The organism is Sphaerisporangium sp. NPDC049003 (assembly GCF_043197795.1).
Lineage (GTDB): Bacteria > Actinomycetota > Actinomycetes > Streptosporangiales > Streptosporangiaceae > Sphaerisporangium.
In genome coordinates, this window is sequence record NZ_JBICTU010000019.1 from 1 (window position 1) to 196,346 (window position 196,346).

General features: G+C 71.2%; 128 protein-coding genes and 1 tRNA gene. 78 read left to right on the forward strand and 51 right to left on the reverse strand.

Annotated features, from left to right (window positions below; all coding sequences use genetic code 11):
• The first annotated feature begins 459 nt into the window (after positions 1-459).
• A tRNA-Arg gene (locus ACGFIV_RS21315) sits at positions 460-531 on the forward strand.
• A 131-nt stretch (positions 532-662) separates the two neighbouring features.
• On the opposite strand, the gene ACGFIV_RS21320 is transcribed toward ACGFIV_RS21315, so the two are convergent.
• Together ACGFIV_RS21320 and ACGFIV_RS21325 are read right to left on the reverse strand one after the other, a co-directional pair.
• On the reverse strand, positions 663-863 hold the full coding sequence (locus ACGFIV_RS21320; protein WP_392837107.1) for a hypothetical protein: 201 nt from the start codon (positions 861-863) through the stop codon (positions 663-665).
• 190 nt (positions 864-1,053) lie between these two features.
• Positions 1,054-1,410: a hypothetical protein gene (locus ACGFIV_RS21325; protein ID WP_358553376.1), complete on the reverse strand. Its 357-nt coding sequence runs from the start codon at positions 1,408-1,410 to the stop codon at positions 1,054-1,056.
• 180 nt (positions 1,411-1,590) lie between these two features.
• Between ACGFIV_RS21325 and ACGFIV_RS21330 the strand changes: the two genes are divergently transcribed.
• Together ACGFIV_RS21330 and ACGFIV_RS21335 are read left to right on the forward strand one after the other, a co-directional pair.
• Complete coding sequence (locus tag ACGFIV_RS21330; protein WP_392837112.1) at positions 1,591-1,878, forward strand: UTRA domain-containing protein; 288 nt, start codon at positions 1,591-1,593, stop codon at positions 1,876-1,878.
• A 15-nt stretch (positions 1,879-1,893) separates the two neighbouring features.
• A complete protein-coding gene (locus ACGFIV_RS21335) occupies positions 1,894-2,553 on the forward strand; it encodes a YdcF family protein (RefSeq protein WP_358553380.1) in 660 nt (219 codons plus the stop codon).
• Between the two features lie 51 nt (positions 2,554-2,604).
• On the opposite strand, the gene ACGFIV_RS21340 is transcribed toward ACGFIV_RS21335, so the two are convergent.
• On the reverse strand, positions 2,605-3,543 hold the full coding sequence (locus ACGFIV_RS21340; RefSeq protein WP_358553382.1) for a hypothetical protein: 939 nt from the start codon (positions 3,541-3,543) through the stop codon (positions 2,605-2,607).
• Between the two features lie 877 nt (positions 3,544-4,420).
• On the opposite strand from ACGFIV_RS21340, the gene ACGFIV_RS21345 reads away from it, so the two are divergent.
• Complete coding sequence (locus ACGFIV_RS21345) at positions 4,421-5,836, forward strand: endo-1,4-beta-xylanase (protein WP_358553384.1); 1,416 nt, start codon at positions 4,421-4,423, stop codon at positions 5,834-5,836.
• A gap of 1,294 nt (positions 5,837-7,130) precedes the next feature.
• On the opposite strand, the gene ACGFIV_RS21350 is transcribed toward ACGFIV_RS21345, so the two are convergent.
• Both ACGFIV_RS21350 and ACGFIV_RS21355 read right to left on the reverse strand, forming a co-directional pair.
• Positions 7,131-8,963, reverse strand: a complete 1,833-nt coding sequence (locus ACGFIV_RS21350) for an SIP domain-containing protein (protein ID WP_358553386.1) — start codon at positions 8,961-8,963, stop codon at positions 7,131-7,133.
• 23 nt (positions 8,964-8,986) lie between these two features.
• Positions 8,987-10,342: a SidA/IucD/PvdA family monooxygenase gene (locus ACGFIV_RS21355; protein WP_358553388.1), complete on the reverse strand. Its 1,356-nt coding sequence runs from the start codon at positions 10,340-10,342 to the stop codon at positions 8,987-8,989.
• A gap of 84 nt (positions 10,343-10,426) precedes the next feature.
• Between ACGFIV_RS21355 and ACGFIV_RS21360 the strand changes: the two genes are divergently transcribed.
• Complete coding sequence (locus ACGFIV_RS21360; protein ID WP_358553390.1) at positions 10,427-11,374, forward strand: methionyl-tRNA formyltransferase; 948 nt, start codon at positions 10,427-10,429, stop codon at positions 11,372-11,374.
• 56 nt (positions 11,375-11,430) lie between these two features.
• On the opposite strand, the gene ACGFIV_RS21365 is transcribed toward ACGFIV_RS21360, so the two are convergent.
• The 3 genes from ACGFIV_RS21365 to ACGFIV_RS21375 are packed head-to-tail and all read right to left on the reverse strand — an operon-like array spanning position 11,431 to position 14,370.
• Positions 11,431-12,252: an ABC transporter ATP-binding protein gene (locus tag ACGFIV_RS21365; RefSeq protein WP_358553392.1), complete on the reverse strand. Its 822-nt coding sequence runs from the start codon at positions 12,250-12,252 to the stop codon at positions 11,431-11,433.
• A 4-nt stretch (positions 12,253-12,256) separates the two neighbouring features.
• On the reverse strand, positions 12,257-13,342 hold the full coding sequence (locus ACGFIV_RS21370; RefSeq protein ID WP_358553394.1) for an iron chelate uptake ABC transporter family permease subunit: 1,086 nt from the start codon (positions 13,340-13,342) through the stop codon (positions 12,257-12,259).
• 2 nt (positions 13,343-13,344) lie between these two features.
• Positions 13,345-14,370: an iron chelate uptake ABC transporter family permease subunit gene (locus ACGFIV_RS21375; protein WP_358553396.1), complete on the reverse strand. Its 1,026-nt coding sequence runs from the start codon at positions 14,368-14,370 to the stop codon at positions 13,345-13,347.
• 204 nt (positions 14,371-14,574) lie between these two features.
• On the opposite strand from ACGFIV_RS21375, the gene ACGFIV_RS21380 reads away from it, so the two are divergent.
• Positions 14,575-37,209: a non-ribosomal peptide synthase/polyketide synthase gene (locus tag ACGFIV_RS21380; RefSeq protein WP_392837123.1), complete on the forward strand. Its 22,635-nt coding sequence runs from the start codon at positions 14,575-14,577 to the stop codon at positions 37,207-37,209.
• A gap of 47 nt (positions 37,210-37,256) precedes the next feature.
• Entirely contained in the window at positions 37,257-37,463 is a 207-nt protein-coding gene (locus tag ACGFIV_RS21385) for an MbtH family protein (protein ID WP_358561562.1), read from the forward strand.
• A gap of 114 nt (positions 37,464-37,577) precedes the next feature.
• Here ACGFIV_RS21385 and ACGFIV_RS21390 read toward each other — a convergent pair whose 3' ends face one another.
• The 8 genes from ACGFIV_RS21390 to leuA all read right to left on the reverse strand — a co-directional run bounded on the left by ACGFIV_RS21390 (position 37,578) and on the right by leuA (position 49,137).
• The gene (locus tag ACGFIV_RS21390) at positions 37,578-38,651 is read right to left on the reverse strand and encodes an iron-siderophore ABC transporter substrate-binding protein (protein ID WP_392837127.1); all 1,074 of its coding nucleotides are present in this window, start codon (positions 38,649-38,651) and stop codon (positions 37,578-37,580) included.
• 22 nt (positions 38,652-38,673) lie between these two features.
• Positions 38,674-40,650 carry an ABC transporter ATP-binding protein gene (locus ACGFIV_RS21395; protein WP_392837130.1) on the reverse strand — a complete coding sequence of 659 codons (1,977 nt, stop codon included), beginning with the start codon at positions 40,648-40,650 and terminating at the stop codon, positions 38,674-38,676.
• The gene (locus ACGFIV_RS21400; RefSeq protein ID WP_358546674.1) at positions 40,647-42,425 is read right to left on the reverse strand and encodes an ABC transporter ATP-binding protein; all 1,779 of its coding nucleotides are present in this window, start codon (positions 42,423-42,425) and stop codon (positions 40,647-40,649) included. The genes ACGFIV_RS21395 and ACGFIV_RS21400 overlap by 4 nt, the downstream gene beginning before the upstream one ends.
• A 220-nt stretch (positions 42,426-42,645) precedes the next feature.
• Entirely contained in the window at positions 42,646-43,032 is a 387-nt protein-coding gene (locus ACGFIV_RS21405) for a YciI family protein (protein WP_358546671.1), read from the reverse strand.
• Positions 43,033-43,157: 125 nt separating this feature from the next.
• The gene (locus ACGFIV_RS21410) at positions 43,158-43,616 is read right to left on the reverse strand and encodes a DUF1707 domain-containing protein (protein WP_358546668.1); all 459 of its coding nucleotides are present in this window, start codon (positions 43,614-43,616) and stop codon (positions 43,158-43,160) included.
• A gap of 74 nt (positions 43,617-43,690) precedes the next feature.
• The gene (locus ACGFIV_RS21415; RefSeq protein ID WP_358546665.1) at positions 43,691-44,371 is read right to left on the reverse strand and encodes a phosphotransferase; all 681 of its coding nucleotides are present in this window, start codon (positions 44,369-44,371) and stop codon (positions 43,691-43,693) included.
• A gap of 201 nt (positions 44,372-44,572) precedes the next feature.
• Positions 44,573-47,317 (reverse strand): LuxR C-terminal-related transcriptional regulator, encoded by a 2,745-nt coding sequence (locus tag ACGFIV_RS21420; protein ID WP_392837137.1) that lies wholly within the window; start codon positions 47,315-47,317, stop codon positions 44,573-44,575.
• 17 nt (positions 47,318-47,334) lie between these two features.
• Positions 47,335-49,137: a 2-isopropylmalate synthase gene (gene leuA, locus ACGFIV_RS21425; RefSeq protein WP_358546659.1), complete on the reverse strand. Its 1,803-nt coding sequence runs from the start codon at positions 49,135-49,137 to the stop codon at positions 47,335-47,337.
• 483 nt (positions 49,138-49,620) lie between these two features.
• Between leuA and ACGFIV_RS21430 the strand changes: the two genes are divergently transcribed.
• From ACGFIV_RS21430 to ACGFIV_RS21440, 3 genes are read left to right on the forward strand one after another with little or no spacing between them, the layout of a single operon-like run.
• Positions 49,621-50,571, forward strand: a complete 951-nt coding sequence (locus ACGFIV_RS21430) for a UbiA family prenyltransferase (RefSeq protein WP_358546656.1) — start codon at positions 49,621-49,623, stop codon at positions 50,569-50,571.
• A 56-nt stretch (positions 50,572-50,627) separates the two neighbouring features.
• The gene (locus ACGFIV_RS21435) at positions 50,628-51,731 is read left to right on the forward strand and encodes a sensor histidine kinase (protein WP_392837142.1); all 1,104 of its coding nucleotides are present in this window, start codon (positions 50,628-50,630) and stop codon (positions 51,729-51,731) included.
• The gene (locus tag ACGFIV_RS21440) at positions 51,709-52,377 is read left to right on the forward strand and encodes a response regulator transcription factor (protein ID WP_358546650.1); all 669 of its coding nucleotides are present in this window, start codon (positions 51,709-51,711) and stop codon (positions 52,375-52,377) included. The genes ACGFIV_RS21435 and ACGFIV_RS21440 overlap by 23 nt, the downstream gene beginning before the upstream one ends.
• On the opposite strand, the gene ACGFIV_RS21445 is transcribed toward ACGFIV_RS21440, so the two are convergent.
• Together ACGFIV_RS21445 and ACGFIV_RS21450 are read right to left on the reverse strand one after the other, a co-directional pair.
• Positions 52,353-53,318: an aldo/keto reductase gene (locus ACGFIV_RS21445; RefSeq protein WP_358546647.1), complete on the reverse strand. Its 966-nt coding sequence runs from the start codon at positions 53,316-53,318 to the stop codon at positions 52,353-52,355. The two genes, ACGFIV_RS21440 and ACGFIV_RS21445, sit on opposite strands and share 25 nt — an antisense overlap.
• Before the next feature lie 298 nt (positions 53,319-53,616).
• On the reverse strand, positions 53,617-55,035 hold the full coding sequence (locus ACGFIV_RS21450; protein ID WP_358546644.1) for an NDP-hexose 2,3-dehydratase family protein: 1,419 nt from the start codon (positions 55,033-55,035) through the stop codon (positions 53,617-53,619).
• Positions 55,036-55,344: 309 nt separating this feature from the next.
• Between ACGFIV_RS21450 and ACGFIV_RS21455 the strand changes: the two genes are divergently transcribed.
• From ACGFIV_RS21455 to ACGFIV_RS21470, 4 genes are all read left to right on the forward strand, one after another.
• The gene (locus ACGFIV_RS21455; protein ID WP_392837147.1) at positions 55,345-55,914 is read left to right on the forward strand and encodes a DUF1707 domain-containing protein; all 570 of its coding nucleotides are present in this window, start codon (positions 55,345-55,347) and stop codon (positions 55,912-55,914) included.
• Between the two features lie 82 nt (positions 55,915-55,996).
• Positions 55,997-57,211 carry a methyltransferase domain-containing protein gene (locus tag ACGFIV_RS21460; protein WP_392837150.1) on the forward strand — a complete coding sequence of 405 codons (1,215 nt, stop codon included), beginning with the start codon at positions 55,997-55,999 and terminating at the stop codon, positions 57,209-57,211.
• The gene (locus tag ACGFIV_RS21465) at positions 57,204-58,178 is read left to right on the forward strand and encodes an NAD-dependent epimerase/dehydratase family protein (RefSeq protein ID WP_392837153.1); all 975 of its coding nucleotides are present in this window, start codon (positions 57,204-57,206) and stop codon (positions 58,176-58,178) included. The genes ACGFIV_RS21460 and ACGFIV_RS21465 overlap by 8 nt, the downstream gene beginning before the upstream one ends.
• Positions 58,175-58,780 (forward strand): dTDP-4-dehydrorhamnose 3,5-epimerase family protein, encoded by a 606-nt coding sequence (locus ACGFIV_RS21470; protein ID WP_392837156.1) that lies wholly within the window; start codon positions 58,175-58,177, stop codon positions 58,778-58,780. The genes ACGFIV_RS21465 and ACGFIV_RS21470 overlap by 4 nt, the downstream gene beginning before the upstream one ends.
• Here ACGFIV_RS21470 and ACGFIV_RS21475 read toward each other — a convergent pair whose 3' ends face one another.
• Positions 58,781-59,890, reverse strand: coding sequence for a DegT/DnrJ/EryC1/StrS family aminotransferase (locus ACGFIV_RS21475; RefSeq protein WP_358546630.1), 1,110 nt, complete (start codon positions 59,888-59,890; stop codon positions 58,781-58,783).
• 199 nt (positions 59,891-60,089) lie between these two features.
• Here ACGFIV_RS21475 and ACGFIV_RS21480 point away from each other — a divergent pair, with 199 nt between their 5' ends.
• A complete protein-coding gene (locus ACGFIV_RS21480; protein WP_392837160.1) occupies positions 60,090-61,259 on the forward strand; it encodes a macrolide family glycosyltransferase in 1,170 nt (389 codons plus the stop codon).
• A complete protein-coding gene (locus tag ACGFIV_RS21485) occupies positions 61,259-62,794 on the forward strand; it encodes a BTAD domain-containing putative transcriptional regulator (RefSeq protein WP_358546625.1) in 1,536 nt (511 codons plus the stop codon). The genes ACGFIV_RS21480 and ACGFIV_RS21485 overlap by 1 nt, the downstream gene beginning before the upstream one ends.
• Here ACGFIV_RS21485 and ACGFIV_RS21490 read toward each other — a convergent pair.
• Positions 62,710-64,323, reverse strand: a complete 1,614-nt coding sequence (locus ACGFIV_RS21490; protein ID WP_358546622.1) for an FAD-dependent monooxygenase — start codon at positions 64,321-64,323, stop codon at positions 62,710-62,712. The genes ACGFIV_RS21485 and ACGFIV_RS21490 overlap by 85 nt on opposite strands.
• A gap of 135 nt (positions 64,324-64,458) precedes the next feature.
• Between ACGFIV_RS21490 and ACGFIV_RS21495 the strand changes: the two genes are divergently transcribed.
• The 18 genes from ACGFIV_RS21495 (at position 64,459) to ACGFIV_RS21580 (ending at position 81,566) form a co-directional block, all read left to right on the forward strand.
• Positions 64,459-65,208: a 3-oxoacyl-ACP reductase family protein gene (locus ACGFIV_RS21495; RefSeq protein WP_358546619.1), complete on the forward strand. Its 750-nt coding sequence runs from the start codon at positions 64,459-64,461 to the stop codon at positions 65,206-65,208.
• A gap of 80 nt (positions 65,209-65,288) precedes the next feature.
• Positions 65,289-65,579, forward strand: a complete 291-nt coding sequence (locus tag ACGFIV_RS21500; protein ID WP_358546617.1) for a phosphopantetheine-binding protein — start codon at positions 65,289-65,291, stop codon at positions 65,577-65,579.
• Positions 65,576-66,127, forward strand: a complete 552-nt coding sequence (gene fabZ / locus ACGFIV_RS21505; RefSeq protein WP_358546614.1) for a 3-hydroxyacyl-ACP dehydratase FabZ — start codon at positions 65,576-65,578, stop codon at positions 66,125-66,127. Before ACGFIV_RS21500 ends, fabZ begins: the two co-directional genes overlap by 4 nt.
• A 2-nt stretch (positions 66,128-66,129) precedes the next feature.
• A complete protein-coding gene (locus ACGFIV_RS21510) occupies positions 66,130-67,194 on the forward strand; it encodes a glycine cleavage T C-terminal barrel domain-containing protein (protein WP_358546611.1) in 1,065 nt (354 codons plus the stop codon).
• Between the two features lie 31 nt (positions 67,195-67,225).
• Positions 67,226-69,493, forward strand: coding sequence for a beta-ketoacyl-[acyl-carrier-protein] synthase family protein (locus tag ACGFIV_RS21515; protein ID WP_358546609.1), 2,268 nt, complete (start codon positions 67,226-67,228; stop codon positions 69,491-69,493).
• Positions 69,490-70,257: a nitroreductase family protein gene (locus tag ACGFIV_RS21520; RefSeq protein WP_358546607.1), complete on the forward strand. Its 768-nt coding sequence runs from the start codon at positions 69,490-69,492 to the stop codon at positions 70,255-70,257. Before ACGFIV_RS21515 ends, ACGFIV_RS21520 begins: the two co-directional genes overlap by 4 nt.
• Positions 70,254-71,495, forward strand: coding sequence for an FAD-dependent oxidoreductase (locus tag ACGFIV_RS21525; RefSeq protein ID WP_358546604.1), 1,242 nt, complete (start codon positions 70,254-70,256; stop codon positions 71,493-71,495). The genes ACGFIV_RS21520 and ACGFIV_RS21525 overlap by 4 nt, the downstream gene beginning before the upstream one ends.
• Positions 71,492-72,361, forward strand: a complete 870-nt coding sequence (locus ACGFIV_RS21530; protein ID WP_358546602.1) for an alpha/beta hydrolase — start codon at positions 71,492-71,494, stop codon at positions 72,359-72,361. Before ACGFIV_RS21525 ends, ACGFIV_RS21530 begins: the two co-directional genes overlap by 4 nt.
• A 19-nt stretch (positions 72,362-72,380) precedes the next feature.
• A complete protein-coding gene (locus tag ACGFIV_RS21535; protein WP_392837172.1) occupies positions 72,381-73,286 on the forward strand; it encodes an ACP S-malonyltransferase in 906 nt (301 codons plus the stop codon).
• Entirely contained in the window at positions 73,283-73,711 is a 429-nt protein-coding gene (locus ACGFIV_RS21540; protein ID WP_358546596.1) for a phosphopantetheinyl transferase, read from the forward strand. Before ACGFIV_RS21535 ends, ACGFIV_RS21540 begins: the two co-directional genes overlap by 4 nt.
• A 1-nt stretch (position 73,712) precedes the next feature.
• The gene (locus ACGFIV_RS21545) at positions 73,713-74,561 is read left to right on the forward strand and encodes an ester cyclase (RefSeq protein ID WP_358546593.1); all 849 of its coding nucleotides are present in this window, start codon (positions 73,713-73,715) and stop codon (positions 74,559-74,561) included.
• Positions 74,562-74,572: 11 nt separating this feature from the next.
• Positions 74,573-75,358 carry an alpha/beta hydrolase gene (locus ACGFIV_RS21550; RefSeq protein WP_358546590.1) on the forward strand — a complete coding sequence of 262 codons (786 nt, stop codon included), beginning with the start codon at positions 74,573-74,575 and terminating at the stop codon, positions 75,356-75,358.
• Complete coding sequence (locus ACGFIV_RS21555; RefSeq protein ID WP_392837178.1) at positions 75,355-75,960, forward strand: hypothetical protein; 606 nt, start codon at positions 75,355-75,357, stop codon at positions 75,958-75,960. Before ACGFIV_RS21550 ends, ACGFIV_RS21555 begins: the two co-directional genes overlap by 4 nt.
• A complete protein-coding gene (locus ACGFIV_RS21560; protein ID WP_358546584.1) occupies positions 75,960-76,976 on the forward strand; it encodes a right-handed parallel beta-helix repeat-containing protein in 1,017 nt (338 codons plus the stop codon). Before ACGFIV_RS21555 ends, ACGFIV_RS21560 begins: the two co-directional genes overlap by 1 nt.
• The gene (locus tag ACGFIV_RS21565; RefSeq protein WP_358546581.1) at positions 76,973-77,956 is read left to right on the forward strand and encodes an ABC transporter ATP-binding protein; all 984 of its coding nucleotides are present in this window, start codon (positions 76,973-76,975) and stop codon (positions 77,954-77,956) included. The genes ACGFIV_RS21560 and ACGFIV_RS21565 overlap by 4 nt, the downstream gene beginning before the upstream one ends.
• A 2-nt stretch (positions 77,957-77,958) precedes the next feature.
• Positions 77,959-79,137 (forward strand): ABC transporter permease, encoded by a 1,179-nt coding sequence (locus ACGFIV_RS21570; RefSeq protein ID WP_358546578.1) that lies wholly within the window; start codon positions 77,959-77,961, stop codon positions 79,135-79,137.
• Entirely contained in the window at positions 79,134-80,303 is a 1,170-nt protein-coding gene (locus tag ACGFIV_RS21575) for an ABC transporter permease (protein WP_358546575.1), read from the forward strand. Before ACGFIV_RS21570 ends, ACGFIV_RS21575 begins: the two co-directional genes overlap by 4 nt.
• Positions 80,304-80,555: 252 nt before the next feature.
• On the forward strand, positions 80,556-81,566 hold the full coding sequence (locus ACGFIV_RS21580; RefSeq protein WP_358546572.1) for a hypothetical protein: 1,011 nt from the start codon (positions 80,556-80,558) through the stop codon (positions 81,564-81,566).
• A gap of 96 nt (positions 81,567-81,662) precedes the next feature.
• Here the strand turns inward: ACGFIV_RS21580 and ACGFIV_RS21585 are convergent, their stop codons facing one another.
• The 3 genes from ACGFIV_RS21585 to ACGFIV_RS21595 are packed head-to-tail and all read right to left on the reverse strand — an operon-like array spanning position 81,663 to position 85,881.
• Positions 81,663-82,826, reverse strand: coding sequence for a cysteine desulfurase family protein (locus ACGFIV_RS21585; protein ID WP_358546569.1), 1,164 nt, complete (start codon positions 82,824-82,826; stop codon positions 81,663-81,665).
• Between the two features lie 44 nt (positions 82,827-82,870).
• A complete protein-coding gene (locus ACGFIV_RS21590; RefSeq protein ID WP_358546567.1) occupies positions 82,871-83,788 on the reverse strand; it encodes an LPD16 domain-containing protein in 918 nt (305 codons plus the stop codon).
• Between the two features lie 53 nt (positions 83,789-83,841).
• Positions 83,842-85,881 carry a condensation domain-containing protein gene (locus ACGFIV_RS21595; protein WP_358546564.1) on the reverse strand — a complete coding sequence of 680 codons (2,040 nt, stop codon included), beginning with the start codon at positions 85,879-85,881 and terminating at the stop codon, positions 83,842-83,844.
• Positions 85,882-86,188: 307 nt separating this feature from the next.
• Here ACGFIV_RS21595 and ACGFIV_RS21600 point away from each other — a divergent pair, with 307 nt between their 5' ends.
• The 3 genes from ACGFIV_RS21600 to ACGFIV_RS21610 are packed head-to-tail and all read left to right on the forward strand — an operon-like array spanning position 86,189 to position 89,258.
• Positions 86,189-86,449 carry a phosphopantetheine-binding protein gene (locus ACGFIV_RS21600; RefSeq protein ID WP_358546561.1) on the forward strand — a complete coding sequence of 87 codons (261 nt, stop codon included), beginning with the start codon at positions 86,189-86,191 and terminating at the stop codon, positions 86,447-86,449.
• A gap of 41 nt (positions 86,450-86,490) precedes the next feature.
• Positions 86,491-88,035, forward strand: a complete 1,545-nt coding sequence (locus tag ACGFIV_RS21605; RefSeq protein WP_358546558.1) for an acyl-CoA ligase (AMP-forming), exosortase A system-associated — start codon at positions 86,491-86,493, stop codon at positions 88,033-88,035.
• Entirely contained in the window at positions 88,035-89,258 is a 1,224-nt protein-coding gene (locus tag ACGFIV_RS21610) for a pyridoxal-dependent decarboxylase, exosortase A system-associated (RefSeq protein ID WP_358546555.1), read from the forward strand. The genes ACGFIV_RS21605 and ACGFIV_RS21610 overlap by 1 nt, the downstream gene beginning before the upstream one ends.
• Before the next feature lie 53 nt (positions 89,259-89,311).
• Here ACGFIV_RS21610 and ACGFIV_RS21615 read toward each other — a convergent pair whose 3' ends face one another.
• From ACGFIV_RS21615 to ACGFIV_RS21640, 6 genes are read right to left on the reverse strand one after another with little or no spacing between them, the layout of a single operon-like run.
• Complete coding sequence (locus ACGFIV_RS21615) at positions 89,312-89,764, reverse strand: NUDIX domain-containing protein (protein WP_358546552.1); 453 nt, start codon at positions 89,762-89,764, stop codon at positions 89,312-89,314.
• Positions 89,761-90,825 (reverse strand): hypothetical protein, encoded by a 1,065-nt coding sequence (locus tag ACGFIV_RS21620; RefSeq protein ID WP_358546549.1) that lies wholly within the window; start codon positions 90,823-90,825, stop codon positions 89,761-89,763. Before ACGFIV_RS21620 ends, ACGFIV_RS21615 begins: the two co-directional genes overlap by 4 nt.
• Positions 90,822-92,693, reverse strand: a complete 1,872-nt coding sequence (locus ACGFIV_RS21625) for a nucleotidyltransferase domain-containing protein (protein WP_358546547.1) — start codon at positions 92,691-92,693, stop codon at positions 90,822-90,824. The genes ACGFIV_RS21620 and ACGFIV_RS21625 overlap by 4 nt, the downstream gene beginning before the upstream one ends.
• 55 nt (positions 92,694-92,748) lie before the next feature.
• The gene (locus tag ACGFIV_RS21630; RefSeq protein ID WP_392837191.1) at positions 92,749-93,420 is read right to left on the reverse strand and encodes a hypothetical protein; all 672 of its coding nucleotides are present in this window, start codon (positions 93,418-93,420) and stop codon (positions 92,749-92,751) included.
• Complete coding sequence (locus ACGFIV_RS21635; protein ID WP_358546542.1) at positions 93,417-93,731, reverse strand: hypothetical protein; 315 nt, start codon at positions 93,729-93,731, stop codon at positions 93,417-93,419. The genes ACGFIV_RS21630 and ACGFIV_RS21635 overlap by 4 nt, the downstream gene beginning before the upstream one ends.
• Positions 93,728-94,075, reverse strand: a complete 348-nt coding sequence (locus ACGFIV_RS21640; RefSeq protein WP_358546539.1) for a hypothetical protein — start codon at positions 94,073-94,075, stop codon at positions 93,728-93,730. The genes ACGFIV_RS21635 and ACGFIV_RS21640 overlap by 4 nt, the downstream gene beginning before the upstream one ends.
• Before the next feature lie 198 nt (positions 94,076-94,273).
• Here ACGFIV_RS21640 and ACGFIV_RS21645 point away from each other — a divergent pair, with 198 nt between their 5' ends.
• On the forward strand, positions 94,274-95,047 hold the full coding sequence (locus ACGFIV_RS21645; protein WP_358546536.1) for a GntR family transcriptional regulator: 774 nt from the start codon (positions 94,274-94,276) through the stop codon (positions 95,045-95,047).
• 23 nt (positions 95,048-95,070) lie between these two features.
• Complete coding sequence (locus ACGFIV_RS21650; RefSeq protein ID WP_358546533.1) at positions 95,071-95,904, forward strand: aldo/keto reductase; 834 nt, start codon at positions 95,071-95,073, stop codon at positions 95,902-95,904.
• Between the two features lie 379 nt (positions 95,905-96,283).
• Here ACGFIV_RS21650 and ACGFIV_RS21655 read toward each other — a convergent pair whose 3' ends face one another.
• Both ACGFIV_RS21655 and ACGFIV_RS21660 read right to left on the reverse strand, forming a co-directional pair.
• The gene (locus ACGFIV_RS21655) at positions 96,284-97,672 is read right to left on the reverse strand and encodes a condensation domain-containing protein (RefSeq protein WP_392837196.1); all 1,389 of its coding nucleotides are present in this window, start codon (positions 97,670-97,672) and stop codon (positions 96,284-96,286) included.
• Positions 97,618-98,397: a hypothetical protein gene (locus ACGFIV_RS21660; RefSeq protein WP_392837199.1), complete on the reverse strand. Its 780-nt coding sequence runs from the start codon at positions 98,395-98,397 to the stop codon at positions 97,618-97,620. The genes ACGFIV_RS21655 and ACGFIV_RS21660 overlap by 55 nt, the downstream gene beginning before the upstream one ends.
• Before the next feature lie 441 nt (positions 98,398-98,838).
• Here ACGFIV_RS21660 and ACGFIV_RS21665 point away from each other — a divergent pair, with 441 nt between their 5' ends.
• The 12 genes from ACGFIV_RS21665 to ACGFIV_RS21720 all read left to right on the forward strand — a co-directional run bounded on the left by ACGFIV_RS21665 (position 98,839) and on the right by ACGFIV_RS21720 (position 140,128).
• Positions 98,839-107,751: an SDR family NAD(P)-dependent oxidoreductase gene (locus tag ACGFIV_RS21665; protein WP_392837202.1), complete on the forward strand. Its 8,913-nt coding sequence runs from the start codon at positions 98,839-98,841 to the stop codon at positions 107,749-107,751.
• Positions 107,741-113,314 (forward strand): SDR family NAD(P)-dependent oxidoreductase, encoded by a 5,574-nt coding sequence (locus ACGFIV_RS21670; protein ID WP_392837205.1) that lies wholly within the window; start codon positions 107,741-107,743, stop codon positions 113,312-113,314. Before ACGFIV_RS21665 ends, ACGFIV_RS21670 begins: the two co-directional genes overlap by 11 nt.
• Before the next feature lie 33 nt (positions 113,315-113,347).
• The gene (locus tag ACGFIV_RS21675; RefSeq protein WP_392837208.1) at positions 113,348-118,870 is read left to right on the forward strand and encodes an SDR family NAD(P)-dependent oxidoreductase; all 5,523 of its coding nucleotides are present in this window, start codon (positions 113,348-113,350) and stop codon (positions 118,868-118,870) included.
• Positions 118,871-118,903: 33 nt separating this feature from the next.
• Complete coding sequence (locus tag ACGFIV_RS21680) at positions 118,904-123,748, forward strand: SDR family NAD(P)-dependent oxidoreductase (RefSeq protein ID WP_392837211.1); 4,845 nt, start codon at positions 118,904-118,906, stop codon at positions 123,746-123,748.
• On the forward strand, positions 123,741-133,133 hold the full coding sequence (locus tag ACGFIV_RS21685; RefSeq protein WP_392837213.1) for an SDR family NAD(P)-dependent oxidoreductase: 9,393 nt from the start codon (positions 123,741-123,743) through the stop codon (positions 133,131-133,133). Before ACGFIV_RS21680 ends, ACGFIV_RS21685 begins: the two co-directional genes overlap by 8 nt.
• 64 nt (positions 133,134-133,197) lie before the next feature.
• Positions 133,198-134,070 carry a 3-hydroxyacyl-CoA dehydrogenase NAD-binding domain-containing protein gene (locus ACGFIV_RS21690; protein WP_358558765.1) on the forward strand — a complete coding sequence of 291 codons (873 nt, stop codon included), beginning with the start codon at positions 133,198-133,200 and terminating at the stop codon, positions 134,068-134,070.
• 41 nt (positions 134,071-134,111) lie between these two features.
• Positions 134,112-134,369, forward strand: coding sequence for an acyl carrier protein (locus ACGFIV_RS21695; protein ID WP_358558767.1), 258 nt, complete (start codon positions 134,112-134,114; stop codon positions 134,367-134,369).
• A gap of 2 nt (positions 134,370-134,371) precedes the next feature.
• Positions 134,372-135,532 carry an acyl-CoA dehydrogenase family protein gene (locus ACGFIV_RS21700; protein WP_358558769.1) on the forward strand — a complete coding sequence of 387 codons (1,161 nt, stop codon included), beginning with the start codon at positions 134,372-134,374 and terminating at the stop codon, positions 135,530-135,532.
• Complete coding sequence (locus ACGFIV_RS21705) at positions 135,532-136,602, forward strand: HAD-IIIC family phosphatase (protein ID WP_358558771.1); 1,071 nt, start codon at positions 135,532-135,534, stop codon at positions 136,600-136,602. Before ACGFIV_RS21700 ends, ACGFIV_RS21705 begins: the two co-directional genes overlap by 1 nt.
• Before the next feature lie 10 nt (positions 136,603-136,612).
• Entirely contained in the window at positions 136,613-137,401 is a 789-nt protein-coding gene (locus ACGFIV_RS21710) for a thioesterase II family protein (protein WP_392837220.1), read from the forward strand.
• Positions 137,398-138,189, forward strand: coding sequence for a 4'-phosphopantetheinyl transferase family protein (locus ACGFIV_RS21715; protein ID WP_392837223.1), 792 nt, complete (start codon positions 137,398-137,400; stop codon positions 138,187-138,189). The genes ACGFIV_RS21710 and ACGFIV_RS21715 overlap by 4 nt, the downstream gene beginning before the upstream one ends.
• 343 nt (positions 138,190-138,532) lie before the next feature.
• Complete coding sequence (locus ACGFIV_RS21720; RefSeq protein ID WP_392837225.1) at positions 138,533-140,128, forward strand: hypothetical protein; 1,596 nt, start codon at positions 138,533-138,535, stop codon at positions 140,126-140,128.
• Positions 140,129-140,285: 157 nt separating this feature from the next.
• Here ACGFIV_RS21720 and ACGFIV_RS21725 read toward each other — a convergent pair whose 3' ends face one another.
• From ACGFIV_RS21725 to ACGFIV_RS21760, 8 genes are all read right to left on the reverse strand, one after another.
• A complete protein-coding gene (locus ACGFIV_RS21725; protein ID WP_358558779.1) occupies positions 140,286-140,444 on the reverse strand; it encodes a hypothetical protein in 159 nt (52 codons plus the stop codon).
• Between the two features lie 24 nt (positions 140,445-140,468).
• Positions 140,469-140,708 carry a hypothetical protein gene (locus tag ACGFIV_RS21730; protein ID WP_358558781.1) on the reverse strand — a complete coding sequence of 80 codons (240 nt, stop codon included), beginning with the start codon at positions 140,706-140,708 and terminating at the stop codon, positions 140,469-140,471.
• A 207-nt stretch (positions 140,709-140,915) separates the two neighbouring features.
• Positions 140,916-142,628 (reverse strand): bifunctional metallophosphatase/5'-nucleotidase, encoded by a 1,713-nt coding sequence (locus tag ACGFIV_RS21735; protein ID WP_392837229.1) that lies wholly within the window; start codon positions 142,626-142,628, stop codon positions 140,916-140,918.
• 228 nt (positions 142,629-142,856) lie between these two features.
• Positions 142,857-144,017 (reverse strand): acyl-CoA dehydrogenase family protein, encoded by a 1,161-nt coding sequence (locus tag ACGFIV_RS21740; RefSeq protein ID WP_358555875.1) that lies wholly within the window; start codon positions 144,015-144,017, stop codon positions 142,857-142,859.
• On the reverse strand, positions 144,014-147,856 hold the full coding sequence (locus ACGFIV_RS21745; protein WP_392837233.1) for an SDR family NAD(P)-dependent oxidoreductase: 3,843 nt from the start codon (positions 147,854-147,856) through the stop codon (positions 144,014-144,016). Before ACGFIV_RS21745 ends, ACGFIV_RS21740 begins: the two co-directional genes overlap by 4 nt.
• On the reverse strand, positions 147,853-152,622 hold the full coding sequence (locus ACGFIV_RS21750) for an SDR family NAD(P)-dependent oxidoreductase (protein WP_392837236.1): 4,770 nt from the start codon (positions 152,620-152,622) through the stop codon (positions 147,853-147,855). The genes ACGFIV_RS21745 and ACGFIV_RS21750 overlap by 4 nt, the downstream gene beginning before the upstream one ends.
• Before the next feature lie 32 nt (positions 152,623-152,654).
• Positions 152,655-153,464 carry an ABC transporter permease gene (locus ACGFIV_RS21755; RefSeq protein WP_358555884.1) on the reverse strand — a complete coding sequence of 270 codons (810 nt, stop codon included), beginning with the start codon at positions 153,462-153,464 and terminating at the stop codon, positions 152,655-152,657.
• Positions 153,454-154,290: an ABC transporter ATP-binding protein gene (locus ACGFIV_RS21760; RefSeq protein WP_392837240.1), complete on the reverse strand. Its 837-nt coding sequence runs from the start codon at positions 154,288-154,290 to the stop codon at positions 153,454-153,456. The genes ACGFIV_RS21755 and ACGFIV_RS21760 overlap by 11 nt, the downstream gene beginning before the upstream one ends.
• Before the next feature lie 297 nt (positions 154,291-154,587).
• On the opposite strand from ACGFIV_RS21760, the gene ACGFIV_RS21765 reads away from it, so the two are divergent.
• Positions 154,588-156,111: a glycosyltransferase family 39 protein gene (locus ACGFIV_RS21765; protein WP_392837243.1), complete on the forward strand. Its 1,524-nt coding sequence runs from the start codon at positions 154,588-154,590 to the stop codon at positions 156,109-156,111.
• Positions 156,112-156,343: 232 nt separating this feature from the next.
• On the opposite strand, the gene ACGFIV_RS21770 is transcribed toward ACGFIV_RS21765, so the two are convergent.
• Both ACGFIV_RS21770 and ACGFIV_RS21775 read right to left on the reverse strand, forming a co-directional pair.
• On the reverse strand, positions 156,344-156,715 hold the full coding sequence (locus ACGFIV_RS21770) for a hypothetical protein (RefSeq protein WP_358555893.1): 372 nt from the start codon (positions 156,713-156,715) through the stop codon (positions 156,344-156,346).
• A gap of 12 nt (positions 156,716-156,727) precedes the next feature.
• Complete coding sequence (locus tag ACGFIV_RS21775) at positions 156,728-157,948, reverse strand: transcriptional regulator (RefSeq protein ID WP_358555896.1); 1,221 nt, start codon at positions 157,946-157,948, stop codon at positions 156,728-156,730.
• Between ACGFIV_RS21775 and ACGFIV_RS21780 the strand changes: the two genes are divergently transcribed.
• From ACGFIV_RS21780 to ACGFIV_RS21810, 7 genes are read left to right on the forward strand one after another with little or no spacing between them, the layout of a single operon-like run.
• Complete coding sequence (locus tag ACGFIV_RS21780) at positions 157,905-159,020, forward strand: NAD(P)-dependent oxidoreductase (RefSeq protein ID WP_358555899.1); 1,116 nt, start codon at positions 157,905-157,907, stop codon at positions 159,018-159,020. The two genes, ACGFIV_RS21775 and ACGFIV_RS21780, sit on opposite strands and share 44 nt — an antisense overlap.
• Positions 159,017-159,640, forward strand: coding sequence for an AAA family ATPase (locus tag ACGFIV_RS21785; protein WP_358555902.1), 624 nt, complete (start codon positions 159,017-159,019; stop codon positions 159,638-159,640). Before ACGFIV_RS21780 ends, ACGFIV_RS21785 begins: the two co-directional genes overlap by 4 nt.
• Entirely contained in the window at positions 159,637-160,539 is a 903-nt protein-coding gene (locus tag ACGFIV_RS21790) for a glycosyltransferase family 8 protein (protein ID WP_392837248.1), read from the forward strand. The genes ACGFIV_RS21785 and ACGFIV_RS21790 overlap by 4 nt, the downstream gene beginning before the upstream one ends.
• Positions 160,536-161,426, forward strand: coding sequence for an aminoglycoside phosphotransferase family protein (locus ACGFIV_RS21795; protein ID WP_392837251.1), 891 nt, complete (start codon positions 160,536-160,538; stop codon positions 161,424-161,426). Before ACGFIV_RS21790 ends, ACGFIV_RS21795 begins: the two co-directional genes overlap by 4 nt.
• Before the next feature lie 31 nt (positions 161,427-161,457).
• On the forward strand, positions 161,458-162,198 hold the full coding sequence (locus ACGFIV_RS21800) for a glycosyltransferase (protein WP_392837254.1): 741 nt from the start codon (positions 161,458-161,460) through the stop codon (positions 162,196-162,198).
• Positions 162,199-162,227: 29 nt separating this feature from the next.
• Entirely contained in the window at positions 162,228-163,118 is an 891-nt protein-coding gene (locus ACGFIV_RS21805; protein WP_358555914.1) for a PIG-L family deacetylase, read from the forward strand.
• A 32-nt stretch (positions 163,119-163,150) separates the two neighbouring features.
• The gene (locus tag ACGFIV_RS21810; RefSeq protein WP_358555917.1) at positions 163,151-164,194 is read left to right on the forward strand and encodes a glycosyltransferase; all 1,044 of its coding nucleotides are present in this window, start codon (positions 163,151-163,153) and stop codon (positions 164,192-164,194) included.
• Here ACGFIV_RS21810 and ACGFIV_RS21815 read toward each other — a convergent pair.
• The 3 genes from ACGFIV_RS21815 to ACGFIV_RS21825 all read right to left on the reverse strand — a co-directional run bounded on the left by ACGFIV_RS21815 (position 164,181) and on the right by ACGFIV_RS21825 (position 167,266).
• Entirely contained in the window at positions 164,181-165,224 is a 1,044-nt protein-coding gene (locus ACGFIV_RS21815) for a phosphotransferase (protein ID WP_392837259.1), read from the reverse strand. The genes ACGFIV_RS21810 and ACGFIV_RS21815 overlap by 14 nt on opposite strands.
• Before the next feature lie 131 nt (positions 165,225-165,355).
• Positions 165,356-166,795: an acyl-CoA carboxylase subunit beta gene (locus tag ACGFIV_RS21820; RefSeq protein ID WP_392837262.1), complete on the reverse strand. Its 1,440-nt coding sequence runs from the start codon at positions 166,793-166,795 to the stop codon at positions 165,356-165,358.
• A gap of 243 nt (positions 166,796-167,038) precedes the next feature.
• A complete protein-coding gene (locus ACGFIV_RS21825; RefSeq protein WP_392837304.1) occupies positions 167,039-167,266 on the reverse strand; it encodes a hypothetical protein in 228 nt (75 codons plus the stop codon).
• Between ACGFIV_RS21825 and ACGFIV_RS21830 the strand changes: the two genes are divergently transcribed.
• Positions 167,157-170,381: a GH92 family glycosyl hydrolase gene (locus tag ACGFIV_RS21830; RefSeq protein WP_392837265.1), complete on the forward strand. Its 3,225-nt coding sequence runs from the start codon at positions 167,157-167,159 to the stop codon at positions 170,379-170,381. The two genes, ACGFIV_RS21825 and ACGFIV_RS21830, sit on opposite strands and share 110 nt — an antisense overlap.
• A 202-nt stretch (positions 170,382-170,583) precedes the next feature.
• Here ACGFIV_RS21830 and ACGFIV_RS21835 read toward each other — a convergent pair whose 3' ends face one another.
• The 3 genes from ACGFIV_RS21835 to ACGFIV_RS21845 form a co-directional block, all read right to left on the reverse strand.
• Entirely contained in the window at positions 170,584-172,056 is a 1,473-nt protein-coding gene (locus tag ACGFIV_RS21835) for a glycosyltransferase family 39 protein (RefSeq protein ID WP_392837268.1), read from the reverse strand.
• A gap of 187 nt (positions 172,057-172,243) precedes the next feature.
• A complete protein-coding gene (locus ACGFIV_RS21840) occupies positions 172,244-172,435 on the reverse strand; it encodes a DUF397 domain-containing protein (RefSeq protein ID WP_392837271.1) in 192 nt (63 codons plus the stop codon).
• Complete coding sequence (locus ACGFIV_RS21845) at positions 172,432-173,235, reverse strand: helix-turn-helix transcriptional regulator (RefSeq protein ID WP_358552823.1); 804 nt, start codon at positions 173,233-173,235, stop codon at positions 172,432-172,434. The genes ACGFIV_RS21840 and ACGFIV_RS21845 overlap by 4 nt, the downstream gene beginning before the upstream one ends.
• Positions 173,236-173,367: 132 nt before the next feature.
• On the opposite strand from ACGFIV_RS21845, the gene ACGFIV_RS21850 reads away from it, so the two are divergent.
• From ACGFIV_RS21850 to ACGFIV_RS21865, 4 genes are all read left to right on the forward strand, one after another.
• A complete protein-coding gene (locus ACGFIV_RS21850) occupies positions 173,368-173,796 on the forward strand; it encodes an ATP-binding protein (protein ID WP_358552821.1) in 429 nt (142 codons plus the stop codon).
• Positions 173,797-174,183: 387 nt separating this feature from the next.
• The gene (locus tag ACGFIV_RS21855; RefSeq protein WP_358552819.1) at positions 174,184-174,432 is read left to right on the forward strand and encodes a hypothetical protein; all 249 of its coding nucleotides are present in this window, start codon (positions 174,184-174,186) and stop codon (positions 174,430-174,432) included.
• Entirely contained in the window at positions 174,429-174,968 is a 540-nt protein-coding gene (locus ACGFIV_RS21860) for a hypothetical protein (protein ID WP_358552817.1), read from the forward strand. The genes ACGFIV_RS21855 and ACGFIV_RS21860 overlap by 4 nt, the downstream gene beginning before the upstream one ends.
• A gap of 36 nt (positions 174,969-175,004) precedes the next feature.
• Positions 175,005-175,280: a hypothetical protein gene (locus tag ACGFIV_RS21865; protein ID WP_358552815.1), complete on the forward strand. Its 276-nt coding sequence runs from the start codon at positions 175,005-175,007 to the stop codon at positions 175,278-175,280.
• Positions 175,281-176,226: 946 nt separating this feature from the next.
• On the opposite strand, the gene ACGFIV_RS21870 is transcribed toward ACGFIV_RS21865, so the two are convergent.
• On the reverse strand, positions 176,227-177,102 hold the full coding sequence (locus tag ACGFIV_RS21870) for an alpha/beta fold hydrolase (RefSeq protein ID WP_392837278.1): 876 nt from the start codon (positions 177,100-177,102) through the stop codon (positions 176,227-176,229).
• Positions 177,103-177,439: 337 nt separating this feature from the next.
• On the opposite strand from ACGFIV_RS21870, the gene ACGFIV_RS21875 reads away from it, so the two are divergent.
• Positions 177,440-178,810: a TrkH family potassium uptake protein gene (locus ACGFIV_RS21875; RefSeq protein WP_392837281.1), complete on the forward strand. Its 1,371-nt coding sequence runs from the start codon at positions 177,440-177,442 to the stop codon at positions 178,808-178,810.
• Positions 178,803-179,468 (forward strand): TrkA family potassium uptake protein, encoded by a 666-nt coding sequence (locus tag ACGFIV_RS21880; protein ID WP_358552809.1) that lies wholly within the window; start codon positions 178,803-178,805, stop codon positions 179,466-179,468. Before ACGFIV_RS21875 ends, ACGFIV_RS21880 begins: the two co-directional genes overlap by 8 nt.
• A 34-nt stretch (positions 179,469-179,502) precedes the next feature.
• Here ACGFIV_RS21880 and ACGFIV_RS21885 read toward each other — a convergent pair whose 3' ends face one another.
• Entirely contained in the window at positions 179,503-179,904 is a 402-nt protein-coding gene (locus ACGFIV_RS21885; RefSeq protein ID WP_358552807.1) for a RidA family protein, read from the reverse strand.
• A 204-nt stretch (positions 179,905-180,108) separates the two neighbouring features.
• On the opposite strand from ACGFIV_RS21885, the gene ACGFIV_RS21890 reads away from it, so the two are divergent.
• From ACGFIV_RS21890 to ACGFIV_RS21910, 5 genes are all read left to right on the forward strand, one after another.
• A complete protein-coding gene (locus tag ACGFIV_RS21890; protein ID WP_358552805.1) occupies positions 180,109-181,368 on the forward strand; it encodes an alanine racemase in 1,260 nt (419 codons plus the stop codon).
• Positions 181,369-181,597: 229 nt separating this feature from the next.
• Positions 181,598-182,260, forward strand: a complete 663-nt coding sequence (locus ACGFIV_RS21895) for a pyridoxamine 5'-phosphate oxidase family protein (protein ID WP_358552803.1) — start codon at positions 181,598-181,600, stop codon at positions 182,258-182,260.
• A gap of 4 nt (positions 182,261-182,264) precedes the next feature.
• Positions 182,265-183,395 (forward strand): globin domain-containing protein, encoded by a 1,131-nt coding sequence (locus tag ACGFIV_RS21900; protein WP_358552801.1) that lies wholly within the window; start codon positions 182,265-182,267, stop codon positions 183,393-183,395.
• A gap of 30 nt (positions 183,396-183,425) precedes the next feature.
• On the forward strand, positions 183,426-185,027 hold the full coding sequence (locus tag ACGFIV_RS21905) for a D-aminoacylase (RefSeq protein WP_358552799.1): 1,602 nt from the start codon (positions 183,426-183,428) through the stop codon (positions 185,025-185,027).
• Positions 185,028-185,125: 98 nt separating this feature from the next.
• Positions 185,126-185,593 (forward strand): MarR family transcriptional regulator, encoded by a 468-nt coding sequence (locus ACGFIV_RS21910; protein ID WP_358552797.1) that lies wholly within the window; start codon positions 185,126-185,128, stop codon positions 185,591-185,593.
• A 14-nt stretch (positions 185,594-185,607) separates the two neighbouring features.
• Here the strand turns inward: ACGFIV_RS21910 and ACGFIV_RS21915 are convergent, their stop codons facing one another.
• Together ACGFIV_RS21915 and ACGFIV_RS21920 are read right to left on the reverse strand one after the other, a co-directional pair.
• Positions 185,608-186,501: a serine/threonine-protein kinase gene (locus ACGFIV_RS21915; protein WP_358552795.1), complete on the reverse strand. Its 894-nt coding sequence runs from the start codon at positions 186,499-186,501 to the stop codon at positions 185,608-185,610.
• A gap of 38 nt (positions 186,502-186,539) precedes the next feature.
• Positions 186,540-188,471 carry an N-6 DNA methylase gene (locus tag ACGFIV_RS21920; RefSeq protein ID WP_392837291.1) on the reverse strand — a complete coding sequence of 644 codons (1,932 nt, stop codon included), beginning with the start codon at positions 188,469-188,471 and terminating at the stop codon, positions 186,540-186,542.
• A gap of 140 nt (positions 188,472-188,611) precedes the next feature.
• Here ACGFIV_RS21920 and ACGFIV_RS21925 point away from each other — a divergent pair, with 140 nt between their 5' ends.
• From ACGFIV_RS21925 to ACGFIV_RS21955, 7 genes are all read left to right on the forward strand, one after another.
• On the forward strand, positions 188,612-189,349 hold the full coding sequence (locus ACGFIV_RS21925) for a PP2C family serine/threonine-protein phosphatase (RefSeq protein ID WP_358552791.1): 738 nt from the start codon (positions 188,612-188,614) through the stop codon (positions 189,347-189,349).
• A gap of 80 nt (positions 189,350-189,429) precedes the next feature.
• Positions 189,430-190,302 (forward strand): diacylglycerol/lipid kinase family protein, encoded by an 873-nt coding sequence (locus tag ACGFIV_RS21930; RefSeq protein ID WP_392837301.1) that lies wholly within the window; start codon positions 189,430-189,432, stop codon positions 190,300-190,302.
• Positions 190,303-190,305: 3 nt separating this feature from the next.
• Positions 190,306-191,322 (forward strand): YihY/virulence factor BrkB family protein, encoded by a 1,017-nt coding sequence (locus ACGFIV_RS21935; RefSeq protein WP_358552787.1) that lies wholly within the window; start codon positions 190,306-190,308, stop codon positions 191,320-191,322.
• Positions 191,322-192,242 carry a phosphatase PAP2 family protein gene (locus ACGFIV_RS21940; RefSeq protein WP_358552785.1) on the forward strand — a complete coding sequence of 307 codons (921 nt, stop codon included), beginning with the start codon at positions 191,322-191,324 and terminating at the stop codon, positions 192,240-192,242. Before ACGFIV_RS21935 ends, ACGFIV_RS21940 begins: the two co-directional genes overlap by 1 nt.
• Positions 192,226-192,969 (forward strand): phosphatase PAP2 family protein, encoded by a 744-nt coding sequence (locus ACGFIV_RS21945; protein WP_358552783.1) that lies wholly within the window; start codon positions 192,226-192,228, stop codon positions 192,967-192,969. Before ACGFIV_RS21940 ends, ACGFIV_RS21945 begins: the two co-directional genes overlap by 17 nt.
• Before the next feature lie 68 nt (positions 192,970-193,037).
• Complete coding sequence (locus ACGFIV_RS21950) at positions 193,038-195,590, forward strand: sensor histidine kinase KdpD (protein ID WP_358552781.1); 2,553 nt, start codon at positions 193,038-193,040, stop codon at positions 195,588-195,590.
• Positions 195,587-196,255, forward strand: coding sequence for a response regulator (locus tag ACGFIV_RS21955; protein WP_358552779.1), 669 nt, complete (start codon positions 195,587-195,589; stop codon positions 196,253-196,255). The genes ACGFIV_RS21950 and ACGFIV_RS21955 overlap by 4 nt, the downstream gene beginning before the upstream one ends.
• Positions 196,256-196,346 lie beyond the last annotated feature (91 nt).

Consider the following 196,346-nt stretch of genomic DNA (forward strand, 5'->3'; position numbering starts at 1 on the left):
CGACACGCGGGGTGGTCCCATCACTGGCAACCGGGTGGTCCCATGCTCGTGGCAGAAAACCACCCTCGGTGGTCCCATAAGCCTGGCCGGCGACATGTGACCCACGAGGCGCATGCGGCCCGGCGTCATGTGATCCGTGAGGTGCGCGTGAACTGTGAGGCACCGTGTGACCCGGAGGCATGGTGCGCATTGACCCGCTAGGCATGGTGCGCCATGCCTAGCGGGTCCCGCCTCTCCCGGCCGCCTGTACCGCTCCCGGCTTCTCCCGGCCCGCCTGTTCCGGTATCGCCTGTACCGCTCCCCGGCTTCTCCCGGCCCGCCTGTTCCGGTATCGCCTGTACCGCTCCCCGGCTTCTCCCGGCCCGCCTCTCCCGGCACCGCCTCACCGGGTACTTGATCGCTAGCGGGCTTCCGAGTAACCGAAGACCCTCAGATGCTGGTAGCCTTACCACTCGTTGAGCCCCCTTAGCTCAGGGGATAGAGCACCGGCCTCCGGAGCCGGGAGCGCAAGTTCGAATCTTGCAGGGGGCACAAGATCCAGGCCAGCGGAAACACGCGCTGACCAGGGTGTACAACGCAGAAGCGGGCGGGCCTCCAGTCTCACGGAGTCCCGCCCGTTCTCATTGGCGCTCGCTAGTTGTGGACCAATCCTGGACCGGATCTCACGGGGTGAACGCGGCCTCGATCCGGCGGTTGTTCTGCTCCTGACGGCCATCCAGGCACTTGGCATAGCGCTTCAGGAGAACCTCCACGCTGTTGCCGGCGCGGGCGGCTACCTCGGTGGCGTCCACGCCGGCGTTGAGCCACGTGGACAGGGCGGCGTGCCGCAGGTCGTACGGACGGCCGGCCAGCGGAGAGGCCACCTGCTGAGGGGAAGGCCAGGCACCGCGCCTCCTCCCACGCTTGGGAGTAGGTGGAGGCGCCGAGTACACCACCGCGCTCGTTGCGGAACAGGCGCCCGTCGGGGGCGGTGCCGAACTCCTCCAGGTGGGCGCGAAGGATGGTGACCAGCTCAGGCGGGATGGGGACCTCTCGGACTGCGCTCGTGTCCCGTTACTTCAAGCCGCGCAGATCATGGACCGTGCCCGTGTCCGTCCACCGCTTTCCGCTGCTTGGGCGGGTCTTGGCCAGGGTGAGCAGGCCCCACCCTTCCCCGGGGAGGTGGCAGTCGTCTTGCCGTAGTCCTACGGCCTCGGCTGGCCGAACACCCGCGAAGTACAGCGTGGCGTAGAAGGCCACCAGGCGGCGGCCTCGGGCACGGTGCCAGCTTCCGACGTAGGACACGGCAGTGAGCAGTTCCCGGGCCTGCTCGGGGTTGACCACGGCGCGCCTGTCTACGGCGGCTTCCTTGGCGACCTTCTTCTGTTCGATCCGTTTGAGCGGGTTCTCCTTGAGTTCGCCGAGATCCACGCCGTATTCCAGCGCCGTGTTCAATCCTCGGCGGCGGCGGGCGGTGGTGTCGGCGGCGGCGGTTCGCCGGAAGGTTGTGCTTCGCCATGCCGAAAATCGCCGCCGCCCTGCTCGCCGCCCTCGCCCTCGTGCTCGTCGGCGTCCTGCGCGTCCCGCCCGAGCTACTACCGGCCCGAAGATGTGCAGGGGACCCCACTCGCTGATCCCACGCCTGGGCCCGCCGGCCGTGGGGGTGGGTTCGCTGTCCTGACGCTTCAGGGCTTGGAGCCGGACAGCATGACCGAGACGATCCACGCGCGAATGCCCACGCCGGATGAAGCGGAAATGCTCCAGTTGCCCGCCGGCGAGCCGGTCATGATTCTTCGGCGGCGCACCTTCACGCGAGAGGGTCGATTGGTCGAATTCGCTCGGGGCGTTCACGCCGCGTCCCGCTTCGCGTGGTCGTACACGTTCAAGATTCCCGACTGAGGAGAGGGGAGGGACATGGCCACCACTGCTCTTGTACCCGATGCCCTCCGGGCCGACGTCGAGACCCTGTGGGACTACCACAACATGCACCACGTCGTTCGCCCCTCGGACGTCGGCGTTGGCCTCGGAAGTCATGACCTCGGGGTGGCCACTTGTGCCTCAGATCTCTACCAGCAGGGCATGTTCCCGCTGATCGTGTTCACTGGTGCTAACGCCCCCACCACGGTCAGCAGATTTCCTCGTGGCGAGGCCGTCCATTACAAGGAACATGCCGTCAAACTCGGCGTTCCCGCTGACGCCATCCTGGTCGAGCCTCACGCGACCAACACGGGAGAGAACTTCACATACACCCGTGCCCTCCTAGAGCAGCACGGGGTCACCGTAGCGTCAGCGGTCCTCATCTCTCGGCCATACCAGCAGCGACGCGCCTACGCGACGTGCAAGAAGTTGTGGCCCGAAGTCGACGTCACGTGCGCGTCGCTTCCACTCTCGCTCGATGACTACGTGCAGAGCATCGGAGACGTGGACCGCGTAATCAACATGCTGGTCGGCGACACCCAGCGGATCACCGAGTACGCCAAGAAGGGCTTCGCCGTCGAGCAGTCGTATCCGGATGAGGTCGATGCCGCCTTCCGGCGACTGGTAGCCGCCGCTTTCACAAGTCGTTTGGTTTGACGATGGATGTGCGTCAGCTCGTATTCCCTCTACCATCGCATGGCGGAGCGTTTATGGTTGGGTGCCGACGATGCGATTGAGAATCATATCGACAAACGCCTTCACCTGTTCAGGGCTGTCGCAGTCTGCCGCATCGATGCGCTCTACGGGAATCCCGGCGTTCCGTATTAGCGCCTCTCGCGTTTTATCTTCTGTCCACTTTCCTTTGTGATAGACTCCGTCTATCTCGATTGCGATAACCCGTCCTCTGTATGTGACCAAGATGTCTGGCTCGAAGGAATGGCCACTGACTCTCATCCCGGGGAGTGGTAAGATCCCGATGGTCTCGTAGAGGCGATATTCCTTCTGTCGGCGCTTCAGTTCGCGATAGATTGCCAGCTCGCCGGTGCTGCGGAACACGAAGGTGTCTTCCGTGAACATGGGTTCGGAAGGGCTATAGCCGCTTTCGGTTTGCTTGCGCGGACGACGAACATCCCGTCCCTGATTTCCCCCTCGAGCCTGAAGCGCCTGTCGGATTTTTACGTGCCAGTCCATCGGTAATTCGACCGGGTCGGGACGAACGCTGAATTTTATGCCGCCGTCCACATCGATTTTAGGCACACCCATCCAATCGGGGAATATCCGCGAGCGCGCTTTTTCGAAGCAGATTTCTATGAGGGTATGATTTTCCGTGAGCGTCGGAAGGGACTCCTCTGGTACTATAAGCTCCCAGAGATGCTTACTCCATCGCATGTCGGTGTCAGTGGGACAAACGGCTATCTTGATGGTGCGGTTGAGGTGATAAATGATTGCCCAGACAGCTTCTCGGCTTTTCAGGACGTCGAGTCCGTCGGAGATTATAAGTCTTACGGCGTCGCCAAAAATGAGATGTACGTCGTCTGCCGCATCCTCGTCCATCTCCACTTCGGAGGGCTCGCCATGGTAGTCGTGGTGCTGCCACACAGCCACGTAGTCGCGGTCGGCGCGAGATGGGGTTTCTGACTCTGACATAGGAGAATCTTCCCCCATCCAAGCCATGTATGTGGAGCCAATTGTGCCTTGCTGCGCCCATCCCGTTTGCCGTTGACCCCACTGCGGAGCGGCAGCGGGCGGGCCGTCGGGAGCACCAGTGGGAGGCGGCGGCCTGCCGTGACGGCGGCACGTGCGCCCCGCTGAGGGCCGCCTTGAAGATGCAGAGAGAGCGCGAGGCGGGGTCATGCTCTTGGAGCGCTAACACGATGCGGAGAGACCGTGGTTTCGGCCTTTCGTGGACCTACTGTGGACCAGAGCGTCAGTCGGATGGCGAGTCGAAGCATTCTCGCAGCTCAAGGAGACATGTGGTATGGATGTGACACGGCCTCCGGAGCCGGGTGCGCAGGTTCGAATCCTGCAGGGGGCACCAGATTGAGACCGGCTCACATGCTTCGTGAGCCGGTCTTTTTCGTGTCGTAGGGTCCTCGCGATCTTGTCGCCTCGCGACGGAGTTCGACACCTGGTTACGCGTCTTCCGGGCCCAACACGGGGATCGATCGCGATGTGGGTCCGTAGAGGTCGTTGGGTGAAATTTTCATCGAGATGTTTCGGCCCGTTGTAACACGAGCACGGCAATGTCTCCGCAGGCCGGGGTAGATGTCGAAGCGCATAAAAGAACGTGTGCGCGAGGCGGAACTCTCGAAACTTTCATCATGGCCTTGACACATTTCGGGGAGGTTTCCACACTGAGTCCCCGAGGCGGTTTCTCCCTGCCAGGCCGGTGGTGTGGCGGCAGGGGGCTCCGTCTGCGACGTCCTCGTGGTGTGCGTTCCTGGTTATGGGGTCGGGGCGTCGATCCCGCAGGGCGTCGCCGCGTTTCCCCGCTGTTCCGTGACTCAGTTGTGGAGGCTCAGGCATGAGCACAAACGCCACCCCCCCGGATCGATCCCGGCCCCCACGCAGCGGCCCCCGCCGGATGCTGCTCGCTGGTGCCCTTGGTGTACTCGGCACGATCACGGCGCTGGCGATGACGGTTCCCGCCGGTGCCGCGGCGAGCACGTTGGGCGCGGCGGCCGCGCAGAGCGGCCGGTACTTCGGCACCGCCATCTCCGCGAGCAAGCTCGGAGACTCGGCTTACACCACGATCGCGAACCGCGAGTTCAACATGGTGACGCCCGAGAACGAGATGAAGATCGACGCCACCGAGCCCCAACAGGGCCAGTTCAACTTCACCAACGGCGACCGGGTCTACAACTGGGCCGTCCAGAACGGCAAGCAGGTCCGTGGGCACACCCTGGCCTGGCACTCCCAGCAGCCGGGCTGGATGCAGTCCCTTTCCGGCAGCGCGCTGCGCCAGGCGATGATCAACCACATCAACGGCGTGATGGCCCACTACAAGGGGAAGCTCGCCTACTGGGACGTGGTCAACGAGGCCTTCGACGACAGCAACGGCGGCCGGCGCCAGTCGAACCTGCAGGCCACGGGCAACGACTGGATCGAGGTGGCCTTCCGCACCGCCCGTGCGGCCGACCCCTCGGTCAAGCTCTGCTACAACGACTACAACATCGACAACTGGACCTGGGCCAAGACGCAGGGCGTCTACAACATGGTCAAGGACTTCAAGGCCCGTGGCGTGCCGATCGACTGCGTCGGCCTCCAGGGCCACTTCAACAGCGGCAGCGCGTACAACGCCAACTTCCGCACCACCCTGTCGAGCTTCGCCGCTCTCGGCGTCGACGTGGCCATCACCGAGCTGGACATCCAGGGCGCCTCGGCCACGACCTACGCCAACGTGACCAACGACTGCCTGGCGGTGCCGCGGTGCGTCGGCATCACGGTGTGGGGCGTGCGTGACAGCGACTCCTGGCGCTCGGGTGACACCCCGCTGCTGTTCGACGGCAACGGCAACAAGAAGGCCGCCTACACCTCGGTCCTCAACGCCCTGAACGCCGCCGGTCCCAACCCCTCGCCCACCCCCACCCCGACGGTCACGCCGACGGTCACCCCGACGCCCACGCCGACACCGACTACGGGTACGGGGGCGTGTTCGGCGACGATCACGACGGTCAACAGCTGGCAGGGTGGGTTCCAGTCGACGGTGACGGTCAACGCGGGCAATTCGCCGGTCAACGGATGGACCGTGAAGTGGACCTGGCCCGGCGGGCAGAGCATCAGCAGCCTGTGGAACGGCACGCAGACCGTCTCCGGTTCCTCGGTGACGGTGCGCAACGCCTCCTACAACGGCTCCATCGCGGCGAACTCGTCCACCACCTTCGGCTTCACGGCCAACGGCACCGCGGCCACCCCCACCGCCACCTGCACCAGCCCCTGACCCGTCGCCAGGTGCGTCGGGCCGGCGTCCGCGCCGACCGGTAGTACCTCCTCAGCGTCACCAAGGCCGCGATCGTGAGAAGGAGGTACTACCCGGCCGGCGGGTCGGCCGCGTCAGTCCCTGTAGGGATTCGGGCCGGGTGGGAACACACCACCCGGCCCGAATTCGTCCCAATAGAGCTGGCAGAGTGTTCGGCCGAGGCTCGGGACGCGGGGTTGGGTCGCGCCGGCCGACGATGGGGGAAGGCGATGAATTCGTCGCAGACCTTGCGTTCCCAGCGGCAGTGGAAAAGGCTGTTTCATGTGCTCGGTCTTACGGTTGTTCTCGCGGGAGGTTTCGATTATCCGGCATGAATTTCATTATGAATTGCCGGTGAGGTTTCGGTGGTGTGGTGAAGCAGGCTTCCGAGCTTGGCGGGGTGGCCTGGGGCAACAGCTATGGGGTGTTGGTTCGGGCGTATTTGCGGTGGTCTCGGGGTGAAGGGCGCGAACGCGGGGTTGCGTTGGGGGTTGTGTCGCGCTTTGGTGCCGGGCGATAAGTCGCAGTGAGTTGCACCGGGCGGTATGGGTGGCTTGATGATCCCGGACCGAGGCTTTGACCTCTCTGGGGTGCCTTCCGGATTGTTCTCAACTAGCGTCTTTAGGTGTGGCGTCGAAACGAATTCGACCAGGAAACCGGGTCGGCGCTCCGCCAGTCCGGCAGCACGCCGGGCTCGATAATCAGACATGGAGTGATATTTCATGCTGAAGCGTGCTCTCGTCGCCGGTACATTGGCGGCTTCCAGCCTCATCGTTTCCATGACGATGTCGGCCCAGCCCGCCAGTGCAAGCACGATGACCCACGAACCCCAACCCACCGCTATATCCGGGGCCCTGAACGAAGCGGGGCATCCTTGCTACTACAACGGCCACTACCAGCGCCACTGGCGCCATTGCCAGCACGGCCCCTACGGTCCGCATGGCCCTCGCGGGCCGTACGGCCACCACGGCCCATACGGCCCCTACGGCCACGGCCCGTATGGGCACCAGGGTCCGTATGGTCATCAAGGTCCCTATGGCCACCACCACGGCGGACCCAGGTGATCTAGCCACAGTGGCGGACGGTCGCGGCTGATCGGCTAGCCCGGGCGCGAGTGGCGCGGTAGCGGCTCAGCACGCCCGGTGCGATCGTCGCTCCACCCGTGCCGGGCCGGCCGAGCTTCCGGCCCGGCACGGTTCACCCGAGGGGGTCCAGCACCGCAGGGAGGGCGGCTCCCGGGTTTCGGCCCGGCGCGGTTCACCCGGAGGAGGGTGGGCTACGCGCCTGAGTCGCGGCGGGTTCTCGGGATGCTCCAGTAGCCGAGGGCGCAGACCTCGTCGCGCCGGAGGCCGCGATCGCGCAGCAGGTGCCGGCGCAGGCTCTGGATCACGAGGGACTCCCCGGCCGCCCAGACCTGGCCGCGACCGGCCGGAAGGTCGAGACCGCGTACCACCTCCTCCAGCGCGCGTCCCTCGCCCGGTGCCCGCGCGCCGCGGTGGACCCAGTGCACTTCGGGAAGCGGCGCGTCCAGCGCCATGTGCTCGGCGGCGTCGCGTACTTCCGCCACCGCGATGGCACGATGCCCGGCCGGAAGCGTTTCGGCGATGGCGGCCATGGAAGGCAGCGCCGTCTCGTCACCGACCATCAGCGTCCACTCCGCGGTCGGGTCGGTCACCCAGTGGACGCGGGTGCCCCCGAAGCCCACCTGGTCGCCCGGCGCCGCGTCGAGCGCCCATCGAGACGCCGGTCCGTCGTCCAGGTGCAGGAAGAAGTCCACGGTCACCAGCCCCGCCGCGCGGTCGTAGCGGCGTACGGTGAGGTTCACCGCGTGCTGCCTGCCGGCCGTCTCGGGGAAGCGCCAGCGCTTCAACTCGGGCAGCACGACCTTGTCCGCGCCGGGGGCGGGCCAGATGAGCGTGAGCGTCTCGGCGGGCTCCTCGACGGGCAGCGGGCCGGCGTCCACGAGGCGGAGGACGACCCGGCGCATCAGCGGGGACAGTTGCTCAGCGGAGACGACCTCCAGCATCCCGACGCAGAGGGGGAAGGCCCGCACCGACGACCGCGACCGGTCCACTTGCGCGCCACCGGCTCGCGGCGAGGTCCGTACGGGCGTGGTACCGGCTCGCGGTGAGGGCTGAACGGGCGTGGTACCGGCTCGCGGTGAGGTCCGTACGGGCGTGATGCCGGCTCGTGGTGAGGGTTGTGCGGAGGTGGTGGGGGCCGGTAGGGGGCGGTGGGCGGCTACCCGGACATCGTGGAAGTTCAGGGCGCCCGCCTCGATGAGGGCCTGGAGGGCTTCGTCCAGGAATCGGTCGCCGTCCTCACCGAGGGCGTCGGCATGAGGGGCGAGTATCCCCAGGGGCAGGGCTTCCCGGGGCGGGACCGGTTCGTCCCCGTCGGCGAGGTCGTCTCGCGTCAACACGATCTCCAGTCCTTCGTCGCGGAGGACGGCGCACACCTCGTCCAGCGGGTGCTGGTACACGCTCAGCGGGACCGAGGCGAGCCGCTCCCGCCACGCCGGGCGCCCGATCACGGACTCCACGACGTCACGCAGCGCGAACCCCGACGATCGCGGCTGCCCGTGACTCCACTGCAGGACCACGAGGCCATCCGGGCTCGTGGCGCGCGCCATCGTCCGTACGGTCTCACGGGCATCGCCGAGCGAGTGGAGCAACCAGGACGAGTGCACCACCTCGTACTGTCCCTCGGGGAGCCTCAGCGCGCGCGGGTCCTGCACCTCGGCGGAGACGGGATGGCCCGCGCACAGTTCCCTGGTCGCCTCGACCATCGACGGCGAGGCGTCCTTCGCCGTCACGGTGAACTCCCGCTCCGCCATGGCCAGGGCGACCTCCCCCGACCCGCATCCGACGTCGGCGAACCTGCCGCCCTCGTGGAGGTAGCCGCCGGCCTGCAAGAGAGCGTCCAGCGCCGAGTCCAGTCTGGCTTCGTCGTAGGCCCGCGCCGAGTCCAGCCTGGCTTCGTCGTAGGCCCGCGCCGAGTCCAGCCTGCCTTCGTCGTAGGCCCGCGCCGACTCCCGCGTGCCTTCGTCGCAGGCCTGCGCCGGGTCCGGTCTGGTTTCGGGGTGAACGTCGGCGTATCGCTGCGTCACGGGGGAGTCTCTCGTTCGGGAGGTCAGGCGGGGCGGCCGGCGAGGGCCGTCGCCAGGGGGGCGCGGTGGGCGCGGTGGGCGAGGAGGGAGTCGCGGATCTCGCCGGCGCGGACGGCGGTGGTCGACAGCAGGGTGGAGGTCATGCCGTGGGTGTGCTCGGTGCCGCCCTGGAGGTAGATGCCGGCGCTGACCTGCGGCGCGAGCTCCACGCGATGGTCGCGGCCCACACGCACGGCGTCCTCGTCGTCGCGCAGGCAGAGCTTGGCCGCCTCGCCGAGGAGGGTGCCGAGGTCCTGGGGCCGGTACCCGGTGGCGTGGACGAGGATGTCCGCGCTGAGCACCGTCCGCTCACCCGTGGGCAGGAACTCCACGGTGACGTCGAGGCGGTCGTCCACGGCCTGGACGTCCCGGATGCGGGAGACGTTGAGCATGCGCAGGCGCTCCCGGCCGTGGACCTTCTCCCGGTACGTCGTGGCGTACAAGGACTGGATGAGGTCCATGTCGACCACCGAGTAGTTGGTGCTGCGGTGGTAGTCGTACAGCGATTGCTTCACCCCGGGTGGGGCGTTGAAGTAGATGTCGACCGCTTCGGGGTCGAAGATGCGGTTGGCGAAGGGGCTGTCGTCGGCCGGGGTGTACCCGTACTTGGCGAAGACCGCGCATACCTCGGCGTCGGCGAAGGTGCGGTGCAGGTAGTCGACCGCCTCGGCGGCGCTCTGCCCGGCGCCGAGCACGAGCGCGCGGCGTACGGGCGTGCCGGAGTCGGCCAGTTCGGCGACGCGCAGGACCAGCTCGCTGTTGTGCCACACCCGGTCGGAGAGGACCGTGCCCGGCGGCAGGTGGGGCTCCAGGCCGGTGGCCACGGAGACATTGCGGGCCCGGCGTACGACCGTGCGGGCGGGGTCGTCCGGGTCGCGGCTCACCACGTCGAACCACCGGATCTCGCCGTCGTCGGACATCACCGGCTCGACGGCCAGCACCTCGGAGGAGTAGGAGACCAAATGCCGCACCCGCGCGGCCGCCCACTCGAAGTAGTCGTGGAACTCGACCCTTAACGGGAACAGCGTCTTCTGGTTGAGAAAGTCGACCAGCCTGCCGCGTTCCTGCAGGTAACACAGGAAGCTGAAGTCACTCGACGGATCGCGCATGGTGACCAGGTCCTTCAGGAAGGAGACCTGCATCGTCGCGTCGTCGATGAGCATGCCCCGGTGCCAGCCGAAGTGCGGCTGCTTTTCGAGGAACGCGGCATCGAGCCTTTCCCCGGCGGGGACTCCTGCGTTGTGCTCATCGACGGCTATGGCCAGCGCCAGATTGGACGGCCCGAAACCGATCCCCAGGATGTCGTGGATGACATCCGGCCCACTCAGCAGTGTGTCCACCGCGGCATCGCCTCCCTATGCCAGAGCCATGTTAGATAAGGTTAGCCTTACCTTGCAAGATTGCGCTTGAGGAGAGGATCGTTCATGCGGATCGTCATGTTCGGCTACCAGACGTGGGGCCACCGCACGTTGCAAGCCCTGCTGGAGTCCGGCCACGAGGTGGCGCTCGTCGTCACCCATCCCAAGAGCGACCACGCGTACGAGAAGATCTGGGACGACTCGGTCGCGGAACTCGCCGCGAAGCACGACGTCCCGGTGCTCCTGCGCAACCGTCCCGACGACCGCGACCTGCTCCTCGCGCTCCGGGACGCGGCGCCGGACATCATCGTCGCCAACAACTGGCGTACGTGGCTGCCGCCTGAGGTCTTCGACCTCCCGCCGCACGGCACGCTGAACGTGCACGACTCGCTGCTGCCGTCGTACGCGGGCTTCTCGCCGCTGATCTGGGCCCTGATAAACGGGGAGCAGGAGGTCGGCGTCACCGCCCACCGCATGAACGCCGAGCTGGACGCGGGCGACATCGTGCTGCAACGCGCCGTGCCGGTCGGGCCGCGCGACACCGCGACCGACCTGTTCCACAAGACGGTCGACCTGATCGGGCCGATCGTGCGCGACGCGCTCGACCTCATCGCCTCCGGTCAGGCGAAGTGGGTCGCGCAGGACCGCACCAAGGCCAGCTTCTTCCACAAGCGCTCCATCGAGGACAGCCGCATCGACTGGAACTGGCCGGCGGAGGACCTGGAGCGGCTGGTGCGCGCCCAGTCGGACCCGTATCCCAACGCGTTCACCTACCACCGCGGCGAGCGGATCCGCATCGTGTCGGCGGCGGTGTCGCAGGCGCACTACGGCGGCACCCCCGGGCGCGTCTTCATCCGTGAAGGGGATGGAGTGGTCATCGTCAGCGGGACCGACGCCCGCGGCGGGCACCGGCGCGGGCTGGTGCTCACGCGGGTGCGCACCGAGGACGGCACCGAGCACGCGGCGACCGACTACTTCCGCACCATGGGCGGCTACCTCACCGCCCAGCCCTGAAAGAACCTCACCGTACGGCCCTGAGAAACCGCACCGCCCAGCCCTGAACCGGTCCTTCAGCGAGCCGCCTTCACGTGTGAGGGGTCGTGGTGGCGGCTCATCGGGATGATCAAGGGTGTGCCGCTGACCGGGTCCGTCGTGACCTGGCAGCGCAGGTCGAAGATGTCCCGCACGGTCGACGCGGTGATGACGTCGGCCGGGGCCCCCTCGGCGACGACGCGGCCCGACTTCATGGCGATGACGTGGTCGGCGTATCGGCACGCTTGGTTGAGGTCGTGCAGGACCATCACGATCGTACGGTCCTCGCGCCGGTTGAGGTCGGTGATGAGGTCCAGGACGTCGATCTGGTGCGCCAGGTCCAGGTAGGTCGTCGGCTCGTCCAGCAGGAGCACCGGGGTGCCCTGGGCGACGGCCATGGCGATCCAGGCGCGCTGGCGCTGGCCGCCGGACAGCTCGTCGACCGCGCGGTCGGCGAGCTCGGTCATGCCGGTGGCGGCCAGCGCGCCGTGGACGGCCTGCTCGTCGGCCTTCGACCACTGCCGCCACCAGGTCTGGTGAGGGGATCGGCCGCGGTTGACCAGGTCGATGACGGTCAGCCCCTCCGGCGCGACCGGAGACTGCGGCAGGATGCCGAGGCGCTGGGCCAGTTCCCTGGTCGGGATGGAGTGCAGCGCGCGGCCGTCGAGCTGGACGGCACCCTGGCGCGGCGCGAGCAACCGGGCGAGGGCCCGCAGCAGCGTGGACTTGCCGCAGGCGTTGGCGCCGACGATGGCGGTGACGCGGCCCGGCGGGACCACCAGGTCGAGGTCCTCCACGACCAGCCGGTTGTCGTACGCCAGGTGCAGGCCGCTCGCCCGCAGTTCCGGGTGGGGGGTCATGCGTTCAGCCTCCTGAGCCCGCGCGGTTGGCGCGGATGAGCAGCCAGAGCAGGATCGGCGCGCCCAGCACGCCGGTGATGATTCCGACCGGCAGCTCCGTGCTGGGGATCAGCTCGCGTGCGACGAGGTCGGAGGAGAGGACGACCAGCCCCCCGGTCAGCCCGGAGGTGACCGGGGGAGGCCAGGCGGTGCGGCCGAGCCGCTGCGCGATCTGCGGCGCGGCCAGCGCCACGAAGGCGAGCGGCCCGGCCGCCGCCGTGCCGAAGGCGACCAGCCCGACCCCCGTGAGCAGCAGCGTGAACCGCACCCGTTGCACGGGGGTGCCGAGGCCGGCGGCGACGTCGTCGCCGAGCTGGAGCGTGCGGGTCAGGCGGCCCAGCGTGAGCGCGACCGGCACCATCACCGCCATGGCGAGCGCGAGCGGGATCACCTGGTTCCAGTCGCGGCCGTTGAGGTTGCCCACCAGCCAGCCGAGCGCGGCCTGCGCCTGGAACCGCCCGCCCTTGGCCACCAGGTAGTCGGTGGCGCTGGTGCAGATCCAGGACACTCCGATGCCGACCAGGATGATGCGGTAGCCGGTGGCGCCGCGGCTCCACGCCAGGAGGTAGACGAGCAGGCCGGTGACCAGCGCGCCGAGCAGGCCCAGCGCCTGCGGGCCGAGGCCGCCGTCCCAGCCCAGCACGATGCTCGCGACGACGGCGGTGCCGGCGCCCTGGGTGATGCCGATCATGTCAGGGCTGGCCAGCGGGTTGCGGGTCATGGTCTGGAAGATCGAGCCGGAGACGCCGAAGGCGACGCCGGCCAGCAGCCCGACCAGGGCGCGCGGCAGCCGCAGCTCACGGACGACCAGCAGCGTCCCGGGGTCCCCGTAACCGGCGAGGGCCTTCATGACCGAGGTCAGGCCGATCGGGTAGTCGCCGATCGAGACGCCCCAGCAGAAGACGAGGAAGGTGACGACGGCGAGCGCCACGCAGACGACGACCAGCCGCGGACGCAGGACCCCGGAGACGGGCGGCGCGGCCAGCCGGAACGTACGGCGGGACGAGACGAGGGCCGTGCCGCCGGAGGGGGTGGGGGCTGGAGGGACCATGCTCACACTTCCGCGAGCCGGCGCCGGCGGACCAGGGCGATGAAGAACGGGCCGCCGATGAAGGCGATGAGGATCCCGGCCTGGATCTCGGTGGGCCGCGCGGCGACCCGTCCGATGATGTCGGCGGTGAGCACGAGGCAGGGCGCGAGCACCGCGGACAGCGGCAGCAGCCAGCGGTGGTCGGGGCCGATCCCCGCGTGCTGGGCGAGGATCCGGGCGACGTGCGGAACCACGAGCCCGACGAACACGACCGGTCCGATGATTGCCACGGCCGCGCCGGTGAGCAGCGTGATGGCGAGCGCGCCCTGGAACCTTACGAACCCGAGCCGCCGCCCGAGTGAGGCGGCCACGTCGTCGCCGAGGGCCAGGCTGTTGAGCGCGGGCGCGCAGGCCAGCGCCAGCACCGTGCCGAAGGCGATGAACGGCAGGATCCGGAGCACCGCGTCGCCGTCCTGGTCGGCGAGAGAGCCGGCCGACCAGAAGCGGTAGCGGTTCAGCGCGTCCGGGTCGGTCAGGACGATGGCGTTGGTGAGCGAGAACAGCAGCGAGCTCACGGCGACTCCGGCGAGCGCGAGCTTGACCGGGGTCTGGCCCGAACGTCCGAGCCCTCCGAGCAGGTACACGAGGACGCTGGCGATGAGCGCGCCCGCGAACGCGAACCAGATGTACCCGTACAGCGACCCCAGGCCGAGCACCGCGACCGACACGACGATCGCGAAGGCCGCGCCGGCGCTGACGCCGAGCAGGCCGGGGTCGGCGAGCGGGTTGCGCGTCAGCGCCTGCATGAGCGCGCCGGACAGTCCGAGGGCCGCGCCCGCCGCGAGGCCCAGCGCGGTGCGCGGGACGCGTACCGACCAGACGACGTTGTCGACGAGCCGGCTGCGCGGGTGCCCGAGGAGTGCCTGTACGACCTGGTCGAGGGGGAGGCTGCGGGCGCCCAGCGCGATCGACAGCATGCAGAGCGCGACGAGGACGGCGCCGAGCAGCGCCAGGAGAACGGCGGGGCGGAGCCCCGCGCCACGCGTCACCGAACTGTCTCCACGTTTCGACTTCCTTCGTTTTTAGGTAAGGCTGGCCTTAACTGTAGCCCTCCGGATTGGGGGGCTTCCTCTGGCGCCCGCCTACTAACTTAGGTAATGCTTACCTTAGTATGTGGTGCGATCACGGCTCGTTTGGGCCTGTTTCGTCGAGCTTGGGAGGCGCGGTCACCTGTGTCGGCTATTGAAGAAGCGATGGCGTACTGGCACCGGCGGCTCGCTCCGCTTCCGCAGGAGACGGTTCTTCCGGTCGACTTCCCGTACCCGCAGACCCCCGCCGGAGACCGGGAGACGTGCGCGCGCACGCTGGCCATGACGGCGCCCGAGGCGACCCTGCTGGCCGCGTACGTCGCGCTGCTGCACCGCTACGGCGGCTCGGGTGAGGTCTGCGTCGGGTACGAAGGGCTGCCGCTGCGGGTCGGGCTGGACGGCGCGACGACCTTCGGCGAGCTCGTACGCCGCGTGGCCGGCGCCGGAGAGCAGGCACGTGCGCACCGCGTCCCGCTCTCCGCCCTCGCCGCCGAGCTCCGGCCCGACCCCACACGCGGCGGCGGCCTCCTCTTCAACACAGCCTTCAACACGGACTTCAACGCGAACTTCAACGCGGACGTCACCACGGATGTGGCCTCCGGAGCCGGGCACCTGGACCTGTCGCTCGCGGTCGTGGCGGACGAGGCGCGGCTGACCTACCGCACGGACCTGTTCGAAGGCGCGACCGCCGAGCGGCTGCTGGGCCACTACGCGACGCTGCTCGCCGACGGCCTGGCCCGGCCGGACGTCCCCGTCGCCGAGCTGGAGCTGCTGAGCCCCGGCGAGCGGCACCGCCTCCTCGTCGAGTGGAACGACACCGGCCACGACGTCCCGTCGCTCACCTGGCCCGAGATGTTCGCCGAGCAGGTCGGCACGCGGCCGGACGCCGTCGCCCTCGTCTTCGAGGACACCGTCCTCACCTACGCCGAGCTGGACGAGCGCGCGAACCGGCTCGCCCACGCGCTGATCGCACGTGGGGCGGGGCCCGAGCGTGTCGTCGGGCTCGCGGTGCCCCGGTCGGCCGAGCTGATCGTCGCCGAGGTGGCCGTCCTCAAGGCCGGCGCCGCCTACCTGCCGCTGGACACCGACTACCCGGCCGACCGCATCGCGTACATGCTCGCCGACGCCGCGCCCGTCTGCCTCGTCACCACCGCTGACACCGTGGCCGACATCCCTCCGTGTGACGGTGTCGACGTGCTGGTACTCGACGCGCCGGAGACCGAGCGCGAGCTGACGACCCGTCCGAGCCACGATCCGTCGGAGGCCGACAGGGGACGGCTGTCGGTGCTCAACGCGGCCTACGTCATCTACACCTCCGGTTCCACCGGCCGCCCCAAGGGTGTGGTGTTGTCGCACGCGGGGGTGGCCAAGCTGGTCGCCACCCAGAGCGAGCGGTTCGGCGTCGGGCCGGACAGCCGCGTCCTGCAGTTCTCCTCGCCCAGCTTCGACGTGGCCTTCTGGGACCTGTGCCTCGGCCTGCTCTCCGGGGGCCGCCTCGTCGTCGTGCCCTCCGAGCTGCGGGTGCCCGGCGCGCCGCTCGCCGAATACGCGAACGCCAACGGCGTCACGTTCATGATCCTTCCCCCGGCCCTGCTCGCCGCCATGCCGGACGACGTGCTGCTGCCTCCCGCCGCGACCCTGCTGGCCGGCACCGAACGCGTCTCGCCCGAGCTGGTCGGCCGTTACGCGCGCGGCCGGATGATGTTCAACGCGTACGGCCCGACCGAGGCGACCACCAACTCCACCCTCGGCCTGTGCGACCCGGGCACCCCGTCCGGCTCCATCGTGCCGATCGGGGGCCCCGACCCCGGCACCCGGGCGTACGTGCTCGACGCCCGCCTCCGGCCCGTCCCGGCGGGGGTCGCGGGTGAGCTGTACCTCGGCGGGGCGGGGCTCGCGCGCGGCTATCTCGGGCGGCCGGATCTGACCGCGGAACGGTTCGTCGCCGACCCCTTCGGCGCGCCGGGGGAGCGGCTCTACCGCACGGGTGACCTGGTGCGATGGAAGTCCGACGGGCGGCTTGAGTTCCTCGGCCGCGCCGACGCGCAGGTGAAGATCCGCGGCTTCCGGATCGAGCCCGGAGAGATCGAGTCCGTGCTGCGGGGTCACCCGGCCGTGGACCAGGTCGCGGTGGTGGTCCGCGAGGACCGGCCCGGTGACCGGCGGCTGGCCGCCTACGTCGTCCCGTCCCTCGCCGGGGAGCCGGGCCGCGACGAGACCGAGCAGGTCGAGGAGTGGAAGGACCTCCACGAACTGCTGTACTCGGCCGCCGGCTCGGAGGGCTTCCGCGAGAACTTCGCCGGCTGGAACAGCATGTACGACGGCCTGCCCATCCCGGTCGCGGAGATGCGCGAGTGGCGGGAGGCCACGGTCGCCCGCATCATGGAGCTGCGACCGCGCCGGGTGATGGAGATCGGCGTCGGCAGCGGGCTCATCCTGTCGCGCGTCGCCCCCGGCTGCGAGGCGTACTGGGGCACGGACGTCTCGCAGGAGGCGGTACGGTCGCTGCGCGCCCAGGTCGGCGCGGTGCCGGAGCCGGCCGGCCGGGTGGAGCTGCGCGCCCAGCCCGCGCACGACGTCACCGGGCTGCCCTCGGGCTTCTTCGACACGGTGGTCATCAACTCCGTCGCCCAGTATTTCCCGAGCGCGGAGTACCTGGCGGACGTGCTGCGCAAGGCCGCCGCCCTCCTGGCTCCGGGCGGGAGCGTCTACCTCGGCGACGTGCGGAACCTGCGGCTGCTGCGCTGCCTGCGCGCCGCCGTCGAGACCCGGCGCGGCGCCGGCCCCGAGGACAAGCAGGCCCTGCTGGCGGCCGTCGAGCGATCGGTGAGCTGGGAGGGCGAGCTGCTGCTCGACCCCGGCTTCTTCACGGCCCTTTCGGACTTCACCGCCGACATCCGCGTCAAGCGCGGCACCGTCCACAACGAGCTGACCCGCTACCGCTACGACGTCGTCCTGCGGAAGAGCCTCCCCGCCACCGACGAGTTCGGAGGGAGCGAGTTCGGAGGGAGCGAGTTCGGAGGGAGCGAGTTCGGCTGGGGCGAGATCGGCGGCGTGGGCGGGCTTGAGGAGCGCCTGGCCGGACGTCCCGCCAGGCTCCGGGTCAACGGGGTGCCCAACGCGCGGCTCGCCGAGGACCTCGCCGCGCTGTCCGCCATCGAGGACGGCAGCCGCCCCGCCTCCCCGGTGGACGACGCCGACCCCGAGATCCTTCACGCACTCGGCGCCCGGCACGGCTACCGCGTGGCCGTGACCTGGAACGGTCACGCCGACGACGGCAGCCTTGACGTGGTGTTCGCCGCGGGGGACGTCCCCCTCGGCGACCTCTACCGCCCGGCCGCCGCCTTCCCGCACGCCAACCGTCCCGTGCCCTTCAGGGACATCACCACCCTGATGAGGACGCTGCGCTCGTACGCGGCCGAATGGCTCCCCGAGTACATGGTCCCCTCCGCCTTCGTCCCCCTCGACCGGCTCCCGGTCACCCCGAGCGGCAAGCTCGACGGCTCCGCGCTCCCGGCACCCGACTACGCCACCCTCAGCTCCGGCCGTGCCCCGCGCGGCGCCCGCGAGGAACTGCTGTGCGCGCTGTACGCCGAGGTGCTCGGCCTTCGATCGGTATCTGTCGACGACGACTTCTTCGCCTTCGGCGGCGACAGCATCGTGGCCATCCAGTTGCTCATCCGCGCGCGCAGGGCCGGGCTGCGGCTCACCTCCCGCGACGTCTTCCGCCACCGTACGGTCGCCGAACTCGCCCAGGTCGCCGTCGCCGACGGCGCGGGGGACCGCGAGGCCGACTGCGCGTGGGGCGGCGAGGCCGGCGTCCCGCTCGTCCCACTCGTCCGGCTTTCTGAGGGCGAGCTCGCCGAGCTCCAGGGGGATCACCCGGTCACCGTCGAGGAGGCGCTGCCGCTGAGCCCGCTCCAGGAGGGATTCTTCTTCCACTCCCTCGTGGACGGCTCGGAGGGGGACGCCTATGTCGTCCAGCAGGTCATCGAGCTGGAAGGCCCGGTTGACGGCGAGGCCCTGCGCCGGGCCGCCCAGGGACTGCTGGACCGGCACGCCCCGCTGCGCGCCTGCTTCCGCCAGCGCCCTGACGGAAGGCCCGTGCAGATCATCGCCGGTCGGCTGGACCTGCCCTGGCACGAGGTGGACCTGTCCGCACGGGACGCCGGGGAGCAGCGGTCGCTCGCGGACGCCGTCGCGGCCGGGGAGCGCGACCGCCGCTTCGACCTGGCCCGCCCGCCGCTGCTGCGGTGCGCGCTGGTCAGGCTCGGGGCCGCTCGCAGCCTCCTGCTGCTGACGTTCCATCACATCGTGGCCGACGGCTGGTCGCTGCCGGTGCTCCACCGCGAGCTGATGGCCCTGTACGAAATCCCCGCCGGGACCTCCCCGGCCGTGGACGGCGCGGGATCGCGCGGAGCCGGGGTCGCCGCGTTGCCGGAGGTGGCCTCGTACGGCGCGTACCTGCGCCGTCTGGCCTCGGCCGACCGGGATGCCGCCCGCGCGGCCTGGCGCGCCGCGCTCGCGGGGCTGGACGAGCCGACCCGCCTGGTCGACGTCCCGGCGGACGGCGCGCGGATCAGGCCCGCGCAGGTACGCGTCGAGCTGCCCGAGCACGTCACGGCGCGGCTCGCGGCACGCGCGCGAGAGCACGGGGTGACCCTCGGTGCCGTCGTCCAGAGCGCGTGGGGTCTCCTCCTCGGGCGTCTGACCGGCCGTCAGGACGTGGTCTTCGGCACCACCGTCTCCGGCCGGGACGTGGAGGTCGACGGCATCGAGTCCATGGCCGGCCTGTTCATCAACACCCTGCCGACCCGATTCCGGTGGGAGCCCTCGGACACGCTCGCCGAGCTGGCCGGGCGGCTCCAGGACGAGCAGGCCCAGCTCCTGGACCACCAGCACCTCGGCCTCGCGGAGCTCCAGCGCGTCGCCGGGCCGGCGGGGAGCGGTGAACTCTTCGACACCCTGGTCGTCTTCGAGAACTACCCGTCGGCGACCGGTATCGCCGATCCCTCGGGGACGGTCCGGATCACCGGCCACGAGTTCCACGACGCCGTGCACTACCCGCTCGCCCTGATCGTCAAGCCGGGCCGCCGGCTCGACCTGCGACTGAAGCACCACGCCCAGCGTCTTCCCGGAGAGGCCGTACGGCGGATCGCGGACCGGCTGACCCGCGTCCTGCACGCCCTGGCCGACGACCCCGGCCAGAACGCCGCCCGCCTCGACCTGCTGTCGGAGGAGGAGGCGGCGCGCGCCCTGCTCGCGGGTGAGCGACGGGACGTCCCCGAGACCACTCTGGCCGCCGCCTTCGAGGCCCAGGTGGCCCGTACGCCGCACGCGACGGCCGTGGTCTACGACGGGGAGACCCTGTCGTACGAGGAGCTGGACGCTCGCGCCGAGATCCTCGCCCGGCGCCTGCGGGCCGGGGGCGCCGGTCCGGAGCGGGTCGTCGCGGTGGCCGTCCCGCGTTCGGCGGAGCTGATGGTGGCGCTGCTCGGCGTGCTGAAGTCGGGCGCGGCCTACCTGCCGGTCGACGTGGACTATCCGGCGGACCGCATCGCCTACATGCTGACCGACTCCGGCGCGAACACGGTCGTCACGACCGCCGCCACCTCCCCGCGCCTGCCCGACGTGGAATCCCTCACCCCTCTCATCCTCGACTCCCTGACCGGCCGGCCGGATACGGGCGACCCGATGGCCGGGTCCCGGAGCGCGGGGCCGGACGACCCGGCGTACCTGATCTACACGTCGGGGTCGACCGGGCGTCCCAAGGGCGTGGTCGTGACCCATCGGGCGATCGTCAACCGGCTGGCGTGGATGCAGGGCGAGTACGGGCTGCGCACCGACGACCGGGTGCTGCAGAAGACGCCGTCCAGCTTCGACGTCAGCGTCTGGGAGTTCTTCTGGGCGCTGTGCGAGGGAGCCGCCGTGGTGCTCGCCAAGCCCGACGGGCACCGCGACCCCGCGTACCTCGCCACGCTCATCCGCGAACAGCGCGTCACCACGATGCACTTCGTGCCCTCGATGCTCGAAGCCTTCCTGGGCGCCGACGAGATCACCGCCGACCCGTCATGGGCGGTCAGCCTGCGCCGCGTGCTCAGCAGCGGCGAGGCCCTGCCCGTCGCCGCCGCCGCACGCTGGCAGGCGCTCACCGGGGTGCGGCCGCACAACCTGTACGGCCCGACCGAGGCCGCCGTCGACGTGACGTACCACCCGTACGACGGATCGGCGGGCACGAGTGTGCCCATCGGCCGTCCGGTGTGGAACACCGGGCTGCGGGTGCTGGACTCCTGCCTGCGGCCGGTGCCCGCCGGGGTGCCCGGCGAGCTGTACCTGACCGGCGTGCAGCTGGCGCGGGGCTACCACGCGCGGCCCGGTCTCACCGCCGAGCGGTTCGTGGCCGACCCGTACGGCCCGGCCGGTGGCCGCATGTACCGCACGGGAGACCTGGTGCGCCGCCGCGAGGACGGCGTCGTCGAGTACCTCGGCCGCACCGACCGGCAGGTCAAGCTGCGCGGAAACCGCATCGAACTCGGCGAGGTCGAGGCCGCTCTGACCGGCCTGCCCACCGTCGCCCAGGCGGCGGTGACCGTCCACGGATCCACCCTCGTCGCGTACGTCGTCCCGGTCAACGGTGAGCGCGGGCTCGACGTGGTCGCGTTGGGGGCCGCGCTGGCCGACGCGCTGCCCGCGTCCGTGGTGCCCGGGGCGTATGTCGAGCTGGACGCCCTGCCGCTGACACCCAGCGGCAAGCTCGACCGCAGCGCGCTTCCCGCTCCCCAGGCGGTACGTGCCGGGGGGCGCGCCCCGCGCGACGAGCGCGAGCGCGTCCTCACCGAGATCTTCGCGGCCGTGCTGAAGCTCGGCGAAGCCGGGATCGACGACGACTTCTTCATGCTCGGCGGCGACAGCATCAGCTCCATCGGCGTCTCCAGCCGCGCCCGCAGGGCCGGTCTCGACCTGAGCCCCCGGGACGTCTTCGAGCACCGCACCCCCGCGGGCCTCGCGGCCGTGGCCAGGACGGTCCCCGTCACGGCCACCACGGAGAGCACCCCCGCGACCGCCACGGGCACGGGTACGGCCGGGTTCGAGCTCAGCGCGGATGAGCACGCGCGGGTGCGGCGGCTCGGCGGTGGTTCCGTGGAGGACGTCTGGCCGCTGGCGCCGCTCCAGGAGGGCCTGTTCTTCCACTCGACGTACGACGACGACGCCCTCGACGTCTACACCGTGCACGAGTCCTTCGACTTCGCCACCAGCGTCGACGCCGGCCGCCTGCGCGCCGCGACCAGGGCGCTGCTGGCCCGCAACCCCAGCCTGCGCGCCGGTTTCACCAGCGACGGGCTGCGCAGGCCGGTGCAGTTCATCGTCGGCGACCCCGAGGTCCCGCTCGAAGAGGCCGACCTGTCGGACCTCCCCGCCGCCGAGCAGGACGCGCGGCTGCGCGAGCTGATGGACGCCGAGCGCACCCGCAGGTTCGACCTGGACAGCCCGCCGCTCTTCCGGATGCTGCTGATCCGGCTCGGCGAGGCCAGGGGCGACCGGCTCGTCATCGGCCGGCACCTGCTGCTGTGGGACGGCTGGTCCGCCTGGCTTTTCCTCGACCAGCTCTTCGCCCTGTACGAGACGGGCGGCGACGAGCGCGGGCTGCCCCGCCCCGGCTCGTACCGCGACTACCTGACCTGGCTGGAGGGCCAGGACGACGAGATCGCCACCCGCGCCTGGCGCGCCGCGCTCACCGGCCTGGACGAGGCCACCCTGCTCGCGGCCACCGCCGGCCAGGCCCCGCGCCCCGTCATCCCGGAGAGCCTGGACGCCGTCCTTTCGGCGGAGCTGGGGAACCGGATGCGCGACGCCGCCCGCCGCCGGGGGCTGACCCTGAACACGCTGCTCAACACCGCCTGGGGCCTGGTGCTGGCCGCCGCGACCGGACGTACCGACGTCGTCTTCGGCACGACGGTCGCGGGCCGTCCGAGCGAGGTGCCGGACGTCGAGAACGTCATCGGCATGTTCCTCAACACCGTCCCCGCCCGCATCGCCTTCGACCCGGCCGAGCCCGTGCTGGACCTGCTGCGGCGCGTCCAGGGCGAGCGCCTGGCCCTCATGCCGTACGAGTACCTGGGCCTCGGCGTGCTGCAGGCCGAGACCGGCCACCGGCAGCTGTTCGACACCCTCTTCGTGCTGCGCGACAGCGACACCGAGGAGCGGCTGGCGGAGCTTTCCGACCGGCACGGAGCCACCGCAGTCGCCAACGTGGACGCCACCCACTACCCCGTCAACATCATCGTGACGCCGGGGGAGCGCATCCGGGTCACCCTCGCGCACCGGCCCGACGTCGTCGACCGCCCGCGAGCCCAGGCGCTGCTGGACCGCTTCACCCTGCTGCTGGAACGGCTGGTGAGCGACCTGGACGCGCCCGCCGGTCGCCTCGACCACCTGTTGCCCGCCGAGCACGCCGAGCTTGAGCGGGAACGGGCCGCCGGACGCGTGCCCGTACCGCAGGAGACCATCGCCGACCTGCTCGCCGCCCAGTCCGTCCGCACCCCGGAGGCCACGGCGCTGGTCTTCGGCGGCCGGAGCGTCACCTACGCCGACCTGGACGCCCGCGTCAACCGCGTGGCGCGGCTGCTGCTCGCGCGCGGCGCGGCGCCCGAGAAGATCGTCGCGCTGGCCCTGCCCCGCTCCATCGACATGGTGGTCGCGCTGTTCGCCGTACTGCGCACGGGCGCGGCCTACCTGCCGCTGGAGCTGGACTACCCGGACGACCGGCTCACGATGATGCTCGACGACGCCCGCCCGGCCCTGCTGCTGACCACCGCCGCCGTGTCGCCCCGGCTGGAGGCCGGCGTCCCGGACGTCCCCCGCGTACGGCTGGACGACCCGGAGGTGACCGCCGAGTTGGCCGGGCTCTCCGGCGACCCGGTCACCGAGTCCGACCGTCCCCGCTTCAGCCTGGAGCACCCGGCGTACGTCATCTACACCTCCGGTTCCACGGGGCGTCCCAAGGGGGTCGTCACGCCGTACCGGGGGCTGACGAACATGCGGCTCAACCACCAGAAGGAGATCTTCGCCCCGGCCATCGCCTCGGCGGGTGGGCGCCGGCTGCGCATCGCGCACACGGTGTCGTTCGCCTTCGACATGTCGTGGGAGGAACTGCTCTGGCTGGTCGAGGGGCACGAGGTCCACGTCTGCGACGAGGAGCTGCGGCGTGACGCCGAGACCCTGGTCGCCTACTGCGAGACCCACCGCGTGGACGTCGTCAACGTCACCCCCACCTACGCCCACCTGCTGATCGAGGAGGGGCTCCTCGACGGGCACCGCCCGCCGCTGGTGCTGCTCGGAGGCGAGGCGGTGTCCGAGACGGTATGGAGCCGGCTCCGCGACACCGAGGGGACCTACGGCTACAACCTCTACGGCCCCACCGAGTACACGATCAACACCCTCGGGGGCGGCACGGACGACAGCCCCACCCCCACCGTCGGACGTCCCATCCGGGGCACCCGCGCCCACATCCTGGACGCCTGGCTGCGCCCGGTCCCCGTCGGCGTTCCCGGGGAGCTGTACATCGCGGGCATCGGCCTCGCCCGCGGCTACCTCGACAGGCCGGAGCTGACCGCCGAACGCTTCGTCGCCGACCCGTACGGCGAGCCGGGCGAGCGCATGTACCGTACGGGCGACCTGGTGCGCCGCAACGCCGACGGGAACATCGACTTCCTCGGCCGCACCGACGACCAGGTGAAGATCCGCGGCTACCGGGTCGAGCTGGGCGAGATCGAGACCGCCCTCGCGCAGCACCCGGAGGTCGCGCAGGCCGCCGTCATCGCCCGCGACGACCCCTCCGCGCCCGGCGCGCAGCGTCTGGTCGGGTACGTCGTGCCGGCCGAGCGCACCGGGGAGGAACGGGAGTCCGCGGAGCGGGAGTGGATCGGCGAGTGGCAGGAGATCTACTCCGACGAGTACGAGCAGATCAGCACGGCCGTCTTCACCGAGGACTTCGCGGGCTGGGACAGCAGTTACGACGGGCTGCCCATCCCGCTCGACCACATGCGCGAGTGGCGCGAGCAGACCGTCGCCCGCATTCGGGAGCTGCGCCCGCGCCGGATCCTGGAGATCGGGGTCGGCTCCGGGCTGCTGCTGTCGCGGCTCGCGCCCGAGGCGGAGGCGTACTGGGCGACGGACTTCGCCGCGCCGGTGATCCGCAAGATCGGCGAGGACCTGCGGCGCGACCCCGAGCTGGCGGCGAAGGTCGAGCTGCGCTGCCAGTCGGCGCACGTGACCGAGGGGCTGCCCGCCGGCTACTTCGACACGGTCGTCATCAACTCCGTCATCCAGTACTTCCCGAGCGTCGGCCACCTGACGGAGGTGATCCGGGGCGCCATGGGGCTGCTGGTGCCCGGCGGCGCCCTGTTCGTCGGCGACGTACGCAACCTGCGGCTCGCCCGCCCCTTCCACACCGGCATCCACCTGACCCGCTCAGGCAGGGACGCCGACGCGCGCGTCAAGGCGGCCGTCGAGCGGGGGATCGCGCTGGAGAAGGAACTCCTCGTCGACCCCGACTACTTCACCACCCTCGGGTTCGGCGTCGACCTTCGCACCAAGCGCGGGCGCCACCACAACGAGCTGACCCGCTACCGCTACGACGCCGTCCTCTACAACGGCGAGCCCGACACCCGCCTCGGCGACGAGCCGACACTGACCTGGGCGGACGCGCTCGCCGCCACGGCCGGGGAGGACCTGGCCGCAGGGCCCGACGCCAAGGCCGGGCAGGAGCCGGGGGCATGGGCCGGTGAGATCGTGCGTCGTCTGCGGGGTGAGCGGGCGGAGCGGTTGCGGGTGAGCGGGGTTCCCGATGCCCGTGCGGCCAGCGAGCGGGGTGCCGTGGTGGCCGGCGGGGTCGAGCCCGAGGACCTTCACGCGCTCGCCGCGAGGGAGGGCTACCGGGTCCTCACCACCTGGTGTCGCGAGCCGGGCACCTACGACGCCGTCTTCGTGCGGGGAGGGTTCCGGGTCACCGAGGGCCTCTACCTGCCAGGCGGCGGCACACCTCCGTACGCCAACACCCCCGCCTCGGCGGGAGGCGCGAGCGGCCTGGTGCGGCGGCTGCGGGAGGATCTCCGGCTGCGGCTGCCCGACTACATGGTCCCGGCGGCCTTCGTCACCCTCGACCGGCTGCCCATGAACGACAACGGCAAGCTCGACGTGCGCGCGCTGCCCGAGGCCGAAGCGCCGGTGCCGCTCGCCGGGGGACGCGGGCCGAGGACGCCGCGGGAAGAGGTGCTCTGCCGCCTGTTCGCCGAGGTCCTTGGCCTGCCGGCGGTGGGTGCCGAGGACGACTTCTTCGAACTCGGCGGCCATTCGCTGCTCGCCACCCGGCTCGTCAGCCGGGCGCGCACGGAGCTGGGCGCCGAACTCGCCATCCGCGACCTGTTCGAGGCCCCGGCGCCCGCCCTGCTGGCCGAGCGCGTGGACGCCGGCCGCCCGGCCCGTACGGCCGTGGAGCCGGTGACGGACCGCCCCGAGCGGGTCCCGGTGTCCCCGGCGCAGCGGCGGCTGTGGCTGGCCGAACGGCTCAGCGGCGGCGACGCGTACCACTTCCCGCTGGTCTTCCGGCTGCGCGGCGCGCTGGACACCGACGCCCTCCGCCAGGCGCTGCGCGACGTGGTGACCCGCCACGAGGTCCTGCGCACCGTCTTCCCCGAGTACGAGAACCCGCGCACCGCACCCACCACCGAGGAGACCCCGGCGGGCGAGGCGGGGCCGTACCGGCTGGACATGGCCGTCGAGGAGGGCGGGCCGTACCAGCGGGTCCTTCCGGCCGAGGAGGCCGAGCCGTTCTTCGGCGTCGAGGAGTGCTCGGCGGATCGGGTGGAGGGGAGGATCAGGGACGCGGTCGCCCGGCCGTTCGAGCTGAGCAGTGAGATCCCGTTGCGGGCCGAGGTGTTCCGGGTCGGGCCGGACGACCACGTGGTGGCGATCGTGCTGCACCACATCACCACCGACGAGTGGTCCGACCGTCCGTTCCTCACCGACCTGGGCACCGCCTACCGGGCGCGTCGCGAGGGTCGCGCTCCCGAGTGGGCGCCGCCGCCGGTGCAGTACGCCGACTACACGCTCTGGCAGCGGCGGCTGCTCGGCGACCCGGCCGACCCGCACAGCGAGGGCGCGCGCCAGCTCGCCTTCTGGGCCGGGACGCTGGCCGGCCTGCCGGAGGAGATCCCGCTGCCGCTGGACCGTCCTCGCCCTGCCGAGCCGACCGGCCGAGGCGGCCTGGTGCGCGCGGAGCTCCCCACGGGCACCGCCCGCGCCCTGCGCGCCCTGTGCGCCGAGACCGGCACCAGCATGTTCATGCTGCTCCAGGCCGCGGTCGCCACCCTGCTGCACCGGATGGGCGCGGGCACCGACATCCCGCTGGGCGCCCCGATCGCCGGGCGTACGGACAGTGCCCTGGACGACCTCGTCGGCTTCTTCGTCAACACCCTGGTGCTGCGCGCCGACCTGTCCGGCGACCCGACCTTCACCGAGCTCCTCGGCAGGGTCAAGAACGCCGACCTGGCCGCCTTCGAGCACCAGGACCTGCCGTTCGAGCAGGTGGTGGAGGCGCTCAATCCGCCGCGCGTGCCGGGACGCAACCCGCTGTTCCAGGTCATGCTGGGCTACCACTACCGCCCGGACGGCGATCCCGAGGTGCTGGGCCTGCCCACCGAATGGTGGCCGACCCGCATCGAGACCGCCAAGTTCGACCTGGACTTCACCTTCGTCGACCACGCCGGCGAGGACCGGGTCACCCTGCTGCTGGAGTACGCCGAGGACCTCGCCGACGCGGGGACGGCCCGGGCGATGGCCGACCGCGCCGTCTCGCTGCTGGGCGCCCTCGCCGCCGACCCGGACGGGCCGGTCAGCCGGCTGCCCGCACTGACCGATCAGGAGCGCCGGGCTTCCCTGGGCGCGTGGAACGACACCGCGCGGCCGGTGGAGCGGCGTACGGTCCCCGAGCTGTTCGCCGAGGCGGCCCGCACCCGGCGGGACCAGGTCGCCCTGGTCACCGATGGCCGCAGCCTGACCTTCGGCGAGCTGTCCGCCGAGGTCGACCGCATCGCCCGGCTGCTGCCCCGGCACGGCGTGACGCCGGGGAGCGTGGTGGGGCTGGCCCTTCCCCGGGCCGACATGGTGCCGGCCATCCTCGGAGTGCTGACCGCGGGCGCCGCCTACCTCCCGCTCGACCCCGGCTACCCGGCCGAACGCCTTGCGTACATGCTCGACGACGCGGCCCCGGTCCGCGTGCTCACCACCACGGCCATCGCTCCCGTCCTGCCCGCCGGGCGGGCCGGCCTGCTCCTCCTCGACGCCCCGCACCCGGCCACCGACGAGGACGGCCGTTCCGGTGACGGCCCGGACACGGCCGCCTACCCGGACGGCCGTTCCGGGGATGGTGCGACGGTACCCGTCACCGGGCTGGACGCGGTCGCGTATGTGATCTATACCTCCGGGTCCACCGGCAGGCCCAAGGGGGTGCTCGGGACGCATCGCGGGCTGAGCAACCTGTTCGGCGCGCACCGCGAGGATCTCATCGAGCCGGCCGCCCGCGCCGCCGGGCGCGAGGCGCTGCGCGCGGTACACGCCGCGTCGTTCAGCTTCGACGGCTCCTGGGAGCCGATGCTCTGGCTGCTGGCCGGGCACGAGCTGCACGTCGTCGGCGAGACCACCATGACCGACCCGGCCGCCCTGCTCGCCTACCTGGCCGGCCAGAGCATCGACTTCGTCGACCTCACCCCCACCTACCTGCAGGAACTGGTCCACCACGGCTTCCTCGACCCCGGTCGCCGACGTCCAGGAGTGATCGCGGTGGGCGGCGAGGCCACCCCCGCCCCGCTCTGGGACCGGCTGTGCGCGCTGCCGGAGACGGTGGCGCACGACCTGTACGGCCCGACCGAGTGCGCAGTCGACGCCTACGGCTGGCACGGCCCGAGCCCGGACAGTCCGGAGCCCTGGGCGGCGCCGCTCGCCAACACCCGCGCCCGCGTGCTCGACGAAGACCTGCGACCGGTCCCCGCCGGAGTGCCGGGCGAGCTCTACCTGTCGGGCGAGGGACTGGCCCTCGGCTACCTCGGCCGTCCCGGGCTGACCGCCGAGCGGTTCGTCGCCGACCCCTTCGGGACGCCGGGCGGCCGCATGTACCGGACCGGCGACCTGGTGAGGCGGCGCGCGGACGGCACCCTGGCGTTCCTCGGCCGGGCCGACGACCAGGTCAAGCTGCGCGGCTTCCGCATCGAGCCGGGCGAGATCGAAGCGGTGCTCCGCGCCCACCCCGACGTGGCGCAGGCAGCCGTGACGATCCGCGAGGACACCCCCGGCGCTCGGCGGCTGGTCGCGTACGCGGTCCCGTCGTCCGGGCGGGGAATCGACCCCGGCGCGCTGCGGGCGCACGTCGCGACCGCGCTGCCCGAGCACATGGTCCCGGCGGCCTTCGTGGAGCTGCCCGCCCTGCCGAGGTCGATCAGCGGGAAGCTGGACCGCCACGCGCTGCCCGTCCCCGACGCGGCCGCAGCCACGTCCGGGCGGCGTCCCCGCGACGCCCGCGAGGAGATCCTCTGCGAGCTGTTCGCCGCGGTGCTGGGGATCGAGCGCCTGGGCGTGGACGACGACTTCTTCGCGCTCGGCGGCCACTCGCTGCTGGCGATGCGGCTGATCAGCCGCGTCCGTACGGCGCTCGACGCGGAGGTGAGCCTTCGCGCGATCTTCGAGGCGCCCACCGTCGCCCGGCTCGCGGGACGGCTGCGCGAGGCGCGGGACGGCACGCCCGCACTGGTCCCCGCGCCCCGCACGGAGCCGCTGCCGCTGTCCTTCGCCCAGCAGCGGCTGTGGGTGCTGTACCGGCTGGAGGGCCCGAGCGCCACCTACAACATCCCCATGGCCTGGCGGCTGTCGGGCGACCTCGACACCGGCGCCCTCCGCGACGCCGTACAGGACGTGATGGCCAGGCACGAGAGCCTGCGCACGGTGTTCCCCGAGCGGGACGGACGCGCCCACCAGCTCGTCCTCGACCCCGGAGAGGTCCCCGTCGTCACCCGGTTCGAGCGGGTCGCGAAGGACGAGCTTCCCGGCAGGCTGGCCGAGGCGGCGGGGCACGGCTTCGAGCTCGACCGCGAGCCGCCGCTGCGCGCCCAGGTGTTCGAGGTGGCCCCGAAGGAGCACGTGCTCCTCCTGGTCGTCCACCACATCGCCGGCGACGAGTGGTCGGACCGGCCCCTGTGGTACGACCTGTCCACCGCCTACCGGGCCCGCCGCGAGGGCCGGGCGCCTGGGTGGGCCCCTTTGCCCGTCCAGTACGGCGACTACACCCTCTGGCACCGCGACGTGCTCGGGGACGGCGGCGACTCCGGCAGCCTGGAGGCGCGCCAGCTCGGCTTCTGGCGTCAGGCGCTCGCGGGGCTGCCGGAGGAGCTGGCGCTCCCGGCGGACCGGCCGCGTCCGAAGGAGAGCAGCCACCTCGGCGGGGCGGTCGGCCTGTCGCTGCCCCCCGAGCTGGAGCGCGGCCTGCGCGGGCTCGCCCGCGCCCACGGCGTCAGCATGTTCATGGTCGCCCAGGCGGCCGTGGCCGCGCTGCTGCACCGGCTGGGAGCGGGGGAGGACATCCCCCTCGGCGCGCCGATCTCCGGACGTACAGACGAGAGCCTGGAGGATTTGGTCGGGTTCTTCGTCAACTCCCTCGTGCTGCGCACCGACCTGTCGGGCGCGCCGACCTTCGGCGAGCTGCTGGGGCGGGTGCGTGACACCGATCTGGCCGCCTATGAGCACCAGGACCTGCCGTTCGAGCGGCTGGTGGAGGCGATCAACCCCACCCGCTCGCTCGCCAGGCACCCGCTGTTCCAGGTGATGGTGGTCTACCTGACCGACCAGGGCGGCGCCCCCGGCTTCCCCGGGCTCGACGCCCGGCCGGAGCCGCTCGGCCAGGAGACCGCGAAGTTCGACCTGAGCTTCGACTTCATCGAGCGCGGCGACGGCGAGGGCATTCAGGGCTGGATCGAGTTCAGCGCCGACCTGTTCGACCGTGACACGGTCGAGAGCGTCGCGGAACGGCTCGTACGCCTGCTGGAGCAGGTCGTCGCCGACCCGGGCCTCCGGGTGCGGGACCTGGAGATCATGGACGAGCGGGAGCGCCGGCTCGTCGCCTGCGAGTGGAACGCCACCGCGCGGGCGGTGGAGGCCACCACTCTTCCCGAGCTGTTCCGCGCCCAGGTGGCACGGACGCCCGACGCGCTCGCCCTGGTCTGCGGCGACGAGCGGCTGACCTACGCGGAGCTGGACGCCCGGGTCGAGCGCGCGGCGCGGGCGCTCGCCGCGATGGGGGCGGGTCCCGAGCGCACGGTGGCGGTGGCGCTGCCGCGCTCGTCCGAGCTGGTGGTCGCCCTGCTGGCGGTACACCGTGCGGGCGCGGCCTACCTGCCGCTGGACGCGGACTACCCGCGCGAGCGCGTCGAGTTCATGCTGGAGGACGCCCGCCCGGTCTGCGTGCTGCGCGACCGGCTGCCCGACGGCCCGATGGGCGAGCTGCCCGCGTCGTACGACCCCCGGCACCCCGCCTACGTGATCTACACCTCCGGGTCGACCGGCCGGCCGAAGGGCGTGGTGGTGCCGCACGAGGGCATCGTCAACCGCCTGCTGTGGATGCAGGACGAGTACGGCCTGACCGCGTCGGACCGCGTGCTGCAGAAGACGCCGTCCAGCTTCGACGTGTCGGTCTGGGAGTTCTTCTGGCCGCTGGTCACCGGGGCGGCGCTGGTGGTAGCGAGGCCGGAGGGCCACAAGGACCCGGCGTACATGGCAGGGCTGATCCAGGACGAGCGGGTCACCACGGTGCACTTCGTGCCCTCGATGCTGCGGGCGTTCCTGGAAGATCCGGGCGCGGCGGGGTGCTCGGGGCTGCGCCGGGTGATGTGCAGCGGCGAGGCGCTGCCCGCCGACCTGGCCTCCCGCTTCCACGCCGTGCTCCCCGCGGAGCTGCACAACCTGTACGGGCCCACCGAGGCGTCCGTCGACGTCACCGCCATCCAGGTCCTGCCCGGGGCGCGGGCCGTGCCGATCGGACGGCCGGTGTGGAACACGCGGGCGTACGTGCTGGACGCCGCCCTGCGCCCGGTGCCGCCTGGGGTGCCGGGAGAGCTGTACCTGGCGGGCGTCCAGCTCGCCCGGGGGTACCTCGGCCGTCCCGGCCTGACCGGGGAGCGGTTCGTCGCCGACCCGCACGGGCCGTCGGGGGCGCGCATGTACCGGACGGGAGACCTCGCGCGCTGGAGCCGTGACGGGTCGCTGGAATTCCTCGGGAGGGCCGACGACCAGGTCAAGATCCGGGGGTTCCGGATCGAGCTGGGCGAGATCGAGGCGGTCCTGTCCCGCCACGAGTCGGTGGCCCACGCCGTGGTGGTCGCCCGCGACCAGCACCTCATCGCCTACCTCACCCCGGCCTCCACCTCTCCGAGCCCGGCCCTGGCGGGGCTCGGCGACCTGCCCGCCGGTCCCGCGGCCTCCGGTCGTCAGGTCGGTTCTCCTCCGGCGGTGCCGAGCGCCGCGGCCCTGCGGGAGCATGCCGGGGCCGTGTTGCCCGAGTACATGGTTCCTGCGGGTTTCGTCGTGCTGGACGCCCTTCCGCTCACCCCGAACGGCAAGCTCGACCGCAAGGCCCTGCCGGCGTTCGACTTCGCGGCCGAGGTGACCGGCACGCTTCCGCGAACCCCGCGCGAGGAACTGCTCTGCGAGCTGTTCGCCGGCGTGCTCGGCCTCGAACGCGTCGGCGCCGAGGACGACTTCTTCACCCTCGGCGGTGACAGCATCGTCGCCATGCAACTGGTCAGCCGGGCACGGGCGGCCGGGCTGGTGATCAGCCCGCGCGACGTCTTCCGGCACAAGAACGTCGCGGCGCTGGCCGCCGTCGCGGGCGTCGCCGGCGCGCCGGACGCCATGGACGGCACTGTGGACGGCACGGCGTCGTCCGGCGCGCTCGTCACCCTCACCGAGGACGAGCGCGCCGAGTTGCCGGCCACGGGTGTCGCCGGCGTCCTGCCGCTCACGCCGCTCCAGGCCGGCCTGCTGTTCCACGCCTCCTTCGACTCGGGCGAGGACGGGCCGGACGTCTACACGGTCCAGGTGTCGTACGAGATCGACGGCCCGCTGGACGCCGCCCGGCTGCGCGAGGCCGGGCAGGCGCTGCTCGACCGGCACGACAACCTCCGCGCCGGCTTCCGGTACCTGTCCTCCGGCCGTCCGGTGGCCGTCGTGCCGCGTACGGTCGCGCTGCCCTGGCGTGAGGTGGACCTCTCCGGGCTTGACGAGGCGGGCCGGGAGGCCCGATGGACCCGGCACCTCGCCCAGGAGCGGCGCCGGTTCACCCCGTCCGACCCACCGCTCCTGCGGCTGATGCTGGTGCGCCTCGCCCCCGGCCGCCACCGCCTGGCCCTGTCGCACCAGCACCTGCTCCTGGACGGCTGGTCGATCCCCAGGCTCATGAGCGAACTGAGCGACCTGTACGCGCACGGGCCCGCCTCGCCGGCCGCCGCCCCGTATCGGGGGTACCTCGCGTGGCTGGCGCGGCAGGACGCGGGCGCCTCCGCCGACGCCTGGGCCGAGGCGCTGGACGGCCTGGAGGATCCCACCCACCTGGCGCCCGCCGACCCGAACCGGGCTCCGGTCGTGCCCGAGACGCACACCACGCACGTCACCCGGGAGGTGACCGAGGCCCTGTCGGCCCTCGCCCGTGCGCGCGGCCTGACCGTCAACACCCTGGTCCAGGGCGCCTGGAGCATCCTGCTGTCCCGGCTCACCGGCCGTGACGACGTGGTGTTCGGCGCGACGGTCTCCGGGCGGCCCCCGGAGCTGGACGGCGTCGAGTCGATGATCGGCCTGTTCATCAACACGGTCCCGGTCCGCGTCCGGGTACGCGACGGCGAGAGCATGGCGGCGTTCCTCGACCGTCTCCAGGACGAGCAGTCGCGGCTCATCGCCCACCAGCACGCCGGCCTGGCCGGCATCCAGCGCCGGGCCGGGCTGGGCGACCTGTTCGACACGCTGGTCGTCTTCGAGTCCTACCCCGGTGCCGGGGAGCCCGTGCTCGGGGCCGGTGACGGCCTGCGTACGGCCGTGCTGGACCACCAGGACTCGACGCACTACCCGTTCACCTGGGCGGTCGAGCCCGGCGACCGCCTCGTGCTGACCGCCGAGTACCGCCCCGACCTGTTCGACCGTGCGACGGCCGAGCGGATGGCCGCGTCGATGGTGCGGATCTTCGAGGCGATGACGGCCGACGCGGACCGGCTCGTCGGACGCGTCGACATCCTCACCCCCGCCGACCGCCACACCATCCTGCGAACCTGGAACGACACCACCACCAGCGGGTCCGGCTACGGCTCCGGCTCTGGTACGGACGGTGGCCCGGTCACCGGGTCGGAGCCGTCCGGGGGCCGGGCCGCCGTGTCCGTTCCCGGTGCTGCTGGCACGGTTTCGGGGCTGTTCGAGGCTCAGGTGGCCGAGAGCCCGGATGCGTTGGCGGTGGTGTCCGGGGCGGTGCGGTGGACTTTCAGGGAGCTGAACGAGCGCGCCAACCGGCTCGCGCGGCTGCTCGCCGAGCACGGCGCGGGGCCGGAGCGGATCGTCGCCCTCTCGCTGTCGCGCTCGGCGGACTTCATGCTGGCCGTCCTCGCTGTGCTGAAGTCCGGTGCGGCCTACCTGCCCGTGGACGCGGACCTGCCCGCCGAGCGGGTGCTCGACATGCTCGGCGACGCCCGGCCCGTCCTGGTCCTGACCAGCGAGGAGCTCTCCGCCGTCCTGCCGGACGGCGGCGTCCAGCTGCTCCGGCTCGACGCGCCCGAGACCGCCGCGCGCCTCGCCGCCCAGCCCGGGGACGACCTCACCACCGCCCCCGACCCGCGTCACCCGGCGTACGTCATCTACACCTCCGGCTCCACCGGCAGGCCCAAGGGCGTGGTGGTCTGCCACGGCAGCGTCGTCAACCTCTTCCACAGCCACCGCCGCACGCTCCACGACCCGGCCAAGCTCGCCACCGGCCGCCGTCACCTGCGCGTCGGCCACGCCTGGTCGTTCTCCTTCGACGCGTCGTGGCAGCCGCAACTGTGGCTGCTGGACGGGCACGCGCTGCACATCCTGGACGACGAGACGCGCCGCGACCCCGAACTGACGGCGGCGGCCATCCGGGAGCAGGGGCTGGACTTCATCGAGGTCACGCCCTCGTTCTTCGCCCAGATGGCCGACATCGGGCTGATCGACGACGGCGCGTGCCCGCTCGCCGTGGTCGGCGTCGGCGGTGAGGCGGTGCCCGACTCGCTCTGGAGCGACCTGGCCGGACTGCGGTCCACGGAGGCGTTCAACCTCTACGGCCCCACCGAGGCGACCGTGGACGCCCTGGTGGCCCGCGTGGGGGACAGCGCGTCCCCGCTGGTCGGCCGCCCGGTCGGCAACACCCGCGCCTACGTGCTCGACGCCGCCCTGCGGCCCGTGCCGCCCGGCGTCACCGGCGAGCTGTACCTCGCCGGCGCGGGACTGGCCAGGGGTTACCTCGGCCGCCCGGGGCTGTCCGCCGAGCGGTTCGTCGCCGACCCGTTCGGGGAACTGTCCGGTGACGCAGGGGGCCGCATGTACCGCACCGGCGACCTGGCCCGCTGGACCGCCGACGGGCGGCTGGAGTACGGCGGACGGGCCGACGACCAGGTGAAGATCCGCGGCTTCCGCGTCGAGCCGGCCGAGATCGAGGCCGTGCTGGACCGGCACGCGTCCGTCGCCCAGGTCGTGGTCGTCGCCCGCGAGGACCGGCCCCGCGTCAAGCGGCTTGTCGCCTACGTGGTCCCGGCCGCCGCCGATCAGGCCCACGGCTCCGGCCCTGGTTCCGGTTCCGGGTCCGGAGACCCCCGATCCGTCGATCCGGCCGCGTTGCGGGCGTACGTCGCGGCATCGCTGCCGGAGTACATGGTGCCGGCGGCCGTGGTGGTCCTTACCGAGCTGCCGCTGCTGTCCAACGGCAAGCTCGACCGCAAGGCGCTCCCGGCGCCGGACTTCACCGCGCGCGGCGGCGGGCGCGAACCGGCCGGCGACGTCGAGCGCACGCTCGTGGCCCTCGTCGCCGAGGTGCTCGGGCTGGCCGAGGCCGGGGTCGACGACGACTTCTTCACCCTCGGCGGTGACAGCATCGTCGCCATGCAACTGGTCAGCCGGTCGCGCGCGGCGGGCCTGAGGATCACTCCGCGCCAGGTGTTCCAGCACCGTACGGTCGCCGCGCTGGCCACCGTCGCCGTCGTGCCCGGCCCGGACGAGGGCGGCCGTGCGCACGACGACGGCACGGGCACGGTCCCGCTGACCCCGATCATGCACGCCATGCGCGAGCGCGGCGGCCCGATCGGGGCCTACCACCAGGCGGCACTGCTCCAGACCCCGGCGGACCTGGACGAGCGGGGACTCCGGGCCGTACTCCAGGCCGTCGCGGACCGGCACGACATGCTCAGGGCCCGCCTGGTGCGCACCCGTACCGAACCGGGCGACGGGCGGCGGCAGGCCTCCGGCGCCGTGGACGCGGGCGGGGGCGAGCGGTGGTCGTTGCGCGTCCCCGCGCCCGGCACGACCGACGTGGCGTCCTGGCTCGTACGGGCCGACACGGCGGGCGCCGGCGAGACGGAGCTTCGCGCGGCCATCGCCGAGCACGCCCGAGCGGCGAGGTCCGGCCTCGACCCGGACACGGGCGCGATGGTGCGGGCGGTCTGGTTCGACGCGGGCCGGGGCGCCCCCGGACGGCTGCTGCTGCTGATCCACCACCTGGTGGTGGACGGCGTGTCCTGGCGCGTACTCCTGCCCGACCTGGCCGCCGCCTGGAAGGACGTCGCGGCAGGCAGGCCTGTGACGCTCGCGCCGGTCGACCTGTCGTTCCGCCGCTGGTCGGAACTGCTGGGCGAGCGCGCCACCGACCCGGCCCGCGAGGACGAGCTCCCGCTGTGGACCTCGATCCTCTCGGGCGGCGACACGATCGCCGTAGCACCCGCGCTCGACCCCGAGCGGGACGTGGTCGCGACCACGCGGTACCTGTCCCTTACCCTGCCCGCCGACCGCACGGCCCCGCTGCTGAGCCGGGTGCCCGCCGCCTTCGGCGCGACCGTCAACGACGTGCTGCTGACCGCTCTGGCGCTGGCCGTCGCCGACTGGCGCCGCAGGGCGGACGGCCGGGGCACCGGCTCCGCCGTCCTGGTGGACCTGGAAGGCCACGGCAGGGAGGAGGAACTGGCCGGCGACGCGGACCTGTCGCGCACGGTCGGCTGGTTCACCAGCGTCGTCCCGGTCCGCCTGGACCCGGGCGCCGTGGACCTGGCCGACGCGTTCGACGGCGGCCCGGCGCTCGACGAGGCCGTGGCCCGGATCAGGGAGCACCTGGCCTCGCTCCCGGCGGCCGGCATCGGGCACGGCCTGCTGCGGCACCTGAACCCGGCGACCGGGCCGGAGCTGGCACGGCTCGGCGAGCCGGCGATCGAGTTCAACTACATGGGCCGTTTCGGCCGTCCCGAGGCCACCGACTGGTCGTACGCCCCGGAGGACGACGCCGCCGACCTCGACGCGGACCCGGGCATGCCGATGTCGCACGCGCTGACCGTCAACGCCCTGACCGAGGACCACCCCGGCGGGCCTGAGCTGGCCGCCCACTGGTCCTTCGCCTCCGAGGTGCTGCCCGAGGAGGCGGTGCGCGATCTCGCCGGCACGTGGTTCCGCGTGCTGCGCGCCCTGGTCGACCGCGCCGAGGCCCTGGGCGGCGACCGCTGACCATCACATCCCTGAGAACAGTTCCCAGAAGAAGGAGAGAACCCGACATGAGCAACCCGTTCGAGAACCCCGACGGCGTCTACTCCGTGCTGCTCAACGCCGAGGGCCAGCACAGTCTGTGGCCGGACTTCGCCGAGGTCCCGGCCGGATGGACCCTCGCCCACGGGCCCGCCACCCGCCAGGAGTGCCTGGAGTTCATCGAGACCAACTGGACCGACATGCGCCCGAAGAGCCTCGTGGACCAGGAGGGCTGACCCCCTGCCGAGCGTGTGAACGAAGAAGGGCTGGGCCGCGAAGCGATTCGCGGCCCAGCCCTTCTTCGTGGTCCCGGCGAGCGGGGCGACTCTTTACGAGCGGCGCCTTGGCGGTCAGGAGGCCGGTTCGGTGACCTCGGTGGCGGGGGAGCCGTCGACGGCCGCCGCGAGCTGCGGCGCGAGCCGGTCGAGCGTGTACGGCAGGCTCAGCACCGAGACGAACGAGATGGCGTTGCCGTAGTCGCCGGTCTCCTTGACGAAGACCTCGCGGCCCTGCTTGACCACGTCGAGGTCGCCGTACAGCTTGTCCTTGTGGAGCTTGGCCGCGTCCGTCGCGGGGTCGCTGACGATCCACACGATCGCGCCGGTGTCCAGCAGGTCGGTGCGCTCCTTGCTGATGTTGGCGCCGAACTCGTCGCCGATGGCCTGGTCCAGGCCGGCCGGCAGCGTGAAGCCCAGCGAGCTCAGGATGCGCGAGCGGTTGTCCTCCGGTCCGTACACGAAGATGCCCTCGTACGGGGTGGCCATCACGGCGGTGGCGCCGGCGAACTCCGGGTGCTCGGCCTTCGTGGCCGTGAACTTGGCCTCGACGTCCTCGACCAGCTTCTTCGCCTCGGCCTCCTTGCCGAGCGCCCTGCCGATGATCTCGGTCTGCCGCTGCCACGGGACGCCGTAGTCGGGGTACTCCTTGGGCTGGGCCACCACCGGGGCGATCTTCGACAGGGTCTCGTACTGGTCCTTCGTCAGCCCCGAGTACAGGGAGAGGATCAGGTCGGGGGCGAGGGACGCGATCTTCTCCACCTGCGGGCCCGTGCCGGTGTCCTTGAGCACGGCCGGCACGGCGCCGGCGCCCAGCTTGGCGGTGGCCCAGGGGCCGATGGCGCCCTTGTAGCCGCCGAGCCACTCGGTGGTGCCGACGGGCACCGCGCCGAGGGCGAGCACGGAGTCCTGGTCGGTGAGGCCGACCGTGACGATCCGCTTGGGCTCGGCGGGGATGGTGACGCTGCCGTACTTGTGCTCGATGGTCACGGGGAAGGCGCCGCTGTCCGGCGCGGCGGCGCCGGGGCCGGCGGTGCTCGTGCCGGTGGCGGAATCGGAGCCGGAACCGCAGGCGGCGACGGCGCCGCAGAGCAGCAGGACGGAGGCGAGTACCGCGGCGAGCCGGGTGCCTCTCATGGAGCGGGGCATCAGGGGGTCCTTCGTCTTCTCGTCAGATGGTCGGTGCGTTGTGCGTGGGGGGTCGTCGCGGAGCACTGGAGCGGGTGTCGGACCAGGCCTCCCAGAGGGCGGCGTAGATTCCTCCCGCCGCCCGCAGTTCGTCGTGGCCACCGCTCTCCACGATCCGGCCGCCGTCCATGACGACGACGCGGTCGGCGGTCGCGGCCTGGGTGAGGCGGTGGGCCACGACCAGGGCGGTACGGCCCTCGATCGCCCGCAGGGTGGCCCGCTCCAGGGTGCGCGCCCCGGTGCTGCCCGCCTCGGCCGTGGCCTCGTCGAGCACGGCGATCGGCGGGTCGGCGAGGATCAGCCGCGCGAGGGCGAGTTGCTGCGTCTGCGTGGCGGTGAGGCGGTGGCCGCCTTCGCCGACGACCGTCAGCAGGCCGTCCGGCAGCGCTTCCACCCAGGTCAGGGCGTCCACACGGGTCAGTGCCCCGCGCAGGTCCTCGTCGGTGGCGTCCGGCCGGGCGAGCCGCAGGTCGTCGGCGAGCGGCCCGGCGAAGACATGCACCTCCTGGGTGACCAGCGCGACCGCCGGGCCCCTCCCCTCCCGCTCGGGGACGGCCAGCCGTACGGAACCGGTGGTGGGGTGGTGGATGCCGGCGATGAGCTTGGCGAGCGTGGTCTTGCCCGCCCCGCTGGCGCCGACCAGCGCGACGCGCTCACCGGGACCGAGCACGAGGTCCACCTCGCGCAGCACGGGCCGCCCGGTTTCGTACGCGTGCCCGACCCCGCTCACCGTCACGAGCGGCTCACCCCGATCCGCCAGGGCGGCGGTAGCCGGTGACCGGTCGTCCGGCTCATCCGCCCTCGCCTCAAGCGCCCGCTCCGGGCTCTCAGGGTGCTCCGCCTGCTCTGGGCTCTCAGGGTGCTCTGGCCGCTCCGTCGAGGGGGCTTCGGCGACGCCGACCAGGCGGGCGAGGCCCGCGGCGGCCGACTGGGCGTCGTCCAGCAGGACGAGCGCGGAGTTGATCGGCGTGAACAGGCTGTGGAAGTACAGTGCCGCGGCGGTCGCGGTGCCGATGGACGTGGACCCGCTGCGAACCAGCAGGAATCCGACGATCAGCACCGCCGCCAGACCGGTGTACTCCGCCAGGTGCAGGCGGCTGTAGAACCGCAGCACCAGCCGCACCCCGCGCATCGTCAGCTCGACCGCCGACCAGGACCGCCGGGTCACCCGCTCGGTGTGGTCGGCTTCCAGCCGGAACGCGCGCACGGTGGAGGCGCCGCCGATGCTGTCCAGCAGTTGCTGCTGCTGGGCGCCACTGGCGACGCGCTGCCTGGCGTACAGCGGCACGGCGTTGCGCACGTACCAGCGCGCGGTGTGCGCCTGGATCGGCACCGCCAGCAGGGCCGCGAGCAGGAAGCGCCAGTCGAGCACGGCCAGCGCGCCGAGCGTGAGCACGATGGCCAGCACTGAGCGGGCCAGCTCGGGAAGGGCCGTCCGCACCGCCTCGGCCACCTGCGAGACATCCCCGGTCACCCGGGAGGTGAGGTCGCCCGAGCCGGCTCTCTCCACCTGCTCCAGGGGCAGCTTCAGGGCGCGTTCGATGAACCGCTCGCGCAGCCGGGCGAGCACGGTCTCCCCGAGCCGGGATATCAGCGAGAGCCCGAGCGTGGTGCTGACTCCCTGCGCCACCGCGACGAGCACCAGCAGCGTCGCGGGCAGGGTGAGGGTCTCGGCCGGGCGCCGGTCCGCGACGAGGTCGACGATGTGTCCCAGCAGCGGCTGCGTGAGCAGGCCGACGGCGGTCGCGGCGACCATCACCGCGAACCCGCCGAGCGCCAGGCCCCGGTGCGGTCGCACCAGGTCCCGTACGGCGGCCCAGGTGCGGCCCGCACCGGCCGTGGGCAGCAGCACCCGCACCCCCTCCTCCGGGGTGCCGGGCGCGGGCGGAACCGGTGTCCGGCGATCCTGCGCGGTGCTCACGCCGGTACCGCCGTCCGGGAGGTCCTGTGCGGTGCTCATGCCAGCACCGCCGTCCGGTAGGCGGCGTGGCGTCGGACCAGGTCGGCGTGCGGGGCCGTGTCGGTGGCCCGGCCGTCGTGCAGCAGGACCACACGGTCGGCCACCGCGAGCAGCGCGGGGCTGGTGGTGACGAGGATCGTCGTGCGGCCCCGGCGGAACTCGCGGATGCCGGTCGCGATGCGCGCCTCGGTGACCGCGTCGACCGCGGTGGTCGGGTCATGGACCACCAGCACGGGCCGGTCGGCGGCCAGGGCGCGGGCGAGGGCCACACGCTGCCGCTGCCCGCCGGAGAGCGAGCGCCCGCGTTCACTCACCGCCGTGTCGCCACCGCGCGGCAGCGCGCGGACGATCTCGTCCACACCGGCCGCCGCCATGGCACGGGCGATCTCGTCCGCACCGGCAGCCGCCATGGTGCGGGGGATATGGTCCGCGCCCGCCGCCGTCGGGTGGGCGGTCTCGGCAGTGCCGGCCGCATCGGGGGCGGCGTCGTCCGGGGTCGTGGCGGTGACGTTGTCGTGGAGGGTGCCTTCGAACAGGTCCGCGTCGTGCTCGGCGACCAGGATCGCCATGCGGATGTCGGCCGGGTCCAGGTCGCGCAGCGGCACGCCGTCCAGCTCGACCACTCCTTCGTCGGGATCGGCCTGACGGCTGAGGCAGCGCAGCAGCGCCGTCGCGTCCGCCGGATCGGTCGCGGCCACGCCGAGCACCTCGCCGGGCGCGACGTCCATGTCCACCTGGCGCAGCCCCCCGTGGCTGACCCCGCGCAGCCGTACCGCACCCCGTACGGGCCGGGCCGGCCGCGCGCCGCCGGAGGGCACGGCAGGCGGCGCGGCCAGGACCTCGGCGATGCGCCCCGCCGACGCCCGGCCCTGGGCGAGGTCGGCGTTGACCCAGGAGAACACCTCCAGCGGGCCCAGCAGGAACAGCGCGAGGCCGACCGCCGAGACGAGCTGGCCGAGGCTGATGTCGCCCTGGGCGGCGAGCCGCCCGCCTACCAGCGCGACGACGGCGATGAAGCCCCCGGTCAGGGCGAGCACCATGCCGCTCTGCCACGCCTCCGCCCGGGCGGCTCGCAGCGTGGCCACCAGCGAGTCGCGGCTGGTCCGCCGGTAGCGGGCCACGGCCGCCGGCTCCGCGCCGATGCCCTTGAGCACGCGCAGCCCGGCGACCAGGTCGGTGGCGACACCGGAGGCGTGGGCGGCGCGCTCCTGCTCGGCCTCGCTGCGACGCTCCAGGGGCTTGCTGAGCAGGTGCCCGAGCAGGAGCAGCACGGGAGTCCCGAGCAGGACCATCAGGCCGAGCGGCACCGAGGTCCGCAACAGCACCACGGCGCCGACGAGGACTCCCACCAGCGCCGATATCCCGGTCATCAGCGCCATGTTGACGACGCCGACACGCTTGGCGTCCTCGGTGGCGATGGTGGCCAGGGTGCCGGGCAGCCTGCCGTTCTCCGCTCCGCCGCCGGGGTCCAGGACGCGCCGTACGAGCTCGACGCGCAGCACATGGGCGGCCCGCTCGGCGGCCCGTTCCCCGGCTCGGGCGCCGAAACGGAAGCTGAACGACAGCCCCACGTAGACGACGGCGAGGACCGCGAGCCAGCGCAGCAGCGCCCCCGCGTCGCCCTCGGAGACGGCCTGGTCGATCACGACGCCGATCAGGACGGGGACCAGCGCCTCACCGGCCTGGTGCCCGGCTCCGAGAACGGAACCGAGCGTGACATCCCGCCGCTGGCCTCGGATGGCACGTCGCAGAACTTCTCGCCCCGACGCACCCATCCGCACTCCTTCGGAACATCCGGCCAAGAACTTAGGTAAGGCTAGCCTACATTCATGGCCGTGAACCACCCCTGATGTCCCGGCTAGTGCGGAGAAGGCCTAGAGTGCTCACCCCCTTGTGGCTTGGTGACGGCTCTGGTGATGGCTTTGGTGGCGCGCCGCTGCCGACCCGGCGGCGGAGCCGCCGTCGAGGGCCCCCGCGAGATCGGACGCCCGGCCGCTAGGCGAAGGAGGAGGGGTCGAAGTCTTCGGGGCCGAAGACCTGGCGGATCTCGGACTCGCCCTCCCAGCCGGGCCAGTTGTCCCGGTGGATCTCCATGAAGCGCGTCGCCGCCTCGACCGCCTCCTGCTTCGAGGCCACCTCCACCATCGCGTAGCTGGCGATCAGTTCCTTGGACTCGGTGAAGGGGCCGTCGGTCACGGTCAGCTTCCCTCCGGTCAGCCGGACCCGCGTGCCCATCGCGCTCGGGGCGAGGCCCCCGGTGTCGAGCAGCGTTCCCGCCTTGGCCGACTCCTCGCCGTACGCGGCGATGGCGTCCATGAGTTCCTTGGGGGGCGCGCCCAGCGGCGGGTTCTCTTCGGTCTTGAGGAGCAGCATGAATCGCATCGTCGTTCTCCCTGTCGGCCGGGGTCCGGCATGGTGCCTTCTGACCCGTTCAACCTGCTTTCTACCTGTGCGTCGACCGGGGGAGCGCCGGATCGACAGGCCGGGAGAAATTCTTTGCCTCGGATTCACCGGCTCCGGCGGACGAGCGTGACGATGCCCGTCAGGCCGAGCAGCGCGGCGGCCGGAGGGCCGATGACCCACATGGGCCAGAAGTACACCAAGGTGCCGTCGGACACGCTGACCAGGACCCAGACCGTCAGGTTGATCATCACCTTGATGAACCAGATCGTCCAGAGCACCCTGAGCCAACGCGGCACGGTGGCCTCGGCCGCGGACGCGCCGGGCACGGCCTGTGGCGCCGGATGAGGAGCCTGGGGCGCCGCGGGCGCCACGCCGGGCGCCGAGGCCGGCAGGTCGGCGAACAGGTCGGCGAGGTCGCCGTAGGTCACCGACTGGTAGGCACGCCCCAGCCGGTCGTCGTACTCCTGCAGGTTGAGGCGGCCCTCGGTCACCGCCGTGCCGAGCCGCTCGGCGGCGGCCTCGCGATCACTGTCCGAAACCCGCACGTCGCGCCGCTCGTCCATCCTCTGCCTTCTCCCGGTTCCAGGGGGTCACGACCCGCGCCTCGCCGACGCGGGCCCAGGTCGACGTACTCGGTTCACGACACCGGCTCGCGCCGTTCGTCGGTCTCCTGCGCGACGAGGCGGTCGATGCCGGCCTTCTCGTCTGGCTGGGTGTTGCGGTCGGCGAGACGACGCTCGGCCAGCACGCCCAGGTACGGCCGGGCGGCCTCGCGGTCGGTGCTTTCGAGGAACGCCGCGAGCATCTGGTCGCGCCCGGCCTGCTCCGCCGGACCGGTCACCGGCGCGGTCGCCATGGCGAGCCACGTGCAGGCCACGTCGGCGCCGGGCGCGCCCCTGCCGGCGTTCGCCCAGTCGATGACCTTCGGGCCGTCGTCGGTGACGAGCACGTTGAGCGGGTGGAGGTCCAGGTGGAGCAGGCTGTTCCCCGGGCATCCCCCCGCCGCCGGGAGCCAGCCCGGCGCTCGTACGGCCGCGAGCCGGCGAAGGAGGCCGGCCAGGAGCCGGCCGTGGTCCTCCATGCGGCACGGGTTCGCCAGCCCGTCTCGCATCAGGTTCGCCCCCTCGACCCGCTCCATGAGGATGTCGGGGCCCTCGGCGTCGAAGACCTCGGGCGCGGGGAATCCGTGCCTCCGGGCGTGGCGCATGACCGACGCCTCCCGCTCCAGGTTGCGACCGTCGCGGGCACGCCGGACCACCTTGCCTGGTCCGGCCTCGAAGATGTGACAGTCGCGTCCGGACGCGATGAGCGATCCCACCTGCATATCGTCAGATTAGGATGGAAAGGTAGGTAATACCAGGTATCTGACCGCCGCCCCGATGGCAACAAGTTACGGGGATCAGGTGCCACCGCATGCCCAGCCTCCATCCATCCAAATTTCCGCCAATCTCGCAACAAACCGCATAAACCATAGTCAATACGGTATTAACTGTCGCATTTCACGTGACTGCCCGAAGAATCAGTTGAATGCGTGGTTCGTCGCTTCGGGCGCCTGAGCCGGGTGGGTGTCCGCGAGCCGCGCCGGAAGCTCGGTTCTGCGGGTGACATTGAGCTTGCGATAGATCCGTGTGAGGTGCTGTTCCACGGTGCTCATCGTGATGAACAGCTTCCGCGAAATCTCCCGGTTGGTGTATCCCTCCGCCGCCAGCGCCGCCACGCGCCGCTCGGCGTCGCTCATGATCGCCGTCACTCCCGTGGAGCCGGTGGCGGACCGTTCGTCCTCGTCGTCGCGCGACAGGGCCCGGATGAGGGGCTCGGCACGGCACTCCTGGGCGAGCACCCGGGTGCGCCGTCCGAACATCTCCGCCTGCCGGTGCTCCCCGCTCGCCTGGTAGGCCTCGGTGAGGTCGAAGAGCGTACGGGCCAGCTGGTACCGGTCACCGCCGGACTGGAGGAGGTCGGCGGACCTGCGGAGCAGCGCGGCGCGGTGCCGCACCTCGCTCACCGAGGCCAGCAGGCGCATCGCCATGCCGTGCGCCCGCTTGGACCGCGCGTCGCACCGTGCGAGCTGGTCGTTGATCAGGTCGAGCGCCTCGCCGGGCTCCCCGAGGCGGATCAGGGCCTCGGCGGCGTCCGTGCGCCAGGCGATGAACCCCGGCACGTCCAGCTTCCACCTGCCCATGAGCTCGCCGCAGAGCCGGAAGTCCCGCAGCGCCTGGCTGGGCTGGTCAGCCAGGAGGTTGAACCGGCCCTTCGCGTGCAGGTACTGCAGGCCGTACCTGGTCTCCAGCATCGACTCGGGCACCGGCTGGTTGAAGTGCTGGAGGTACTCGTCCAGCTTGCCCATGGCGGCCCCGGCGAGCAGCAGGCTGCCCAGCGGCCCGCCGACGGTCGCCCCCCAGCCGGCGGCCGGGATGATCTCCAGAGCCCTCTGGGCGTCCTGTGCCGCGCCCGCCAGGTCGCCCCTGCGCAGGCCGATCTCCGCCCGGATGGCGGACAGCCGGGCCTGGCGGCTCGGCGCGTGGCGGGACGCCGCCTCGTCGATGAACGCGTCGCACCAGGGCGCTGCCCTGCCGGGCAGGTCGGCGTAGGTCAGCGCCAGCAGCGCGGTCTCCACCGTGTCCAGGGTCATCTCGTCCAGGCGGGAACCGCGCAGGATGAGCTCGGCCGTCGCCACGGTGTCCTCGCGCGGGCCCTCGGACATCACGCTCGCCAGCGCGCCCGCCGCCTCCATGCGGCGGCCGACCCTGAGGGACGAGGCCGCGGCGATCGTCTGCTCCCTGCCGACCTCCGGCAGATGCGTCAGGAACGACGGGTACAGGGTCCTGAACCACGGGCGCGCCGCGGCCAGCTCCGCCGCGCTCTCCTGGTCCAGCCTTTCCCGCTCCTTCAGGTGGGCGAGGACGTCCTTGGCGTCGTCGGTGTGGCCGTGCCACAGCAGGGCCTTGGCGAGCACCACCGCGTCCCCGCCGCCGAGGTAGCCCTTGTGCAGGGCGTCGGTCAGCTCCGCGAGGTGCCCCGCGGGCGCGCTGGGGTTGATCCGCCACTCCGCCCGTACCAGCGCGGTGGCGATCCTCGCGCGCCGCCGCTCGTCGCCGCAGGCCCGCCAGGCGAGCTTGAGGTACTCGATCGCCGACTCCACGCCGTCGTCGCGCAGCGCCTGCCGCGCCGCCTCCTCAAGGACCGACAGGGCCCAGGCGTCCGCGGCGTGGCTCGCGTGCAGCAGATGCTCGGCCACCACGGCGGGGGGAGCCCCCTCTTCGTACGTCAGCTCCGCGGCCCGGCGGTGAAGGCCGATGCGCTCGGAGGCTTCCAGCTCGGCCAGGACGGCGGACCGGGCGATCTCGTGACGGAAGTGGCTCTCCTCCAGCACGCCGGCGTCGTCCAGCGCCTGGATCGAGGTGGAGACGGCCACCTTGCTCTCGCCGAGCAACGGGCCCACCGAGGAGGGGTCGCCCAGGACCGCGAGCCCCCTGGCGACGAGCGACACGCGCCGGTCGGCGCGGCGCAGATAGGCCACGATGGCCTCGCCGTACCTCTGGCCGGGGGAGCCGGTGGCCTGGAGATCGTCCAGGAGCGCGTCCACCAGCAGCCGGTTTCCGCCGCTCAACGCGTGGCACTCGGCCGCGAACCGCCTCGCCGCCTCGGCGCCCGCCCTGTCGGCCACCCTCTCCTCCACACCCGCGAGGCTCAGGTGGGTGAGACGGACCGGACGGCAGTGCGGCTGCCGCAGCACCTCGGTGTGGAAGAGCGACTGGAGGTGCGGGCTCGGGTCCGGCGCGCTGAACACGAGCATGACGTCCGCGAACTTCACCCGCCGCGCGAGGTAGGCGAGGCACAGCTGCGACGCGCGGTCGGCGTAGTGAACGTCGTCCACGGCGATCACCAGGGGACAGCGCTCGGACAGCTCCAGCAGCACCGTGCAGAGCGCGTCGACGATCTGCACGTCCACGTGCTCGATGGACTCGGCCCGCGGGTCGTTGGACAGCTGCGAGCGCGCTCCCTCGTGCAGCAGGCTCAGGGTCGCCGCGCGCTGCTCTTCGGTCAGCGGCGCCCCGTGGACGAGCTGGGACAGCACCCCGAGCGGGAGCCCGCTCTCGGCGCGGGAGCCCGTCGCGGCGAGGGGCAGGGCGCCGTGGTCGAACGCCCGCTCGGTGAAGGAGTACAGCAGCTCGCTCTTGCCGGTCGCGATCGCCCCCGTCACCATCGCGATCCTCCCCTTGCCCGCCACCACCTCGGTCAGCAGGTCCCGCAAGGAGGTCATGGCCCTCCGTTGGTCGTCTACGGCCATGTTCGGCCTCCACCATCCGCTCGGAGTCCGGCCGCCGCCAGGGGACGGCGCTGTTCGGGTACGGTCACCTCGCCGTCCGCCTCGGCGGACGCGAGGCGCCCGTCGCGGGAGAGCCGCCTGCGGGCGACGCGTACGGCCGTGAGCGCGGCCGTCGCGATGTCCCTGTCGATGCCGGCGCCCCAGGCCACCGCGCCGTCGACCCGGCATTCGGCGTAGATCACGGTCTCGTCGCGCGACCGGCCGTCGAGGACGGCCCGTTCGGGCGTCAGGTCCTCGTTGTCGAGCGGCAGCCCGGTGCGGTGGACGACCCGCACCTCGACGCCATGGCGGGCCAGAACCGAACCGAGGGTGCGGACGGCGTCCGCCTGGGCGCCGCCGACGTCGAACCGGCCGTCGACGTACAGGGACGCCGTCACCGGCTCCCGCCCCACCGGCAGGGGGGCCGGGGGCTCGCCGTGGAGGAGGTACTCCTCCATGAAGAGCGCGCCGATCCGGCTCGGCGACAGCTCGCCGCCCGCCGCGTCCGCCTGAGCCTGCACCGTGGCCGCAAGGTCGATCTGGAGCCCCCGAGGCAGGTTCAGGCCGTGCCAGGCGCTCATGACGTAGGCGACGCCACCCTTGCCCGACTGGCTGTTCACCCGTACGACCGCCTCGTACGTACGGCCCACGTCCTTGGGGTCCACGGGCAGGTACGGCACGCGCCAGGGCAGGTCGTCGGCGCCGGCGCCGGTCTCGGCCGCCCGCTGCTCCAGTTCGTCGAACCCCTTCTTGATCGCATCCTGGTGGGACCCGGAGAAGGCGCTGTAGACCAGGTCGCCGCCGTAGGGGTGACGGGGGTGGACGGGCAGCTCGTTGCAGTGCTCGACGGTGCGGCGGATCGCGTTGATGTCGGAGAAGTCGATGCCCGGGTCGACCCCGTGGGCGTACAGGTTCATGCCGAGGGTCACCAGGCAGACGTTGCCGGCGCGCTCGCCGTTGCCGAACAGGCAGCCCTCGACGCGCTGGACCCCCGCCAGCAGGGCCAGCTCCGCTGCCGCCACCCCCGTGCCCCGGTCGTTGTGCGGGTGGACGGACAGGCAGACGTGCTCGCGCCGGGAGAGGTTCCGGTCGAGCCACTCCATCTGGTCGGCGAAGACGTTGGGCAGCGAGCGCTCCACCGTCGTCGGGAAGTTGAGGATGATCCCGCGGTCGGGCCCGGGCTCCCAGACGTCCATGACGGCCTCGCAGACCTCCAGGGAGAAGTCCGGCTCGGTCTCGTTGAAGAGCTCTGGGGAGTACTCGTAGCCGAGGTCGCAGTCACGGAGCGTCCGCTCGGCGTACTTCATCATCAGCCGGGTGCCCTGGACCGCGAGATCCTTGCACTCGGCGCGGCTCATGCCGAAGACCAGCCGCCGGAACAGCGGGGAGGTGGCGTTGTAGATGTGGATCGTCGCCCGGGGCGCCCCCGCGAGGCATTCCACCGTCCGCCTGATCAGCTCGTCGCGGGCCTGGGTGAGAACCGAGATGCGCACATCGTCGGGTATCCGGTCCTGCGTGATGAGCATCCGCACGAAGTCGTGGTCGTTCTGGCTGGCGACGGGAAACCCGACCTCGATCTCTTTGTAGCCCATGCTGACAAGGAGGTCGAACATCATGAGCTTGCGCTCGGGGGTCATGGGGTTGGCGAGCGACTGGTTGCCGTCCCGGAGATCGGTGGACAACCAGCGTGGAGCGGAGACGATGCGATTGCCGGGCCAGGTGCGGTCGGTCAGGTCGACGGGGGTGAATCCCGCGTAGCGCTCGACGCCTCTCACGTCAAACTTCCTTTCCTGAATGACTCACGGCTGAAGAATCCTGATGTCGGACCTGGGCTCCACGCCGAGCGCCGTGCGCCGGGCGCATCCTCCCTCCACCGTTCATGACAAACAGATTGACATCGACTGTGTTTCCGGCGTTCTTCGCCAGAATTGAGAGCTCCTGCCGGAGCTTGGGCCCGCCAGGGGTGAATGGGTGGTCGCGATCGTCGAGCACCTTTATCGGCCCCAGGGATTGAAATCCGGCATTGGATTCCCTAGGGTGAAATCAATGAGCCTCGGTCAGCGGCCGGAGCCCGCCTTTCCGGCGTTTTCCGCTGGCTCCAGGCTAGTAGGGGTGGGCACGGCCCGACAATACGGGTCCCCGAGGATTTCGGCCCAGATATCCGATGGTGGTACGGGTGGTATCCAAAGAATCAGTCCCGGCTACAACTTTCGGATCATCCTCTTAACGAGCCGCGGGCTTCGGGGAACAATCCGGGCATGACGAGCATATGGGCAACGAGGCAGGCTACCGGGGCTTCCGCCCTGCGGTCCGGTATTCGTGTGCTGGGGCTGTGCGTCGTCGAAGCCCGGCCGGCCGTCCTGTCGATTTCGACGCTCCGATACCTGGCGGGGGCCGCGCTCGCGGTGCCGGCCGGAGCGATGCCGGACCCGGCGAAGGTGCTCCAGGGGGCGGTGGCCTGGGTCCTGTCGATTCTCGCGATCTATCTCTACAACGGGGTCACCGACGTCACCGAGGACCGCGTCAACCACTCCCGCAGGCCGATCGCCCGTGGCGACCTCGATCCGCGCACCGCGGTGGCCGTCGCCCTGGTCGCGGCCGGCCTCTCGCTCGGCGTGACCCTGGCGCTGCCCGTTCAGGTGACGTGGATGGTCGGGGCCAATCTGCTTCTCGGCTACCTGTACTCAGGACCGCCATTTCCCCTCAAAAGCGGATCCGGAGGCACAATCATCGTGTTGTGCGTCTCTGGCCTGCTGTCCTACTGGTGCGGGTTCTTCATTTCCACCGGCGGCGAAAGCGTCTCCACGCCGCTCGAACTGATCGTGTTCGCGATCGCCGCCACTTACTGGATGACGCTCGTCGGAGTTCCCGCCAAGGATCTGTCCGATATCGATGGGGACGCCGCGGCGGGCCGGCGCACGATCGGCGTCACGCTCGGGGAGCGGACGTCACGGTGCGTGATGTCCGTCGCCGCGGCCGTGCTGGTGGCCGCCTTCGGCGTCACCATACTCGTCCTCGGCATTCCGCTGATCGGGGCGTTCGTCGCCATGAGCGCGGGCGCCGCAGCGGTGATCATGGCCGGTCGCGCCGCCTCCGTCAAGGGGAGCCGCCGCCGACAACGACGGCCTTACCGAGTGTTCATGGCGACGCAACACCTCGTGCACATTACCGCGCTGATCAGCAATATGTCATCCTATATGTTGCTTTAAAGTCGCAGCTGCGAGATAGTTGGGGGCACGCGCGTCCCATGGCGGAGGGGACTTCCTTGGATGCGGCACAAGGGGCAGGGAACGACCCGGCGAGATTCGTCGACGCGTGCCGGAAAGAAATCCTTTCGGAATTCGAGTCAGAGCTGCAAGCCAGCGGCAACGTTCTGTCAAGCGATCCGCAGGCGACGCGCCAGGCTCTTATGACCGCCCACTACGTCCTCGACGATGTGGCCGCCATGCTTCGCGCCGGAAAGGTGCAGGTCAACGAGCTCTATAAATTCCATGCCTGGGAAGTCGGCAGTACTCGCGCCGCGACCGGAGTTCACCCCAAGGCATCTCTTGAGGCGGGTTCGCTGTTCTTCAGGACCGCTCTGGCCCACCTGGCGCGGCGAATAGCCGAGGACGCCGGGTCGCCCACCGAGATTTTCACGCTGGTGGCCACCGGAATGGAGGAGAGCCTCTCCCGGCGAATCCGCGAGGCGTCCGAGAGCTATCACGGCTTTCTCCTCAACCAGGTGCACGAGGCCCAAGGAGAGGAGCGCCGCCGCATAGCGCGCGAGCTCCACGACCGCGTCGGCCACGGGATCAGCGTCGCTCACCAGCAGCTCGCGCTCTCGGAGGTCCACAGGGCCACGGACCCCGCCAGGGCGTCCGCCAAGATCGCGGTCGCGCAGCAGGCCATCCAGGAGACCATGGAGAACCTCCGGCAGATGACGTCGGAGTTATATCCCCAGGTGCCTGTGAAGAGCCTGGAGAAAGCGCTGCTCGGCTTTCTCGAAGCGGTCGAGGACGACTGTGTGTCCGTCGGGCTCGACGTGAACGGCGACGAGTCGTGGGCCGAGCCGCGAGTGCTCGACCAGGCGTTTCTCATCGTCAGGGAAGCCGCCCGCAACGCGATAACGCACGCCCGCCCATCGGTGATCCTCATGCGGGTGGACATCGCTCCGCACGAACTCCTCGCGTCCGTACAGGACAATGGGCATGGCTTCGCACCGCAGCTCGCCCGGGCACGCGGAGGCGTCGGTCTCGCGTCCATGCGCGAGCGCGCGGAGCTGCTCGGGGGGCGGGTGACCATTTCCAGCGAACCAGGGAACGGCTGTCTAGTCGAGCTCTTCATCCCCCTAAAGAGACAGTCCCATGAATCGGACGAATCGAAGTAACGAAATCTCCGTCGCCATCGTCGACGACCATGCCCTTTTCCGGGAAGGGCTGCGCGAGATCCTTGAGGCCGTCGAGGACATGGGCATCGTGGGTGAGGCCGGGGACTCCTCCTCCGCCCTGGCCCTGGTCGAGGAGACGCGGCCGGACGTGGTCCTGCTGGACGTCGAGATCCCGGGTGACGAGGTCACCGAGACCGTCACGCGGATCCGGAAGATCTCGCCCGCGACCCGGATCATCATCTTGAGCATGTACGACGGGCCCCAACTGCTCACGCGGCTCCTCGTGGCCGGCATCTGCGGCTACCTGCTCAAGAGCGTCCACCGGCACGAGCTGATCGCGGCGGTGAGGAGCGTCCACGAGGATCCCGGGAGGGTCGTGCTCGCGGTCTCGCGCCACAGCCTCGCCCAGGTGAAGGGGCCTCCCGCGGGCGTCCTTTCGAACAAGGAGCAGGAGGTCCTGCAACTGGCCGCCCAGGCGCTCAGCAACGGCCAGATCGCCCGCTGCCTCGGCCTGGCGGAGGCGACCGTGAAACGGCACATGCGGAACATCTTCGTCAAGCTCAACGCGGTGTCCCGGATCGACGCGGTCAACAAGGCCCTCGCCGCGTCGCTCATCTCCCCTCAGAGCAGGAGCGACGCCGACTGATCGAACCTGGCGGCGGGGAAGATCCTCGCCAGCCTGTCGCGCGTCGCGGGCGCGAGCTCCACCGCCGACGCGGCGAGGTTCATCTCCAGGTGCACCGGGTCGCGGGTGCTCGGGACGGGGACGATGTGGTCGCCCTGGGCGAGCAGCCAGCCGAGGGCGAGGCGGCCCGCGCCGACGTCCAGCTGCGCCGCCGCGGCCTCGACCTCCCGGAGCGGCCCCACGCTCAGCCGGAGGTTCTCCGGCTGGAAGCGGGGGTCCTCGTGCCTCCAGTCGCCCGCGCCCAGTTGTACGGGGGAGCGGATGCGGCTGGTGAGGAAGCCGCGGCCGAGCGGGCGGGCGGCGACCACGGTGATGCCCATCTGCCGGGCGGCGGGCAGGAGGTCCGGCTGGGCGCGCGCGCCCCAGAGCGAGTACTCGACGGCGATCGCGGTGACGGGGTGCACGGCGTGCGCCCGCCGCAGTTGCTGGAGCGTGCCGCTGGACAGGCCCAGGTAGCGGATCTTCCCGGCCTGCACGAGCCTGGACAGGCGGGCCATGCTCGCCTCCAGCGGGACGCGCTCGTCCTGGCAGTGGAGGTAGTAGAGGTCGATGCAGTCGACGCCGAGGCGTTCGAGGGAGGACTCGCAGGAACGCTCCAGGTAGTCGAGCCGCCCGTCGAACCTCGGCGGCTGACCCGGCCGCGCGCGGCGCATGCCGCCCCGGGTGCACACCACCACCTGGCCGGCCCGCCCGGCGACGGCCCGGCCCACGAGGCGTTCGACCTGGCCGGCGGCGTAGAAGCCCGCGGTGTCGATGAGGGTGACGCCGGCGTCGAGCGCCCTGCGGATCAGGGTGAGCGCCTCAGCGTTGTCGATGCGACCGTAGGCGCCGGCGAGGGCGAGCGAGCCGAGTCCGATGGTCGAGATGACCGGCCCTGTCTGTCCCAACCTCGTGTAACGCAAGCGGACCCCTTAACGCGCCCATCCCAGAATAGTGCATTTCTATTGGTATCCGGCCTCTGTCAGAGTTTAGTCAAAGTCCGGTCAAAGTACAGTCGCCCATCAGAATGGCTCTACTTCCGAGGAAGTAGGGCATGTGATTTAGGTCGCTTATATACATTAAATGGTGGCATGGGATGGGATAGTGTTGATCCGCCGGGACCGCTCATTCGATCATCTCGAAGGCGGCGTACCAGTGTGATCGGAAAAGGCGTCCGGCGCCCTGCCCGTGAAATCGCGGGCGCCCTTTGGGTCCCCGGCCCTAAGGGCGCCGGGAACCGCCCCCGCTCGCGGACGTCAGGCCGTACAGGCAGGCGCTGAGGGTGCGCGCCTGCACGTTCACGTAGTAGCTGTGCCGGAGGAGCTCTCCCAGCTGGTGCAGGGTGAGCCACCGGAAGCCCGGGTGGCCGGGCGCGGGGTCGGTGTCCGTCTCGACGATGAGGTAGCGGTTCCTGGCGTGGTAGAAGCGCCCGCCCTCCTCCGACAGGATGGTGTCGAAGCGGATCCGGTCTCGCGGGGCCCCGAGTACCTCGTCCAGGAGGAGCGGTCTGGCCTCGGGCGGTAGGTGATCGTAGTTCCCCGGCGTGTACTGCACGGTCGGCGCCAGCTCAACGACGTCGGTGTTCCCCGGCTCGACCCGCGCGTTCACCAGGGCGTGGAGCACTCCGCCGATCTTGCGGACCAGGAAGGCGATGACCCCCCTGCCGATGGGCTCGATCATCGGCTGGGTCCAGCGGCCCACCTCGCGCCCGCTCGCTGCGACGCTCACGCCGATGACGTCGAAGAACCTGCCCGTCTCGTGGGAGATCTTCCCGCCGGTCCGGCGCCAGCGCCGCAGCCGGTTGAGCGGGATCCGCTCGGTCTGGATCTCCACCGTGGAACGGATGCCGGTGGTCCAGCTCAGGATCTCCTCGATGCGGTGCCGGCCCCCCTGACCGGGGTCGCACGACCGGATGAGCGAGGCGCGGAACCCGTCGACCCCGCCGGAGCCGAACGTCGCGGCCGTACCCCCGCCGCTGAACGGCAGGCAGGCCAGCACCGTACGGGCGTCCATGTTCACCAGGTCGGGCACGGACAGCAGCTCGTGCACCTGACCCAGGGTCAGCCAGCAGAACCCGTCGGCCGGCTCGATGTCCTCGGCCACCTCCACGACCATGTTCCTGTTGCGCTTGCGGTAGAACCAGGCCCCCTGCTCCGACTGGCGCACGTCGGCCAGCACGCGCCCCGTGGGGTTGCGGAAGTGGTCGAGGTAGGGCACCGGCCTGCCCTGGTGTACCCGCGTGTAGTTGCTCCGGGTGGCCTGCACCGTGGGCGACAGCTGGAGCCCGTTGTGGTTGCCCGGTTCGTTCTTGGCCTGCATGAGCAGGTGCAGGACGCCGTCGAACTCCTTGACCAGGATGCCGAGGATGCCGACCTCCGGCTGGTTGATGATCGGCTGCGTCCACGCCGTCACGGGACTTCCGGGAAAGCGGACGTCCAGTCCCTCGACGGTGAAGAACCCGCCGCTCCTGTGGACGATGTTCCCCGTCGCCGGGTCGTGCCGCCAGCCGTCCAGCTCGTCGAGCGCGAGCCGGTCGACATCCATATATGCGCGTTCCGCTATTTCCGAGAGCCAATGGCGGACGGCCGCGACGTGTGTGAAATGGGCCCCTCCCGAAAGAGCGGACTCGGCGATTCTCACCTGTGCCGGCTGGGCGGAGAGTGTAGGAATGGTGGGCTCCTAACGGGCGGCTCACACACGTGGCTGCCATCCACGCTCAACGGCGAAGATGTCACGCTGTGAGGGGCCCGCTCAACCCCCCTGCCGGGTTCCGGAACCCCTATTCTGACCCTTGCGAGAAAGCAGGGGTTCTCCACGGGTCGACCCCCTAATAGCGTCTGGATCCGACGGAGGTAAGGGCATTGCGAGGCGATCGGGGCATTCATCGCGATGGGAGCCGCGGGTCGGGCGGGCTGGCAGCATGAAAAACTGATCATTAGAGTGGGCGCCATGACCGATCACGCGGAGATCCGGGCAGGCGACCGTGACCGGGACAACGTGGCCGAAACGTTGCGCGTCGCGCTCAGCGAGGGCCGCATCAGCATCGACGAGCTGCACGAAAGGCTCGACCGCACGTACGCGGCTCGCACCTGCGGAGAGCTGGACGTCATCGTGGCCGACCTGCCGCAGGCGGGCGACCTGCCCGCGACGCGCGAGGACGCCTCCGACGTCCTGCGGCTCCACACGCGGGGCAGAAGGAACCTCAGGCAGACCGGGTACTGGGTCGTCCCTCCTCTCATCAGCGCCAAGGTCGCGTGGGGCAAGGTCCGCATCGACTTCACCCAGGCGATCTGCCATCACAGCGAGGTCTCCGTCGAGGTCGAGTGCGGGCTCGGGGACATCGTGCTGCTGGTTCCCCATGGCTGGCGGGTCCGCGCCGACGAGGTCATCACCCGGTCGATGGGCAGCGTCCACAACAAGCCTCACCATCCGCCGGTGCCGGACGCGGTCACGCTGCGGCTCTTCGGCCTGGTGAGGATCGGCGACGTCTGGGTGAGGTACCGCCGCCCACGTGCCTGAACGTGGCACGGGAGAGTCACGGGTGGTGCGCGGGCCGTCCCCGGTCGGCCGACGATCGTCGACACTACCGAAGGAGTCTCTTATGTCATGCCGGGTCTGTTCGGGTCGGCTCAGCGAGTTCGCGGACTTCGGACCTCAGCCCATCTCGGACGCGTTCGTCGAGCCCGGTGACACCCGGGAGGAGTTCTCCTTCCGGCTCGCGGTCGGGATCTGCCAGACGTGCACGATGGTGCAGCTGCTGGAGGAGGTCCCCCGCGAGCGCATGTTCCACGAGGCATACCCCTACCTGTCCTCCGGCTCCGCCGTCATGCGCGAGCACTTCGAGGCACTGGCCAAGACCCTGCTGGCCACGGAGCTAGCGGGGCCCGATCCCTTCGTCGTCGAGCTCGGCTGCAACGACGGCACGATGCTCAGGAGCATCGCCGACGCCGGCGTCCGGCACCTGGGAGTCGAGCCGTCCGGAGGGGTGGCCGACCTGGCCGCGGCCAAGGGGGTGCGGGTGCGCAAGGAGTTCTTCGAGGAGGCCACCGCGCGGCGGATCCGCGACACCGACGGCCCTGCGGACGTCGTCTACGCCGCCAACACCCTGTGCCACATCCCGTACATGGAGTCGATCCTGAGCGGGGTCGACGCGCTGCTGCGGCCGGACGGCGTCTTCGTGTTCGAGGACCCCTACCTCGCGGACATCCTGGAGCGCGCCTCCTTCGACCAGATCTACGACGAGCATTTCTACTTCTTCACCGCCGGGTCCGTACAGCGGATGGCGCGGCGGTCCGGGTTCGAGCTCGTCGACGTCGAGCGGCTGCCCGTGCACGGGGGTGAGGTCCGCTACACGCTCGCGCGCAGGGGCGCGAGGCGGCCCGGCCCGGCGGTGGCCGAACTGCTGGCGGCCGAGGCCTCGGCCGGGATCACCGATCCGGCGACCCTCCGAAGGTTCACCGCCCGCGTCGAGCACATCCGGGACGCCCTCGTGGAACTGCTCACCGGCCTGCGGGACGAGGGGGCCACGGTCGCCGGGTACGGCGCGACCGCCAAGAGCGCCACCGTGCTGAACTACTGCGGCATCGGGCCCGAGCTGGTCCCGTTCGTCTGCGACACCACGCCCGCCAAGCAGGGCAGGCTCACACCCGGGTCGCGCATCCCGGTGCGGAGCCCCGAGGCGTTCTCCGGCCCGTACCCCGACTACGCCCTGCTGTTCGCCTGGAACCACGCGGAAGAGATCATGGCCAAGGAGCGGGCGTTCAGGGAGTCGGGCGGCAGATGGATCCTCTACGTCCCCGAGGTGCACGTTGTCTGACCGGGGCCGCCCGCTCGTCGTGGTCCTCGGAGCCTCGGGCTTCGTGGGCTCCGCTCTGGTCGCGAAGCTCGTCGCGCGCCGCGTGAGGCTGCGCCTCGTGGCACGCCGGCCCTCACCGGTCCCCTGCGACGCGCCGCGGGACGTCGACGTGCGCCGGGCCGACCTCGCCGTGCCCGGCCAGGTGGCGGAGGCCGTCGCGGGCGCCGACGTCGTGATCAACCTGCTCCTGCACGGCGACTGGCGTACGGCCACGAACGGGGGAGCGGTGGAGAAGGTGAACTGCGGCGTCGTGGGCGACATCGTCCAGGCCCTGCGGGCTGAGCGCAGGCCCGGCCCGCCCCCCGTCGTCCTGTTCGCCGGATCGACGTCGCAGGTCGGCCGCCGGGTCCAGGCCCGGATCGACGGAACCGAGCCCGACGACCCCGAGACCCCCTACGACCGGCAGAAGCTGGCCGCGGAGCGCGTCCTTGCGGCGGCCACGGCGCAGGGGGTGGTGCGCGGCGTCACGCTGCGCCTGCCCACGGTGTTCGGCGCGGCTCCGGCCGCCGACCGCGGCGTGGTCGCGGTGATGGCACGCCGCGCCCTGGCGGGCGAGCCGCTCACCATGTGGGGCGACGGCGGCGTTGAGCGCGACCTGCTCTACGTCGGCGACGCCGCCGAGGCGTTCCTCGCGGCGCTCGGCCGGGCGCACGCGCTCGCCGGCCGGCACTGGCTGGTCGGTACGGGCCGGGGCACGAGCGTCCGCCACCTCTTCACCGCCATCGCGGAGATCGCGTCCGCGTACACCGGGGCCGAGCCCGTGCCCGTCATCTCCACTCCACCGCCGGATGGGGCGACTCTCATGGATCCGAAAAGCGTCGTGGCCGACCCTGCCGCCTTCCACAGGCGTACCGGCTGGACGGCGCGCGTGCCGCTCGACGAGGCACTGCGCCGCACGGTCTCCCGCCTGGCGGGGCAGCGCGTATGAAACCGCGAGAGCTGGCGGTGACCGGCGCCTTCGAGTTCGTCCCCGAGACCTATCCCGACGATCGCGGCTTCTTCGTGTCCCCCTACCAGGAGGCGGCCTTCGCCGAGGCGGTCGGGCACCCGCTGTTTCCGGTGGCGCAGGCCAGCCAGAGCACGTCCAGGCGGGGAGTGGTCCGTGGCGTCCACTACACCCTCGCCCCGCCGGGGACGGCGAAGTACGTGTACTGCACCAGGGGCAGGGCACTGGACCTCGTGGTCGACCTCAGGGTGGGGTCGCCGACCTTCGGCCGCTGGGACCAGCTTGAGCTGGCAGGCGACACCTGCCGTTCGGTGTACCTGCCGCCGGGGGTCGGGCACGCCTTCGCCGCGCTGGAGGACGACACGGTGGTGTGCTACCTGCTCTCGCAGGAGTACCAGAGCAGGAACGAGCTGGCCGTGTCGGTCTTCGACGCGGAGATCGGGCTGATCCTTCCGTCCGGAGCCGAGCCGATCCTCTCCGAGCGCGACCTGCTGGCCCCCACGCTGTCCGGGGCCGCCGAGCGCGGCCTGCTTCCCCGGTACGAGGCCTGCCTGGCCGTCGAGAAGGGCTTCCCGAGGTCCTGACTACAGCGTCCTCAGCACCTCGCGCAGCGCGGAGATGACCTTCTCCTGGAGCCCCACCGGCAGGGAGGGGTACATCGGCAGGGAGAAGATCTGGCCGGCCAGCTCCTCGGTCACGGGCAGACTGCCAGGCGCGTGGCCGAGATGCGCGAAACCAGACATGGTGTGGATCGGCCAGGGATAGCTGACGTTGAGATGGATGTCATGGGCGCGCAGCGCCGCGATGATGTCGTCGCGCCGGGGATGCCGCACGACGTACAGGTAGTAGACGTGCTCGTTGCCCTCGGCGACGGAGGGAAGGACGAGCTCGGTGTCGCCGAGGCCCTCGGCGTAGCGCGCCGCCACGGCCCGCCTGCCGGCGATGTACCGGTCGAGCCGGCGGAGCTTGCGGCGCAGGATCTCGGCCTGGACCTCGTCCAGCCGGGAGTTGTGCCCGGGCGTCTCCACCACGTAGTACGTCTGTTCCATGCCGTAGTAGCGGTGCCTGCGCAGGTTGGCGTCCACGGCGTCGTCGGAGGTGATCGTCGCTCCGCCGTCCCCGTAGGCGCCGAGCACCTTGGTCGGGTAGAACGAGAACCCGGCCGCCGCGCCCATCGACCCCGCCACGCGCCCGTGATGGCGGGCGCCGTGCGCCTGCGCGCAGTCCTCAAGGATCACCAGGTCGTGCCGGGCCGCGAGCCGTTCGAGCGGCGCCATGTCCACGCACTGCCCGTACAGGTGGACGGGCAGCAGGCACCGGGTCCTCGGGGTGATCGCGGCCTCGACCTGGGCGACGTCCATGAGGTAGGTGTCCGGGCGCACGTCGGTGAAGACCGGTGTGGCGCCCACCCCGTCGACGGCGACCACCGTCGGCGCCGCGGTGTTGGACACGGTGATCACCTCGTCGCCCCTGCCGACGCCCAGGGCCTGCAGGCCGAGCTTGATGGCGTTGGTGCCGTTGTCGACGCCCGCGCAGTGACGCACCCCGTGGTAGGCCGCGAACTCCCGCTCGAAGGAGCGGACGCTCTCGCCGAGGACGAGCTGCCCGGAACGGAACACGGTCTCCACGGCGTCGGCGATGTCCTCGCGCTCGGCGTCGTATTCCGCCAGGTAGTCCCAGACACGGGTGGGCATCGGCGTCCTCCTCGGATTCGGGCCCAGCGTAATCACGCCCCTCCGAATAGGGGAACCCCTATGAGGAGGGGTGGTTGAGGGGGGGTGACAGGGGGGATTAGGGGGTGCCGTGATTCGGGGAACCCTTATTAGGTTGCGAGTAGCGCATACCCGCGTAATCTGCCGGAGAGATTTCCACATGACGCGACACTATCTTTTCATGTGTCATCCCGATCATGGTCATGTAATACCGAATCTGGCCGTGGTCGCCGAATTGGTTCGCAGAGGAAACCGGGTCACCTACCTGACCGCGCAGAGCATGGCGGCCATCGTGGAAAAGACCGGTGCCACCGTCCTGTGTTATGACTCGAAATACCGCAAGGCGAACTTCCTGGATCTCGCCGACGACCCGCTTTATCTGCTGTCACTGTTGCTGGACGAGAGCCAGGCGATGCTGGAAGCCCTCGACGAGCAGATGCGCGACCGGCCCGACATGATCGTGTACGACACCTCCATCCTCTACGCCGGGCGTGTCCTCGCCAGGAAATGGGGGCGCCCGGCGGCGCAGCTCATCCCCTTCTTCGCGTCGAACGCCCACTTCTCCTATCTCAACGCCGTCTACAACCCCGGTGGCGAGGGGCCCACGCTGACCCGGTGGGTGGACGACATGCTCGCCAGGATCGGCGCGATGGCCCGCTCCCACGGGGTCGACGTCCCGGCCGCGGAACTGTGGTGGGAGGTCCAGGACTTCAGCCTGGTGACCATTCCCCGGGCGTTCCAGTTCGCCGGGGACACCTTCGACGAGCGGTTCTCCTTCGTCGGCCCCTGCCTCGGAGAACGGAGCTTCCTCGGAGGGTGGGAACCCCCGGGCGACGGGCTCCCGGTCGCCCTGGTCTCCTTCGGGGCGGTATTCAACGAGCACCCCGGGTTCTTCCGCACCTGCGTCGCGGCCTTCGGCGACATCCCCTTGCACGTGGTCATGACCGTGGCGGAGGGCATGGATCCCGCCGATCTCGGCCCGCTGCCCTCCAACATCGAGGTACACCGCTGGGTGCCGCACCTGAGCGTGCTGCGTCACGCGTCCGTGGCGGTCACGCACGGCGGCATGGGCACGGTGATGGAGGCCCTGCACTCGGGCTGCCCGATGGTCGTCGTCCCGACCTCCGGCCTCGACTGGCCGGCCGCGAGGCGCATAGAGGAACTGGGTCTCGGCCGGGTCCTGCCTCCCGCCGACGTCACCGCGGAGCGGCTGCGCGACGCCGTGCTCGGCGTCGCGGCCGACCAGGACGTACGGCGCGCCACGAGCGCGATGCGACAGGATGTCCGGGCGGCGGGTGGCGCCGTCCGCGCCGCGGAGGAGATCGAGCAGTACCTGACGCGGACCGGCTGATGGGCGGGGCGCTCGAATTCCGCGTCCTTGGACCGCTCAGGGTGTTCAAGGACGGTGCTGAGCTGCAGATCTGCGCGAACCGGGAGCTGGCGATCCTGGCGAGCCTGGTCCTGAACGCCAACCGGGTCGTCAGCGTGGACCGGCTGATCGAGACGGTGTGGGCCGGCTCCGCGCCGCGGAGCGCCTGGAGGCAGATCGCCATCTGCGTGTCGCGGCTGCGCCGCACGCTGGGCGCCGGCGCCATCGAGACGTCCAGCCCCGGTTACCTGCTGCGGGCGGGCGCCGACACCATCGACTGGCTCCAGTTCAGGGCGCTGGTGGCGCGGGCACGCGTCGAGGAGGCGGGCAGGGACAAGGAGGACACCGTACACCTGCTGCGCCAGGCTCTCGCGCTGTGGCGGGGAAACCCCTTCGAGGACCTCCGGGGCCTGCGCTACGACGTGGCGCGCATGGAGGAGTCACGCCTGGAGGCCATGGAGGCGTGCCTGGAGCTGGAGATCGAGCTCGGGCACCACCACGAGGTGATCCCGGAGCTGCTGGCGCTGGTGGCGGAGTGCCCGTTCCGCGAGCGGGTGCGGGCCCAGCTGATGCTCGCGCAGTACCGGGCGGGACGCCGGGCCGAGGCGTTGCGCGCCTACCAGGAGACGCGCAGGTACCTGCTGGAGCAGATCGGCCTCGAACCGGGCCCGGCGCTGCGGCGGCTCCACGACCAGATCCTCAGGGACGAGTCCGCGCTCATGCGGCCCCCCGCCCACAGGCCCGCCGCCGCAGGCCCGGTCGTCCCCTGCCAGCTTCCTCCGCAGGTCCTGCCGTTCGTGGGCAGGGACGAGGAGACGATCGCGCTGGACCTGGCGATGCGGCCGGATCCCGGGGTGGCGGTGCCCGGCACGATGGTCGTGAGCGGCCCGGCCGGCGTCGGGAAGACCGCGCTGGTACTGCGGTGGGCGCACAACCGCATCGACTGGTTCCCCGACGGCCAGCTCTTCGCCGACATGGGCGGCGACGGCGAGGGCCCGGCACAGGACCCGGACGCGGTCGTCGACCGGTTCCTGCGGGCGCTCGGCGTGCCGGCCCACGAGATCCCCCTGGACCGGGCCGAGAAGCTGGCCCTCTACCGAAGCTGGACGGCGCGCAGGCGGCTGCTCGTGGTGCTGGACAACGCCAGGGACAGCGAGCAGGTGCGGCCCCTGCTGCCCGGCGGCGCGCACTGCCGGGTGGTCGTCACCAGCGCCGACCCCCTCGACGAGCTCGTGGCCAGGCAGGGGGCGCACCGCGAGTTCGTCCGCCCCCTGGCGGCCGAGGTGGCGAGGGAACTGGCGGACCTGCTCGTCGGCACGTCGTACGCCCCGTTCCGGGCGCAGTCGGTGACGGACCTCGTCGCCACCTCCTCGGGGAACCCCCTGTCCCTGCGTCTCGGCGCCGCCCGGATGTGCTCACGGGCGGGGCCCCGTCACGACCTGGCCAGGATCGCGGCCAGCGCCCCCGCGAGCGCCTCCTGCGACGCCTCCCCGCCGGGCGACCGCCAGCCGACGTGACCGTCCGGGCGGATCAGCACGGCGCCGGTCGCTCCCACGCCGTACTCCTCCGCCCAGGTGGGCGAGGTGAGCGGGGTGGAGCCGTCGGGGGAGATCTCCACGGCGGTGAGCGCGACGCCGTACCGGTGCGCCGCCTCCTTGGCGGGCTGGAGCCACCCGCCGCCCGCCGGGGTCATGAGGGTGAAGGACGCTCCGAGCAGGTCGAGCGTCGAAACCCGGCCCGAGTGCCCCGACAGCCACACGTGCGGAGCGCGGTGACCTGGGCGGGCCACCGGGACGTAGGTCCGGTACGGATCGTCCGGCGCGGGCTCCGGCGTGCCGTCGGGGACCACGGCGTCCGAGGAGTAGTGGAAGCCGAGGATCAGCCCCTCGGAGCTGCGGCGGCCGGCCTGCTGCTCGATGGACTCCCGCATGGACAGCTTCCCCTGCATCATGCGGAACGTGATGAGGGCGTTGACCAGGCTCTCCTCGACCGTCCGGGCGGCGATCGGACGGCGCTCGGCCTCGTAGGTGGCGAGCAGCTCCTCCCCGGCGGTCCCGCGCAGGACGGCGGCCAGCTTCCAGGCGAGGTTGTGCGCGTCCTGGATGCCGCAGTTCATGCCGAACCCGCCCTGCGGGGTCGCCACGTGCGCGGCGTCGCCGGCCAGGAAGACCGGGCCCTCGCGGAACCCGGTCGCGACCACGGCCTGCTGGAGCCACGGCATGACGCCCAGGATGCGGACGGGCAGGTCGGGGATGCCGACCGCCGACCGGACGGCCGCCAGGCACACCTCCTCGGTGAAGTCGTCCGCGCTCCCGCCCTCGGCCGGGTCGTACCCGGTCTGGAGCATCCACCGGCGCCGGTTGTCCACCGCCTCGACCGCGCAGGGCGGGTCGCTGCGCAGGAAGGACAGCGCGGCCCTGCGGTCGGCGGGCAGGCCGCCGAGATCGGCGTCGAACATGACGCTGACCATGTGGCCCATCGGGGGAGGTCCCTCGACCCCGATGCCCAGCCCGTCCCTGATGGTGCTGCGGCTGCCGTCCGCGGCCACGAGATACCGCGCGCGTACGAGCGTGCGGGAACCCTCCGACTCGACGACCGCCTCCACGCCGCTCGGGGTGGTGCGCGTCTCGGTCATGGCGGTCGCGAACCGGACGTGTGCCACCGGCCGCTCCTCGGCGTGCCTGCGGAGGATCACCTCAAGCAGGTCCTGGGAGCACAGGCAGGTGTAGGTCGGGCTCTGCGGGGCGTCCTCCTGGATGGCCGCGGCGGCCCGGAGGAAGTCGCCGGCCGCCAGGGACGTGCCGACGCCCACCGCCAGGACGCCCTCGCGGGGCATCCCGGTGCGCTCCACCTCCTCCTGGATTCCCCAGGCGCGAAAGAGCTCCATGGTCCTGGTGGAAATGAGGCGCGCCTTGGGGAAAATCGACGTTCCCGGATGCTTCTCGACGAGGAGTGAGGATATTCCGTGCCGAGAGAGCTCAATGGACGCGGACAGGCCTACCGGGCCGCCGCCGACGATCAGAACTTCGACATCGAGCGTATCCATGACGTCAGGTTCGTATATGCCGTTATCTCCGTCAATGCAGGGATAACTCCATGATGTAGGCGTGATATCTCGCCCTAGTAGCTTTCGAGCAGATCCCCAATTGTTTGATTTGTCGGCAAACCCCTGGAGGCGATGATGCTCTTTGCCAAAGGCTCCGTGGCCCTGGTGACGGGCGGGTCGCGCGGCATCGGCCGGGCCGTCGCGATCGACCTGGCCAGGGAGGGCGCTCACGTCATAGTCAACTACGGCCGCTCCGAGCAGGACGCCAAGGACGTGGTGGCCCAGATCGAGAGCGAGGGCGGCGGCGCCACGGCCGTACAGGCGGACGTCACCGACGAGGACGCCGTGCGGCGGATGTTCCGCGGGGTGCGCTCCGACCACGGCCGGCTGGACGTGCTGGTGACCAACGCCGGCATCACCCTCGACCGCTACCTCATCGCCATGAACCTGGACCAGTTCCGCGAGCCGATGGACATCAACGTCACCGGCACGTTCCTGAGCTGCCGGGAGGGCCTGCGGCTCATGCAGCACCAGCGCAGCGGGTCGATCGTGACGATCTCGTCGAGCAGCGGGCTCGACGGAGGTTTCCCCGGCCAGACGAACTACGTGGCGTCGAAGGGCGCGATCATCGCCTTCACCCGGGCGCTGTCGAACGAGGCCGCCCCCCACGGGGTGCGCGCCAACGTCGTGGCCCCGGGCTTCGTCTCCACCGACATGACACGCAAGGTGCCCACCGAGATCAGGAAGCAGTACGAGTCCCGCATCCGGCTGGGCCGCATCGGGCGGCCCGAGGAGATCGCGTCCATCGTGAGCTTCCTCGCCTCGGACAAGGCGTCGTACATATCCGGCGCGGTGGTGGTCGCCCACGGCGGTGGCCTTGCCTGAGCACCTCCCGGCCACCGGACCGTGCCGGCCCGCGAGCCCGACCAGCACCACCAGCCTGCCCCGATGCCCAAGGAGGATGGATGACCATCGATGAGCTCCGTGCGAAGGCCGCCGAGCGTCAGCAGACCTGCGCCCAGATCAAGAAGATGATCGTGTCCCGGCTCGACCTGGAGATCCAGCCTGAGTGGATCACCGACGACCAGCCGCTCTTCGGGCGCGGCCTCGAACTGGACAGCCTCGATGTCCTGGAGCTCTACGTCGCCATCGAGGCGGAGTTCGGCGTGGCGCTCTACGACAGCGAGATGGCCGTCTTCGGCTCGGTGTCCCGGCTCGCGGACGAGGTCAATCCCGCGCTTCGGGCATCGGCATGACGCTCGACGTGGCGGCCGAGGTCGTGGCCGGCCCCTCGACCGGCCCCTCGACCGCCACGGCGGCCACGGGCACCGCGGCGGGCACGGCGGCGCCCGTCATCTCGGGGCTGACGAACGACCAGATCCGCGAGGTGCTCCCGCACCGCTGGCCGATGCTCCTGCTCGACCGCGTGGGCAAGGTGGAGCCGGGAGTGAAGGGCACGGCGACCAAGAACGTCGCTGGGACCGAGCTGTGGTTCCAGGGCCACTTCCCGAGCGAGGCCGTGCTGCCCGGCGTGGTCATCGTCGAGGCGATGGCCCAGCTCGCCGGGGTGGTCTTCGCCCTCGCGGGCGCGAGCAGGATCAGCTATCTGGCCGGGGTCAGGTCGATGCGGTTCCGCCGGCCGGTGGTCCCGGGCGACCAGCTCGTCCTGTCCGCCGAGCGCACCGGAGGCGGCGGAGGCTTCGCCGAGTACCGGGTGTCGGCGCGGGTGGACGGCCACGTCGCCGCCGAAGGAAACCTCACGATCGCCGACCCCGCCGGCAACGTCTCCGTACGAAAGGTGTAACCATGGCTACCGTCCTCGCGAACCTGCATCCGGAGGACACCGTTTACGGTCAGGTGGGCGACTCCTCCGTCCCGCTGCGCTACTCCGCGGTCTCCGACGAGTACAAGGTGCTGAGGGAGCGCGCCGCCGTGCTCGACCTGAGCGGCCACAGCCTCATCGAGGTCACCGGTGACGGCGCCGTCGACTTCGCTCAGCGGGTGATCGCCCGCGACGTCGAGTACCTCACCTCCGAGCGCTGCATGATGAGCCTCGTCCTCGACGAGTCTGGGCAGGTCGTCGACCAGGTGCTGGCCTTCGGCCGGGAGAACGGCATGCTGCTGGAGAGCTCCTGCGGCGCCGGCACGCGCCTGCTCGCGCACCTGAGGGAGCACAACGACGAGGGCGTCGAGATCACCGACCGCTCCGGGGAGCTGACGGTCCTCGGCCTTGAGGGGCCGTACGCCTGGGGCGTGGTCGGCCGGCTGATCGACGGCGAGCTGGCCTCGCTGCCGTTCGAGTCCGTCGTGGACACGACGTGGGGCGACACCGAGATCATCTTCGCGCGGACCGGGTTCACCGGCGAGTACGGCTACCAGATGATCGTCCCCCGGGACGCCGCCCCCGAGCTGTGGAGGCAGGCCGTCGAGCACGCCGGGGCGGCGGGGCAGGAGGCCCTGGAGCTGGCGATGCTGGAGGTCCGCCAGCCGATACCGCGCCACGAGGCCACCGAAGGGACCTCGGTGATCGAGATCGGCGCCAACTGGCTCGTCGACGTCACCAAGGACGAGTTCATCGGCAAGGACGCGGTGCTCAAGGCGCTGGAGTCCGGCCAGGGACGCCGCACCGTCGGCTTCAGCGGCGGCGCGTCCATCCCCCAGCCGGGGACCAGGGTGCTGGCCGGCGGGCAGGACGTCGGCGAGGTGGTACACGCGGTGCACAGCGTCGGCCTCGGCACGACGCTCGGCCTCGCGCGGGTCGACGCCGACCTCGCCGCCGCGGGACTGGAGTTCACCGTGGACGACGCGGAGGTCACCACGCTGACCAGCCCCTACATCGTGCCCAAGAGCTGGAGCATCCCGATCATCTGATCCGCGTCGATCGTCTGATGAGGAGACAAGCATGGCGCTGCGGCCCGTCGTCGTCACCGGCCTGGGAGTCATCTGTGCCATCGGCCGCGATCCCGCGGACTTCTGGCAGCGGCTCACCTCGGGCCAGGGTGGCCTCACCCCGGTCGAGGACGAGACCTTCGCGGTGTTCGAGGCACGGCACGCGGGCCAGGTTCCCGACGAGTGGATCACCGGGCAGTTGCCGGACTCCGACGCCGGCCTGGACCGCACCGCCCAGCTTGCCCTCGTCGCGGCACGCCAGGCGGTCGAGCAGGCGGGGCTGACGTACGACGACCTCGATCCCGACCGGTTCGGGATCATTCTCGGCAAGTGCCAGGCGACTCCCGACGCGGCCGGGCGCTACCAGCCCATGCACCGCACCGAGGACGTGGTCGCCGGGCGGCTGGGCATGCGTGGGCCACGCATCCTGGTGTCGACCGCGTGCGCGGCCGGCGGCAACGCCGTCGGCCTCGCCAAGGACAAGATCCTCACCGGCGAGGCCGACGTGGTCCTCGCGGGCGGGGTGGATCCTCTGCTCTTCGGAACCTACGCGGGGTTCGCCGGGCTGAAGGCCCTCAGCACCGGCCCCTGCCGCCCGTACAGCCACTCCGACGGGCTCAACCTCGGCGAGGGCGCGGCGTTCCTGCTGCTGGAGCCGCTCGACCGGGCGCTCGCGCGAGGGGCCACGCCCCTGGCCGAGGTCGCGGGGTACGGCCTGTCCGCGGACGCCTACCACGCGACCGCGCCGGACCCCACCGGGCGGGGCGGGGCGAGCGCCATGCGGCGCGCGCTCGCCGACGCCGGGCTGACCCCGGACGACGTCCACTACGTCAGCGGCCACGGCACCGGGACCCCGGCCAACGACTCGATGGAAGCCAAGGTCATGCGAGTGGTCTTCGGCGAGCGGGCGGGCCGGGTGCCCACCAGCAGCATCAAGTCGTTCGTCGGGCACACCCTGGGCGCCGCGGGCGCGGTGGAGGCGGTCGCGAGCGTGCTGGCGCTGCGGCACGGCACCGCGCCGCCCACCATCGGCTTCGCCGAGGACGCCGTGCCCGGTGACCTGGACTTCGTGCCCAACGTGGCCAGGCGGATGCCCATCGACACCGTCGTGTCCAACAACTACGCGTTCGGCGGCAACAACGTCGCGCTCGTGCTCACGACGCCGAGGGGCGAGCGTGACCACGACGAGCTGCCCCGCCGTGAGGCCGTGATCACCGGCCTCGGGCCCGTCAGCGGTCTCGGCGTCGGCGTCGCCGAGGTGACCGAGGCGGTCGTCGCGGGCCGCCAGGCCCTCGGGCTGTCTCCCTCCTTGGACGGCAGGACGTTCGCGCCGCGCTCGCTGTGGCGGCACATGAACCACCTGTCCCGGATGGCGATCGCCGCGTCCCGGCTCGCCTGGGAGGACGCGGAGCTCAAGCTGCCCAGGAAGGACCTGGACAACGTCGGGCTGGTGTTCGCGACCGGCGCCGGGTCGGCCGAGAGCACCGGCGGCTTCGACGAGAGCATCGCCGCCGACCCCAACAAGCCGGCCGTGCTGAGCTTCTCCAACGTCGTGCTCAACGCCACCGGCGGCGCGGTCTGCCAGACCCTCGGGCTGCGCGGGCCGACCACCACGATCTGCAACGGCGGCGCGTCGGCCTCGATCGCCCTGGACTGCGCCCTCGAAATGATCAGAGCGGGCAAGGCGGACGTGGTGCTCGTGGTCGCGGCCGACGAGACGGTCGCGGCCGTCCCCGAGGACGCCACGGTCTCCCCGTACGACAGCGGGCACTCCGGCACGGTGCCCGGGTCGGCGTCCGTCGCCTTCGTGGTGGAGGCGGCGGAGCACTGCGCGGCGCGCGGCGGGCGGGCCTACGCACGCGTCCTCGGCACCAGCCACGCGGGCGCCGGAGGGGACGACGGGCGCGAGCCCATCGCGCGCGGTCTCACCCGCATCCCGGGGGCCCGCCCCGGCCTGGTGGTCGGCGCGGGCACCGGCGGGTCGTACGACGCGGAGGAGGCCGCCGCGGTGCTGGAGGCCGCGCCCGGAGCCGTCCTGACCACCTCGTCCGGGCACACCGGCGACTGCCAGGCCGCGACCGGGGCGATGAACATCGCCCTGGCGGCGCTGGCGATCCGCGACGGGATCGCGCCCGCCCTCACCGGGCTGGCGTCCCCGCACGTGGGCGACCTCGACTCCTACGTCACCAAGCCGAACCTGCCCGATCCCGTCGGCCAGGCCCTGGTGCTCACCGCGGCGCCCGGCTCCGTACACGGCGCCGTCCTGCTGGGGGCCCCATGACCGGACCGAGCGAGGCCGCCGGCGCGGCGGGCCTCATGACCGGCACGCCCTTCGACGTGACGGAGACCGACCGGCTGCTGACCACCACCCGGTCCGTGCGGCGCAGGCTCGACCTCGACCGGCCGGTGCCCCGCGAGGTCGTGGAGGAGGCGCTGGAGGTCGCCGTCCAGGCCCCGACCGCCAACAACCACCAGAACTGGCGCTGGCTGGTGGTCGGCGATCCCGGCGTCAAGGAGAAGATCGCCGAGCTGATCCTGACGTCCTGGCAGTTCCACAGGAACGACATGTGGACCAACGCCGGCAGACGCAGGAACAACAGCCAGGCGCGCAGGAACTACGAGTCCGCCGAGGCGCTCGTCGACACGATCGCGCGGGTGCCCGTCCTGGTCATCCCGTGCGTCCTCGGCCGGCCGCCGGACGTCGCGGCCATCAACGCCGCGTGGGACGACCGGATGTCGGGCAAGGCCGCCGACGACCCCGGGCACCTGGTGCAGCACGGCTGGATGCGGGCGAGCATCTTCTACGGCTCGATCTTCCCGGCCGTCTGGTCGTTCCAGCTCGCGCTGCGCAGCCGGGGTCTCGGCAGCACGATCACCTGCATGCACGTCCCCCACGAGCGGCAGGTGGGCGAGCTGCTCGGGATCCCGACCGGGGTCACGCAGGTCTGCATGATCCCGGTCGCTTACACGGTGGGCACGGAGTTCCGCCCGGCCGATCGATACAGCGCCAAGGAACGCACGTACTGGGAGAGGTGGGAGGCATGACCGTCGACTACGCCGACGTCGTCATCGTCGGAGGTGGCATCTCGGGCGCGTCGGCGGCCTGCAGGCTGGCCGCCGGCGGGCTGTCGGTCGTGCTGCTGGAGAAGCAGGAGACCTACAAGGACCTGGTGCGCGGGGAGTGGCTCGCCCCCTGGGGCATCCGCGAGGCCCAGCGGCTCGGGGTCTACGACTGCTTCTCGGCCGGTGGCGGCTGGGAGATCCGCGAGTGGATGACCTGGGACGAGGCCGTCTCCGGCGAGGAGGTGGAGGCGGTCGACATGACCCGCTTCATCCCCGGCATCGGAGGGCCGCTGTCGTTCCCGCACCACGCCGTCTGCGAGCTGATGGCCGCGCAGGCGGTGGACAGCGGGGCCCGGCTGGTGATGGACGCGGCCCGCATCGGCGTCACCGCCGGCGCCGAACCGGTCGTGACCTACCAGACCCCCGAGGGCGAGCACGAGATCCGGGCCAGGATGGTGCTCGGCGCCACCGGGCGCGGCTGCACCGTCGGCCGTCAGATCGGCATCACGATGCGCAACTCCATGCACCACTGGGGCGGCGGCATGATGGTCGAGGGCATGGACGGCTGGCCCGCCGACGTGCAGGCCATGGGCACCTCGGGCGACGTCATGTTCATGGTCTTCCCCCAGGGGTACGGCCGGGCGCGCCTCTACCTCAACTTCCCCACGGTGAACAAGCACCGGTATCGCGGGCCCGGCGGCGTGGAGCGCTTCCTCGCCGCCTTCGAGCTCGAATGCCTGCCCGACCGGGGCAAGGCGGTGACCGAGGCCATCCCCGCGGGGCCGCTCTCGGTGTGGCCGTCGGTGTCCAGCGTTCCCGAAGGGCCCCCGCTGAGGGAGGGCGTGGTGCTGATCGGCGACGAGGCCGGCAACGCCGACACGGTGCTCGGCACCGGGCTGTCGTGCGCCATGCGGGACTCAAGGACCGTCTGCGACATCCTCCTCGGCGGCGACGACTGGTCGCCGGAGGCGTTCACCCCCTATCTGGAGGAGCGGGCGTTCCGCCTGGAGCGCCTGGACTTCGGCGCGTCCATCATCAGCAGGCTGCACGTGGAGTTCGGCGAGGCCGCCGTCGAGCGACGGCGCCGGGTGCGCCGGCTCATGGCGAAGAACTTCGCCGCGCAGGTGACCGGGCTGCTCAACATGGTCGCCCCCGAGGACGTACCCGAGTTTGGCTTCAGCGAGTTCTTCGCTGAGCGGCTGTTCAGGGAGACGGCATGAATGAGAAGAAGACGGCGCGGGTCAACGACGTCGACATCGCCTACGTCGACGAGGGCGAGGGCGACCCGGTCGTCCTGCTCCACGGCTTTCCCGACTCCTCGTATCTGTGGAGGAACCAGATCCCGGCGCTGGTCGAGGGCGGCTTCCGGGTCATCGCGCCGGACCTGCGGGGCTTCGGCGACTCCAGCAAACCGCAGGAGATCGAGGCCTACGGGATGCAGACCATACTCAACGACGTCGTCGCGCTGACCCTCAAGCTCGGCATCCGCAAACCGCACATCGTCGGTCACGACTGGGGGGCGGCCATCGCGTGGATGTACGCCTTCCTGATGCCCCGCAGGGTCGACCACCTGGCCGTGCTGTCGGTCGGGCACCCCGGCGTCTTCGCCAACCCGTCGATCGAGCAGCGGGCCGCCTCCTGGTACATGCTCTTCTACCAGTTCCCCGGCGTCAGCGAGGAACTGCTGCGCCGCAACGGGTGGCGGCTGTTCAAGGAGATCATGGGCAGGGACGGCGACTACGACCGCTACCTGCGCGACCTGGCCAGGCCGGGCGCCCTGACCGCGGGGCTGAACTGGTACCGGGCCAACCGGTCGCCCGAGGCCGAGCTGCGGCCCGCGCGGCCGTTCCCGCCGGTGCTGTCTCCGACGCTCGGCATCTGGTCCGCAGGGGACAAGGCCCTGCTCGAAGAGGGCATGTCGGCGTCCGGCAAGTACGTCAAGGGACCGTGGCGCTACGAGCGCATCGAGGACGCAGGCCACTGGATCCCGCTCGACGCACCCGACCAGGTGAACAAGCTGCTCCTCGGCTTCCTCGGCACCGAGCGGGCCGCCACCGAGGAAAGGCGCCCTCGGCGACGGCTGTAGGCGGAAAGGGAAGGCGTTCATGCTTGGCTATCTGTTCCCCGGACAGGGCACGGTCCGCGTCGGGATGGGCGCGTGGCTGCGCCGCAGGCCGGCGGCCCGCGACCGGCTCGACGAGGTGGACGGGCTGCTGTCGCGGCCGATCTCCCCGGTGTGCGCGCGGGGGCCGCTGGAGCGGCTGGTGGCCACCGAGCACGCGCAGGTCGCCGTGACCGCGTGCAATCTGGCCGCGCTCGCCGTGCTGGCGGAGGAGGGGTTCGAGCCGGGCGTGGTCGCCGGGCACAGCGTCGGCGAGCTGAGCGCCCTGCACGCGGCGGGCGTGCTCGGTCTGGCCGACACCGTCCGCCTGGTGGAGCTCCGGTCGCGGCTGATGGCCGGGGTCGGCGTCATCGGGGGGATGCACGCGGTGATGGGCCTGCCGGTCCCGGAGGTGGAGGAGCTGGCGGCCGAGGCGGGCACCGACGAGGAGCCGCTGGTGGTGGGGCTGGAGAACGCGCCCGGCCACGTGGTGGTCTCCGGCGCCCTTCCCGCACTCGCACGGCTGGCGGCCAACGCCTCAGAGGCGCGCAAGATCGTGCCGCTCCAGGTGGGCAACGCCTTCCACTCGCCGCTGATGGCGGCGGCCGTACCCGGCTGGGCCGAGGCGGTGCGCGCCGCGCCGATGAGCCCGCCGCGCGTCCCCGTGGTGCCCAACGTCACCGGTGAGCCCACCACCGACCTGGACGTGATCAGGGAGGCCCTGATCGCCCAGCTCACCGGGCGGGTGCTGTGGACAGCCACCGTGACCGCCGTGGACGAGATCGCCCCCGGCGTCGAGGTGGGCGACAGCAAGGTGCTCGCGGGACTCTCCCGGCGTGCCGGCGCGCGCTGCCTGAGCATGGCGGATCCGGCCACGCTCCGGCGCCTGGCGAGGGAGCGTGCCGCATGAACCGGTGGGGCAGCGCGATGGTCGGCTTCGCCGGGCTCACCCGGCCGCAGGAGCTGGTCGGCGACATGCGGCTGGAGGAGGTCTACACCGCGGCCGAGCGCATCCGGTCGGGTTCAGGCGGTTCGCTACAGCACTGGGCCGGCCGTCTGGCCGGCAAGTACGCGGTCCTGCGGCTGCTCGGCCTTCCGCCGACGGCCGAGCACCTCGGCCAGGCCGAGGTGCTGCCCCGGCCCACCGCCAACTGCGCGAGGACCGCCGCGTGCCACGCCGGGCACCCGCCCGCCGTACGGCTCGGCGGGGCGCTGATGGCGGCGGCGGACCCCGGCAGCCAGATCAGGCTCTCGCTCAGCCACACCTCCGGCCGGGTGCTCGCTGTGGCGGTCACCTCGGGGCGGTTGCCCGAAGACGAGATCGGCGGGGAGTGACATGGACGTGAGGAAGATCGCGCAGGAGCACCTCGCGGCCTGGCAGGCCGGTGACGCCGCCGCCGTGGCCGCGTCGGCCGCCTCCTACAGCGACCCGGACTCCGGCGGAGCGCTGAGCGGGGACGCGCTGGCCGCGCACGCGGCCGAGGTGCTGGCCCGCTTCAAGCAGCTCCGCTTCCTGGTCGACCGCGTGACCGGAGACGACGAGGCGGCCACCCTGTCGTGGACGCTCCAGGCCGACCACCGCGCGCCCTACCTCGGCATGCCGGCGGTCGGGGGTTCCGTCAGCGTCACCGGCACCGACCTGGTGACCCTCGGCGAGGACGGCGCGCACGTACGGCGGTGCTTCGACCGGCTGGCGGTCGCCGAGGCGCTCGGCTATTCGGCGCGGTTCGTTCCGGAGGCCGACGAGGTGCGGGAGTTCGGCACCAGCGCGCGGGCCAGGGCGGGCCGTACGGAGCGGCCCGGGGCCCTGACGCTGACCTGGCTGGAGATCCGCGACGACGCGGAGGCCGCCGACGTGGACCTGCTCAGCGTCGAGATCGTGAAGTCCCTGAGCGCGTCCAAGGGCTTCCTCGGCGTCGCGACCTTCGACATCGGGGACCGCAAGTTCACCCTGAGCGCGTTCGACCGGCCGGAGTCCGTCCGCGCGGTGCACGCGCGGCCGCACCAGCGGGCGATGCGCCGTTTCTTCAAGAGCGGGCTCTGCACCCGGGCGTTCACCAGCGTCTGGCTTCCCTCCGCCGTCCGCGACTACGCCCGCTGCCCCGAGTGCGAGGGCGTCGTGAAGGTCGGCGAGGGCGCGGCCTGTGGCTGCGGGTGGGTTCCCGAAGACGTCTCCCTACTGTGACTGGAGCAGCCATGTCCGATTTCACCACCGAGCACAGGCTCGGCGACGGCACCCGGCCGGCCGTGGTGTTCATGTCCGCGCTGTTCGCCGGTGGCTGGATCTGGGACCACCCCTTCCGGCATCTGGAGAAGGCGGGCTGGGGCGTCCTGCGCACGAACGAGGCGATCTGCGCGCTCGACCGTACGGTGGCCGGGTCCATCGAGCGCCTCGGCGACGCGCTGCTGGAGTCCTGCGACGCCGCCGGAGTGGGCGACGTCATCGTCTGCGCGAACTCGCTCGGCGGCCTGGTGGCGATCGACCTGGCCGGCCGCCATCCGGAGCGGGTGCGGGGGATCGTCGTGAGCGGCGCCCCCGGCCTCACCCCCGACCCCGACGTCGGCCTGAGCTTCGACCGGAGGGGGAGCGTACGGCCCGTCGGCGAGGAGTTCGGCGACCGCATGCTGGCCGCCCTGTTCCACAGCAAGGAGCGCTTCTTCACCGACGCGCAGATGGAGGAGGTCGGGACCATGCTCCTCCAGCCCTCCGCCATGGTCAGCATGGCCCGGAGCCTCAAGGCCACCCGCAAATACCAGGTCAGGCCGGCGCTCGACAAGGTGCGGATCCCGTCGATGTACATCTGGGGCCGGCACGACCGGATGACCCCGGTCGACCCGTGGCTGACGGTCCTCGCCGAGTACCCCGAGAACGAGGTGCTGGTCGTCGAGGACAGCGGGCACATCCCCATGATCGAGCGTGCCGAGGAGTACACGGCGCACCTGGAGCCCTTCCTCACCCGCTGCGCCGGGGTCTCGGCATGACCTCGCCGGTGCTCATCGGCGTGGACATCGTGGAGGCCGACCGGCTCGCCAGGGCGGCCGAACGGGGCGGGGCGGTGTTCAGCCGCCACATCACCACCCCCGCCGAGCGGGAGCTCGGCACCGGCGAGGCGGCGTTCCCCGTGAAGGAGAGCTTCATCAAGGCGGTGGGTGGCCGCCCGCCGGGGTTCAGCTGGCACGACTTCGAGGCCAGGCCCGAACGGCCCTCCGGGTGGCCGGGCCGGTTGCTCGACGAGGCGGCCGAGGAGCTGACCGCGTCGACCGGCCTCACGCTGACCGGCGGCGCGACCTACGACGTGCGTGGCGCCTGCCGCGATGCCGCCCTCGTACGGCTGGCGTCACAGGAAGGCCCTGCGGTGGGCGCGGCGGGGGGCACCGTGGCGCCCGCGACGGCGGACACGGCTGCGGACACGGCTGCGGACACGGCTGCGGACGCGGTGGCGGACGCGGTGGCGGACGCGGTGGTGGAAACGACGGCGGACACGGTGGTGGAAACGGTGGCGGGCGCGGCCCGGTGGGGGTACGGCGCCGGACTGCTCGTCTCATTGGCGATCGTCTTCGTCGACAGGAAGGAGGACCGGTGATGTCCCTTGTGAGGTCGGTCCAGCCCGGCGAGTCCATCCAGCGGGCGCTCGACGAGGCCGGGCCCGGGGCGCGGATCCAGCTCGCCGAGGGCACGTACGCGCAGAGCGTGTGGATCAGGCACAGCGGTGTGACGCTGAGCGGCATGGGCCAGGGACGTACCCTGCTGGTCCCCGGCGACTCCCCGCCCCCGGACGTCCCCCGTCTCCACGACGCGTCCGAGGACGTCGTCAGCGGCGTCAGCGTGTACGGCGAGGGCGTCCGCGACGTCACGATCGACGGGCTTTCTGTGAGCGGGTTCTCCGGCGCGGGCGTCTACGCCCACTCGGTCGCGGGGCTGGCGGTGAAGGACATCGAGGCCAGGGACAACGCGGTCTGGGGCATCTACGTCCGCGAGTCCTCCGGCTGCGAGGTGGTGGGGTGCCGGGCGTCGGGCAGCCAGTACGGCGGCATCGCCCTGAGCTTCTGCCCGGAGGCGAAGGGGCGGATCGCCGGCAACGAGACCTTCGCCAACGCCTTCGGCATCTTCGTCGACAACTCCTCCACCGCCCGGGTGGTGCGCAACGTCAGCCACGGCAATGCGATCGGCATGATGCTGCTGAACCAGACCTATGAGGGCGAACCCGAAGGCGGCGTCCGCGACTGCCTGGTCTCCGGCAACGAGCTGCGCGGCAACGGGCTGGCCAGCGGCGCCGAACCCGACGGGCTGGGCGCGGCGGGCCCGCCGATCTCCGGGGTGGGCCTCGCGCTGATCGGCACGCACCGCGTCGTCGTGGTGGACAACCTGATCCACGACAACCACCCGAGCGGCGATTCCGTCATGGGCGGCGCGCTGGTCCTCGGCTCGTCCAAGGACTGGGGCGGCGACGACGCCGTGGACAACCACATCCTGTGGAACCAGGTCACCGGCAACAGCCCGCTCGACTTCCAGATCGACGCCGACCTGACACGGCAGACCTTCGCCGGCAACCAGGCGGACAAGGGCGTCCCCGAGGACGTGGAGGGGTGGGGACGATGACCGCTCCCGTGTCCGGCCCCTTATCCGGCCCCGTGCCCGGCACCGTGCCCGCCATGTCCTGCGCCGGTCTGAGCAAGAAGTACGGCGACATCGTGGCCGTCCAGGACGTCGGCTTCTCCGTCGCCCCCGGCGAGGCCTACGGGCTCCTCGGCCCCAACGGCGCGGGCAAGACCACGACCATCTCCATGCTGGTGGGGCTGCTGCGGCCGGACGCGGGCACCGTGCTGGTGGGCGGCACCGACCTCGCCGCCGACCCGATGAAGGCGAAGTCGAAGATCGGCTACGTGCCGCAGGAGATCGCCCTCTACCCCGAGCTGACCGGCCGGGAGAACCTGCGCTTCTTCGGGAGGATCTTCGGCCTGCCGCGCCGCGCGCTGGCCAGGCGCATCGACGAGGTGCTCGAACTGGTCGGGTTGTCCGACAGGGCGGACGGCAAGCTGGACACCTACTCGGGCGGCATGAAGCGGCGGATCAACATCGGCGCCGCGCTCCTGCACGAACCCGAGGTGCTGATCCTTGACGAGCCGACCGTCGGCGTCGACCCGCAGAGCCGCAAGGCCATCCTCGACGGGGTCGAACGGCTCGTCGCCGACGGCATGGCCCTGCTGTACACCTCGCACTACATGGAGGAGGTGGAGCGGGTCTGCGACCGGGTCGCGATCATCGACCACGGCAGGATCGTGGCCGACGGCACCCGCCACGAGCTCGTCTCCATGGTCGGCAGCGCGGACAAGATCGAGCTGATGCTCGACGGGGACGTGGACGTCGCGTTCGCGAAGCTGCGGACGGTGGAGGGCGTCATCGAGGCGGTCAGGACCGGCACCGGCTCGGTGCGGCTGATCGCCGACGGCGGCCGGTACCTGCTGCCCGCGATCATCAGCGCCGTCGACGGCATCGCCACCGTGACCGCCGTAGAGGTCATCGAACCCGACCTGGAGGCCACCTTCATGCACCTCACCGGCAGCACCCTGCGGGACTGACCATGCTGAGATCGCTTCTTACGGTAAGCGCCCTGGAGCTGCGCACCCGGCTGCGCGACGGGACGGCCCTGGTGATCGCGCTGATCGTCCCCGTGGCCCTGGCGACCCTGTTCGGCCTGGCCCTCGGCGGGGACGACCCGCCGTTGCGGGCCACCGTGGGCTTCGTCGACTCAGACGGCGGGGAGTTCCCCGCGAGCGTGCGCAAGGAGGTGATGTCCACCAAGGAGCTCCAGGGCACGCTGACGCTCCGCGACCTGCCCAGTGAGCAGGAGGCGCGCGAGTCGCTCGACGCCGGGGACATCGGCTCGGCCATCGTGTTCCCGAAGGGGTTCAGCGCCAGCGTCGGGGCCGGTGACGGCGGCAAGGTGAACGTGCTCAGCTCCGCCGAGGCCCCGCTGGCCGGCGTGTTGGCCAACGCCATCGTCGACCACATCTCCGCGCTGGTGGACGCCCGTACCCTCGCGGTGCGCGCGTCGCTCCAGGCGGGGGTGCCCGCGGACCAGGTCAAGGAGTTCGTGGAGCGCAACGGCGCGGCGGGACCCGCGCTGACGCTCACCAACGACCCCATGGCCGGAGGCAAGGTCGACCTGTCGGTGTACTACGGCTCCGGCATGGCGGCGCTGTTCGCCTTCTTCGTGGTGGGCGCCTCGTTCAGGAGCCTGCTCACAGAGAGGAAGCAGGGCACCCTCAACCGGATGCTGGCCGCGCCGATCAGGCCGTGGGTCCCGATCGTGGGCAAGGCGGCCGTCGGGTTCGCGCTGGCGGTGGTCAGCGTCTGCGTCACCTGGGGCTCTTCGGTGCTCATCTTCGGCTCGACCTGGGGCGACCCGCCGGCGGTCTTCACGCTGCTCGTCGCGCACGTCCTGGCGGCCACGGCGATCACCATGCTGGTGGCCAGCAGGGCCAGGACCGACGCCCAGGCCGACGGGGTGATCATGGTCGTCTCGTTCGTGGCGGCGTTCTTCGGCGGCAGCCTCGTGCCGATGTACAACCTCCCCGACGTGCTTCAGAAGATCGCCCTGCTCACCCCCAACGGCTGGACCTCGACGGCGCTGACCGGGCTCGCGGGCTCCGGCGGCGGCCTGGCCACGGTGGCGGTCCCCATCGCCGTCCTCTGCCTGATCGCGCTGGTGGCGAGCGTCCTGGCCGCGCTCGGGTTCAGGAAGGGGCTGCTCGTATGACGCCGCGTATCGCGGACCGGCTCAGGCCGCGTCCGGTCCTGGCGCTGGTGGCCGCCAACCTGCGCCGTCACTCCCGTGACAAGGTCGGCCTGTTCTTCATGGTGGTCATGCCCTTCCTGAGCATCGTCTTCGTCGGCATGGCGCTCGGCGGGGGCACGGCGGGAGCCTCCAAGCTGCCCGTCGGGGTGGTCGCCAAGGGCACGGACCCGGTCACCGGCGCCGTCCTCGCCGAGCTGCGCGAGCACCCCGACCTCGCGATCACGCGCGTGGACACCAAGGAAGACCTGCGGTCGGGCGTCCGGGAGGGCTCCCTGGCCGCGGGCCTGGTGATCCCAGAAGGATCGACGAAGTTCGAGCTGGTCATGACCCAGGCGAACGGCAGCGGCATGGCGGCGCGCAGTGCCGTCGACGTCGCGATCGGGAAGGTGGCCGCCGTGCTGGAGGCCACCCGGGCGGCGAGGACCGCCGGCGCGTCCCCGCGGCAGGCCGAGGAGTACGTCCGCAAGGCGCAGGCCGAGTCGGGCCGCGTCGCGGTGGTGTCCTCCGACACCGCCGCCCACCCTCGGGGCTTCGCCTACACGGCCCCGGCCAACCTGCTGCTCTTCACCTTCATCAACTCCATGGCCGTCGCCGCCGCGCTCGCCGAGAGCCTCAGGCTGGGGATGATCCAGCGTTCCCTGACCGCGCCCGTCCGGAGGCGGTCGGTGCTCTTCGGGGAGGCGCTGAGCAGGTTCATCGTGGCCGTCGCCCAGGCGGTCCTGATCATGGTGGTGAGCACCGCGGTGTTCGGCGTCTCGTGGGGGGACCCCCTCGGAGTCGCCGTCGTCGTCGGGGTGTTCGCGCTCGTGGCCACCGGCGCGGCGATCCTGGTCGGCAGCCTGGTGAAGTCCTCGCAGCAGGCCCCGGCGATCGGCCCGCCCCTCGGCATCGTGCTCGGCATGCTGGGCGGCTGCCTGTGGCCCCAGGAGGCCGCGGGGGAGACCCTCAACACGATCGGCCACTTCTTCCCGCACGCGTGGGGCATGGACGCGCTTCTCACCCTGTCGAAACCGGGCACGGGCATCGGCGCGGTCCTCCTTCCGGTCGCCGTCCTGGCGGGCATGGCGGCCCTCCTGCTCGGCCTCTCGCTGGTCCTGTTCGGCCGCCGTACCCGGACGCTCACCTGATCCGCCATCCGTATGTCGCTCAACGGCCGTTCCAGGAAGGGCGGGTCTCGATGAAGGGGAAACTCCTCGCGGTCGGCCATCGCCCCGCGCAGGGGATACATCGACGCCGAGGCGTGCCACCGGCTCGGCGTCCAACTCTAGAAGTCCGCGTACGGGCGGTACGTACGTCCGTGGCGGAGCAGTTCCGGGCCGCGGGGGCCGGTGCCCGGTGAGCGAGACCAGGACAGGTGACACGACAATGAGGGGGAGTTCATGAAGACGATGGCCAGATTAATCGGCGGAGCGGCACCGGCCGGCGGCGACCAGGTCAGGGACGTGTACCGCTACGCCGCGAGAAAGGGCTCGATCGAGGCCCTGGAGGTGGCGGCGGCGGATCTCGGCATCGGGATCCACGAGATGCAGGAGGCGGTGGACCACCTGGTCGCCAGCCGCCTGCTGAGGACGGAGGAGAGCGCCACGGGCACGCGGTTCGTCCCGGTCGATCCGGAGGTCGCGACCGCGTCGCTGGTCTCCTCCGTCGAGCGGGAGATGTACCAGCGCCGCGAGCTGATCGACCAGATCCGCGAGCGCATCGACGTCTTCCGGCAGGACGGCGCCGGTTCCGGCGGGCAGAGCTCGGGCTCCACCTCCATCGAGTACCTCGCGGGGACCATGGAGGTCAGGGGCTTCCTGAAGATGGCGGGCGACGCCTGCCGCGACGAGGTGCTCATCCTGCAGTCGAGCAAGAGCGACGCCGAGGAGCTCTCGCTGGCCTACCTGCCGCTGCTCGGGCGGGGGATCACCGTGCGCATCATCTGCCAGCACCGGGACCGCGCGGACCTCTCCACCCGGATGAAGATCAAGAAGCTGACGGACGCGGGCGCCGCGGTGTGCACCACCAGCCACATACCGAGGTCCGCGGTCGTCTTCGACCGGTCGCTGGTCGTCCTGTTCGGCCTGTCCGACGGGGAGACCAACGTCGCGCGGGTTCACAACCACGGGGTCGCCCAGTTCTTCCTGGACCTGTTCGACCACCTGTGGGACGGGGCGACACCGCTTGAGGGAGTCGAGTCCGGCTACGCCAACGTGGCGGACGACCTTCTGCAGTCCATCGCCGGGCTGATGGCCAAGGGGTACACCGACGAGATCGTGGCCCGCAAGCTCGGCATGTCGGTGCGCAGCTGCCGGCGTCACATCGCCACGCTGATGCGCGACCTCGACGCGACGAGCCGGTTCCAGGCGGGGGTCCAGGCGGCCCGCAGGTTCTCGGCGAACATCACGTGACGGCGCCCGCGTTCGCCCGGCCCGCCCTGTCCGCCCGGCGGCATCGGACGTCGTCGCGCGCGCCGCGCCGTCCCCCGATGCCTCCGGCGGCGGAGGTCACCCCGCGCCCTGCATCGCGACGACCACATCGGCCAGGCCCTCGGCCCGCTCGCAGACGAGCTCGATGCCGCGCACCAGCTCCTCCTCGGCCATGCCGGGGTCCAGGCAGATCCGGATGGAGCTGTTCGCGTCCTCCGCGCCGACCCCGATCGCCGTGAGCACGGGCGAGGGCTCCTGGGACGCCGAGTTGCACGCCGACCCGGTGGACAGCGCCACGGAGTGGAGGCTCGCCACGAGGCTCTCGCCGCGCACCCCGGGCAGGACGAGGTTCAGGATGTGGGGCACCCCCGCGTGGGGGCACCCGTTCAACCGAACGCCCGGAAGGCGGGCGGTGAGCAGTTCCAGCGCCGTGGCGCGCAGCCGCGTGACGCGTTCCCAGTCGGTGCCGAGCCGGCGCAGCGCCAGCTCGCACGCCTTGCCCAGGCCCACCACGAGGTGGGTGGGTATCGTCCCGCTGCGCAGCTCGTACTGGCCACCGCCGTAGGTGGTCGGGTGCAGGCGGCGGCGGACCTCCGGCCGCACGTACAGGGCGCCGATGCCCTTGGGCCCGTGGATCTTGTGGGCCGAGATCGCGAGGGTGTCCATCCCCGCGCCGGCCACGCTGATGGGGATCCGGCCGGCGGCCTGGGCTCCGTCGACGTGCAGCAGGCACCCGGCGGCGTGGCTGAGCGCGGCCAGCTCCGAGACGGGCTGGATCGTGCCGATCTCGCTGTTGACCCAGGCGACGGTGGCCACCCGGGAGTGGGCGTCGAGGCGTCCGGCGAAGTCGGGGAGGTCGACCAGCCCGTCCGGGCGCACCTTCATCGTGCGGATGCCGATCCCCCGGTTGCCCAGCGCCCGGCCGATCGCCAGAGACGACTTGTGGTCGGTCGGGCAGAAGAGGGCGTTGACCGGCGAGCGGTCGTCGTGCGCGAACATCCCCAGCAGCGCGATGTTGTTGCTCTCGGTCGCTCCGGAGGTGAAGACGACGCTCTCGGGGGAGGCGCCGAGGAGCGCCGCCACCGACTCGGTGGCGGCGTCCACGGCCCGGCGCGCCCGCTTGCCGAGGACGTGCGGCGACGACGGGTTCCCGAAGTCGTCCCTCAGGTAGGGCAGCATCGCGTCGAACACTTCGTCGTCCACGCGTGTCGTGGCACAGTTGTCCAGGTAGATGACCTTCATTGTCCCGTCCGTCACCGTCGGTGTTTCGCCCGCGCCGCCGCGCGTCAGCTGCGGAAGGTGCTGACCGTCACGAGCTTCGAGTAGATCTCGTCGGTGGACATCTCGCCGCTTCCGCCGGGGTCGGCGATGACCACGAGCATGCCCGTCAGGCGGTAGAGGTTCAGCGCGATGTCGACACCCGTCTGGACGGGCGCGAGGCACTCGCCCGGCGCGAAGATGACGATGGCCCGGTAGCCGGCGCGGTACACCTCCGAGATCATCTCGGTGATCTCTCCCGCGCATCCGGTGATGCCGCAGCTGATGAGCGTGCGGTAGTTGCCCTCCGCGTCGAGGAAGGCCACCTCGGTGTCCTTCCTGTCGGTGTCCTCCTTGCCGGTCTCAAGGACGCGCTTCTCCAGCAGCCCCTGCTTGACGAACTTGTCGGCGGCCTTCTGGAAGCGGTACTTCAGCCACGTCTCGGGGAACGACAGCGCGTGCTTGCGGCTCGACAGGACGCGGTCCGGCGAGAGCCCGGAGTTGCGCAGGACCTTCTCGTACTCGGCGGGCAACCGGGTGAACCCCTCGAAGAACTCGGCCCGCAGCTCGCTCGCCGGACGGCCCGCCGTCGGCACGTACTGCCAGTCGTTGATCAACAGGAGCAGGCGTACGTCGTCGCACACCTCCGAGTAGGACTTGAGCAGGTCGACCGACATCGTCCAGCTGTATCCCGGGAAGATCCCGACGCGGCCGGCGATCCTGCGCCGCATGGTGTCGGACTTCTGCTCCTCGATGACCCCGGGCACGAGCCGGCCGGAGGCGTCGTCCTCGAAGAGCATGAAGTGGCCACCCATGATGACCAGCCTGTCGAGGTCGAAGCCCGACAGCTCGCGGTCGAGCGCCTGGCGGAGCTCCTGCTCCGACGCGACGAACTGGTGGGTCCTGCTGACCCCGTTGGAGGGACGGTCTTCTAGAGCGTCATTCATCTAAACCACTCCGTCTTGCTCAAGTTCTGGGTACGGGCAGGTGGTCCGGGTCCTCACCGCGCGATCTCCTCGGCGAGGGCGGGGGCCACCCGGTGCGCCTGTTCGGGCACGCGCGTGACACGGCCGCTTCGATAGCGGGCCGGGGCGGGTCCGGAGGGCGGACGCTCGGTGCCGGGGCCCGGTGCGGTCCCGGCGAGGTGTGGCAGGAAAGGTCCGGCGCCCGGGACCGGGGTCAGCCGGCCGGCCAGCGCGCGGAGCGGCCGGGCACTGGCCAGTTCGTGGACGCGGATCCCTTGCCAGCCGTGGTCCGCGAGGACGGCCAGCACCCGGGGGATCCGCAGCGCCCTTCCCCCGGCGTCCGTGTAGCTGGCCGACAGGTCGGCGTCGCCGAGCCCGTTCACCTGCCCCACGACGGCCGCCAGGGTCTGCTCCGCCTCACCCATCGGGGAGGTGGGCTCGGCGCTCCGCCCATCCCCTTCGGCCTCCGTCCGGACGCCTTCGGGGGTCTGGTGGACGATCTGGAACCGGTCAGGACAGCGCACCGGGTGGTGGTCGTAGACGTGGCCGAGGAAGTGCGTGCGAAGCCGCGCCGGTGTGACGGGCTCGCCGGCGACGACGTGCGCGACCAGGCCGCCCGTCCCGTCGGTGGACACCCGCGCGGCGCGAACCGCGGGATGGAGCGCGAGCACGGCCTCCACGAGGTCGAGGTCGACCAGGTCGTCCCCGGCTCCCGCCATCCGCCCCCCGGCCGGCGGGGGCGGCGTGAAGCCGGCCAGCCGCGCGACGTCGCTGATCCGCAGGTCCGCCGAAGGGTCGTCGTGCGCCTGGATCACGGCCTCGTAGCCCCGCAGGAACCGCTCCATGGAGTCGGCGTCCATCACCGTGGAGACGGCGTTGAGGGTGACGACGACGGCGTCCCGCCACTCGTCGACGCGGAAGTAGGTGTCCCCGCCGTGGTGCGCCCAGCCCGTCGGCGCCGGGCTCCAGGTGAACCTGGTGCGCCTGGCCTTCGAGTCCCTGGACTGCTGCTTGATGAAGTTCAGCTCCGACCCGATGCGCACGGCCTGCCCTCGCCGCGTGCTCTCGCGCGACACCAGCTCGGCGACCTCGTCGTAAGGAGCGTACGAGTGGGCCTGCGCCCGCTCGAAGCGGTCCGTGACGCGCCGCAGCAACTGCGAGAAGGTGGGGTCGTCGTTACAGTCGACCCGCACCAGCATGGGGGAGAACATGCAGGTCATCACGTCGGAGTAGGGGCTGGACTCGCGGTTGCCGCTGAACGAGAGATGGCCCACCGTGCCGCTTTCTGTGTAGGCGGCCATCAGCATGGTGTACGCGGTCACGTGGACCAGCGATGGCCACACCTGGTGCCTGGCCCCGATGCGGCGGCTGGCGTCCAGCATCGACGGTGAGGTCAGCGTCGCGCCGCGCGCCACCGGTTCGGCGTCGTGGACACGCCGCGCGCCGAACGTGTCGGCGGGCAGCCTCGCGAGCTCCTCCCTCCAGAACGCCTTGGCGGTCTCCGCCACGGCGGCGGCCTCGCGCGAGGACTCGTACCGGGTGAGGTCCATCGGCTGGTGACGCACCGGCTCCAGGGAGGCGGGCCGCCGGGAGCCGAAGCCGGCGCACTGGACCTTGAGCTCGCGCTTGATCTTCCGGACGGTCCACATGTCGACCGCCAGGTGGTTGAGCACCAGGACGAGCTGTTTCGGAACGCCCGCCGTGGTGATGACGCACACACGGATGGGCCATTCCGTGGAAAGGTCGAATTCGGTGGTGGTGAGCTTTTCCACGACCTCGCCGGGAGCGGCCGTTCCGTCCTTTTCCGTGGTCGCGTGAATGAGCGGGAAGGCGGCCGGAGAATGCACGTGCTGGTACGGGTCGCCGCCGTCGAGGTGATATGTGGTGCGCAGTGCCTCGTGCCGGCGCGTCAGGTAGTTGACCGCCGCCCGGCAGTTCGCCACGGTGACGTCGTGGGCTATCTCCAGGTGCAGGACGATGTGCGTCTCGTGGCGCTCCCGCGGCGGAAGCTGGTGATACCTCAGCCACATGTAACGCTGGCCCCAGCAGAGATCGGCCTTCTTGGCAGCGGACAACTCAGCCTCCAACAGTCGGTCGCGACGCCCACTCCGCACGATGCGCCGTTCGCCGGCGGTGCGACTTGCCAGTCGTCGGATCGACAGCGCTTCTCAGGATAGTTGAATGCGATTGAGAATTGGCTTTTCCGAAGGGCGTTACAACGAGGGCGCGGTGTCATCTTCAGGAACGTGACAACCTGCCACCGGACCGGTTTCGTTCGAATGGGCACCGGGCTTGACCGTGGCCGCGCGCGGGGCCAGGCTGTATGGGGGCGACATTTCTCCATGTCGTCTGAGCGCTCGGCCCTCGCTGTGAGGTGGCACGATGACCATGGTGGAATTAGAAATACCTCGCGAGTTTCAAAATATCCTGCGGCCGCATTTGCCTTATGCCGGATCGGATGACTTCTCCGCGTGCGACGACCTCGCCGGACTCGGGCTCGATTCGATGGGCGTCGTCCAGTTGCTGGTGGCCCTGGAGGACGGCTACGACATCGAGCTTCCCGACGACATCCTCGACGAGGAGACGTTCGCGACCGTCGGCTCGCTGTGGCGGGCGCTCTCCGCGCTCGTGGCCGCGCAATGACGACCGGGCGTCACCGCCGGTCACGAGTGTGAGGATCGCGGATGCTGACTCGGGTCGATGATCTGCTGGGGTGCGGGGACCCCGGGCGCCCGGCGCTGACCTTCAAGGACGAGACCCTTACCTACGGTGAGCTGGCCCGTCGCGTCCGCCTGGCCGCCTCCGGCCTGCGGCGCCTCGGGCTCCGGCGCGGCGAGCGGGTCGTCGTGTACCTGGAGAAGCGCGTCGAGACGGTCGTGGCGATGCTCGCCGTGTCCTCGGCGGGCGGGGTCTTCGTACCGGTCAACCCGCTGTTCCGGCCGAGGCAGGTCGCGTACGTCGTCGCCGACTGCGACGCCCGCGTGCTGATCACCACGGGGGAGCGCCACCGCACGCTGCGGACCCGGATCGAGGCGGGCGGGTCACCGCCGCACCTGGTGCTGATCGGCGACGCGGCCGACGCCGGCCCCGGGGTGACCACCTGGGCACGGCTGTGCGCGGAGGAGGAGCCGGTTCACGGCGGCGACGGGGTGATCGACGCCGACGTGGCGGCCATCCTCTACACCTCGGGCAGCACCGGCTCGCCGAAGGGCGTCGTCCTGTCGCACCGCAACCTGGTCGCCGGCGCGCGGAGCGTCGCGTCCTACCTCGGGCACACGAGCGACGACGTGGTGCTCGCCGTGCTCCCGCTGAGCTTCGACGCCGGGTTCAGCCAGCTCACGACGTCGTTCGTCGCCGGCGCGCACGCCGTCCTGATGAACTACCTGACGCCAGGTGAGGTCGTACGCCTGTGCGCCCGGCACGGCGTCACCGGCCTGACGTGTGTACCGCCCCTGTGGCTCCAGCTCGCGACCAGGAAGTGGCCGCGGGAGGCCACCGCGCGCCTGCGGTACTTCGCCAACACCGGCGGGAGCATGCCCGCCGCGACTCTGGCCTGGCTGCGGGAGACCTTTCCCGAGGCGAAGCCGTACCTGATGTACGGGCTGACCGAGGCGTTCCGCTCCACCTACCTCGACCCCGCCGAGGTCGACGCCCGGCCCGGTTCGATCGGGAAGGCGATCCCCAACGCGGAGGTCCTGGTCGTACGGCCGGACGGCTCGGTGTGCGACCCCGGCGAGGAGGGCGAGATCGTGCATCGCGGCGCGCTCGTGTCGCTCGGCTACTGGAACGACCCCGAGCGCACCGCCGAGCGGTTCCGGCCGTACCCGCCGGGGGGCGGCCCCTCGCTCACCGAGATCGCGGTGTGGTCCGGCGACGTGGCCTACCGCGACGAGGAGGGCTTCCTGTACTTCGTCGGGCGCACCGACGACATGATCAAGACGTCGGGATACCGGCTGAGCCCCACAGAGGTCGAGGAGGCGGCGTACGCCACCGGCCTGGTGTCGGAGGCGGTGGCCTTCGGCGCCCCGGACGAGGAGCTGGGGCAGCACGTGGTGCTCGCGGTCACCGGCCCGACGGGCGAGGCATGCGACACCGGCACGCTGATGAAGGCGCTGGAACGCGACCTGCCGAGGTACATGATCCCCCGGCGCGTGGTGGTGTGCTCCCAGATCCCGAGGTCGGGCAACGGCAAGTTCGACCGCGGCGAGCTGCGCCGGATGGTGCGGTGATGTCCGCGCTCCCGGCCGGTTGGTCGGGAAGGCACCACGGCACGCTCACCGTGGGCGGCGTCCCCGTCGAGCGGCTCGCCGCCCGGGTGGGCGGCACGCCGTTCTTCGCCTACGACCGCGAGCTGGTCTCGCAGCGGGTGGCGGCCGTGCGTGCGGCGCTGCCCAGGGAGGTCGACCTGAGCTACGCGGTGAAGGCCAACCCGATGCCCGCCCTGCTCCAGCACCTGAGCGGCCTGGTCGACGGCTTCGACGTGGCCTCGGCGCTGGAGATGCGGCACGCGCTCGACACCCCGGTGCCCGCCGGGCGGATCAGCTTCGCCGGGCCGGGCAAGACGGTCGAGGAGCTGTCGCAGGCGGTCGCCGCCGGGGTCACCATCGAGCTGGAGTCCGAGCTGGAGATCGCGCGGGTCCGGTCGATAAGCGCGGCCACCGGCATCCCGGCGCGGGTCGCGCTGCGGGTCAATCCCGACTTCACGGTCCGGGGCTCCGGGATGCGGCTCGGGGGTGGGCCGCAGCAGTTCGGCGTCGACTCCGAGCGGGTGCCCGAGGTGCTCGCGAGCCTGGCCGGTGACGAATTCGACTTCCAGGGCTTCCACGTGTTCGCCGGTTCCCAGAACCTGCACGCCGACAGCATCTGCGAGGCGCAGCTCAGGACCGCCGAGCTCGTCCTCGGGTTCGCCGACGCGGCGCCGGGGCCGGTGCGGTACGTCAACCTCGGCGGCGGCTTCGGCATCCCGTACTCGAACAGGGACAGGCCGCTCGCCCTCGAACCGATCGGGCACAACCTCGCGAGGGTGGTCGACGGGATGATCCGCCCCCGGCTGCGCGAGGCGAGGATCGTCGTCGAGCTCGGGCGCTACCTGGTGGGCGAGGCCGGCGTCTACGTCACCCGCGTCGTCGACCGCAAGGTGTCGCGCGGCAAGACCTTCGTCGTCGTGGACGGCGGGCTGCACCATCAGCTCGCGGCGTCCGGCAACTTCGGCCAGGTGATCCGGCGCAACTATCCGATCGCGGTGGGGAACCGCATGGCCGACCCGGACGGCGAGACCGTGACCGTGGTCGGCTGCCTGTGTACCCCGCTCGACCTGCTAGGCGACGACGTGACCCTGCCGAGGACCGAGGTCGGGGACCTGATCGTCCTGTTCCAGGCCGGCGCGTACGGCCTGACCGCGAGCCCCACCGCCTTCCTCAGCCACCCCGCCCCGCCCGAGGTCCTCGTCTGACCGCCTGGGTCATGCGAGGTTCCTCAAAGTCATGCCTCTACCTGTTTTCATGGTTATGCGTCGGAGACGCTCCGCCTCAGATCGGGGAGTTGGAACAGGCCCGAGGCGTGCTCGGTCAGCAGATGCGCGACCGGTTCAGGCTTGAGAGCGATGCGTGCAAGATGAAGGGGAGCCAGAGGCGTTTCCTCGATGATGTACTCGCCGCGTGACGGGTCGGCGAACTCCGGCCCGCTGCGCTTGGACGGATCCCAGGCGCCGATGCGGGCGAGGAAGAAGTACTGCCGCTCGCCGTTCTCCTCAAGGACGTGGATGAGGGAGGAGATGGTGGCCTGGCCGGCCAGTTCCTCGTGGATCTCCCGCAGCAGTGCCGTTTCCAGGCTGGTGTCACCGGATTCGACGCCGCCGCCGGGCAGCACCCAGTACGGCTCTCTCCCGGGCCGGATGCGTTTGATCGTCAGCAACTGTCCTCTGGGCGTGATGAGGATGGCTCGTACACGTTCCTTCATGGGAAGTTCCTCTCGGCCGGTGCAGGAGTCGCGGCGAAGTCTTCCAGACGGGTGCGCGGGTCGAGCGCCTGGACGAGTTTGGCGAGGCAGATGGCCGCGTCCTTGCGGTACATCGCGGTAAGCGGGAGCGCACCGAGGATGCGCAGCGCGAGCCACGGTCTGAGCGCCGCCATCGCGTCCTGGCCGGGAACGCCGATGATGACGCCGAGGTCAGCCTCCAGCCGCCGCAGAAGGGCGGTGATCGCGGCACGCCGACCAGCGCCCGCCCTGATGTGCCCCGCGACGTCCAAATGGCCGTCCTCGGTGCGCAGGTAGGTCACGGCGGGCACCAGCGGCGATACGGCGGTGTGCACGGTGCGTGCGTAGGTGAGCGGCTTGTAGAGGGGGACCAGCCAGCCGCCCATGGCGAGCAGATACCACAGCAGATTCGCGGCCTCCCCGGCGAGGCTGTTGCGGCCAGCGTGCTCGTAGTCGAGCCAGCACAGCGGGTCGGCGATGTTCGGCTCGGTCGGGTCTCCTTGGGTGACCGCAGTGGCGCATACCGCGCCGGGTGCCAGATCTACACGAAGCTGTACCAGCAGGGCGGGGATGTCGAGCTTGGTCGTGCAGGCGCCGGTGTCCACGACCAGCGGCGTCATGGGTCCGTACCAGGCGTCCAGCCGACCGCCTGGTGCCAGGCGGGCTGAGTACAGAGCAGGCTGGCAGTCCCCGATGGGGGCGAGGCTGCCGGTGGCGGCGGCGGCGTCCAGCCAGCTGTCGCAGACGGCGTCGACCAGCGGCCGCACCTTGGGCGCCTCACGGTGGTCCTGGTCGGCCTTGTTGATCAGGTCGGCGAGCAGATACTCGCATCGGCGGCCGGCGAACACGTCCTCATAGATCAGGGTGTGCTCGCCGCACGGGTGCGTGATGTCGCCCAGCAGCGGAGCCACCGGAAGGTGACCGCTGATGGACTGCCATCCCTGTGCCTCGCAGCGGGCACGATCGGTTGGCATGCGCTTGCGGAAGGTGCCGTCGGAGTGATGGTGGAACCCGCCGGCGGGATCGTCGATGCCGACAGTCATGGGGTGGGCTCCAGGGTATGCAGCCACCACGTCATGACCTGTTCGGCCAGGGCGATGGTGGCCGTGGGGTCGAGGCGCGGATCGAGAGGGCCGGCTGGCAGGTGGGCAAGCTTGGTGAAGGCATCGAGCGCGTCGGCGTCGCCATGGTGGGTCCGCCCCTCGCAGCGAAGCACGATCTTCGCCAGGAGAGCGGCGACCTTGTACACCGCTCGCACATCGACCGAGTCGCGTAGCAGGAGGCGGCGCAGGTCCATCGCGGCCGTGGCGCCGTCGCGCCGGGTGCGGGCGATGACCGTGTCAGGGTCGGGCTGCGGTAGATGGAACCCGGGTGCTGCCCACAGCACCGGGAGCGCGCCGCTGGCGATCGAAGCGATCGTGTAGAGCAGGCGGGACGTGAGGGCGCCAGCCTGGCACTCAGCCGGCGTGACGACGGTAAGGCCCAGCTTGACACCGTCGAGCCGGGTACGGGCGTCCCGTAGCGCCGTCCCGATCGAGGGCAGCGCGGGCGGGGCGGCGACGATGAGCACGTCGAGGTCACTCCATCCCTGCAGGTACTTGCCGCGGGCGCCGGAACCGGTGACAGCGATCAGAGTGGCCGCGTCGCCCGGAACGGTCACCGCGCGCAGCATGAACTCGAGGAAGTCGGTGAGATGGTCAGGGAGGCCGAGCTCCGCGGCGGGCACCACGCGCGGCCGGTGGGCCTGCCAGAGCCGGCAGCGCACCAGCCGGTCCAACGCGTGGACGAGCTCTGTGTGCGAGCGGCCGTTGTCGACCACGACGTCGGCGATGTCGCGGACGCGGTGGGCCCCGCGGGCCCGCTTGGTCTTGTCCCGCTCGATGACGTCGTCGGGGCCTTGGGTGCCGCGCTGGCAGCGCACCTCGGTGGACGCGTCGAGGTAGACCAGAGTGAGCGCCTCGCCGAGGAGCTTGCCAAGCTCACGGGTCAGGTCGAAGCTGTGCAGGCTTTCGATGCTGAACTGGTGCTGGTAATGGTGCGCGGTGGCGTATCGGTCCAGCTCCAACACGAGCAGTTCGGCCTGTTCGGCGGCCGGTAGGGCGTACACGTCGGTGATCCGGTGACGGGCTGCGGCGCACTCCAGTAGGTAGCCGATCTTCAGGCGGTTGAAGCCGTGTTCGTGCTGCAAGTGGTCGCCTGCGCTTGACTTGCCGCATTCCGACAGGCCGCCGAGTGCCACCGTCCACCGGTCGTTGATCGCAGGCGGGGAGACAGCGACGGATTGTTGGCGCAGCTTAGTGCATAGGTCGGCGTGTACGGCCATGATCGAGAGGTCGCCCGCCACGATCGTCGTGTCGTGCGACACCGGGTGAAGGTGCTCGTTCAGAGCGTGCTGGTAGCGGCTGTACATGGCGGTGACGGTCTGCTCTCGCGAGAGTGCTACGTGTGCTCCGCGGCGGGGGTCGGTGGCGTGCAGGAGCAGTAGTTCGCGTTCGACTCGCTGCGCGCGTGCGATGTCGGAGGCGTAGGGCCCCAGAAGCTGGCCGGCCCGCTCCATGGCCACGGCGTGGTCCGCCTGTTCTCGAACGGCCACGGTGGCCACCACCGAGGCTTCCAGCATGGTCATGCCTCGGTCCAGTAACGCGAGCGTGCCGGGCGGGCAGGCCTGTGCGGCGGACGAGCGAGCCAGGTAGGAACAGGCCAGCACGTCTACGACCTCGCGCAACGGCGCCATTTGGAACCACCATGCGGCCAGTCCTTGACGTTTGGCGTGCCGCCACCGGGGGTCGTAGTCGTCCAGGGGGCCGAGGTTGTGCGCGAGGTAACGCCGTTCCAGGAGTCTGGCCTGGGTGGACTTTCCGACGTTGTCGGGGCCGCTCACAGCCACGGCGACCGCAGGGGCCATCCGCATGATCTACCTCCAGAACACACTAGGTCTGCCCGCCACGGGTATCGGGCAACGGGGTCTATGGGATCTGCTCGGGCCGCATGTCGGTGAGCGTGACCACCAGCAGGGTGGCGAGTACGAAGGGATGCCGGGCGGGTTCGTCGTACCTGACGAACATGTTGTGGCCGGTGCGGCGAGCGACCTTGTTCGCGTCAGGCTCGAAGACCTCGGCCAGTACGCCCGCGGGTTCGGCGGACGCGGCGGTGTACACCTCCCAGGACTTTTGCGGCTGTGGGCAGGTGGCGAGCGACTCGGGGATGCACGCGGGGCAGGTGGGCGGGGCGTTGGTGAGCCCGCGGCCCTCGCTGGTCGCCCGGAATCCGGTCTTGGTGATCACCCACCAGATCCGCCCGGTCTCCAGATCCCTTCCCGATGTCCCGCATACCTGGCACAGCAACGCCTCCATGCACAGCCACTGCCTGCGGACGTTCAGCATCCGCCACATCGGCTCGCCGCCCCGGTCCACCCCGATGCGTGCGCGTAGCATCCCGTCAACCCAGTCAGATGGCCGGGGGTCGACATAGGTGAGGCGCCGGGTGTGACCCTGCTCGGTGAACACCAGTGGGTGCGCGACAGCCTCCTCCGACCATGCGATCACGTACGGGACGCGCAGCACCGGCCGAGGGCCGCCGCGCTGCGGCGGCCCTCCGGGGTCAGCCTCGCAAGCGGGACGGCCGCCGGGCCCGTTCATGGGGCCACGCCGCTCGGTAGCGGGCCGTCCTGCAAGACGATCAGGCCGGTCGTCTTGTCGCGGTAGGCGTGCATCAGGACGGGCCCGTACCGGTAGCAGGGGTAGGGGTAGGCGAATATGTCCAGCCAGGCCTGGCGGACCGTCCCTTCGCCCTTGTTCGGCATGGTGTGCAGTGCGGTCAGCAGTGCCCGGCGCGCGCGCCCGGGGATAGTGGTCACGCCGCACACGGTGCGCCCGTTCAGGTCGTCAGCGGACCACGTCCACAGCTCCTGCGGCTGATGGTCGTCATCGCGTCGAGGTCTGGTCGTCACGCCGCCTCCTGCCGGTGCTTCAGGTTCTGGGGCAGCCTGATGTCGGGCGTCCGGCGACGGCCGGGCGGGGTGCTCGCGCACGCGGGCGGTTGCGGCCTGACGGCCGGGCGGACCCTCTCCGGGGGGCGCGACGCGGGCGGTGCCGGGAACGAACCGCTCAGCGCGAGGTGGCGGCGCGCGTCGAGTCGGGCGCGCATCTGGGCGTTGGTGGGGTGCTCCCACTGGTGGTGGCGGTGCGGCAGGCTGCCGGCGTCGTGCGCGTAGGGAGGGTGACCGCACCAGCGGCACCCCAACGGCCTCGGGGGGGCGTGGTGCCGTACACGGATGGTTCTAGGCTTGGACACGGGTCAGGAGAGCCTTCCTGATCAAGGACCCGTCCGGTCGTCGCTAGCGCCGGACGGGTCCGCTTGTGGCGAGGTTCGAAGCGGAATACCGCTCGTCAGGTAAGACGGTAGAGATGGCTATCCAAGCGGTCAAGCACTTTGCTAGCAAAGTGGTCTGGCTATGATCTGGTCTACCGGTTCAGCTGATACCTTGAGGCCGTGGCAAGCGAAATCACCGACGAACGGTCCATCCAAACCCGGATCGCCGACGACCTGCGTGCTCGCATCGAGGTCGGCGAGTATGCCGCTGGCGACCAACTGCCCACATACGAGCAGCTCACCAGGCGATACCTGTGTAGCAGCGGCGTTGCCCGCAAAGCCATCGACTTGCTGCGACAGCAGGGACTCGTTATCTCCAAACAGGGCAAAGGCGTCTTCGTGCGCGAACGCGTCCAGCCCAAACGCCACGGCATTGACCGGTACGCTCGCAGCAAGTGGAAGCACGGCGGCACCGCCATCCACGACGCCGAGGCAGGCAGCCAGGGCTTGTCGGTCCAACAGCTCTACCGCGAACTTGGCGAGGTCCCCGCCCCGCCCGCCATCGCCACGGCCTTCGGGATCGACGAGGGCGGGCCCGTGTGGGTGCGCAAGCGCACCACGGTTGTGGACGGGCGGCCGCACCAGCTGGCCGATTCCTACTACCCGCTCGACCTCGCCCTGGGCACCCGGCTCACCGAGGAGAAGTCCGGCCCCGGCGGCGGCTTCGCGCGCCTCGACGAAGCAGGCGACCCGCTTGCCGAAATCAGCGAGGAGTGGAGCGCACGCATGCCCACCAGCCCGGAAAGCGTGTCTCTGCAACTGCCCGGCGGGACACCGGTCATGGATCTGACCCGCATCGTCTACGACACCAAAGGCCGCGCCGTCGAGGTCATGCTCGCCGTCATCGCCGCCGACACCGTCCGCATGTTCTACCGCTTTCCGATCCCCGACTGACCCGATCACGGAAGGGGGCATCGATGCCCGAGACCGCCATCCCAGACATCGCCCTCAACGACGGAACCACGATCCCGCAGCTCGGCTTTGGCGTGTTCCGGGTGCCCGATCACGAGGCCACCCCCGCAGTGGCGGCGGCCCTCGATGCCGGGTACCGGGCCATCGATACCGCGGCCTACTACCGCAACGAACCCGGCACCGGCGCGGCGATCGCCGCGTCCGGAATCCCACGCGAGCAGCTTCACATCACCACCAAGGTCTGGCATACCGACCTGGGCTACGACGCCACCCTCGCCGCACTGGACAAGAGCCTCACCAGCCTCAAGCTCGACTACCTCGACCTGTATCTGATCCACTGGCCGGTGCCGTCCCGCGGTCTGTTCGTCGAGACCTGGCGGGCGCTGGAGAGAATCAAAAGCGACGGTCTGGCCCGCTCCATCGGCGTCTCCAACTTCACCCCCGCCACGTTGGAGCGAATCGTCGCGGAAACGGACACGGTGCCAGCCGTCAACCAGGTTGAGCTGCATCCACGACTGCCTCAAGCCCGAGTTCGCGAGTTCGACGCACGTCACGGCATTGCCACCCAGGCATGGAGCCCCCTTGGGCACGGCCACCTCGTCTCTGATCCGACCGTCGCCGCCGTCGCCGAACGCCACGAGAAGACCACGGCACAGATCCTGCTGCGCTGGAACATCGAACTGGGCAACATCGTGATCTCGAAATCCGTCACACCGGAACGCATCCGCTCGAACATGGACGTCTTCGACTTCCAGCTGACCAACGACGACCACCGCGACCTGGCCACACTCGACACGGGAACCCGCACCGGCCCGGACCCCGACGCCTACGGAGCCTGACCCGCAAAGCCATCCGCTTCGAACGCGATCACTTCGCCGCCGCCCGGACGTCGACATGTATCCGGCCGAGAATGGCTGCCACGACGACAACGCTCGGCCCCGCTGCCAGCCTCGAGCCGGTCACCCCGCCTCCCGAGCCACGCCAATGGGAGATGGCCGTAGCGGATGCGGCCACCCGGTTCTCCCTCCCAGAGGTCGACCACAAGGCCCTCAACGGACTCAAATTCAGCACGGCGCTCCCGCCTCGTCTCGCCGAGGCAACGCTTGCGGCCCGGCTTGCCGACCTGGAAGGCGCCGCGGCGGTCCTCCGGGAACCGGCACGCTGGACGGTTCTCCGATAGCCCGACCGGAGCTTTCCAAGCCCCTGAGCCGCCTGCGCCTACTCCTCGGCCTGGTTCGGCGGTGTGGGGAGCTCCTGCGGGAACAGCGACGGTGCGAGGTCCTCGCTGCGGACGTCCCAGAGGTCCTTCAGGGTGCTTTCGGGGTTGGTCGCCGCCAGTTGCGCGCCGAAGGCGAGGGCGCGCAAGATGCCGATCATGCCGTCGGGCGGGACGACGGTGGGGTCGGCCAGCAGCAGGACGCTGGTACGGCCGCCCTGCACCGACACGCGCACGCGGAAGGCCTGCCCGTACTGCTGCGCGAGCGGAGTCCAGAGCAGCTCCGCCGGGGCCGGGTCGGCCGGGTCCGAGGGGTGGCGGTCGAGCTGGACGTAGTTGATCCAGCACCGGAACAGGTGGTTGACCCAGCAGTCGTGGGACGGGCTCTTGCCGTCCCGCGCCGCGACCTCGGCGGCGATGGCGGCCACGCGGTCGAAGTCGTAGCAGGAGTACCGGTAGGACCGGGCGCCCGCCCAGTGCACGCGCTTGATGTGCTCGGCCAGCGAGGACCCGTGGTCGACGGTGACGACGACCGGGATCAGCTGGTTCATCGTGCTGACGATGTCCTGGTGTTCCGGGGCGAACCGGTTCGAGGCCATGAGGCTCAGCGTGACCCGGCCGGTGCCCGTGTACCGCGCGAGTCCCGCGGCGATCAGGGCCGTCACCACAGACGGGGCGGTGACGCCGAGACGCCTGGCGGCCTCGGAGGCGAGCCCGCCGAGCCGGCGCGAGTGCAGCGTCGCCTCCAAGCGGTTGCGCTTCACGCCCGCGGGCAGCGTCGGGAGCTCGTCCATCAGGCCGTCGGCGAGGACGCGCCGCCAGTATCGCTCGGAGCTCTCCTGCCGCTCGCGCCACACCCCGTTGGTCCGCTGCTGCCGCGCGAGCTCGCGGGGCGACGGCCCCATGCGCGCGGTGGCGCGCGGGTCGGCGACCAGGGCCCGGAACTGGTCCTGGAGGTGGTGGATCGACCACACGTCGAGGATCAGGTGGGAGAAGGAGAGGGCGAGGAAGACCGGGGCGCCGTCGGTGGTGACGAGCACGCCCCGCCAGCCCAGGGCGCCGGTCATCGGGAACCCGATGGCGGACAGCTCGTCCTTGGCCTGTTCGGGAACGTCGCGGCTGGCCACCACGCGGTCGACGCGCTCGATGGGCAACGTGACGGTGGGGTGGATCCGCTGCACCGGCTGCCCGTCCGCCACGTGGTAGGTGGTCCGCAGCGGTTCGTGCCTGTCGACCAGCAGCCGCAACGCCGCCGTCACCCGGTCGAGCGGGAGCCCTCTCAGGTCCCATGCCGTCGGGAGGTTGGCATCGCGCAGCCAGTCCTGTGGATACCTCGCTATCTCTCGCCAGCTGAAGAGCTGGCCGTGACTGAGGGGGGCGTCGACGGACATATCGTCTCCTCCGGAGCACTCGTCGGGGCACCTGCCGTGTCTCGCCGCCCCATCCACAGCACCACCGCTGCGGCGGCGGCCGCTATTTCCAGAAGCGTCACAAAGGTGACAAGGGTCGCCGCGTCGGGGCTCGTCAGGGGCTGTCCCCGGAGCGCCTGCCAGGCGGCCACGGCGACGACGCCCGTGTACGTGCCGGCTGCCACGCGGATAAGCCGTACTCGGACCCGCTCGGGGCGCACCCACGCCGTGCGGAGCGCCAATGCTACGAGCGCCACTGCGAGCAGCGGCAGCGCCTGGAGCGCGTGGATCCCGAGGAAGTACGCCACCCTCAGGTCGCCCCCGGACGTGCTCCAGCCGACGATCGGCAGGCCCGGCCCCCCGTCGGGCACGCCCACACTGTGGGCGCCGGCGACGCCGTCCGCCGGGCCCGCACGCAGGGAGTCCAGCGCCGGGGTGGAGGTCGTCATGGAGAAGCCGAGCGCCATGCCGGCCAGCGACAGCACCAGGCCGAGCCGGATCGCCGAGGCCATCGCGGGATCCTCGAACCGCCGCGTGACCATCAGGACGGCGACGGCCAGGTCGGTCACCCCCAGGGTCACCACCATCGCGGGCATGCCGCTCCACACGAGCGCGACGAACCCGGCCACGCCCGACCCGGCGACCGCGGCGAGCAATGGCCCGTGCGCTCGTATTCCGGATCGCGGGGGAGGATGGAGAACGCTCATTCGAGGGCCCTCTCCTGAAGAGGCAGCTCTGCCGTCCATTACGGATCGCGCCGGCCGCGGTACGAATATCCGGTGTTCATCCGAGGTCGAGGAATTGGGACGCGAAGGCCGTTCCTTTGGGTGGGCGCACCGGTGCCGCGTAGTGGGAATGGCCGTGAGCGGCCACCGCGACCGTAAGCGCGCGATCCCTTCGCAAGGCCCAGCATCTTCACCGCGAACGCCCACGTCAAGTGCGAATACCACACGCGAGCGATGGCAGCTTGCTACTGGCAACAATGTGCCAACATGCGCCCGTGGCCCCGGCTGGAGAGCTGCCATTAAGGTCGCAGTAACTATTCAATAGTCGCAAATCCCCACTGCTGTCCATCATTCCTGCGCGGTGTCTTTATAGAAACCGGCGGTGTCATGTTGGTGATGCCCGAGGCTTGAGGTGGCACGTTGATGGTTGGTGAGTCGATTCATCTGACCGGCACGACGGCCGACGAGTCCGGCCGGTCGGACCCCCGTCCTGATCTCCCGGCCGCGGAGCCGGTCGCCGTCGTCGGCATGTCCTGCCGGCTGCCCGGAGCGGACGACCCCGAGGGGTTCTGGCGACTGCTGCGCGACGGCGTGGACGCGGTGACCACGGTGCCGGAAGGCCGGTGGCCGCACACCACAGCCATCGAGTACCCCCGGGGCGGCTTCGTCCCGGACGTGGACCGTTTCGACGCCGCGTTCTTCGGGATCTCGCCGAACGAGGCCGCGGCCATGGACCCCCAGCAGCGGCTGACGCTGGAGCTGTCGTGGGAGGCGCTGGAGAACGCGCGGATCGTTCCGGGCGCCCTGCGCGGCACGGCCGCCGGCGTCTTCCTCGGGGCGATCTCCAACGACTACGCCGCGCTGCAGGACCGGCTGGGCGAGGGAGGGCTGGGCCGGCACACCTACACCGGCGCCAACCGCGCCATGATCGCCAACCGGGTCTCCTACTTCCTCGGGCTGAACGGCCCGAGCCTGACCCTCGACACCGGCCAGTCGTCGTCGCTGGTGGCCGTGCAGATGGCCTGCGAGAGCCTGCGCCGCGGCGAGACCCGGCTCGCGCTCGCCGGTGGCGTGAACCTCAACCTCCTGGCGGAGACCACCGCCGCGATCGGCAGCTTCGGGGCGCTGTCGCCGGACGGCCGCTGCTACGTCTTCGACAGCCGCGCCAACGGCTACGTACGCGGCGAGGGCGGCGCGCTGGTCGTGCTCAAGCCGCTCTCGGCGGCGGTGGCCGACGGGGACCAGGTGCACTGCGTGATCCTCGGCGGCGCCGTCAACAACGACGGCGGCGGCGACGGGCTGACGGTGCCGAGCGGGCGTGCCCAGCGAGAGGTCATCACGCTGGCCCGCGCGCACGCCGGGGTCGTGCCCGCCGACGTCCAGTACGTGGAGCTGCACGGCACCGGCACCAAGGTCGGCGACCCCGTGGAGGCGTCCGCGCTCGGCGCCGCCGACGGCGACGGGCGACCGGACACCGCGCCGCTGCTGGTCGGCTCGGTCAAGACCAACATCGGCCACCTCGAAGGCGCCGCGGGCATCGCGGGGTTGCTGAAGGTGGCGCTGAGCCTGCGGCACCGCGAGCTGCCGCCGAGCCTGAACTTCGCGACCCCCAACCCCGAGATCCCCCTGGACGAGCTCCGCCTGCGGGTCGTGCGGTCCGCCCGCCCCTGGCCCTCGGACGAGCGGCCCCTGGTCGCGGGCGTCAGCTCCTTCGGAATGGGCGGCACCAACTGCCACCTGATCCTCAGCGAGGCACCCCCCGCCCACGACGGCGCGTCCCCCGGCGAATCCGTACGGACCGGCGGAGCCGCGCGGACCGGTGAACTCGCGCAGACCGGCGACGTGGCCGCGCGGACCGGTGAACCCGTCGTGCCGGTCGCGCTCGTGAGTGAGGACGTGCCGTGGGTGCTGTCCGCGCGGTCCGCCGTCGCGTTGCGGGCCCAGGCGCGGCGGCTGCACACCCGCGTCAGCGAGGACCCGTCGGTCGCGACCGCCGACGTGGCGCTGACCCTGGTCCGCGGCCGTACCGCGTTCGAGCACCGGGCGGTGGTCCTCGGAGCGGGCCGCGCCGCCCGGCTCGTCGGACTGGAAGCGCTCGCCGCCGGGCTCCCCGCCGAATCGGTGGTCACCGGTTCGGTGACCGCCGGCCGTAGCGCGTACGTCTTCCCCGGACAGGGGTCGCAGTGGCCGGCGATGGCACGCGACCTCCTCACCGGCTCGCCCGTGTTCGCCCAGCGGATCGCGGAGTGCGCGGAAGCGCTCGAACCGTTCACCGACTACTCGCTGCTCGACGTCTTGAGGGGAACGCACGACGCCCCCGGCCCCGACCGCGACGGCGGGTCCGCTCCCGGCGAAGGAGCGGTCACGCTCGACCGCGTCGACGTGGTCCAGCCGGCGCTGTGGGCGGTCATGGTCTCGCTCGCCGGGCTGTGGAAGGCCCACGGCGTCGAGCCCCACATGGTCGTCGGGCACTCCCAGGGGGAGATCGCGGCGGCGACCGTCGCGGGCGCGTTGTCCCTCACCGACGCCGCCAGGGTCGTCGCGCTGCGCAGCCGCGCCATCGCCGGCATCACCGGCCGGGGCGGCATGATGTCGGTCGCGGCCCCGCTCGACGTCGTGGAGCGGGCGATACTCCCGCTGGACCCGCACGTGGCAGTGGCCGCCTACAACGGGCCTCGTTCCGTGGTGGTCTCCGGGACGCTGGAGGCGCTCACCGAGCTCGGAGGCCGCCTGTCGGCCGCCGGGTACCGCACGAAGCTCCTCCCGGTCGACTACGCGTCGCACTCCGCCGAGGTCGAGGAGATCCGCGACGAGGTGCTCCGCGCGCTGGCGCCCATCCGCCCTGTGAGCACCGGCACACTGTTCGTCTCCACGCTGACCGGCGAGCCGATGGACACCGCCGGGCTCGACGCGGACTACTGGTACCGCAGCCTGCGCCGGCCGGTGCTGTTCGCCCAGGCCACCCGGCGGGCGCTCGACGAGCGCTGCGGCCTGTTCGTCGAATGCGGCCCGCACCCGGTGCTCACGGCCGGCATCGAGGAGACGATCGAGGAGGCCGAGAGGCACGCGGCGGTCGTCGGCACCCTGCGCCGGGGCGACGGTGGGCCGGACCGGTTCCTGCGGTCCCTGGCCGAGGCGTACACCCACGGAGCCGCCGTCACCTGGACCGGCCCCCGCGAGCCCGGCACCCGCGAGCCCGGCACCCGCGAGCCCGGCACCCGAGAGTCCGATCGGCACGAGTCCGGCTCCCGCGGGTCCGGCCCACGTGGGTCCGGGCTGGGCGGCGTGCGGGGCGCGCGGCTGGTCGACCTGCCCACCTACGCGTTCCAGCGGGAGCGGTACTGGCCCGCGATCGACGCCCGGCGCCCCGGCCGCCCGGCCGCCGAGGCCGGCCCCGCGCCGTCCGTGCCGGTGACGCCCGCCGTGCCGGTGACGCCCGCCGGCCCGTGGACCCCGGACGGGCTCTCGCGGCGCGCGGTGCGTGAGCTGGTGCTGACCACCGCCGCCGTGCTGCTCGGGCACCAGGACACCCGGGCCGTGGAGCCGTCCAGGACCTTCAAGGACCTCGGCTTCGAGTCGGCCACCTTGGAAGACCTCCGCACCCGGCTGCGGACCGCCACCGGGCTGCGGCTGCCGACCGGCCTGCTGTACGACCAGCCGACCCCCGACCGGCTCATCGACCACCTGTACGGGCTGCTCCACGACGGGCCGTCCGAAGCGGCGGCCGAGGAGCGCGCGGGGGAGGAGAGCGACCCGATCGTGGTGGTCGGCATGGGCTGCCGCTACCCCGGAGGCGTCGCCTCCCCGGACGAGCTGTGGCGGCTCGTCCGCACCGGCACCGACGCGGTCACGGAGTTCCCGTCCGATCGCGGCTGGGACCTCGACGCGCTGTTCGCGGGGGGCCCCGACCGGTCCGGCACCAGTGACACCAGGCTGGGCGGTTTCCTGCACGACGCGGACCAGTTCGACGCCGGGTTCTTCGGCATCAGCCCCCGCGAGGCGGCCGCCATGGACCCCCAGCAGCGGCTGCTGATGGAGATCTGCTGGGAGACCGTCGAGCGGGCCGGCCTCGACCCCGCCGAGCTGCGGGAGTCGGCCACCGGAGTGTTCGTCGGCGCCATGGCCTCCGACTACGGCCCCCGGCTCCACCAGTCCACGGGAACCGCCGACGGGCACCTGCTCACCGGCACCGCGCTCAGCGTCGCGTCCGGGCGGATCGCGTACGCCCTGGGCCTGCGGGGCCCCGCGATCACCGTGGACACCGCGTGCTCGTCCTCGCTGGTCGCGATCGTCCTCGCGGTGCAGGCGCTGCGGCGCGGGGAGTGCTCGCTGGCGCTGGCCGGCGGCGCGACGGTGATGTCCAGCCCTGGGATGTTCGTCGAGTTCAGCCGCCAGGGCGGTCTCGCTCCAGACGGCCGCTGCAAGGCGTTCTCCGCCGCCGCGGACGGCACGGGCTGGGGCGAGGGCGCGGGAATGCTCCTGCTGGAGCGCCGGTCCGACGCCCTTCGCCGTGGACACCCCGTACTCGCCGTGATCCGGGGCGGCGCGGTCAACCAAGACGGCGCGAGCAACGGCCTGACCGCCCCGAGCGGACAGGCCCAGCGGGAGGTGATCAGGCAGGCGCTCGCCGACGCCCGGCTCACCCCGGGCGACGTCGACGTGGTCGAGGCGCACGGCACCGGCACGCGGCTCGGAGACCCCATCGAGGCCGAGTCGATCATCGCCGCGTACGGGGAGAACCGGGACGCGGAGCGCCCGGTCTGGCTCGGATCGCTCAAGTCGAACATCGGCCACACCCAGGCGGCCGCCGGCGTCGGCGGCGTGATCAAGATGATCAAGGCGCTGGAGCACCGGACGCTGCCGTCCACGCTGCACGTGGAGGAGCCGACTCCGCACGTCGACTGGAGCGCCGGCTCGGTGCGGCTGCTCACCGAACCGGTGGAGCTGCCGGACGACCGGCCCCTGCGGGCCGCCGTCTCCGGCTTCGGCATCAGCGGGACGAACGCGCATGTGATCTTGGAGGGGGTCCCGGCTCCCGTCGTGCCGGATGCGACGGATGTGACGGATGCGACTGATGCGACGGATGCCACGGGTGGCCGGCTCGTGTGGGTGGTGTCGGCGAAGTCCGAGGCGTCGTTGCGCGCTCAGGCGGGCCGGTTGCGTTCGTACGCGGAGGGCGCCGAGCCGGGTGATCTGGTGGCGGCCGGGCGGGTGCTGGCGAGGCGGCCCGGGTTCGCCCATCGCGCGGTGGTGGTCGCGGAGGGCCGGGAGGAGCTGGTCGCGGGCCTGGCGGCGCTGGCGGACGGCGCGCCGCACGCGACCGTGGTGCGCGGGGTGGCGGGCTCGGACGTGCGCCCGGTGTTCGTGTTCCCCGGGCAGGGCTCGCAGTGGGCCGGGATGGCCGTCGACCTGCTCGACCACAGCGAGGTCTTCCGCACCCACCTGCGGCGGTGCGATCAGGCGCTGGAGCAGTACACGGGCTGGTCGGTCGAGAGGGTGCTGCGCGGCGGGCAGGCGGTACCGGCGCTGGAAGGCTCCGACGTCATCCAGCCGGTGCTGTTCGCGGTCATGGCGTCGCTCGCGGAGCTGTGGAAGTCGCTCGGGGTCGACCCCTCCGCCGTGATCGGGCACTCCCAGGGAGAGATCACCGCGGCGTGCGTCGCGGGGGCGCTGACGCTGGAGGACGCGGCGAAGGTCGTGGCCCTGCGCAGCCAGGCGCTGATGAAACTCGGGCACAGCGGCGGCATGCTGGCGGTGTCACTGCCGGCCGTACGGGCGCGGGAACTGCTGGAGCCGTGGTCGGACCGGCTCTGGGTGGCGGTCCACAGCGGCCCTGCCAGCACGGTGGTGGCCGGCGACCTCGACGCGCTGGAGGAGTTCGCCGCCGCCTGCGGCGACACCGTGCGGGCCCGCCGGGTGGCGATCGACTACGCGGCCCACACGCCGCACATCGAGGCGCTCCGCGAGGAGCTGCTGGCCACACTGGACGAGGTCGCGCCGCGCCCCACCGACGTCGCCTTCTGCTCCTCGCTGGCGGGCGCGTTCATCGACCCCGCCGAGCTGAACGCCGCGTACTGGTACACCAGCCTGCGCAACCCGGTGCGGTTCGAAGAGGGGATCCGGGCCTTCGCCGGGCACGGCACCCCGCTGTTCATCGAGGCCAGCCCGCACCCCGTGCTGACCGGGCACATCCAGGACACCCTGGAGACCGCCGGGACACCCGGAGGCGCCACCGGGACGCTTCGCCGGGGTGAGGGCGACTGGCGCCGGTTCCTGATGGCGGCGGGTCAGGCGTACGTGCTCGGCGCCGAGGTGAACTGGGCGAAGGCGTTCGGCTCCGGGCCGTACCGCCACGTCGAGCCGCCCACCTACCCCTTCGAGCACCGCCGGTACTGGATCGACGGCGCCGCCGCCACCGCGGACGTCGCCGCGAGCGGCATGGACGCCTCCCGGCACCCTCTGCTCGGCGCGGTCGTACCCCTGGCAGGGGACGACGGGTTCCTGCTCACCGGGCGGTTGTCGCGCGGCGCGATGCCGTGGCTCGCCGACCACGTGGTGGACGGCGAGGTGCTGCTGCCGGGCACCGCCTTCGTCGAGCTGGCCCTCGAAGCGGCCACCACGGCGGGCTGTGACGAGGTGGAGGACCTGACGCTCGAAGCCCCGCTGCTCCTGCCCGAGGCCGGGGCCGTCCAGGTGCAGCTCGCGGTCGGCGGCCCGGACGCCGACGGCAGGCGCGCCCTGACCGTGTACGCCCGCCACGCGGGCGACCCCGAGGCCACCTGGACCCGTCACGCGACCGGCACGCTCGCCACCGCGAGCACCGCCGCGCTCACCACTGCGGCCACCGAGCGCCTCGCCGGATGGCCCCCGGCGGACGGCCTCGCGGTCGACCTGGACGAGGTGTACGAGCGGCTCGCCGAGGGCGGTTACGAGTACGGTCCGGCGTTCCAGGGGCTCAAGGCCGCCTGGCGCGTGGACGGCGGCGCGTACGTCGAGGTGGCGCTGCCGGAGCACGTCCGCGCGGACGCGGGCCGGTTCACGTTCCATCCGGCGCTGCTGGACGCGGCGCTGCACCTGCTGGTGCTCGACTCGGAACAGGCGGCGAAGGACGAGCCCTCGCTGCTGCTGCCGTTCTCCTGGAGCGGGGTGCGCGTGTCCGCGCTCGGCGCCGAGGCGTCCCGGGTGCGGATCACCGACCTCGGTGACGACCGGGTGTCCCTGGTGATCCACGACGGCGCCGGGAACCGGGTGGCGGGCGTCGACGCGCTGACGCTGCGCCGCGTCCCGGGAGGCGGCGGAGCCTCGCGCACCGCGCCTGACGCGGCCTCCTACACCGTCGACTGGGTGGACCTCGCGGTGCCGGGGACCGGCCTCGCCGACCAGCGATGGGCCGTGGTCGGGTACGACGGCTTCGCCGACGAGATCACAGAGGAGCTGGGCAGGGCCGGAGCCGGCGCTCCGCGCTACTACGACCTCGCCTCGCTCGCCGAGATGACCGCGGGCGAGGTCCCGAGCGTCGTCCTTGTCCCCTACCTGCCGGAAGCCGATGCCGACGACGTGCCGTACTCGGTGCGCGACGGCATGTACCAGGCCCTCGACCTCGTGCAGGCCTGGGTGGGGGACGAGCGCTTCTCCGGGTGCCGCCTGGTGTTCCTGACCCGTGGCGTCTTCGACCCGGCGGGCGGCATGGTCCCTGCCGTGGTCGCCGGGCCGGTGTGGGGGCTGGTGCGCTCGGCGCAGGCCGAGCATCCGGGGCGGTTCGTCCTGCTGGACGCCGACGCCGGCTTCTCCGGGTGGGAGCTGGTCGCCTCGGCGATCGCCGCGGGCGAGTCGCAGCTGGTCGCGCGCGACGGGAAGCTCATGGTCCCCCGCCTGGCGCGCCGGGTGGTCGAGACGACGCCCGCCGGACCCTCGGACGTGGGATCGGGGACCGTGCTGGTGACCGGCGGCACGGGCGGGCTCGGAAGCCTGGTCGCCCAGCGGCTGGTGGAACGGCACGGCGCCAGGAACCTGCTGCTGGTGTCGCGGCGCGGGCCCGACGCGCCGGGAGCCGGTGAGCTGGTGTCCCGGCTGGAGGGGCTCGGGGCGCGGGTCACGGTGGCGGCGTGCGACGTGTCCGACCGCGACGCGCTCGCGGCACTGCTGGACTCGATCCCCTCACAGGGCCCGCTGACCGGTGTGGTGCACACGGCGGGCGTCCTGGACGACGCCACCGTGGAGGGGCTGTCGGCGCAGCGGCTCGACTCGGTGTTCGCCCCGAAGGTGGACGCGGCCTGGTACCTGCACGAGCTGACCCGCGAACTCCCGCTCTCGTGGTTCGTGGTGTTCTCCTCGGTGGCGGGCGTGGTCGGGAACCCGGGCCAGGGCAACTACGCCGCCGCCAACGTGTTCCTGGACGTCCTCGCGGCGCACCGTCGCGGGCTCGGCCTGCCCGCGGTGTCGGTGGCGTGGGGCCTGTGGGACACGGTCGGCACCGGGATGTCGGGGCAGATGTCGGACGCGGACACCGCCCGCCTCACCCGCTCGGGCATCGCGCCGCTGACCGTCGAGCAGGGCCTTGAGCTGTTCGACTCGGCGCTCGCCTCGCCCGGACCGCTGGTCGTCGCCGCCAAATGGGACAACACCGCCCTGCGCGCCCGCGCCGAGAGGGGCGAGCTGCCGTCGGTGCTGCGCGGCATGGTACGCGCGCTGCGACGCGCCGCCACCGCCACGGCGGCCGGCGCGGCATCGACGGCGGCCGGATCGGCCGGCCTTGTCGAGCGCCTCGCCGCGATGGCCGAGGCGGAGGCGCGCGGGCACCTGGCCGATCTGGTGCGGTCGCACGTGGCGGCCGTCCTCGCGCACGGCAGCGTCGAGAACGTCGGGGTGGACCGGGCGTTCAACGAGCTGGGGTTCGACTCGCTGACCGGGGTGGAGCTGCGCAACCGGCTCAACGGCGACACCGGACTGCGGTTGCCCGCGACGCTGGTCTTCGACCATCCGAACGTCACCGCCCTGACCGACTACCTCTTCCGCACGCTGGCACCCGCGGCCCCCTCACCGGAGGACACGCTGCGCGGGGCCGTGGAACGCGTCGAGTCGATGCTCTCGGGCGCCAGCGAGGACGCGGAGGCCATTCGCGGCAAGCTCGTCGCCATCGCGCAGAGCGCCGTCACCAGGTTCGGCGCCGGTCTGATCACCAGGTTCGCCTCCGGTACGAGCGGCGCGAGCGCCGCCGAGGACGTGGTGGAGAAGATCGATTCCGCTTCCGATGAGGAGATCTTCGCTCTCATCGACGACCGAACCATGACGTCTCCCCTGAGATCCTCCCTGGAAAGGCCCGATCATGGCCAATGAGGAAAAGCTACGCGACTACCTCAAGCGTGTGACCGTCGAACTCGCGGAGACCCGCCAGCGCCTGACCGGCGTCGAGGATCGGCGGCATGAGCCGATCGCCATCGTGGGGATGGCGTGTCGTTATCCGGGTGGTGTGGCCAGTCCTGAGGATCTGTGGGATCTGGTGGTCTCGGGTGGGGATGCGATCGGGGATTTTCCGGTCGATCGGGGCTGGGATGTGGAGGGGTTGTACGACCCTGATCCTGAGGCGTTGGGGAAGTCGTACACGCGGCATGGCGGGTTTCTGTATGACGCGGGGGATTTCGACGCGGGGTTCTTCGGGATGAGCCCGCGTGGCGCGCTGGCCACCGACCCGCAGCACCGGTTGATGCTGGAGGCGTCCTGGGAGGCGTTCGAACGGGCCGGCATCGACCCGGCGAGCCTGCGCGGCAGCCGCACCGGCGTCTACGTCGGCAACATGTACAACGACTACTCGTTGCGGTTCACCGGCGGCGCCGTCCCCGAGGCGGTCGAGGGCATCCTCATGGTCTCCAGCGCGGCCAGCGTGCTGCCGGGGCGGGTTTCGTACACCTTCGGCCTCGAAGGCCCGTCGATCGCGGTCGACACGGCGTGCTCGTCGTCGCTCGTGGCGATGCACCTGGCGGTGCAGGGGCTCAGGCGCGGGGAGTGCTCGCTGGCCCTGGCGGGCGGCGTGACCGTGATGTCCACCCCCGACTCGTTCGTGGAGTTCTCCCGGCAGCGTGCGCTGGCCCCCGACGGGCGGTGCAAGTCGTTCTCCTCGACGGCGGACGGCGCGGCGTGGGCCGAGGGCGTGGGGGTGCTGGCCCTGGAGCGGCTGTCGGACGCCCAGCGCAACGGGCGTCGGATCCTCGGGGTGATCCGGGGATCGGCGGTCAACCAGGACGGCGCGAGCAACGGGCTGACCGCCCCGAACGGCCCGGCTCAGGAGCGCGTGGTGGAGCAGGCGCTGGCCGACGCCCGCCTCGACACCCGCGACGTCGACGCCGTGGAGGCGCACGGCACGGGCACCCGGCTCGGCGACCCGATCGAGGCCCAGGCGCTCATGGCCACCTACGGACGCAACCGGCGCGCCGGCCGTCCCCTGTGGCTCGGCTCGGTGAAGTCGAACATCGGCCACACCCAGGCCGCCGCCGGCGTCGCCGGCGTGATCAAGATGGTGATGGCGATGCGGCACGGGGTGCTGCCGCGCACGCTGCACGTCGACGAGAGCGAACCGCACATCGACTGGTCGGCGGGCGGCGTCGGGCTGCTGACCGAGCCCCGCGAGTGGTCGCGCGACGGCCACCCGCGCCGGTCCGGGGTTTCGTCGTTCGGCATCGGCGGCACGAACGCCCACGTCATCCTGGAGGAGGCCCCAGAACGGCCGAGTACCCCCGCCGCCCCGCCCATCGTGACGGCGGGCCCCGGCGCGGCCCCGCTGGCCTGGGTGATCAGCGCACACAGCGCCGCGTCGCTGCGCGCGCAGGCCGCCCGGCTGCACGACTTCGTCACCGCCGACGAAACCCTGCGCCCGGCCGACGTGGCGCACTCCCTGGCCTCCGGCCGCTCGCTGTTCGAGCATCGTGCCGTCGTCCTCGGCCACGACCGCGACGCCCTGATCGCGGGCCTCGGCGACCACCTGCGCGACAAGCCGGTGGCCGAGGTGGTCAAGGGGATCGCCCAGGAGAAGCCGAGGCTGGCGTACCTGTTCACCGGCCAGGGCGGGCAGCGCCTCGGGATGGGGCGCGAGCTGTACGCCGTGTCGCGGGTGTTCGCCGAGGCGCTCGACGAGGTCTGCGCCGCGGTCGACGCCCACCTCGACCGCCCGTTGCGCGAGGTCATGTGGGCCGAGCCGGGCACGCCCGAGGCGGAGCGGCTGAACGAGACCTGTTACACCCAGCCGGCGCTGTTCGCCTACGAGGTGGCCGCCTTCCGGCTGCTGGAGTCCCTCGGCGTCACGCCCGACTTCGTGGCCGGGCATTCGGTCGGCGAGTTCGCCGCCGCGCACGTCGCGGGGATCTGGTCGCTGGCCGACGCCGCGCGGCTGATCACCGCCCGCGCCCGCCTGATGCAGGCGCTCGACGAGCCCGGCGCGATGGTCGCCATCGAGGCCGCCGAGGACGAGGTCGCCCCCACCCTGACCGGCCAGGAGCACCTGGTGGGGATCGCCGCGGTCAACGGCCCCACCGGCGTGGTCGTCTCCGGCGTGGAGGAGGTGTGCCTCGCGGTGGCCGACGAGTGGCGGGAGCTCGGCCGGCGCACCCGGCGGCTTCCGGTCAGCCACGCCTTCCACTCCCCGCTGATGGAGCCGATGCTCGCCGAGTTCGCCGCCGAGCTGGGGAGCGTGGACTTCGGCGAGGCGCGGATCCCGTTCGCCACCAACCTCGGCGGGGACGCCTCCTGGACGGAGCCGGAGTACTGGCTCGAACAGGTCCGCCGGCCCGTCATGTTCCACGCGATGATCGGGCGGCTGGAGTCCGACGGCGTGAGCGCCTACATCGAGGTCGGGCCGGACGCGGTCCTGTCCGGCATGGCCCACGACTGCGTCACCGCGCAGGACGCCTCGGTCATCTCCCTCAACCGGCGGCAGCGGCCCGAGCCTGACGCGCTGGTCGCCTGCCTCGCGCAGGCGTGCGTGGCGGGCGTGGCCGTCGACTGGCCCGCGCTGTCGGGCGGCACGGACGTCGACCTTCCGACGTACGCGTTCGACCGCGAGCGCTTCTGGCTCTACCCCCCGGTACGTGCGGCGGGCGTCTCGTCGGCCGGGCTGCGCGGGCTCGGGTACCCCCTGCTCGGGGCCGTGGTCGACGTCGCCGACGACGGTACGACGGTGTTCACCGGCCGCCTGTCGGTCACCGGCTCGCCGTGGCTGGCCGACCACGTGATGCTCGGCGCGACCGTGCTGCCGGGCGCGGCCTTCGTCGATCTCGTCCTTGAGGCCGGCGGCCAGCTCGGCTGCGACCTCGTCGAGGAGCTGATGTTCGAGGCGCCGCTGGTGCTGCCGGAGCAGGGCGCGCTGGCGTTGCAGGTCGTCGTCGAGCGGGCGGACGACGCCGGCACGCGGCCCGTACGGGTGTACTCCCGCCCGGCCGACGACCACGAGGCCGCGTGGACCCGCCACGTCTCCGGAGCCGTGGCCGTGGACGGCGGTGCGACAGGCACCTGCGACTGGGCGGGGGTGTGGCCGCCTGCGGGGGCGTCGGTGGTGGCGCTCGAAGGCGGGTACGAGCGGCTGGCCGATCTCGGCTACGAGTACGGTCCGGTGTTCCAGGGCGTGCGAGGAGTCTGGCGCCGGGACGGGGAGCTGTTCGCCGAGGTCTCGGTGGACGACGAGGTGGAGGTGGCGGGGTTCGGGCTGCATCCGGCGCTGCTGGACGCGATGTTCCACCCCTTGTTGATCGCCGACGGGGCCGGGGAGCTGCGGCTGCCGTTCGAGTTCCGCGGCGTGCGGCTGTCGGCCGCCGGTGCCCGCGTGCTCCGGGTCCGGCTGGAGTCCGCCGGCGACGACGGGTGCGCCATCGAGGCCGCCGACGTCTCCGGCCGGCCGGTCTTCTCGATGGACTCCCTGCGGGTCCGTCCCGTCCCGCTCGAATCGCTGGCCGGTACGGCCGGCGGCCAGGCGACGGCCGTACCGCACGGCGTCGACTGGGTGGAGGTCACGGCCACCCCGGACGACGGCGACTCCCGGTGGGTCTTCCTGGGTGAGCCGGTGGCGGGGCTCTCCGGGTTCGCGGATGTGGACGCGTTGGGGGTGGCGGTGGCGGCGGGGGAGCCGGTGCCCGACTTCGTGGTGGTCTCGTGCGAAGCAGGTTCTGTGGATGTGCCGGGGTCGGTGCGGGAGTCGTCGGGCCGGGTGCTGGGTCTGGTGCGGGGATGGGTGGCAGACGAGCGTTTCGCGGGTTCCCGCCTGGTGCTGGTCACGCGTGGTGCGGCGGGTCCGGATGCGGGCACCGAGGTGGCCGGGGTCGTCGCCGCGTCGGTGTGGGGGCTGGTGCGTTCAGCGCAGGCGGAGCACCCAGGACTGTTCGTGCTGCTGGACGCCGACGAGGGTTTCTCCGGGTGGGAGTTGGTGGCCGCGGCCGTCGCTTCGGGCGAGTCACAGCTGGTCGCGCGCGAGGGCACCGTACTGGCACCTCGCCTGGCGCGCAGGACGGCCGAGGCGTCGGCCGGTCCGTCCGGGGCGTCGGCCGGTCCGTCCGGGGCGTCGGCCGGGCCGTCCGAGGCCGGCTCCGGGACCGTGCTGGTCACCGGCGGCACCGGAGCCCTGGGCGCCCTGGTCGGGCGGCGGCTGGTGGAACGGCACGGCGTGCGGGACCTGCTGCTGGTCTCCCGCCGTGGACCGGACGCGCCGGGCGTGGGCGAGCTGGTGTCCGGGCTGGAGGGGCTCGGGGCGCGGGTCACGGTGGCGGCCTGCGACGTGTCCGACCGTGACGCGCTGGCGGGGCTGCTGGCGTCCATTCCGGTGGAGCGCCCGCTGACCGGGGTGGTCCACACGGCCGGGGTGCTGGACGACGCGACCGTGGAGGGGCTGTCGGCGGAGCGGCTGGACACGGTGTTCGCGCCCAAGGCGGACGCCGCCTGGCACCTGCACGAGCTGACGCGGGAGTCGCCGCTCGAATCGTTCGTGATGTTCTCCTCGCTGGCGGGCGTGCTGGGCAACCCGGGGCAGGCCAACTACGCCTCGGCCAACGTGTTCCTGGACGTCCTCGCGGCGCACCGGCGGGCCCTGGGTCTCCCCGGGGTGTCGGTGGCCTGGGGGCTATGGGACACAGACTCCGACATGACCGGCACCCTGACCTCGGCCGACGTCGCCCGTATGGCACGGTCGGGCATCGCGCCGCTCACCGTCGAGCAGGGCCTCGACCTGTTCGACGCGGCCATGACCAGCCCGGAACCGCTGGTCGTCGCCACCAGGTGGGACACGACCGGGTTGCGCGCCCGCGCGGAGGCGGGCGGGCTGCCCTCGATGCTCTGCGGCCTGGTCCGCGCCCCGCGCCGCGCGGCCACCAGCGCCGGTGGGAGGGCCGCGGGGTCGGCCGGGCTGGTCGAGCGCCTGGCCGGCATGAGCGAGGTCGACGCCCGGCGGCTGCTCACCGACACCGTCCGCACCCACGTGGCCGCCGTCCTGGCGCACGGCAGCGTCGAGAGCGTGGGCATGGACCGGGCCTTCAACGAGCTGGGCTTCGACTCGCTGACCGCCGTGGAGCTGCGTAACCGGCTGAACGGTGAGACCGGGCTGCGGTTGCCGGCGACGCTGGTGTTCGACCATCCGACGGTCACGGCCCTGACCGACTATCTGTTCAAGACGCTCGCCCCGGCCGCGCCGTCCCCGGAGGAGACGCTGCGCGCCGCCCTGGAACGGGTCGAGTCCATGCTGGCCGCCCTCAACGGGGAGGGGGAGGCCGTCCGGGGCAAGCTGATCGCCATCCTGCAGAGCGGCCTGACCAGGTTCGCCGCCGGTCTGAGCGATCCCGGCGGCGCGAACGGCGCCGACGGCGTCGTGGAGAAGATCGATTCCGCTTCCGATGAGGAGATCTTCGCGCTCATCGACAACGAACTCTGACCCATGACTCTCGTTACTGGAAAGGCTCGACCGATGGGGACCGAGGACAAACTCCGCGACTACCTCAAGCGTGCGACCGTCGAACTCACCGAGACCCGCCAACGGCTGGCCGAGGTCGAGGATCGGCGGCATGAGCCGATCGCCATCGTGGGGATGGCGTGTCGTTATCCGGGTGGTGTGGCCAGTCCTGAGGATCTGTGGGATCTGGTGGTCTCGGGTGGGGATGCGATCGGGGATTTTCCGGTCGATCGGGGCTGGGATGTGGAGGGGTTGTACGACCCTGATCCTGAGGCGTTGGGGAAGTCGTACACGCGGCATGGCGGGTTTCTGTATGACGCGGGGGATTTCGACGCGGGGTTCTTCGGGATGAGCCCGCGTGGCGCGCTGGCCACCGACCCGCAGCACCGGCTGGTGCTGGAGGCGTCCTGGGAGGCGTTCGAACGGGCCGGCATCGACCCGGCGAGCCTGCGCGGCAGCCGCACCGGCGTCTACATGGGAAACATGTACGACCACTACGCCAGCAGGTTCCTGGGCGTCTCCCCGGATTCCGTCCAAGGCTCCTTGTTCACGTTGAGCGCGTCGAGCGTGCTGTCGGGACGGGTTTCGTACACCTTCGGGCTGGAAGGCCCGTCGATCTCGGTCGACACCGCGTGCTCGTCCTCCCTGGTGGCCATCCACCTGGGCGTGCAGGCGCTGCGGCGCGGGGAGTGCTCGCTGGCGCTGGCCGGCGGCGTGACGGTCATGGCCGCCCCGGAGCCGTTCGTGGAGTTCTCGCGGCAGCGTGCGCTGGCCCCCGACGGGCGGTGCAAGTCGTTCTCCTCGACGGCGGACGGCGCGGCGTGGGCCGAGGGCGTGGGGGTGCTGGCCCTGGAGCGGCTGTCGGACGCCCGGCGCAACGGCCGCCGGATCCTGGCGGTCGTGCGCGGGTCGGCCGTCAACCAGGACGGCGCGAGCAACGGGCTGACCGCCCCGAACGGCCCGTCGCAGGAGCGCGTGGTGGCGCAGGCGCTGGCCGACGCCCGCCTGGACACCGGTGACGTGGACGCCGTGGAGGCGCACGGCACGGGCACCCGGCTCGGCGACCCCATCGAGGCCCAGGCCCTGCTCGCCACGTACGGGCGCAACCGGCCCGCCGGCCGTCCCCTGTGGCTCGGCTCGGTGAAGTCGAACATCGGCCACACCCAGGCCGCCGCCGGCGTCGCCGGCGTGATCAAGATGGTCAAGGCGCTGGAGCACCGGACGCTGCCGCCGACCCTGCACGTCGAGGAGCCCACGCCGCACGTCGACTGGTCGGCGGGTGGGGTCCGGTTGCTCACGGAGCCGGTGGAGCTGCCGGGGGACCGGCCGCTCCGGGTGGCGGTGTCCGGCTTCGGGGTCAGCGGGACGAACGCGCATGTGATCTTGGAGGGTGTCCCGGCTCCCGTCGTGCCGGATGCGACGGATGCGACTGATGCGACGGATGCGACTGATGCGACGGATGCCACGGGTGGCCGGCTCGTGTGGGTGGTGTCGGCGAAGTCCGAGGCGTCGTTGCGCGCTCAGGCGGGCCGGTTGCGTTCGTACGCGGAGGGCGCCGAGCCGGGTGATCTGGTGGCGGCCGGGCGGGTGCTCGCGAGGCGGCCGGAGTTCGCCCATCGCGCGGTGGTGGTGGCCGAGGACCGCGAGGAGCTGGTCGCCGCCCTGGCGGCGCTGGCGGACGGCCTGCCGCACCCGGCGGCGGTCAGCGGGCTGGCGGCCTCCGACGCGCGGCCGGTGTTCGTGTTCCCCGGGCAGGGCTCGCAGTGGGCCGGGATGGCCGTCGACCTGCTCGACCACAGCGAGGTCTTCCGTACTCATTTGCGGCGGTGCGATCAGGCCCTCGCGCGCTACACCGGCTGGTCGGCCGAGGGAGTGCTGCGCGGCCGGGAGGGCGCGCCGGGCCTGGAAGGCTCCGACGTCATCCAGCCGGTGCTGTTCGCGGTCATGGTGTCGCTGGCGGAGCTGTGGAAGTCCCTCGGGGTGAACCCGGCGGCGGTGGTGGGTCACTCGCAGGGAGAGATCACCGCCGCGTGCGTCGCGGGGGCGCTGACCCTGGAGGACGCCGCGATGGTCGTGGCCCTGCGCGGCCAGGCGCTGGTGAAGCTCGGCGGGACCGGCGGCATGCTGGCGGTGTCACTGCCGGCCGTACGGGCGTGGGAGCTGCTGGAGCCGTGGTCGGACCGGCTCTGGGTGGCGGTCCACAGCGGCCCTGCCAGCACGGTGGTGGCCGGCGACGTCGACGCGCTGGAGGAGTTCGCCGCCGCCTGCGGCGACACCGTGCGGACCCGCCGGATCGCGGTGGACTACGCCTCGCACACGCCGCACATCGAGGCGCTCCGCGAGGAGCTGATGGCGACGCTGGACAGGGTGACCCCGAAGCCCACCGAGGTCGCCTTCTGCTCCTCACTGGCCGGCGGGTTCATCGAGCCCGAGGAACTCACCACCGGCTACTGGTACGACAACCTGCGCAACCCGGTGCGGTTCGAGCAGGCCGTCGGGGCCTTCGCGACGTACGGCAGCCCGCTGTTCGTTGAGGTGAGCCCGCATCCGGTGCTGGGATCCGACGTCGAGGACATCTGCGAGGCCGCGGGGATCGCCGCCGGTGTCTGCGGGTCGCTCCGCCGTGGTTCCGGTGACTGGGGCCGCTTCCTCGCCGCCCTGGCACGGGCGTACGTCCTCGGGGCCGAGGTCGACTGGACGGCCGCGCTCGCGCCCGCCCCGTACCGGCACGTGGACCTGCCCACCTACGCCTTCGAGCGGCACAGGTACTGGCTCGACTCCGTCGATCGCGACGGCCGGGTGACCGGGGCCGGGATCGGTGGCTCGGGGCACCCGCTGCTCACCGCCGTCGTGCCGGTGGCCGACGACGGCTTCCTGCTCACCGGGCGGCTGTCCCTGGCGGACGCGCCCTGGCTCGCCGACCACTCCGTCAGCGGCGCCGTCCTGCTTCCCGGCGCGGCCCTCGCCGAGCTGGCCCTGGAGGGCGGGGCCATCGCGGGCTGCGAGTACCTTGAAGAGCTGGTCCTCGAAGCCCCGCTCTTCCTCCCGAAGACCGGCGCCGTGAGCATCCAGATCACCATCAGCCGGCCGGACGGCGGGGAGCGCCGCGATCTGGCCGTGTTCTCACGATCCGGTGACGCCGATGGCGCCTGGGTCCGCCACGCGTCGGCCGTGGTGGCCGTGGACGCGGTCGGTGTGGCCGGCGCGTGTGACTGGGCGGGGGTGTGGCCGCCTGCGGGGGCGTCGGTGGTGGCGCTCGACGGCGGGTACGAGCGGCTGGCTGATCTTGGTTATGAGTACGGTCCGGTGTTCCAGGGTGTGCGTGGGGTGTGGCGCCGGGGCGGGGAGCTGTTCGCCGAGGTCTCGGTGGACGACGAGGTGGAGGTGGCGGGGTTCGGGCTGCATCCGGCGCTGCTGGACGCGATGTTCCACCCCTTGTTGATCGCAGGCGGGGCCGACGGGTTGCGGTTGCCGTTCGAGTTCCGCGGCGTGCGGTTGCCGGCGGCGGGCGCCAGGGTGCTGCGGGTCCGCCTGACCGGGATCGAGGGCGGCGGGTGGGCCGTCGAGGCCGCCGATGACTCCGGCCGGCCGGTCTTCTCGATGGACTCCCTGCGGGCGCGGGCCGTCACGGCCCAGGCGCCGGCCTCCGCGAGCGCGGCCGGACCGGTGCTCCATGGCGTCGACTGGGTGGACCTCGCCGTCACGCCCGTCGCCGGTCCGCGGTGGGTCTTCCTGGGTGAGCCGGTGGCGGGGCTCTCCGGGTTCGCGGATGTGGACGCGTTGGGGGTGGCGGTGGCGGCGGGGGAGCCGGTGCCCGATTTCGTGGTGGTCTCGTGTGCGGCTGGTTCTGTGGATGTGCCGGGGTCGGTGCGGGAGTCGTCGGGCCGGGTGCTGGGTCTGGTGCGGGGGTGGGTGGCCGATGAGCGTTTCGCGGGTTCCCGTCTGGTGCTGGTCACGCGTGGTGCGGCGGGTCCGGATGCGGGCACCGAGGTCGCCGGGGTCGTCGCCGGGTCGGTGTGGGGGCTCGTGCGTTCAGCGCAGGCGGAGCATCCGGGGTCGTTCGTGCTGCTGGACGCCGACGAGGGCTTCTCCGGGTGGGGGCTGGTCGCGGCGGCCGTCGCTTCGGGCGAGTCACAGCTGGTCGCGCGGGACGGAGGAGTGTCGGTGCCCCGCCTGGCGCGACGGGAGGTCGCCGCGACCGTACCCGGTGAACCGGCTTCGGGGACGGTGCTGGTCACCGGGGGCACGGGCGGGCTGGGCAGCCTGGTCGCGCGGCGGCTGGTGGAACGGCACGGCGTGCGGGACCTGCTGCTGGTCTCCCGCCGGGGGCCGGACGCGCCGGGTGCCGCTGAGCTGGTCGCGGGGCTGGAGGGCCTCGGCGCGCGGGTCACGGTGGCGGCCTGCGACGTGTCCGACCGTGACGCGCTGGCGGGGGTGCTGGGCCCGGTTCTCCCGCGCGTGACCGGGGTGGTCCACACGGCCGGGGTGCTGGACGACGCGACCGTGGAGGGGCTGTCGGCGGAGCGGCTGGACACGGTGTTCGCGCCCAAGGCGGACGCCGCCTGGCACCTGCACGAGCTGACGCGAGATGCCCCGCTGGCGGCGTTCGTGGTGTTCTCCTCGCTGGCGGGGGTGCTGGGCAACCCGGGGCAGGCCAACTACGCCTCGGCTAACGTGTTCCTGGACGTCCTCGCGGCGCACCGGCGGGCCCTGGGTCTCCCCGGGGTGTCGGTGGCCTGGGGGCTATGGGACACAGACTCCGACATGACCGGCACCCTGACCTCGGCGGACACGGCACGCCTCGCCCGCGCGGGGGTCGCGCCGCTGACCGCCGAGCAGGGCCTCGACCTGTTCGACGCGGCCATGACCAGCCCGGAACCGCTGGTCGTCGCCAGCGGCTGGGACGCCACCGGGCTGCGCGCCCGCGCCGAGGCGGGCGGGCTGCCCTCCGTGCTCCGCGGCCTGGTCCGTACGCCGCGCCGGGCCGCCACCAGCGCGGGGGGCCGCACCGCGGGCTCGTCCGGGCTGGCGGAGCGCCTGGGCGCGATGGCCGAGGCGGAGGCGCGAGGGCACCTGGCCGAACTGGTGCGGTCGCACGTGGCCGCCGTCCTGGCGCACGGCAACGCCAAGAACATCGGCATGGACCGGGCCTTCAACGAGCTGGGCTTCGACTCGCTGACCGCCGTGGAGCTGCGTAACCGGCTGAACGGTGAGACCGGGCTGCGGTTGCCGGCGACGCTGGTGTTCGACCATCCGACGGTCACGGCCCTGACCGACTATCTGTTCAAGACGCTCGCCCCGGCCGCGCCGTCCCCGGAGGAGACGCTGCGCACCGCCCTGGAACGGGTCGAGTGCATGCTGACCGCCCTCAACGGCGAGGGGGAGGCCGTCCGGGGCAAGCTCGTCGCCATCCTGCAGAGCGGCCTGACCAGATTCGGTGCCGGTCCAACCGGTCCCAACGGCGCCGAAGGCGTGGTGGGGAAGATCGATTCCGCTTCCGATGAGGAGATCTTCGCGCTCATCGACAACGAACTCTGACCTATGACTCTCGTTACTGGAAAGGCTCGACCGATGGGGACCGAGGACAAACTCCGCGACTACCTCAAGCGCGTGACCGTCGAACTGACCCAGACGCGCCGCCGCCTCGCAGAGGCGGAGGACCGAGGCCACGAGCCCATCGCCATCATCGGCATGGCCTGCCGCTACCCGGGCGGCGGCGACACCGTGGAAGGCTTCTGGGACCTGCTGCGCGAGGGCAGGAACGCGGTCAGCGAGGTGCCGTCGTCACGGTGGAACATCGACGACTACTACGACCCCGACCCGCGCTCCCCCGGCGGTGTGTACACCCGGTACGGCACCTTCCTGCCCGACGTCACCGGCTGGGACGCGGAGTTCTTCGGCATCTCGCCGAGGGAGGCCCTGCGGATGGACCCGCAGCAGCGCCTGCTGATGGAGCTGGCCTGGGAGGGGCTGGAGAACGCCGGCACCTCGCCGTCGCGGCTGGCCGGAAGCCGTACGGGCGTGATGGTCGGCTTCATGGACAGCCTCCAGTACGGCCGACTCCAGCTAGAACGCCAGGGCGGGGACGCGCTCGCCGACCCGTACCTCGGCCAGGGGTCGGCGTACAGCGTCGCGGCCGGGCGCATCGCCTACCAGCTCAACCTGTGCGGCCCGACGCTCACGGTCGACACCGCGTGCTCCTCCTCGCTGATCGCGGTCCACCTGGCGGCCGAGGCCCTGCGGCGCGGCGAATGCGACCTCGCGATCGCGGCGGGCGCGTCCCTGACGCTCCACCCGACCAGCTTCATCCAGGCGTGCGCCGGGTCGATGCTGTGCGCGGACGGGAAGTGCAAGACCTTCGACGCGAGCGCCGACGGCTACGTCCTCGGCGAGGGCGGCGGCGTCGTGGTGCTGGAGCCGCTGTCCAAGGCGATCAGGAACGGCCGCAGGATCCGGGCGGTGCTGCGCGGCTCGGCGGTCAACCAGGACGGCCGCAGCAACGGGCTCACCGCGCCGAACCGCGGCGCGCAGGTCGACGTGATCAGCAGGGCGCTCGCCGCCGCCCGGGTGACCGCCGACGACATCGACTATGTGGAGGCCCACGGCTCCGGCACCCACCTGGGCGACGCGATCGAGCTGTCCGCGCTGCACGACGTCTTCGGCGGACGTCCGCCCGAGCGCCCGCTGCGGGTCGGCGCCGTCAAGACCAACATCGGTCACACCCAGGCGGCGGCGGGGGTCGCCGGACTGATCAAGACGGTCCTGATCCTGGAGAACAAGCTGATCCCGCCGAACCTGCACCTGTCGGAGCCGGCGGCGGCGATACCGGAGGACGGAAGCGTCCAGCCGGTCACCAGCATGACGCGGCTCCCTGGAGACGGCGCGCCCCGCCTGGCGGGCGTCAGCTCGTTCGGCTGGTCGGGGACGAACGCGCACCTCGTGCTGGAGTCCGCGCCCTCTCCCGAGGAGCCGGCCGCCGCTCCCGGCGGGCCGGGCCTCTCCTCGGCGCGGGTGCTGACGGTGTCCGCGTCGAGCGGCTCCGCGCTGCGCGAGCACGCGGAGCGCCTCGCGGCCCGGCTCACCGAGCGGCCCGAGCCGGCCCTGGCCGACGTCGCCCACACGCTGCGGGCCGGTCGCGCCGAGCACGACCACCGGCGCGCCCTGGTCTGCGCGGACCTCGCGGACGCCGTCCGGCTGCTCAGGCGTACGGCGCAGGACGGGGGCGTGTACCGGATGAAAGGGCACCCCCGCGTCGCGTTCCTGCTTCCCGGCGTCGGCGACCAGTACCTCGGACTCGGCAGGGAGCTGTACGACACCGAGCCGGTCTACGCCGGGGCGGTCGACCGGTGCATCGAGCTGGCCGGGGAGCGGGCCGGCGTGGACCTGCGGCCGGTGTTCTTCCCCGGCCTGGACGTCCCGGCACAGCGCCCCGCGCCCGGCGATCTCGCGGCGCTGCTGGGCCGCGACGGCGCGGGCCAGGACCAGGCAGACGACCCCCTGAGTCACGCCGTGATCGCGCACCCGCTCATGTTCACGGTGGAGTACGCCCTGGCGAAGCTCCTGGGGCACTGGGGCGTCGCGCCGGACATGCTGGTCGGTTACAGCCTGGGCGAGTACGTCGCCGCCTGCCTGGCCGGGGTCTTCTCCCTTGAGGACGCGCTGAACGTGGTGGTGGAGCGGGCCCACCTGATCAGCGCCGCCCCCGCGGGCAAGATGGTCGCGGTCGCCGCCGGTGAGGACCAGGTCCGCGCCGTGCTCGCGCGCGGCGGCACCGAGGTCGACATCGCGGCGCTCAACGGCCCGTCGATGACGGTGCTCAGCGGCGTCCCCTCGGAGATCGACGAGGTGACCGCCCTGCTGACCGGCGACGGCGTCGCCTGCCGCCCCCTGCGCTCCGCGCACGCCTTCCACTCGTCCCTGCTCCGGCCGGCGCGCGAGAAGCTGGCCGCGTTGCTCGAATCGGTGCCGCGGCACGCCCCGAAGACCACGATCGTGTCGAACCTCACCGGCGCGCCGCTGACCCCCGGGCAGGCGACGAGCGTCTCGTACTGGGCGGACCAGCTTGTCAGCCCGGTGCGCTTCGCCGACAGCGTGCGGCACTGCGTGGCCGGCGAAGTGGACGTGTTCGTCGAGCTGGGCGCCGGGCAGACGCTCGGCGGCCTCGTGCGGCAGAACATGACGAGCGGTCCCGGCGCGGCGGTGCTCGGCACCCTGCCCCCGCGCTGGACGACGGGTGAGCACAGGGACGCGCGCACCGAGCTGCTGGAGACGTGCGCGCGGCTGTGGGAGCTCGGCGTCGGGGTGAACTGGGAGCTCACCCGCTCCGGCGGAGCCCGGATCGTCAGCCTCCCGGCCTACCCCTTCCAGCGGACGCGGTTCTGGCCGGAGCCGCTGGACGCGGGCCAGGTCGCGACCTCGCCGAAGGGGTCGCGGCGGCCCGCCGACTTCTGCTTCGCCCCGGCCTGGCAGCAGGACGCCGCGCGCGGCGTGCCTCCCGTCGGCACCCCCCTGAGGCTCCCCGGTCCCCTGGTCGTGTTCACCGACCCCGGCGGCGTCGGCGAGACGCTGGCCGACCTGGCCGAAGCCGCAGGCACGCAGGTGGTGGAGGTGGTCGCCGGCACCGGGCTGCGACGCGAGGGCCGGCGCGTCGTCATCGACCCCGCGGTGCCCGGGCACTACGGCGAGGTCTTCGGCACGGTCGCGCAGGCGGGCGGGCCCGTACACGTCGTACACCTGTGGAGCCGGCTCACCACCGCTAGTACGCCGGGGTACGCGGACGACGAGGAACTGCGTGACGCGGTCCGGCACGGCTTCGACAGCCTGCTGCTCGCGGTGCAGGCGTTCGACGAGCTGCCCGCGCGGCAGGGCGTCCGGCTGCTGACGGTGAGCCAGGGCGCCTCGGAGATCCTCGGCGGCGACGCCGTCGCCCCCTACCAGGCGGTCGCCCACGGGTTCGGCCGGGCGGTGCGCCACGAGTACACCGGCCTGACCTGGAACGGCGTCGACCTCGACCCGGAGGAGCCCGGCGACGGGCTGAAAGAGCGGGCGGCCGGCCAGATCGCTTTCGAGCTGCTCCGCGAGCCGGAGCCGGGCGAGGCGCTCGCCACCCACGACACGCTGGTGGGCTGGCGTCGTGGCCGTCGCTGGCAGCGGAGCTGGACGGAGGTCCCCGAAGCCGCAGGGCAGGCCGCGATCCCCTGGCGTGCCGACGGCGTCTACCTGATCACCGGCGGCGCCCGGGGGCTCGGCATGGCCCTGGCCAAGCACCTGCTCCGCGAGGGAGTGCGGCGGTTCGCCCTCGTCGGCCGTACCCCGCTGCCGCGCGACGCGCGGCCCGAGCCCGGCAGCCGCGCGGAGAGCAGCCTGCGCGACGTCGCCGAGCTGGAGGCGGCGGGCGCCGAGGTGCTCCTGCTCACCGCCGACGCCGGCGTGCCTGACCAGCTGAGGGACGCGCTGCGCCGCTGCCGGGACCACTTCGGCGCGCTGCACGGCGTGATCCACGCGGCAGGGGTGCCCGCCGGGGGGATGGCGCAGCGCAGGACCCCGGCCGAGGCCGGCGCGGTGCTCGCCCCGAAGGTGCTGGCGATGGGACCGCTGGCCGAGCTGGTAGGCCCACGGACGCCCGCCGATCAGCGGCCCGAGGTGCTGGTCCTGTACTCCTCCGCGGTGACGGCCTTCGGCGGCATCGGCGAGGCCGACTACTGCGCGGCCAACACCGTGCTCGACGCGTACGGCGACGCGCTGTCGGCTGCGGCCCCCTCGACCCGGGTCGTGTCGATCGCCTGGGGCCCCTGGCGGCACGACGACTGGCAGGCCGAGTCGCTCAAGGGAGCCGGCGGCCTCGCCGAACGGGTGCGGGCCTACCGCGAGAAGTACGGCTTCGCCGACGACGCGGGCTGCGTCTTCCTCGACCGCGTCGTGGCCGGCGGGCACGGCAGCGTCCTCGCCGTGCGCCAGCCGTTGCGCGAGGTGCTGCGCGACTGGTCCGCCATGGTCGACATCGACGCGCTGCTCGGCGCGGCCTCGGCCGTGCCCAGGGGCGAGCGGTTCCCCCGGCCGCAACTGCGCACGGACTACGCGGCCCCGCGCACCGAGCCGGAGACCAAGATCGCCGAAGTGTGGGGGGCCTACCTGGGGATCGACCAGGTAGGCATCCACGACCCGTTCTTCGACCTCGGGGGCAACTCCCTGGTCGGCATGGCCATGGTGCTCGCCATCGAGAAGGAGCTCGGCGTGCCGATCGCGCCGGCCGTGCTCTTCGAACACCCGACCGTCGCGGAGTTCGCCGCGGCCCTGGAGGGTGCCGAGGGCGACGACGCCGCCGCGCGGCAAGCGCTCACCACCAGTTCGGCTCGGGGGCAGCGGCGGCGCCGTGCCCGTTCCGGCACGCGGAATGAGGACGGTAGACGTGACTGACGATATCGCCGGAGAGACCTCCGGCACCGACATCGCGATCGTCGGGATGTCGGGGAGGTTCCCCGGAGCATCCGGCGTCGGCGAGCTGTGGGCCAACATCAGGGCCGGGCTGTCGGGGATCACCCGGTTCACCGACGAGGAACTGCGGGCCGCCGGGGTTCCCGAGGAACTGCTCCAGGACCCGGCCTACGTGAAGGCCGGCGCGGTCATCGACGGCGTCGACCTCTTCGACGCGGGCTTCTTCGGGTTCAGCCCCAAGGAGGCCCAGATCCTCGACCCGCAGCAGCGGCTCTTCCTTGAGCACAGCTACGAGGCGCTGGAGGACGCCGGCTGCGACCCCACGCGATTCGACGGCGCCATCGGCGTCTTCGGCGGCGGCGCGTGGAGCTCCTACCTGCAGAACAACCTGGTGCCGAGCGGCATCAGCGCCGTCATGGGAGAGCTGGCCGTCGGGCTGGCCAACGACAAGGACTCGCTCACCACCCGGGTCGCGCACACCCTCGGCCTGTCCGGCCCCAGCTACGGGGTGCAGAGCTACTGCTCGACGTCGCTCGTCGCGGTGTGCGCCGCCGCCACCAGCCTGGCCGGGTTCGAGTGCGACCTCGCGCTGGCCGGCGGCGTGGCGGTCGGCGTGCCGCAGAGGGTCGGCTACCTGTACCAGCAGGGCGGGATCGCGCCGCCGGACGGCGAGTGCCGGGCGTTCGACGCGGGCGGCCTCGGCAGCCCGCTCGGCAGCGGCGTCGGCGTCGTGGCCCTGCGCCGGCTGGAGGACGCGCTCGCCGACGGGGACCAGATCTACGCCGTCATCCGCGGCTGGGCGGTGAACAACGACGCGGGGAAGAAGGTCGGCTTCACCGCGCCCGGCGTCCAGGGCCAGGCCGCCGTCATGGCCGAGGCGCTCGCGAGCGCGGACCTCACGCCCGCCGACATCGACTACGTCGAGGCGCACGGCACCGGCACCGCGCTCGGCGACGCCGCCGAGCTGGCCGCACTCCAGCAGGTGTTCCGCGACGAGTCGTGCCTGATCGGTTCCGTCAAGACCAACGTCGGCCACCTCGACCGGGCGGCGGGGGTCACCAGCCTCATCAAGGCGGCGCTCGCCCTGCGCCACGACGAGATCCCGCCCACCCGCAACCTCGCCGAGCCGAACCCCCAGTTGCACGCGGGGGAGGCCCGCCTGGAGGTGGTCACCGGGCTCCGCACCTGGCCACGGGAGCCCGGACGGACCCGCAGGGCCGGGGTCAGCGCGTTCGGCATCGGCGGCACCAACGCCCACGTGGTGCTGGAAGAGGCGCCGATCGTCCCCCGGCCGGAGGCGACGCCGCGTCCCGAGCTGCTGGTGTGGTCGGCGAGGACCGCCGCCGCCGCGGACGCCATGACCGGACGGCTCGCCGCCCACCTCGCGGACGAGTCCAGCCCGAACCGCCTGTCCGACGTGGCGTACACCCTGCAGACCGGGCGGCGGCTCTTCGGGCACCGCCGGATGCTGGTGGCCTCCACCGCGGGTGAGGCCGCGGCCGGGATGCGGGACGCCGGGGTGCTGTCGCGAGCGGAGAGCCGCACGGACCGCCAGGTCGGATTCCTGATCGCGGGCACCGGCGAGCAGTACCCGGGCATGGCCGCCGACCTGTACGGCACCGAGCCGGTGTTCCGGGCGGTGCTGGACGAGTGCCGCGCGGTGCTGCGCCGGCGGATGGGCGGGGTGGACCCGCTCGCCGAGATGCTGCGGCCGAGGCGGGCCGCGGGAGACGGCGGGCTCGGACGGCTGCTCGGCCGCGAGGCCGCACCGGCCCACGACACGATGCCCACCGAACTGCTCCACCCGGCCCTGTTCGCCGTCGAGTACGCGCTGGCGCGGCTCGTACGGTCGTGGGGCGTCGAGCCGTCGGTGGTGGCCGGGTACAGCCTCGGGGAGTACGTGGCGGCGTGCCTGGCCGGGGTGCTGTCGCCGGAGTCGGCGCTCGCGCTGGTCGCCCACCGCGCGAAGCTGATCGGCGCGCTGCCCGAGGGCGCGATGAGCGCCGTGCCGCTGGGCGCGGACGACCTGCGCGGCCGCCTCGAACGCGCGGGCGTCGCCGGGCTGGACGTGGCCGCCCTGAACGGCCCCGAGCTCACCGTGATCGCCGGGGAGCCGAAGGCCATGGAGGCGGCCAGGGCGTTCCTCGCGACCGAGGGCGTGCCGTGCCGGCCGCTGGCCACGGGCCACGCGTTCCACTCGCGCATGATGGAGCCGCTCCGGGACGAGCTGACCGACTGGATCGCCGCCAACATCACGCTCGAAGCGCCGCGCATCCCCTACATCTCCAACGTGACCGGTGCCCTGGCCACGGCCGGGCAGGTGACCGACCCCGGGTACTGGGCGGGGCACATGTGCGCCCCCGTGCGGTTCGACGCGGTGCTGAGCACGCTGCTGGAGCAGGGAGAGCTCGCGCTGCTGGAGATCGGCCCCGGCCAGTCGCTCGGCGCGATGGTGCGCGGCCACCGCGACTGCCCGCGCGACCGCTGGCCCCTCGTGGTCCCCGCGCTGCCCGCCGCGGCCGACCCCCGTCCGGCGGCGGGCGCGCTGGCCGAGGCGGTCGGACGGCTGTGGCTGGCCGGCGTCCCGGTCGACTGGGCGGGATTCCAGAAGGACCGCCCCGTCGCCAAGGTCGGGCTGCCGGCCTACCCGTTCCAGCGGGAGCGCTACTGGATCGACCCGCCCGCCGGGCACGCGGCGACGGCGGCCGGTCCCGCCGCCGATCCGGCCGGCGCGGCCGTGCCCGAGCGGGCCGCCGCCCACGTGCGGGTGATGGTCCCGCGCTGGGCCGAGGCCGCGCTGCCCGTCGAGGCGCAGGACCTCACCCGGTGCGTCCTGCTGGCCGACGGCACGGGAGTCGCCGACGCGCTGGCGCGGTCGCTGAGCTCCGCGGGCACCGAGGTGGTGACCGTGCGGGCGGGCGACGCCTTCGCCGAGGTGGCCGGAGGCTACGTCCTCGACTTCGGTTCCCCGGACGACCACACCGCACTGGTGAGCCGGCTCGCCGCCGGCGGGCCGGTTACCATCGTGGACCTGCGCATGCTGGACGGCGGCGGCACCCGCCGCGACCCCGCCGACGCCGTGCTCCCGTTCGCCCGGATGCTGGACGCGTGGGGCAGCGACGGGGCGGGCAGCGCCAGGATCATCCTGGTCACCCAGGGCGGGCAGGCGGTGGCCGACGGCGAGAGCCCCTCGCCAGGCCACGCCGCCGCCGCCACGCTGCCGCTGGTCGCCAACCAGGAGTACCTCAACCTCGACTGCCACGCCGTCGACCTCGACACCCAGGTGGACGCCGCCGGGGCCGCCGAGGCGCTGGCCGCCGAGCTCCGCAGGCCCGCCGCCGACGTGCTGGTGGCCTACCGGGACGGCCGCCGCCACGTACGCGGATACGTCCCGGCCGAACCGAAGCCGGAGAACGGGCCAGAGGGGCCGGGGATCAGGTCAGGCGGGACCTACCTGGTGACCGGCGGGCTCGGCGACGTCGGACTGCTCGTGGCCGGGCACCTGGTGCGGTCGGGCGCGTCCCGGGTCATCCTCACCAGCCGCGGCGGCGTGCCCGACACCGAGGGCGACCCCCGGTACGAGGGCGTGCGCCGGCTGCGCGCGCTCGGCGCCGAGGTGCTGACCCCGAAGGTCGACGTCACCGACGCGGACGCGATGCGCGCGATGCTCGCCGAGACGCTGCCCGGCGGCGTCCGGCTCGACGGCGTCGTCCACGCCGCCGCCGAGACGGGGCGCGACACCTTCCGCTCCCTGCACGAGCTCGACGCGGGCGCCGTCCGGCGGCACTTCGGCGCCAAGGTGGGCGGGGCCCTGGTGCTGGACGAGGTGGTCCACGAGCTCGGGCTGGAGCGGGTGCCCGACTTCTGCGTGCTGTTCTCCTCGACGTCGTCGTTGCTGGGCGGCATCACCTTCGGCAGCTACGCGGCGGCCAACGCCGCGCTGACCGCCATCGGCTACCGCCGCCACCTCAAGTACCAGGACGGCCGGTCGCCCACCCGGTGGGTGACCGTGAGCTGGGACACCTGGTCCTGCACCCTGGAGCGCATCGAGGGCGGGATCGGCGCCGCGATGGCCGCCCACTCCATGAGCACCGAGGAGGGCCTGGCCGCCCTGGACCAGGTCCTGGCCGGGCACGGGCCGAGCCTGGTGGTGGCGGCGGGCGGCCTGGACGACCGGCTGCCCCGCGCGACGGCCGCGCCCGAGTCCGCGCCCGGCGACGGCACCCGGTTCCCGCGCCCCGAGCTTCCCCAGCCGTACAGCCCGCCGCTGAGCGCGACCGAACGGGCCCTCGCCGAGCTGTGGGCGGACGTCCTCGGCATCGAGCCGGTCGGCACCAGGGACAACTTCTTCGACCTCGGCGGCAACTCCCTGGTCGCCCTGCAGATGCTCGCCCTGGTGAAGAAGCGCTTCGGCATCGCGGTCCCGACGGTCATGCTCTTCGAGGCGCCGACGGTGTACACGCTCGCGGGCATCCTCGACGAGAAGGGCGCCGCCGCCCCCCGGCCCGCCCCGGCCCGCGCCACGGCGACGGCGGTGGCGCGCGCCACCGCGACCGTACGGCCGCAGAACCCCGCAGCGGCGCGGGCGGACGACCGGCGCATCGCGATCGTCGGCATGGCCGGGCGCTTCCCCGGCGCGGACGACGTCGGCGCGTTCTGGCGCAACCTGCGGGAGGGCGTCGAGTCGATCAGCTTCTTCTCCGAGGAGGAGCTGCTGGCCTCCGGGGTCGAGCCGGACCTGATCAAGGACCCGTCGTACGTCCCTGCCCGGCCGGTGCTCGACGACATTAGCGGCTTCGACGCGGCGTTCTTCGGCATGAGCCCCCGCACGGCCGCGCTCACCGACCCCCAGCAGCGGGCGTTCCTCGAGGTGTGCTGGCAGGGGCTTGAGCAGGCCGGCTACGCGGCGCCGGAGCACCGGGGCAGGGTCGGCGTGTTCGGCGGCACCAACATCAGCACCTACCTGCTGCAGATGGGCGAGCGCCTCCTTTCCGAGGACGAGGGCGTCAGCCACTACGAGATCATCATGGGCAACGACAAGGACGCCCTCACCACGCAGGTCTCCTACCTGTTCGACCTGTACGGGCCGAGCGTGGCGGTGCAGACGTTCTGCTCGACCTCCCTGGTGGCGGCGCACCTCGCGGTGCAGAGCCTGCGCAACGGCGAGTGCGAGCTGGCGCTGGCCGGCGGGGTGTCGATTCGGGTCCCCGACCGGGTGGGGCACCGGTTCGGGCCGGGCGGCATGGAGTCGCCCGACGGCCACGTGCGCACCTTCGACGCGCAGGCGCGCGGCAGCATGTTCGGCGACGGAGCCGCCGTGGTCGTGCTCAAGCGGCTCTCCGACGCGCTGCGCGACGGCGACCACGTCTGGGCCGTGATCCGCGGCTCGGCGATGAACAACGACGGCGCGCTCAAGGTCGGCTACACCGCGCCCAGCGTCGTCGGCCAGGCCCGGGTGATCGCCGACGCCATGGCGGACGCCGGGGTCACCGCCGAGGACATCAGCTACATCGAGGCGCACGGTACCGCGACCGAGCTGGGCGACCCGATCGAGGTCGCGGCGCTGACCCGCGCGTTCGGCCCGACCAGGGACAAGCAGTACTGCCCGATCGGGTCGGTGAAGACCAACGTCGGGCACCTGGACCGCGCGGCGGGGGCGAGCGGGCTCATCAAGACCTCGTTCGCGCTGAGCGACAAGGTGATCCCGCCCAGCCTGCACTACACCAGCCCCAACCCCGAGATCGACTTCGAGGACAGCCCGTTCTACGTCAACGCCGAGCTGTCCCCCTGGCGCACCCGAGAGGGGCGTCCGAGGATCGCGGGGATCAACTCGCTCGGCATGGGCGGCACCAACGTCCACATGGTGGTCGAGGAGGCGCCCGCCCGGCCCGCCGCCGCGCGGGGGGACTCCGCGTCCTCCCGCCGGTACCAGGTGCTGCCGATCTCGGCGCGGAACGCCACCGCCGCCGGCCAGGCGTGCGAGCGCCTCGGGGAGCACCTGCGCGCCGAGCCCGGCACGCGGCTGGCCGACGTGGCGTACACCCTGCAGGTCGGGCGCAAGACGTTCGAGCACCGCCGGGCCGCGGTCGCCGCCTCCGTCGAGGAGGCCGTGGCCGCGCTGAGCGGGGAGTCGGCGGAGGGCGTGCTGAGCCGCGTCGACACCGTCCAGGGACGCCCGGTGGCGTTCCTGCTCGCCGGGGTCGGCGAGCAGTATCCCGGGATGGCGGGTGAGCTCTACCGGCGCGAGCCGGTGTTCCGAGCCGCCCTCGACGAGTGCCTTGAGCCGCTCCGCGAGGCGTTGCCGGACGTGGACCTGACCGACCTGCTCGCCGGCGAGCGCGGCGGGGGCCTCGGCCTCGCCGCCCTGCTGGGGCGTGGGGGCTCCGGCGGCGCCGACGGGCGGGTCTCCGCCCTGGAGCGCACCGAGGTCGTCCAGCCCGCGCTGTTCGCCCTGGAGTACGCGCTGGCGCGCACGCTGATGGCCTGGGGCGTGACCCCGAGGATCATGCTGGGCTACAGCCTCGGGGAGTACGTCGCGGCCTGCCTCGCCGGAGTGCTGTCGCTGCCGGACGCCCTGGCGCTGGTGGCGCACAGGGCGAGGCTGATCTCGAAGGTCCCGGCGGGCTCGATGGCCGCGGTGTCCCTGCCCGCGGGCGAGCTGCGCCGCCGGTTCCGGCTGGAGGAGCGCGGCCTGGACATCGCCGCCGTCAACGGCCCGCAGGTCGCGGTCGTCGCCGGCCCCGTGGAGCCGATGGAACGGCTCGTCGCCGACCTGCGGCGCGCCGAGATCGCGTGCCGGCCCCTGGAGACCACGCACGCGTTCCACTCCAGGATGCTCACGCACCTGAGCAGCGAGCTCACCGACTGGGTGAAGGCCAACGTGCGGCTCAACCCTCCGGAGCTGCCGTACATCTCCAACCTGACCGGTGAGCTCGCGCACGCCGACCTGGTGTGCGACCCCGCGTACTGGGCCCGCCACATGTGCGGGACGGTCCGGTTCGCGGCCGGGATCGACACCCTGCTCGCCGATCCCGAGCTGGCCGTGGTGGAGATCGGCCCCGGCCAGTCGCTCGGCGCCCTGATGCGGGGCGCGGGCTGCCCGCCGCAGCGGTGGCCGCTGATCCTCAACGCGCTGCCCGGCGGGAGCGACGGCCGCCCCGGCGACGCCGTGCTCGCCGGCTGCCTCGCCCGCCTGTGGCTGGTCGGCGCCGAGATCGACTGGACCGCCTACCACGGCCGCCACACCGATGCGGAACCCGGCGACCTCGCCGGGCTGCCGGGCCGGGTCCCGCTTCCCACCTACCCGTTCCAGCGGCACCGCTACTGGATCGACCCCCCGGCCCGCACCGGCCGCCGGAGCCGTACGGGCGCGCTCGCGCTGCCGGGGGAGGCCCCCGATCCCGCCGACCTGTTCGAGGCGATCACCAGCCTGCCCAAGCTCCCCGAGGAGCAGTGGCTGTACCTGCCGGTGTGGCGGCAGACCTCGGCGCCCGCGCCGAGTGAGCGGCAACCCGCCTCGTGGCTGGTCTACACCCGCGAAGGGGTGGCCGACGACGTGCTCGCCGAGCTGCGGCGGGAGGTCGCGGGGGCGTCCATCAGCCTGGTACGGCCCGGCCTGGCGTACGCCGCGACCGGCGACGGCTACACGCTCAGGCCGGGGAGCGTGAAGGACACGCTCGCGTTGCTGCGCGACCTGCGCGCCGCCGGTAGGCCGTTGGAGCGGGTGGTCCACCTGTGGACGCTCGGCGCGGCACCCGGCGACTCCACCGTCCAGTACGGCCTGCACACCCTGGTCGCCCTCGCCAGGGCGGCGGCCGAGTCCGGGACCGACGACTGGTCGCTGGACGTCGCCGTCTCCGGCACCCAGCAGGTGCTGCGCGACGACGTGTCCGACCCGGATGGCGCGACGCTGATGGGCCCGTGCCTGGTGATCCCCCTGGAACATCCGAAGGTGGCCACCCGGCTCGTCGACGTCGCGGCGGCCCCGGCCGGACCCGTGATCGCCGGCCTGGTCGCCGAGCTGCGCCGGCCGATGACCGACCGTACGGTCGCGCTGCGGCACGGCCGCCGCTGGGTGCCCGGCTACGAGACCATGGCGCCGTCCGCACCCGACACCGGCGTGCTGCGGGAAGGCGGCGTCTACCTGGTCACCGGCGGGCTCGGCGGCATCGCGCTCGGCATGGCCGAGCACCTCGCCCGTGACTGCCGGGCCAAGCTGGTGCTGCTCGCCCGTCGCGGGCTGCCGCCGCGCGAGGACTGGGCCGGCATCCTCGCAGGAGGACCCGGCGCGGAGGCGTACGACGAGGACACCCGGCGGCGGGTGGCCCGCGTCGGCGAGATCGTCGCGCTCGGCGCGGAGGTCGAGATCGTCACCGGCGACGTGAGCAGCACGCAGGACGTACGGCGCGCGGTCGAGGTGGCAAGGGAGCGCTTCGGCGCGCTGCACGGCGTGCTCCACGCCGCAGGAGTCCCGGCCATGGGACTGATGCAGTTCAAGCGCCCCGAAGAGCTGGACGCGGTGCTGGCCCCGAAGATCGCCGGCACGCTGGCCATCGCCGAGGCGCTGCGGATCGGCGAGCCGGACGAGATCGAGCTGGACTTCCTGGTGCTGTTCTCCTCGATCACCTCGGCGACCGGCGGCGGCCCCGGCCAGGTGGACTACTGCGCCGCGAACGCCTTCCTGGACAGCTGGGCGTACCGGCTCGCGGACTCCGGCCGCCGGGTGATCTCGGTCGACTGGGGCGAGTGGACCTGGAACGCCTGGGAGGCGGGCCTGGCCGGGTACGACGACGAACTGCAGAAGTTCTTCAGGGAGAACCGGGCCCGCGTCGGCATCGGGTTCGAGGACGGCTGGCGGTCCCTGCTGCGGGCGCTGGCCTCGCGGGAGCCGAGGGTGGTGGTGTCCACCCAGGACTTCCCGACGGTCGTCCTCGGCAGCTCGCGGTTCAACCTGGAGGCGGTGACCTCGCCCGCCATGAGCGGCGGCGGCGAGCGGCACCCCCGTCCCGAGCTGGTCACCTCCTACCAGGAGCCCTCGGGCGCCACGGAGGAGACGATCACGGCGATCTGGTGCGAGTCGCTCAGGCTCGACCGGGTCGGGGTGCTGGACAACTTCTTCGAGCTCGGCGGGAACTCGCTGCTCGGCGTCTCGATCGTGGCCGCCCTGCGCCGCGAATTCGAGCTGGACGAGCTCCCGCCGCACATCCTCTACGAGGCGCCGACCGTGGCCGCGCTCGGCGCGACCATCGAGGCCCTCACCTCGGGTGCGGCCCCGGCGTTCGAGAACGCAGACGGCGGCAGCCAGGTACGCGCGCAGCTCCGCCGGTCGGGCCTCGAAGCCTCGGCGGCCCGCAGGCGCGGCCGATAGCACCACCACCAGCAAGGGCGCCGGCATGCCGGCACGGCAGTGAACGACGAGAAACGGAGTGGTCATGACGGTTATCGGCGTAGTGGGCGCGGGTGTCATGGGCGTCGGGGTCGCCCAGAACCTGGCGCAGACCGGGCACGAGGTGATCCTGGTCGACAAGGACGAGACGATCCTCAAGGAGGCGCTGGCCACCATCAGGCACAACAGCCGCATGAGCCGGCTGATGGGCGGCCCCGCCCTCGACCCCGACGAGGTGCTGTCGAGGATCACCACCGCCGTCGGCGCCGAGGGGGCGGCCAAGGCCGACGTCGTCATCGAGAACGTGACGGAGAACTGGGACGTCAAGCGGGAGGTCTACGAGACGCTCGACGCGGTCTGCGGACCGGACACCGTCTTCGTCGTCAACACCTCCGCGATCCCGATCACCAAGGTCGGGGCCGTCACCGGGCGGCCGGAGAAGGTCATCGGCGTCCACTTCATGAACCCGGTGCCCGCCAAGCCGGCGGTCGAGCTGATCCCCGGCTTCCACACCTCGCAGGACACCATCCAGCGCACCAGGGACCTGCTGACCGCGATGGGCAAGAAGGCCATCGACGTCAAGGACTCGTGCGGATTCGTCTCCAACCGGGTGCTGATGCTCACCGTCAACGAGGCGGCCTTCCTCGTACACGAAGGCGTGGCCGACGCCGCGTCGGTGGACGAGGTGTTCCGCAGCTGCTTCGGGCACCCCATGGGCCCGCTGGAGACCGCCGACCTGATCGGCGTCGACACGATCCTCTACAGCGTGGAGGTGCTGTACGAGCACTACGCCGACAGCAAGTACCGGCCGTGCCCGCTGCTGAAGCAGATGACCGACGCCGGGCTGCACGGCCGCAAGACCGGCCGCGGCTTCTACACCTACGACGGCGCCAGCCGGCCCGTCGGCTCGACCCTCTGACCGCTCGTCCTTCTCGCACAGACAATCAAGGGAGTCATCAGATGTCAGACATCGCCAAGGCCCAGATCCTCGACTTCGTCCGCAGCCGCTACCCGCAGGCGGAGATCACCGAGTCCCAGGACATCTTCGCGCTCGGGTTCGTCAACTCGCTGTTCGCCATGGAGCTGGTGATGTTCGTCGAGAAGGCGTTCGGCGTCACCATCCCGAACGAGGAGCTCCGCATCGACAACTTCCGGACCGCGGACTCGATGTCCGACCTGGTGGCCCGGCTGTCGTCGGACCTCGCCGTCCAGGTGTGACGATGGCGACCCCGGCACAGATCGCGACGGACGCCGCGACGGACACGGTCCAGGTCGTGGACCGGCGTTCCGCACGCGCGTTCGTCGACACCCACATCGCTCCGTACGCCGACGCCTACGACCAGAAGGGGCGCGTACCCGAGGAGCTGCTGGACCGGATCGCGGAGGCGGGCCTGTGGGCCCCCTTCCTGCCGCCCGAGGCGGGCGGAGCCGGGATGGACATGGTGACCCTCGGAGAGGCCCACGAGGAGGTGGGACGCGGCTGCTCGTCGGTGCGCAGCCTGCTCACGGTTCACACGATGGTGTCGTGGGCCGTGCAGCGGTGGGGCACTCCGGCCCAGCGCGAGCGGTGGACGCCGGCGCTGTGCCGGGGGGACGTCCTCGGGGCGTTCTGCCTGTCGGAGCCCGGCGCGGGCAGCGACGCCTCGGGGATCACCTCCACCGCCGCCGAGTCCGGCGGCGGCTGGGTGCTCAACGGGGTCAAGAAGTGGATCACCGGCGGTCAGCGGGCGGACGTGTACCTGGTGTTCGCCAGGACCGCGTCCAGCATCGGGGCCTTCCTGGTCCCGAGGGACGCTCCGGGGGTGCAGGTCCGCCCGATCGACGACATGCTCGGAACCCGCGCGTCGATGCTCGCGGAGGTGTCGTTCCAGGACGTCAGGCTCGACGGGGACGCGCTGCTCGGCCCCAGCGGGTTCACGGCGGGCATGGTGCTGACCGGCACGCTCGACCTCGGGCGCTACAGCGTGGCCGCGGGTTCGGTGGGCATCATCCAGGCCTGCCTGGAGGCGTGCGCCACCTACACCGCGCGCCGCGAGGTCGGCGGGTCGGTCCTGCGCGACCGGCCCCTCATCCAGGCGAAGCTGTCCGACATGATCACCGACGCGCGGGCGGCCCGTCTGCTGTGCGCCGAGGCCGGACGGCTCAAGGACGCCGGAGAGGCGTCCACGCTCATGGCCACCTGGGTGGCCAAGTACTTCGCGTCCACCGCCGCCGCCAGGCACGCCTCGGAGGCGGTCCAGATCCACGGCGCCAACGGATGCGGTCCTGACTATCCCGTGGCGCGCTTCTACAGGGACGCGAAGGTGATGGAGATCATCGAGGGCAGCAACGAGATCCAGCGGATCACCATCGCTGGGCAGGTGGACAGGGAGCTGATGTGATGAGCGTGGCCCAGGAGAGCGTCGTCGTCCTCCCCGAGAAGCCGGTGCAGGGACGCGTCAAGTGCATCGTGTGGGACCTCGACAACACCCTGTGGGACGGGGTGCTGCTGGAGGACGGCGACGTCACCGTACGGCCGTCGGTCGTGGCCCACATCCGGCGGCTGGACGCCATGGGCGTCCTGCACTCCATCGCCAGCAAGAACGACCACGACGCGGCCGTCGGGAAGCTGAGGGAGCTCGGGCTTGAGGAGCTGTTCCTCTACCCGCAGATCAACTGGAACGCCAAGTCCGACTCGATCCGCCGGATCGCCAAGGCGCTCAACCTCGGGCTCGACGCGTTCGCGTTCGTCGACGACCAGGAGTTCGAGCTCGCCGAGGTCGCCCACGAGGTGCCGGAGGTGACCCGCGTCGACGTCGCCGGCCTGGACGAGGCGCTGGCCCAGCCGCTGTTCATCCCCCGCTTCGTCACCGACGAGTCCGCGCAGCGCCGCGTGATGTACCAGGGGCAGATCGCCAGGGACGAGCTGGAGGACGGGTTCGTCGGCACCAACGAGGAGTTCCTCGCGGGCCTTCAGATGGCGTTCACCATCGCGCCGGCCCGCCGCGAGGACCTTCAGCGGGCCGAGGAGCTGACGGTGCGGACCAACCAGCTCAACTCGACCGGGCGTACGTACTCCTATGAGGAACTGGACGAGCTGCGCGACTCCCCGGACCACCTGCTCCTGGTCGCCTCGCTCACCGACCGGTTCGGGAGCTACGGGAAGATCGGGCTCGCCCTGGTGGAGAAGGACGAGAAGGTCTGGCGGCTGTGCATGATGCTGATGTCGTGCCGCGTGATGTCCCGGGGGGTCGGCATGGTGATGCTCAACCACATCATGCGCCTCGCGGACGAGGCGGGCGTCGCCCTCCAGGCCGACTTCGTGGAGACCGGCAGGAACCGGATGATGCAGATCACCTACGCCTTCGCGGGGTTCCGCGAGGCGAGCAGGGACGGCGCCCACGTGGTGCTGGAGGCCGACCTCACAGGCGTGCAGCCCCCGCCGCCTTACGTCCAGCTTGAGATCCTTTGATGAGGCAGACATGACCGTCAATGACCTGACGAGCAGTGATGTGATGGCTCGGTGGCTGCCGTTCCGAGGCCAGACCGGGGCCGAGCCGACCGCGCTCGCGCTGTACTGCCTGCCGCACGCGGGCGGCGCGGCCTCGGCCTTCCGGGTGTGGCAGCGCAAGGTGCCGGGGGTGGCGGTGCTGCCGGTGCAGCCGCCCGGCAGGGACAACCGGCTCAGGGAGACGCCCTACGAGCGCATGGGGCCGCTGGTCGCCGACCTCGCCGACGTCGTGCTCGCCGACCTGGCGCTCGGCCCCGAGGGCCGCAGGTACGCCGTCTACGGGCACAGCCTCGGCGCGCTCGTGGGCTTCGAGCTTCTGCGGGAGATCCGCCGCCGCGGCGGGCCGGAGGCGGAGCACCTGTTCGTCTCCGGGTCGGTCGCCCCGCACCTGTCGTACGAGATCGGGCCGTTCGTCCGGGACATGACCCGGCCCGAGGTGGTGGACATGCTCCGCAAGCTCGGCGGGACGCCGGAGTGGCTCCTGGCCGACCCGGGGGTGCTCGACATGATCCTTCCGGCCGTGCAGGCCGACTTCACCATCAAGGAGACCTACGAGTACCAGGAGGGGCCGCCGCTGGACGTCCCGATCACGGCCATGCCGAGCGCCGAGGACCCAAGGGTCGACCGGCGCCTGGTCGACGGCTGGGAGGAGCACACCTCACGCCGGTTCGCCCTGCACCCCTTCCTGGGCGGCCACTTCGCGGTCTTCGAACAGGCGGCCCTCACCCACAAGTACATCACCGAGGCCCTGAGAAGATGACCACCACCGGGCCCCGGGTCCAGGGGCTAACCCTCGACCGAGACGCGGAGAAGCCGACCGCGACCGGGCCCTGGGTCTCTCGCATCCACCTCGACCGAGACGCGGAGAAGACGACCGGGCCCCGGATCTTCCGGGTTCACCTCGATCAGCCCGACGACTCGCGGTGGTGGCGGATGCTCTCCGACGCCGAGCGCGAGCGGGCGTCACAGCTCGCGAGCCCCACCGACAAGCACCGTTTCACGATCGCGCACGCCGCGCTCCGCGCCATCCTCGGCCGGCTGTGCGGCGTGCGCGCTTCACGTCTCACCATCCTCACCGAGGCCGGGGGACGGCCGTACCTGGCGCTGCCGGACGGCCGTCCCCCGCTCGACTTCAACCTGTCCCACTCGGGGGAGTGGGCCCTGGTGGCGGTGACGCCGGGGTCGCGGGTGGGCGTCGACATCGAGTTGATCCGCCCGGACCTCGACTGCCTGGAGATGGCCAAGCGCATGTACCAGCCCGCGGAGGTCGACCGCCTGCACCACACCGACCCGGCGGCCCGCCACACCGAGTACTTCGCCCTCTGGAGCGCCAAGGAGGCCTACGTCAAGGCCATCGGCATCGGCCTCGCCGGCCTCAGAGACGTCCTGGTGAACCGAGAAGCCGACGCACCCCACGGCACCGTGCTCTCGCGTACCCACCCCGGCGCGCTGTGGCCGGTCCGCTGGCTCGACGCAGCCCCCGGCTACTCCGCCGCCCTCGTCACCGGCCCGGACAGGCGGCAACCCCCGCGTTCCTGCGGCATATGACCTGACCGTGGCGACATTCGGCTGCCCCGACACGAGGCGTCCGTCGACCTGTGCTGGATTCTTATCCGGGCTCACACGTGAAAGGCATTCCATACCTCGATCTTGATGTGGGAATGTCCGCTTCGCGGAATATGTAACTTCCGACATGAATAAGGTAGATTCGCCGATCATGCTGCCAATCGCCGGCGGAGGGATGGGGTGGCTCCGCCGGTCATCGGTGCCTGGTCCCGCGTATGGCGGCCCTTGCCTATGACGGACTCGGTTCCGATGTCCTACGGGGATCGATCTAGGGGACGGTTCGATGAAGCCATACTTACGGCGCCTTCGCGGCGCGACTCTGCCCTTGTTACTCACGACGCTGGCCATCCTCGGGACGCTGATCACGCCGAACACGGCGCAGGCGGCGGCGTACGCCGGCGGTGGGAAGGTCGCATGGACGTACGTGTCGTTGACGCATCCCAAAAAGTCCTACTGGGACAGTTCGGAAGACGCGCCGGTGGGGACGGGCGTGAAGCCCGCCGGCATCTTCCGGTCTTTCTTCCGGATGGACACTTCCAAGGTCATCGGAAAGCACATTCTGCGGGCTATTTTCAGCGCCTATCAGAACAGCGGACCTTGCGAGCCTAATGTCGAGTTGTGGGTGACCGAGGAGATCACCCCCAAGACGACCTGGCTGAAGCAGCCGAAATGGCTCAAGAGACTCGACGCCGGTACTGCTTCCGACCCGTACGGTGGCTGTTTCTTCGGTTGGACGGTAACCGACCTCGTCACCGAGGCGGCTGCTCGCGGAGACCGGTACATCACCTTCGGCCTGCGTTCCGCCCACGAGACAGGGCCCCGCGAACTGCACGTGTTCGAGAGCGATGTGGCATCCGACCCATATTTCGGGAAGCTACCCAGTCCATGGCTGCACATCGACTACAACACCGCCCCCCATGTGCCCTCCGAGTTGCGGGCCTGGTCGGACACGTTCGGAGTCGGCTGCTCCAGCAGTGGAGTGCCCACCGGCGACGGTGGATACGTCAGAACGACGACTCCGGCGCTCAGCGCCAAGTTCACCGACGAGGACGAAACCTGGCAGCAGATTCGCGGACGGTTCCAATGGGCGGTGCCAGGAGGGGACACCCTCGGCGAATTCGTCACCGAGTTCACCTATGTCGGCTCCACGCAGCGCATCTGCGTCCCATCCGGGGCCCTCGCCGACGGAGGCACATACGTGTGGCGCGTGCGGGCCGAGGACCAATATCAGCCGGCTGGCTCGATTGAGTTCGGTAGCGAGGTAGGTGAATGGAGCCCGTGGCAGGCGTTCACGGTCGACGTCACGCCACCAGGGCAGCCGGTGGTGTCATCGACCGCCTACCCCGAGAAGGTGGTTGGGGCACGAGTAGGAACCCCCGGTGAGTTCCTGTTCGCGCCCAACGGCGCCTCCGACGTCGTCAGCTACCAGTACAGCATCACGCCCGCTGGTCCCGCGGGCACCGTGGCAGCCGGGAGCGACGGGACGGCCATCGTGACGTTCACCCCGACCCGCGATTTGCCGATGAAGCTGACGGTCAGCAGCACCGACCGTGCCGGAAACCGCAGCCCGACCAAGGTGTACGAGTTCAGAGCCGTCCGCAACCCCGCGCCCACCGTCTCCTCGACGGTGTATCCACAGAACCAGTACGGCGGCGGCGTCGGCATACCCGGCGAGTTCACCTTCGCGCTCAACGGCGCGCAGGATGTCGTCAGGTACAGCTATCGGCTCAACGGAAGCCTCGTAGAGGTGCCGGTCGGCGAGGACGGTACGGCGAAGGTGACCGTGACACCGGACACGGCCGACGAGAACGTCCTGTCCGTGTCCACTGTGGACAAGTTCGGCTATTCAAGCCTTTCCCGTACCTACATCTTCTTCGTCAATACCCCGCCCCCCACTTCGAGCCCGGTCCCGCAGCCCTAGCGGCCCACCACGCGCGGAACGATCAAGGCCCGGGTCGGGAAACGCTCCTGACCCGGCGCCCCGCCGGTGATCGGCCTCCCTGCGCCCCCGTGAGACGATTGCTCGGCTCGGCGGCCCTGTGCTACGGGTGGGATGGCCATCGACTGACCTCGTGATCTCACCGCGAGGGCTCCTCGGAAATGAGGCGCTTGCCCAGCCGTTGCGCCGGAGCCTCCACGAAACGCCACGTCAGCGCGCTGAGTCCGAACAGCAACCCAACTACGCCGACCAGAGCGACCAGCGGTACGGCCAGCGGTTCGAGCCAGAACCCTGACACGGACAGGGACTGGCTCGCGTTGAATCAATCGCCAAGGCTCGATCGCACGGCGCGGAGTTCCTTTCGGAGGTCCTCCCAGGGAAATGATGCGGCGCCCGGGGCTCCTGAGTCGGGTTGGGGGAGGTTGTCGAAATCGAGGAGGACGGTGACTCCCGACGCCCGGAGCAGCTTGATGCTGACCGGGAAGGCCGGATGGCGGGCGAGTGCGACGTTGGGCCACGGGAACGCGATGATCGGCAGGCCGAGGCCGAGGGCTTCGTTCAAGAGGCCGAGTGCGGGAGTGTCGCTGATTCCCTGCGCCCACTTGTCGCGTTCGCACGCTCCGACTGCGCCGCGATCTTGGCCTGCGTGCCTGCGCTGAGCTCTGCGGCCGAGAAGACGACGCCACGCGCGGAACCGTGCTTTCGCGTCCTGCCGGCCGCAGGTGGTCAGGTTCCCGCTGCCGGCACGATGCGGTCGAACAGATGACGCCTAGCCGGCGACGGTGACGCGGTTGACGGCCGGCGGGGCGATCGGCGAGTGCGCGCCCAGGTAGGCGACGAACGCGTCGATGTCCAGCGGCCCGCTCCACAGGTTGGTGCCTTCCTTGAAGACGCTGAAGCCGCCGCCGCCACCGACGATGAGGTTGTTGCCGGCGACCCTGATCTGCTGGGCGTCCGTGACCGGAGTCCCGTTGATCTTGATGTTCGACACATGCGATCCGACCGGCTGCGACCGGTTCACGGTGTAGGTCAGCGAGGCCGACGAATGCAGGATGCGCACGATCGAGCCGCCGCTCTGCCACTGCTGCTCCAGCAGGGCGTCGAGCTGGGCGCCGGTCAGCGTCACGACCTGCAGGAGGTTGTTGAACGGCTGCGTTGTGAAGGCCTCGCCGTACGTCACGACGCCGTCGCCCTCGGACCCCTTCTGGGCGTAGACCAGGTCGTCGCGGACGCCACCCGCGTTCATCAGCGCGATCTCGGCGTTGCCGCCCGCCTTGGTGGCCTCCAACTGGGCGTCGGCGATGAGGTTACCGAGCGCCGTCTCACCGGAGGGCCCGGACTTGCGGTCGACGTCAGCAGTGATCTTGCCGATGGGCTTGTCCGCGATCTGCGCGACGCGGGCCTTCCAGGTGTCCACCAGCTTCGTGATGTCGCGATCGGGGGCGACGTCGCGGGTGACCACGTGGTTGTCGGCGACGACCGAGGAGCGGACGACCTCGCCCGTCTTCTTGTCCACCTGGAAGTCGATCGAGGTCAGCACGCGGCCGAACGACGAGCCCTGGGTGTAGAAGCGGTCCTGGCCTGAGGGGTCCTTGGTCTTGCAGATGTAGGCCTCGTGGGAGTGGCCCATGACGACCAGGTCGACGTCCGAGCTGAGGCCCTGGGCGATGCGGGTGCCCGCGCCCGGGGTGACCGGGCAGGCGTCCGGGCTCTGGTTCGGGGCGATCGGGTCGCCCTCGTGGACCAGGGCCACGATGGCCTTGACGCCCGCGAGCCGCAGGAGCCTGGCCGCCCGGTTGCCCGCGGCGACCTCCTCGTCGAACTTCAGACCGGCGATGCCGGAGGCGGTCACGATCGTGGGCGTGGTCTGCGTGACCAGGCCGATGAAGCCGACCTTGACGCCGTTGACCTTCTTGATGGCCACGGGCGGGAGCACGTACCGGTCGCTGTTCTCCTTGAGAACGTTGGCGGCGAGGTACTCGTACTTGGCGCCCTTCCACTTCCCGGCCGGGGAACAGCCGTCGACGGGGTGGCAGCCGCCGTTCTGGATGCGCTTGAGCTCGGGGAGACCCTCGTCGAACTCGTGGTTGCCCACCGAGGAGACGTCAAGGCCGAGCTTGCCGAGCAGCTCGACGGTCGGCTCGTCGTGGTAGGCGGCGGAGATCAGCGGCGAGGCGCCGATCAGGTCACCGGCCGCCACGACGGCGGTGTTCTTGTTGACCAGCGACTTCAGGTGGGTGGCCAGGTAGGCGGCGCCACCGGCGGGCACGGAGGTCCCGCTCTCGTTGACGATCGCGCCACTCGAACCCGTCGGAGGCTCCAGGTTGCCGTGGAAGTCGTTGATGGAGACGAGCCGTACGGGCACCGTCACGGGAGGCTTAGGAGGTTTCGGGTGCGCGGACGCGGGCGCGGCGGCGATGGCGAGGCCGGTGGCCGCCACCATGCCGGCGACCGCGATCCGCATGAACGATCGTGAGGTCATAGCCCGCGACGTTAGGGACGTAAAAACATCACAAAACGAACTAGAGGTGACGAAACACCCCACGCCCGGATGTCGATTCCGCGAGATCAGGGTTTGACCATGACCATCCGGGGACCCCGCCATGCGGGGGCCATGGAGGGTCGTTACGGTCGGCTCCGGCCGGGGCGGGTGCGGGCGGGATCGTTTCGGCGGCGGTGGCGCCGAAACGATCCCGTGCTCCGACCGGGTTCAGGAGCGCTTCGAGACCGGGACCACGTACCGGCTGAAGACCAGGTCGCGTAGGACGTCGTCGCCGCCTTCGACGATGGAGACGTACCGGACGTCGCGCAGCAGCTTGCCGATGACCGACTCGTGGGTGTAGCCGAGGCCGCCGAACATCTCCGAGGCCGTGGAGGCGATCTGCCAGCCGGTCTGGCCGCAGAACATCTTGGTGGTGAGGGCGGACTTCAGGGTCCCGATGCGCAGGAACTCCTCGCCCGCGTCCGGCCGGACCGCGACGGCGTCGTACTCGCGCGCCGCGGCCATGCACTGGTTGACCATGACGTCGATCTGCATCTCGAACTGGCCGAGCCTGCCGGCGAACACCGCGTTGCCGGCCAGCGGCGAGCCCTTCACCGACTTGGACTTGCCGTACTCCATGCACACGTCCCGCACCCTGCGGGCGATGCCGAGACCGGTGGCGGCGATGAGGATCCGGCTGGCGTTCAGCCCGACCTCCAGCAGCCGCAGCCCGTTGCCCCGCAGGACGTTCCCCGCGGGGACGCGGCAGTCGGTGAACGAGACCTGGTAGGTCGCCGAGGACCGCAGCCCGATCACGTCCCACCGCTTGTCGACCCGCACCCCGGGCGTGTCCCGGGGGACCAGGACCGCGAGATACCCCGACGGGTCCTCCTGCGAGCGGGCGATCACGACGAGGAACCGCGCGAACCCGGCGTTGGTGGAGAAGGCCTTCTGCCCGTTGAGCACGATGGTGTCGCCGTCACGGGCCGCCATGGTGGTGATCCGGGCCAGCTCGCTGCCCGCCGCGTGCTCGCTGCCGAGCGTCGCGCACGACCCGTTCTCCGCCACCATGCGGCCGAGGTGGCGCTCCTTGAGCTCGTCGCTGCCGTACCAGGCGACCATGCTGGTCGTCAGGACCGGGATGAACAGCGTGAACGCCACCCCGGCGTCGCCGTAGGCCAGCTCGGAGACGATGCGCACGCTCTCCTGCAGGCCGAGCCCGAGCCCGCCCTGCTCCTTGGGCAGCCACCAGTTCGCCAGGCCGGTCTCGGCGAAGCGCTCGTACAGCGGCAGCGGCGCCTCGGCCAGCGAGTCGAGATAGGCGTCCTTGCCCAGCAGCTCGCGCCGGGCGAAGCCCTGCACCCTGCGGAGGTATTCGGGCTGCTTCACTCCTCGTCCACCCCCTCCCTGCTGTCGAGCAGCTCGGCGAGCTGGCGGACGGTCGGGCACTCCAGCAGGCCGGTGACCGGGACCGACGCGTTCAGCGCCTTGCGGATCCGGGTGGTCAGCTCGATCGCCAGCAGCGAATGGCCGCCCAGCTCGAAGAAGTTGTCGGTGGCGCCGATCGGCTCGATGCTCAGCACCCGCGACCAGATCTCCGACAGCGTGGCCTCGGTGCCCTCGCGCGGCTCCACGTAGGGGGTGCTCAGGTCCGGGCGGGGGTGGCGTTCCTGGTCGTCGTAGTCGTCGCTCGCCTCGTGGATGTCGCCGGTGACCCACTGGGCGATGCGGGCGTCCAGCGAACCGGTCGAGATGACCAGGTGGCCCACGCGGTCACCGGCGGAAAGGGTCCGCTCGAACACGTCGACGGCCTCCGGCGGCGCCATCGCGTAGTCGAGCACCGCCGAGCTGTGCCCTTCGAGACGATCGGGGTCGATGCTCCAGGTGTCCCAGTCGACGGTGATCCACCGGCCGGCGTCGGACGTGCGGGCCACGCGGATGTAGGCGTCCAGGGCCGCGTTGGCCGCCGCGTACGGGGCCAGCGTCATGCCGCCGAGGACGGCGGCGATGGAGGACAGGGTGATGCGCCGCTCGGGGGCCTGGCCCTTGAGTACCGCCTGCAGGACGTGGAAACCCTTGACCTTGGCGGCCATGTGCGCGTCGCACTGGTCGCGGTCCATGAGGTGGGCGAAGTTGAAGAACCCGCCCTCCTGAACTCCCGCGCCGTGGACCGCCACGTCGATCTCCCCGAAGCGCTCGACCGCCGCCTCGACGACCGCCCGCATCTGCGCCTCGTCGGACGCGTCGGCCGACATGGCGAGCACCGTGGCGCCCCGGGACTCCAGGTCCAGGATGTTGCGGATGTGCCGCGCGGTCCGCTCGCCGCGCTCCGGCACCGACGCGAGGTACCCCTCCCACTCCTCACGGGGCGGCAGCGGTGAGCGCGCGGTGAGCACCAGCCGGCAGCCGTACGTGCTCGCCAGGTGGCGCGAGAGCACGAGCCCGACGTCGCCGAGACCACCGGTGATCAGCACCGTGTCGCCGTCGCGGATCGGACGGTCCTCCGGGGTGAGGTCCTGGATGGGGAAGGGCTCGTACCGCCGCAGCCAGGTCTCGCCCGCGCGCACCGCGACCGGCCCCTCGTGCGGGCACACGACCGCGGCCAGGATCTGGGTGGCCAGCGACCGCAGCGCGCCAGGATTGCCCGCGGGCACCACGTCGGCGTCGATGTGACGGCAGCGCAGCCGGGGGTTCTCCTGGGCCAGGCTCGGCGCGAGCGCCGCGAGGGTCGAGTGCTCCGGGTGGCGCAGGTCCGAGCCGAGCACCCCCACCGCCTCGGAGGTCAGCAGGGCCAGCTCGGCGCGCGGCGCGGAGCCGGTGTTGTCGACGAGCTCCCGCGCCAGGGCCAGCGCGGAGTAGAAGCCCCGGTTCTGCTCGCCGTCGAAGTGGGCCACGGGGTCGTCCTCAGGGCCCGCCTCGGCGCCGGCCAGGCTGAACCCGTGGATGATCGCGCGAGGGCCGGCCGCCAGGGAGTAGAGCAGCTCGGCCATGTCGTCGGCCTTGTCGACCCGGATGGTGAAGTCGCCGGCGTCGTCCTGGTGGAACCGGTCGCCACCTCGCACGGCGGTCACCTCGGCGCCCGCGTCGGTGAGGCGCTCGACCAGCGCCTCGCCCCGCTCGTCGTCGGTGAAGACCAGCCAGGGCCCGGCCAGCCTGAGCCGCTCGTCGAGGCCGGAGACCGGAAGGGGCCGCTGCTGCCACGTCGGCAGGTACGTCCAGCGTGAGCGGTCGAACGTCTTGCCCTCGGACGGGGGCGCGGCCAGCTGACCGGGCTTGGGCTTGACCCAGAACCTGCGCCGCTGGAACGGGTAGGTGGGCAGCTCGACCCGGCGCCCGGCGCCCCGGTGCAGCGCCGCCCAGTCGATGGAGCTGCCGGCCTGCCACAGCCGGGCCACGGTGGCGAGCAGCCACTCGGCGGCGGAGGCGCCGCCCGGCGCGACGGTGACCTCCTCGACGCCGGTGGGGAGGCTGGAGCCGTCGCGGAGCATGTGCGCCCCGAGCCCGCTCAGGGCGTCGGAGAGCGCACTCAGCGCCTCGTCGCGGCCGGGGTCGGTGGTACGGGCCTCGCCGCCGGGACGCAGCACTTCGGTGACCGCCGCGTGGAGCTCGGGCCACCAGGAAGAGGGAACCTCGCCGGCCCCCTCGACCAGCAGGACCTTGGGGTTGCGCCGCTGGGTCTTGCCGTCGATCCAGCGTGCCGGGTCGGCGAGCGCGGCGAGCGCGTCGTCGCGGTCGCGGCACACGATGGCCCGCCGCCGCGCGAAACCGCCACGGGACACCTGGAGCGTGTAGGCCACGTCGGCGAGGTCCTCGTCGGGGTTGTCCGCGAGATACCCCCGAAGGCGCTCGGTGAGGTCCGACAGCGCCTGCTCGTCGGTCCCCGAGTACACCAGCAGGTGCGGGCCGGGCCTCGCGGGCCTGGCGGGCCTCGGCGGGGCCTGCTCCATGACGACGTGGGCGTTGGTGCCCCCGAGGCCGAAGGAGTTGACCCCGGCGCGCCGGGGGTGCGGACCCTCGGGCCAGGGGCGGTGCTCGGTGAGCACGGTGAAGCGTTCCTGCGCCGTCGCCAGCGCGGGGTTGGGGGTCTCGTAGCCGGGCGTGCCCGGGAGCAGCTCGTGCTTGAGGGTGAGCGCCGCGCGCATCAGCCCGGTGACCCCGGAGGCGCGGTCGAGGTGGCCGATGCTCGGCTTGAGCGAGCCGAGCACGCAGGGGGTCTCGCGAGGCTGCGCGAACGCCCGGTTCATCGCGGCCAGCTCGATCGAGTCGCCGAGCATGGTGCCGGTCGCGTGGCACTCGACGTAGCCGACGGTGTCGGGCTTGACCCCGGCGACGCCGAGGGCCTGCTCGATCACCTCGGCCTGGCCGTCGACGCCGGGCGCGGTGTACCCGGCCCGCATCCGGCCGTCGTTGTTGGCGGCGGATCCGAGGATCACCGCGTGGATGACGTCACCGTCGTTGATCGCGTCGGACATGCGCTTGAGCGCGACCGTGCCCACGCCGCTGCCCATGACCGTGCCGCTCGCCTCGGCGTCGAAGCTGCGGACCCGCCCGTCGGGCGACATGATGCCGCCCTGCTCGTACAGGTAGCCGGACGGCTGGGGGAGCGGGGTGAAGGCCCCGCCGGCGAGCGCGATGTCGCATTCGTACGTCAGCAGGCTCTGGCAGGCCAGGTGTACCGACACCAGCGACGTCGAGCAGAAGGTCTGCACCGTCACGGCCGGGCCACGCAGGCCCAGCTTGTACGACACCAGCGAGGCGAGCGAGTCGCGCTCGTTGCCGACGGCCATGAGCAGGGCCCCGCCCGGCTGCCCGGCGAGGTGCTGGATGTTCTGGACGATGTAATCGGGGAAGCCACACCCGGCGAACACCGCTACCTGCCCCGGCACGTCCGTCGGGCAGTATCCCGCGCTCTCCAGCGCCTCCCAGGAGCACTCCAGGAACAGCTTGTGCTGGGGGTCCATCGTCTCGGCCTCGCGGGGGTTGATCCCGAAGACCGTGGCGTCGAACTGGTCGAGCTTGTCCAAAGGGCCGCCGATGCGGACATAGCGCGGGTCGGCAAGCTGGCCGGGTTCGACGCCGGTCTCGCGCAGCTCCTCGTCGGTGATCTCACGCAGGCCCTTGACCCCGGCCAGCACGTTGCGCCACAGCTCGGCGACGCTGCCCGCTCCGGGAAAACGCCCGGACATTCCGATCAGTGCGACCGCCGAGTCGTAGTCGGTTTCCGTCATGACGTCCTTCCGGTCCGGAGCATGTTGCGTCGCTGTTCGATGCGGGACCGCTGCTGTTCGCGGGCCCCGGCGGCCTGTTCGTCGTCCTTCTCCTCGTCGGCGGCGGCGGCCTCGGCGAGCGAGGCGACCGTCGGCGCCTGGTACAGCAGGTGCGGCGGCAGATAGGAGAGTTCGAGCGCCTTGCGGACCTCGGCGATGATCTCCATGCCGAGCAGGGAGTTGCCGCCGAGCTCGAAGAAGTTGTCGTGTACGCCGACCTGTTCGAGGCCGAGCGCCTCGGCCCACACCCCGGCGATGGCCTCCTCGGCCGGTGACTGCGGCTCGACGTACGCCGTCGAGAGGTCGGGCCGTGGATGCCGGCCGAACGCGTCCCTGATCTTCTTGACCGTCGCCTGGTGGCTCTCGATCGACGAGCGGCGGCTCATCGCCACCAGGGGCGCGAAGTCCTGCGTGGATGCGATCGTGTGCGGCTCGCCGCTGGCCAGCACCCGCAGCAGTGTCTGGAACCCCTGGTCGAAGGTGATGCCGAAGGTCGACCGGTACCACTCGAAGTACTGCCGGGAGCCCTCGTCGTAGTTGTCGAGCCCCTCGGTCCAGCCGTTCCAGGTCCACTCGCCCCAGTCGATCGAGGCGACGGTGACCCCGGGGAGGGCGTCGCTGAGCGCGAACGCGTCGAGGTAGGCGTTGGCCGCGCAGTAGTCGACCTGGCCCGCGCCGCCTCCGGTCGCCGAGGTGGTCGAGGAGAAGAGCGCCACGAAGTCGACCGGCACCTCGCGCAGCGCGTCGGCGATGGCCAGCGTGCCCGCCACCTTGGGCGCGAGCACCCGTTCGATGTCGGCGGCGGTCTTGAACTGCATCAGCCCGACGGCGGGCACCGCCGCGCAGTGGACCACGCCGTTCAGCTCACCGAACCGCTCAAGCGCCGCGCCGACCGCGCGCCGCACGTCGGCGGGCTGGGAGACGTCGCCGGCCACCGTGACGACCTCGGTTCCGGCGGTCACCAGCCGCTGGAGGCCGTCGAGCCGCCTGCGCACCTCGTCGGCGGTGCTCGGGGACGCCAGGATCTGGCCCCACTGCTCGCGGGGTGGCACCGGCGTCCTGCCCATCAGGACCAGGTTGGCCTGGTAGTGCTCGGCGAGCCGTTCGGCCATGGCGAGGCCGATGCCGCCGAGTCCGCCGGTCACCAGGTACGTCCCGCCGCGCCTGATCTCGGCGGCGGGGGCGGCGTCCGCGATGCAGGACGCGTCGAGCACCTCGTACCCGGGGACCCAGCGACGGCCCTCGCGCAGCGCCACGACCTGGTCGGCGGGCTCGGCGCGAAGCTCGGCGAGCACCGCGCGGGGCAGGTTCTCGGCCGTCGCGGCGTCGAGGTCGATGAGCCGGGTACGGACGCGCGGGTACTCGACCGGGATCAGCCGGCACGGGCCGAGCAGGGTGCCGCGCTCCGCCCGGACCACGTCGCCCGGGAGCACCCGCTGGCTGCCGACGGTGACGATGTCGAGCGACCACGGAGAGAGCCCGACGTCACCCGCGGCGCGGGCGAACGCGACCAGGCTGTGCAGGCCGCGCTGGAGGCAGTCCTCCGTCGGGTCTCCCTCCGGCCGCGCCGCGTCGGCGGTCCACAGGTGGACGATGCGCTCGGGCCTCCGGTCCTGCTGGCCCAGCTCCCGCAGCACGGAGATGGCGTCCTCCTGCGAGCCCGGCCGCACGACCATGCCGCCCGGCTCGCTGGCGAACCGGTCGCCAGGACGGACCAGCACGACCTCGCGGCCGTCCGCCGAAAGGTGCTCGCGCAGCGACGCGGCGAGCGTGTCCGGCAGGCCGGTGTCGGTGTAGATCAGCCACCGGGCCGCCTCCTCGGCGCGGGCCGGGCGCGGTGTGGTCTGCTGCCATACCGGCACGTTGACCCACTGATCCTCGGGCAGCCGGGGAAGCGCCTTCGCGATGCTGGTCGGGTCGTTCTCGTCGAGCAGGGGCGCGCCGCTGCCGGCCGCCGTCTGGTCGATCTCCAGCCAGTACTCCTGGTGCTCGAACGGGTAGGTCGGCAGCGGGACGCGTCCGGGGGCCCAGCCGGTCTCCGGCGCGGCGCCGGTGGAGGTGAGGTCGTGCAGCGCCGCCCAGTCGACCGTCACCCCCGACAGCCACAGCTTGCCGACCGCCGTGGCGGCGGCGGCGTGGGCGTCCAGCTTGTCGTTCGCGGCGGGCAGGGTCGTGACGATCAGCGGCCACTGGTTCCGGTCGCAGTCGGGGTGACCACGGGTCAGCGCGCCGAGCGACTGGCCGGGACCGATCTCGGCGAGGGCCAGGTCGCCGCCTTCGAGCACGTGGGCGAGCGCGGCCCCGAACTCCACCGTCTCGCACATGTGCCGGGCCCAGTAGCCGGGGTCGGTGACGACCTCCTCGGTTGCGGGCTGTCCGGTGACGTTGCTGATGTACGGGATCGCCGGCGGATTGAGGGTGACGTTATCGGTGATCCAGGCGGTCAGCTCGGCGGCGACCGGCGCCAGCATCCGGGAGTGGTACGCGTGCGTGGTCGCGAGGCGCCTGCTTCCGATCTCCGCCTTCAGCAGCAGGGCGGAGGCCTCCTCCACCGCCTCGGTGGGACCCGCCAGCACCACCTGCGACCCGGTGCGTACGGCCACGTCCAGGTCGCGGGTGAACAGCTCGCCGAGCACCGCGCGCAGGCGCCGCTCGTCGGCGGCCACGGCGAGCATGGCGCCCTCGGGCTGCGAGGTGATGAGCTTGGCCCGGTAGGCGACCAGCCGGAGCGCGTCGGGCAGCGACAGCACCCCCGACAGGCAGGCGGCCACGTACTCGCCGAGGCTGTAGCCGACCATGATCTCGGGCTGGACGCCCCAGCGGGTGAACTGCCGCGCCAGCGCGTACTCGGCGACGAAGACGGCGGGCTGGATCAGGTGCGCGACGGAGGTGGGCCGGGGCGCGGTGTCCTCTGCCCGCCCGAGCAGCCGGGCGAGGTCGCCGGCGCCGCTCGCGTCCCGTTCCGCGGGCACGAACATGTCGGAGAGCTGCGCCGCCTCGGTGAGGCCGAGGATGGCCACGCACTCGTCGACGTCCTCGCGGAACGCGGGGTCGTCGGCGTAGAGCGCCGCCACCATGCCCGGGTACTGCTCGCCGACCCCGGCGATCAGGTATCCGACCTTGCGGCCGATCGTCGCGTCCGTACGGCACAGCGGCCCGGCGACGTCCGCGAGCAGTTCGGCGGCCCGCCCGGTGGAGTCGGCGATGACGACCTTGCGGTGCCCGAAGAGCTTGCGGCCGACCTGGAGCGTGTAGGCCACGTCGCCGAGGTCGAGCTCGGGCGCGGACGCGAGGCGCTCGGCGAGCCTGGCGCACGACAGCTCGGCGGCCGCCGCGGAGCGGGCGGACACCGGCAGGACCTGCCAGCGGCGCGGGCGCTCCCGGCGCGGGGCCGCCTCGGGGGCCTCGGTGACGATGGCATGGGCGTTCGTGCCGCCCATGCCGAGCGAGCTGATGCCGGCGATCCTGGGCCGGTCCGCGCTGCGCGGCCACGGGGTTGGCTCCGCGGTGACCCGGAAGGGGCTGTTGTCGAAGTCGATCTCCGGGTTCGGGGAGCGGTAGTGCAGGGTCCCGGGGATCAGCTCGTGGCGCAGCGACTGGATGACCTTGATGAGCCCGGTCACGCCGGACGCCCGGTCGAGGTGGCCGACGTTGGGCTTGATCGACCCGAGCACGCAGTACTGCTTCTTCTCGGTCGGGCCGAAGGCGCGGGTCAGGGCGGCGACCTCCATCGGGTCGCCGACCTCTGTCGCGGTGCCGTGGGCCTCCACGTAGGAGATCTCCGACGGGTCCACCCCGGCCTTCTCGATGGCCCTTCCGACGCAGCGGCGCTGGCCGTCGATGCTCGGAGCCAGGTAGCTGAACTTCATCGCGCCGTCGTTGTTGATGTGAGAGGCGCGGATGACGGCGAGCACGGTGTCCCGGTCGGCCACCGCGCGGTCGAGGCGCTTGAGCGCGACGACGGCGGCGCCGTCGCCGAACATGCTCCCCTTGCCGTCCGCGTCGAAGGTCCGCACATGGCCGTCGGGCGACTCCTGGCCGCCCTCCTCCCACAGGTAGCCGACCCTGTCGGGAATGCGGACAGACACGCCCCCGGCCAGGGCCATGTCACACTCGCCGCGGCGCAGGCTCTCGCTGGCCAGGTGTACGGCGACCAGGGAGGTCGAGCAGAAGGTCTGCACCGTGACGCTGGGACCCGACAGGTCGAGCCGGAAGGACACGTTCGTGGCGAGCGAGTCCTTGTCGTTCCCGATCATCAGCGCCGAGGGGTCGATGCCCATCTCGAACGCCCTGAGGCGGGTCAGCAGGTAGCCGCTGATGTTCATGCCCGCGAACACGCCGACGCTGCCGCGGTCGCCGGGTGAGGCGTAGCCGGCGGCCTCCAGGACCTCCCACACGCACTCCAGGAAGATGCGCTGCTGCGGGTCGGCCAGCGTGGCCTCGCGGGGGTTGTAGCCGAAGAACCCGGCGTCGAACCCGCGGATGTCGTCGAGGATCGGGCGGCTTCTGACGTAGTTCGGCTGCTGGAAGGTCGTCGGGTGGACGCCGGCGAGGGTCAGCTCCTCGTCGGAGAAGCGGGTGAAGGACTCGACCCCGGTGCTGATGTTGCGCCAGAACGTCTCGACGTCGTCCGCGCCCGGAAATCGACCGGCCATGCCGATGATCGCAATATCGGACTCGTCCGTCGAGTGTTTCGAGTCGCCAGGTGAATGTTGCACCATCAACATGCCCCTTATTTGCCTGTGTGGTCGAATGTGCGTCAAAGCAAGCGGCTGCGGCCCCAGCCGCGCGTCAGCCGGCGGACGGCGAACGTGCCGGACACCACGCCGATGGCCAGCAGGACCCCGGCCGGCGCCAGCATGCTCGCGGCGTCGCCGCGCACGGCGGCCTGCAACATCGTCAGGGCCCAGTACCCAGGTGACACGTGGGCGGCGATCTGCGCCCACTCGGGCATGATGCTCAGCGGCACCAGCGCGCCGCCGAGCGAGCTGAGGGTGAGGGCGCCCACGTCGGAGATCACGCTCAGCTCGCCGTGGCTGCGGACGATCGCGGCGAGCAACGCGCCGATCGAGAGCAGCGTGAAGGCCCAGATCGCCATCGCCAGGGCGACGTACCCGAGGGAACGCGGCACCGGCAGGCCGATGACCAGGCAGCCGTAGATGAGCAGGATCGTCTGCTGCACGACCATCACGACGAAGATCGGTATGGTCTTGCCCAGCAGCAGCTCGGTCGCCGAGGCCTTGCTCACGCGCAGGCGGTCCCAAGTGCGCCAGGTCCGCTCGGCGAGAATCGCGTTGCCGGCGATGGATATGGCGAACACCGAGAACATCACCAGCAGGCCGGTGACCACCTTGGTGGCGCCGCCCTCGACGGCCCTCACGTACAGCGGCTTCAGCACGAGCATGAGGACCATCGGCATGACGACGTAGCTGATCATCTGTCCCGGGTCGCGCAGGCGGATGGTCGTGTTGTGCTTGGCCATCGCGGCGACCCGGTACGCGGCGTCACGCAGGTTGTCGAGCGCGCCGGTCCGATGGGAGGTGTCGAGGGGTGCGGCATCAAGAAGCATCGCTGACCGCCAGGGATCGGTAGAGGTCGTCGAGGGAGGGGTTGCGCACGTCCACCGCGCTGATCGGGCGCTCGGCGCGGCCGAGCATGTCGATCAGGGTGGCCGCCGGCTCCGTCGTCGAGACCACCGTCTCCTCCCCGTTGTCCAGCAGGAGCCGCACCTCGCCCGGCAGCCCGTCGACCAGTTCCTCGTAGGTGCCCCTGGCGATGACGCGGCCGTTGCGGGCGACCGCGATCGTGGCCTTGAGCTCGGTGAGCTCGGGAAGGTAGTGGGTGGTGTAGACGACGGCGGCGCCTTCGCCGGCCCGCTGCTTCACCACATCCAGCATCGCCTCCCTGGTCTCCAGGTCGGCTCCGGCGGTCGGCTCGTCGAGCAGCAGCAGTCCCGGACGGTGGACGAGCGCGGTGGCCGCCTGGGTGCGGCGCTGCTGGCCGCCGGACAGGCCGGCCGCGTGGCGGTCGATGAAGTCGGTGAGCCGGAGCGCGACGGTGAGATCGTCGATGGCGTTCTTCAGTGCCGCGCGCCGGAGCCCGGCGAGCTTGCCGAAGAGCTCCAGGTGCTCGCGGACGGTGATGGAGGGGTACAGCGCGATGTGCTGGGGCGCGACCCCCACCTGACCGCGCGTGGCCGAGGGGGCCTTGCCGTCGATGGTCACGTGGCCGCTGTCCGGGCGGATCAGGTGCGACACGATCTCGACGAAGGTCGTCTTGCCCGCGCCGTTGTGCCCGACGAGCCCGACGATCTCACCGGCCGCCACGCTCAGGTCGAACCCGTCGAGAGCCTGGACCGAGCCATAGCGCTTGACCAGATCGATTGCTTCCAGCAACGTGCCACCTCCTTAAGTATTCACGCCGACTGTGGCATCCGCGCTGTAGGGTGTTATCGTTGCGACTTCCATTCATGCGGCATGTCCACGCATATTCGGCCGGCGCACTAATAGCTCGCGACATCCAACGGCTGAATACGGTTGACCCGGTGAAATCGAGGTTACCGCCACCATCCCTGGAGATGATGGGCGCGCTGTTGGCAAGAAGTGGCCTGAAAGAACCGGCCATCGGTCGGGCCGCGATTCGGCACCCGAGCTTGACGAAAACTTCCGGGTCTGCTGTCATGCTCAATTGTCATGACTATCGCGCACTCCGGCACATCGGTGTCGGACGAAGACGGCGAGGGCCATCCCGGGGGGCTGCCGCCGTTCGCGGCCAAGCCGGTCGCGGTGGTCGCCGCAGCTCTCGCCGCGCTGCTCACCGCCTTTTCCGGCCGTTACGGGTTCCATCGTGACGAGCTGTACTTCATGGTCGCCGGCGACCGGCCTGCCTGGGGATACATCGACCAGCCTCCGCTGACCCCGCTGCTGGCGAGGGCGAGCACCGCGCTCTTCGGCCAGACGCCCGTCGGGCTGCGCGTCGCGGGGACGGTCCTGAGCGTCCTGACTGTCGTGGTCGTCGCGCTGATCGCCAGGGAGCTCGGGGGAGACAGGCGCGCCCAGACGCTCGCGGCGGTCCTCACGGCCACGTCGGGAATCGTCATCGGGCTCGGCCACCTGGTCGCCACGGCCACGTTCGACACCCTCGCGTGGCTCGTCATCAGCTGGCTGGTGCTGAGGCTGCTGCGCACCGCAGACGGCCGCTGGTATCTGGCGATCGGCGCCGCCATCGGCATCGGCATGCTCAACAAGCAGCTGGTCGCCCTGGTCGTGGTGGCGCTGCTGGTCTCGCTGCTGGTGGTCGGGCCGAGGCGGATGCTGCGCACCTGGTGGCTCCTCGCGGGGGCGGCCGTCGCGCTGGTCCTGGCGTCGCCGAACCTTCTGTGGGCGGCGGCGCACGGCTGGCCGCAGTTCACCGTCGCGGCCGGCATCAGCGACCGCGAGGGCGGCGAGAACCGCCTGATGTTCGTTCCCCTCCTGCTCGTGCAGCTCTCGCCGCTGTTCGTGCCGATCTGGGCGGCCGGGCTCGTACGGCTGTGGCGCGATCCGGCGATCCGGTGGGCGCGGCTCTTCGCGGTGGCGGTCCCGCTGCTCGTGGTGGTCGTGCCGATCTTCGGCGGGAAGTCGTACTACGTGCTGCCGCTGCTGATCGTGGCGATGGCGGCGGGCGCCCCGAGCGTCGTCCGCTGGGCGGGCGCCGGGCGGAGCCGGGTGCTCGCGGCCGTGATCGCCGTGGCGGCCCTGGTCAACATCGTCCTGGTGCTGCCCGTGCTGCCGCCCGACACCCTGCGCGTCGTCAACGCGATGAACGGCGAGCAGGGCGAGCAGGTGGGCTGGCCCACGCTTGCGTCCACCGTCGCGGGCGCCTGGGGCCGGATCCCTTCACAGCAGCGCTCACGGGCGGTCGTCTTCGCCCAGAACTACGGCGAGGCGGCGGCCATCACGCGGTACGGGCCGGCCCACGGCCTGCCGCCCGCGTACTCCGCCCACATGAGCTACGCCGAGTGGGGCCCGCCGCCGGACTCCGCCGACGGGCCCGTGGTGCTCGTGTACCACGGAAACAACCTGTGGCTTCCCCGGCTCTTCGGGGAGTGCCGGCCGGCGGAGCGCGTCGACCTCGGGTTCGAGCTGGGCAACGAGCTGGAGGAAGACGTCGTCCAGCTGTGCTCGGGCCCGCACGCCCCATGGTCCGCCCTGTGGCCGAGGCTCCGCCACTTCTAGCCGGCGCCTGTGCCGACGGCCACGTCATGGTTCTGACGGGGCCGCTCTCCACGGTGGCGATTCGGATTCATCGGCGCCAACGCCCGAACGTCATTCGATTAGTTGACATGCCAATGCTAGGGATAGCATGACAACGCGGGTTCCTTAATTCCTGTCAATGCGTCGAAGCGGCCTCGGCCGGGGCTAATGCCTTGCCGACCGCCAAGCCGTACAGATCGGAAGTGGCGGACCGCTAGTAAGCAGCCTCGATGTGCTCGAATATGTCAGCGTCGGTCTCCTTTTGCCACTCGGGCAGGTCGTCCCAGTCGGCTACATATGAGGGCTTTGGATCGTCGAAGTGTTTGTGGATCTGCGCGATCCAGCACAGCGCAACGAAACGGCCTTTTTGGGGACGGGTGAGTTTCGCAGTGGCTCCACCGCTGGTTGTGACGAAGTCGCGCACTTGCCCGTACACCGCAACGGCTGCCTGACGCTCCCAATCAGGGGTGTCCTGCCAAGGGGTGACATACCCTGCTTTAGGCTCCCCCGGAAAGTGCTTACGCACTCCGGCGATCCAGGCCTCCCGGAAGATCCGGCCTTGTTCGTCGCTTACGGTCTGCACCATTGCTCCTTTCAGTTAGGCCTTCGGCACGACTGCGTCGATGCGATCAATGAATTCTCTGACACGTTTATCGGCGGCGAACGGGGTAATCCGGTCCTGCAGTGACAGGAGTTTACGGCCGACATACCCTGCGGACTTGGTAGGCTCGGCAACTTGCGCCGCAGCGTAACCGTGCTGCAGGGCAAGGTCCAGGTCGCCGTGGCGGAGACCAAGCAGGGCAAGGTCGGTCAGCACTGCGCTGCGGCGACGGGGTGAGTTGGCCTGTCCCAATGCCTGGTAAAGCGCGGTCTCGGCGAGGTCGGTCCGGCCGAGTTGCAGATAGCAGGCACCACTTTCCTCGGCGAGGCGTGAGCCGTCAGACCGGAGCCAGCCGCTGCGGGTGACCGGTCCGTTCAGCCCGAGAACGTGCTCGGCGGTCTTCAGTTGGCGGGAGCAGGCGTCCAGGTCGCGGAGTCCGGCGAAGGCGTTGGCTCGTACTGCGGCCACCCAGTGCCGGGTCGACAGCTGGGGATCTCCCCGGTCGGCTGCCCGTGCGGCCACTGTCAGCAGGGTTTCGGCCGCGTTGTGCCGGTGCTCGTACAGGCTGATGAAGGCGTGACGGGTAAGCGCGCTGGCCAGCAAGTCGTAGGCGCCGACTTCGCGGGCGGCGCTGACGGCCAGGCTGTAGCAGGAGGCCGCGTCGGTGTACCGGTTGGCGTCGAAGAAGATCTCCCCAGCCAGCTGGAAGAGATCGGCGGTCGCCGTGCATACTCGCCGATGACCTGCCATTGTTCGTGCCTGCTCCAGATCGCCGGTAAGAACGCCGAGCTGTCGGCGAACCATCGGGTAAACCAGCCGCTTGGACGATGACAGCCCGAAGAGCTGCCACAGGCGATCATTGAGTTGCTCGTACTCGGCCGGGTCGGGCTCGGTCGACTTGGCTGAGTCCGGGGATTGGCCCAGGGCGGGCTCGGCGTACGGCAAGGCGACGAGGGCACCGGTGATGCTCAGCAGGCGGAGAAGATCACGGCGGTTCATATCGTCATCTTCGTCCGATTCGCGGTACGGCACGACATGCCCGGCGATCGGATCGGTGTGTCCCTGACAGGAACGGGGGTCGACTTGGTACTCGTTGGTGGCGGGCGAGAAGAGGTCGTCCAGGCTGACGTGGAGGAGTTGGGCGGATGAGGCGGACGGATTCTTCGCTGACCTGATGGCCGGTTTCGTCCCCAGCGATGCGGCATCCCTGGTGATCACACACGTGCTGCCAGGCCAGATGGACTTCTTGGCGACGCTGAACCGGATTGCTGCCGTGGCTGCGGTACTGCCCAAGCCCAAGTCCGCCGACCACGCCACCCTGGAGGAAGTGGCCGGACGTTATCGATGTGACGTCCTGGTGCGTGGTCGCTTCGCCGACCCCCGCTGGCTGGCCGGCTATCTGATCGACCGAGCGGCCGGACGACGGCTGGTGCTGGCTGATATCGGCGGCTACTACGCGCCTGCCCTGGCGGCAGTCTGCTCAGCCATGCCAGGGATGATCGCCGGTGTTGTGGAGGACACCGAGAACGGGCTCCGCCGCTATCTCGCACTCGGCGACCTGCCTTGCCCGGTTTACAGCGTGGCCCGAAGCCCGCTCAAAGAACCCGAGGACCGGCTTGTCGGCGAGGCGATGGTGTTCTCGATCGAATCGCTGTTGCGAAGGCTCGGCCAGGTCCTGGCAGGACAACGGGCGTGCGTGCTGGGGTTCGGGAAGATCGGCGCGAGCGTCGCCGCCGCGCTGCACGCCCGCCACGCCCAGGTGACTGTGGTGGAAACCGACCCGGTACGTGACGCCCAAGCCATTTCGATCGGGTACGGATCCGCCCCGCTGCCCCGTGCGCTGGCAGCCGCTGACCTGGTGGTTTCCGCCACCGGCAGCCGTGCCATCGGCATGGAGCATCTGGGGATGCTGCGGGAGGGCGCGGTCCTGGCCGGGGCGACGTCCGCCGATGACGAGTTCGACCTGGCCGCCCTGCATAGGCCCGCGAGTGGGTTCACCCATGAGGCGCTCGTCGATGGCGCTGTTCGCTACCGCCGGGACGGCCGCTCGTTTGTCCTACTTGGCAGCGGCAACGCGGTGAACTTCCTGCACACCTCGGCGCTCGGTCCGGCGATCCACCTCATCAAGGCCGAGATCATCGCTTCGATGGCCCGGTTGGCCGCCGAGCCGCATGAGCCGGGCTTGTACGAAGTTCCCGGTGATACCCGTGCCCTCATCGCTGCCGCCTGGGTGGAAGCCTTCCGCCCGCACACCGCAGCGGTGGCAGCGGAATGGGTGGCTCCCCGATGATCATCGCAATCGAGGGAGTGAGCTGCACCGGCAAATCCACCCTGGCAGCGAGGCTGGCGGACATGTTCGGCTCGCAGGTGGTCCCGTGCTTCTACCACGTTGCCTCTAACCCCGCGCTTCTTGGCAATCCGCTGGCCACAACCGAGAACGAACAACTCGCGGCGCTCACCGCGCACCTACTCGTCGAAGCCGAACGCCGCCACCAGGCCGACGTCGCGCTGGCCCGTGACGGCACTGTCATCCTCGATCGCAGCATCGACACTCTGCTCGCGCACCTCACCGCGGTCGGCCAACTTCAAGAACTCGATGTCCCGGCTACCGTGTCTCGCGCACGGCGTTTGATCGACCAAGCCGTGTCGGCAAGGGCCGCTGTGGTTCCCGACCTGACCCTAGTCCTGGTCGCGACGCCTCCGGTCTTGGCCAAGCGCGGCGCGACGCGTCCGAATGTGCCACTCCTCTACTACAACCCGGCCTTCACCTTGCATTTCAACCGATACTTCGACGACCCGATCTCGCCCCGCTGCCTGCGATTGGACGCCGACGACGACCCCGGTGTGGTGCTATCCGCGGCCCTCAACGCGATCAGCAAGACCGCCAGCAATCTGGCCGAGGGGGCGTGATCGTGTACGCCTTCGGGCTCTGTGTGAATGAGCGCTACCTGATGCCCGCGCTGGTGACCTTGGAGTCGCTGGCCAGGGCGCTGCCGACCGCGGACCGACGTGATGCCGCAGTGCGTGTGCTGACCCTGGACTTGACCCGCCAGCACGCCGCCACCATGGCAGACCTCGCGGCTCGGTTCGGGTTCGGCTCCTTCGACTTGCGGTGGGCTCGTCCCGCCTCTATGGCGGTGATGGCGGACACCGCCTACATCACTGTGACCGCATGGCTGCGATTCCAGTTCACGCCCGCCTTCATCGGCCGCCCCTACTTCGTCTACGTCGACGCCGACACTTTGGTGGTCGATGACATCTCCACGCCCTTGGACGGACTGCCCGCCGATCAGCTGGGGTTGGTCGCCGACGAGTTCGCTCCAACGGTGGGAAAGGGACAAGCCTTGCCAGGGTTGACACGTGATCGTCCTGAGCTGGCAGGCCGCCCCTACTTCAACGGCGGCATGTGGTGGGCTTCTACCGCGATGCTAGCCTCGGTGCGTCGCGGCGTAAGCAACGCTTTGAAGACCGGGCGCCGTTACATCTTCCACAACGATCAAGACGCGCTGAACCTGTGGCTGCTGGCCAGCGGTTCGGTTCACGCTGTGCCCCGCCGGTTCAACACCTTCGAACTGGCACGTTTCCTGGAGCTCAGCGACTGGCCGCGTCGCTACACGCCGCGCGCCCGGACCCCGAATGCGACCGATGCGGCCCTGTTGCACTTCGTAGGAAGCGCCAAACCCTGGCTCCCATCGACCCCGGTCACACAGCATGTGCGCTTGTACCGGCACCACCTGGACGCCACCCTGCGACAGGTCCAGCAGCTCGGTGACCTCAGTTTCGACGCCCCTCGCTGGAGACGCCGGTGATCGAGCCTGTCGGCACGTCTGCTGTTGACATTGCTTGCCGGGCTCTCCTCGGCACGCAGGCAGTCCAAGCACATCAGCTCTCCGCGTCGGCGAGCACAGCCGTCTACCGCGTCATCCTCACCGAACGGCAGATCCACGACAGCATGATCGTCAAGGTGTATGCCGGGCGCACTCAATGGAAGGCCAGCAAGGAACACCTCATCCTGGCCGAGCGGTCCGGCTGCTCCGCGTTCGGCATACCGGACGTGGTAGCCAGCGGCCCGATACCCGGTCACGACCTGACAGCGCTCGTCCTGACCGACCTAGGCTCCAACACCCTCCACCAGACCATCAGCGACGGCACCTACTCCCGTCGAGACGCGTTGGGGCTCCTCGGCCAGATCCTCAACGCCTTCCATCATGATCCCGGCCACAGCGCGGACCGTACTCGAAGCCCTGTCGTGAGCCACCTGGTCCTAGACGCGCGCCGATTGCGCGATCGACTACCTGAAGAGGTGAACTGGCGGGTGCAGACAAGTCTTGATCGGCTCGCCCGCCCCGCCGCTCAGCGGAAGGCCGTGAGCTGCCACGGCGACCTGCACTTCGGCAACGTGGTTCTCCGAGCTGGTTACGCACTCCCGTACCTGATCGACTTCGAACAGGCCACCGACGCTCCCGCCGAGTACGACCTCGCCCAAACCGCGGTCACCACCGACGCACTCACCTCCGGCGACCTCACCAGCCTGATGACCAGCTACCTCGGCCCGACTTCGTATGGCCTGTTCACCGACCTGATCGTCTTCCACACCCTGCGCGGTTGGTGGTGGGCGGCACGGCAGGAAGGCCGCGACGTCGCTTTGTGGCAGACGCGCCTCGCCCAGGTACTTGACCAGTACGTCCGACCATGACCAGGTCACCTTCGTGAAAGGGGGGGACGGCATGAATGAGCAGACGCCCGAGGTGTCCATCGTGATCCCGGCCTACAACGAGGAACGCTACCTGCCCCAGTACCTGCCCACCGTGCTCACCGCGCTCAGGTACTGGGAAAAGGCGACCGGTGGACGTGGCGAGATCATCGTGGTCGACAACGCCAGCACCGACGCCACAGCCCAGATCGCCGCTGACTACGGGGCTCGCATCGTCGCCGAACCCCTGCGGGGGATCGGCCGAGCCCGTAACACGGGCGCCGCCGCAGCCCGCGGTGACCGCCTGGTGTTCATTGACGCCGACGTGGACTTCCCAGAGGACGGCATCTACGCCGCGATGCGCCACCTGACCTCCGGGGCCTGCGTCGGTGGGACGATCCCCGCCCTGTACGAGCCGACCAAACTCGGTGCCCGACTTCTGGTAGCCGCCTGGGCCCTCTACCGGCGGCACTTCGGCGGCGCCCAGGGCGTAACCCAGTTCTGCACCCGGGAGGCGTTTTTCACGCTGGGCGGGTATCGAAGCGAGTTGTTCATGAGCGAAGACGTCGACTTCTTCGCCCGCCTGATTCGCCTGGGCCGTCGGCGACAGGCCCCGGTCATCTACCTCACGGACCTGCGGGTCCGACCATCGTTGCGCCGGTTCGAGCAATGGTCCAGCTGGCGCATGATCTGGCGGGCAAACCCGATCATCGCCCGGCTGTTCCGGACCTCCCGCCGGTTCTGGCAGCCCTGGTACGACACCACGGTCCGCTGAACGACATCACACCTTGAAGGAACCCTGCCGTGGACCAACCGCTTCCGATTCCCAACGCCATCGGCGTCTACACCTACCCCGACGACCTCGCTGCCGCCCATCGCACCCATCAGGACCGACTCGCCGGTCGTCGCAGCAACGGCGACAAGACGATCATCGAGATCAAGGCCCCGTACGACAGGCAGCCGTACCTGATCGAGCAGCGTCACCCGGCCGGACGTCCAGTCGTGGTGATCGAACCCCATCACGATGATCTGGCGCTCTCGGCGAGCGGCCTGTTCCTAACCCGGGCGCGTCCACTTACCGTGGTGACCGTCTTCAGCCGTTCGGCCACAGCGCACACGTCTGTGCATGCTGAGCATTCGGGAGAGGAGGCGATCTCCCGACTCCGTGCGGCCGAATCCACCCAGGCACTCCGCCCGCTGCATGGCAATCAGCGGCTACTCGGCTACCACGACGCCGAGGCTCCCTATCGGGCGTACGAACCCCACATCCTGGACCGCGTTGTCGCCGATCTGGATTTGACCCTTGCGGAACTGGGTGACTGGCATGAAGCCGAGCTTCTGGCTCCGGCTGCGGTTACACGCCACCCCGACCACCTCCTGGTCCACGATGCCGCGCGACGGCTCGGCTGCCGATGGTTCTGGGAAGATTCCGCGTTCTGGCAGACCTACAGTCTTTCCGCCGACGACCAGCACCTGTTCGCCGCACGCGTCGGGGACGCAATGGTCGCCGACGTCGTCGACATCACTGATGTGCTGCTCGACAAGCTCACGCTGCTGTACCTGTATGCCTCCCAATTGCAGCCGCTGTCAGCCATGTACCGGCCGATACGTCACGCCTGGACCGTCGCGCAGTCCGTCCCCGGCGCCAGCCGAGACCGCTTCGCTGAACGCCTCTACCGGGTGGCCCCGCGATGACGGCTCCTCCGGCGCGAGCCGTACCCGGAACAGTGCTGTTCGCCTGGCGGCGGATCCCGCCGCCGTTTCTGATCGGCGGCGCCGAGGTCTCCCAACAAGTGCTTGCAGAGCAGTTCGCCGCCGCAGGCTGGAGAACCCTCTATCTGGCCTCACACGAACCCCCATGGGCGACGACCTCGATGCTGCCGGCGATACTGGGGCATCTGAATCGCTCTGCTATCGCATATGACTACCAGGCTGGCAACAGAGAGTTGCATTACCTAAGCAATGGCGTTCGTATCCGGGTGGTCGCCCAGAACGTGTTAATAAAAGTGCTCGATACGACACTGCGGGAGGAAAGGCCCGACCTCGTCATCACTTCCCAGGAAGGCTCAGCGGAACTCGCTGCCCACGCCCGGACCAAGACGAAGGTCTTGGGCTGGCTACACTCTGTCTCGAACACCGGTATGCACGTCCTGGACGGTAGGCCCCACTGCGCATTGGCCACATCCCAGTTCGTCCTGTCTCAGACACCGTCCACGCACGCGGCTGTGTTGTTCTACCCGCCGTTCCGGCCGCCAGACGAGCCCTCCGGGTCACCTGACGCGGATCTCCTCATGATCAACCCGGTTCCGGCCAAAGGCGCCAAGCTCATGCACCAGCTCGCCGAGTTACTCCCGCATCGGCGCTTCACCCTGGTGGAGGGCTGGTGGGATACCGCAGCCGAATTCGCCTGCCACCCCAACGTCACCTACCTACCCCGCACCTACGACCCCCACGATATGACCGCCCTCTATCGGCGTCACCGGTTGCTCCTAGTCCCCAGCGTGGTCGACGACGCCTTCCCCAGAGTGATCATCGAAGCCGCCCTGGCCGGACTGCCCGCCATCGGCTCCGCCAAGGGCGGCATCGGCGAAGCCATCGGCGATCCCACGCTTCTCGCCCCACCCGATCAACATGCCGCCTGGATCGCGTTGATCCGGACTCTCACTCAGGACCGGCTCGCCGAACTGGCCGATCAGGCGGGCCGCCGGGCCATCCCGCTGACTCGCTGCCGTCTTCCAGAACTGGCCGCCGCGGGCATCATCGGGACGTGAACGCGGCGCTCACCAAGTCACGATTGGCGGTCCACCAGTGCAGCAGCCGTTCCCCGGACTCCCACAACCGATCCGGCCCGTGATCGCCCTTGTCGTAGTGCCACTGCAACTGCCAGAAGTCGGTCAGACGCTTCCACCACAGCCGCTCGACCGCATCCACCAGGTCCTCGTCGGCGATCGTCACATGTGAGCGGTATCCGGCGGTGAAGGCCGCTACCCGCTCCAGATCCAGACGGCCATCGTCGCTGGTGAATTGCACCTGGGCGGTACGAACGACCTCCTCGCCGTAAGGGCGGACTCCCAGTCGATCCCAATCCAGCACGGCCACGACCGCCCCGTCCCGCCACAGCAGATTGAGGGGCTGCAGATCCCCATGGGTCCAGCCGACCGGACCCAGAGTGAGATCATCACGCGGAGCTTCGCTGGCACGCCCGAAGAGCAGTTCCCTGCGCTGCCGCAGCGCCTCAAGCGTGGCCGCGTCGAACGCGTCCCGCTCCTCTCGGGTAGCGATGATTTGGAGGAAACGATCGGCCTCCGCCAGTGCCGCGTTGGCGGGCGTCACCTTCATCCGCGGCCGATCCGCCACGGGATCCAATCCGATGTCAGGGGCAGCCAATGCCTCGTGCAATCGCCCGACGAGCCTACCGAGGTCTGCGGTTTCATTGACTGTCAGCGCCGCCCCGGGGCGGTGGCTCCCCTCGGCCCAGGGCAGAACACAAAAGCCACGACCATCGATCTCGGCCACCACATCTCCGGAGACAGTGGCACGCGGGGCACAGACCGGAAGCCCGGCATCCGCCAGCTGGCGCACAACGGTCAGACTGCGCCGAGCCTTCGGCACCGGAACATCAAGGATCTCCTTGACGGCCAGCACTCCGACCCCGGTGCTCACCCGCCAGTTGCGGTTCATCATTCCCGAGGGCAGGAACGTCGCACCGCGTACAGAGCCCAGGTTGAAAGTCCGGGCGACCTGTATCAGGTCATGCTCACCTAGTGAGGACGCCGGCAAGTCAGGATGTTCCGCAGCCACCTTCGGAAGGTTACGCAATCCGGAGACTCGCCATCCCGCTAATCCGCATGCTGGTCAGTTCACCCGCACCAACTCGACCCGGTTCCTGCGAACCCGCCGGCACGGCCAGGCCGCACCTTTGTTCCGGTATTTCACAGCGGAATGTTGGAATGGCGTCCCCGGGAATGCGGCGCGCCCGCGAGGGCCTCGGCGAGCCGGAGCCGCGTGGTCGCGGGCGCGATGACCTCGTCGACGACCCCGAGGGACATCGCCCGATCGACGCCGCCGGCCACCTGCCGGTGCTCCTCGACCAGGCGCGCCCGCAGCTCGTCGCGTCCGGCCTCCGGGGCCGCGGCGAGTGCCTTCTTGTGCAGGACGCCGACCGCCGCCTCGGCCCCCATCACCGCCACCTCGGCGCCGGGCCAGGCGAAGACCGCCGTGGCGCCGAGCGAGCGGGAGTTCATGGCGATGTAGGCCCCGCCGTAGGCCTTCCGGGTGATCAGGGTGACCCGGGGCACGACCGACTCGGCGAAGGCGTGCAGGAGCTTGGCGCCACGTCTCACGACGCCGCCCCACTCCTGCCCGACCCCGGGAAGGTAGCCGGGCACGTCCACCAGCACGACGAGGGGGATGCCGAGCGAGTCGCACATGCGGACGAACCGCGATCCCTTCTCGGCCGACAGGGAGTCCAGGCAGCCACCCTTGCGGATGGGGTTGTTGGCGAGCACGCCGACGGACCGGCCGCCGAGCCGGCCGAGCCCCACCAGGAGGTTGGCGGCCCAGCGCGGCTGCAGTTCCTCGAAGACCACCCCGCCCTCGTCGCCGTCCATGATGGCGTGGACGAGCGGCCGCACGTCGTACGCCCGGCGAGGCGACTCGGGCAGGAACCCACCGAGGTCCCTCGGCTCCCGTAGTCGCGCGAGGTCGAAGGCGCCGGGAAGGGAGAAGAACCCGACGAGGCGGCGAGCCCGGACGTACGCCTCGTCCTCGCCGCCGACCGTGATGTGGGCGACCCCCGATTTGGGCCCGTGGGTCTCGGGGCCGCCGAGCCCCGCCATGTCGATGGTCTCGCCCGTGACGCTGCGCACGATGTCGGGGCCGGTCACGAAGACGCGGGCGGCGTCGGTCATCATGACGATGTCGGTGAGCGCCGGGCCGTACGCCGCGGCCCCCGCCGCCGGGCCGAGGACGACGGAGATCTGCGGGATGACGCCGGAGGCCCGCGTCATGGCGGCGAACATGAGCCCGACGCCGTGCATCGACTCGACCCCGTCCGCGAGCCGGGCCCCCCCGGAGTGCCACAGGCCGACGACCGGGCAGCCCAGGCGCTCGGCGGTCTCGATCGCCTCGACGATGCGCATCGCGCCCGCGGCGCCGAGCGCGCCGCCCATCCGCGTGGCGTCGGTGCAGTAGGCGACGACCGGGGCTCCGTCCACCAGCCCGCGTACGGCCCGCACACCGCTGTCGTCGTCACCGTGGAGCGGCACGGGGGAGCCGGGGTCGAGCAGCCGCGCGAGGCGGACCGATGGCGCCCGGCCGTCGATCCGCTGAGCCGGGGATTCCTCGACCGCAATGGTGGACAGGACAGTCATCGCTGAATTCCCTGCTGTATGGAGTCGACCGGTAATAGTGTCGAATTTGCACCAGCCATCGATGCGAGCCAACCCCTGTTTGTGTAGTAATCGTTTTGAGCGGTGCCCCTGCCCCCCGTTTTCCTGGCCCTGTCCCGTTTTCCCGGCCCCCGCCCCGGCGGTCCGCCTGGCGTTCACGCCGGTACGTCGTAGCAGGTGGGGCGGGGTGCGGCGGGTGTCCATCCGTGCCCGGGAAGGCCGCCCTCACAGGTCGCCGCGCGCCACGGTGGCAACTTGTGGCCGGAACTTCTGCAGGTTGACGCCACACGGCGATTCGCGTTCATGTTTCCATGACGTGAACTCACTGCCTGGAGGACGTGCCTTGTCCATATGGTCGTTACCTATAGTCGCCGCCGTTCTGGCCGCGACGGCTTTTCCGGCGGGCGCGGTCGCCCAGTCCTCCACAATCGAGGACCCGGCCGCCTTGGTCAACACCTTCCTCGGGACCAAGGAGGGAGGCCCCGACTTCGGCCACGGCGGCGGGGGCGGCATGAACTTCCCCGGCGCCGTCCTGCCGTTCGGGATGATGCAGTGGAGCCCCGACACGGTGGCGAACGCCGGCGGTGGCTACAAATGGGAAGACAACCGGTTGCGCGGCTTCTCGATGACCCACATCTCGGGCCCCGGGTGTACGGGCGCGCAGGACTTCCCCGTGATGCCGATCTCCGGGGCGATCGGCAGGTCGCCGGCCACGCACGGCGACGACTACGTGCAGACGTTCAAGCATGAGAACGAGAAGGCATCGCCCGGCTTCTACGGCACGACCCTGGACACCGGGGTCAAGGCGGAGCTGTCGGTGAGCACCCGCGCCGGCGTCGGGCGGTTCACCTTCCCGCAGGGCAAGCCGGGCACGCTGCTGCTGAACACCAGCGGGTCGGTCAACGGCATCGACGACGGAGAGACCCGGATCACCGGGAACACCGTCGAGGGCTGGGTCCAGACCGGCGGCTTCTGCGGCCCCCCGATGCGGTACAAGGTCTACTTCTCCGCCACCTTCGACCAGCCGGTCACCGGCTCGGGCACGTGGAAGGACGACGCCGTGCTCCCGGGCGTCCAGTCGGTGAAGAACGCCTCCAGGGCGAAGGTCAGGGGTGAGACAGTGACGGCCCAGGACGTGGTCGTGAACGGCCCCGGCTCGGGCGCGTACCTGCGGTTCGACTCCGCCAGGCCGGTGCAGATGCGCGTGGGGCTGTCCTACGTGAGCATCGCCGGGGCCAGGAACAACGTGAAGACCGAGATCGGTACCGACGGCCTCGACCAGGTCGCGGCGAAGGCCCAGGCGACCTGGAGCAAGCGGCTCGGCCAGGTGGGGGTCACGGGCGGGACCCTGGAGCAGCGGCGCACCTTCTACAGCAACCTCTACCACTCCCTGCTCCAGCCGTACGTCGCCGAGGACGTCGACGGCACGTACACCGGGATGGACAACCAGCCCCACAAGGTCGCCGCGGGCCGTCACCACTACGCGACCTTCTCCGGGTGGGACATCTACCGCAGCGAGGTGCAGCTCCTCGCCCTGCTCGCCCCCGACGTGGGCAGCGACATCGCGCAGTCGATGTACGACAACGCGCAGTCGATCGGCAACGTCTGGGACCGGTGGTCCCACCAGAGCGCGGTCACCGGCGTCATGGTGGGTGACCCGTTCCACTCGATCATCTCCAGCATGTACGCCTTCGGGGCGCGCGCCTACGACGCTCCCGCGTTCCTGAAGGCCATGGTCGCGGCGGCCAGGCGCGTCGGCCCGATGGACATCGGCCACCCGCAGGCCAAGTACGACGAGCGGCCGGGCAACGCCGCCTTCATGGCCAAGGGGTACGTCCCGGCGGACCCCTCCTCGACGCTGGAGTACGGCGTCGCGGACTTCGGGCTGGCCCAGCTCGCCTCCCGTCTCGGTGACGCGACGACGTCGGGCGAGTTCATGAAGCGCTCGCAGGCCTGGCAGAACATCTACAACCCGGCGAACTCCTGGATCCAGCCGCGCATGGCCGAAGGGTCGTTCACCTCTCCCTTCGACCCCGCGAGCCCCGACGTCTACGTCGAGGGCAACGGCGCGCAGTACCAGTGGCTGGTGCCGCACAACCCGCGCGGCCTGTTCGACATCATGGGCGGCAACGCCAAGGCGGTCAGCCGGCTCGACGGGTACTTCAAGAAGCTCAACGCCGGTCCGAAGGAACCCTACGCCTACATGGGCAACGAGCCCTCCTTGCCGGCGCCGTGGCTGTACGCGTGGGCGGGGCAGCCGTACAAGACCCAGGACCTCGTGCGGCGGGTGCAGCAGGAGCTGTTCACGTCCGGCCCTGACGGGCTGGCGGGGAACGACGACCTCGGGGCCATGGGCTCCTGGTATGTGTGGTCGGCCATGGGCATCTTCCCGGCCATCCCCGGCAGGGCGGAACTGCTGGTCAACACCCCGCTGTTCGACAAGATCACTATTACGCGGGACAAGGGGAGCATCGAGATCAACGCGCCCGGCTCCGCGAGCCGGTACGTCCGGACGCTCAAGGTGAACGGGGTGGCGACGACCAAGGCGTGGCTGCCCGAGTCGTTCGCGACCGGCGGAGGCCGGCTCGACTTCACGCTCGGCACCACGCCGAACACCACGTTCGGAGCAGGCGCGAACGACGCGCCGCCGTCGTTCAACGACGGCGCGCGGCAGTACGTCATCGGCGCGGACCCGGGCAGCGGCCCGGTCGAGCCGGGCGCGACCTTCGAGGCGCAGTTCGCCGCCCAGTCCGCGACCAGGGCCGTGTCGCTGAAGTGGGAGGCGAAGCCCCCGGCGGGCATCACCGTCTCGCCCGCCGGTGGGACCTTGCAGGTGCCGGCCGGAGGCAGGGCCACGGTGAAGCTCAGCATCACCGTGGGTTCCGGCGTGGCCCTCGGGTTCCAGACCGTGCCGATCTCCGCGACGGAGCCGACGCCCTCGGGCCCGGTCTCCACGGCGCTCACCACCGGCGTACGGCTCAACATCGCCAAGCGCGGGACGATCGACTGGTACCACAACAACGCCGGCCTCGGGAACGAGGCCGAGCCGGGCCAGGCCAACCTCGACGGAGCCGGGTTCGCCTATCCGGCCCAGGCACTCGCGGGAGCCGGGCTGACGCCGGGCGGCAAGCTCGACTGGAAGGGCTTCCGGTTCACCTGGCCGAACCGCAAGCTCGGCGAGTGGGACAACCTGGTGACGGGGAGCCAGGCGATCGAGATGGCGGCGCCCGACGGGGCCACCAAGCTCGCCTTCCTCGGGTCGGGCACCAACACCGCACCGCTGGTGGACACGACGATCACCTACACCGACGGCTCGACGAGCACGGCCAAGCTGGGCTTCAGCGACTGGATGCTGAACTACGGAGGTAGCCCGCCCAGCTACGGGAACGAGATCGTGGCCCAGGCGCCCTACCGGTTGTACACGGGCTCCTGGCAGGTCCAGCCCCTCAGCACCTTCGTATTCGCCGCCCAGCCGATCGCGCTGACCCCGGGCAAGAAGGTGAAGAGCGTGAAGTTCTCACCGGTCGAGGGCGGCGCGTTGCACCTCTTCGCGTGGGCCTTCTCCTGACCCATAGATGACCAAGGACCCCACGGGGGGCGCGAGCCCTCCGTGGGGTCCTTTTCCGTCGACGTGCGGGCCGGGTCTCAGGGACCCGGATCCCACGCCGAGCCCTTCCGCCGAGTCCCGGGCCACCCCTCTGGGCGCCGTTTCCCGGCGAGCCACTCCCCGTGGGCGAAGGCCGGAGATTCCCGGCATCCGCCCACGTGGGTCAGTTGTAGTGACGGACCTTCGGCCAGATCTGACTCCAGGGCTGGAGCGGGTCGTGGCAGACGACGATCGGATTGTCCTGCTCCTCGCCGGCCATCCCGGTCACCGTGGCGGCCTGGGCGCATCGGGCGAACACCGTGCCGAGGCCCCGAGCGGTGAAGTCGACCGCCACCACCACGCGCGTCCCCTCGGGAGGCGGGCCCCACCACCACAGTTCGTTGTGGCCGCTGTAGACCTTCGGCAGGCCGAACTCGCCCGCCCACCGGTCGAGCGCGCCGGCCTCCCCGTAGTTCCCGGCCAGCAGCACCGCCCCGGCCCGATCCTGCTCGGGCAGCCCGTGTACCACCTGGCCTACCTGCCGGGCCAGGTCGTACATCCCCACGGACTCGACGGACACCTCGTTGGCGAGGGCGACCGGGGTTCCGGGCAGCGAGGCGGCCGGGACGACCGGCAGGGCCACGACGATCGAGACGACCGCGGTGACCGCGAACGCCGCGACCAGAGTCCGGCGCCACCGCCATTCGGCGGCGGAGACACAGCCGGCGGCGAACAGGTACACCAGGAACCCCACGAGGTAGTCGGCCCTGCCCGCCGAGTACAGGGTGACCGCGCAGGCCACCGGATACGCGATGGCGAGGGCCCGGGTCCGGGGATCCCGCCAGAGCCGGTGCCATCCCACCACGCCCACCACCGCCTGGGGCGGGCCGAGCAGCAGGAGCTGAAGGGGAACGAAGGTGATCCTGTTGGTGGTCCCCTCGTCGATCTTCAATGCCTCGGCCATCTGGAACTGCGGCCAGTCATGGGTCACCTGGTAGACCAGGTTGGGCGCCGCGACCGCGATCGCGAGCAGGGCGCCGATCCACAGACGCTTGTCCTTCAGGACCTCGCGAGGGCCGGCGGCCAGGATGCCCACGCCGATGGCGCCCAGCAGCAGCACGATCAGATCGCGGTTGTAGGTGGCGAATCCCGCGATCAGGCCGACCCAGATCCAGTACCGCCCCTCGCCCCGAAGCAACGCGCGCATCAGGCACAGCGTGGTGGCGGTCCACAGCAAGAGATCCGGCGTCAGAGTGAGCAGCGTGTGCCCGGCGATCAGAGGTAGCGACGCGGTGGCCGTTCCCGCCGCGGCCAGGATCTGCGCTCGGCGGTTCCCGCCGAGCTCCCTGGTCATGAGCGCGACGAGCACGATCACGAGCCCGGCGCACAGGGCGGGCACGATCCGCAGGGCGACGACCGTGTCGCCGAAGACGGTCGTCGACAATCGGGCGATCATCGGGGTGAGCGGCGGTGTATCGAAATATCCCAGCCGCGGATGCTCGCCCAGCAGCCGGAAGTAGAGTTCGTCGCGGTGGTAGCCGTACCACGGGCTGACGGCGAGCAGAACGGCGCTGGTCGCCAGTGCGACGGAGAGGACGGGGGTCCGGCCGAACGGGGAGAGCAGGGCATCTGTCCTGACTCGGGTGATCGAAGTCACTTGACCATGATGGTGGTCAACTGTCGGTCCGGCCACCCACTTCCGCATCGTGATCGATAAACAGGGGGGGGTCTTCCCCAGCCGGGCCAGCCCGTCGCCTTCTGGCCTCCTCGCCTGCCCGCAGGCTCCGAGGAGGTCAGAAGGATCGCCGGTGCCGTTTCGCTCCGTCAGTGACCGGAGGACAAGATCAGACGTTCAGCGTGCCGTCCTTGACGGCGCTGAGGAAGGTCTGCCACTCGCCCGGGGAGAACCGGAGAATCGGACCGCCGGGCGTCTTGCTGTCCCGTACGGCCAGACCGCTGAGCAGGGGCGCGACCTCGACACACGCACCGCCGTTGCCGCTGCTGTAGGAGGACTTACGCCACCGCAAATTGGTCATTTCCATGTTTCGGCCACCTTCGCCATCAGGTCGATCGATTGCTTCGTCGGCAGGGCCTCGGCCCGCAGGGACTCCCACAGGCGCTTCAGGGCTGCCACATCGGCGGCGCGTTCGACGACATCGCCGTTCAGCGCATTGTCCACATAGACGACCTCGCCCCCGTCGAAATTGGCGATGACGAGAGGTCCGGAGAGGCCAGGATAAGCACCGGCGTCGAGCGGCACAATCTGTATAACGACGTCCGGCCGCTCGGCGACGCCGAGTAGAACCTGTAGCTGTTCGTGCATGACCTTCGGCCCGCCGACCGGTCGCCGAAGCACGCCTTCGTCGAGCACGACGACGAACATGGGTCGGTTGTCGCCGGTCAGAATGCGTTGCCGTGCGAGCCGAGCCTCCACTTGGTCATCGACGTCGAACGGCCTTCCTGACCTCGCGATGACCTCACGGGCGTACTGCTCGGTCTGCAGGAGACCCGGTACGAGTAGGGGCTCGTACCACAACAACGAGGTCGCCTTGGCTTCGACCACCAGCCATTTGCCGAGCCACTCCGGGGGCATGCCGCGGCAGACCAGGTCGTCTACGAGCCTGGAGAAGATGCCTCCGGTGTCGAGGATGCGGTCGCAGCGCTCGGCGAAGTCAGGCTTGGGCACCCTGCGGCTGGTCTCCACCATCGCCACGAACGACGGCGAGTAGCCGACGATCGCCGTGGCGAGCTGGGCCTGACTCATGCCCGCGGCCTCACGGGCCTGCCGGAGCTCTCTGGCGAAGAACTCGAGCGGTGTCATGCGATTGCCGTTCACGATCGCTCACCCACTTTCACGAGGGGGCCGCCGCATTCACGTCTTGGGGGTATGCGCGGCGGCCTATTCCGGAGCGTACGACTCTGGATATCTCGATGTTGGCCTTACGGCGAACCTGTGGAAAGGAAAATCGTGCAGACGCTCATGGGGTCGAAATGCCTGGTATTGGTCCCTCTGCCGACGGCGGCGGGAAGCGCGCGGCGTTACGTACGTCGGACATTGGTCGAATTCGGATATAACGCTAAAATCGACGACGCCGAGCTCGTGGTGTCCGAGCTGGTCAGCAATGCCGTGAAGGCGAATCCGATTCCGGCGCGGCGGTCGGCCGAGACCCCGTCCCAGAGCGACGCCGACGTCATCCGCGTCGGCCTCTCCATCAAGCCCGGCGCCATTCGCATAGAGGTATGGGATGGGAATCCCGCCGGGCCCGTACCGGCAGCCCCCGGAGATGAGGACGAAAGCGGGCGAGGGCTCCTTCTCGTCGGCCTGCTTTCCATCGGATGGGGCACATGGTGGCCACCCGACGGCGGAAAGATCGTATGGTGTGAATTGCCCATTTAATCCATTCGGACCGAGCCGACGGATTCGCTGGGAAGCGGGCAAGCTGGTAAATATGGCCCGCTGATCGCTTTGCGCGGGCGTCGGGACGGCGGAGGCGTGTCTGCGGGTAGGCATCGGCCGCAAGACCGGATATCGGTGGCGGGCCAAGCGGGGTGGCATCCCTCCCGCGCGGGTGGCAGAGGAGTCACGCTCCCGGTTCCTGTCGCTGCTTGAACGACGGCGCATCGCCACTTTGGACGAGAGTGGTCATGGGATACGCGAGATCGCTCGAGCACCCACCTGGTATGCGGCGGCGGGACGATCGAGCGTCCCTGGACGTACGATCGAGGAGATCGAAGTAGGCGATCGGATCCTGGCCAAAGATCCCCTGTCGGGGAAAGCTGGTCGGTGCGGATCTTCCCGGAAGGCAAGGGAGGCATCGGCGTGAAGGGCATCAGGTTGCGCAGCGGCACCCCGAGTGACGTTGAACTCCGGATGGTCCTCGACGCGGTTCGCTCAGATCCCAAGCTGCGCGCCAGCCTCATCCGCAACGCCAAGGATGTTATGGCTCGGATGAACAGCGGGCAGTTGGGCATGAACAAGAACCGTGCCGCCGAGATGCACTTCCTTATCAAGGCTTTGGAGAAGATCAAGTGACCGAACTGGCCTTCTATGTAACGGCGCTCACGACTGGCACTGTGCTGGGCCTAAGGATCGGTTCACGAGCCGAGGAGGTGGAACGGGTTCTCGGCCCGGATTTCCTGGACGACCCCGGTCGGGGCACCCTGCGGCGGGACTACGGCCTGGTGGAGTTCGGATTTGAGCGCGATCACGGGTGGATGTGCCGTGTGATCAGTATCCAGGTCCACCGGCTCGCCGGCCAGCAGGGTGACACGGTGCCTACCCGCCTGCGCGAGAAGTACGGCTCGTTCGCCCCTTACGTGCCCTACGAAATCCTGGCCCCTGCACTAGCCTCCTACGGCTACACCACGCACATCGACCGGCAGGAGAGCCCGTACCCGGGCCTTCGGGTCCTCCAGGTCGACCAGACGGGGACCGAGATCGTCGTCGTCGCGGACAAGGAGGCTGAACGTGCGGGAGGCCGCCCAGGACACGGCGATGTGTGGTCGATCTCGCTGTCGCGTGAAGGTCGGCCTCGTGAATTCACCGGCACGCCGGTGATCGTCACCTAGCGTCACATACGGCAAGAGGCGCCGCTCTGGCCTGGCGTGATCTGGATTGCCTGGTCTAGCTTCATCAATGGATTGTGGCTGGCCGCTGCCGATGCCGCGCTCGCGGTGGAGATCGCCGGGATCCACACTGACTGGGACGGCACCTACGGCAGCCCGCGGATCACCGCCGAGTTGCCCGGCAACAAGGCGGTCGTCGGCGTGAACAACGACAACTGCACCGTACCGGTAGTAGGCAGGTGCGGAAGCTTCCCAGGTGGTTTCGATTTCCGTGTCGCGTGCGACATGCACGACTACGGCTACGGAATTATCTAACTGAGCAGGACGGATTCCTGGACCAAGGCTGAAAAGGCATCTGTCGATTCGATCTTCTATACAGTTATGCGCAGCTACACCTGCAACGCATATCCGATACGAAGAAGGCCGGAGTGCTGACTTGGGCGTATGCGTACTACCAGTCCGTAGTCCACCGGGGCGGTAAGTCAATGTAGCTTGACTCTAAGCCGTTGAGATTGGGCCGAAGAGGGGTAACGTCCGCTTCGGCCCACTCCCCATACCAAGGTTGGTCTCGTACAGGAAGCGACACGGACATGAGATCCTTGATGCACTATCTGAAGACTGGTAGCCGGAAGGTGGGCGGGGCGACGGCAATCATTCCCCTCCTGTATGTGCTCCTTATTCTTGGAGCAGCCGCGGTGACAATACCGCTGGCCGGGAGGGGGGGCGGATTGGAGTACCTTTGGATTCTGCTGTTTGCCGCGCCGTTGAGTTCAGCCTTCTCATATCTTCAAGACCTTTTCTTGCCAGACGTGGGTCCTTACGGCGCCCTCATGGTTCTCGTGGTGGCCGGCTTGGTTCAAGCATGGATTCTCTGGTTGATCGTCCGATGGCTTGCACGCAGATGAAATTGAGGACCTAACGTAGCGGCCTGGTCACCCTTGCGCGGCGAAGCGCGCCATCCGCACCAACTGACGGGCATTGCGCACCGCTCCCACCGCCCGACCCTCTACCAGGGACGGCGCGGCTGGCCCAAAGTTCGAATGCGCTCGTTGGTTATCGGCTCACGTGTCTTCGATCGGGCAATGGCGCCAGGCGGCGTGATGGTCGTGATCGGGCCGTAGTGAGGCTCACCTGCAGGTGTGGATCGGGTCCCCGTCGCGTGCCGGCAGAGGCACGCGCTTGGCGAACAGGAGTGCTGCGGGTCCCGCACCCCTCCGCAAGGCCCGCCAGGGCACGTGAGCTGATCGCGCGGGCCGACGGGTCAGGTGGTCAGGTGGTGGATGACCGTTCGGGCCGATGTTGGGTTGAAGAGGATGGTGTAGTGGTTGGTGTCGGGGACGACCTCGGCTTTGAGGACGGGGGACTGGGCCTGGGCCTCGGTGACGAGGGCGGGGGGCAGGAACGGCGGGGGGTCGCCCATCATGCCGCTCGGGGCCGTGAGGAGGGCGGTGGGGAGCTTCAGCGCGCGGAGCGCGTCAGTGATCTTCTGCCCGCTGCTCAGCAGATCGTGTCCGTCGGCGCGGACCGCTGAGGCCTGGGCGCGTGAACGCAGGGCACCCGGCTCGCCGGTGAGGTCGTACCGCAGATAGAACTCCAGGTCGTCGCTCCAGGAGTCCTTGAACGCCGGATGCGGGCGCCAGAAGTCGAAGTACTCCTCGACGGAGGCGAAGGTGCGGGTGAGCCGGGCCAGCGCGGGGCCGAGCGTCGCCTGCATCACCGCGTCGGGGTCGACGCCCTCGGGTACGGGAAGCGGGATCCCGCCGTCGACGAGGACCAGCCGCCGGTACAGCTCGGGACTGCGCACGGCGGCGAGCAGGGCGACGTACGCGCCCATGGAGTGACCGGTCAGGACGTACTGCTCGGCGCCGATGTGGCGGGCGGCGGCGTTCAGGTCGGCGCTGTGGCGGTCGAAGCCGAACGGCCCCGGCAGGTCGGTGCTCCCGCCCCGGCCGCGCAGGTCGACGGCGATCAGCGACCAGCCGGCGGGAAGGCGCCCGGCGACCGCCTGCCAGGAGGCGGCGGAGCTGGTGATCCCGTGGGCGGCCAGGATGACGGCGTCCCCGGTGCCCCATCGGAGCGCACGCAACTCGCCTCCATCGACGGGGATGTCCAGCGGCTGAGGGGATTCGGTGGCCATGTCCACTCCCTTTCACGGTCCCTGCTCCGTGTGAGCGTACAGACTCCCGGATCCACGGCTCCCAGCCGGTCGGAGGCATCCGGGGCACGGCACGGCGGTGTCCATCGCGTGTAAGGAAAGGGGCCCCGTCCCTGAGTGACCGGGCGAACGGGCCGAGGGGCCTCAGCGGGAGGTTTGCCGCGCGGTTGGTCAGGGTTTCAGGTGCTTGTTACTGTGCTTCGATGCGCTGGCGGGTCTGGTCGGCAGAGGCCACCGGCGCACACTTCCGGCCGGGGGGCTCCATGATCTTGACGTTCGCCGATCCCTTGTTCCGCCGCGCCCGCGTGCCGGCGCCCTCATGACCCAGTTGAGCGGTGGGCCGGGGTTCGCGGCAGCCCTGGTGGGCCGCTTCCAGCACCCGGCGCAGGTGATCGTGGGGAGCTTCGGCGTGGTGGCCCTCGTCGGCACGGCGCTGCTCTCCCTGCCCCTGGCCACGACGACCGGCCAGCGGGCCGACCTGCTGGAGGCGTTGTTCACGGCCACCTCCGCGGTGTGCGTCACCGGCCTTGTGATCGTGGACACCGGTACGCACTGGTCGGTCTTCGGTGAGGTCGTCATCGTGGGGCTGGTGCAGGTGGGCGGCCTCGGCATCATGACCCTGGCCACGCTCTTCGCCGTGATGGTCTCCGGCCGGCTTGGGCTGCGGGCCAGCCTGCTGGCACAGGCGGAGACCAAGGCGCTCAGCATGGTCGACCTGCGCAGGGTCGTGCGCAAGGTGGTGCTGTTCAGCCTGGTGTCCGAGGTCGTCATCACGGTCGTGCTCACCGCCCGCTTCGTGATCGGGTACGGCGAGCCGCTCGGCAGGGCGGCGTACCTCGGGGCCTTCCACGCGGTCGCGGCGTTCAACAACTCGGGGTTCGCGCTGTGGCCTGACAGCCTGATGAGGTTCGTCGCCGATCCCTGGATCTGCGTCACCATCGCGGTCGCCGTCATCATCGGCGGGCTGGGCTTCCCGGTGTGGTTCGAGCTGCTCCGCTCGTGGCGGCGGCCCGGCAGGTGGTCGGTGCTCACGCGGATCACGCTGGCGGTGTCGGCCGCGCTGATCGTGCTGGGCACGCTGGTGTTCCTGGTGACCGAATGGTCCAACCCCAAGACGCTCGGCCCGCTGTCGGACCCGGCCAAGCTGCTGGCCGCGTTCTTCACCGGCGTCATGCCTCGCAGCGCGGGCTTCAACAGCATCGACATCACGCAGATGTACCCCTCAAGCTGGCTGGCCACCGACGTGCTGATGTTCATCGGAGGCGGCAGCGCCAGCACCGGCGGCGGGATCAAGGTGACCACGTTCGGGCTGCTGGCCTTCGTCCTGTGGGCCGAGCTGCGCGGCGAGACGCGGGTGAACGTCGGGCACCGCCGCGTCCCCGAGACCATCCAGCGCCAGGCCCTGGCGATCGCGCTGCTCGGGGTGGGCCTGGTGGCGGTCTCGACGTACGCGCTGCTCGCCCTGACGCCGCATAGCCTGGACAGGGTGCTGTTCGAAGCGGTGTCGGCCTTCGGCACGGCCGGCATGTCCACCGGCATCACCGCCGATCTGCCCGCCGCGGGGCACGTGCTGATCCTGCTGCTGATGTTCGTGGGCCGCGTGGGCCCGCTCACCCTCGGTTCCGCGCTCGCGCTGCGCGAGCGCACCACCCGTTACGAGTTGCCGGAGGAGCGACCCATCGTTGGCTGAGTACAGCAGAGACAGTCCTGTGGTGGTCATCGGGCTGGGCCGGTTCGGCACCTCGCTCGCGCTGGAGCTCGTACGCAGGGGCACCGAGGTGCTGGCCATCGACAACCGGGCGAAGGTGGTGCAGAGCCTCGCGGGGAGCCTCACCCATGTCGTCGTCGCCGACTCCACCGACATGGAGGCGCTGAAGCAGCTCGGCGTGCCCGACTTCTACCAGGCCGTGGTGGCCATCGGCGGCGACCTGGAGGCGAGCATCCTGACCGCCTCGCTGCTCGTCGAGCTGGAGGTGGAGAACATCTGGGCCAAGGCGGTCAGCCGCCAGCACGCCCGGATCCTGGAGCAGATCGGCATCCGGCACGTCGTGCAGCCCGAGCACGACATGGGTGAGCGCGTGGCCCATCTGGTGACCGGCCGGATGCTCGACTACATCGAGGTCGACGAGAACTTCGCCCTGGTCAAGACCCGCCCGCCGAAAGAGCTCGTGGGTCTCGCTCTCGGGGAGTGCAAGCTGCGCAAGAAGTACGGCGTCACGGTGGTGGGCGTCAAGAGCCAGGGACAGGAGTTCACCTACGCCACCGCCGACACCGTCCTGATGTACGGGGACGTCATCATCGTCTCGGGGACCATCGAGAAGGTGGAGCGCTTCGCGGAACTCACGTGAGCGGCGCTTGGCGAAGCCCAGGTCTCGCGTGCGGTCAGCCGACGTGGGCGAGGGCGTCGATCTCCACGAGCATCGCCTCGTGGGGCAGGCCGGTGAAGACGGTGGTGCGGCCCGGCAGGACCCCGCTGGGGCAGTTCTCCCTGACGAAATCGCCGTACACCTCGTTCATCGGGGCGAAGTCCTCGCGCTTGGTGAGGTAGACCCGGAACATCAGCACGTCCTCGACGGTCGCGCCTCCGGCCGTGAGAACGGCCTTGACGTTCTCCAGCGTCCTGCGGGTCTGGGCGCGCACGTCGCCCGGGTGGAGGTACTCCGACGTCCGAAGGTCCATCGGGCCCTGGCCGGAGACCTGCAGGAACGGGCCCTTGCGGACGCCCTGGGAGAGGATCACCGGCGCGGGCGCGCCCTCGGTGCGGATGGCGGTCTTGTCACTCATGGCGGCTCCGAAGATCGGCTTCCCACAGTCCCGGCGGCCGAGCCTACCGGGGCGGACGGGCACGGCGGCGGTCAGGCACGTACGGCGGTGGGTCGGGTACGGACGGCGGTGGTCGGGCACGGACGGCGGTGAGTCGGGCCGCGTTGACCGGCACCGGTAACACGGGTACAAACTAGCGCAATCCACGCAAATCCAGGAGGTCGGATGCCGATCGACGCCGCCGCTGTCGCCGCACTGCGCGAGGAGCGGCTCGACTGGCGGTTCAAGGCCGCGCCCCTCCGGGCCTCCGGACTCACGGTCGGGGAGTACCTCTCCGGGCGGCCCTCGCTCGCGGACTTCGGGACGCCGCTGCTCACCCTCGAACGCCGCGCCCTCGACCACAACATCGAGACCATGGCCGCCTGGGTCGCCGCGGCGGGCGTCTCGCTGGCCCCGCACGGCAAGAGCACCATGGCGCCCGTCCTGTGGCGGCGCCAGCTCGCCGCCGGGGCCTGGGGACTCACGCTCGCGAACCTGCCGCAGCTCCGCGTCGCACGGGCCTTCGGGGTGAGTCGCCTGATGCTCGCCGGCAGCCTGCTCGACCCCGCCGGGCTGGCCTGGGTCGGCGCCCAGCTCGACGGGGACCCCGGCTTCTTGTTCTCGTGCTGGGTGGACTCCGCCCGTTCGGTCGCCGTCATGGACGCCGCCCTGCGCCAGGCGGGAGCCGGGCGGCCGGTGGACGTGTGCGTCGAGCTGGGCGCGCCGGGCGGCCGTACGGGCGTGAGGGACGCGGACGAGGCGGTCGCGATCGCCGGCGCGGTGCGGGCCGCTCCCACGCTGCGCCTGGCCGGCGTCGCCGGGTACGAGGGCGCGCTCGGCCACGACGCCTCCACAGAGAGCCTGGCCGCGGTGGACGGCTTCCTGAGGCGGATGGCCGCCCTCCACGGCAGGCTGGACCACGAGGTGGACGAGCCGATCGTCACGGCGGGCGGCAGCGCGTACTTCGACCAGGTCGTGGAGGTCCTCGGTGGGCTCGGCGCGCGTGTGGTGCTGCGGTCGGGCGCGTACGTCGTGCACGACGACGGCTTCTACCGGGCGATCTCCCCGTTCTCCCGCGGCGCCGGGCCCGTGCCGCTGCGTCCGGCGATGCACGGCTGGGCCCGGGTCGTTTCGCGGCCGGAGCCGGCGCTCGCGCTGCTCGACGCGGGCAAGCGCGACCTTCCCTTCGACGAGGGGCTGCCCGAGCCGCAGGCCGTGCGGGGGCGGACCGGTTCGATCCTCGGCGGGGCCCGGGTCACCGCGCTCAACGACCAGCTCACCTTCCTGGCCCTCGAAGGCGGCTCTGTCGTCGACTGCGGTGACGTGGTCCGCCTCGGCCTCTCGCATCCGTGCACGGCCTTCGACAAGTGGACGCTGATCCCCGTGGTCGACGACGTGGAGGCGCCGGACCCCGAGGTCGTCGACCTCGTCCGGACGTTCTTCTGATCGACGCCGTGATCCACCAGAGCGGTTGACGCGTGCCCGGGATCATGGAAGCGTGGCGCCTCGCGTGACATCGGGAAGTCAGGAATATTTCGCTATGTCGTAGGTGGGGGCGAGGATCGACCGTTATTGTGACTGATGTTACGTATGGGGTCTTTATGGTGATCTACGGGGTTCGCTGGAGGCCCGCGTATCTGGGGCACTGGTGAACGCGGCGGCGATGGGAGCGTTGATGGAGCACGGTCCGTACGACGGCCGGGAGGACGAAGGACTCCCCGGGTCGAGGGGCGAGCACCTCCTCCAGAGCCTGTTCTCCACGCGCGAGCGGGCGCTTCGCTTCTACGACCGGCAGGTGGTCGACCGCCTGACGCCCGAGATGCAGGAGTTCGTCGCCCGGCAGGAGATGGCGTTCATCGGGACCTCGGACGCGGCGGGCAACTGCGACACCTCGTTCCGGGCGGGCCCGCCCGGATTCGTCCGGGTGCTCGACCCCGGCAGGCTGATCTACCCGGAGTTCCGGGGCAACGGCGTGCTCGCGAGCATGGGCAACATCATGGAGAACCCGCACATCAGCCTGCTGTTCGTCGACTTCTTCGAAGACCTGGTGGGGCTGCACGTCAACGGCGCGGCGAGCATCACCACCGCGTACGACGTGGCCCGACGCCACGGGCTCGCCGACGAGGACCGGACCGCGCCCGGACGCCGGGCCGACCGGTGGGTCGTGGTCGAGGTCGAGGAGGCCTACATCCACTGCTCCAAGCACATCCCGCTCCTGGCCAGGGAGGACCGCAGGCGGCGCGACGCGGAGGGCCGCAGGCCCGCGGGCGAGGAGTACTTCGGCGTCACGCGGTCCCGCGAACGGGAGAGACAGGAAGCGGGCCGGCCGGCTGAGTGACGCCATGACCATTGACATCGAGTTGATCCGCCGGAGCTGGGCTCTGGTCGAGCCGGTGGCCGACAAGGTCACCATGTACTTCTACGCGAAGCTCTTCGCGGACTACCCCCACATCCGCGAGATGTTCCCTCCGGCCATGGACCTCCAGCGCGACCGCCTGCTGCGGGCGCTCACACAGGTCGTGCTCAACCTGGAGGACATCGACGGGCTCGGCGACCACCTCGCACGGCTCGCGCGCGACCACCGCAAGTACGGGGTCCTGCCCGAGCACTACCCCGCCGTGGGCCGGTGCCTGGTCATCGCGATGCGGGTCAACGCCGGGGACGCCTGGCGGGCCGTCTACGACTCGGCGTGGATCGACGCCTACCAGTTCATCGCCGACGTGATGATCCAGGCCGCCGAGCAGGAGTCCGCGCACACGCCACCCGCGTGGACCGGGATCGTGACGGGGCACGAGATGCGCACGCCCGAGATCGCGGTGGTCACCGTCGAGCCGGACCAGCCCTACCCCTTCAAGGCGGGCCAGTACGCCACCCTGCAGACGCCCCACTGGCCCAAGGTGTGGCGGCCGTACTCCATCGCCAACGCGCCGCGCCGTGACAACCGGCTGACGTTCCACGTGCGGGTCGTGCCCGGGGGATGGGTCAGCACCGCGCTGGCCCACCACACGCGTACCGGCGACACCGTCCTGCTGGGGCCGCCACGCGGCTCGCTCCTGCTCGAACGGGCGAGCACCCCCCACCTGGTCTTCATCGCGGGAGGCACCGGCCTCGCGCCGCTCAAGGCGCTCATCGAGGAGTCGATGTGGCTGCCGGACCGGCCGACCATCGACCTCTTCCACGGCGTCCGTTACGCGGGTGACACCTACGACCTCGCCGACCTGCGCGCGCTGCGCTCCCACCACCGGCGCCTGCGGGTCGTCACGGCGATCTCCGACGACCCGCACGAGTGGCGGCGGGAGAGCGCCGTGGACGCGCTGCTCAACCATCGCGTCCCCCTGGACGGGGACGTCTTCGTGTGCGGCTCGCCCGACATGGTGCAGGTGACGACCTCCCGCCTGCTGCACCTCGGCGTGCCCTCCCGCCTGATCCACACCGAGTTCACGCCGGGGGCGCCCACTCTGGTGTACTCCTGAGGGGAGAATCGGCGGGGAGGTGACCGGGTGATGGACGGGCTGGTCGTCCGGGGGGCGACCGTGGCCGACGGTACGGGCGCGCCCGCGTACGTCGCGGACGTCACCGTGAGCGGCGGCCGCGTCGCCGCGATCGACCCGCCGGGGAAGGGCGGCCCCGGCCGGATCCTGCACGCCGACGGGCTCGTGCTCGCACCCGGCTTCGTCGACATGCACGCCCACTCCGACCTGGCCCTGCTGTCGGACCCCGGCCATCTGGCCAAGGTCGGCCAGGGCGTCACCTGCGAGGTCCTCGGGCAGGACGGGCTGTCGTACGCGCCCGTCGACGACACCACGCTCGCGCAGCTCCGCAGGCAGCTCGCCGGATGGAACGGCGACCCCGGCGGGTTCGACTGGGACTGGCGGTCGGTCGGGGAGTACCTCGCGAGGCTCGACCGGGGCATCGCCGTCAACGCCTGCTACCTCGTGCCGCAGGGCACGGTGCGGATGCTGGCCATGGGCTGGGACGCGCGGCCCCCCACCGAGGCCGAGCTGGAGCGGCAGAAGGCGCTGGTCGCGCAGGCCATGGCCGAGGGCGCGGTCGGCATGTCCAGCGGGCTCACCTACACCCCCGGCATGTACGCGGGCACCGGCGAGCTGGTCGAGCTGTGCCGGGTCGTCGCCCGGCTCGGCGGCTACTACTCCCCGCACCACCGCTCGTACGGCGCGGGCGCGCTCGCGGCGTACGCCGAGATGGTGGAGGTGTCGCGCGCGTCGGGCTGCCCGCTGCACCTCGCCCACGCGACGATGAACTTCGCCGTGAACGCCGGCCGGGCGGGGGAGCTGCTGCGCCTGCTCGACACCGCGCTCGCGAGCGGCTGCGACATCACCCTGGACACCTATCCCTACCTGCCCGGCTCGACCACGCTCGCCGCGCTGCTGCCGGGCTGGGCGTCCGAGGGCGGCCCCGACCACACCCTCGCGCGGCTGCGCGACCCCGCGACGGCCGAGCGCGTCAGGCGCGTCATGGAGGAGGAGGGCTCCGACGGCTGCCACGGCGTGCCCGTCGACTGGGACACGATCCAGATCTCCGGCACCCGCTCGCCCGCCCTCGCCGCCCGCGTCGGCCGCACGATCGCCGCGCTGGCCGCCGACTCCGGCCGCGCCCCCTTCGAGGTGTACCGCGAGCAGTTGGTCGACGACGGGCTCGGCACCACGATCCTCCAGCACGTGGGCGACGAGGAGAACGTGCGGGCCATCATGAGGCACCCGGCGCACACGTGCGGAAGCGACGGCCTGCTCACCGGCGCGCGGCCGCATCCCCGCGCGTGGGGCTCCTTCCCCCGCTACCTCGGCCACTACGTGCGGGACGAGGGCGTGCTCACCCTGGAGGAGTGCGTCGCCCATCTGACCGGCAACGCCGCCAGGCGGCTGAGGCTCGTCGGACGCGGGCTGGTCAGGCCCGGGTACCACGCCGACCTGGTGCTGTTCGACCCGCTCACGGTCGGCGACGCGGCCACCTTCGACGACCCGCGCAGGCAGCCCACCGGCATCCCGTACGTCTTCGTGGGCGGCGTCCCCGTCATCGCCGACGGCCACCCCACCGGCGCCCTCCCCGGCCGAGCCCTCCGCCACACCCCCGAAGGCACCCGCTGAAGTCCCTCTCAGCCGGCATGGGGTGATCGGGTCGAGGTACGTCGGTCGCGGTCGGGTGGTCACATTTGAGCGCTCAAGTGAGCCGGTAAACTGGGCGTGTGAGCGAGACGCGGTGGCTGGACGAGGACGAGCAGAGGACCTGGCGCACCTTCCTCTGGGCCTCGCGGCTCCTGCACGACTCCCTCGACCGGCAGCTCCAGCGTGACGCCGCGATGCCGCACACGTACTACATGATCCTCGCGATGCTGTCGGAGGCGCCCGAGCGCTCGATGACGATGACCGAGCTGGCCCAGCTCGTGCGCTCGTCGGCCAGCCGGCTCTCGCACGCCGTCGCCAAGCTGGAGGCTCAGGGCTGGGTGCGCCGGAGGAAGCGCCCCGGCGACGGCCGCACGACCCTGGCCACGCTCACCGCCGAGGGGTTCGCCGCCCTGGCCGAGGCGGCCCCCGGCCACGTCGAGGAAGTGCGCCGCGTGCTGTTCGACCGGCTCACCGCGGAGCAGGTGCGCCAACTGCACGACATCTTCGGGGCCGTGCTCACCAACCTGAACACGACGGACGGCTGCTGACCCGGTCGCGGGGGTCAGGGGAGGACGCGGCCGACCACGCGGGCGTACATGCGGCCGGGGCTCGGGACCGACGACGGGGTGAGGAACCCGGGGAGCATGGGAAGGTCGACCGCGAAGGGCTGGAGGCGCTCGTACAGCGTGTTCGCGTCGGCGGGCCGGTCCTCGGGCTTCTTCTCCAGCAGACCGGCGATCAGCCGGTTCAGCTCCTCCGGCACGCCCGTTATCTCGGGGGGCGTCTCGTTCACCTGCTTCTCGAACACGGCGTACTCGGTGGGCCCGGCGAACAACTGCCGCCCGGTGAGCATCTCGTGCAGGACGCAGCCGAGGGCGTAGAGGTCGCTGCGCGGCCCCGCCAGCCCGCGCTGGATCTGCTCGGGCGACATGTACGCCGGAGTGCCGAGGATCTGGCCGATGCGGGTGAACTGGACGACGTCCGCCTCCCTGAGCATCGCCAGCCCGAAGTCGAGCACCTTCACGCTGCCGTCGGGACAGAGCATCAGGTTGGTCGGCTTGAGGTCGCGGTGGCAGATCGACAGGGCGTGGGCGGCGGACAGGACCGCGCACGCCTGGGCGGTGATCGCGGCGGCCCAGGGCACGGGGAGCGGGCCGTGCTCGCTCACCAGGTCGGCGACGGTGACGCCGTCGATGAACTGCATGACCTGGAACAGGCGCCGGTCGAAGGTGCCGAAGTCGTAGAGGATCGGCGCACCGGCGTGCTCCAGCCGGGCCAGGATGCGGGCCTCGCGCATGAAGCGCTGCTCCAGCTCCTCGTCGTGCCCGCCGGGGAACCGGAGGAACTTCACGGCCACCTTGCGATCGAGGTGCGTGTCGTGACCGCCGTAGACGGCGCCCATGCCGCCCTGGCCGAGAGGCAGGTCGTCGAGCACGTACCGGTCGCCGATGACCATTCGCCCCTCCTGATGATCTATCGGGGAAAAATACACCCTTAACGGTTGGGCCGCAGACGGCCGCCGACCAGACCGTCAAAGCCTAGCCGGATGAGCGTCTCTCCCAGGGCGGCCGTCTCGCGCAGCCGGTCCTCCAGGGCGAGCAGCTCGCGGAAGGCCCTGCCGTACGCCTGCTGCTCGGACAGGGAGAGCCTCGGGATGCGCACCCGGCGGGCGTCGACACGGCTCGCGCCCGAATACGCCCGCGTGGCGCCGGACGTGCCGGCGTAGCGCAGGTACCCCGCCAGGAAGTCGGGGTCCATGCGCTCACGGTCGACCCGGTAGAGGTGGAGCTGGGGTCCGAGCACCGCGCCGCCCTCGGCGACGGTGCGGGCGGCGGTCTCCGCGGTGGTGTTCGTGGCGACGACGTCCCCGGCCTCCAGGAGGACGAGGTCCTGGTCGCGGGAGGTGCGGCCGGACGGCCCGCCCCCGGTGGCGAGGTCGGCGGCGGTCAGCACGGGCAGGTCACCGGTGTCCGGCGGCATCCTCGGCGGCCCCTGCTGGATCGTGACCAGCCCGGCCCTGACCAGCTCGCCGACGGTGGTGCTCGGCAGGTCGCGCGCCTCGGCGAGCGACGCGATGCCGGGCAGCGCCTCCGGCAGCGCGGCCACCGCGGCGCGGAAGCGGTCCTCGACCGCGCCGAACCCGAGGGCGGGATCCTCCTCCGGCCGAAGCGGGCGGTGCCGCGCGGGGCTGAGGTCGACCTCGTCGTCCAGCAGGTCGATGATGCGGACGGCCTGCGCGGTGCCGGGCGGCTCGGACTCGGGATCGGCCTGGAACGCCCGCCAGGCGGCCTCGACGGTCGAGAGGCTGTCGGTCGCGTCCATCATCAGCACCAGGGACGGCGGGCGCTCGCCTGCCTCCGGGCGGCGCAGCAGCCAAAGGTCGGGCCCTCCCGCCGAGAGCGTGACCACCGCGCGCAGCGCGCCTGCCCGCAGCAGGTTGCCCCGGATCCGCTTGCCGGGGCGGCGGCTCGCCGCGGCGGCGGGCATGAGGATGGCGACCAGGCCGCCGGGACGCGCGTGGGCCAGGCAGTGCTGCACCCAGGCGAGCTCCGACTCCCCGCGCGGCGGCAGGCCGTACTCCCACCGGGGGTCGCCGGTCAGCTCCTCGTAGCCCCACGCGCGCTCGTTGAACGGCGGGTCGCAGACGACGATGTCGGCACGCAGCCCGGGGAAGCCGTCGAGCCGGAGCGAGTCGCCGGCGACGACCTTCGCGCGCGCGTCGCGCAGCAGCAACCGTACGGCCGTGAGCAGCGCCGAGGTCTCGCCGCTCTCCTGCCCGAGCACCCGCGCCCCCGCGAAGGGCAGCAGGAGGGCGCCGACGCCGCAGGCGGGGTCGAAGACGGTGCCCGTGTCGCCGGTCGCGCTCGCTTCCAGGCGGGCCAGCCGCGCCACCTGCTCGGCGATGTCGGCCCGCGTGACGGACAGCCGCCGGGAATGGGCCTCGACGTAGCGCTCGCAGAGCAGCTCGAAGGCGGCGAGCGGCCCGTTCTCGGCGGCCAGGTCGGCGATCAGGCGGTAGAGCCGGGCGTCGATCAGGCCCCAGTCGACCGGCACGGGAAGGTCGGCCGTCGCCGTGGCGGCGGCCTGGTGGAGCCGCTTGGCGGGCTCGGGGCTCCGGGCGATCGCCTTCCAGCCGTCGGGCTCGCGCCGCAGGTAGAGCAGGAAGGCTCCCGCGCAGCCGACCAGGTCGCCGAGCCGCAGGTCGTCGCCCGCTGCTCGTAACCGCTGCCAGACGCGGTCGCCCAGCGACATCTCGTAGGATTTGCCATTGCGGCGCAGCCAGTCCTCGACCTCGGGGAGGGAGAACAGCGGGCTCGCGGCCGTGCCGCCCACGGGTTGGGGGAAGTCGTCGTAGCGGCGCCGCCAGTTGCTCACCGCCGCGCGCCCGACGTCGGCGAGCCGGGCGATGTCGCCTGCGTTCAACATGGCGTCGTGTCCCATTCGCGTCGCATCTCCCTGCTCGGGGGTCTAACCCAGGCTCCCCACGGCCAGATTAGTCCACCCTGCCGCTGCAATCCACCAACTCTATGGTTGTGAAGTGTTTCAACCAATGATTTACTGAGGTCATGTCGAACAACGCGTCGTTCACGCTGCGTTACGCGGCTCGCACCGACGTCGGCCTGCGCCGCCAGCAGAACGAAGACTCGGTGTACGCCGGTCCCCGGCTTCTCGCCGTAGCCGACGGGATGGGCGGGCACAGCCACGGCGAGGTGGCCAGCGCGACCGTCATCGCCACGATGTCCGCCCTGGACAGCGACCCTCCCAGCGCCGACCTGCTCGGATCGATGGAGACCACGATCAGCGAGGCCGACCGGCGCCTCAAGGACATGGCCGGGCGCGACCCCAAGCTCACCGGCATGGGCACGACCCTCACCGCCATGCTGTGGGAGGGCCCGAGGTTCGCGCTGGCCCACATCGGCGACTCCCGTGCTTACATGCTCCGCGAGGGCTATCTCTACCAGATCACGCGCGACCACACCCTGGTCCAGTCGCTCGTGGACGACGGGCAGATGACCCCCGAGCAGGCCGCCGCGCATCCGCGCCGCTCCCTGCTGATGCGGGCGCTCGGCGGGAGCGGGTCCGTCGAGCCCGACCTCTCGCTGCGCGAGGCGCGGGCGGGCGACCGCTACCTGATCTGCTCCGACGGGCTGAGCGGCGTGGTCGGGCCGCAGGCGCTGCACGAGACGCTGACCGCGATGACCGATCTGGGCGAGGCCGCCCAGCGGCTCATCGATCTCGCCAAAGAGGGCGGGGGTCCCGACAACATCACCTGCGTCGTGGCCGAGGTGCTGACCGGCACCTGAGCTCCGGCGTCTGACAAAGGGTCGTTCAAACCTTCGCGATCCGGGTAGCTAGCACTGCCGTGCCCCAAGCTGCCGTGATTGTGAACCCGACCAAGGTGTCCGATATGGGCCGCCACCGCGCCGAGGTGACGGCCGAGCTGGCGCGTCACGGCTGGGACGAGCCGCTGTGGATCGAGACGACGGCCGAGGACCCCGGCGTCGGCATGGCCAGGAAGGCCGTGGACGACGGGGCCGAGCTGGTCTTCGCCTCGGGCGGCGACGGCACCGTGCGCGCGTGTGTCGAGGGCCTGATGGGCACCGGGGTGCCGCTGGCCATCCTGTGCGCCGGCACCGGCAACCTGCTGGCCCGCAACCTCAAGCTCCCCGGCACGCTGGCGGACGCCGTCCGCACCGGGGTGGAGGGCGAGACGCGGGCGATCGACGTCGGCGCGATCGACGGCCGTCCGTTCGTCGTCATGGCCGGCATCGGCCTGGACGCCTCCATGGCGCACAGCACGAGCGACGGCGCCAAGGCCAAGATCGGCTGGCTCGCCTACGTGGGCGGGCTGGTCAAGCATCTGCGCGACCGGCCGTTCCACGTCACGCTCTGCCTGGACGGGCGTACGACGCTGCGCCGGCGGGCGATGATGGTCCTGATCGGGAACGTCGGCCAGCTCCAGGGCGGCCTGCGCCTGCTGCCCGACGCCGAGCCTGACGACGGGCACCTGGACATCCTCATTCTCGCCCCGCGCACCCCGATGGACTGGCTGCGCGTGGTGGGCCATGTCCTGACGCGGTCGCAGCGCTACGACCGGCGGGCGGAGCGGTACACCGCCGCCCGGATCAAGATCGACCTCGACCCGGCCGTCCTGCACGAGTGCGACGGCGACCCCATCGGCTACGGCACCAGCATGTCGATCGAGACCAGCCCCAAGGCACTGCTGCTGCGGACGCCCCGCGGAACGGAGGGCTGACCCATGGGTACGGCCACCACGGTCCCGCAGACCCGGTCGATGAGCGGCGAGGAGCTCAGCGCCGACGACGCGTGGGTGACGCTGCGCCGGTACGGCGGGTGGCACCTCGTGCGCGACTCGTTCGTCAGGTTCAGGTACGGCGACGGCTTCAGCCACTCGCGGGCCCTGGCCTTCCAGATCTGCCTCGCGATCATCCCCGGCGCCATCGCCGCCGTCGGGCTCAGCTCGGTGCTCCACCAGGAGGAGCTCGGGCAGGTCATGCAGTTGATCATCCGCCGGTTCGCCGCGGGCTCCGGCGAGAAGGTCATCAAGGACGCCCTCGCGGTGAGCGAGCGTCACGCGGGTGACGGCGGCGCCATCGCCCTGTGGTTCGGCCTGGCCACGGCCGTGGTCGGGCTGACGACCGCCATGGCCCAGATCGAGCGCGGCGCCAACCGCATCTACGGCGTGGAGCGCGACAGCCCGTTCCGTCACAAGTACACCAAGGCCGTGCTGATGGCCCTCACGGCCGGGTCCATGATGACCCTCGGCTTCGTGATCATGGTGGGCGGCAAGGCCATCGGACAGGCGATGGCCCGGGTGTACGACTGGGGCGACACCGCGACCATGGCGTGGACGGTGCTGCGGTGGCCGGTGGGCTTCCTGCTCGCCGTGCTTTCGGCCTCCGTGCTGTTCCGCGCGGCGCCCCGGCGCAAGCAGCCCGGGCACACCTGGCTCGCGGCAGGGGCGATCGTCGCCCTGGCGCTTTGGACCCTGTTCACCTGGGCATTGGCCTTCTATATCGAGAAGAGCGGCTCGTTCGGCGCGACGTACGGACCGCTGACCGCCGTGATGGCGCTGATGCTGTGGTCGCTGCTGAGCTCCATAGCGCTGTTCCTCGGCCTGGCCTTCGCGGCGCAGCTTGAGGCGTGCCGGGGCGGCGCGGGCGGTCCGATCAAGACCGACCCCGGTCCCGCGGGCAGCGGCGCCACGACGACGGAGGGACGCGCGGAGCCTGACGCCGGGGGATGCGGGCAGTGATGAGCACGTTCGGGGACCGCTGGGGGAAGCGGGACCAGCACGGGAAGGGAATGTCGTTCGTGGAGCAAACACCGGAGAACGTGGAGGAGACACCGGAGAACAAGGCGGGGCCGGGGACGCGCGGGGCGTGGTCCGGCGGGAGCGGCAAGGGCGGGTGGCTCGGCCAGCGGTTCGACCCGGACAGGCGGCTCGGCCTGCGGATGACGCTCGCGTCGGTCGCGGTGATCCTCGTGCTGATCCCGTTCACGCTGCTGCTTGTCCTGGTGGAGACCTCGTTCGGGCCGTTGAACCGGCTGGACGAGGGCGCGGCGAACACGCTGCACGCCTACGCTCTGGAGCATCCGGCCTGGGTGAGCTTCCTGCGGCTGTGGACCGACGTCTTCGGCCCGGGGACCTGGCGGGTGCTGGTCGGGGTGGCGGCGGTCTGGCTCGTCTACCGGCGCGCCCCCCGGCTCGCGGCCTGGGCGGTCACGACCATCACGGTGGGCGGGCTGCTCGGGCTCGGGCTCAAGGCGCTCGTGGCCCGTGCCAGGCCCCACCTGCCCAACCCGGTCGACCTGGCGCCAGGCTCGTCGTTCCCCTCCGGGCACGCGGTGAACGTGACGCTCGGCGTCGGGGTGCTGATCCTGTTGATCCTGCCCCTTCTCAGCCGCCGCCAGAGGATGGCCGCGTGGATCGTGGGCGCGGTGATCGTCGTCGGCGTCGCCTACACGCGGGTCGCCCTCGGCGTGCACTGGGTCAGCGACGTGGTGGCGGGCGTCGTGTTCGGCATCGCGGTCGTCGCGGCGACGACGGCCGCTTTCGAGACCTGGCGTCGCGAAATGGGACGCCGCCCCTCCGAGCCGCACCGCGAGGGTGTCGAGCCGGAGGCCAAGGAAGATATCTCCCCGAAGGGAAGTGCGTATGGTCACGGACACTAGGGTGACGGCGAGCGGCACGCGGGCGTCGGAGACCGTCGCGTGGGTGCTGCGACTCATCCTGCTTCCCCTCGTGTTACTCGCCGCGGTCACGCTCGGCGTCGGATGGCTGATCATCAAGCCGCTGCACGCCGAGGTCGCGGGCGAGGTGGCGGTGAACCAGGGGCTCGCGGAGGACCGCACCCCCCTGTTCAACACGCTCACGCACTTCGGCTCGATGCTCTCGGACACGCCGGTGATCATCGTGCTGACCGCGGTCGCGGCGATCGCGTTCCGGCTGGTCTTCAAGCGGTGGCGTGAGTCGATCTTCATCATCCTGTCGGTCTGGACGCAGTCGGCGGTGTTCCTGCTGGCCACGGTCTTCATCCAGCGCCCGCGGCCGACGGTCCACCACCTCGACCCCGCGCCGCCCACGTCCAGCTTCCCCTCCGGGCACACCAGCGCCGCCGTCGGCTTCTACTGCGGGATGGCGCTCGTGCTGGCCCTGCACACCCATCGCCACACCGCTCTCAAGGCGCTGTGGTGGGTGCTCGGCATCGCGGCCCCGCTGATCGTCGGCGTCTCCCGCCTCTACCGGGGCATGCACCACCTGACCGACGTGAGCTGGGGCCTGGTCCTCGGCTTCGTCTGCCTCGCCGTCGTGGGGCACGCGCTCCTCGGCACCCCGCTCATCCCGGGCAGGGGATCGGGCACGGAGGCGGCGCGCGAGCCCCGTACGGCCGCCGCGTAGGCGCGCCGTCCGCCCGCGCGTGCCGCCCTGATCAAGGGAGCACGCGCGGGGGTCGTAGCCTGGGACTCATGGGGGAACCCGACAGGGGCCGGCTGCGGGTCTATCTGGGCGCGGCGCCCGGTGTGGGGAAGACCTTCGCCATGCTCGCGGAGGCGCACCGCCGGGCCGGACGGGGTACGGACGTCGTCGTCGGCCTGGTGGAGACCCATGGCCGCGCGCACACCGCCGAACTGCTCCAAGGGCTGGAGGCCGTCCCCCGGCGCACGCTTGTGTACCGGGGGACGGTCTTCACCGAGCTCGACACCGACGCGGTGATCGGCCGGAGGCCGAAGGTCGTCCTGATCGACGAGATCGCGCACACCAACGTGCCCGGCTCGCGGAACGTCAAGCGCTGGCAGGACGTGGAGGACATCCTCCACGCGGGCATCGACGTGATCACCACGGTCAACATCCAGCACCTGGAGTCGGTGAACGACGTGGTCCAGGCGATCACGGGGGTGCCCCAGCGCGAGACGATCCCGGACGAGGTCGTGCGGCGGGCCGACCAGGTCGAGCTGGTCGACATGGCCCCGGAGGCACTGCGCCGCCGCATGGCCCACGGCAACGTCTACGGCCCCGAGAAGATCGACGCGGCGCTGTCGAACTACTTCCGCGTGGGGAACCTGACCGCCCTGCGGGAGCTGGCCCTGCTGTGGGTCGCCGGCAAGGTCGAGGACCAGCTCGACCGCTACCGCGCGGATCACGGCATCGCCGGCACCTGGGAGACCAGGGAGCGGGTGGTGGTGGCGCTCACCGGAGGTCCCGAGGGCGAGACGCTCATCCGCAGGGCGGCCAGGATCGCCGACAGGAACCGCGCCGCCGACCTGATGGGCGTGCACGTCACCAGGTCCGAAGGGCTGACGGGGGCCGATCCCGCGTACCTCGCGCGCCAGCGCGCCCTGGTCGAGAGCCTGGGGGGCAGTTACCACCAGGTCGTCGGTGACGACGTCCCCCGCGCGCTGCTCGACTTCGCCAGGGGCGTGAACGCCACCCAGCTCGTCCTCGGGGCCTCACGCAGGGGGCGGTTCGCCCATCTGTTCTCCCGCGGGGTCGGGGTGACCACGACGGCGATGTCCGGGTCGATCGACGTCCACATGATCAGCCACGAGGTGGCCGGCGGGGGCCGGCCCCGCCCGTCGCGGCCCGCGGCGGTGCTCACGCGACGGCGGCGCGTCGCCGGGTGGGCGCTCACGCTGGCCGGGCTGCCCGCTCTGACGGCGCTGCTCTACGAGGTCCGCCCCCGCGTCACGCTGCCGACCGAGATCCTTCTGTTCCTGCTCATGGTCGTCTCGGTGGCGCTGGTGGGCGGCATGTGGCCGGCCGTCACGGCGGCGGTGGTCGGGTTCGGGCTGCTCAACTTCTTCTTCACCCCGCCGGTCCACACGCTGACCGTCGCCCGGGCCGAGAACCTCCTGGCCCTCACCGTCTACGTGCTGGTGGCGGTCATGGTCAGCGCCGTGGTCGACGTCGCGGCGCGCCGTACCCGGGAGGCGGCGCGGGCGGGAGCCGACGCCGAGGTGCTGTCCACCCTCGCCGGGCACGTCCTGCGCGGCGACGCGGCCCTTCCCTCACTGCTCGCCCGGCTGCGGGAGACCTTCGGGCTGACGGCCGTCACCCTGCTGGAGCGGCGGCCCGAGGTCGAGCCGACCCCCGGCGACCGGTCCGATCCGCGTGCCTGGCGCGTCGCCGCGACGGCGGGGGCCGGCCCGTCCGGCTGCCCCGCGGAAGGGGACACCGACGTGGTGATCGACGACGACCTCGTCATGGCGCTGTGCGGGCGGCTGCTTGACGCGTCCGACCGCCGGGTGGTCGAGGCGTTCGCGGCCGAGGCGGCCGTCGCGCTCCGCCAGGAGCGCCTCGCCGAGGAGGCCGAGCGGGCGCGCCCGCTGGAGGAGGCCGACAAGATGCGTACGGCCCTGCTCGCCGCCGTCAGCCACGACCTGCGCACCCCGCTCGCCTCGGCCAAGGCCGCGGTGGACAGCCTCCGGGGTGACATGACGTGGAGCCGGGAGGACTACCGTGAGCTCCTGGCCACGGCCGACGAGTCGCTGGTCAAGCTCGACCGCCTGGTCGCGAACCTGCTCGACATGAGCCGCCTGCAGGCCGGGGTCCTCGGGGTGGCTTCCGGGCCGCTAGGAGTGGAGGACGTCATGCCCCGCGCGCTCGACGACCTCGGGCCCCTCCGCGAGCGGGTCCTCGACGAGATCTCCGACGAGCTCCCCGAGGTCGTCGCCGACCCGGCGCTGCTGGAGCGCGTGCTGGTCAACCTCATCGCCAACGCGGTCAGATACAGTCCCCCGGGAGAGAAGGTGCTGGTCACGGCAAGCGCGTACGGGGAGAATGTCGAGGTCCGCATCGTCGACCGGGGGCCCGGCATCCCCGTCTCCCAGCACGACCAGGTCTTCCTGCCGTTCCAGCGCCTCGGCGACCGCGACAACCACTCCGGGGTCGGTCTCGGCCTGGCGCTCGCCCGAGGCCTCACCGAGGCCATGGGCGGCAGCCTCGTACCGGAGGAGACCCCCGGAGGCGGCCTCACCATGATCCTCACCCTTCCCATCTCCTCCAGAGCGGGCTCCGTATGACCAAGATCCTCGTTGTCGACGACGAACCGCAGCTGCTGCGGGCGTTGCGCATCAACCTCGTCGCGCGGCACTACGACGTCGAGGTGGCCCGCGACGGGAGCACCGCGCTCAGGCACGCCGCCGGATGGCATCCTGACCTGGTCGTGCTCGACCTCGGGCTGCCCGACATCGACGGCGTGGAGGTCATCCACGGCCTGCGGGGCTGGACCACCGTCCCGATCATCGTCCTGTCGGGCCGGGCGGGCAGCGCCGACAAGGTGGACGCCCTCGACGCCGGGGCCGACGACTACGTCACCAAGCCCTTCGGCATCGACGAGCTCCTTGCCAGGATCCGGGCCGTGACCAGGCGCGCGGCCACCCACGAGGAGGAGCTGGCCGAGATCCCCATCGGGGAGCACGTCGTCGACCTGGTCGGCATGACCGTCTCCGGCGGGGTACGGCTCACGCCGACTGAGTGGCACCTGCTGTCGATCCTGCTCCGCAACCCCGGCAAGCTGATCAGCCAGCGCCGCCTGCTCACCGAGGTCTGGGGAGGTGGCTACGTCAAGGAGACCCACTACCTGCGGCAGTACATGGTCCAGCTCCGCCGCAAGCTCGAAACCGACCCCGCCCACCCCCGCCACCTCCTGACCGAACCGGGCATGGGCTACCGCTTCCAGCCCTAGTGTCCCGCGCCAGAAATTCGTCGGCAATATCGGGCGAGGGATTCGAGGATTTCCTCTGCGGTCTTCTTCCACACGAACGGGCGTGGGTTGT

What these genes read in the sequence shown, in the direction of transcription:
- ACGFIV_RS21335 (WP_358553380.1), top strand. Translation starts at nt 1,894, where the DNA reads ATGGCCACCACTGCTCTTGTACCCGATGCCCTCCGGGCCGACGTCGAG.
- ACGFIV_RS21340 (WP_358553382.1), bottom strand. Translation starts at nt 3,543, where the DNA reads ATGTCAGAGTCAGAAACCCCATCTCGCGCCGACCGCGACTACGTGGCT.
- ACGFIV_RS21345 (WP_358553384.1), top strand. Translation starts at nt 4,421, where the DNA reads ATGAGCACAAACGCCACCCCCCCGGATCGATCCCGGCCCCCACGCAGC.
- ACGFIV_RS21360 (WP_358553390.1), top strand. Translation starts at nt 10,427, where the DNA reads ATGCGGATCGTCATGTTCGGCTACCAGACGTGGGGCCACCGCACGTTG.
- ACGFIV_RS21365 (WP_358553392.1), bottom strand. Translation starts at nt 12,252, where the DNA reads ATGACCCCCCACCCGGAACTGCGGGCGAGCGGCCTGCACCTGGCGTAC.
- ACGFIV_RS21370 (WP_358553394.1), bottom strand. Translation starts at nt 13,342, where the DNA reads ATGGTCCCTCCAGCCCCCACCCCCTCCGGCGGCACGGCCCTCGTCTCG.
- ACGFIV_RS21380 (WP_392837123.1), top strand. Translation starts at nt 14,575, where the DNA reads ATGGCGTACTGGCACCGGCGGCTCGCTCCGCTTCCGCAGGAGACGGTT.
- ACGFIV_RS21385 (WP_358561562.1), top strand. Translation starts at nt 37,257, where the DNA reads ATGAGCAACCCGTTCGAGAACCCCGACGGCGTCTACTCCGTGCTGCTC.
- ACGFIV_RS21390 (WP_392837127.1), bottom strand. Translation starts at nt 38,651, where the DNA reads ATGCCCCGCTCCATGAGAGGCACCCGGCTCGCCGCGGTACTCGCCTCC.
- ACGFIV_RS21395 (WP_392837130.1), bottom strand. Translation starts at nt 40,650, where the DNA reads ATGAGCACCGCACAGGACCTCCCGGACGGCGGTACCGGCGTGAGCACC.
- ACGFIV_RS21400 (WP_358546674.1), bottom strand. Translation starts at nt 42,425, where the DNA reads ATGGGTGCGTCGGGGCGAGAAGTTCTGCGACGTGCCATCCGAGGCCAG.
- ACGFIV_RS21405 (WP_358546671.1), bottom strand. Translation starts at nt 43,032, where the DNA reads ATGCGATTCATGCTGCTCCTCAAGACCGAAGAGAACCCGCCGCTGGGC.
- ACGFIV_RS21410 (WP_358546668.1), bottom strand. Translation starts at nt 43,616, where the DNA reads ATGGACGAGCGGCGCGACGTGCGGGTTTCGGACAGTGATCGCGAGGCC.
- ACGFIV_RS21420 (WP_392837137.1), bottom strand. Translation starts at nt 47,317, where the DNA reads ATGACCTCCTTGCGGGACCTGCTGACCGAGGTGGTGGCGGGCAAGGGG.
- ACGFIV_RS21430 (WP_358546656.1), top strand. Translation starts at nt 49,621, where the DNA reads ATGACGAGCATATGGGCAACGAGGCAGGCTACCGGGGCTTCCGCCCTG.
- ACGFIV_RS21440 (WP_358546650.1), top strand. Translation starts at nt 51,709, where the DNA reads ATGAATCGGACGAATCGAAGTAACGAAATCTCCGTCGCCATCGTCGAC.
- ACGFIV_RS21455 (WP_392837147.1), top strand. Translation starts at nt 55,345, where the DNA reads ATGACCGATCACGCGGAGATCCGGGCAGGCGACCGTGACCGGGACAAC.
- ACGFIV_RS21460 (WP_392837150.1), top strand. Translation starts at nt 55,997, where the DNA reads ATGTCATGCCGGGTCTGTTCGGGTCGGCTCAGCGAGTTCGCGGACTTC.
- ACGFIV_RS21470 (WP_392837156.1), top strand. Translation starts at nt 58,175, where the DNA reads ATGAAACCGCGAGAGCTGGCGGTGACCGGCGCCTTCGAGTTCGTCCCC.
- ACGFIV_RS21475 (WP_358546630.1), bottom strand. Translation starts at nt 59,890, where the DNA reads ATGCCCACCCGTGTCTGGGACTACCTGGCGGAATACGACGCCGAGCGC.
- ACGFIV_RS21480 (WP_392837160.1), top strand. Translation starts at nt 60,090, where the DNA reads ATGTGTCATCCCGATCATGGTCATGTAATACCGAATCTGGCCGTGGTC.
- ACGFIV_RS21485 (WP_358546625.1), top strand. Translation starts at nt 61,259, where the DNA reads ATGGGCGGGGCGCTCGAATTCCGCGTCCTTGGACCGCTCAGGGTGTTC.
- ACGFIV_RS21490 (WP_358546622.1), bottom strand. Translation starts at nt 64,323, where the DNA reads ATGGATACGCTCGATGTCGAAGTTCTGATCGTCGGCGGCGGCCCGGTA.
- ACGFIV_RS21495 (WP_358546619.1), top strand. Translation starts at nt 64,459, where the DNA reads ATGCTCTTTGCCAAAGGCTCCGTGGCCCTGGTGACGGGCGGGTCGCGC.
- ACGFIV_RS21500 (WP_358546617.1), top strand. Translation starts at nt 65,289, where the DNA reads ATGACCATCGATGAGCTCCGTGCGAAGGCCGCCGAGCGTCAGCAGACC.
- fabZ (WP_358546614.1), top strand. Translation starts at nt 65,576, where the DNA reads ATGACGCTCGACGTGGCGGCCGAGGTCGTGGCCGGCCCCTCGACCGGC.
- ACGFIV_RS21510 (WP_358546611.1), top strand. Translation starts at nt 66,130, where the DNA reads ATGGCTACCGTCCTCGCGAACCTGCATCCGGAGGACACCGTTTACGGT.
- ACGFIV_RS21515 (WP_358546609.1), top strand. Translation starts at nt 67,226, where the DNA reads ATGGCGCTGCGGCCCGTCGTCGTCACCGGCCTGGGAGTCATCTGTGCC.
- ACGFIV_RS21520 (WP_358546607.1), top strand. Translation starts at nt 69,490, where the DNA reads ATGACCGGACCGAGCGAGGCCGCCGGCGCGGCGGGCCTCATGACCGGC.
- ACGFIV_RS21525 (WP_358546604.1), top strand. Translation starts at nt 70,254, where the DNA reads ATGACCGTCGACTACGCCGACGTCGTCATCGTCGGAGGTGGCATCTCG.
- ACGFIV_RS21530 (WP_358546602.1), top strand. Translation starts at nt 71,492, where the DNA reads ATGAATGAGAAGAAGACGGCGCGGGTCAACGACGTCGACATCGCCTAC.
- ACGFIV_RS21535 (WP_392837172.1), top strand. Translation starts at nt 72,381, where the DNA reads ATGCTTGGCTATCTGTTCCCCGGACAGGGCACGGTCCGCGTCGGGATG.
- ACGFIV_RS21540 (WP_358546596.1), top strand. Translation starts at nt 73,283, where the DNA reads ATGAACCGGTGGGGCAGCGCGATGGTCGGCTTCGCCGGGCTCACCCGG.
- ACGFIV_RS21545 (WP_358546593.1), top strand. Translation starts at nt 73,713, where the DNA reads ATGGACGTGAGGAAGATCGCGCAGGAGCACCTCGCGGCCTGGCAGGCC.
- ACGFIV_RS21550 (WP_358546590.1), top strand. Translation starts at nt 74,573, where the DNA reads ATGTCCGATTTCACCACCGAGCACAGGCTCGGCGACGGCACCCGGCCG.
- ACGFIV_RS21555 (WP_392837178.1), top strand. Translation starts at nt 75,355, where the DNA reads ATGACCTCGCCGGTGCTCATCGGCGTGGACATCGTGGAGGCCGACCGG.
- ACGFIV_RS21560 (WP_358546584.1), top strand. Translation starts at nt 75,960, where the DNA reads ATGTCCCTTGTGAGGTCGGTCCAGCCCGGCGAGTCCATCCAGCGGGCG.
- ACGFIV_RS21565 (WP_358546581.1), top strand. Translation starts at nt 76,973, where the DNA reads ATGACCGCTCCCGTGTCCGGCCCCTTATCCGGCCCCGTGCCCGGCACC.
- ACGFIV_RS21570 (WP_358546578.1), top strand. Translation starts at nt 77,959, where the DNA reads ATGCTGAGATCGCTTCTTACGGTAAGCGCCCTGGAGCTGCGCACCCGG.
- ACGFIV_RS21575 (WP_358546575.1), top strand. Translation starts at nt 79,134, where the DNA reads ATGACGCCGCGTATCGCGGACCGGCTCAGGCCGCGTCCGGTCCTGGCG.
- ACGFIV_RS21580 (WP_358546572.1), top strand. Translation starts at nt 80,556, where the DNA reads ATGAAGACGATGGCCAGATTAATCGGCGGAGCGGCACCGGCCGGCGGC.
- ACGFIV_RS21585 (WP_358546569.1), bottom strand. Translation starts at nt 82,826, where the DNA reads ATGAAGGTCATCTACCTGGACAACTGTGCCACGACACGCGTGGACGAC.
- ACGFIV_RS21590 (WP_358546567.1), bottom strand. Translation starts at nt 83,788, where the DNA reads ATGAATGACGCTCTAGAAGACCGTCCCTCCAACGGGGTCAGCAGGACC.
- ACGFIV_RS21600 (WP_358546561.1), top strand. Translation starts at nt 86,189, where the DNA reads ATGACCATGGTGGAATTAGAAATACCTCGCGAGTTTCAAAATATCCTG.
- ACGFIV_RS21605 (WP_358546558.1), top strand. Translation starts at nt 86,491, where the DNA reads ATGCTGACTCGGGTCGATGATCTGCTGGGGTGCGGGGACCCCGGGCGC.
- ACGFIV_RS21610 (WP_358546555.1), top strand. Translation starts at nt 88,035, where the DNA reads ATGTCCGCGCTCCCGGCCGGTTGGTCGGGAAGGCACCACGGCACGCTC.
- ACGFIV_RS21615 (WP_358546552.1), bottom strand. Translation starts at nt 89,764, where the DNA reads ATGAAGGAACGTGTACGAGCCATCCTCATCACGCCCAGAGGACAGTTG.
- ACGFIV_RS21620 (WP_358546549.1), bottom strand. Translation starts at nt 90,825, where the DNA reads ATGACTGTCGGCATCGACGATCCCGCCGGCGGGTTCCACCATCACTCC.
- ACGFIV_RS21625 (WP_358546547.1), bottom strand. Translation starts at nt 92,693, where the DNA reads ATGCGGATGGCCCCTGCGGTCGCCGTGGCTGTGAGCGGCCCCGACAAC.
- ACGFIV_RS21630 (WP_392837191.1), bottom strand. Translation starts at nt 93,420, where the DNA reads ATGAACGGGCCCGGCGGCCGTCCCGCTTGCGAGGCTGACCCCGGAGGG.
- ACGFIV_RS21650 (WP_358546533.1), top strand. Translation starts at nt 95,071, where the DNA reads ATGCCCGAGACCGCCATCCCAGACATCGCCCTCAACGACGGAACCACG.
- ACGFIV_RS21655 (WP_392837196.1), bottom strand. Translation starts at nt 97,672, where the DNA reads ATGTCCGTCGACGCCCCCCTCAGTCACGGCCAGCTCTTCAGCTGGCGA.
- ACGFIV_RS21660 (WP_392837199.1), bottom strand. Translation starts at nt 98,397, where the DNA reads ATGAGCGTTCTCCATCCTCCCCCGCGATCCGGAATACGAGCGCACGGG.
- ACGFIV_RS21665 (WP_392837202.1), top strand. Translation starts at nt 98,839, where the DNA reads ATGGTTGGTGAGTCGATTCATCTGACCGGCACGACGGCCGACGAGTCC.
- ACGFIV_RS21670 (WP_392837205.1), top strand. Translation starts at nt 107,741, where the DNA reads ATGGCCAATGAGGAAAAGCTACGCGACTACCTCAAGCGTGTGACCGTC.
- ACGFIV_RS21675 (WP_392837208.1), top strand. Translation starts at nt 113,348, where the DNA reads ATGGGGACCGAGGACAAACTCCGCGACTACCTCAAGCGTGCGACCGTC.
- ACGFIV_RS21680 (WP_392837211.1), top strand. Translation starts at nt 118,904, where the DNA reads ATGGGGACCGAGGACAAACTCCGCGACTACCTCAAGCGCGTGACCGTC.
- ACGFIV_RS21690 (WP_358558765.1), top strand. Translation starts at nt 133,198, where the DNA reads ATGACGGTTATCGGCGTAGTGGGCGCGGGTGTCATGGGCGTCGGGGTC.
- ACGFIV_RS21695 (WP_358558767.1), top strand. Translation starts at nt 134,112, where the DNA reads ATGTCAGACATCGCCAAGGCCCAGATCCTCGACTTCGTCCGCAGCCGC.
- ACGFIV_RS21700 (WP_358558769.1), top strand. Translation starts at nt 134,372, where the DNA reads ATGGCGACCCCGGCACAGATCGCGACGGACGCCGCGACGGACACGGTC.
- ACGFIV_RS21705 (WP_358558771.1), top strand. Translation starts at nt 135,532, where the DNA reads ATGAGCGTGGCCCAGGAGAGCGTCGTCGTCCTCCCCGAGAAGCCGGTG.
- ACGFIV_RS21710 (WP_392837220.1), top strand. Translation starts at nt 136,613, where the DNA reads ATGACCGTCAATGACCTGACGAGCAGTGATGTGATGGCTCGGTGGCTG.
- ACGFIV_RS21715 (WP_392837223.1), top strand. Translation starts at nt 137,398, where the DNA reads ATGACCACCACCGGGCCCCGGGTCCAGGGGCTAACCCTCGACCGAGAC.
- ACGFIV_RS21735 (WP_392837229.1), bottom strand. Translation starts at nt 142,628, where the DNA reads ATGACCTCACGATCGTTCATGCGGATCGCGGTCGCCGGCATGGTGGCG.
- ACGFIV_RS21745 (WP_392837233.1), bottom strand. Translation starts at nt 147,856, where the DNA reads ATGACGGAAACCGACTACGACTCGGCGGTCGCACTGATCGGAATGTCC.
- ACGFIV_RS21750 (WP_392837236.1), bottom strand. Translation starts at nt 152,622, where the DNA reads ATGTTGATGGTGCAACATTCACCTGGCGACTCGAAACACTCGACGGAC.
- ACGFIV_RS21755 (WP_358555884.1), bottom strand. Translation starts at nt 153,464, where the DNA reads ATGCTTCTTGATGCCGCACCCCTCGACACCTCCCATCGGACCGGCGCG.
- ACGFIV_RS21765 (WP_392837243.1), top strand. Translation starts at nt 154,588, where the DNA reads ATGACTATCGCGCACTCCGGCACATCGGTGTCGGACGAAGACGGCGAG.
- ACGFIV_RS21770 (WP_358555893.1), bottom strand. Translation starts at nt 156,715, where the DNA reads ATGGTGCAGACCGTAAGCGACGAACAAGGCCGGATCTTCCGGGAGGCC.
- ACGFIV_RS21780 (WP_358555899.1), top strand. Translation starts at nt 157,905, where the DNA reads ATGGCCGGTTTCGTCCCCAGCGATGCGGCATCCCTGGTGATCACACAC.
- ACGFIV_RS21785 (WP_358555902.1), top strand. Translation starts at nt 159,017, where the DNA reads ATGATCATCGCAATCGAGGGAGTGAGCTGCACCGGCAAATCCACCCTG.
- ACGFIV_RS21800 (WP_392837254.1), top strand. Translation starts at nt 161,458, where the DNA reads ATGAATGAGCAGACGCCCGAGGTGTCCATCGTGATCCCGGCCTACAAC.
- ACGFIV_RS21820 (WP_392837262.1), bottom strand. Translation starts at nt 166,795, where the DNA reads ATGACTGTCCTGTCCACCATTGCGGTCGAGGAATCCCCGGCTCAGCGG.
- ACGFIV_RS21840 (WP_392837271.1), bottom strand. Translation starts at nt 172,435, where the DNA reads ATGACCAATTTGCGGTGGCGTAAGTCCTCCTACAGCAGCGGCAACGGC.
- ACGFIV_RS21870 (WP_392837278.1), bottom strand. Translation starts at nt 177,102, where the DNA reads ATGGCCACCGAATCCCCTCAGCCGCTGGACATCCCCGTCGATGGAGGC.
- ACGFIV_RS21875 (WP_392837281.1), top strand. Translation starts at nt 177,440, where the DNA reads ATGACCCAGTTGAGCGGTGGGCCGGGGTTCGCGGCAGCCCTGGTGGGC.
- ACGFIV_RS21885 (WP_358552807.1), bottom strand. Translation starts at nt 179,904, where the DNA reads ATGAGTGACAAGACCGCCATCCGCACCGAGGGCGCGCCCGCGCCGGTG.
- ACGFIV_RS21890 (WP_358552805.1), top strand. Translation starts at nt 180,109, where the DNA reads ATGCCGATCGACGCCGCCGCTGTCGCCGCACTGCGCGAGGAGCGGCTC.
- ACGFIV_RS21895 (WP_358552803.1), top strand. Translation starts at nt 181,598, where the DNA reads ATGGAGCACGGTCCGTACGACGGCCGGGAGGACGAAGGACTCCCCGGG.
- ACGFIV_RS21900 (WP_358552801.1), top strand. Translation starts at nt 182,265, where the DNA reads ATGACCATTGACATCGAGTTGATCCGCCGGAGCTGGGCTCTGGTCGAG.
- ACGFIV_RS21905 (WP_358552799.1), top strand. Translation starts at nt 183,426, where the DNA reads ATGGACGGGCTGGTCGTCCGGGGGGCGACCGTGGCCGACGGTACGGGC.
- ACGFIV_RS21915 (WP_358552795.1), bottom strand. Translation starts at nt 186,501, where the DNA reads ATGGTCATCGGCGACCGGTACGTGCTCGACGACCTGCCTCTCGGCCAG.
- ACGFIV_RS21920 (WP_392837291.1), bottom strand. Translation starts at nt 188,471, where the DNA reads ATGTTGAACGCAGGCGACATCGCCCGGCTCGCCGACGTCGGGCGCGCG.
- ACGFIV_RS21925 (WP_358552791.1), top strand. Translation starts at nt 188,612, where the DNA reads ATGTCGAACAACGCGTCGTTCACGCTGCGTTACGCGGCTCGCACCGAC.
- ACGFIV_RS21935 (WP_358552787.1), top strand. Translation starts at nt 190,306, where the DNA reads ATGGGTACGGCCACCACGGTCCCGCAGACCCGGTCGATGAGCGGCGAG.
- ACGFIV_RS21940 (WP_358552785.1), top strand. Translation starts at nt 191,322, where the DNA reads ATGAGCACGTTCGGGGACCGCTGGGGGAAGCGGGACCAGCACGGGAAG.
- ACGFIV_RS21945 (WP_358552783.1), top strand. Translation starts at nt 192,226, where the DNA reads ATGGTCACGGACACTAGGGTGACGGCGAGCGGCACGCGGGCGTCGGAG.
- ACGFIV_RS21950 (WP_358552781.1), top strand. Translation starts at nt 193,038, where the DNA reads ATGGGGGAACCCGACAGGGGCCGGCTGCGGGTCTATCTGGGCGCGGCG.
- ACGFIV_RS21955 (WP_358552779.1), top strand. Translation starts at nt 195,587, where the DNA reads ATGACCAAGATCCTCGTTGTCGACGACGAACCGCAGCTGCTGCGGGCG.